This window comes from Flavobacterium luteum, from assembly GCF_008806775.1.
Classification (GTDB): Bacteria; Bacteroidota; Bacteroidia; order Flavobacteriales; family Flavobacteriaceae; genus Flavobacterium; species Flavobacterium luteum.
In genome coordinates, this window is sequence record NZ_WAEM01000002.1 from 346,030 (window position 1) to 576,715 (window position 230,686).

The 230,686-nt window shown below is 32.8% G+C and carries 189 protein-coding genes and 5 tRNA genes (2 of these 194 running past the window's edge); 109 read left to right on the top strand and 85 right to left on the bottom strand.

Features of this window, described 5'->3' with window-relative positions; all coding sequences use genetic code 11:
* From F6464_RS05350 to F6464_RS05385, 8 genes are all read right to left on the bottom strand, one after another.
* Positions 1-325, bottom strand: the 5' end (the start) of a protein-coding gene (locus tag F6464_RS05350; protein ID WP_151106774.1) for a cytochrome c oxidase subunit I. 1,484 nt of this gene lie to the left of the window's left edge; 325 of the gene's 1,809 nt are visible here — the first part of the coding sequence; the start codon lies at positions 323-325; its stop codon lies beyond the left edge, outside the window.
* 29 nt (positions 326-354) lie between these two features.
* Positions 355-1,512 (bottom strand): cytochrome c oxidase subunit II, encoded by a 1,158-nt coding sequence (locus F6464_RS05355; protein WP_151106775.1) that lies wholly within the window; start codon positions 1,510-1,512, stop codon positions 355-357.
* A gap of 19 nt (positions 1,513-1,531) precedes the next feature.
* Entirely contained in the window at positions 1,532-3,016 is a 1,485-nt protein-coding gene (locus tag F6464_RS05360; protein ID WP_151106776.1) for a quinol:cytochrome C oxidoreductase, read from the bottom strand.
* Positions 3,017-3,044: 28 nt separating this feature from the next.
* Complete coding sequence (locus F6464_RS05365; protein ID WP_151106777.1) at positions 3,045-3,590, bottom strand: c-type cytochrome; 546 nt, start codon at positions 3,588-3,590, stop codon at positions 3,045-3,047.
* A gap of 7 nt (positions 3,591-3,597) precedes the next feature.
* Positions 3,598-4,122, bottom strand: coding sequence for a DUF3341 domain-containing protein (locus F6464_RS05370; RefSeq protein ID WP_151106778.1), 525 nt, complete (start codon positions 4,120-4,122; stop codon positions 3,598-3,600).
* Positions 4,115-5,518 carry an NrfD/PsrC family molybdoenzyme membrane anchor subunit gene (gene nrfD / locus F6464_RS05375; RefSeq protein WP_151106779.1) on the bottom strand — a complete coding sequence of 468 codons (1,404 nt, stop codon included), beginning with the start codon at positions 5,516-5,518 and terminating at the stop codon, positions 4,115-4,117. The genes F6464_RS05370 and nrfD overlap by 8 nt, the downstream gene beginning before the upstream one ends.
* Before the next feature lie 28 nt (positions 5,519-5,546).
* Positions 5,547-8,606 carry a TAT-variant-translocated molybdopterin oxidoreductase gene (locus F6464_RS05380; RefSeq protein WP_151106780.1) on the bottom strand — a complete coding sequence of 1,020 codons (3,060 nt, stop codon included), beginning with the start codon at positions 8,604-8,606 and terminating at the stop codon, positions 5,547-5,549.
* Between the two features lie 82 nt (positions 8,607-8,688).
* Positions 8,689-10,008: a c-type cytochrome gene (locus F6464_RS05385; protein WP_151106781.1), complete on the bottom strand. Its 1,320-nt coding sequence runs from the start codon at positions 10,006-10,008 to the stop codon at positions 8,689-8,691.
* Positions 10,009-10,225: 217 nt separating this feature from the next.
* Between F6464_RS05385 and F6464_RS05390 the strand changes: the two genes are divergently transcribed.
* Positions 10,226-10,615, top strand: a complete 390-nt coding sequence (locus tag F6464_RS05390) for an SPOR domain-containing protein (protein ID WP_151106782.1) — start codon at positions 10,226-10,228, stop codon at positions 10,613-10,615.
* 58 nt (positions 10,616-10,673) lie between these two features.
* Here F6464_RS05390 and infB read toward each other — a convergent pair whose 3' ends face one another.
* Genes infB through rimP form a run of 3 tightly spaced genes read right to left on the bottom strand, consistent with a single transcriptional unit; the run spans position 10,674 to position 15,250 of the window.
* Positions 10,674-13,478 carry a translation initiation factor IF-2 gene (infB, locus tag F6464_RS05395; RefSeq protein ID WP_151106783.1) on the bottom strand — a complete coding sequence of 935 codons (2,805 nt, stop codon included), beginning with the start codon at positions 13,476-13,478 and terminating at the stop codon, positions 10,674-10,676.
* Between the two features lie 49 nt (positions 13,479-13,527).
* Positions 13,528-14,772 carry a transcription termination factor NusA gene (gene nusA, locus F6464_RS05400; RefSeq protein ID WP_151106784.1) on the bottom strand — a complete coding sequence of 415 codons (1,245 nt, stop codon included), beginning with the start codon at positions 14,770-14,772 and terminating at the stop codon, positions 13,528-13,530.
* 13 nt (positions 14,773-14,785) lie between these two features.
* A complete protein-coding gene (gene rimP, locus F6464_RS05405; RefSeq protein WP_151106785.1) occupies positions 14,786-15,250 on the bottom strand; it encodes a ribosome assembly cofactor RimP in 465 nt (154 codons plus the stop codon).
* A gap of 185 nt (positions 15,251-15,435) precedes the next feature.
* Between rimP and F6464_RS05410 the strand changes: the two genes are divergently transcribed.
* Both F6464_RS05410 and F6464_RS05415 read left to right on the top strand, forming a co-directional pair.
* Complete coding sequence (locus F6464_RS05410) at positions 15,436-16,263, top strand: universal stress protein (RefSeq protein ID WP_151106786.1); 828 nt, start codon at positions 15,436-15,438, stop codon at positions 16,261-16,263.
* 237 nt (positions 16,264-16,500) lie between these two features.
* On the top strand, positions 16,501-16,881 hold the full coding sequence (locus F6464_RS05415) for a BLUF domain-containing protein (protein WP_151106787.1): 381 nt from the start codon (positions 16,501-16,503) through the stop codon (positions 16,879-16,881).
* 97 nt (positions 16,882-16,978) lie between these two features.
* Here the strand turns inward: F6464_RS05415 and F6464_RS05420 are convergent.
* Positions 16,979-17,049 (bottom strand) — tRNA-Gln (locus F6464_RS05420).
* 236 nt (positions 17,050-17,285) lie between these two features.
* On the opposite strand from F6464_RS05420, the gene F6464_RS05425 reads away from it, so the two are divergent.
* Entirely contained in the window at positions 17,286-20,609 is a 3,324-nt protein-coding gene (locus F6464_RS05425) for a glycosyltransferase family 117 protein (RefSeq protein ID WP_151106788.1), read from the top strand.
* A gap of 87 nt (positions 20,610-20,696) precedes the next feature.
* Positions 20,697-21,326 (top strand): polysaccharide deacetylase family protein, encoded by a 630-nt coding sequence (locus tag F6464_RS05430; RefSeq protein WP_151107130.1) that lies wholly within the window; start codon positions 20,697-20,699, stop codon positions 21,324-21,326.
* Here F6464_RS05430 and F6464_RS05435 read toward each other — a convergent pair.
* The gene (locus tag F6464_RS05435) at positions 21,323-21,619 is read right to left on the bottom strand and encodes a thioredoxin family protein (protein WP_151106789.1); all 297 of its coding nucleotides are present in this window, start codon (positions 21,617-21,619) and stop codon (positions 21,323-21,325) included. The genes F6464_RS05430 and F6464_RS05435 overlap by 4 nt on opposite strands.
* A 72-nt stretch (positions 21,620-21,691) precedes the next feature.
* Positions 21,692-22,927, bottom strand: a complete 1,236-nt coding sequence (locus tag F6464_RS05440; protein WP_151106790.1) for a metallophosphoesterase — start codon at positions 22,925-22,927, stop codon at positions 21,692-21,694.
* Positions 22,928-23,076: 149 nt separating this feature from the next.
* Between F6464_RS05440 and polA the strand changes: the two genes are divergently transcribed.
* Positions 23,077-25,941, top strand: coding sequence for a DNA polymerase I (gene polA / locus F6464_RS05445; protein ID WP_151106791.1), 2,865 nt, complete (start codon positions 23,077-23,079; stop codon positions 25,939-25,941).
* Positions 25,942-25,950: 9 nt separating this feature from the next.
* Here polA and F6464_RS05450 read toward each other — a convergent pair whose 3' ends face one another.
* A complete protein-coding gene (locus tag F6464_RS05450; RefSeq protein WP_151106792.1) occupies positions 25,951-26,976 on the bottom strand; it encodes a LacI family DNA-binding transcriptional regulator in 1,026 nt (341 codons plus the stop codon).
* A gap of 430 nt (positions 26,977-27,406) precedes the next feature.
* Here F6464_RS05450 and rplM point away from each other — a divergent pair, with 430 nt between their 5' ends.
* From rplM to tsf, 4 genes are all read left to right on the top strand, one after another.
* Positions 27,407-27,862, top strand: coding sequence for a 50S ribosomal protein L13 (gene rplM, locus F6464_RS05455; protein ID WP_151106793.1), 456 nt, complete (start codon positions 27,407-27,409; stop codon positions 27,860-27,862).
* Complete coding sequence (rpsI, locus tag F6464_RS05460) at positions 27,862-28,248, top strand: 30S ribosomal protein S9 (protein WP_151106794.1); 387 nt, start codon at positions 27,862-27,864, stop codon at positions 28,246-28,248. Before rplM ends, rpsI begins: the two co-directional genes overlap by 1 nt.
* 231 nt (positions 28,249-28,479) lie before the next feature.
* Positions 28,480-29,310, top strand: coding sequence for a 30S ribosomal protein S2 (rpsB, locus tag F6464_RS05465; RefSeq protein WP_151106795.1), 831 nt, complete (start codon positions 28,480-28,482; stop codon positions 29,308-29,310).
* Between the two features lie 116 nt (positions 29,311-29,426).
* Positions 29,427-30,251, top strand: coding sequence for a translation elongation factor Ts (gene tsf / locus F6464_RS05470; RefSeq protein ID WP_151106796.1), 825 nt, complete (start codon positions 29,427-29,429; stop codon positions 30,249-30,251).
* Between the two features lie 94 nt (positions 30,252-30,345).
* Here tsf and F6464_RS14745 read toward each other — a convergent pair whose 3' ends face one another.
* A complete protein-coding gene (locus F6464_RS14745; RefSeq protein ID WP_317132232.1) occupies positions 30,346-30,531 on the bottom strand; it encodes a DUF456 family protein in 186 nt (61 codons plus the stop codon).
* Between the two features lie 224 nt (positions 30,532-30,755).
* Here F6464_RS14745 and F6464_RS05480 point away from each other — a divergent pair, with 224 nt between their 5' ends.
* Complete coding sequence (locus F6464_RS05480; protein WP_151106797.1) at positions 30,756-31,235, top strand: hypothetical protein; 480 nt, start codon at positions 30,756-30,758, stop codon at positions 31,233-31,235.
* A gap of 120 nt (positions 31,236-31,355) precedes the next feature.
* On the opposite strand, the gene F6464_RS05485 is transcribed toward F6464_RS05480, so the two are convergent.
* Both F6464_RS05485 and F6464_RS05490 read right to left on the bottom strand, forming a co-directional pair.
* Entirely contained in the window at positions 31,356-32,468 is a 1,113-nt protein-coding gene (locus tag F6464_RS05485; RefSeq protein ID WP_317132233.1) for a glycosyltransferase family 2 protein, read from the bottom strand.
* Positions 32,469-32,476: 8 nt separating this feature from the next.
* Complete coding sequence (locus tag F6464_RS05490) at positions 32,477-33,421, bottom strand: lysylphosphatidylglycerol synthase transmembrane domain-containing protein (protein WP_151106799.1); 945 nt, start codon at positions 33,419-33,421, stop codon at positions 32,477-32,479.
* 23 nt (positions 33,422-33,444) lie between these two features.
* Here F6464_RS05490 and ruvC point away from each other — a divergent pair, with 23 nt between their 5' ends.
* From ruvC to F6464_RS05540, 10 genes are all read left to right on the top strand, one after another.
* Entirely contained in the window at positions 33,445-33,999 is a 555-nt protein-coding gene (gene ruvC, locus F6464_RS05495; RefSeq protein WP_151106800.1) for a crossover junction endodeoxyribonuclease RuvC, read from the top strand.
* A complete protein-coding gene (gene hemW, locus F6464_RS05500; RefSeq protein ID WP_151106801.1) occupies positions 33,999-35,159 on the top strand; it encodes a radical SAM family heme chaperone HemW in 1,161 nt (386 codons plus the stop codon). Before ruvC ends, hemW begins: the two co-directional genes overlap by 1 nt.
* A 4-nt stretch (positions 35,160-35,163) precedes the next feature.
* Complete coding sequence (locus F6464_RS05505) at positions 35,164-35,550, top strand: MmcQ/YjbR family DNA-binding protein (RefSeq protein WP_151106802.1); 387 nt, start codon at positions 35,164-35,166, stop codon at positions 35,548-35,550.
* A gap of 175 nt (positions 35,551-35,725) precedes the next feature.
* Positions 35,726-36,163, top strand: a complete 438-nt coding sequence (locus F6464_RS05510) for a response regulator (protein ID WP_151106803.1) — start codon at positions 35,726-35,728, stop codon at positions 36,161-36,163.
* Positions 36,148-36,690, top strand: a complete 543-nt coding sequence (locus F6464_RS05515; protein ID WP_151106804.1) for a heme NO-binding domain-containing protein — start codon at positions 36,148-36,150, stop codon at positions 36,688-36,690. The genes F6464_RS05510 and F6464_RS05515 overlap by 16 nt, the downstream gene beginning before the upstream one ends.
* 2 nt (positions 36,691-36,692) lie before the next feature.
* Entirely contained in the window at positions 36,693-39,014 is a 2,322-nt protein-coding gene (locus F6464_RS05520) for a PAS domain S-box protein (protein ID WP_151106805.1), read from the top strand.
* Positions 39,015-39,044: 30 nt separating this feature from the next.
* Positions 39,045-39,365, top strand: coding sequence for an Hpt domain-containing protein (locus F6464_RS05525; RefSeq protein ID WP_151106806.1), 321 nt, complete (start codon positions 39,045-39,047; stop codon positions 39,363-39,365).
* 15 nt (positions 39,366-39,380) lie between these two features.
* Positions 39,381-40,106 carry a LytR/AlgR family response regulator transcription factor gene (locus tag F6464_RS05530; RefSeq protein WP_317132234.1) on the top strand — a complete coding sequence of 242 codons (726 nt, stop codon included), beginning with the start codon at positions 39,381-39,383 and terminating at the stop codon, positions 40,104-40,106.
* A 260-nt stretch (positions 40,107-40,366) separates the two neighbouring features.
* Positions 40,367-40,825: a hypothetical protein gene (locus F6464_RS05535; RefSeq protein ID WP_151106807.1), complete on the top strand. Its 459-nt coding sequence runs from the start codon at positions 40,367-40,369 to the stop codon at positions 40,823-40,825.
* The gene (locus tag F6464_RS05540; RefSeq protein WP_151106808.1) at positions 40,826-41,182 is read left to right on the top strand and encodes a hypothetical protein; all 357 of its coding nucleotides are present in this window, start codon (positions 40,826-40,828) and stop codon (positions 41,180-41,182) included.
* Positions 41,183-41,528: 346 nt separating this feature from the next.
* On the opposite strand, the gene F6464_RS05545 is transcribed toward F6464_RS05540, so the two are convergent.
* Positions 41,529-42,524: an NAD-dependent epimerase/dehydratase family protein gene (locus tag F6464_RS05545; protein WP_151106809.1), complete on the bottom strand. Its 996-nt coding sequence runs from the start codon at positions 42,522-42,524 to the stop codon at positions 41,529-41,531.
* A gap of 124 nt (positions 42,525-42,648) precedes the next feature.
* Between F6464_RS05545 and tyrS the strand changes: the two genes are divergently transcribed.
* A complete protein-coding gene (tyrS, locus tag F6464_RS05550) occupies positions 42,649-43,947 on the top strand; it encodes a tyrosine--tRNA ligase (RefSeq protein WP_151106810.1) in 1,299 nt (432 codons plus the stop codon).
* Here tyrS and F6464_RS05555 read toward each other — a convergent pair.
* The 5 genes from F6464_RS05555 to F6464_RS05575 all read right to left on the bottom strand — a co-directional run bounded on the left by F6464_RS05555 (position 43,940) and on the right by F6464_RS05575 (position 50,589).
* Positions 43,940-44,920, bottom strand: a complete 981-nt coding sequence (locus tag F6464_RS05555; RefSeq protein WP_151106811.1) for a LuxE/PaaK family acyltransferase — start codon at positions 44,918-44,920, stop codon at positions 43,940-43,942. The genes tyrS and F6464_RS05555 overlap by 8 nt on opposite strands.
* Positions 44,921-45,000: 80 nt before the next feature.
* Positions 45,001-45,855 carry a T9SS type A sorting domain-containing protein gene (locus F6464_RS05560; RefSeq protein WP_151106812.1) on the bottom strand — a complete coding sequence of 285 codons (855 nt, stop codon included), beginning with the start codon at positions 45,853-45,855 and terminating at the stop codon, positions 45,001-45,003.
* A 109-nt stretch (positions 45,856-45,964) separates the two neighbouring features.
* Complete coding sequence (locus tag F6464_RS05565) at positions 45,965-46,300, bottom strand: T9SS type A sorting domain-containing protein (protein WP_151106813.1); 336 nt, start codon at positions 46,298-46,300, stop codon at positions 45,965-45,967.
* A gap of 99 nt (positions 46,301-46,399) precedes the next feature.
* Entirely contained in the window at positions 46,400-47,596 is a 1,197-nt protein-coding gene (locus tag F6464_RS05570) for a hypothetical protein (RefSeq protein WP_151106814.1), read from the bottom strand.
* 194 nt (positions 47,597-47,790) lie between these two features.
* The gene (locus F6464_RS05575; protein WP_151106815.1) at positions 47,791-50,589 is read right to left on the bottom strand and encodes a TonB-dependent receptor; all 2,799 of its coding nucleotides are present in this window, start codon (positions 50,587-50,589) and stop codon (positions 47,791-47,793) included.
* Positions 50,590-50,770: 181 nt separating this feature from the next.
* Here F6464_RS05575 and F6464_RS05580 point away from each other — a divergent pair, with 181 nt between their 5' ends.
* Both F6464_RS05580 and F6464_RS05585 read left to right on the top strand, forming a co-directional pair.
* Positions 50,771-51,457, top strand: coding sequence for a response regulator transcription factor (locus F6464_RS05580; protein ID WP_151106816.1), 687 nt, complete (start codon positions 50,771-50,773; stop codon positions 51,455-51,457).
* On the top strand, positions 51,458-52,501 hold the full coding sequence (locus F6464_RS05585) for a sensor histidine kinase (RefSeq protein WP_151106817.1): 1,044 nt from the start codon (positions 51,458-51,460) through the stop codon (positions 52,499-52,501).
* Here the strand turns inward: F6464_RS05585 and F6464_RS05590 are convergent.
* Positions 52,466-53,545, bottom strand: coding sequence for a glycosyltransferase family protein (locus F6464_RS05590; RefSeq protein ID WP_151106818.1), 1,080 nt, complete (start codon positions 53,543-53,545; stop codon positions 52,466-52,468). The genes F6464_RS05585 and F6464_RS05590 overlap by 36 nt on opposite strands.
* 93 nt (positions 53,546-53,638) lie before the next feature.
* Here F6464_RS05590 and trmB point away from each other — a divergent pair, with 93 nt between their 5' ends.
* From trmB to F6464_RS05605, 3 genes are read left to right on the top strand one after another with little or no spacing between them, the layout of a single operon-like run.
* Positions 53,639-54,313, top strand: coding sequence for a tRNA (guanosine(46)-N7)-methyltransferase TrmB (trmB, locus tag F6464_RS05595; protein WP_151106819.1), 675 nt, complete (start codon positions 53,639-53,641; stop codon positions 54,311-54,313).
* Position 54,314: 1 nt separating this feature from the next.
* On the top strand, positions 54,315-54,947 hold the full coding sequence (locus tag F6464_RS05600) for a LysE family transporter (RefSeq protein ID WP_151106820.1): 633 nt from the start codon (positions 54,315-54,317) through the stop codon (positions 54,945-54,947).
* 5 nt (positions 54,948-54,952) lie between these two features.
* A complete protein-coding gene (locus tag F6464_RS05605) occupies positions 54,953-55,276 on the top strand; it encodes an MGMT family protein (RefSeq protein ID WP_151106821.1) in 324 nt (107 codons plus the stop codon).
* A gap of 5 nt (positions 55,277-55,281) precedes the next feature.
* Here F6464_RS05605 and F6464_RS05610 read toward each other — a convergent pair whose 3' ends face one another.
* The gene (locus F6464_RS05610) at positions 55,282-56,796 is read right to left on the bottom strand and encodes a thioredoxin-like domain-containing protein (RefSeq protein WP_151106822.1); all 1,515 of its coding nucleotides are present in this window, start codon (positions 56,794-56,796) and stop codon (positions 55,282-55,284) included.
* A gap of 182 nt (positions 56,797-56,978) precedes the next feature.
* Here F6464_RS05610 and F6464_RS05615 point away from each other — a divergent pair, with 182 nt between their 5' ends.
* The 3 genes from F6464_RS05615 to F6464_RS05625 all read left to right on the top strand — a co-directional run bounded on the left by F6464_RS05615 (position 56,979) and on the right by F6464_RS05625 (position 58,814).
* Positions 56,979-58,127: an Mrp/NBP35 family ATP-binding protein gene (locus F6464_RS05615; RefSeq protein ID WP_151106823.1), complete on the top strand. Its 1,149-nt coding sequence runs from the start codon at positions 56,979-56,981 to the stop codon at positions 58,125-58,127.
* Between the two features lie 62 nt (positions 58,128-58,189).
* Complete coding sequence (locus F6464_RS05620) at positions 58,190-58,429, top strand: NifU family protein (protein WP_151106824.1); 240 nt, start codon at positions 58,190-58,192, stop codon at positions 58,427-58,429.
* 67 nt (positions 58,430-58,496) lie between these two features.
* On the top strand, positions 58,497-58,814 hold the full coding sequence (locus F6464_RS05625; protein ID WP_151106825.1) for a 2Fe-2S iron-sulfur cluster-binding family protein: 318 nt from the start codon (positions 58,497-58,499) through the stop codon (positions 58,812-58,814).
* 41 nt (positions 58,815-58,855) lie between these two features.
* On the opposite strand, the gene F6464_RS05630 is transcribed toward F6464_RS05625, so the two are convergent.
* Positions 58,856-58,937 (bottom strand) — tRNA-Leu (locus F6464_RS05630).
* A gap of 106 nt (positions 58,938-59,043) precedes the next feature.
* Between F6464_RS05630 and F6464_RS05635 the strand changes: the two genes are divergently transcribed.
* A complete protein-coding gene (locus F6464_RS05635; protein ID WP_151106826.1) occupies positions 59,044-60,432 on the top strand; it encodes a dipeptidase in 1,389 nt (462 codons plus the stop codon).
* Positions 60,433-60,489: 57 nt separating this feature from the next.
* Here the strand turns inward: F6464_RS05635 and F6464_RS05640 are convergent, their stop codons facing one another.
* Positions 60,490-61,731: a glycosyltransferase family 4 protein gene (locus F6464_RS05640; protein WP_151106827.1), complete on the bottom strand. Its 1,242-nt coding sequence runs from the start codon at positions 61,729-61,731 to the stop codon at positions 60,490-60,492.
* A gap of 174 nt (positions 61,732-61,905) precedes the next feature.
* On the opposite strand from F6464_RS05640, the gene F6464_RS05645 reads away from it, so the two are divergent.
* On the top strand, positions 61,906-63,006 hold the full coding sequence (locus tag F6464_RS05645; protein WP_151106828.1) for a DUF4407 domain-containing protein: 1,101 nt from the start codon (positions 61,906-61,908) through the stop codon (positions 63,004-63,006).
* A 37-nt stretch (positions 63,007-63,043) separates the two neighbouring features.
* On the opposite strand, the gene F6464_RS05650 is transcribed toward F6464_RS05645, so the two are convergent.
* From F6464_RS05650 to F6464_RS05660, 3 genes are read right to left on the bottom strand one after another with little or no spacing between them, the layout of a single operon-like run.
* Positions 63,044-63,442, bottom strand: a complete 399-nt coding sequence (locus tag F6464_RS05650) for a DUF4296 domain-containing protein (RefSeq protein ID WP_151106829.1) — start codon at positions 63,440-63,442, stop codon at positions 63,044-63,046.
* A gap of 26 nt (positions 63,443-63,468) precedes the next feature.
* Entirely contained in the window at positions 63,469-64,812 is a 1,344-nt protein-coding gene (locus F6464_RS05655) for a dihydroorotase (RefSeq protein ID WP_151106830.1), read from the bottom strand.
* Between the two features lie 41 nt (positions 64,813-64,853).
* Entirely contained in the window at positions 64,854-65,579 is a 726-nt protein-coding gene (locus F6464_RS05660; RefSeq protein ID WP_151106831.1) for a polyprenol monophosphomannose synthase, read from the bottom strand.
* A 165-nt stretch (positions 65,580-65,744) separates the two neighbouring features.
* On the opposite strand from F6464_RS05660, the gene F6464_RS05665 reads away from it, so the two are divergent.
* Both F6464_RS05665 and F6464_RS05670 read left to right on the top strand, forming a co-directional pair.
* A complete protein-coding gene (locus F6464_RS05665; RefSeq protein ID WP_151106832.1) occupies positions 65,745-66,410 on the top strand; it encodes a DUF4271 domain-containing protein in 666 nt (221 codons plus the stop codon).
* 20 nt (positions 66,411-66,430) lie between these two features.
* The gene (locus tag F6464_RS05670; protein WP_151106833.1) at positions 66,431-67,180 is read left to right on the top strand and encodes a uroporphyrinogen-III synthase; all 750 of its coding nucleotides are present in this window, start codon (positions 66,431-66,433) and stop codon (positions 67,178-67,180) included.
* 56 nt (positions 67,181-67,236) lie between these two features.
* Here F6464_RS05670 and F6464_RS05675 read toward each other — a convergent pair.
* From F6464_RS05675 to F6464_RS05690, 4 genes are all read right to left on the bottom strand, one after another.
* Positions 67,237-67,321: transfer RNA gene (locus F6464_RS05675), tRNA-Ser, on the bottom strand.
* Positions 67,322-67,383: 62 nt separating this feature from the next.
* Positions 67,384-68,412: an asparaginase gene (locus F6464_RS05680; protein ID WP_151106834.1), complete on the bottom strand. Its 1,029-nt coding sequence runs from the start codon at positions 68,410-68,412 to the stop codon at positions 67,384-67,386.
* Positions 68,402-69,538, bottom strand: coding sequence for a 1-acyl-sn-glycerol-3-phosphate acyltransferase (locus tag F6464_RS05685; RefSeq protein ID WP_151106835.1), 1,137 nt, complete (start codon positions 69,536-69,538; stop codon positions 68,402-68,404). Before F6464_RS05685 ends, F6464_RS05680 begins: the two co-directional genes overlap by 11 nt.
* Before the next feature lie 65 nt (positions 69,539-69,603).
* Positions 69,604-70,371 (bottom strand): TatD family hydrolase, encoded by a 768-nt coding sequence (locus F6464_RS05690; RefSeq protein ID WP_151106836.1) that lies wholly within the window; start codon positions 70,369-70,371, stop codon positions 69,604-69,606.
* A 96-nt stretch (positions 70,372-70,467) separates the two neighbouring features.
* On the opposite strand from F6464_RS05690, the gene F6464_RS05695 reads away from it, so the two are divergent.
* Entirely contained in the window at positions 70,468-70,905 is a 438-nt protein-coding gene (locus tag F6464_RS05695) for a retropepsin-like aspartic protease (protein WP_151106837.1), read from the top strand.
* Between the two features lie 52 nt (positions 70,906-70,957).
* On the opposite strand, the gene odhB is transcribed toward F6464_RS05695, so the two are convergent.
* Complete coding sequence (odhB, locus tag F6464_RS05700; RefSeq protein ID WP_151106838.1) at positions 70,958-72,184, bottom strand: 2-oxoglutarate dehydrogenase complex dihydrolipoyllysine-residue succinyltransferase; 1,227 nt, start codon at positions 72,182-72,184, stop codon at positions 70,958-70,960.
* A 73-nt stretch (positions 72,185-72,257) separates the two neighbouring features.
* The gene (locus F6464_RS05705) at positions 72,258-75,029 is read right to left on the bottom strand and encodes a 2-oxoglutarate dehydrogenase E1 component (RefSeq protein WP_151106839.1); all 2,772 of its coding nucleotides are present in this window, start codon (positions 75,027-75,029) and stop codon (positions 72,258-72,260) included.
* A gap of 119 nt (positions 75,030-75,148) precedes the next feature.
* Between F6464_RS05705 and F6464_RS05710 the strand changes: the two genes are divergently transcribed.
* Positions 75,149-75,697 (top strand): hypothetical protein, encoded by a 549-nt coding sequence (locus tag F6464_RS05710; RefSeq protein WP_151106840.1) that lies wholly within the window; start codon positions 75,149-75,151, stop codon positions 75,695-75,697.
* 33 nt (positions 75,698-75,730) lie between these two features.
* On the opposite strand, the gene F6464_RS05715 is transcribed toward F6464_RS05710, so the two are convergent.
* Complete coding sequence (locus tag F6464_RS05715) at positions 75,731-76,084, bottom strand: hypothetical protein (protein WP_191963326.1); 354 nt, start codon at positions 76,082-76,084, stop codon at positions 75,731-75,733.
* Between the two features lie 62 nt (positions 76,085-76,146).
* Entirely contained in the window at positions 76,147-77,121 is a 975-nt protein-coding gene (locus F6464_RS05720; RefSeq protein ID WP_151106842.1) for a polyprenyl synthetase family protein, read from the bottom strand.
* 137 nt (positions 77,122-77,258) lie between these two features.
* On the opposite strand from F6464_RS05720, the gene F6464_RS05725 reads away from it, so the two are divergent.
* From F6464_RS05725 to F6464_RS05740, 4 genes are read left to right on the top strand one after another with little or no spacing between them, the layout of a single operon-like run.
* Positions 77,259-77,864, top strand: coding sequence for a TetR/AcrR family transcriptional regulator (locus tag F6464_RS05725; protein ID WP_151106843.1), 606 nt, complete (start codon positions 77,259-77,261; stop codon positions 77,862-77,864).
* Between the two features lie 8 nt (positions 77,865-77,872).
* Positions 77,873-79,219, top strand: a complete 1,347-nt coding sequence (locus F6464_RS05730) for a TolC family protein (protein ID WP_151106844.1) — start codon at positions 77,873-77,875, stop codon at positions 79,217-79,219.
* Between the two features lie 12 nt (positions 79,220-79,231).
* Positions 79,232-80,371: an efflux RND transporter periplasmic adaptor subunit gene (locus tag F6464_RS05735; RefSeq protein WP_151106845.1), complete on the top strand. Its 1,140-nt coding sequence runs from the start codon at positions 79,232-79,234 to the stop codon at positions 80,369-80,371.
* Between the two features lie 24 nt (positions 80,372-80,395).
* Positions 80,396-83,857, top strand: coding sequence for an efflux RND transporter permease subunit (locus tag F6464_RS05740; protein WP_151106846.1), 3,462 nt, complete (start codon positions 80,396-80,398; stop codon positions 83,855-83,857).
* Between the two features lie 310 nt (positions 83,858-84,167).
* Here the strand turns inward: F6464_RS05740 and F6464_RS05745 are convergent, their stop codons facing one another.
* Positions 84,168-84,512 (bottom strand): toxin-antitoxin system YwqK family antitoxin, encoded by a 345-nt coding sequence (locus tag F6464_RS05745; protein ID WP_151106847.1) that lies wholly within the window; start codon positions 84,510-84,512, stop codon positions 84,168-84,170.
* Positions 84,513-84,728: 216 nt separating this feature from the next.
* Here F6464_RS05745 and aspS point away from each other — a divergent pair, with 216 nt between their 5' ends.
* The 31 genes from aspS to F6464_RS05900 all read left to right on the top strand — a co-directional run bounded on the left by aspS (position 84,729) and on the right by F6464_RS05900 (position 114,719).
* A complete protein-coding gene (gene aspS, locus F6464_RS05750; RefSeq protein ID WP_151106848.1) occupies positions 84,729-86,477 on the top strand; it encodes an aspartate--tRNA ligase in 1,749 nt (582 codons plus the stop codon).
* Between the two features lie 4 nt (positions 86,478-86,481).
* Entirely contained in the window at positions 86,482-87,129 is a 648-nt protein-coding gene (locus tag F6464_RS05755; RefSeq protein ID WP_151106849.1) for an outer membrane beta-barrel protein, read from the top strand.
* 137 nt (positions 87,130-87,266) lie between these two features.
* On the top strand, positions 87,267-87,467 hold the full coding sequence (locus F6464_RS05760; protein ID WP_151106850.1) for a cold-shock protein: 201 nt from the start codon (positions 87,267-87,269) through the stop codon (positions 87,465-87,467).
* 278 nt (positions 87,468-87,745) lie between these two features.
* Complete coding sequence (locus tag F6464_RS05765) at positions 87,746-88,111, top strand: NADH-quinone oxidoreductase subunit A (RefSeq protein WP_151106851.1); 366 nt, start codon at positions 87,746-87,748, stop codon at positions 88,109-88,111.
* A gap of 75 nt (positions 88,112-88,186) precedes the next feature.
* Positions 88,187-88,735: an NADH-quinone oxidoreductase subunit B gene (locus F6464_RS05770; protein WP_151106852.1), complete on the top strand. Its 549-nt coding sequence runs from the start codon at positions 88,187-88,189 to the stop codon at positions 88,733-88,735.
* A 4-nt stretch (positions 88,736-88,739) separates the two neighbouring features.
* Positions 88,740-89,258 (top strand): NADH-quinone oxidoreductase subunit C, encoded by a 519-nt coding sequence (locus F6464_RS05775; RefSeq protein ID WP_151106853.1) that lies wholly within the window; start codon positions 88,740-88,742, stop codon positions 89,256-89,258.
* Positions 89,259-89,275: 17 nt separating this feature from the next.
* Complete coding sequence (locus F6464_RS05780; RefSeq protein ID WP_151106854.1) at positions 89,276-90,514, top strand: NADH-quinone oxidoreductase subunit D; 1,239 nt, start codon at positions 89,276-89,278, stop codon at positions 90,512-90,514.
* Positions 90,515-90,620: 106 nt separating this feature from the next.
* Positions 90,621-91,151 carry a complex I 24 kDa subunit family protein gene (locus F6464_RS05785; RefSeq protein ID WP_151106855.1) on the top strand — a complete coding sequence of 177 codons (531 nt, stop codon included), beginning with the start codon at positions 90,621-90,623 and terminating at the stop codon, positions 91,149-91,151.
* Between the two features lies 1 nt (position 91,152).
* Entirely contained in the window at positions 91,153-92,520 is a 1,368-nt protein-coding gene (gene nuoF, locus F6464_RS05790; protein WP_151106856.1) for an NADH-quinone oxidoreductase subunit NuoF, read from the top strand.
* A gap of 18 nt (positions 92,521-92,538) precedes the next feature.
* Entirely contained in the window at positions 92,539-93,588 is a 1,050-nt protein-coding gene (locus F6464_RS05795; RefSeq protein ID WP_151106857.1) for a 2Fe-2S iron-sulfur cluster-binding protein, read from the top strand.
* Positions 93,581-94,633: an NADH-quinone oxidoreductase subunit NuoH gene (gene nuoH / locus F6464_RS05800; protein ID WP_151106858.1), complete on the top strand. Its 1,053-nt coding sequence runs from the start codon at positions 93,581-93,583 to the stop codon at positions 94,631-94,633. The genes F6464_RS05795 and nuoH overlap by 8 nt, the downstream gene beginning before the upstream one ends.
* 9 nt (positions 94,634-94,642) lie before the next feature.
* Positions 94,643-95,161 (top strand): ORF6N domain-containing protein, encoded by a 519-nt coding sequence (locus F6464_RS05805; RefSeq protein ID WP_151106859.1) that lies wholly within the window; start codon positions 94,643-94,645, stop codon positions 95,159-95,161.
* Positions 95,162-95,276: 115 nt separating this feature from the next.
* Positions 95,277-95,822: a NuoI/complex I 23 kDa subunit family protein gene (locus tag F6464_RS05810; RefSeq protein WP_151106860.1), complete on the top strand. Its 546-nt coding sequence runs from the start codon at positions 95,277-95,279 to the stop codon at positions 95,820-95,822.
* Positions 95,822-96,334: an NADH-quinone oxidoreductase subunit J family protein gene (locus F6464_RS05815; protein ID WP_151106861.1), complete on the top strand. Its 513-nt coding sequence runs from the start codon at positions 95,822-95,824 to the stop codon at positions 96,332-96,334. Before F6464_RS05810 ends, F6464_RS05815 begins: the two co-directional genes overlap by 1 nt.
* A 1-nt stretch (position 96,335) precedes the next feature.
* Positions 96,336-96,656, top strand: coding sequence for an NADH-quinone oxidoreductase subunit NuoK (gene nuoK, locus F6464_RS05820; RefSeq protein ID WP_151106862.1), 321 nt, complete (start codon positions 96,336-96,338; stop codon positions 96,654-96,656).
* 6 nt (positions 96,657-96,662) lie between these two features.
* The gene (nuoL, locus tag F6464_RS05825) at positions 96,663-98,546 is read left to right on the top strand and encodes an NADH-quinone oxidoreductase subunit L (RefSeq protein ID WP_151106863.1); all 1,884 of its coding nucleotides are present in this window, start codon (positions 96,663-96,665) and stop codon (positions 98,544-98,546) included.
* 10 nt (positions 98,547-98,556) lie between these two features.
* Positions 98,557-99,996 (top strand): complex I subunit 4 family protein, encoded by a 1,440-nt coding sequence (locus F6464_RS05830; protein ID WP_151106864.1) that lies wholly within the window; start codon positions 98,557-98,559, stop codon positions 99,994-99,996.
* Positions 99,997-100,030: 34 nt separating this feature from the next.
* Positions 100,031-100,399 carry a four helix bundle protein gene (locus F6464_RS05835; protein WP_151106865.1) on the top strand — a complete coding sequence of 123 codons (369 nt, stop codon included), beginning with the start codon at positions 100,031-100,033 and terminating at the stop codon, positions 100,397-100,399.
* Positions 100,400-100,489: 90 nt separating this feature from the next.
* Positions 100,490-101,860 (top strand): NADH-quinone oxidoreductase subunit N, encoded by a 1,371-nt coding sequence (locus F6464_RS05840; RefSeq protein WP_151106866.1) that lies wholly within the window; start codon positions 100,490-100,492, stop codon positions 101,858-101,860.
* Positions 101,861-101,975: 115 nt separating this feature from the next.
* A complete protein-coding gene (locus F6464_RS05845; RefSeq protein ID WP_151106867.1) occupies positions 101,976-102,965 on the top strand; it encodes a Gfo/Idh/MocA family protein in 990 nt (329 codons plus the stop codon).
* Positions 102,966-103,074: 109 nt separating this feature from the next.
* Positions 103,075-104,349 carry a Y-family DNA polymerase gene (locus tag F6464_RS05850; RefSeq protein WP_151106868.1) on the top strand — a complete coding sequence of 425 codons (1,275 nt, stop codon included), beginning with the start codon at positions 103,075-103,077 and terminating at the stop codon, positions 104,347-104,349.
* Positions 104,340-104,780, top strand: coding sequence for a LexA family protein (locus F6464_RS05855; RefSeq protein ID WP_151106869.1), 441 nt, complete (start codon positions 104,340-104,342; stop codon positions 104,778-104,780). Before F6464_RS05850 ends, F6464_RS05855 begins: the two co-directional genes overlap by 10 nt.
* A 285-nt stretch (positions 104,781-105,065) precedes the next feature.
* The gene (locus F6464_RS05860; RefSeq protein WP_151106870.1) at positions 105,066-106,385 is read left to right on the top strand and encodes a phage integrase SAM-like domain-containing protein; all 1,320 of its coding nucleotides are present in this window, start codon (positions 105,066-105,068) and stop codon (positions 106,383-106,385) included.
* Between the two features lie 84 nt (positions 106,386-106,469).
* Positions 106,470-109,628 carry a type ISP restriction/modification enzyme gene (locus tag F6464_RS05865; protein WP_151106871.1) on the top strand — a complete coding sequence of 1,053 codons (3,159 nt, stop codon included), beginning with the start codon at positions 106,470-106,472 and terminating at the stop codon, positions 109,626-109,628.
* 5 nt (positions 109,629-109,633) lie between these two features.
* The gene (locus F6464_RS05870; protein ID WP_151106872.1) at positions 109,634-109,867 is read left to right on the top strand and encodes a hypothetical protein; all 234 of its coding nucleotides are present in this window, start codon (positions 109,634-109,636) and stop codon (positions 109,865-109,867) included.
* Between the two features lie 33 nt (positions 109,868-109,900).
* Complete coding sequence (locus F6464_RS05875) at positions 109,901-110,857, top strand: hypothetical protein (RefSeq protein ID WP_151106873.1); 957 nt, start codon at positions 109,901-109,903, stop codon at positions 110,855-110,857.
* Positions 110,858-110,953: 96 nt separating this feature from the next.
* Entirely contained in the window at positions 110,954-111,229 is a 276-nt protein-coding gene (locus F6464_RS05880) for a helix-turn-helix domain-containing protein (protein ID WP_151106874.1), read from the top strand.
* Between the two features lie 3 nt (positions 111,230-111,232).
* On the top strand, positions 111,233-111,637 hold the full coding sequence (locus tag F6464_RS05885) for a hypothetical protein (protein WP_151106875.1): 405 nt from the start codon (positions 111,233-111,235) through the stop codon (positions 111,635-111,637).
* Positions 111,638-111,737: 100 nt separating this feature from the next.
* The gene (locus F6464_RS05890; protein ID WP_225318033.1) at positions 111,738-113,051 is read left to right on the top strand and encodes a hypothetical protein; all 1,314 of its coding nucleotides are present in this window, start codon (positions 111,738-111,740) and stop codon (positions 113,049-113,051) included.
* A gap of 12 nt (positions 113,052-113,063) precedes the next feature.
* On the top strand, positions 113,064-113,294 hold the full coding sequence (locus tag F6464_RS05895; protein ID WP_151106877.1) for a hypothetical protein: 231 nt from the start codon (positions 113,064-113,066) through the stop codon (positions 113,292-113,294).
* Between the two features lie 912 nt (positions 113,295-114,206).
* Positions 114,207-114,719, top strand: coding sequence for a hypothetical protein (locus tag F6464_RS05900; RefSeq protein WP_151106878.1), 513 nt, complete (start codon positions 114,207-114,209; stop codon positions 114,717-114,719).
* 163 nt (positions 114,720-114,882) lie between these two features.
* Here the strand turns inward: F6464_RS05900 and F6464_RS05905 are convergent.
* Positions 114,883-114,962, bottom strand: a tRNA-Leu gene (locus tag F6464_RS05905).
* Positions 114,963-115,251: 289 nt separating this feature from the next.
* Between F6464_RS05905 and F6464_RS05910 the strand changes: the two genes are divergently transcribed.
* The 3 genes from F6464_RS05910 to pth all read left to right on the top strand — a co-directional run bounded on the left by F6464_RS05910 (position 115,252) and on the right by pth (position 117,634).
* Positions 115,252-116,193, top strand: a complete 942-nt coding sequence (locus tag F6464_RS05910; protein WP_151106879.1) for a ribose-phosphate pyrophosphokinase — start codon at positions 115,252-115,254, stop codon at positions 116,191-116,193.
* Between the two features lie 66 nt (positions 116,194-116,259).
* Positions 116,260-116,868 (top strand): 50S ribosomal protein L25/general stress protein Ctc, encoded by a 609-nt coding sequence (locus tag F6464_RS05915; protein WP_151106880.1) that lies wholly within the window; start codon positions 116,260-116,262, stop codon positions 116,866-116,868.
* 91 nt (positions 116,869-116,959) lie between these two features.
* Complete coding sequence (gene pth, locus F6464_RS05920; RefSeq protein ID WP_151106881.1) at positions 116,960-117,634, top strand: aminoacyl-tRNA hydrolase; 675 nt, start codon at positions 116,960-116,962, stop codon at positions 117,632-117,634.
* A gap of 2 nt (positions 117,635-117,636) precedes the next feature.
* On the opposite strand, the gene F6464_RS05925 is transcribed toward pth, so the two are convergent.
* Entirely contained in the window at positions 117,637-119,910 is a 2,274-nt protein-coding gene (locus F6464_RS05925; RefSeq protein ID WP_151106882.1) for a zinc-dependent metalloprotease, read from the bottom strand.
* A 215-nt stretch (positions 119,911-120,125) separates the two neighbouring features.
* Between F6464_RS05925 and F6464_RS05930 the strand changes: the two genes are divergently transcribed.
* The 3 genes from F6464_RS05930 (at position 120,126) to bioB (ending at position 122,791) form a co-directional block, all read left to right on the top strand.
* The gene (locus F6464_RS05930) at positions 120,126-121,055 is read left to right on the top strand and encodes a bifunctional riboflavin kinase/FAD synthetase (protein WP_151106883.1); all 930 of its coding nucleotides are present in this window, start codon (positions 120,126-120,128) and stop codon (positions 121,053-121,055) included.
* 109 nt (positions 121,056-121,164) lie between these two features.
* Positions 121,165-121,602: a hypothetical protein gene (locus F6464_RS05935; protein ID WP_151106884.1), complete on the top strand. Its 438-nt coding sequence runs from the start codon at positions 121,165-121,167 to the stop codon at positions 121,600-121,602.
* Positions 121,603-121,705: 103 nt separating this feature from the next.
* A complete protein-coding gene (bioB, locus tag F6464_RS05940) occupies positions 121,706-122,791 on the top strand; it encodes a biotin synthase BioB (protein WP_151106885.1) in 1,086 nt (361 codons plus the stop codon).
* Between the two features lie 60 nt (positions 122,792-122,851).
* Here bioB and F6464_RS05945 read toward each other — a convergent pair whose 3' ends face one another.
* Complete coding sequence (locus tag F6464_RS05945; protein ID WP_151106886.1) at positions 122,852-127,852, bottom strand: GEVED domain-containing protein; 5,001 nt, start codon at positions 127,850-127,852, stop codon at positions 122,852-122,854.
* A 555-nt stretch (positions 127,853-128,407) separates the two neighbouring features.
* On the opposite strand from F6464_RS05945, the gene F6464_RS05950 reads away from it, so the two are divergent.
* A complete protein-coding gene (locus F6464_RS05950) occupies positions 128,408-128,878 on the top strand; it encodes a regulatory protein RecX (RefSeq protein ID WP_151106887.1) in 471 nt (156 codons plus the stop codon).
* Position 128,879: 1 nt separating this feature from the next.
* Here F6464_RS05950 and F6464_RS05955 read toward each other — a convergent pair whose 3' ends face one another.
* The 11 genes from F6464_RS05955 to F6464_RS06005 form a co-directional block, all read right to left on the bottom strand.
* Entirely contained in the window at positions 128,880-130,046 is a 1,167-nt protein-coding gene (locus F6464_RS05955; RefSeq protein WP_151107132.1) for a beta-ketoacyl synthase N-terminal-like domain-containing protein, read from the bottom strand.
* Positions 130,047-130,078: 32 nt separating this feature from the next.
* A complete protein-coding gene (gene bioA, locus F6464_RS05960) occupies positions 130,079-131,350 on the bottom strand; it encodes an adenosylmethionine--8-amino-7-oxononanoate transaminase (RefSeq protein WP_151106888.1) in 1,272 nt (423 codons plus the stop codon).
* Between the two features lie 73 nt (positions 131,351-131,423).
* The gene (bioD, locus tag F6464_RS05965; protein WP_151106889.1) at positions 131,424-132,044 is read right to left on the bottom strand and encodes a dethiobiotin synthase; all 621 of its coding nucleotides are present in this window, start codon (positions 132,042-132,044) and stop codon (positions 131,424-131,426) included.
* A gap of 85 nt (positions 132,045-132,129) precedes the next feature.
* On the bottom strand, positions 132,130-133,278 hold the full coding sequence (locus F6464_RS05970) for an aminotransferase class I/II-fold pyridoxal phosphate-dependent enzyme (RefSeq protein WP_151106890.1): 1,149 nt from the start codon (positions 133,276-133,278) through the stop codon (positions 132,130-132,132).
* 89 nt (positions 133,279-133,367) lie between these two features.
* A complete protein-coding gene (locus F6464_RS05975) occupies positions 133,368-133,649 on the bottom strand; it encodes a F0F1 ATP synthase subunit epsilon (RefSeq protein ID WP_151106891.1) in 282 nt (93 codons plus the stop codon).
* Between the two features lie 91 nt (positions 133,650-133,740).
* The gene (atpD, locus tag F6464_RS05980) at positions 133,741-135,252 is read right to left on the bottom strand and encodes a F0F1 ATP synthase subunit beta (protein ID WP_151106892.1); all 1,512 of its coding nucleotides are present in this window, start codon (positions 135,250-135,252) and stop codon (positions 133,741-133,743) included.
* A gap of 246 nt (positions 135,253-135,498) precedes the next feature.
* Entirely contained in the window at positions 135,499-136,977 is a 1,479-nt protein-coding gene (locus tag F6464_RS05985) for an SGNH/GDSL hydrolase family protein (protein ID WP_151106893.1), read from the bottom strand.
* Between the two features lie 30 nt (positions 136,978-137,007).
* A complete protein-coding gene (locus F6464_RS05990; protein WP_151106894.1) occupies positions 137,008-139,890 on the bottom strand; it encodes a TonB-dependent receptor in 2,883 nt (960 codons plus the stop codon).
* A gap of 271 nt (positions 139,891-140,161) precedes the next feature.
* Positions 140,162-142,006 (bottom strand): glutamine--fructose-6-phosphate transaminase (isomerizing), encoded by a 1,845-nt coding sequence (gene glmS / locus F6464_RS05995; RefSeq protein WP_151106895.1) that lies wholly within the window; start codon positions 142,004-142,006, stop codon positions 140,162-140,164.
* A gap of 8 nt (positions 142,007-142,014) precedes the next feature.
* On the bottom strand, positions 142,015-143,565 hold the full coding sequence (locus tag F6464_RS06000; protein ID WP_151106896.1) for a DUF4270 domain-containing protein: 1,551 nt from the start codon (positions 143,563-143,565) through the stop codon (positions 142,015-142,017).
* 21 nt (positions 143,566-143,586) lie between these two features.
* The gene (locus tag F6464_RS06005; protein WP_151107133.1) at positions 143,587-144,393 is read right to left on the bottom strand and encodes a glycogen/starch synthase; all 807 of its coding nucleotides are present in this window, start codon (positions 144,391-144,393) and stop codon (positions 143,587-143,589) included.
* 107 nt (positions 144,394-144,500) lie between these two features.
* On the opposite strand from F6464_RS06005, the gene panC reads away from it, so the two are divergent.
* The 9 genes from panC to F6464_RS14730 all read left to right on the top strand — a co-directional run bounded on the left by panC (position 144,501) and on the right by F6464_RS14730 (position 155,347).
* On the top strand, positions 144,501-145,349 hold the full coding sequence (gene panC / locus F6464_RS06010; protein WP_151106897.1) for a pantoate--beta-alanine ligase: 849 nt from the start codon (positions 144,501-144,503) through the stop codon (positions 145,347-145,349).
* Positions 145,350-145,414: 65 nt separating this feature from the next.
* Positions 145,415-146,377, top strand: coding sequence for a lysylphosphatidylglycerol synthase transmembrane domain-containing protein (locus F6464_RS06015; protein WP_151106898.1), 963 nt, complete (start codon positions 145,415-145,417; stop codon positions 146,375-146,377).
* Between the two features lie 54 nt (positions 146,378-146,431).
* A complete protein-coding gene (locus tag F6464_RS06020) occupies positions 146,432-147,652 on the top strand; it encodes an alpha/beta hydrolase (protein ID WP_151106899.1) in 1,221 nt (406 codons plus the stop codon).
* Between the two features lie 123 nt (positions 147,653-147,775).
* Positions 147,776-148,918, top strand: coding sequence for an alpha/beta hydrolase (locus F6464_RS06025; RefSeq protein WP_151106900.1), 1,143 nt, complete (start codon positions 147,776-147,778; stop codon positions 148,916-148,918).
* A gap of 8 nt (positions 148,919-148,926) precedes the next feature.
* Positions 148,927-150,288, top strand: a complete 1,362-nt coding sequence (gene radA, locus F6464_RS06030) for a DNA repair protein RadA (RefSeq protein WP_151106901.1) — start codon at positions 148,927-148,929, stop codon at positions 150,286-150,288.
* Positions 150,289-150,317: 29 nt separating this feature from the next.
* Positions 150,318-152,273 carry a transglycosylase domain-containing protein gene (locus F6464_RS06035; protein WP_151106902.1) on the top strand — a complete coding sequence of 652 codons (1,956 nt, stop codon included), beginning with the start codon at positions 150,318-150,320 and terminating at the stop codon, positions 152,271-152,273.
* Positions 152,274-152,291: 18 nt separating this feature from the next.
* A complete protein-coding gene (locus F6464_RS06040; RefSeq protein WP_151106903.1) occupies positions 152,292-153,911 on the top strand; it encodes a DUF4139 domain-containing protein in 1,620 nt (539 codons plus the stop codon).
* Positions 153,912-153,968: 57 nt separating this feature from the next.
* Positions 153,969-154,286: a PQQ-dependent sugar dehydrogenase gene (locus tag F6464_RS14725; RefSeq protein WP_262714075.1), complete on the top strand. Its 318-nt coding sequence runs from the start codon at positions 153,969-153,971 to the stop codon at positions 154,284-154,286.
* Positions 154,283-155,347: a PQQ-dependent sugar dehydrogenase gene (locus F6464_RS14730; RefSeq protein ID WP_262714076.1), complete on the top strand. Its 1,065-nt coding sequence runs from the start codon at positions 154,283-154,285 to the stop codon at positions 155,345-155,347. The genes F6464_RS14725 and F6464_RS14730 overlap by 4 nt, the downstream gene beginning before the upstream one ends.
* A gap of 7 nt (positions 155,348-155,354) precedes the next feature.
* Here the strand turns inward: F6464_RS14730 and F6464_RS06050 are convergent, their stop codons facing one another.
* The 3 genes from F6464_RS06050 to F6464_RS06060 all read right to left on the bottom strand — a co-directional run bounded on the left by F6464_RS06050 (position 155,355) and on the right by F6464_RS06060 (position 159,701).
* Entirely contained in the window at positions 155,355-156,392 is a 1,038-nt protein-coding gene (locus F6464_RS06050; RefSeq protein WP_151106904.1) for an aldo/keto reductase, read from the bottom strand.
* Between the two features lie 265 nt (positions 156,393-156,657).
* Positions 156,658-158,187, bottom strand: a complete 1,530-nt coding sequence (locus F6464_RS06055; protein ID WP_151106905.1) for a T9SS type A sorting domain-containing protein — start codon at positions 158,185-158,187, stop codon at positions 156,658-156,660.
* Positions 158,188-158,189: 2 nt separating this feature from the next.
* A complete protein-coding gene (locus tag F6464_RS06060; protein WP_151106906.1) occupies positions 158,190-159,701 on the bottom strand; it encodes a T9SS type A sorting domain-containing protein in 1,512 nt (503 codons plus the stop codon).
* Positions 159,702-159,821: 120 nt separating this feature from the next.
* Here F6464_RS06060 and F6464_RS06065 point away from each other — a divergent pair, with 120 nt between their 5' ends.
* A complete protein-coding gene (locus F6464_RS06065) occupies positions 159,822-161,042 on the top strand; it encodes a hypothetical protein (protein WP_151106907.1) in 1,221 nt (406 codons plus the stop codon).
* On the opposite strand, the gene F6464_RS06070 is transcribed toward F6464_RS06065, so the two are convergent.
* The 3 genes from F6464_RS06070 to F6464_RS06080 all read right to left on the bottom strand — a co-directional run bounded on the left by F6464_RS06070 (position 161,028) and on the right by F6464_RS06080 (position 163,746).
* A complete protein-coding gene (locus tag F6464_RS06070) occupies positions 161,028-161,915 on the bottom strand; it encodes an EamA family transporter (RefSeq protein ID WP_151106908.1) in 888 nt (295 codons plus the stop codon). The two genes, F6464_RS06065 and F6464_RS06070, sit on opposite strands and share 15 nt — an antisense overlap.
* 93 nt (positions 161,916-162,008) lie before the next feature.
* The gene (locus F6464_RS06075; RefSeq protein ID WP_151106909.1) at positions 162,009-162,968 is read right to left on the bottom strand and encodes an OmpA/MotB family protein; all 960 of its coding nucleotides are present in this window, start codon (positions 162,966-162,968) and stop codon (positions 162,009-162,011) included.
* Positions 162,969-162,984: 16 nt separating this feature from the next.
* Complete coding sequence (locus F6464_RS06080; protein WP_151106910.1) at positions 162,985-163,746, bottom strand: exodeoxyribonuclease III; 762 nt, start codon at positions 163,744-163,746, stop codon at positions 162,985-162,987.
* 137 nt (positions 163,747-163,883) lie between these two features.
* On the opposite strand from F6464_RS06080, the gene F6464_RS06085 reads away from it, so the two are divergent.
* Positions 163,884-165,686 carry a GNAT family N-acyltransferase gene (locus F6464_RS06085; protein WP_151106911.1) on the top strand — a complete coding sequence of 601 codons (1,803 nt, stop codon included), beginning with the start codon at positions 163,884-163,886 and terminating at the stop codon, positions 165,684-165,686.
* 4 nt (positions 165,687-165,690) lie between these two features.
* Here the strand turns inward: F6464_RS06085 and F6464_RS06090 are convergent, their stop codons facing one another.
* Entirely contained in the window at positions 165,691-165,972 is a 282-nt protein-coding gene (locus tag F6464_RS06090; protein ID WP_151106912.1) for a TM2 domain-containing protein, read from the bottom strand.
* A 132-nt stretch (positions 165,973-166,104) separates the two neighbouring features.
* Here F6464_RS06090 and F6464_RS06095 point away from each other — a divergent pair, with 132 nt between their 5' ends.
* Positions 166,105-166,338 carry a hypothetical protein gene (locus F6464_RS06095; RefSeq protein WP_151106913.1) on the top strand — a complete coding sequence of 78 codons (234 nt, stop codon included), beginning with the start codon at positions 166,105-166,107 and terminating at the stop codon, positions 166,336-166,338.
* 937 nt (positions 166,339-167,275) lie between these two features.
* On the opposite strand, the gene F6464_RS06105 is transcribed toward F6464_RS06095, so the two are convergent.
* The 3 genes from F6464_RS06105 to F6464_RS06115 all read right to left on the bottom strand — a co-directional run bounded on the left by F6464_RS06105 (position 167,276) and on the right by F6464_RS06115 (position 170,559).
* Entirely contained in the window at positions 167,276-168,565 is a 1,290-nt protein-coding gene (locus F6464_RS06105; protein WP_151106914.1) for a hypothetical protein, read from the bottom strand.
* A 30-nt stretch (positions 168,566-168,595) separates the two neighbouring features.
* Positions 168,596-170,041, bottom strand: coding sequence for a T9SS type A sorting domain-containing protein (locus F6464_RS06110; protein WP_151106915.1), 1,446 nt, complete (start codon positions 170,039-170,041; stop codon positions 168,596-168,598).
* A gap of 206 nt (positions 170,042-170,247) precedes the next feature.
* Positions 170,248-170,559, bottom strand: a complete 312-nt coding sequence (locus F6464_RS06115) for a hypothetical protein (RefSeq protein WP_151106916.1) — start codon at positions 170,557-170,559, stop codon at positions 170,248-170,250.
* Positions 170,560-170,951: 392 nt separating this feature from the next.
* On the opposite strand from F6464_RS06115, the gene F6464_RS14480 reads away from it, so the two are divergent.
* Positions 170,952-171,122, top strand: coding sequence for a hypothetical protein (locus F6464_RS14480; RefSeq protein WP_191963328.1), 171 nt, complete (start codon positions 170,952-170,954; stop codon positions 171,120-171,122).
* 84 nt (positions 171,123-171,206) lie between these two features.
* Here F6464_RS14480 and F6464_RS06120 read toward each other — a convergent pair whose 3' ends face one another.
* The 7 genes from F6464_RS06120 to serS form a co-directional block, all read right to left on the bottom strand.
* Complete coding sequence (locus F6464_RS06120) at positions 171,207-172,196, bottom strand: 2-hydroxyacid dehydrogenase (RefSeq protein WP_151106917.1); 990 nt, start codon at positions 172,194-172,196, stop codon at positions 171,207-171,209.
* Between the two features lie 145 nt (positions 172,197-172,341).
* The gene (gene proC / locus F6464_RS06125) at positions 172,342-173,118 is read right to left on the bottom strand and encodes a pyrroline-5-carboxylate reductase (RefSeq protein WP_151106918.1); all 777 of its coding nucleotides are present in this window, start codon (positions 173,116-173,118) and stop codon (positions 172,342-172,344) included.
* Positions 173,119-173,128: 10 nt separating this feature from the next.
* Positions 173,129-174,481: a magnesium transporter gene (gene mgtE / locus F6464_RS06130; RefSeq protein WP_151106919.1), complete on the bottom strand. Its 1,353-nt coding sequence runs from the start codon at positions 174,479-174,481 to the stop codon at positions 173,129-173,131.
* Positions 174,471-175,250 carry a 16S rRNA (adenine(1518)-N(6)/adenine(1519)-N(6))-dimethyltransferase RsmA gene (gene rsmA, locus F6464_RS06135; RefSeq protein ID WP_151106920.1) on the bottom strand — a complete coding sequence of 260 codons (780 nt, stop codon included), beginning with the start codon at positions 175,248-175,250 and terminating at the stop codon, positions 174,471-174,473. The genes mgtE and rsmA overlap by 11 nt, the downstream gene beginning before the upstream one ends.
* 74 nt (positions 175,251-175,324) lie before the next feature.
* Positions 175,325-175,657 (bottom strand): DUF4286 family protein, encoded by a 333-nt coding sequence (locus F6464_RS06140; protein WP_151106921.1) that lies wholly within the window; start codon positions 175,655-175,657, stop codon positions 175,325-175,327.
* A gap of 41 nt (positions 175,658-175,698) precedes the next feature.
* A complete protein-coding gene (locus F6464_RS06145; RefSeq protein ID WP_151106922.1) occupies positions 175,699-177,477 on the bottom strand; it encodes a tetratricopeptide repeat protein in 1,779 nt (592 codons plus the stop codon).
* 262 nt (positions 177,478-177,739) lie between these two features.
* Positions 177,740-179,011 (bottom strand): serine--tRNA ligase, encoded by a 1,272-nt coding sequence (gene serS / locus F6464_RS06150; protein ID WP_151106923.1) that lies wholly within the window; start codon positions 179,009-179,011, stop codon positions 177,740-177,742.
* 174 nt (positions 179,012-179,185) lie between these two features.
* Here serS and F6464_RS06155 point away from each other — a divergent pair, with 174 nt between their 5' ends.
* Positions 179,186-181,108 (top strand): M1 family aminopeptidase, encoded by a 1,923-nt coding sequence (locus tag F6464_RS06155; protein WP_151106924.1) that lies wholly within the window; start codon positions 179,186-179,188, stop codon positions 181,106-181,108.
* Positions 181,109-181,306: 198 nt separating this feature from the next.
* Here F6464_RS06155 and F6464_RS06160 read toward each other — a convergent pair whose 3' ends face one another.
* From F6464_RS06160 to F6464_RS06175, 4 genes are all read right to left on the bottom strand, one after another.
* Positions 181,307-183,055 (bottom strand): T9SS type A sorting domain-containing protein, encoded by a 1,749-nt coding sequence (locus F6464_RS06160; protein ID WP_151106925.1) that lies wholly within the window; start codon positions 183,053-183,055, stop codon positions 181,307-181,309.
* A gap of 97 nt (positions 183,056-183,152) precedes the next feature.
* A complete protein-coding gene (locus tag F6464_RS06165; protein WP_151106926.1) occupies positions 183,153-184,310 on the bottom strand; it encodes a hypothetical protein in 1,158 nt (385 codons plus the stop codon).
* Between the two features lie 320 nt (positions 184,311-184,630).
* The gene (locus F6464_RS06170) at positions 184,631-185,812 is read right to left on the bottom strand and encodes an MFS transporter (protein ID WP_151107134.1); all 1,182 of its coding nucleotides are present in this window, start codon (positions 185,810-185,812) and stop codon (positions 184,631-184,633) included.
* 105 nt (positions 185,813-185,917) lie between these two features.
* Positions 185,918-186,958, bottom strand: a complete 1,041-nt coding sequence (locus tag F6464_RS06175; RefSeq protein ID WP_151106927.1) for a Gfo/Idh/MocA family oxidoreductase — start codon at positions 186,956-186,958, stop codon at positions 185,918-185,920.
* A 137-nt stretch (positions 186,959-187,095) separates the two neighbouring features.
* Between F6464_RS06175 and rseP the strand changes: the two genes are divergently transcribed.
* The 11 genes from rseP (at position 187,096) to F6464_RS06230 (ending at position 204,372) form a co-directional block, all read left to right on the top strand.
* Positions 187,096-188,442, top strand: coding sequence for an RIP metalloprotease RseP (gene rseP, locus F6464_RS06180; RefSeq protein WP_151106928.1), 1,347 nt, complete (start codon positions 187,096-187,098; stop codon positions 188,440-188,442).
* An 84-nt stretch (positions 188,443-188,526) separates the two neighbouring features.
* Positions 188,527-188,600 (top strand) — tRNA-Asn (locus tag F6464_RS06185).
* A gap of 275 nt (positions 188,601-188,875) precedes the next feature.
* Positions 188,876-190,546: a T9SS type A sorting domain-containing protein gene (locus tag F6464_RS06190; RefSeq protein ID WP_151106929.1), complete on the top strand. Its 1,671-nt coding sequence runs from the start codon at positions 188,876-188,878 to the stop codon at positions 190,544-190,546.
* A gap of 10 nt (positions 190,547-190,556) precedes the next feature.
* Positions 190,557-192,272 (top strand): metallophosphoesterase family protein, encoded by a 1,716-nt coding sequence (locus F6464_RS06195; protein WP_151106930.1) that lies wholly within the window; start codon positions 190,557-190,559, stop codon positions 192,270-192,272.
* A gap of 27 nt (positions 192,273-192,299) precedes the next feature.
* Positions 192,300-193,952, top strand: a complete 1,653-nt coding sequence (locus F6464_RS06200) for a YHYH protein (protein ID WP_151106931.1) — start codon at positions 192,300-192,302, stop codon at positions 193,950-193,952.
* 12 nt (positions 193,953-193,964) lie between these two features.
* Positions 193,965-195,185 (top strand): T9SS type A sorting domain-containing protein, encoded by a 1,221-nt coding sequence (locus tag F6464_RS06205; protein WP_191963329.1) that lies wholly within the window; start codon positions 193,965-193,967, stop codon positions 195,183-195,185.
* An 18-nt stretch (positions 195,186-195,203) separates the two neighbouring features.
* A complete protein-coding gene (locus F6464_RS06210) occupies positions 195,204-196,412 on the top strand; it encodes an Lcl domain-containing protein (protein WP_151106932.1) in 1,209 nt (402 codons plus the stop codon).
* A gap of 2 nt (positions 196,413-196,414) precedes the next feature.
* Positions 196,415-198,001, top strand: a complete 1,587-nt coding sequence (locus F6464_RS06215; protein ID WP_151106933.1) for a sulfatase-like hydrolase/transferase — start codon at positions 196,415-196,417, stop codon at positions 197,999-198,001.
* The gene (locus tag F6464_RS06220; RefSeq protein ID WP_151106934.1) at positions 198,002-198,574 is read left to right on the top strand and encodes a HupE/UreJ family protein; all 573 of its coding nucleotides are present in this window, start codon (positions 198,002-198,004) and stop codon (positions 198,572-198,574) included.
* Positions 198,575-198,783: 209 nt separating this feature from the next.
* On the top strand, positions 198,784-199,050 hold the full coding sequence (locus F6464_RS06225; protein ID WP_225318041.1) for a GIY-YIG nuclease family protein: 267 nt from the start codon (positions 198,784-198,786) through the stop codon (positions 199,048-199,050).
* Positions 199,051-199,425: 375 nt separating this feature from the next.
* On the top strand, positions 199,426-204,372 hold the full coding sequence (locus F6464_RS06230; protein WP_151106935.1) for a LamG-like jellyroll fold domain-containing protein: 4,947 nt from the start codon (positions 199,426-199,428) through the stop codon (positions 204,370-204,372).
* Positions 204,373-204,752: 380 nt separating this feature from the next.
* Here the strand turns inward: F6464_RS06230 and F6464_RS06235 are convergent, their stop codons facing one another.
* From F6464_RS06235 to F6464_RS06275, 9 genes are all read right to left on the bottom strand, one after another.
* Positions 204,753-205,652 carry a carbohydrate kinase family protein gene (locus F6464_RS06235; RefSeq protein ID WP_151106936.1) on the bottom strand — a complete coding sequence of 300 codons (900 nt, stop codon included), beginning with the start codon at positions 205,650-205,652 and terminating at the stop codon, positions 204,753-204,755.
* Between the two features lie 88 nt (positions 205,653-205,740).
* A complete protein-coding gene (locus F6464_RS06240) occupies positions 205,741-206,895 on the bottom strand; it encodes a DUF4960 domain-containing protein (protein WP_151106937.1) in 1,155 nt (384 codons plus the stop codon).
* A gap of 17 nt (positions 206,896-206,912) precedes the next feature.
* On the bottom strand, positions 206,913-208,628 hold the full coding sequence (locus tag F6464_RS06245; protein ID WP_151106938.1) for a DUF4960 domain-containing protein: 1,716 nt from the start codon (positions 208,626-208,628) through the stop codon (positions 206,913-206,915).
* A gap of 27 nt (positions 208,629-208,655) precedes the next feature.
* Complete coding sequence (locus F6464_RS06250; protein WP_151106939.1) at positions 208,656-210,362, bottom strand: RagB/SusD family nutrient uptake outer membrane protein; 1,707 nt, start codon at positions 210,360-210,362, stop codon at positions 208,656-208,658.
* Positions 210,363-210,373: 11 nt separating this feature from the next.
* Positions 210,374-213,451, bottom strand: a complete 3,078-nt coding sequence (locus F6464_RS06255; RefSeq protein ID WP_151106940.1) for a SusC/RagA family TonB-linked outer membrane protein — start codon at positions 213,449-213,451, stop codon at positions 210,374-210,376.
* Positions 213,452-213,501: 50 nt separating this feature from the next.
* Positions 213,502-215,097: a glycoside hydrolase family 32 protein gene (locus F6464_RS06260; RefSeq protein ID WP_151106941.1), complete on the bottom strand. Its 1,596-nt coding sequence runs from the start codon at positions 215,095-215,097 to the stop codon at positions 213,502-213,504.
* A 5-nt stretch (positions 215,098-215,102) separates the two neighbouring features.
* Positions 215,103-216,422 carry a sugar porter family MFS transporter gene (locus tag F6464_RS06265; RefSeq protein ID WP_151106942.1) on the bottom strand — a complete coding sequence of 440 codons (1,320 nt, stop codon included), beginning with the start codon at positions 216,420-216,422 and terminating at the stop codon, positions 215,103-215,105.
* A 635-nt stretch (positions 216,423-217,057) separates the two neighbouring features.
* Positions 217,058-219,598, bottom strand: coding sequence for a GH32 C-terminal domain-containing protein (locus F6464_RS06270; protein WP_151106943.1), 2,541 nt, complete (start codon positions 219,596-219,598; stop codon positions 217,058-217,060).
* Between the two features lie 197 nt (positions 219,599-219,795).
* Complete coding sequence (locus F6464_RS06275; protein WP_151106944.1) at positions 219,796-222,525, bottom strand: hybrid sensor histidine kinase/response regulator transcription factor; 2,730 nt, start codon at positions 222,523-222,525, stop codon at positions 219,796-219,798.
* 562 nt (positions 222,526-223,087) lie between these two features.
* Between F6464_RS06275 and F6464_RS06280 the strand changes: the two genes are divergently transcribed.
* The 6 genes from F6464_RS06280 to F6464_RS06305 all read left to right on the top strand — a co-directional run bounded on the left by F6464_RS06280 (position 223,088) and on the right by F6464_RS06305 (position 229,586).
* On the top strand, positions 223,088-223,363 hold the full coding sequence (locus F6464_RS06280) for a GIY-YIG nuclease family protein (protein ID WP_225318042.1): 276 nt from the start codon (positions 223,088-223,090) through the stop codon (positions 223,361-223,363).
* Between the two features lie 193 nt (positions 223,364-223,556).
* Positions 223,557-224,990: an MBOAT family O-acyltransferase gene (locus F6464_RS06285; RefSeq protein ID WP_151106945.1), complete on the top strand. Its 1,434-nt coding sequence runs from the start codon at positions 223,557-223,559 to the stop codon at positions 224,988-224,990.
* Complete coding sequence (locus tag F6464_RS06290; RefSeq protein WP_151106946.1) at positions 224,990-225,871, top strand: hypothetical protein; 882 nt, start codon at positions 224,990-224,992, stop codon at positions 225,869-225,871. The genes F6464_RS06285 and F6464_RS06290 overlap by 1 nt, the downstream gene beginning before the upstream one ends.
* Positions 225,872-226,202: 331 nt before the next feature.
* Positions 226,203-227,639: a circularly permuted type 2 ATP-grasp protein gene (locus tag F6464_RS06295; RefSeq protein WP_151106947.1), complete on the top strand. Its 1,437-nt coding sequence runs from the start codon at positions 226,203-226,205 to the stop codon at positions 227,637-227,639.
* 41 nt (positions 227,640-227,680) lie between these two features.
* Positions 227,681-228,634: an alpha-E domain-containing protein gene (locus F6464_RS06300; RefSeq protein WP_151106948.1), complete on the top strand. Its 954-nt coding sequence runs from the start codon at positions 227,681-227,683 to the stop codon at positions 228,632-228,634.
* Positions 228,635-228,638: 4 nt separating this feature from the next.
* Positions 228,639-229,586: a transglutaminase family protein gene (locus tag F6464_RS06305; protein ID WP_151106949.1), complete on the top strand. Its 948-nt coding sequence runs from the start codon at positions 228,639-228,641 to the stop codon at positions 229,584-229,586.
* Between the two features lie 88 nt (positions 229,587-229,674).
* Here F6464_RS06305 and F6464_RS06310 read toward each other — a convergent pair whose 3' ends face one another.
* Positions 229,675-230,686: the 3' portion of a M20 family metallo-hydrolase gene (locus tag F6464_RS06310; protein WP_151106950.1), read on the bottom strand. It continues 224 nt past the right edge of the window; 1,012 of the gene's 1,236 nt are visible here — the last part of the coding sequence; the start codon falls outside the window, past its right edge; its stop codon occupies positions 229,675-229,677.

The following is a 230,686-nucleotide window of genomic DNA, read 5'->3' on the forward strand; positions in this document are numbered from 1 at the left end:
CAAAGAAAACCATAATAGTTCCGTGTATGGTTACTAGGGCTAAATATCGATCATTTGCCATTACGCCGTTTGGAGCATAAGAATCACCAAGTACAATACTAAATATTTTAAAAGATTGTTCTGGCCAAGCCAATTGCAATCTGAAAAGTAATGAAATTGCAACACCAATAATTCCCATTAAGATACCTGTAATAAGATATTGTTTGGCAATCATTTTATGATCTATACTAAAGATGTATTTAGTAATAAATGTGTCTTTGTGATGGTGTTCGTGATCGTGATCATGCGCATGGTCGTTTGAGTGATCTATTGCTGATGCTGACATAAAATATTTATTTTTTAAATTTAAAAGTATTATTTAGTTGTAACTTGTGCAACTATTTTTGAATCTTTAACCATTGTTGAATCATTACCAATTGGTTTAGAGTCATCGGCTGGTTTTACAGTTGCAGTCTTGACTTCTTGAGCAACAGTTGGCTTGTCTGAAAGCCATTTTTTGTAATCTTCTGGAGTATCAACAATTATTTTCATTTGCATATTATAATGAGAAGCTCCGCAAATTTTATTACACAAGAGCAAATAATCAAAAGTATAAGGGTCTAACGCTGTTTCGCCATTAGCAACCAATTCAATGCTTTTCTCTGCTCTAATCTTATTGATATTAGCAACCTTTTCTACCATAAAAGGCATATCTCTATACTCATCTGAAGTATATATAGGTGTATAAGCAAATTCAGTTACCATTCCTGGAACAACATTCATTTGAGCTCTAAAATGAGGCATATAAGCTGAATGCAATACATCCTGAGAACGCATTTTAAAATGAATTTTCTTTCCTTTGGGGATATGTAACTCTGTAACTACAATATCATCTTGTGCATTAGGATCTGACAAATCAACGCCTACCGCATTTACACCTTCAATGTAACGAACATTTGCTTTCCCTAAAACATTATCAGTTCCAGAATATCTAGCTTTCCAATTGAATTGTTGTGCATATAATTCAATTTCAATCGTTTCTTCATCTTTATCAATAAACATAATGTCGTTCCATGCATACAATCCGTAAAGAATTAATACTGCTAATACAACAGCTGGAATAGCACTCCAAATAATTTCTAGTTTATTGCTATCAGAGAAATACAAAGCTTTTTGTTCTTTTTTACCTCTATATTTAAAAGCAAAATAATGTAATAAAATTTGTGTAAGACCTTGAACAAAGAATATTACAAGCCAAGTAACGTTCATTAAACTATCTAGTTCTGGACCGTGAGCTGAAGCAGGTGTATGCAGCACTAAAGGACCCCACTTTAATAAACCATATATGGTAAAAATATAAATGAAAGCCAAAAAACCAAACATTAAATATCCTTGAATATCGTTGTCTTTATCATTTGCAACTTGAGTATCGTCATTTACAACACCCACTTGAGTTAAATCGAATATTTTAGTTAATTGCCATAATGCAATAGCTAATAAACCTAAAACTATAATTACCAACAAACTTGTCATCTGTTTACTTCTTTAAATATTAATAATGAAAATGTTTACTTTCTTCAATGTAAGGATTTCTCTTTGGTAATAACGGCACTTTTGTTAAAGCGGAGAAAACAACATATATAAATAACCCAAGGAAGAAAAGTACTGAACTGATTTCAGACACCCCAATAAACCATTGATCCCCAACCGAAGAAGGCATAATCATGTTAAAGAAATCAATATAATGTCCTAATAAAATTACTGTCCCAGCCATAACTAATACCCAAGTAATTCTTTTGAAATCAGTATTAATTAAAATTAGAATTGGAAATACAAAATTCATAACTACTGCACCAAAAAATGGAAGGTTGTACATCTCAATTCTAGTTACAAAATAAGTTACTTCTTCAGGTATGTTTGCGTACCAAATTAGCATAAACTGTGAGAACCATAAGTAGGTCCAAAAAACACTAATACCGAACATGAATTTTGCAATATCATGGATGTGACTTGTATTTACATTTTCTAAATACCCTTTAGATTTCAAGTATAAAGTAACCATACATATAGTAGTAATACCACTTACAAAGAAACTAGCAAATACATACCATCCGAAAAGTGTACTGAACCAATGTGGGTCTATTGACATAATCCAATCCCAAGACATTATAGATTCCGTAACAATAAAGAAAACAAGAAACATAGCTGAAATGTTGAAATTCTTTTTGTAAAAACTATTATCATTGGATTCGTCTTGAGCCAAACAATTTTTTCTTGAAAAATAACGATAAAGATTCCAACCAATCAAGAAAATTGCAGCTCTAATTATCCAAAAAGGAAAGTTTAAATATCCTGCTTTATTTTGAATAATTTTGTCGTGTGCCACCATTTCAGGATCTAACCATATAAAAAGGTGGTTCAAATGCAATCCACATAAAATTAAGAAAACGAAGAAAATAACAGAACCTACTGGCAAGTAAGCTGTAATTCCTTGCATCACTCTAAACAATACTGGTGACCATCCCGCTTGAGCAACTTGTTGTATAGCATAAAATGCCAAAACTCCTAATGACACTAACATAAAAAAGATGCAAGCTACATAAAAAGCAGCCCAAGGCTTATTCTGTAATTGATGTAAAACGTGTTCTAAATGCTCTTCATGTTCTTTTTGCGCTTCCTCGGCAGAAACAACTTTCAATTCTTTATGAGCAGTTTTCGAAACTGTTTCAACAACTGCTTCTTCATGAACTTTAGTTGAATCTGTTTTTGTAGAATCTAAAGCAACTTTGGTTTCAACAACTGCTTTTGACTCCGCCTCTTCTATTGACTCATGTGAAGTCTCATGAGTATTTTCTCCATGAGCAATCGATTCAGAATTAGATGCTGAATGATGCTCGCCATGAGAATCTGCAGCAAGAATTTTTTCAACTTCTTCAATATTTTTTGGTGCAGTTAAAAAACCATATCCTATACCAAGAATCCCTAATATCATTAGGATGAAGGAGAATGTTTTTAATTTACTTGAAAATGTGTACATATCTATTAAGATCAGTTTGTTCTACAATTTATAATTCGCTTTTAAGTTTCATTACATAAGCTGAAACTAACCAACGTTCGTGAGCATTCATTTGATTGGCATAAGAACCCATAGAATTTAATCCAAATTGTTGCACATGGAAAACACTACCAGTGGTAATAACACGATCTTTATAATTAGGTACTCCTAGATATTTTCCCTGAGTAACTAATTTACCTTTACCGTCTCCAGCATTTCCGTGACATATTGCACAATAAATTTCATAAAGCCCTTTTGCTTTTTCTAAATCGACCGATGTAGAATCTAAAGGAGATTTCAAATTAAGTTTTGCTAGTTCGTATCCTTCAGTTGTATTTGGATAATCATAAACTTCAAAGCCTCTGTTAATAGTTCCTGCAGGTAGAAGTTGGCCTTCTTTACCATTTTTAAATGCATTTGATTCAGAATAGGTTTCGTAACCTACTGATTCATACATATTAGGCATGTATTGATAATTTGGTTTCAAATTGTCTTTACAAGATGAAACTAAAGTAGAGATACAAACTAAAAGTGCTATTTTATATAAACTTTTCATATAACTATTAATGCTTTTCAATTACTTTTACTTCTACTGCGCCAGTTTCTTCAAAAAAAGAAACTAATTCTTTTTCGTTATTGTTTACTGCAACTTCCATTAAAAAATGGTCGTCAGTTGTTCTTACATCAGGGTTTTCTGCAACTTTGAACGGCCATAATTTACTTCTCATATAAAAAGTAATCACCATCAAGTGAGCAGCAAAAAAAACGGTTTCTTCAAACATAATTGGCACGAAAGCTGGCATATTATCAATATAACTAAAACTTGGTTTCCCACCAATATCCTGAGGCCAGTCTTGAATCATTATATAATTCATCATCCAAGTTCCAAAAGACAAACCACACAAACCATATATAAAAGCACAAATGGCTAATCGAGTTGGTGCAATTCCCATAGCTTTATCCAAACCGTGTACTGGGAATGGAGTAAAAACTTCTTCAATATGATGATGAGCTGCACGGGTTTTCTTAACAGCATCCATCAATATATCATCGTCATTATAAATGGCGTAAATAACTTTATTACTCATGATGTGAATGTTTATTTGCTTCTCTTGATTTTATAAAATTATCTCCTGTTGCTTTTAAAATTGTTTTTACTTCCGCTTGGGCAATAACTGGGAATGTTCTAGCATACAATAAAAATAAAACAAAGAAGAATCCAATTGTTCCGATAAAAATTCCAATATCTACAAATGTTGGGGAAAACATAGTCCATGACGATGGAAGATAATCTCTGTGTAATGAGGTAACAATAATTACAAAACGCTCAAACCACATTCCAATGTTTACAACTATAGAAATTATAAAGGAGAACATAATACTGGTTCTTAATTTTTTAAACCACATAAATTGTGGAGAAAATACGTTGCACGTCATCATTGACCAGTATGCCCACCAATAAGGACCTGTAGCTCTATTTAAGAAAGCATATTGTTCGTACTCAACTCCAGAATACCATGCAATAAACAATTCGGTAATATAAGCAACCCCTACAATAGATCCGGTAATCATGATAATAATATTCATCAATTCGATATGTTGGATAGTAATGTATGCTTCTAGATTAGATACTTTTCTCATAATGATAAGCAATGTGTTAACCATTGCAAAACCAGAGAATACAGCACCAGCAACAAAATAGGGTGGAAATATAGTCGTATGCCATCCAGGAATTACTGAAGTAGCAAAATCCATCGATACAATAGTATGCACAGACAATACTAAAGGTGTAGCTAAACCTGCTAGAACTAGTGAAACTTCTTCAAAACGTTGCCAATCTTTAGCCCTTCCGCTCCAACCAAAACTCAATATACTATAGATTCTTTTTTGGAAAGGGTTTACAGCTCTATCACGAATCATAGCAAAATCAGGCAATAAACCAGTCCACCAGAAAACTAATGATACCGAAAGATACGTTGATATTGCAAATACATCCCAAAGCAAAGGAGAATTAAAATTCACCCACAGAGACCCAAATTGATTCGGGATTGGTAATACCCAATAGGCTAACCATGGACGACCCATGTGGATAATCGGAAACAAACCTGCTTGAATTACCGAGAAGATAGTCATTGCCTCCGCTGAACGGTTAATTGCCATTCTCCATCTTTGACGAAATAATAAAAGTACTGCAGAGATAAGTGTTCCAGCGTGACCAATACCAACCCACCAAACGAAATTAGTGATATCCCATGCCCAACCAACAGTTTTGTTTAATCCCCAAGTTCCGATACCTGTAGATATGGTATAAATGATACAACCCATTCCCCAAAGGAAAGCAGCCAAAGCAATAGAAAATACAATCCACCACTGCTTATTTGCTTTACCTTCAACAGGAGCAGCAACGTCTACTGTTACATCGTGATATGTTTTATCACCTATAACTAAAGGTTTTCTAATACTTGAATCGTATATATGAGACATAATCCTTTAAATTGATTTTTAATTTTTATTACGTGTTTCTAACTTTAACATGGTAGAACACATTTGGTTTTGTACCAACATGCTCTAATAAATGATACATTCTATCATCTTCAACTAAATCAGCCACTTTACTTGCTGCATCATTAACATCTCCAAAAATCATGGCTCCAGAAGAACAAGCATTTGAACAGGCAGTTTGGAATTCACTATCTTTTACAGTTCTTCCTTCATTTTTTGCGGTTAATATAGTAGCTTGTGTCATTTGAATACACATAGAGCATTTTTCCATAACTCCACGTGAACGTACATTTACATCAGGATTTAAAACCATACGCCCTAAATCATCATTCATGTGGTAATCGAACTCACTATTTTTGTTGTATAAAAACCAGTTGAAACGACGTACTTTATATGGACAGTTATTGGCACAGTATCTAGTTCCTACACATCTGTTATATGCCATGTGGTTTTGACCTTGACGACTGTGAGATGTAGCTGCTACTGGACAAACTGTTTCACAAGGTGCATGATTACAATGTTGACACATTACTGGCTGAAAGGCGACTTGAGGATTGTCTCCGGGTTGTTCCATTTGACCAAAACCTCCTAATGAACCTTTATCGCCAAACAAACCATTGAAACCTTCTTTCTTTTCGTCATCTTTTGCAAAAGTTTCTTCAGAAGAATAATATCTGTCGATACGCAACCAATGCATGTCACGACTTCTTCTAACCTCTTCTTTACCAACAACGGGAACATTATTTTCTGCATGACAAGCAATAACACAAGCTCCGCATCCTGTACATGCATTTAAATCTATTGAAAGATTGAAATGATGCCCAACTGAACGGTCAAAAGATGTCCATAAATCTACAGATGTAGCATCAACTTCTTTATGATCTAAGGAAACTTTAGGAACTTCATTCCACTCTTTTGCATCTTTAGAATTAAAAATTTCTAAAGTAGTTTCTTTTATAATGTCTCCTCTACCCATTAAGGTTTTTTGAGATTGAACACAAGCAAACTCGTGTTCTCCATCTGCCTTCTTAATAGAAACCGTCTGAACATCATTAAAGTTATTATATAATGAATAGGCATTTACTCCTACTTGCATTTCTTCTTTTAAGGAAGCTTTTTTTCCGTATCCGAAAGCTAATCCTAAAGTACCCACTGCTTGACCCGGCTGAATAATTACAGGAACATTCTCTAAATTAGTTCCGTTTACAGTTAGAGTTGCGTAACTTCCGTTTAAACCTCCATCGGCAACATTATGATTTTCTAGTTTAAATTTCTCTGCATCAGCTCTAGAAACCGTAACGTAATTATCCCAAGAAACTCTTGTGATTGGATCTGGAAACTCTTGAAGCCAAGGGTTGTTTGCCTGCTGACCGTCACCTAAACCTGTTTTAGTATATAATAAAAGTTCAAGACCTGATTCTTTTTTAGTATTTGCTAATACACTTGCTGCAGCACCATAATTAACCGAAGTTGGAGTTGCTGCTGATGATGCTCCTACATAGATTCCATCGTGTAAAACTTTATTCCAAGATGCGCCAGAAATTAATGCAGATGAATTCGCTTTTAAATAATCATAAAAGGTTCCAGCCGCTCCGTTTAACGAAAGTAAAACGTCCTGAAACTGTTTGGTATCAAATAAAGGACGAATTGTTGGTTGAGTTAATCCGTAAGTTCCTTTAGTAATTGTTACATCATTCCAAGATTCTAAATAATGAGGAGTTGCTGCAGCAATTGTTGTAATTGATGCCGTCTCGTCTTCTTTTAAAGAAAAAGAAACTGATAACGATACTTTTTTCAAAGCTGCAGTAAATGCAGCACTATTTGGCAAAGTATATGCTGGATTAACACCACTCATAATTAAGGTGTGTACATTCCCAGCTTTTAGATCAGCTAATAACTGGTTTACTTTTTCGTTTGACCCTTTTCTAATTTGTCGTGTTCCTACAGTAGAAAATGCTTCACTGGATAAGGCTTGATTAATAGCTAAAACTAATAATTGTGCGTTTTTATCTTGAATTCCAGAAACTAAAACTCCTTTACTACCAGCTGCCTTTAGTTGTTTTGCTGCTTTAATAACTTCGTCTTCATTTTCAATTTTTGATGTAGCTATAGCTCCGTTAGTTATTACATTATAAATTTTAACTAAAGCTTGCTTTTGGTTGGCAACACTCATCGGTACTCGCTTATCTGCTGCAGCACCAGTTAATGTCATATTAGATTCTAACTGAAAATGACGTGACATTTTTCCGTTTTGAGGAATTCTTCCTTTTGCATAACCTGAGTCATAACTTCCTCCTTGCCAATCTCCAAGGAAATCAGCTCCAACAGACACAATTAAAGAGGCTTTTGAAAAATCATAATCAACTAAAGCTCTCTCTCCGTAAGCTGTTTCAAATGCATCTAAAGCTTCAGAAGAAGAAACCGCATCATATATAACATGTTTTGCTGTAGGATTCTTTGCAATAAATTCTGCAACTAATTTTTCAGTAGACGGACTTGCTAAAGTATTAGTAAGTAAAACAATTTGTTTTCCTTTAGTCTTAGCTTCTGCAACACTAGCTTTTATTTTAGCATCAACCTCTGCCCATGAAGCCGATTTTCCAGCAATTTTAGGTTGCTTTAAACGCATGCTATCATATAAAGACAAAATAGAGGCATGAATTCTAGCATTAGCAGCAAATTTCGCACCTTCTATTTTATTGTTATCAATTTTAATAGGACGACCTTCACGTGTTTTTACTAAAATATTCGCAAAATCAAATCCATCAAAAACAGATGTTGCATAATAATCAGCAATACCAGGGATTATTTGCTCTGGTTGAACTACATAAGGTATCGATTTGTGAACTGGACCTTCGCAAGCTGCTAAAGAAGCTGCTGCTGTACTGAATCCGACGTACTTTAAGAAATCACGACGAGTAGTTGAAGATGATGATAAAGAAGATTTATCTCCTAAAAATTCATCTGTTGGAATTTCTTCAACAAATTCGTTATTTCTAAGTGCCTCAACAATAGAACTATTTTCGTTTAGTTCTTCAACACTTTTCCAGTATTTTTTGTTTGATGACATATTTCTTTTAATATTTATTCGTTTATTCTTTTCTTTGGTTAATCGGGCATTGTATTTAGGTTAACAACCTTATCCTAAATATTTAGTAATGGCATTTACCACATTCTAATCCTCCCATTTGTGCGGCAGTTAACTTGTCTACTCCATATTTTTTAGAAAGCTCTTCATGAATTTTAGTATAGTATTCATTCCCTTCCATTTTAACTTCTGTTTTTCGATGACAATCAATACACCAACCCATGGTTAACGGAGCAAATTGTTTTTGAATTTCATAGGTTTGAACTGGACCGTGACAAGTTTGGCATTCAATACCAGCAACATTTACGTGTTGAGAGTGATTAAAGTAAACAAAATCAGGAAGATTGTGAATACGCACCCATTTTACAGGCTCTGTTTTTCCAGTGTATTTTTGAGTAGATGGATCCCAACCTACTGCTTTGTATAATTTTTGTATTTCTCCATCATAAAAAGCTTTTGAATGTTCTGAGGTTGCAGTAGTGTCTGAAACTTCAGCAATATTTTTATGGCAATTCATACAAACATTCAATGAAGGGATTCCAGAATGTTTACTTACACGTGCCGAAGAGTGACAATATTTACAATTAATACCATTACTTCCAGCATGAATTCTGTGAGAATAATGAATAGGTTGAATTGGAGCGTAATCCTGATCTACACCAACCTGCATTAAAAATCCGTAAACAAAATATGCACTGGCTAATATTAAAAATATTGATGTAACTAAAACTAAAAATTGATTTTTAGCAAAGGCTTTCCAAATTGGTGTTGTAGGCTCTTTCTCTAAAACTTCTATACCATTTGCTTTAGCAATTTTAGATAAAACGTTGTTTACTAAAAACAACATTACAATTAACATTATCATTACTAAAGCCAAAGCTCCTAAGATAATATCGTTAGATACTCCACCAGCAGCCTCAGTTCCTGGAGGCCCAGCAGTAGTTGTAGCAACAACTGGCTCAGCTTTTGGTTCAGAAGTATAAGCAATAATATTATCTATATCAGAATTAGACAACTGAGGAAAAGCAGTCATTACAGAAGGTTTATTTTCTTCCCATAATTTAACTGCAGCAGGATCTCCTGATTTTATAAGATCTTGACTGTTGTGTATCCATTTGTAAAGCCATTCCTTATCGTGTTTACCGATAATGTTTCTTAACGCAGGACCTGTCATCTTAGCATCTAACTTATGACATGCGGCACACTGCGAATTGAATAGTTCTTTACCTTTTACTGCATCTGCACCAGAACTTGCTGGAGCTGCAGCGTCTGCTGCTACTGGAGCAGCTGTTTGAGCAATTGAAGTTAAGGAGAATGCTAGCATTAAAGCTAGACTAAAAATTAAGATCCTTGAAATCGAATTATGGTTACCCACTTTTTTCATATTCTGTAATGATTATCGACTAAAATTGGCGTGTAATATGTGTGCAAAAAGCAACATTAGAACAAGCTTTGTTTAAAAACTTGGACAAAAATACGACTTAAGAACTATTCTCAAAACCCTAAAACTACCTATCTTATCAATTTATATTAATTCTAAATAATATTTGTTAGTTTGTTTATTTCAATAAATAGTACATTTGCATAAAAATCACTGTCTTATGAAAATTTTAACATTAAAAAGAAGATGTTTCCTACCCGTTTTAGTAGTGGTTAGCAGCTATAATTTTTATGCACAAAGCAATAATGTAGAACTTGTACAAGATCCAAAATTTGAACAACTATTAAATGAAAAAAGAAAAATAAACTCATCAATAACGGTAAACGATCGTTATAAAATTCAGATTTTTAGTGGCGATAGCGAAACGGCTAAGAAGACATTGATGGATTTTAGAAAGGAAAACAAAGACTATGATGCAACAATTGTCTTTAGCACTCCAATGTACAAAGTTTGGATTGGAAATTTTAAATCTAGGATTGAAGCAGAACGTAATCTGGCTGCATTAAAGAAGAGTTATTCAAATGCATTTTTAATCAAACCAAATAAATAATATCAAAAAAGCCCAACAAAATTTATTCTGTTGGGCTTTTTTTTATACTTCAAATCTTTTATTTTAATTTCTTCTTTACTGCTACTTCTTGGAACGCTTCAATTACATCACGCTCTTCGATGTCATTATAATTTTTGATTTGTATACCACAATCGTATCCTTTTGCAACTTCTTTTACATCGTCTTTAAAACGCTTTAAAGCTAATAAATCACCAGTAAAGACTACTACTCCATCTCTAATAATTCTAATTTTAGAGTTTCTAGCAATTTTACCATCCATAACCATACAACCAGCAATAGAACCTACTTTAGAAATTTTGAAAATTTCTCTAATCTCAGCAGTACCAGTAATTTCTTCTTTCATTTCTGGAGAAAGCATTCCTTCCATAGCGTCTTTCAAATCATCAATAGCCGCATAAATAATAGAATAATAACGAATGTCTATTTCTTCTTTATCTGCCAATTGTCTTGCGTTTCCAGCCGGACGAACATTAAATCCAATTATAATTGCATCTGAAGCCGACGCTAACATAACATCAGTTTCGGTAATAGCTCCTACACCTTTATGAATAATATTTACCTGAATTTCTTCAGTAGATAGTTTAGAGAATGAATCTGATAATGCTTCTACAGAACCATCAACGTCACCTTTAAGAATAATGTTTAATTCCTTAAATTGTCCTAAAGCGATACGACGTCCAATTTCATCAAGTGTAATGTGACGTTGGGTACGAACGGATTGCTCTCTCATTAATTGAGAACGTTTTGATGCAATTTGTTTGGCTTCCTTTTCGTCTTCAAATACATTGAATTTATCTCCAGCCGTTGCTGCTCCGTCAAGTCCTAAGACTGAAACTGGAGTTGATGGCCCTGCTTCTGTTACGATGTGACCTCTTTCATCATGCATGGCTTTAATCTTACCATGATGCTTTCCTGCAAGCATATAATCTCCAACTCTTAATGTTCCGTTTTGAACCAAAATTGTTGAAACATATCCTTTTCCTTTATCTAAAAACGCTTCTACTACAGTTCCTGAGGCAGGTCTGTCTGGATTTGCTTTTAAATCTAATATCTCTGCTTCAAGCAATACCTTTTCTAATAATTCTTTTACACCTGTACCTGCCTTTGCAGAAATATCATGTGATTGGATTTTACCGCCCCAATCTTCAACTAGCAAATTCATTCCAGCTAATTTTTCTTTGATTTTTTCTGGATTCGCATTTGGTTTATCAATTTTATTGATAGCAAAAATTATTGGCACATTAGCGGCTTGCGCATGCGAAATAGCTTCTTTAGTTTGTGGCATAATATCATCATCGGCAGCAATCACAATAATTGCAATATCGGTAACTTGCGCTCCACGTGCACGCATGGCAGTAAAGGCTTCGTGTCCTGGTGTATCTAAAAATGCTATTTTTTGTCCATTATCTAATGTAACGCCATAAGCTCCAATATGCTGAGTAATCCCTCCAGACTCTCCAGCGATAACATTTTCCTTACGAATGTAATCTAACAAAGACGTTTTACCGTGATCTACGTGACCCATAACGGTAACAATAGGTGCTCTAAAAACCAAATCTTCTTCTTTGTCTTGAACAACTTGAATAGCCTCTTCAATATCAACAGTAATAAACTCAACTTCATATCCAAATTCATCGGCTACAATAGTTAATGTTTCTGCATCTAAACGTTGATTTTGAGTTACCATTATACCAAGTGACATACAAGTCCCTATAACTTTGGTAACTTGAACATCCATCATGATAGCAATTTCACCTACGGTAACAAACTCAGTTACTTTGATGGTTTTGCTTCCTTCATCTATAGCTCTTTGTTCATCATCTGATTTTTGACGATGGGTATCTCTTTTATCTCTTCTATATTTTGCAGCTTTAGATTTACCTCCTTTGCCTTGAAGTTTTTCTAGTGTTTCACGAATTTGATTTTTTACATCTTCTTCTGTTGGCTCTACTTTAGCTACAATTGCAGGACGATTACCTTTTACAAAACCAGGCCTTGCATTTCTGTTTGCAGCATTAGCAGCACCAGAATTTGGTGTAATTTTATTCGGATTATTCCCTCCAGCAGCACCAACGACACCTGTGTTAGGTCTTACCTCTCCCGGTTTGGGCGGAATACGTTTTCTTTTGTTTTTATTTGCATTAGAATTTGCATTAGCCGCTGCATTAGCTCCTGGTTTATTAGGAGTTATTTTTGGCTCTTCTTTTTTCTTTTTTGGTTTATTGAATTGAGACAAATCAATAGTTTGTCCCGTTAAAGTTGCGCCAGACAATTTTTGATATTGAGTTGTAATCGATTCTTCGACAGGAGTTTCTTCTTTTACAACTTCGGGAGCTTTTTTATTTTTAATTACCTCCTTAATTCCTATTTTTTCCGGTACAACATCATTTTTAGGCGCTTCTTTATTTATTGGCTTTTCTATTTCTTGTTGCGGAGTAACTATTTCATGCGTTTTTGATTCAGTAGCAATAGGTTTCTGCGGATTAAGATCTATTGTACCAACTTGCTTTGGCGCATTAACAAAAGCTTTTGCTTTAATTACTTCAAGCTGATGACGCTCTTCGTCATGTTTGCGCTTGTCTTCAATTTCTTTTTCTCTTTCTACACGTAATGCCTCTTTTTCTTTTCTCTTTTCTTCTCCAACTTCTTTTGAAGCTTCTTTGTTTCCTTTGTCGCCAGCAAATTGATTTTGCAGAATACTAAATTCAGCATCAGAAATTTTTGCATTTGGATTGGATTCAATAGCAATTCCTTTATCTTTAAGATAATCCACAGCTCTTTCTAATGAAATATTTAATTCCCTTAAAACCTTGTTAATTCTAATTACTCTCTCGTCTGACATAAAACCTTTTTAATATTACCTTTTTTTATTGTGTTGAAAACAGAAATAACTATGCGTTAAACTCTTCTTTCAATATGCGCATTACATCTAAAATCGTTTCCTCTTCTAGGTCTGTCCTTCTTACTAAATCATTTACATCTTGTTTTAGAATACTTCTTGCCGTATCTAAACCAATTTTTGCAAATTCTTCGATTACCCATTCATCTATCTCATCAGAGAACTCAGTTAATTCAACATCATCTTCTTCTTCAGCTACATTTCCTTCTCTAATAACATCTAACTCATAACCTGTTAACTGACCTGCCAATTTAATATTATGACCACCTCGCCCAATTGCTTTAGAAACTTCTTCTAATTTCAAGAAAACTTCGGCTCTTTTTGTTTCTTCATTAATTTTTATTGAAGAAACTTTTGCAGGACTCAAAGCTCTTGTAATATATAATTGTATGTTACTTGTGTAATTAATTACATCAATATTTTCATTCCCTAATTCTCGGACTATACCGTGTATACGTGAACCCTTCATCCCTACACATGCTCCAACAGGATCTATTCTGTCATCGTAAGAATCTACGGCTACTTTCGCTTTTTCTCCTGGGATTCTCACTACATTTTTAACCATAATTAAACCGTCAAAAACCTCTGGAATTTCTTGTTCAAATAATTTTTCTAAAAACTTTTCAGAAGTTCTAGACATGATTATTTGAGGTTTATTGCCTTTCAACTCAACACTTTCTATTATTCCACGCACATTATCTCCTTTTCTAAAAAAATCAGATGGGATTTGTTTTTCTTTTGGCAAAATAATTTCATTCCCTTCATCATCAATTAAAATAACGACTCTAGGGCGAACGTGATGCACTTCGGCGGTGTATATTTCGCCTATTAAATCTTTAAATTGTTTGTAAAGATTAGTATTATCATGTTCGTGAATTTTAGAAATTAAGTTCTGACGTAAAGCTAAAATAGCTCTTCGTCCTAAATCAATTAATTTAACTTCTTCTGAAACTTCTTCACCAATCTCGAAATCTGGCTCGATTTTCCTAGCTTCAGTTAAAGTGATTTCTAAATGGTCCAAATCTAAATCATCATCAGCAACAATGACTCTTCTTTGCCAAATTTCCATATCTCCTTTATCCGGATTGATAATAATGTCGAAATTATCATCCGAACCAAATTTTTTCTTCAATGCATTTCTAAATACATCTTCTAAAATCGCCATAAGCGTTACACGATCAATAAGTTTATCGTCTTTAAACTCTGAAAATGAATCGATTAATGCTAAATTTTCCATGCCAATTCTTTAATTAAAATGTTACTGTAACAATTGCTTCTTTTATTTCTGAATAAGGTATTTCCTGTCTTTTTTGAACAGTTTCCTTTCCTTTTCCAATTTTTTTTGGTTCTCTAGCTTCCCAAGCTAAAGTAATAAATTCTTCGTTAGCATCTACTAACTTTGCTTCGATTGTTTCGTTGGCTACTTTTACAATTAATGTTCTGCCAACGTTTTTTTTATATTGTCTTACTATTTTTAATGGTGATCCAACTCCTACCGACGCCACTTCTAAAGAAAAGTCTTGCTCTTCTCTGTCTAAATTATTCTCAATGGCACGACTAATATCTATACAGTCTTGTAAAACTACTCCATTATCTGCATCTAAAGTTACAATTACTTTAAAACTATCTGTTATAGTAAGATCAATTAGAAAAACAGCTGGTTTTTCTGTCAGTCCTTCATTTAACAAATTATATACTTTCTCTTTAAATGTCATATTTTATAAAAAGAGGCACGCTTTGCGTGCCTCATTATCTAACTTTTAATAAATAACGGTGCAAATATAGTGTTTTTTTTATAAATCAAAAATGATTAAAAATTTAAAAATATTATTATCTTTATGGCATCAATATATAAAAACCCTTTTTTATTTGAATACTTACACTTATAACATTTTAATATATGAAAAGAATTTTAGTCCCTACAGACTTTTCCAAACATGCAGAATATGCCTTAAAAGTTGCTGCTCAGATAGCTAGAGTTAATGACAGCGAAATTGTTTTACTTCACATGTTAGAACTTCCTCATGAAGGAAGTGATGCTATGGGAAGTGGGCATGCTATTCCTGAAATCATGTTTTTTAAAAACAAAGTTATTAGCAATCTAGAAGATTTAATGGATTCTGATTATCTTGAAGGCATCACTGTTTCTGAAATTATTCAGTTTGATAAAGCTTTTGAAGGAATCATGGCTGTAAGTAAATTAAATAAAATCGATTTTATTGTAATGGGGTCTCACGGCACTAGTGGATTTCAGGAAATGATTATTGGTTCAAATACAGAAAAAGTTGTTCGGTTTTCAGATGTGCCTGTATTGGTTATAAAAAATGAAATAGAAGATTTTAAGGCAGAAAAATTTGTTTTTGCGTCTGATTTTTCAGAAGAAATTAAAAAACCATTCAAACAACTTGTTGAGTTTGCTAAAACTTACAATTCGCATCTAGATTTGGTTATGATTAATACTCCTAGCAGCTTTAAACCTACTCATATTGCAGAAAAAATAATGAATGATTTTGTAAAAGAATTTGATTACCCTAATTATTCTTTACACATTTATAATGATGTAAATATTGAAAAAGGCGTTTTGAATTTTTCTAATAGTGTTAAAGCAGATTTAATAGGCATGTGTACTCATGCTAGAAGAACTGGATTTGCCCATTTCTTTAATGGTAGTGTTAGTGAGGATTTAGTAAATCATGCAATTAGACCCGTAATTACTTTTAAAATATAAATATCCCTACTTATATAAAATTGAAAGAAGGAAGCCGTCTCAAAATAAAATTGAGGCGGTTTTTTAATTTTATGTTTTTTCGATTATGTTGTACTTGATTATAAAAAATTCATGCCTTTATGATTATTAATAATGCGCTAAGAAAGATGACATAAACAGCTATTTTATTTTCACCAAAAAAAAAACTAACAAACGATTTTAATTTTTTTTGTGAATTTGATTAAAATTTTCTTCATAATGTATGAGTTAATTTACATGAGTTCTGCCGCTAATCACCTAACTAAAGAAGATATAAGTGAAATATTGCTTCAGGCGCGTCGTTTTAATTTTGATAATAGCGTAAATGGGATTTTGCTTTATATTGATGGTGATTTCATTCAAGTTTTAGAAGGTCGAAAAGAGGTTATTGAAAACTTGTTTGAAAAAATAAAAAAGGATTCTAGACACAACAATGTCGTAATACTTCATGAAGGTATTAAATCAAAAAGAGAATTTCCTGATTGGACCATGGGATTTTACTCCGCTTCCTACGAAATTTTACGAAGTATTACAGGATTAAAAGACCTCAACAAAAGAGATTTGTCAAATATTGAAGATAAGAATGCTTTTTCATTTTAGGAACTTTTATTAAAACCCACAATGACAAAGTGTCGTTTTAATCTTAAAATAAATACTATAAAATTAAAAACTCCTCAATTTCTTGAGGAGTTTTTTGTTGGTCTACAAGGACTCGAACCTTGAAAGACTGCACCAAAAACAGTTGTGTTACCATTACACCATAGACCAATTCCGTTACTGTTAAGCGAGTGCAAATTTAAAACAAATTTTATTTTAAGCAAGCAATAATTGCTTTTTTATTAAAAATAAATAAAATATTGAACTTATTAATTCGTAAAACCTTTACCAAGTGAAACAAAGATAATAAAAACTAACTTTACCATTTTAGAATTTTTTGTTAATGCTCCTCACTTTCAACAAAAAAATAGTTTCTTTGTATCTCAAAAAAAAATTATAATTACAGTATGACTTCATTCAATTTCAATAAATGGAATACAATTTTAGGTTGGTTTGCCTTTGCAATTGCATTAGTAACCTATACCCTTACCGTAGAACCAACAATGAGTTTCTGGGATTGTGGTGAGTACATTGCAACTGCAGCTAAACTTGAAGTGGGTCATCCTCCTGGAGCACCATTATTTCAAATGATTGGCGCATTTTTCGCCATGTTTGCAACTGATATTAAGAATATAGCTTTAATGGTAAACATGATGTCAGTGTTTTCAAGTGCATTTACTATATTATTTTTGTTTTGGTCTTCTTCGATGATTTTAAAGAAAATGGTTACTTCGTTTTCTGACCCGAGCCCAAAAGGCGAATTGGCGGAGCAAATAAATACAAATAATTCGATTGTTATTTTAGGAAGTTCATTTGTTGGTGCACTAGCTTTTACTTTTTCAGATAGTTTTTGGTTTAATGCCGTTGAAGCAGAAGTTTATGCAATGGCAACATTATTCATCGCACTACTTTTTTGGTTAGGATTGCGATGGGAACAAGACATGTACACTCCGCGTGGGAACAAATGGTTATTAATTATCAGCTTGGTCATTGGACTATCGTTTGGCGTTCACTTTATGGCTTTGTTAACGATTCCTTCTATTGGGCTTTTATACTTTTTTAAACATTACAAAACTGTTACCGTAAAGAGTTTTATAATCGCAAATATTGTAGTTGTATCTGTTTTACTCTTTATTTTCAAATTATTATTACCATTAACTATGGCATTATTTGGAAAAACAGAAATTTATATGGTAAATAATTTCGGATTACCGTTTGATTCAGGAACTATCTTTGTTGCATTATTATTTATTGCTTTCTTTTATTTTGGTTTAAATTACACCAAACAAAAAGGGCTTATTTTTTATAACACTATTATACTTTGCATTTTATTTATTCTTATCGGGTTTTCTACTTGGATGATGCTACCCATACGCGCAAATGCCAATACTGTAATTAACGAAAACAAACCTTCAGATGCTGCCGAAGTATTAGCCTACTATAATAGAGAGCAATACGGTGTAAACCCTTTATTTTACGGACCTCAATATACAGACACTTTTACAGGATTAGACGAAGAAAATCCTTACTTAGACAAAGCGCCTAATTATGAAAGGGATTATAAAACGGGTAAATACATTATTACCAATAATTTTAAAAATGCTGAACAGAATAGTGATGACAAACAAAAAGCGATTCTACCTAGATTGTGGAGTACCGATCATGTAGAAAACTATATGAATTTTACTGCTGTTCCTGAATTTAAAATCAACCCGGACTATTCTGAAGAAAAAGAATTAGTTGATATTATTGCAGAATTCAGAAAAGCCTATGCAGCAAAAGAAATTGACAACGAAGGGTATATTTCATTCTTAAAAAGTTATGGCGAATACTTAATTATAGAAAAGCCTAGCACCTGGGACAATTTAAGCTTCATGTTCGAGTATCAATTTGGTTATATGTATTGGAGATATTTAATGTGGAATTTTACTGGTAGACAAAACGATATTCAAGGAAAGTATGATAATCTTGACGGAAATTGGTTAAGTGGCATCTCATTTATTGATGAAATTCATTTGGGCTCACAAGAAAATCTTCCCACTGATGTTTTAAACAACAAAGGCAGAAATGTATATTATTTTTTACCTTTTATTCTCGGAATAATTGGATTAATCTATCATGCCAATAGGGATCTTAAAAGTTTTTACGTAGTATTAGCTTTGTTTTTATTTACAGGTTTGGCTTTGAAAATTTACCTAAACGAACGCCCTTTTGAGCCTAGAGAACGAGATTATGCCTTAGTAGGTTCGTTTTATGTATTTGCTATTTGGATAGGATTTGGCGTTTTTGCCATTTACGAAACCATGAAAAACTATCTCAAACCTAAAATAGCTGGTCCTGTAATTATAGGCCTGTGCTTGCTTGCTGCACCAGTTTTAATGGCTTTTCAAAACTGGGACGATCATGACAGATCACATAAATATACTGCTATTGCAATGGCAAAAAATTATTTGAATTCTTGTGAACCAAATGCTATTTTATTTACAATTGGCGACAACGATACTTTTCCGCTTTGGTATGCTCAAGAAATTGAAAAAGTAAGAAAAGATATAAAAATTGTAAACACAAGCCTTTTCATGACCGATTGGTATATCGATCAAATGAAAATGAAAACCTACGAAGCGGATGGAGTGCCAATTAGTTTTACACACGATCAATACGTAGGAGATAAGTTGGATTATGCTATTCATAATCCTAAAACAGAAAACCGTTGGGATATAAAATCCTTACTAGAATTTATTGCAAGCGACGATCCGAAAACTATTGTTGAAATGCAAAACGGACAGAAAATTCATTTTTATCCAACAAATAAAATACGAATTCCAGTAGACAAGAATCTGATTATTAAAAACAAGGTAGTTAATCCTAAATATTATGATTCTATTGTTCCGTATATAGACATTACTATAAAAGGTTCTGCTTTGTACAAAAACCGATTAATGATGCTAGACATTATTGCTAATAACAACTGGAAACGCCCTATTTATTTTACTGGGGGAAGTTTTGGTGATGATGATTATTTATGGATGAAAGATCATTTACAACTAGACGGATTGGTTTATAAATTAATTCCTGTAAAAAACCCTATTTCTAAAGACGGAAGCCCATTAGACATGGGTCAAATTGATAGCGATAAAATGTATGATATAGCCATGAAATGGGATTGGGGCAACGGAGAGTCAAAAACGATTTACCATGACCCAGAAACAAGAAAAAATAGCATTTCCTATAGATCGAACTTAGCCAGACTAATGGATCAATTAATTCTTGAAGGGAAAATTGAAAAAGCCAAAAAAGTGATTGATTTAGCCATGACTAAAATGCCTTTAGATTATTATGCTTATTATTCCTTATTAGATCCTTTTGCTGCGGGTTATTATAAAGTAGGAGAAAAGACAAAGGCAAGAAATTTGTTAGATCAATTAATGACTAAATACAAAGAGAATTTAAAATATTATAGCAATTTAAAACCTACTGAACAAAGCTATATTATGATAGATATTATTACTGATATTGAAAGATATAGAGGCTTACTAGAGGTCATGAAAGATCAAGGTGATATGGAGTTTTACAAAAAAAACAGTTTGATTTTTAACTCCTACAATAAAATGTTTGAACGATTTGGAAGAGACAACGAAGGGCTAAACAAAGATGAAAGCAATTCTTTTATTGATAAAGATTCATTAGAAGAAATTGACACTTTGATTTCATCTGATTCAATTAAAAATTAAAATAAAATTTAATAGACCTTGAAAACAGTAGCGTTAATTTTACTAAAACGCTGCTGTTTTTATTTTAAAATGAAATTTCTATACTTTATGAAGTTCTATTGGATAAAAACAAATGCCTTTTTAAAAAAAATGTTTTCAAACTATGTTTGGGATATTCCTAATAAAGGAAATAGCGTTTATCTTACTTTTGATGATGGCCCGACACCTGAAATTACCCAGTGGACATTATTACAATTAAAAAAATATAATGCAAAAGCAACCTTCTTTTGTATTGGAAACAATGTGGATACAAACCCTGAGTTATTTAATTTAATCGTTCAAGACGGTCACACTATAGGCAACCACACCTACAACCATTTAAACGGATGGAAAACAAAAACCGAAGAGTATATAAAAAACACAAAGCTATGTGAAGTCCAAATCAAAAATCAAAAATCAAAAATCTTTCGCCCTCCTTACGGAAAAATAAAATTCCAGCAAGCAAAAAAGCTAAGACAATTGGGATATAAAATTATTATGTGGGATGTTTTGAGTGCCGATTTTGATACTTTAATTACACCAGAGAACTGTTTAAACAATGTCATTTCTAATGTTCAATCAGGAAGTATAATTGTATTTCACGATAGTGTAAAATGTTTTAAAAATCTAGAATATGTTTTACCTAAAACTTTAGATTTTCTTAAAATAAACGGTTATAAATGCGAAGCACTATTTTAAATCTGATCTTGAACTAAACCTATAATAGTATTTGCGTCTAACTCACCTGATTGTCTCCAGATCATCTGACCTTCTTTATAAATCATTAAAGTAGGTAGCCCTTTAATACGAAGTGCGTCAGCCAATTCTTGATTTTTATCGACATCAATTTTAATCACTTTTGCTTTATCTCCTAAAGCAGCAGCTACATCTCTTATTACAGGATGCATAGATACCGATGATTCGTTCCAATCTGTATAAAAGTCAATTAATACAGGAACTTGTGCATTTATAAGTTCTCCAAATTTAGACATAAAACCAAAATATTTAATTTTTAAAGCCTCGTAAATAAGATATTATTGTACAAAAGTAGCACTTTAAACGAATTATGCTAATTTTTCGCCTTTTTTTAGCTGAATAACCGTTATTTCAGGCATAATACCAACTCTGCCCGGATAAGCATGAAAACCGAAACCTCGATTTACATAGATATATTTACCTGCTTTTTCATACAATCCAGCCCATTGATTGTATACATATTGCGCTGGACTCCACTTAAATAAACCAGGTATTTCTATGCCAAATTGCAATCCATGGGTATGTCCTGATAAAGTTAAATGAAAATCTTTAACATGTTTGTTTATTTCGGCATCCCAATGACTTGGGTCGTGACTCATCAAGATTTTAAATCCTTCTGCAGTTAAACCTTCTGTAGCCTTGTTCAAATCACCTAATTTTTTAAAATGTACTCCCCAATTTTCTACACCTACAATAGCAATTTCATCATTCCCTTTTTTTATTTTTTTATTTTGATTTAAAAGCAAATCAAAACCAATTTTCCCATACAAAGCTTTTATCTCTCTAAAATTTTCATCCTTTGCAGCTTGATTTGGCCAATCAACATATTCTCCGTAATCGTGGTTTCCTAAAACAGAAAATTTTCCAAATTCATGAGACTTTATTCTATTAAATGCCTCAATCCAAGGATTCATTTCTATAGCATGAGTGTTTACAATGTCGCCAGTAAATAAAATTAAATCTGAGTTTTGCTCATTTATCAAATCAATGGCATAATTTATTTTTTCAGGATTATCAAAACTACCACTATGTACATCTGAAATTTGAGTTATTGTAAAACCATCAAAAGCATCTGGTAAATCAGGAAAAAATATGCGCTGTTTAATGACTCTGTAATTGTATTTTCCTACAGTCATTCCGTAAATCAAAGATAAAAACGGAATCGCTGCAATACCTAATCCTATCTGACTTATAAATTTTCTTCTTGAAGGAAGGAAATCTGCTCTAGTATCATATTCAATAAAATAATTAACGGCTCCAGCACCAACTCTGAAAACATCTTCGCTAAATAAAACTAGAGTTACCAATATTTTGGGGATAAAAACCAAAAGCAGTAACCCCATTGTAATCATGGTTTGCTTAGTTTGCCCTATCGAACGATCGAATTGTGTAAAGGAATAAACTATAATTACAAAAAGCAATAAGCTAATTATTTGATAAGAAATTATAAGTCCTCTAACTTTTATAACCGTTTTTACTGCCTGAAAAGCATAAAGCTCAATTAAAAGAAGAATAGCGAACAAAAAAAGGAAACGAAAAATCATTTTTTAAAAATTTGATACAAATTAACAAATTTATCATAAGCCCAAAATCTTTATTAATTAAAATTTAACTCTAAAAGTAAACTTTAGATTTTGATTCCTTATTTTTACATTTTTTAAGGTCGATTGCTTTTAACACATCAACTCAAAACATGTCAACACAAAAACGCCTTTTCCTTCTTGATGCCTACGCACTAATATTTCGTGGTTATTTTGCCTTTATAAAAAACCCTCGTATTAATTCTAAAGGAATGGACACCTCAGCCATTATGGGATTTATGAATGCTTTAATGGATGTAATTAAACGGGAAAAACCTGATCATTTAGCAGTTGCTTTCGACAATGGAGGAAGTACCTATCGTAATGAAATGTACACCGCCTATAAAGCACATCGTGACGAAACACCCGAAGCTATTAAAATAGCAGTTCCATATATTCAACAATTGCTAAAGGCAATGCATATTCCTATTATTGAGGTCAAAGGTTACGAAGCTGATGATTTAATTGGAACATTAGCCAAACAAGCCGAAAAAGAAGATTATAAAGTATTCATGGTAACGCCAGATAAAGATTTTGCGCAATTGGTTTCTGAAAATATTTTTATGTACAAACCCGCGCGAATGGGGAATGATATTGAAATATGGGGAATTCCAGAAGTTTTGGCTAAATTTGAAATTGAACGCCCAGAGCAAGTAATTGATTATCTAGGAATGATGGGTGATTCGGCTGATAATATTCCGGGATTTCCTGGTGTTGGAGAAGTAACCGCTAAAAAATTGTTGAAAGAATTTGGTTCCATGGAAAACCTTTTGGAAAATACAGACAAACTAAAAGGAGCACTAAAAGACAAAATAGAAAACAATAAAGATTTAGGAATTTTATCAAAAAAATTGGCGCGAATTCTATTAGATTGTCCCGTAATTTTTGACGCAACAGATTACGAACTTTCAAAACCCGATGTTGAAAAAACAGATGCACTTTTCAATGAATTGGAGTTCCGTCAAATGAAAGCACAATTCGACAAATATTTTGGAACTGGAAAAGAATATGATGAAATTGACACAAACGGCAATGGTAATGATAATAGCAATGACAAAAATCAAATTCAAAAAAAACCAGCTAAAAAAACCAATGAAGACCAATTTGATTTGTTTGGATTTTCAGATGACGAAAATGACGAGCCAAAAACACAATCTTTTTACGCAACTTTAGAAACAACCGAACATTTTTACCAAATTATTCAAGGTGATTTGCCTGTAAAATTATTGCTTCAGAATTTACTAAACCAAACTTCGGTTTGTTTTGATACAGAAACCACTGGAATTGATGCTTTGAATGCGGAATTAGTTGGAATATCTTTTTCTTTTGAAAAAGGAAAAGGTTTTTATGTTCCTTTTCCCGAAAATCAAGAAGAAGCAAAAATTTTAGTTGATAAATTTAAACCTTTTTTTGAAAGTGAAACCATCGAAAAAATTGGCCAGAATATTAAATATGATTTAAAAATTCTTTCTCGATATGGTGTTTCTATAAAAGGTAAATTATTTGATACTATGATTGCGCATTACCTAATCAATCCTGATATGCGTCACAATATGGATGTTTTAAGTGAAACGTATTTAAAATATTCACCAAAATCTATCGAAACTTTAATTGGAAAAAAAGGTAAAAACCAACAATCCATGCGCAATGTAGCTATAGAAGATATCAAAGAATATGCTACTGAAGATGCTGATATCACGTTTCAATTGAAACAAAATTTTAGTCCAATTTTAGACAAAACCGAAACCAAAAAATTATTTGAAGAGATCGAAATTCCACTGATTCCTGTTCTCGCAGCAATGGAAATGGAAGGCATTAATTTAGATGTTCCTTATTTAAAACAAATGTCTATTGAAATGGCAAAAGAAAGTGCTGCATTAGAACAAAAAATTTATGAAAGCGCTGGTGAAAAATTCAATTTGGCTTCTCCTAAACAACTCGGAGATATTTTGTTTGACAAATTAAAAATCGGCGGAGCCAAACAAAAAAAAACCAAAACAGGTCAATATGCTACTGGTGAAGAAATTTTAAGCTATTTAGAGAAGGACAATCCAATTGTAAAAGATATTTTAGAATGGCGTCAAATGGTCAAATTACAAAGTACATATATTGACGCTTTACCCAATCAAGTTGATCCAAAAACAGGTCGTGTTCATACTGATTATATGCAAACGGTTGCAGCTACTGGTCGATTGAGCTCAAATAATCCGAATTTACAAAATATTCCTATCAGAACTGAAAGAGGCCGATTAATTCGAAAAGCATTTATAGCTCGTGATGAAAATTATACGTTACTTTCTGCCGATTATTCACAAATAGAACTACGAATTATTGCTGCATTGTCAGGTGAAGAAAACATGTTAAAAGCATTTCAAAATAACGAAGATATTCATAAAAGTACTGCGGCAAAAGTATTCAATGTACCATTAGAAGAAGTCACCAAGGAGCAACGCAGCAATGCTAAAACCGTTAATTTCGGAATTATTTATGGCGTTTCTGCATTTGGCCTGAGCAACCAAACTTCATTATCTCGAAAAGAAAGTGCTGAGTTGATTGATGCGTATTATGCAACATATCCAAAGTTAAAATCTTATATGTCCAAACAAATTGACTTTGCCAGACAAAATGGTTATGTGCAAACCATTCTAGGTCGGCGGCGTTATTTAAAAGATATTAATTCGGCTAATATGATGGTAAAAAGTGGTGCCGAACGAAATGCAATAAATGCTCCTATTCAAGGTTCGGCAGCCGATATTATTAAAATTGCCATGATTAACATTCACAAAAAACTGACATCTGAAAATTGGAAATCAAAAATGTTATTGCAAGTGCATGATGAATTGGTTTTTGATGTTCATAATACTGAATTAGAGAAAATCCAACCTATTATAAAACACGAGATGGAGAACGCTTTCAAAATGGAAGTTCCTTTTGATGTTAAAATTGGAATTGGGGAAAATTGGTTGGAAGCGCATTAACTTATTAAACTATACCTTTTTAGTAGATTCACGTTGGCGTAATTCTGTTTTTATAACTGATGTTTTATAAGGACTTTCTACTTCTTCTTTACTCTCTAATCGTTCTATAAGTAATCTAGCTGCTTCCTCACCTATCTCAGGACCATGCTGACTAACGGTCGACAAGCTTGGCGAAAATCTTCTAGACCAAACACCATCTGCAAAACCAATGATAGATAAGTTTTCAGGTATTTTATAGCCGTTTTTTAATCCTAATTTTATAGCCGAAGATGAGGAATGTTCATCTAAAGCAAAAATGGCGTCTATTTTATTTTGAGCAAACAACAATTTCGATTTATTATCAAAATCATCTTCTGATTCAGTAAGAACAATAATATCGTTATTTACTTTGATGTTGTTATTTTCTAGTGCTTTAAAATAGCCTTTAGCTCTTAATTTCCCTACGCTTAAGTTATCAATAGCAGAAAATAAGGCTATTTTTTTACATCCAGAACTAATTAAATGTTGTGTAGCATTCACCGAAGATTCAAAATCATCAACAATTACCTTATCACAATTTACTTCATCAGACACTCTATCAAACATAACAATAGGGGTACCTTCGTTTATGATATCATTAAAATGAGAAAACTCATTTGATTTTTGCGCTTCTTCAGATATCGATAAAATAAACCCATCAATAGTGCCATTACTCAACATTTCTAGAGTATTGATTTCCTTTTCTAAAGATTCATTCGAAATACAAGTTAAAACATTGTATCCTTTCTCCTCAGCGACTTTTTCAATTCCAGTAAATACTTTAGCAAAAAAAGAGTTTAATATATTTGGAATAATTACTCCAATAGTTTTTGTTTTTCTGTTTTTAAGGTTTAAGCCAATAATGTTTGGCTTATAGTTTTTAAGTTTAGCATATTCCTTTACCTTCGTTTTTGTTTGCTCGCTAATTTCAGGACTATCATTCAGTGCTTTAGAAACAGTTGAAACAGAAACATTAAGCTCTTTTGCAATTTGCTTTAACGTGGCTTTAGATTTCATATTTGTAAAATTGTTTGTATAGGTAATATTTTATAACATATAAATAATTAATCTTTGCTACAGTAGAAAGCTTGTTAATCGCAATTTCATAATTAAATTTATTGATTTGTAAAAATAAGAAAAGTAATCAAATAATTTTCTTTAAGTATACCCAGCTTTTATGTTTTTAAAGAAAAACCTTAAAAGATGTTAAAAAATAAAATAATTCTGTTATTTATCCTCTATACTTCACAAAAGTATAGTTATTTGTTTTTAAAATAAGAATTGATAAGAGTAGTTTTCTCTAAAATTATCATCTGTTTAAACCAAATAAAATGGCATTAAAACAAAGAGTTAAAATAATGGCTTAAAGCTATTTGTATTTAAAATAAATATTTGTACTTTTGCAACCCCTAATATGGGATGGAATGTTTAATTAAAATAAATTATTGTGAACGCATTAAGCTACAAAACAGTATCTGCAAGCAAAGCAACCGTATCCAAAGAATGGATTGTGGTAGACGCTGACGGACACAACTTGGGCCGTTTGGCTTCCAAAGTCGCTATGATTTTGAGAGGCAAGTACAAGCCAAGTTACACCCCACACGTTGATTGTGGAGATAACGTAATTGTTATCAATTCAGAAAAAATTAACCTTACAGGTACTAAAATGGATGACAAAACGTATGTGCGTCATACTGGGTATCCTGGAGGACAAAGAACTTTAACTGCTAAAGTATTGCAAAGTAAAAACCCTGCATTATTAGTAGAAAAAGCAGTAAAAGGAATGTTGCCTAAAAACAAATTAGGAGCCGAACTTTTCAGAAATTTAAATGTTGTTGTAGGTTCAGAGCACAAACAAGGCGCTCAAAAACCTAAAACAGTTAACCTTAACGATCTAAAATAATGGGAGTTATTCACAAAATCGGTAGAAGAAAATGTGCTGTTGCACGTGTTTACGTTTCTGAAGGAACAGGAACAATTATTGTAAACAAAAAACCATTCGCAACTTATTTTCCTACAGCTACTTTACAGTACAAAGTATTACAACCAATGTCTATGACAGAAAACGTAACTAACTATGATGTAAAAGTAAACGTTTACGGAGGTGGTTCAACAGGTCAAGCAGAAGCTGTAAGAATGGCTTTGGCCAGAGTAATGTGTGAAGTTGGCGAAGGAAACAGAGCTATACTTAAACCCGAAGGTTTATTAACAAGAGACCCAAGAATGGTTGAACGTAAAAAATTCGGTCAGAAGAAAGCTCGTAAGAGATTCCAATTCTCTAAACGTTAATAGTACCTGTCTTGTGCAATTAGTGCAAGACCAATTGATTATTAAATTTAAAAACAATGTTGTTGTTGTCCCAATGCGTTGGGAAATTAGTTTAGCATCTAAATGGTTTAACGATTGAAAGATTGAAAGATTGAAAGATTGAAAGATTCCAAAAATCTAAAAATCTAAAAATCTAAAAATCTAAAAATCTAAAAAAGCATTGCTAATCAACAGAACGTAAACTAAGAAAAAATGTCAAACAAAGTAGAAGTAAAAGAATTACTAGAAGCAGGTGTTCACTTCGGACACATGACTAGAAAATGGGATCCAAATATGGCTCCTTATATTTATATGGAGCGTAATGGTATTCACATTATCAATCTATATAAAACTGCAGCAAAAATTGAAGAAGCGAATGACGCTTTGAAAAAAATAGCTGCATCAGGTAGAAAAATATTATTTGTTGCTACCAAAAAACAAGCAAAAGACATCGTTGCTGAAAAAGCAAAAGCTGCAAATATGCCATACATCACTGAAAGATGGCCTGGTGGTATGTTAACTAACTTCGTAACTATCCGTAAAGCTGTTAAAAAAATGGCTACTATTGATAAAATGAAGAAAGACGGAACTTTTATGACTTTGTCAAAAAAAGAACGTCTACAAGTTGATCGTCTTCGTGCTAAATTAGAGAAAAACTTAGGTTCAATAGCAGATATGTCAAGATTGCCAGCTGCATTGTTCGTGGTAGATATCAAAGCGGAACACATCGCAATAAAAGAAGCTCAAAAATTAAACATTCCAGTTTTTGCAATGGTTGATACCAATTCTGACCCAAGAGAGGTGGAATATGTTATCCCTGCAAATGATGATGCTTCTAAATCAATTGATAAAATTTTAACTTTAGTAACTACCGCTATTATCGATGGTCTTGCTAATAGAACTTCTGATAAAGATGGTGAGGCTCCATTAGCAGCAGTTGAAGAAATTACACCTTCAGCAGATGTTGAGGCAGTAGCTTCAATTGTTGAAGTTGAGGCAGCTCCAACAGTTGTGCAAGCGGAAGCTCCTGCAAATGAAGAATAAATAAAACAAATTTAAAGATTGACGAATTTAAAGATTAAAAGAGTATTGATTCTATAATTAGTATTCTCTTAAAAGTTTTAAATTTTTCAATCTTTTAATCTTTAAAATAAAAAATTATGGCAACAATTACTGCTGCAGACGTAAATAAATTAAGAACAATCACTGGTGCAGGAATGATGGACTGCAAAAAAGCATTAGTAGAGTCAGATGGAGATTTTGATTTAGCAATAGAAAACCTTCGTAAAAAAGGACAAAAAGTTGCTGCAAACCGTTCTGACAGAGAATCTACAGAAGGTGCTGCAATTGCAGTAGTTAACGCTGATAAAACTGTAGGTGTTGTTATCACACTAAATTGTGAGACTGACTTCGTAGGGATGAATGAAAATTTTGTGAAATTAGCTACCGATTTAGCAAATCAAGCATTAAACTTTGAAACAAAAGAAGCCTTTTTAGCTTCAGATTTCAATGGAATTACTGTTGCCGATAAACTAATTGAGCAAACTGGAGTTATTGGAGAAAAAATTGAAATTAGATCTTTCGAGAAATTAGAAGGTGCTTTTATTGGTTCATACATTCACTCTGGAAACAAAATTGCAACTTTAGTGTCATTATCTGCAAACATTGCAGGTGCTGACGATGTAGCAAGAAACGTATCTATGCAAGCTGCTGCTATGGCTCCTATTGCATTAAATGAAGCAGGTGTAGACTCTGCAACAATTGCTAAAGAAATAGAAATTGCTAAAGATGTATTGCGTCAAGAAGGAAAGCCTGAAGCAATGTTAGATAGTATTGCAAAAGGTAAAATGACTCGTTTCTTTAAAGACAATACTTTAGTAAACCAAGATTATATTAAAGACGGTAAAATGAGTGTTGCCACTTATGTTCAATCTTTAGATAAAAATCTTATTGTAACTGGTTTCAAAAGAGCTGCTTTAGGATAATTTAACTGAATAGCAATGAATTTAGAATACTAAATTCATATATCATAAAACTCCATCCAGATTTTAAAAACTGGATGGAGTTTTTCTTTATAATCTAAAAAAAAGCTGTTTTATAAGTCCAAAAAATCCAAATAAACAATCCCAAATACATCGTGCATAGTACAAACTTCATAAAACTTGAAGCTAAAAATACAATGAAGAAACCTATTGCTGCTTTAAAAGCACGTTGATGATCTTTAGATTCGTAAATTAGTTCTCCAACAAGGGCTCTTAAACCCAATGATTAGATAGCACGGCGTTGATATAATACAAAAGCAGCAAACCAATCCAACTGATGCTCGGGCTTGGAAGAACTGGTAAAAAACTTCCGAAAACTCCAACAATCATAAACAAAAAACCAAAAGTCAAAAGCATCACATCCATAAATTATTTTTTAGTATTTTTGAAAATTAAAATTGTACATTTAAATAAAATTTAACAATCGCATTTGTTTGGTTTACGAATATGAGAAAAATAATTCTATTACTATTTTTATCACCTCTTTTTTTTAACTCTTGTCAATATTTTGACAAGCAAATCCCTACTAAAGAGGAATTGTTACAAAAAGAGTTAAAAACCATTAATTGGGAAGAAGTAGACGAATTTCCCTCCTTTTCTCGGTGCGATTCTGTTCAAAACAAAGAACAAAAGAAAACCTGTTTTTTTGAATATTTAACACAACTCATACAAGAGCGATTAAGTTTCGACACTATATCGGTTATATACCCCCAACTTGATACAATTGATGTAAAAGTAACTGTTCTAGCAAACGCCACCTTACAATTCGAACCTCAACTAAACGACTCTCTATCTTATGATAAACCAATAATAGATAGCATTCTTCGCGCTCGATTAGTTGGTTTTCCTAAAGTAATTCCTGCTATTAAAAGAGGAATTCCAGTAAAAACAGAATTTATACTGCCAGTAATTTTAAAAGTAGAATAATTTTTAGAAGCTTTATCCAGTTGTCATTCCAATCTTTTTTAATATAACTTGCTCTGCAGTTTATATTAAAAAAGGATTTTCCCTTCCATCTGGGCTAGGACTTTAAATAACATTAAAAACTCAATATTTAGCTCGCCTCCCTTTCCATTCGTATTTTCCTAGTAAAGAAAACAAAGCTACACCCACACAAAAAAAAGGATACAGTAAACTACTTAAAATCAAATAGCGCATTCGCTTTTTAGTAAAAAATGAATTTGCTTTTTTAAGTAATATAAAGTCGAAGGCGAATTTTATTACAAACAAAACAGCACAATATTGCCATGACGACAATCCAAAAGCACAAAAAAGATAACCGATAACCAAACTTAAATTACTAACTAATACAATTGCCGCCAAGTCTTTTCCGAAAACACTTTGATACAAACCCGTTTTTGAAGCCCAACGCACTCTTTGGTGAAATAAGGACTTCCAGTCGTTCATTGGTTTTGTACTAACAATATTTAACTTTGATTTTAAATAATGTACTTTCTCGGGATTTTCTCCCATTGCTTTTTGCACTAAAAAAACATCATCACCACTAGAAATTGTATTATTTCCAATAAAACCGTTCAATTCTTTAAACAATGATTTAGTGTAACAAAAATTAGCGCCGTTACACATAAATCCAAGTCCTAATCCGAAACTTCCAATAGTTGTTCCTTGTAAACTCATCAAATCTAAATACTGGAAATGATGTAAGAAAGTCTTTTTACATTCATAAACAACTGAACCAACAATCATTTCAACATCATGATTTTGAATGTAATTATCTAAAATCAACAGCCAATTTACAGGCACAACACAATCAGCATCAGTAGTAACAATCCATTCGTTTTTAATAATTGGTATTGCTCTAGTAATAGCATCTTTTTTAGGAGAATTTGAAATTCGTAAATTTTCAAGAAGTGTTGTATGAAACACTCCATTTTCCATTCTCCAATTGTAAATTTGTTTTACAGAATCGTCTTCTGAAAAATCATCTATAAAAATGATTTCAAATAAAGTTTTAGGATATTTTAAGTTCTTGAAACTTTCTAAAAGTTTAGGCAAGTTGGTGCTTTCGTTCCTAAACGGAACCACAATAGCAAAAAAAGTTTTTGGATTAGAATCAGTGTTTTTATAAAGAGGTATTTTGTCAAAACCATAAATCAAATGACCAATAGTAAGAACATATACAAAAAGAATTAAAGACAAAAAAAGGATCATGTTGCTTTTTGAATTTTAAAGTTCAACACATAATAACTGCCAATAATTACGGGTAAAACCACATTTAAAAACCACATTAAAGTCGAAATAAAAACTACAATCCATTCATTTACTCCTAATAATCCCAAGAAATAAACGGCTACACTTCCTTTTATGGCAAAATCTAAAAATTGAAAAGACGGCAAAGACGACGCTAAAAAATAAATACTCGTTATAGCTGACATTAAAGTAAAATAAGGCAACCTGACATCAAAAGCCAAAAATAAAAAATAATATTGATGCGAAAATACAAGATAGCGACACAATCCTAATCCGATGTTTTTTTGATGAATCGATTTTGGAATTTCATTGATTTTATGTATTAATTTTTCGATGGAATACCCTTTAATCTTTATTTTCTTCAATGAAAAAAAAGTGAGAATAACAATCACAAGCAACCCAAAAAGAATCGATACCGTTTTAGTAGTTATGATGTGAAAATTAGCATTAAAATACAACAATCCAAAAACACCAAAAACAATGGTTACTATCATTTGAATGCCATTGCAAATCAAATTTAGGAATACAATTTTTTTAGTTACAGATTTTTTAAAAAACAATGCTTTTCCAGCATACTCCCCTAACCCATTAGGTGTAAATATCCCAGCTGTTAAAGCCCCAAAAACTTGAGCTGTAGCTTCACTTAAAGAAATATTGTAAAAATAAGAAACTAAATTCTGCCATTTCAAAATCTCAAAAAAACGATTTAAAATACTAAAAAGCAAAATAAATAAAACACCTCCAAAAGACCAGTTTTTTCGAAACAAAGCAATGAACTTTTGCCAGTCTAATTGATCGTTTGTAGCCAATTGTTTGTAAATAAAATAAAAGGCGATAGTTACAATCAAAACTTTGATGGTAAAAACGAGGAATTGTTTAGCTTTGTGAGGAATTGCAATCATTGTTGCAAAATAACAAATTTAAATTGGCAAACGAACGCATCATACTAGGAATTGACCCGGGAACTTCAATTATGGGTTTTGGATTGATAAAAATAGTTGGAAAAAACATGCAATTTATGCAACTCAACGAATTGCAATTGTCTAAATATGATAATCATTATCAAAAACTTAAAATCATATTCGAACGCACAATCGAGTTAATCGATACTCATAATCCTGACGAAATTGCCATTGAAGCGCCTTTTTTTGGAAAAAACGTACAATCCATGTTAAAATTAGGACGCGCACAAGGCGTAGCCATGGCGGCGGGACTTTCGAGAGACATCCCCATTACTGAATATGAACCCAAGAAAATAAAAATGGCAATCACCGGAAACGGAAATGCCAGCAAGGAACAAGTTGCCAAAATGCTTCAACAATTATTGGGATTAAAAGAATTACCTAAAAATTTGGATTCCACTGATGGATTAGCTGCTGCTGTTTGTCATTTTTTTAATTCTGGGAAAACAGTTGGAGAAAAAAATTATACGGGTTGGGATGCATTTGTGAAACAGAATGAGGAAAGGGTAAAGAAATAATGTCAGGTATCTACATTCATATCCCTTTTTGCAAGCAGGCTTGTCATTACTGCGATTTTCATTTTTCGACTTCTATGAAGAAGAAAGAAGAGATGGTTCTGGCTATCGCCAAAGAACTCCAAATGCGGAAAAATGAGTTAGAAAATGAAACGATAGAGACAATATATTTTGGTGGAGGGACACCCTCTATATTGCCCATTTCAGAAATTAGATTTTTAATAGATGAAGTTTATAAAAATTACAAAGTTGTTAAAAATCCCGAAATTACTATAGAAGCCAATCCCGATGATTTGTCTAATGAACGCATTATCGGATTGTCAAAAACCAAAATAAATCGTTTAAGCATTGGTATTCAGTCTTTTTTTGAAGATGATTTGAAAATGATGAATCGGGCTCACAATTCAAAGGAAGCCAAAAAATGCTTAGAAGTCGCTACCCAATATTTCGACAACATCTCCTTGGATTTGATTTACGGAATTCCTGACTCGAGCCAGAATGGCGAACAAGCACAGCAAATGAGCAACGAAAAATGGATACAGAATATACAAACTGCTTTGTCATTTGGCATCCCTCATATTTCGAGTTATGCACTTACTGTTGAACCCAAAACAGCTTTAAACAAATTAATTCAAACTGGTAAAATTGCAAAACCTAAAGACGAAGTTGCTCAAGAACATTTTGCAATTTTAGTCGAAATGTTAGAAACAAATGGATTTATTCAATATGAATTGTCTAATTTTGGGAAAGAAGCTTTTTTTTCAAAAAATAATTCTGCCTATTGGTTAGGAAAAAAATACATCGGAATTGGTCCGTCAGCTCATAGTTATGATAGATTTTCTAGAAGTTGGAACGTTTCTAATAATTCATTGTATCTAAAAGCAATTCAAGAAAATAGATTGCCCAATGAAATTGAAATTTTATCCATAACCGACCGATACAATGAATATGTAATGATCGGTTTACGAACCATATGGGGTGTTTCTTTACATAAAATTGAAAACGAATTTGGAAAAGAATATTTAAATTACCTCAACAAGCAAGTTCAAAAATTTATTAATGACGATTTAGTTTGCATAGAAAATAACATTTTGAAAACCACCAAAAAAGGAAAGTTTTTAACTGATGGAATAGCAAGTGATTTGTTTTTTATTAATCTTTAGCGCTATGAATATTCAACAACTTTATGAATTTTGTTTGTCTAAAAAAGGAGTAACCGAACATTTTCCTTTTGATGAAGATACGCTTGTATTTAAAGTGGGAGGAAAAATGTTTTGTCTTACCTCATTAAAAAAATGGGAATCAGGAAATCATTCCATTAATTTAAAATGCAATCCAGAATATGCACTAGAACTTCGTGCACAATACGAAGCGGTAAATTCCGGTTATCACATGAGCAAAATACACTGGAACACTGTAGATGTAGATAAAGATTTACCGTTAAAAGAAGTTGTGAAACTTATTGAACATTCCTATGAACTGGTTTTTAATAGTTTGACAAAGAAAACTCAAAACGAGATTAATGCTAATCGAAGCTCAACTTTTAAAATTTAGTTGAATTGATTTCCATAATAAAATTAATTAAAATGGGACAATAAAAAAAATGAAAATTTCAACCTACATTATTATAACCTCATCTACAAATTAATGTCGTTTATCGAAAATTAAGCGTTCGTAGGGTTTTTTAAGATATATTTGTTTCTCATCTAATTAGGGAAACCAAAAAACAATGTCTAAAATTTTAAAAATACTATTTATTGAGGATGACGTTATTGAAATGATGAAATTTATTAGAGTTTTGAATCTGCTAAATTATAATCATGAGGTTATCGATTCTAAAAATGGATTTGATGCTATTCAAATTCTTACCATAAAGGAGATTATTCCTGATATCATAATTTTAGATTTGAATATGCCTAAAGTAAATGGAATAGAATTTTTAACACTATTAAAAAATGACGAACTTTTAAAATATATACCAGCTATTATACTTACTACTTCAAATAACCCAACAGATATTTATGAATGCTATAAAATAGGAATAGCAGGCTATATTGTAAAGCCACTAAAGTATGATGATTATGTAAAAAAGATACAGAAAACACTTGAATATTGGTCTGTTAATGAATTAATTATAAATGAGAACAACCAATGTACGGAATTGTAAATAAAGCTATACAAGAACTAGTTACAGAAAATTATGGTGAAGAAAAGTGGCAAAAGATATTGGCTTTAAGCGCTGTTGAAGAAGATTTTTTTATTAGTAACGAACCATATGATGACGATATAACATTTAAACTTGCCCAGGCAGTTTCATTAGAGATGAATATAAGTGTTAAGGATGTATTAATTGCCTTTGGTGAATGGTGGGTAGTAAAGACTACAAAAGATAAGTATGGCACTCTCATGGAATCGGGAGGGGCTACATTAAAGGATTTTCTATTGAACTTGCCTATCTTTCACAATAGAGTAATGTTGATTTATCCTAAATTAACACCTCCTGAATTTAAAGTGTCAAATATAAGCGATACAAGCATACATCTACATTATATTTCTACCCGTGAGGGTTTGCAAGAGTTTGTTAGAGGATTGATTCAAGGTTTAGGAATAATGTTTAATACTCCAGTTACTATAGATCTTATTGAATCAAGAGATAACGGAAGTTCTCACGAAATATTCAAAATAAGCTGGTAATTATGGAACAGTTCAATTTTAGTATAGCTAAATTCAATAAATTATTTCCTTTTTATATACTTATAGATGTAAAGTTAAATATAAAAAGTGTTGGGAATAGCCTTTCAAGAATTCTTCCTAACCTCATAGAAAACACTTCTTTCAATGATTATTTCTTCATTAAAAGACCTTTCGTTAAATTATTAGAAAAAGATACAATTCAGGATGTAATCAATCAATTAGTAGTTATAGAATCCTATTTAGATAGGTCAATCCTATTGAAAGGTCAGTTCGAACTACTAGATGAAAACCTTCTTTTTATAGGATCTCCTTGGTTTTATTCTATCGAAGATCTTAATGAAAAAAATCTTACTATAAATGATTTTGCCTTCCACGATCCTTTACTAGATTTACTGCATGTTCAGAAAAATCAAGACATTGCAAATAGCGAATTAAAATTATTATTAAATACAATTAATAATCAAAAAATTTTACTCAAAAAAGATAAAGAAGAGTTAACTAAATTTTCATTGGCAGCAAGTGCAAACAATAGTGGTGTGGTTTTTACAAAATCAAACGGTGAAATTGTATGGGCTAATGAAGCCTATTTAATTCTGACAGGTTGTAGTATTGAAAATGTTATTGGGAAAACCCTATTAGAAATTGTGGATTTTGAATTTGCAAACCCGGAAGTTTTAGGAGAAGTAATGGTTGCTTTTTATAAAGGAGAATCTTTTGATTTTGAAATTTTGCACCAAAGAAATCGAAATGATTTTTTTTGGGCTAGGATAAAAGGTCAGTTGTTTTCTGAAACCACGGAAGATGCTATTAGCTATTTTGTTACTTTTGAAGACATTTCCAAAGAAAAAGATAGTGTCGACCAATTAAAAGAGTCCGAAAACAGACTGGCTTCTTTGATTGTTAATTTACAAACAGGAATATTGTTAGAGGATGAAAACCGCAAAATTTTATTGGTTAATAAGCAGTTTTGTGAAATTTTCGGAATCGATTTGCCACCAGAAATAATGATAGGTTGGGACTGTTCAAACTCTGCCGAAGACACAAAACACTATTTTAAATCTGAAGATACTTTTGTAAGTCGAATTGAAGAGATTTTACAAAACAGAGAAACCGTTCTATCAGAAATATTAGAATTAACCGATGGTAGAATATTTGAAAGAAGTTACACCCCTATATATAGAGATAAGCAGTATAAAGGCCATTTGTGGTCGTATACAGATGTAACGATAAACATCAATTATAAAGAAAATCTTCAAAATCAAAAAGAACGATACCGAGGAATTATTTCCAATATGAATTTGGGACTAATTGAAATAGATAATGAAGAATCTATTTTGTTGGCTAATGAAACTTTTTGTGAAATGTCAGGTTTTTCAATAAATGAATTAATTGGTAAAAAGAAGAGCGATATTTTTAGAGCCTTAGAGTCGGTCTATAAAACAAATCCCAATTTTGAAAATCCCAATTCGAGTACTTTAGACTCTTATGAATTAAAAATAAAGAATAAAAAAAATAAAGAATCAAGGGATTGGCTTGTCAGTAGAAGTCTCAAACATAATATAAATGGAATGATTATAGGCGGAATATGTGTGTATTTTGATATTACTGAAAAAAATGTTTTACAAGCTCAAAAAGAACAATTATTGAAAAGATTAGAGAATCAGAATATTCATTTAAACGAATATGCCCATGTGGTTTCGCACGATTTAAAATCTCCTTTAAGAAGCATTCATTCCTTAGTACAGTGGATAAAAGAAGATAATGATACTGTTTTTAACGAAAAGACAACAAATTATTTTTCACTGATTCAAGATAAGGTTGAGAAAATGGACCTTCTTATTCAAGGAATATTGAATTACTCTTCCCTTGAAAACAATAAATTTGCTAAAGAGCTGGTAGATTTGAACATAATAATAAAGAATATATTAGATGTAATAGAAATACCATCTCACATTGATATATGTGTAAAAAATAAACTGCCTATAATTACCCATGATAGGTATAAAATGATGCAATTATTTCAAAATTTGATAGAAAATGCCATATTTTATAATGATAAACCAAAAGGTATTATTACAATATCTTATACAGAAGATAATGAAAAATACACCTTTTCTGTTAAAGATAACGGTCCAGGGATAGCAAAAGAAAATCAAGAAAGAATCTTTCAGATTTTTCAATCATTAGAGACAAACAAAAAGAATAATGGGATTGGACTTTCTATAGTAAAAACAATTATCGAAAAAGCGAATGGGAAAGTGTGGGTAGAAAGTATAGAAAATAAAGGTGCTACTTTCTTTTTTACAGTAAACAAAGAGATATGAAAGCACAATATATAAAAAGCCCGAATAAAAATGAAAGAAATTCCTAACCTAGAGTATATCAATCAATTATCAAAAGCCAACCTAGAGTTGAAAAAAAGATTGATTACCGTTTTAAAAACAGAGTTTCCCAATGAAGTTAAAATTTATGAAACCAATATGGCAAGCTATCACTATAAGGAAGCGGCTGAAAATGTACACAAATTAAAACATAAAATTGCACTGTTAGGACTTGAAAAAGGATATGATATTACCCGAAATTTTGAAGAGCAGTTAAAAAAAGACCGAAACGAAAGTCAAGGTGAATTTGAAAAAATATTAATAAATATTAAAATATTTTTAGATAAACTATAATAATTAGACATTACTATGATTAAATGTATTGTAATAGATGACGAGCAAATGGCAAGAGAAATTCTAGCCGCAATGCTTGCAGATGTAAAAGATGTTGAATTAGTTGCAACGTTTCCAGATGCTATTGAAGCGATGAAATTCTTAAATAAGAATCAAGTAGATTTGATTTTCTTAGACATTCACATGCCTAGTTTTACAGGTTTTGATTTTGTACAAACAATAAAAAATCTTCCACAAGTAGTATTTGTTACCATGGATGAAAACTTTGCAAAAGACGCATTTGAATACGATTGTATAGTAGATTATTTAGTAAAGCCCATTCAGTTAGATCGCTTTTCCCGATCAATAGATAGGGTGTTTAGAAAACTAAATAGTAATTTTAAAAACGATATTCAAATAACAGACCGTGTTTTTAAAGAGAAAAAAGGGGTTTCTGAGATTTATGTTAATATAAATAGCAGACTCATTAAAATTGACTTAGACACTATTTGTAGTATTCAATCGCAAGGCGATTATATAAACATTAAAACAACAGAAACAAATTATGTTGTTCATACTCAATTAAAAAAAATAAAAGAAAAATTACCTGTTGCTCAATTTTTACAAATCCACAGGTCACATATTATCAACATAGATAAAATAATTGATATTCAAGACAATACTGTTTTAATTGCTAAAGAAATCATCCCTATCAGCAAACAAAATAAAACCATTTTGATGAAATACCTTAATTTGTTATAAGTCCTTTCTTAAACACCTACAATTTCCTGAATAGATTTCAAAAATATCCAGTTTTTTGAAATCTATTTATCGATTATTTTTTACTATTCGTCGAAACATATCGACTAACCAACGAAAATAAAGAACCCGCAATTATCTAACTATTACATTTGAATTGTTGAATGTAATAATTGTTTTGTATTACTACTAAATCGAACATTCAAACTATAATATTTTTGATAATTATAATACTTAAAAATAGTATTTTAATAAAATAGTTAATGCAACAATTAGAATTATTAAAGGAAGATTTTTATAATGAATTGGGAATTGTATTTACAGATGACCAATTCAATTTTTTAAATACTAATAGAAGTAATACTTTATTATTTGTAAGAAATATTAGAAATACAAAAAACATCAAATTTGTAAAGCGAAAAGATATTCGTTTAAATTATATGATGTTTTCAGTGATATTAGTTTTCTTTACTTTTCCTTTTTTTTTAAATAATATGATTTTGATAGTAAAATTCTTTTGGTTTTTAACTTCAGTTATCTTTTGGTTTTTTGCATTAAAATATAAAAAATATGAGTATAAGATTATAGTCATTACAAAAAGTTCTGAGTTAATTTATGTTGAAGTGGATCCTATTTTTAAAGAAGAGGCAGAGGAAATAGTGTCAATTGTAAAATCTAAAATAAAAAGTTTTGAACCTAAATTGATATATAAAATAAATTAAATGTCTAAAAAAGTTATAATATATGATAATTCGTGTGCCTTTTCTGCATTGTTTAAACATTATTTTTCAAATAAAATTGAAGTCCAAAGCTCAAAAGACAAAAGTTTTATATTAATAAATTCCATTGAATATGATGCGTGCTTCTTTATGATAAACAATATCAATGATTTTGTTTTTTTTGAAGAAATATTAAGTAAAATAAAAGTCATTTTTGTTATGACTCCCGTACAGTTTTTTAAATATAAAATAATGAGTATGGAAATCAAAAACGCAATTTTTCTTGAATTTAATAATGATATTAAGAGAGATATTATGAAAACGATTACATTTAATTTGAAATTAAAAAATTTAATCTAGTCAAAAAACACCATTTATAAGTAGACTAATATTTAATTATTCTGAAAATATATTACTTTTAAAATCCATATGTACTTTCTGTAAAGCTATTAAAAAGTGTCATTTAGGAATCAGTAAATCAATTATTCTCCTAATTAAAATGCAATCTTAAATATGCACTAGAACTTCTTGCACAATATGAAGCGGTAAATCCTAGTTTTCACATGAGCAAAATTCACTGAAATACAGTAGATATAGATAAAGTTTTACAGTTAAAAGAAGTTGTGAAACTTATAAAGCATTCGTGTGAATTGGTTTTTTAAAAGTTTGACAAAGAAAACACAAAATAAAGTTCTTGAATCCATTACTACTTAGAAAACGCAATCATTTCATTACAATATACTTCAACATTCTGAAAAGCAAACTCTAAATCCCTTTTTACTTTTTCGTTCGAAATACAATTTTCTGAATGTAAAGAATGAGCCATATCCTTACTCAAACGTCTCTTTCTATTAAAAAAAGTTGAAGTAATCCAATCTATCCTCCATATTATTTCCGTTATCCAAGGTTTGGCGTAAATTCTTGGCGGTTTAACTTTTAATGCTTTTGAAATTGTATTTAATATAGTTTCAAATGAAATATTGGCTGCAATTGCTACGTATCTTTCGCCACTTATATCACTTTTCATCAATTGAGTCATAATTTTTACCACATCGTTTACAGTAACAAAACCTGTAATGCCTTTGGTATACAACAATAATCCTTTTTTAACTTTAGAAAAAATTTGACCACTACCCGTATTCCAAAATCCTGGACCAAGAATAACTCCTGGGCTAACAATTACTATTGGTAATCCTTCCTGATAACCCCGCCAAACTTCTATTTCAGCACCATATTTTGAGATGGCATAATCACTATGGGATTTCTCTGGATTCCATTCTGTCTCTTCAGTAATTGTGGTTTCATTTTCTTTAAGATCGCCAAGTGCAGCTATCGAACTCACGTAACACAGTTTTTTGATAGCGTATGCCGAACAAAAATTAACAATGTTCGCGGTTCCTTCAATATTTATTTTTCGGAGTTGCTTTTCGTCTTTTGGATCAAATGAAATTAAAGCAGCACAATGATACACATATTCAACATCTATAAAAGCGATTTCTAAAGAAGGAATATCAGTAATATCTGCTTGAATCCATTCCATTTTTTCGAAGAGAAATTCTTTTTTGTAGAGTGCAAAAAGCGATTTGGTTTTCTCAATAGAAGTAGATGTTCTATAAATAGCACGAACTTTTTCGTTATTTTCTAATAAATGGATTGCTAAATGCGATCCGACTAATCCTGTTGCTCCTGTGATTAAAACCATTTTGTAAAGATAATTAGATTGTTGGATTTATAAATTTTTAGATTTTATTTTTTAAATATTGACATTAAAAATGCTATTGTCAATGCTTTTTGAATTACTATCTTTGCCCAAATTAATACACAAAATGAAAAATATTATTGCAGAATTGCAGTGGCGTGGTTTGGTTCATGATATTATGCCTGGAACCGAAGAACAATTGCTGAAAGAAATGACAGCAACCTATATAGGATTTGACCCAACTTCAGATTCGTTGCATATTGGGAGTTTGGTTCCCATAATTCTCTTGGTTCATTTAGAGCATTTTGGTCACAAACCTATTGCGCTTGTTGGTGGTGCAACAGGAATGATTGGCGATCCGTCTGGAAAATCGGATGAAAGAAATCTGCTGGATGAAGTAACTTTAAATCATAATGTAGCGGGTATAAAAAATGTTTTATCTCGTTTTTTAGATTTTAATTCGAAAGAAAAAAATGCTCCAATCTTAGTTAACAATTACGATTGGATGAAAACTTTTACTTTTATCGACTTTGCACGTGAAGTAGGAAAGCGCATCACTGTAAATTATATGATGGCTAAGGATTCTGTAAAGAAAAGACTTACTGGCGAAGGCGAAGGAATGTCTTTTACCGAATTTACGTATCAATTAATTCAAGGCTATGATTTTTACCATTTGCATAAGCACTACAATTGTTTGCTACAAATGGGAGGTTCTGATCAATGGGGGAATATTACAACAGGAACTGAATTAGTGAGAAGAATGAACGTAAATAGTGATGCCAAAGCATTTGCAATGACTTGCCCGCTAATCACTAAAGCAGATGGTTCGAAATTTGGAAAATCTGAAGGGGGAAATGTTTGGTTAACTGCAGACAAAACATCTGTTTACAAGTTTTATCAATTTTGGCTGAATACTACCGACGTTGATGCAGAGAAATACATTAAAATATTCACCTTCTTAGATAAGGAAACAATAGATGAATTAATTGCGAATCATTATGAAGCACCGCACTTAAGAGTTTTACAAAAGAAATTAGCTGAAGAAGTAACCACTTTTGTACATTCTGCAGCAGATTTAGACAAAGCGATTCAAGCCTCAGCTATTTTGTTCGGTAATGCCACTTCTGATGATTTAAAACAATTAGACGAAGCGACTTTTTTAGAAGTTTTTGATGGTGTGCCCCAAGCAGAAATTTCAAGAAACGATATTGAAAACGGAATTGATATTGTGTCGGTTTTAAATGAAAAAACAGGTTTTTTTAAATCAAATGGCGAAGCGAGACGAGCCTTAATAGCTAATTCAATCGCTATAAATAAGGAAAAAATTACAGAAGAATTCGTGCTTTCGACTAAAGATTTAATCAATAATCAGTTTGTTTTGTTGCAAAGCGGAAAGAAAAATTATTTTGTTATTCGAGTTATATAACCATCAAGTTACAACCACGAATGTCGCTATTATCAAAACGTCCCAATACTTCAAAAGAGTTGTAGGGATTTTTTTTACCCAAATCTTGAGTAGCAATAAACGAACACGAATTAATGTTGGCTAAATCAATGACGTTAATTCCTCCCGTTTTTCCGTTTGCTACATAGGACAAAGCATCTTCCGTTTCCCGAATTAGAATTTGCATCCATGGCGGACATTCGAAAACTCCATTTCCAAGTGAATAGGCTTGCGATAACAATTCAGTCATTCCATATTCAGAATGAATAGTAGAGACACCAAAGCCGATGCAAAGTTGCTCGTGCAATTCTTCTCGAATCATTTCTTTGCGTTTGCCTTTCATACCACCCGTTTCCATGATAATAGTGTTTTTTAATTGAAATTTATTTAGTTCAATCAAATCTAATAAAGCATAAGTGACTCCTATTAAAATTACATTTTGTCCCGAATGGTCTAAATCAATTAATTTTTTGATGAGCTCATCATATTGGTTTAAATAAAATCCGCTATTTGAGTTATTTGATAATGCTATTAAATCCCTTACCATATAAATTAAAGATGACCCTTCACGTTCTAAGTAAGAAGGAAGCAATGCCAAAATAGTGTAATCTTTAATATTACCATAAAACTGAGAAAAACCTCTGCGATAGCTTTCTTCATAAATTGAAACATCGGTAACAAGATGTTTACTAGCAATCATTCCTGTTGTACCGCTACTAGTAAAGGTTTCTTGGATAGGATTATAATTAGAAACTACTCTATGACTTTTAAAAAACTGAATAGGTAAAAAGGGAATTTGTTGTAGTGATTTTATATCCTGTTTTTTAGTTTTTAACAGTTGACAAAATTCTCGATATGCCTGATTGTTATCATATTGAAAACGAAACACTTGCAGTGCTATTTTCTCAAATTGCTTTTGGCTGGAAATCGTGAATATGTCTGAAGTTGTAATCAAGTATTGTTTTTAACAAAAGTAATTAAATAAAAAAAACTCCAACTTTTCAATTGGAGTTTTCTGTATGAAATAAAAAAGAATTATTTGATAACTAATTTTCTCGTAGCAGTTTTTCCTTCTTCAGTGATTTTTAAGATATAAACACCGCTAATAAGTTTTGAAACATTTACCACTTGATTAGAAACATTTGTTTTTATAACCTGTTTTCCTAAAACATCAAAAATAGCAACTGATTTAGTTGCAGCAGTATTAGATGAAGTAATAAATAAATTTCCGTTAACTACTGGGTTAGGATATACATTTAATCCTGATATAGCATTTTGTTTTACCCCTAATGAATTTTGAGGTGAAGCTGCAGCTGCAGTAAAGTCAGCCCCATTATCATTCGTGTCAATTCCATTAGTTCTTGATACTGAATTTACAGCTGAAGCTGCTGGAGCAGCCTTAGCTCCTTCAAATGCAGTTGCAGATCCATAACCTACAAAATCCAAAACATTAGCATCTGTTGGTGTTACAATTTGTAAATTATCGCTTACTAGTGCTATTTTCCCATTTGAACCAGCCATTGAAAAACCAGCAGTAGTTCCAATTGTACCAGTAAAAGGAGTAGGAATAGGTGCCACATAATCCGGACTTGGCAAATCTGTCGTTCCGCCTGCTCCGGCTGCTTCCTGTATTAAATATTTTTGACCAGGGGCTAAAGTGATATCTGGAAGAGGATGATATGCATTGAAAGTACCTGTAGCAGAAGCATATTGTAATGTAGCACCAGAAAGAGTTGCCGATGATGTACCGCTATTAATAAGTTCAACAAAATCGTTTTTATATACAGATCCACTGTTGCCACCACCACCGTAAACCTCGTTAATAACTATTTGAGCTTGTGAAGCAACAGTAACTAAAACCGTTGAAAATAAAATGTAAATTTTTTTCATAATTAAATTTTTAAAAATATTAGATAACAAATATATAAAGAATTTTTACTTAAAGATTAAAATCAGTGTGAAAAAAACAATAAAAAAAGGTTAAACTATTCTTTTATGATTATTTTAGTATTAATTTTCGAGTAGCACTAGCATCGCCATCTTTAATTTTTATGATGTACACTCCTGGAGAAATGCTGGAAACATTTAGTTCTCTAGTACTAGTTGTGGTTTGCAATACTTTTTTACCTAGTACATCGAATATGGTAATTTCTTTATTTCCCGTAGTTTTTGAAGTAATGTATATTTTACCATTACTTACAGGATTAGGATAAAAACCAAGTGCGTCAGTAGCTTCTTGCGTTTTAGGCTGTTGCCTGATATTGTCCTGAGCAGTTACTGTCAGAGCAAACAAACAAAGTAGTAAAGTTACAATATAAAAGTATTTTTTTCTCATAAGTACTTGTAATAGTGCAAAGATATAAATATTATTTCAAATACTAGGCCAAAAAAACCGCCTCAGTTTTGAAGCGGTTTATGTGTTATATTTAAAGTATTATTTTATTAAACTAGTACCTTGAACTGTTGCCCAAGCACCTTGATTTAAACTTGCACCAGTTGCAGTATCGCTTTTAATAAATTGACCGCCAGGAAAGTTTACTATAATAGTACTAGCACCAGCAACATCTACGCTAGTATTTGTTATTTTAACATTTGTTATTTTAACTTTCGATCCTGTAACTTGGTTGTCATTAGTACTTGCATCTTGAATTTTAATTGCTGCACCTTGATATACTTTGTCGCCTTCAGTATATGTTCCGTAACCATCAATTACAACATTTGTAAAATCACCATTGCCGTTTTTCTTAAACTGAATAGCATCTATTTGAATATCCCCTGCAACCTCTGGTGTACAACCCGCTGCTCTTTTTAAAGTAACATTTGTAAATTTAGGCCAAAAAGGGTTATTGTTTGCAGACGTTTCAATTTCAATTCCGAAGTTCCCTTTATTTTCTTGGTAAGCATACCAGTTGGTATTGTTTTGTCCTCTCCAACCATCTTGCCAGTCAAAAGCATCATCAAAATTTCCGTAAGAAATAGCATTCGTTAAACTCACTGTTCCTCCATAAAATTCAAATCCGTCATCAGCACCTTTATAGGAAACTAAATGGTCTAGAACTGTTCCTGAACCAACAGAATAAAAGGAGAATCCATTTAACTCTTTTGTACCATCAGCTAATTTTTTCCCAGCATACTCTATTCGAACATAACTTAAACTTCCGCCATTGTGTGTTTCGTTAGTTCCTCCGTAAGGCAAAGACAAACCATCTTCAGATGTAGCTGTAGAAGCACCACCATCATTTCCTAAAGCTTTAATGGGTGCGTCACCATACATAATGATTCCTCCCCATGAACCTGGATTTTTAGAAACTTCAGTAAATATTACCGGAGCTGATTCTGTTCCGTTTATGATTAATTTACCTCCGTTTTCTACAACTAATGCATTATCACCGGTTAATTTATCACAAGTAATTGTTGAACCTGCGGCAATTGTTAATGTAACTCCTGATTTAATTCTAGCAATTCCTTTTAAAGTATAGTTTCCAAAAGCATATTCTTTGTTAGCCACTATATTGCCGCTAATTTCTCCAACTTGTGGTGTAACTACAACATTGTTTTCATTTTCATCATCTTTAGAGCAACCTGTAAAAATTGTTGCTAAAATAGCTAAGCTAAATACTAATTTTTTCATTTTTTGTTTTGTTTAGTTGTATTTGTTTTTAATGATACAAAGGTGTTTTAAAAAAAAGTCTAGAAGGTTAATTTAAAGTCATTAAACTATTAATGAAATTTAAATTTTATGTAAAAAAATAGTAAACAGTTAAAGAGTTTGTTAATTAAAAAAGCAGCCATATGGCTGCTTTTTTAATCTTAAATCATTTTAGACTATAAGGTATAGCTTAAATTAAACGAGAATCCAACTCCTCTTTTATAATCTTGAATTGTATTTGAATTCCCCATAAAACGATCTTTATTATTATCTCCTAATTCTAATTGTATGTTTGGATTTAAAATATTGTCTATTCCTAATTTTAAATCCAGATGCTGTGATAGCTTACTAGTTAAAACAACATCAAGTTTACTTACTGGCATTTCATAAATGTGATCAATCCCTGCAGTTCCAACACTATAAATTCGTTTGCCAAATACTGAGTAAACAGCAGAAATAGTATTTGACCAATTTTTATTTAAATTAAATTGATATTTTAAATCTGAATTGATTAACCATTTTGAAGCTCCTTGTAGTTCACGATCTCTATGCGTTTCTATACTTTCTGATAAACTTCCTGATGGACTTATTACTTTATTAGGAACCTTAACATTAGTCTGCATTATAGAAGTATTGAAACCCCATGACACCTCTTTTAATGACTCTGAAATGCGATTAAAATCTAATAAAAACTCTGCTTCTATTCCATAAAGTGTTGCTTTATCTGAATTTAAAAAGGAAAGAATTGTAGTTCCGGGATTGGCTATAAAGGTTCTTTCAATTGGTTTGTCAATACTTTTCCCAAAGACTCCTACTGCAAAAAGTTCTTTATTGGTAGGGAAAACTTCATATTTAACATCAATGTTTAAATTTTTACTGTTCTCAATAAAAGGATTTCCTTGATAAACTGTCCCGTCAGGATTTACAATAGAAATTGGAAATGATTCCATGATAACAGGCTTGGTGTAGGTTAGCGAACTTGCAAAACGCAAATTCATTGTTTCGTTCAGAGAATATTTTGCATTTAATGACGGTAGAAAATAAACTTCATTTGCTGTTTTTTTCATGTATTTTTGATCAAAACTACCTATATCTTTAAATTTAGTTATTCGATCGTAACTTTCAAAACGAATACCTGCATTAACATCAAATTTATCAGAGAATTTGTAAAATAAATCGGTATAAGCAGCATTGATAGTTTCTTCAAGTTTAGATTTCCAGTTGGCATTACTCGATTCTTCGAACGAAATTTTATAATCTAATAAATCCGCAGTAATTTGACTGTCCAATTCAAAAGGATTAAAAACGAAATTTGGATTATAATCTCTTCTGCTCCTGCTCGTTTGAATGAAACGGTATTTTGAAGTTGTAAAATTGTGATTGCCATTGTAGCCTAAGGATAATTTATGGTCTTTCCCAAATTTTAAATTGTATTCTAAAAATGCAGAGGTAAACATTTTACTATCTATATCTAAAAACTGTCTCAAAAAGTTATTTCCTCCATAACTTGTATTTATTTGATTTTCTGAAACTTGAGAACCTGTATAATAATTTCTATCTGGCTGACCGTAAGCTGTTTTTGCTAATGAAAAACCACCTTTTACGCTTTGCTTTTTGTTTGTAGTCAAGAAATATTCTCCAAACAATTGTCCATTCAAATAATCTGACTCGTCTAATTGATTGGTTCTAATTAAGAAATTTGTTACATCCTGCTGATTGTTTTGGTAACCCAATTGATCTATAATTTGACTATCTGTAGATTTTAAATATAACAAAGTAGAAGATAAATTTAATCTTTCGTTTGAAAAATTTAAACCTAAAATAGAGGAAATATTCGTTTTATAGCTATACGTTGTCTTTTGGAAATTGTTTGAAAACTCAATAGGATTCCCTGCTTGTAAGGTTCTATCTGCCCCTGTTCTAAACTGGTAAGAGTTGTCGAAGTTTAACGAAACTAAATAACTTAATTTGCTGTCCTTTAAATTAAACTTCTCAGCGTGTAAAATCCCAACACTTGAATTTAAAGGGCTTTTAGATTTTTCAATTTCAAAACCATTACTAAATGCATTAACGGCTTCATTTCTACTTAGTGTTACAATTGGAAATGGAGTTGTCCCATATGCAGATGGCAAATCACGGTTATTTCCTGCAAATCCTAAAAATCCTTTTGTAGAATTTACATTTTTTCCAAAATAAAAATTTCTCATATTGTTATTAGTTGTAAAACCCGAACCAATACTAAATTTCGTAATGCTTTTCGAAGGTTTCGTGAGAGTAACTAAGTTAAAAGTTGCACCTGCAAAATCGCCGTATATATTTGGATTAAATGTCTTGTAGGTTTCAATAACACTAACAACATCAGTAGGAATTAAATCTAAAGGGATAATTTTCTTAAACGGATTGTTAGAAGGAACTGCAAGATTATTTATTAATAAATTATTATATCTATCTTCTAAACCTCTTACGAATAGACCTCTCGAACCCACTTTAGTAATTCCTGTTATTTTGGTTAGTCCTTCTTCAACATCACTAATTCCTTTTCTTGCCATTTCTTGAGCACCAATACTTTGCTTTATTTCAACAGCTTTCTTTTGGTCAAGTAGCAACGCTGTTTCTTTTTCCCTATTTCCGCCATTTGATTTAATTACAACATCTTGTAATTTATAGCCTCCCGAACCCAAAGCTTTGTTTATATTAATTTTTTCACCAGCTGCAATGCTAACAAGAACTTCAATATTGTCGTAACCAAGAAAACTAAAAATGATAGTATAATTTCCAGGGTTTACATTTATAGCATATTTTCCAGTTTCATCAGATGTTACCCCTATAGACGAACCCTTAATTACAACATTCGAAAAAGGTAAAGGAGCATTATTTGCTTCTTTGTCAGTTATAGTTCCATAAACAGTTCCTTTAGTTTGTGCAGTTGCAATAGAGCAAATGATTAGGATTATGAATAAAAAGTTAAATTTCATGTAAAGTTTGTTTAAATTTTTTGCAAAGTAACGCCTGTAAAGTAAAGTTGATGTTACCAACTTGTTACTATTAAGTTTCTTTATTATTACGGAAATGTTAAGAGATTATATTAGTGTAAAAAAGTTTGTTAGTATTGTTTTATCTTTACTTTTACAATCGCAATCAATCAATTTTGCTATCATGAAGAAAAAAGACATTAAGATTCTATTAGTTGATGACGAACAAGATATTCTTGAAATTGTAGGCTACAATCTCGTTCAAGAAGGCTATCAAATTGTAACTGCTATAAATGGTAAAGATGCTATAGCTAAGGCTAAAAAAGAACTACCACATCTTATAATAATGGATGTTATGATGCCCGAAATGGATGGTATGGAAGCTTGCGAAGCTATTAGAAAAATTCCTGAATTGAATCATGTTATTATAACATTTCTAACGGCAAGAAGCGAAGACTATTCACAAGTGGCTGGTTTTGATGCTGGAGCCGATGATTATATTACTAAGCCAATAAAACCTAAATTATTAGTTAGTAAAGTTAAAGCGCTATTGAGACGTTTGAAAGAAAATGAAAATATAAATTCTGAAACGCTAAACGTGGGAGGAATAGAAATAAACCGCGAGGAATATAAAATTATAAAAGACAGTACCGAAATTGTTTTACCAAGAAAAGAGTTTGAATTGTTTTATTTATTAGCTTCGAAACCCGGTAAAGTCTTTAAAAGAGAAGAAATTCTAGACAAAGTTTGGGGTAATGAAGTAATTGTTGGAGGAAGAACTATAGATGTGCATATTCGAAAATTAAGAGAGAAAATTGGTGATGATTTTTTTAAAACCATAAAAGGAGTGGGTTATAAGTTTGAAGTATAAATGACAATAAGTTTTAAAAACACATACAAGTTTGCAGTAGTTTCTTCTTTATATATTACTCTTTTTTCGAGTGGTTTAGTTGCGCTTTTAACCTATATTTTTTTTTCGTTTTCATTGTCATTTATTCTTTGTTTTGCATTAGCTATAGCAATATTTTCGTTTTTTGTAATGCAATATCGTGTAGAACATTTTATTTACAGAAGAGTAAAAAAGATTTACGATGACGTTTCGCTACTAGAATCCTCCAACTTTAGAAATCAGCCCATAACTACCGACATGGCAACTCTTACAAGAGAAGTAAAGAAATTCGCTACTGATAAAAAGTTAGAAATTGAAATGCTTAAAGTTCGTGAAGAATACCGTCGAGAATTTTTAGGCAATGTTTCACATGAACTAAAAACGCCTCTTTTTACTGTTCAAGGATATATATCAACACTATTAGAAGGAGGAATGAATGATAAAACCATTCGAAAAAAATATTTAGAACGAGCAGAAAAGGGTGTTGAGCGTTTGATTTATATTGTTCAAGATTTAGATATGATTACTAAGCTAGAAGCGGGTGATTTAAATATTGAAATGGTTCCGTTTAATATCGTAAGTTTAGTTCAAAATGTTTTTGACTTACTTGAAATGGAAGCTTCTAAAAAGGATATTTTACTTCTATTTGACATGAAGTATAACAAGCCTATTATGGTTATAGGTGATCGGGAAAAAATAGAACAAGTTGTAATAAATTTAGTAGTAAACTCTATAAAATACGGAAAAGAAAAAGGTTCAACCGAGGTAAGTATAGAAAATCTTACTGATGATAAAGTGATAGTTCGTGTAAAAGACAACGGTGAGGGCATTGAAGCCAAAAATATTTCGCGCCTTTTTGAACGCTTTTTTAGAGTGGACAAAAGTGGTGCAAGAAGTCAAGGCGGATCTGGTCTTGGACTTTCAATTGTAAAGCATATTATAGAAGCCCATCAGGAACGCATTTACATAGAAAGCGAATTTGGAGTTGGCTCAGAGTTTTCCTTCACTCTTAAAAAGGCAAAATAAATTCTTCCAATGAATGGGTTTTTCTTCTATTTGTAAGCCTTTATATACTAAAATTTCTGCTAAATCTTCTAAATTAAAATTCTCTTGTTTTGCATAAGGAACCAAACCTATCTTTTTTAATTTTCGAGCTAGATACTCTTGTTCGTATTGCCCCGGAGTAGGAATAAAAAAAGCTTTTTTTCTTAGCTTTGCTAAATCCATAATGGTGGTATATCCTGATCGGCAAAGCACTACTTTACTTTCGTTAAAAGCTTGTTCTAATTCATTAGATGTCATGAAGTTATAATACAATATGTTTCCTACTTGTTCTTTAGTTTGAACACTTTCCACTTTTCCTTTAATAAAAATTACTCTTTCTTTATAATCCAACAATTTTTTCGATAGAATTTCCTCAAGTATTCCACGTTGAGGATCAGGCCCTGATAATATTACCATTAAATCATATTGAATTGGCAACTCCTTTCTTTCAAAACGACTCAAAGGCCCAATGTATTTTACCTTTAAAAGTTCTTTTTTCATATGACCTAATTTACCTGTTAAATTTGGTTCGTCTTCAAAATCGGGCACCCAACATTCATCAAATTTATCAATAGCTTGTTGGTGTAGCATACTGGTTAACCAAGTTGTATTACCCGTCAAAACATTCAATTGATGCGTAATAAAAACAGATTGTACTTTTTTATTAAAAACTCCTAGCCTGTTGTCTGAGATGATTCCGGTTAAATTAAATTCTTTTACCCATTTTTTTACTATTTTTTTTTCGTCTAAAATAGCTTCTATCATTTTTGGAGTATTTCTAAGCATTTTCCACTTAAAATTGGCGCCATTTTTAGCATATTCAATTTCGTAAGAAGGCAATTCTAAGGCTTGAAGATGGGGAAACTCTTTTTGTAACATAGCTAGCGCCACTCCATCTGAAGCAATTATTGGCGTAAATCCATTTTCTTCCAATGCTTTTATAATAGGAATACAACGTGTAGCATGACCTAAACCCCAGTTTAGTGGAGCGACTAAAATATTTTTAGAAGGTATTGGTAAATTCATTTGTTTGTTATGCGTCTATTTTTAAAACTGCAAGATAAAAACATTTCTAGTCTTGTATATTTCCTTAATTTTGTGAAAACATTAAATTAAATCGTGGGAAGTAAAAATAAGTTAAAAAGATTCAAGGAAAACGAAACATTCGAAAATGTTTTTCAACCAACAAGAGAAGAAGTGGTTTCGGGTTCTTTTCCGCTAAAAGGAAAATGGAACGCTGAATTTTTCAAAAACAACAATCCTTTAGTTTTAGAATTGGGTTGTGGAAAAGGAGAATACTCCGTTGGTTTAGCCGAAAAATATCCTGATAAAAATTTTATTGGAATTGATATCAAAGGAGCGCGATTCTGGCGTGGAGCAAAAACAGCTGTTGATGACGGTTTGCATAACGTAGCTTTTATAAGAACTCAAATAGAATTAATAGATTTTATTTTTGCCGAAAATGAAATCGATGAAATTTGGATCACTTTCCCCGACCCGCAAATTAAATACAAACGAACCAAACACCGAATGACCAATTCAGAATTTTTGCAATTGTATAAAAAAATTCTCAAACCTGATGGCATCATGAATCTTAAAACCGACAGTGAATTCATGCATGGGTATACTTTAGGATTACTTCATGGAGAAGGTCATGAGGTTTTATACGCCAATCATAATGTTTATGTAAATGAGGGATCTCCTGAAGAAGTAACTGCTATTCAGACGTTTTATGAAAAACAATATTTGCAAATTAACAAAGCAATAACGTATATTCGTTTCAAAATTAAGTAGGATGAATTTTGTTTTGCCGCTTTTTTTCGGATTTATTTCAGCAGCCATTGGCATAGCTCTTCCAGGGTTAATAAACATGACTGCTGCAAAAGTCAGTATTCGAGACGGACGAGAACGAGCAATGCTTTTTATATCTGGAGCGGTAATCATCATTTTTTTTCAAACCTTAACGGCTATTCTTTTTGCTCGTTTTATCGATTCTAGACCCGATGTGGTTATCTTACTAAGAGAAATTGGGTTTGCTATATTCTTGTTTTTAACCATTTATTTTTTTGCACTTGCTAAAAAGCCAAAAATTAAAAAAGAAGAAATTAAAATGAGAAGCAAAACGAATCGTTTTTTTCTTGGTATGTTACTCTCGGCGCTAAACTTTTTCCCTGTTCCTTATTATGTTTTTGTTACTATATCTTTATCGTCTTATCGCCTTTTTATTTTCGAAAAAACTTCCATATCTTTATTCCTTATTGGTGTGCTCTTAGGCTCTTTCTTAGTGTTTTATTATTATATCGCTTTTTTTAAAAAAATTGAAAATAAAACCGATTTTTTCTTCAAAAACATGAATAAAATTATAGGGTCAATTACAGGAGTCATCGCATTGGTCACTTTGTTTAATATTTTCAAATACTATTATTAAAAAATTTGGAAGTTAATTTTTTTGAAAGAGTATATGCCGTTGCCAGACAAATTCCTTACGGAAAAGTAACTTCCTATGGTGCTATTGCAAAAGTTTTAGGAACCGCTCGCTCTGCAAGAATGGTAGGTTGGGCAATGAATGCTTGCCATAATCTCGAGGATGTACCTGCACATCGTGTGGTAAACAGAAACGGATTATTGACAGGAAAACATCATTTTGACGGAACCAATTTGATGCAACAACTTCTAGAAAATGAAGGTGTTACAGTTATAAACAACCAGATTGTAGATTTTAAGAACCATTTTTGGGAGCCTGAAATGATTTCTTAGTTTATTTATTCTTTATCCTCGTTTTCTATAACTTTTATTATGTCTTTTATCTGTTCTACTCCTATTCTTTTTGCTTTAATCATTTTATTTCGGTCTAACAGGTAAATAACAGGTGTCGAATAAATATCGTATTTTGTTTTCAAATCGGTATAATGTGCTCCGTCATAAACATTAATCCAATCTAGCTTTTTATCAGCAACATATTTTTTATATTTCTCAATATCATGTTGGGTATAAACACCAAAAACTTTTACATTTTTATTTTCCTTGAGTAAATCATGATATACTTCTAGCAATTTTGGAATTTCTGTTTGGCAATGCCCACAATCGACATCCCAAAAAACAAGAATTAGAAAGTCTGCTTGTACCGAATGTAATCTTAAAAAAGTTTTCTGTATTTCGGCGCTATTGGCATAAAATATTTTAGTAGCTTCTTCACTTGTTTTTGCCGATTCAAAACCCATTTTAGCAATTTTATCGCCTTCTTCTATTGGAATCATAGGGATGTCGGGGGCAATTTTCCCTAATAAAATAGGTCTTAAAAGATCAGCACGGTTAATTATATTTTTTACAATATTGTCGTCATTATATAGTTCATTGGCTTTGCCCGTTTTAAAATAAGTATCAGAAATATGTACAAATACCTTGTCAAAACCCATTAGTTTTGAAGTTTCATAAGTAGATGTAAAATGAGCTAATAGTAACTTGTACATGATACTATTTGGAGCTGTTTTACTCATAATTCGGTCAACGGCAACACTAGCAGAGTCGGGATGTATGGTAACTAGATTTTCAAAATAGCGTTTCAATTTAGGTGCAAAAAATGGAGAACGTATTAACCCGTCATTTTTAAAATCGACGTTATCCCAATAATGGTTTTTATAGTAATTAAAAACGGCAACACTATCAGGTCTGCCATTTGAAGCTTTGGGGATTTCTTTAAGGACTTTTTCAATTTTTAAATTAAGTACTTCACCTATAAAACTTCCTTTATTTTGTTCGTAGAAGTTCTCTTCATAAGCAACAATATTGTCGTTTAATTTTTTTTGTTTTGTAGTCATAAAAGCAGTAGAGTCTGCCTTTGTCATGCCTTTGGTTTTAATTTTCAAATCGTTAAATTCTTTTTTTTGAGTATTGATGTATTTTACATATTCAAAAAAATCGTTTTCACGTTTAGAGGTTGGGCTACTTAAATCAGAAGAGGCATTGTTAGAAAGATCACTATTTAAAGTCATTGTTTGATTTTCATCATCTATATAAAAATCAAAATAGATGGATTTGGCTTGACTTACTAGGGAATAAACTCCTTTTTCTAATTTCTTTTTCCCTTTAAAAATAATTTTCCCATTCTTTATATTCTTGCAAGTATCGGCAATCATGTTTTTATCAAATTGATAAAACGTAAGGTAAACTAAGGTGTCATTGCAATTCTTTAAATTAATTTTAATTTCATGCACTTCTTGCGCATGAATTGATGATGAAAATAAAACAACAATAAAGGATAAAAATAATTTTTTCATAATTGTAACTGCTTTTAATGTACAAAATAATTTTCAAAAATAGCGTAAAATTTAAAATTGAACAACATCGTTTTATTTCATTTAACATTCAAAATATTTTGAATCCTTTAACTGTTATTTCAAAAGAATTCGTATTATATTTGCAATCTAAAATAAGTCTAAATTAAGACAAGAATCAGGTTATGAAAATAGAAAAGAAAGACATTCTTAAAGCTTTAGAAACAATTACTGTAGCTGGTGAAGGAAAAAATATGGTAGAAAGTGGTGCGGTAACAAATGTGGTGACTTTTGCCGATGAAGTTGTTGTTGATTTGGTTTTAACAACACCAGCCATGCACATCAAAAAAAGAGCTGAAGACGATATTAGAAAAACGATTCAGGACTTAGTATATGCTGATGCAAAAGTAAAAGTAAATATTAAAATCGAAGCGGCTCCAAAAACTACTACTGATGCTAATACTATTAAGGGGAAAAATATTCCTAGTATAAAAAACATTATCGCAGTAGCCTCAGGAAAAGGTGGGGTAGGAAAGTCTACAGTTACTGCAAATTTAGCAGTAACATTAGCAAAAATGGGATTTTCTGTAGGGATTTTAGACGCTGATATTTACGGACCGTCTATGCCTATTATGTTTGATGTAGAGTCTGCAAAACCAGTTTCGGTTGCTGTTGACGGAAAATCAAAAATGAAACCAGTAGAAAGTTACGGCATAAAAATACTTTCCATAGGATTTTTTACAGCTCCTAGTCAGGCTGTAATTTGGCGAGGACCAATGGCTTCAAAAGCATTAAATCAAATGATTTTTGATGCTGATTGGGGCGAACTGGATTTTATGTTATTAGACTTACCCCCAGGCACTGGTGATATTCATCTATCGATAGTACAATCGTTACCTATAACTGGTGTTGTAGTTGTTAGTACACCTCAAGCAGTAGCTTTAGCCGATGCTAAAAAAGGGGTTTCTATGTTTATGTCTGATGCCATAAATGTTCCCGTTCTTGGAATTATAGAAAACATGGCCTATTTTACCCCAGAGGAATTGCCAAGCAATAAATATTATATTTTTGGCAAAGAAGGCGCTAAAAATTTAGCCGAAGATTTACAAGTACCTTTCTTAGGAGAAGTTCCTATTGTTCAATCCATTCGTGAAGCGGGAGATTACGGACGCCCTGCAGCTATGCAAACTGGTTCAGTAATTGAAACCGTTTTTGAAGAAATTACTCGAAATGTGGTTCAGGAAGTAGTGAGCAGAAACGAGAATTTACCTCCTACAGAAGCAGTTAAAATAACTACAATGGCTGGTTGTTCAGCTGTTAAAGGTAAAAAATAGATTGTAAAGGAATTTACTTTTAAAGATAATCCAACAATCAAAAAATACTAAAATCGAATACCATGACAACAGAAGAATTAACAAGTAACGTACTGAAAGCACTAGACGAAATTAGACCTTTTTTAAATTCTGATGGAGGAGACATTTCACTCATTTCTATAGAAGACAACAAACATGTAAAAGTGCGTCTAGAAGGGGCTTGTACCAGTTGTAGTGTAAACCAAATGACACTCAGAGCCGGTGTTGAAACTACTATAAAAAAGTTTGCTCCACAAATAGAAACTGTCGTGAATATTCTTTAAAAATAATCCTAACTTAATTCAAAACATTCAAGTTGATAACTTTCGTTAGCAGCTTAAAGTAAACATTATGGACATATTAATAAAAATAAAAGATAGAGAAGGAGTAATTCATGAATTGCAAGCACCAACAGATATGGCAATGAATATCATGGAATTGTGTAAAGCCTATGAGCTTCCCGTTGAGGGCACTTGTGGAGGTATGGCTATGTGTGCTTCGTGTCAGTGCTATGTATTAAATGATGTGTCATTGCCTGAAATGGGAGAAGATGAAGAAGCCATGCTTTCAGAAGCTTTTTATGTAAAACCCAATAGCCGACTTGGATGTCAAATTCCAATAACAGAAAGTTTAGAAGGATTAGAGTTAGAATTGGCTCCTGAGTATTAAAAATAAAAAAACCGTTTTAAAATTTTAAAACGGTTTTTTTGTGCGGATAATAGGACTCGAACCTACACGCCTTGCGGCACCAGATCCTAAGTCTGGCATGTCTACCAATTTCACCATATCCGCGAAATATGACTGCAAATATAATCATATCTTCTAACTTTCAAAGGAATTTTTTCGAAAAATAATTATTCTCTTTTTTGTACTTTTGATAGTATAAATAAAGTAACTTATGAGTCCTATAAAAACATACGTACAAGAGCATAAAGACCGATTCATTAATGAATTAATAGAATTATTAAAAATCCCTTCTGTTAGTGCCGATACTGCCTATTCGCATGACGTTATACTTACTGCCGATGCGGTAAAAGTAAGTTTAGAAAACGCAGGTTGTAATTTTGTAGAAATTTGCGATACGCCAGGTTACCCAATAGTTTTTGGAGAACATATTATTGACAAAAACCTACCAACAGTTTTGGTATACGGGCATTACGATGTACAACCTCCAGACCCATTAGAACTTTGGACTTCGCCCCCTTTTGAACCTGTAATTAAAACTACTGAAATTCACCCTGAAGGCGCTATCTTTGCCCGCGGTTCTTGTGATGATAAAGGACAAATGTACATGCATATAAAGGCTTTTGAGTACATGATACATTCTAATTCTTTGCCTTGCAATGTCAAATTTATGATTGAGGGGGAAGAAGAAATAGGCTCTAAAAGTTTAAGTTGGTTTGTAGAACGCAATCAAAGTAAACTAAGCTGCGATGTAATTTTAATTTCTGATACAGGAATGATATCAAATCAACAACCATCAATTACAACCGGTTTACGGGGATTGAGTTATGTGGAAGTAGAAGTTACAGGGCCAAATAGAGATTTACATTCTGGATTATATGGTGGAGCTGTGGCAAACCCAATAAATGTATTGGCAAAAATGATAGCTTCACTTCATGATGAAAACAATCATATTACTATTCCTGGTTTTTATGATAACGTTGAAGAATTATCTTCAGAAGAAAGAGCTGAAATGGCAAAAGCTCCTTTCAGTTTAGATAATTACAAAAAAGCATTAGATATTGAAACTGTTTATGGCGAAAGCGGCTATGTTACCAACGAAAGAAATTCAATTCGTCCAACATTAGATGTAAATGGAATTTGGGGCGGATACACTGGCGAAGGAGCAAAAACAGTTATTGCCAGCAAAGCTTATGCTAAAATATCGATGCGTTTGGTGCCTGATCAGGATTGGGAAGCTATTACTGAATTGTTTACCAAACATTTCATTAGTATTGCTCCTGCTGGAGTTACCGTAAAAGTAAAACCGCATCATGGCGGTCAAGGATATGTTACTCCTATAGATAGCATTGGTTACAAAGCCGCAAATAAAGCCTATACAGAAACCTTTGGAGTGCCAGCAATTCCAGTCCGTTCTGGCGGGAGTATTCCAATAGTGGCTTTGTTCGAAAAAGAATTGAAATCAAAAACTATCTTGATGGGATTTGGTTTGGATTCTGATGCGATTCATTCACCTAATGAGCATTTTGGAATTTTTAATTACTTAAAAGGAATTGAAACTATTCCTTTATTTTATAAATATTTTGTAGAGTTAAGTAAATGACGTTACCTCAAAGTACACAAAGTTTTTTACAAGTCGCGTAAAACAAATCAAGTTGTACTAAGTGAGTTTTTTATTCTTCTCCTCAATCCATCGAGACATATATTTGGTACTCGATAAAGTATGATGTAAAAGAATTGCTCCCATAAAGTTATCCATTCGATGTTGTTCTATGATTCCTTGAATCGATAAAATGTGATTTATAAAATCAAAGCCAAAAAGAGACTTACTGTACCTTTGATTTATAATTTCAATACCATTTTGTTGGGCTTCATGCCAAAGTGCTTCTTCTTGATACAATTGTATTGCTGCTTTTGCAATATCTTGTGCGTCATCGGCAATAATGCCGTTCCATGGTAAGTTACCATGCATAGATTCTGCTCCTATAGTAGTTGCAATACTTGGTGTTCCGCATTGCATGGCTTCAATGAGCTTGCCTTTTGCACCAGCACCAAAACGCACAGGCGCCAAAACTATCCGTGCTTTTTTTACAACCTCAGCTGCATTGTCGGCTCTGCCAAAAACCAAAAAACGTTCATCGGGTTTGTGCAATTGAAAAACTTTTTGCGAAGGATAGGCTCCGTAAATCAATAACGAAACTTCAGGCAATTGTTCGTGAATGAATGGCCAAATAGATTCTTTTAAAAACTGAACAGCATTCCAATTGGGTTCATGTAGAAAATTACCAATAAATATAAAATCCTTTCGTTCATGAAACTTTGGGAAATTTTCAATAGTTTTCTCATCTATAGTATCTACTAAAAAAGGAAGATAATAGAGTATTTTAGGGTCTATTTTAAAGTTTTTTTGAAGTATTTCAATTTCAATTTCAGAAATCAATAAAGAAATATCACACCGCAAAATACTTGCTATTTCTCTTTTTGCGGTATCAGAAAACAAATCGGATGTTTGAAATTTTTTTCTCTCTTTACTCGCTTTCTGACGAGCCAATCGCAAAGTATGCAGGTCTATAGTGTCTAATATTCGAAGTGCATTTGGGCAGTTTTCGGCAACACGCCAACCAAATTGTTCTTCGACTATAAATCGATCAAACAATACTATAGTTGGGTTTAAATCTTTTAGAAAAGCATCAAAACTGGAGTCGTTAAGGGCAATAGCAACTTTTTTCACACCAATGCTAGTAACATCAAACATAAATTCACTGTCGGCTACAGCACTTGCAAAAGTAATTTCCCATTGTTGTTCTAAAAAAAGCTCTATAAGCTGTATCATTCGAGTTCCAGCTCCAGAAGAATTAGGTTCAGGCCAAACAAAACCAATTATTAGAATTTTTTGTTGCATCGAAAATGATTTGAAAAGTTATGCAAAATAAGACTATTTTAAGGTTAAAAACAGACTAGAAATAGTAAAAAATTATTCGAGTTAGCTTAAAACAAATCACCATTTTATGCCATTTGGTAACTTTTGGCGTTAAAATTGTACTAATCTATACAAATCAATCAAAAATCAATCATCATGTTACAAACTTTTTTTATCATGTGTTCTGGAGCCGACAAAAACCTCCTTGAAGGTTGCTCCCAAGGCGAAAAAACTAAATATGTTGGTATTGGAGCTACTGTTTTTTTTACTGCAGTTATGGCTTTTATTGCCAGTAGTTACGCACTATTTACTGTTTTTGACAATCCTTATATTGCTATGGGCTTTGGAATAGTTTGGGGATTATTAATTTTTAATTTGGATCGGTTTATAGTTTCCACGATTAGAAAAAGAGATCGTTTTAGTAGTGGGTTTTTACAAGCATCTCCAAGGATTATTTTGGCAATTATAATTGCTATAGTGATTTCAAAACCATTAGAAATTAAAATTTTCGAAAAAGAAATCAATACTGTTTTATTGAAAGAAAAAAATGCAATGGCTTTAAATAACAAAAAAGAAGTCACTAATTATTTTAAATCGGATTTAGACAAAAACAAAACTGAAACAAGTAAATTAAAAGCTGAAATTGCAAATAAAGAAAAAGAAGTCAATTCGCTTTATGAGACATATATATCAGAAGCAGAGGGAACAAAAGGCACTATGAAATTAGGTAAAGGCCCAGTTTTTAAAGAAAAAATTGCCAAACATAATTTAGCCTATTCTGAACTAGATTCTATCCGAAAAATCAATTTTGAAAAAATTGCTTTAAATGACAAAAAAGCGATAAGTCTTCAATTAGATTTAGATAAAAAAGTGACAGATACACAGCCTGTAATTGACGCTTTTGATGGGTTGATGGCCAGAATAAATGCGCTAAATAAATTACCATTACTTCCTTCTTTATTCATTATGTTGTTGTTTTTAGCCATTGAAACTTCGCCAATAATTGCTAAATTACTTTCTCCAAAAGGTGAATACGATTATAAATTAGAAGATTTAGAAACTGCTTTAAAATCAACTTTAACTCAAAATAATTACCAACGAAATTTACTAATTCAAACCAGTGCTGTTATGCACGACAAGGTATATGAAGATATTGCTAAGGATAAAAAACTGTATGACTTGCAACGTTCTAAAGCTTCTGAATTGTTAGAATTGCAAGCCAATGGTTTTTTAGAAAAGCAAAAGAGAACTTTATAAAGTTAACTTAAATAAAATTGAATTAGATTTTATTGTTCTATCTAACAAATTGTTCCTCTTTTTTTTCAATTTTAGGCAAGACTCCTTTTTTAGGATTTTTACTAATTATAGAATCTATATGTTTTTTTTGGCTTTCAATTTTTTGGCTTACTTCATTCAGTATTTTTTTATAATTTGTAATGTCTGATGAATAATATTTTGTGCTTTTTGCAAATTGAAGACTATCTATTTTATATTTTTTATATATAAAATCATTTGATCTAAAACTTTGAAAGTCAGATGGGTTTTGCGACTTCATTCCCTCAATGATTGCTAAGTCATAAAAAATAGCAACCATTTTATCTTCTTCTATAAGTCCATCAGGCTTGCTAAAAGCATGGTCTTTGCAACTTATAAACAGAGTAATCGATGAAAGTATAGCCAAAAAATTTTTCATATTAAATATTGAATTTGCGTCACTAACTATTCTCTTTCAAACAATAATCGTTGTCCTTGAGGGGTCTCTTTTACTTTAAAATTGTTGTACACTAATTGCCCATTGACAAAAGTATGTGTAATTCTCGATTTAAAAGTAAACCCTTCAAAAGGAGACCATCCACATTTTGCTAAAATATTTTCTTTTTTTACACTCCATGGTAGGCCTATATTTACAATCACTAAATCAGCATAAAAACCTACTTTTATAAATCCTCGTTTTTCAATTTTAAAAATTTTAGCAGGATTATGAGCCATTTTTTCAACAATTTTTTCAATAGAAATTTTACCTTGATGATAGGCTTCGAACATCGCTACTACTGCGTGTTGAACTAAAGGTCCTCCTGAAGGCGCTTTTGTGTAAGGGTTTTTCTTTTCCTCTAATGTATGCGGAGCATGATCGGTTGCTACTACGTCAATTCGACCATCTATTAAGGCCTCCCAAAGTGCTTTTCGATCGTTTTTAGTTTTTACAGCCGGATTCCATTTTATTAAATTGCCTTTGGTTTCATAATCTTCATCTGAAAACCATAAATGATGAATACAAACTTCGGCTGTAATTTGCTTTTTCTCTAATGGAATTTTATTAGTAAATAAGTCTAATTCTTTAGCTGTAGAAATGTGAAATACATGCAAACGAGCACCTGTCCTTTTAGCTAATCCAATTATTTTAACAGTCGACTTATAGCATGCCTCTACACTTCTGATTTCAGGATGAAATTTAACTGGAATATCATCTCCATATTCTAACTTGTATTTTTCAAGATTGGCTTTTACAGTCAATTCATCTTCACTGTGAACTGCAATCAACAATTTTGTACTTGAAAATATCTTTTCTAATGACTCAGAACTATCCACCAACATATCACCTGTTGAAGACCCTAAGAAAAGTTTAAGACCTGCAACATTTCTAGGATTTGTTTTTAAAATTTCTTCTAAGTTATCATTTGTTCCGCCCATCATAAAAGAATAATTGGCAAATGATTTCCCTGCTGCTAATTGGTATTTCTCTTCAAGTAATTCTTGAGTTACTGCATTAGGGACGGTGTTGGGTTGTTCTATATAGGATGTGATTCCACCAGCAACAGCTGCTCTAGATTCAGATGCAATATCACCTTTGTGAGTAAGCCCTGGTTCTCTAAAATGCACTTGATCATCAATAGCACCAGGTATTAAATAGTTTCCCTCAGCATCAATAATTTTTGTTGTTGCTGATTTTGCGCTGATTGTTTCAGCAATTTCAACAATATATTCGTCTTCAATTAAAACGTCTCCTTGAAAGATGAGGCCTTCATTAACTATTTTGGCATTCTTTATTAAAATCCGATTCATTTATTTTTTACTTTCTTAAATGTAAAAAGTAGTCGTTACTTTTATATTTGATTGAAAAATTTTCTAATTCGTAATGCTATTACCCCAAAAACGGCTTCCGTAATAATTGAATTACTCATTTTTGACTGACCTTTTGTTCTATCGGTAAAAATAATTGGAACTTCTGTAATTTGAAATTTTTTCAGATACGTTCTATATTTCATTTCTATTTGAAAAGCATATCCAATAAATCTAATTTTATCAATATTGACCGTTTCCAGAACAATCCTTTTGTAGCAGATAAATCCAGCCGTGGCATCATGAATTTTCATTCCAGTAATCAATTTTACATAAACTGATGCGAAATAAGACATTAAAACTCGGTTTAAAGGCCAGTTTACAACATTAACTCCAGTTACATATCTTGAGCCAATAGCCATGTCTGCAGTATTGAAATGACACGCTTCATATAGTTTTTCTAAATCGGCTGGGTTGTGCGAAAAATCAGCATCCATTTCAAAAATATAGTCGTATTTTCTGCTAAGTGCCCATTTAAAGCCATGAACATATGCGGTTCCTAACCCTGCTTTTTTTTCTCTTTTTTCTAAAAATAGTTTTCCTTGAAACTCTTTTTGTAATTCTATTACCCTGTCTGCAGTATGATCTGGTGAATTATCGTCAATAATTAAAACATGAAACTGTTTGTGTAAAGAAAGAACAGTCCTGACAATACTTTCTATATTTTCAATTTCGTTATAAGTTGGAATTATGACAACAGAATCAAACATGATCTAAAAAAATTTAACGCAAAAATAAACTTTTTATAGCAGTTGACTATTAATAAAACTTTAAATTTTAACAAAATAAACTTTCAATTACTATACAAACCCATTTTTATAAACCTTAAAACAAGAGAATAAATAACAGAATAATTTAGTAATTTTGCCATCACTATGAACGAAATTGTATTTCATCCTCGAGTATTAGATAATAAAGATTGGGCTACTATACTATTTGTAGTTGCCTTTGCATTAATTGCATTTACAAAATCCGTTTTTGAAATTCGTTTTATCGAATTCTTAAAATTAATTGTTTCAGATAAGTATCTAAAAATCTACAGGGACAGTTCTCTTTTGTTGAGTGGTTTTACTATAATTTTGTTTTTTGTACAAGTAGTTTCGTTATCGTTTTTTATACAATTAACTCTTCATCATTTTGGATTTGTTTCAAAAACAGATTGGATTGTATTTATACAAATAACTACTTTAATACTTTTTTTTATTTTATCGAAATTCTTGTTAGAAAAGATAATATCCACTTCTTTTGATATAGAAGAATTCATTGAGCTATACAATTTACAAAAAGTAAGTTATAGAACTTATATTGGATTATTAATCCTTCCAATTGACGTTATTCTTTTTTATAACAATAATTCATCAAAATTCTTAATTTTGTTTTTTATTGCTACTGTTTTAATAATTAACGTCGTTACTTATATACTTTCTTTAAAAAACTATCAAAATTTAATATTTGGTAAGTTGTTTTATTTTATTTTATATCTTTGCGCTCTTGAAATAGCACCGTACTATTTTATCTATTATTGGTTTACAAAAAGTTAGCAGATTAGAAAATGTCAAATATGAAAGTGAAAACAATTTTGGTGTCACAGCCAGAGCCTAAAGTAGAGAATTCGCCATACTTTGAGCTACAACAAAAACATAAAGTAAAAGTTGATTTCAGACCTTTCATTCATGTAGAAGGAGTTAATGCAAAAGACGTTAGGCTACAGAAGATTGACCTTAATAACTATACTGCAATTATATTAACTAGCAAAAATTCAGTAGATCACTTTTTTAGAGTGGCTGACGAGATGCGTTATAAAGTTCCTGAAGGGTTGAAATATTTTTGCCAATCAGAAGCGGTGGCTTTTTACCTTCAAAAGTATGTCGTTTACAGAAAACGCAAAATCTACGTTGGCCAGAAAGACTTTGCAGACATGGCTCCTCTAATTAAAAAATATAAGGACGAGAAGTTTTTATTACCTGCTTCAGATCAATTAAATGCAGACGCCCCTCAAACATTAAATAATCTGAAAGTTGATTGGACTCAAGCTATCTTTTACAAGACAGTAATTAGTGATTTATCTGATTTAGCAGATGTTTATTATGATGTTTTAGCTTTTTTTAGTCCGACAGGGATTAAATCATTATTCATGAATTTCCCTACTTTTGAACAAAACAACACTAGAATTGCTGTTTTTGGAAGCACTACTCAAAAAGAAGCTTTAGAACATGGCTTACGAATAGATATACTGGCTCCAACTCCTGAAACACCATCTATGACAATGGCTCTAGAAAAATATATAGCAGAAGCTAATAAAGGAAAATAAAAAATTTCATTAATTTGCACAAAAAAAATCACGCCAAAAGCGTGATTTTTTTTGTGCAGAGAGGAAGGGATTCGAACCCTCGATATGTTGCCATATACACGCTTTCCAAGCGTGCGCCTTCAGCCACTCGGCCACCTCTCTATTTTATTTAAGGATGCAAATAACTATAAAAAATTCGAGTAAATCAAATTATAAATCAAATTTTATGATAATTCGCCCCGTATAGAAGTTTCAAATATTGTTTTAAAAAGATTCGAAGCTACTTTTTGCCCTAAAAGATACATTAGTTTAGTAATTGCTGCTTCAGTTGTAATGTCTTTACCAGAAATAACGCCTATTTTTTTAAGCATAGTACCCGTTTCATATTGACCCATATTCACGCTTCCTCCTGAGCATTGGGTTACATTTATAATATATAATCCTCTTTTTATTGCCTTTTTTAAAGCACTAAGAAACCACTCCTGTGTTGAAGCATTTCCTGAACCATAGGTTTCTAAAATTACTCCTTTAAGATTTGGAATATTTAAAATTGCTGACAGTATCGACTCATTTATTCCAGGAAACATTTTTACAATAACTACATTATTATCTAATTGTTTATGGACTAATAATTTTTGAATCTTGCTTTTTGATAAAAATAGTTCTTGATTCATTTTTAAATGAACACCTGAAATAGCCAAAGGCGGATAATTTGGTGATGAAAATGCATTAAAATGTTCTGCATTTATTTTTTTTGTTCGGTTTCCTCGATACAATTTGTATTCAAAATACAAACATACTTCTTGAATTATGGGTACATTTTTATATTGTAACGAAGCTATTTGAATAGCTGTAATTAGATTTTCTTTGGCATCAGTTCGTAAATCACCAATTGGTAATTGTGAACCAGTAAAAACTACAGGTTTAGTAAGATTTTCTAGCATAAAACTCAATGCAGATGCTGAATAGGACATAGTATCTGAACCATGAAGCACCACAAAGCCATCAAAATTAGAATAATTAGTTTCTACAATTGTAGCAATTTTAATCCACTCGACAGTATTCATATTTGATGAGTCAATAGGAGTTTCAAATGAAATCGTTTCTATAGTACAATCTAAGAGCTTTAACTCAGGGATTTTTTCAGATAATTGACTAAAATTAAAGGCTTTTAAAGCACCAGTTTCAAAATCTTTCATCATACCAATGGTGCCACCAGTATAAATTAAAAGAATATTGGGTTTAGATGACATTTTGATATTTTAATTTATTGACCACTGGATTGGCATACATATTTAAAAAACCTTCTAAAGCGACCGAATTATTTCCGTCTATTTTGATTTCTAAACGTCTTTCAAAAAGAGACTTCTCATTTTCAGTGTAAAAGGCACTAAATTTATCTGTTTTATATAGAATGTCGTAAGCAATAAAATTGGTTGGCCAAAGTTTGTAGCTTTTTAAAATTGAATCATCTATTACCTGAGCTAAAGCCTGAATTTGTTTGTTTGAATTATCTAATTCTGCATTAATGATATCTAATTCAGTATTCAAGATTTCTCCTATATGTATATGAATGTGCTTCTTTTGACCTATAATTCCACTCAACAAGGTCATAAAGTCTTCATTCTTTTCTTTGATATAAATTTCATTATTAGCCTCTGCCATTAATTGCGGCATTTTTAAGGCATCAGTAGGGTCATATTCGTAAGAAATAGAGACAGGAACTATCTTAAGCTTTTTGAAATAAACCATCAAATTTTCTTCGGTTGAACCCATAGATAGCATTTTTAAAACACCTGGATGAGTAGCGTCGTTTCCGTCTTTAGTTCTGCCTTCACGTTGTGCAATCCATACAGAACGATTCTCTCTTAACAATAATTGACCTATATAATCAGACATTAACTTAGAGCTTTGAAGCATTTCTCTGGGAGACAATCCTCGCTGAACAAGAAAATTCCTGTTTAATTTTGCCAAAGTATGCATAAAAGCCTTTTTAACTAAATTGTCGCCAATAGCTGATGCTGTCATTACTAAACCATGATCAAATAACGATGCATTTAATAAGGAGGTATCTAAAATAATATCTCTATGATTAGAAATAAATAAATAGGCTGTGTTTTTTTCTAATTTTTCAAAGCCAGAAGTTGACAATCCATCTGAACTTTTTTCTAAGACTTTCTGAACAGATTGATAAATAAAATTGCATTGGAAATCTCTTATAGAATGAGTCTTTTTTAGTTGCTCTTTCCAAACATTGTCCTCGGTATCAGGAAAAGTAAAATTCATCAATGCTTTCATCATCGGATGATTTATAGAAGAGCATATCGCTTCATTTATTTCAGCATCATAGAAAGGACGAATTTTATCAAACTTTTGCATTTTTAACGTTTTTTAAAATATACACAAATGAACGAAAATAAATTTAAAATTACCATTTGATTGCATTAAATCCCAAAAATTGCTTTAGAATTTTCTGTTGTAATGCGAGCAATTTCTTCAATGGGTACTTTATAAATTATAGACAACTTTTCGGCAACAAGTTTAGTATAACTGCTTTCATTTCGTTTGCCACGAAAAGGAACAGGCGCCAAATATGGCGAATCGGTTTCTAAAACAATATTTTTGATATCAATGTCTTTTAGAAATTGGTCTATTTTTCCGTTTTTAAAAGTAGCTACGCCTCCAATTCCAAGTTTCATGTTTAAATCAATGGCTCTTTGCGCTTGAGAAAAATCACCTGTAAAGCAATGGAAAATTCCAAATAAATCAGTAGCACACTCGCTTTCTAAAACTTCAAATACCTCATCAAATGCATCCCGACAATGAATATTAATGGCGAGTTTATACTTTTTTGCCAATTGAATTTGATGCTGGAATGCATGCTGTTGCTGCTTCAAAAAGGATTTGTCCCAAAACAAATCAATCCCAATTTCGCCAATTGCATAGAACTTCTTTTTGGCTAGCTCGGCTTCGACATGTGCTAATTCTTCGATATAATTTTCTTTAACATATGTTGGATGTAAACCTATCATTAAAAAAATATTCTCAGGAAATAGAGCTTCCAAATCGTACATTTTTTGTGTGTAATTGGAATCAATAGAGGGAATAAAAAACCGAGAAACACCAACTTCTATAGCACGTTGAATCATTACTGTTCGGTCTTGATCAAATTCTTCAGAATAAAGATGGGTATGTGTATCGGTGAGAATCATTTTTATCTTGTTTTTAGTGACAAAAATACTTTAAAAAAGGTTAAAAAACGATATACTTTTGTTACCTTGGATATTATAATCTTTGTTCAATATAAAATGAAAACCCTTCCTGACCTTCTTAAAAAAGAAAAGTACAAAAAAATAAAATTTAAAGTTTCAAAAACCCAACATTTACTAATAGAAGCAAGCTTAAATGGTATAAAAGGAAATTTTATATTAGACACAGGAGCTAGTAATAGTTGTGTAGGTTTTGAATGTATTGAATTGTTTCAATTAACCGCTGGAAAATCAAAAACTAAAGCCGCTGGAGCTGGCGCAACTGGCATGCTTACTCAAATTGCCAAAAACAACAAATTACAACTTGGTACATGGAAAAAAAATAACTTTCATCTTGTGATTTTTGATTTATCGCATGTAAATGATGCATTGATACAACACAAAGCTAAACCTGTTCAAGGAATTATTGGCGCAGATGTTTTATTAAATGGAAAAGCCATTATAGATTATTTCAATCACAATTTATATTTGAAATAAAAATCCCAAACTCTTCAGAATTTGGGACTATATATTTTGATTTTGGTTTAAATTACAATTCAAAGGCTTTTTTTGGATTATTATCACACAATAATTCTACTGGGTTTTCTAAAGCTTCTTTAACGGCAACCAAGAAACCAACAGACTCACGACCATCAATAATTCTGTGATCATAAGATAATGCCACGTACATCATTGGATGAATTTCTACTTTGCCATTTACTGCTATAGGTCGCTCAATAATATTATGCATTCCTAAGATTCCTGATTGTGGTGGGTTAATAATTGGTGTAGATAACATACTTCCAAAAACACCTCCATTAGTAATGGTAAATGTTCCGCCGGTCATATCGTCTACAGTTATTTGTCCGTCGCGCGCTTTTATAGCTAATCTTTTAATATCAGCTTCAATGCCTCTGAAAGTTAAATTTTCTGCATTTCGAACTACTGGCACCATTAAACCTTTTGGACCTGAAACGGCTATAGAGATATCGCAAAAATCGAATGCTATTTTATAATCACCATCCATCATTGAGTTTACATCTGGATACAGTTGTAAAGCTCTAGTAACTGCTTTTGTAAAAAATGACATGTAACCTAATCCAACCCCACCATGTTTGGCTTTGAATGCATCTTTGTACTCATTACGCAAGGCATTTATAGGCGTCATGTTTACTTCATTAAAAGTAGTCAACATGGCCGTTTCGTTTTTAGCGGCAACTAATCTTTCAGCTACTTTACGACGCAACATAGATAACTTTGTTCTTTCTGAACCACGTGATCCTCCAGTTGGAGTTCCCATCGATGGAACGGCATTTACGGCATCATCTTTCGTAATTCTTCCGTCTTTTCCTGTACCAATTATATCTGTAGGTTGAATGTTTTTCTCGTCTAATATTTTTCTTGCAGCTGGAGAAGGGGTTTGTGCAGCATAAGTAACAGGAGTAGTAATTGGTTTTACGACTTCTACTTTTACTTCAGATTTTGGAGTTTCAACTGGTTTTACTACTTCAGCAACTGTTGCAGCTCCAGATGGTTTTGTAGCTCCAGTATCTATTAGGCAAACTACAGCTCCTACAGCAACAGCGTCACCTTCTTCTGCTTTTAAGGTAATTATTCCACTAGCCTCAGCTGGTAATTCTAGTGTTGCTTTATCAGAATCAACCTCAGCAATGGCTTGGTCTTTTTCTACATAATCCCCATCTTTTACTAACCAAGTAGCAATTTCAACTTCTTTTATTGATTCCCCTGGCGATGGGACTTTCATTTCTAAAATCATAATTTCTTTGTTTACTATTTTGATTATTTAATGATAAAAGATCTAAACAGAAATTTTAAACATTAAATTATTTTTATCTATATAAATCTTTATCAAAAACCATTTTTATGGCATCTGCATGACGACGTTTAGCTCTGGTATAACTCCCTGCTGCTGGTGCTGCATATGCTTTAAGAGATGCTAATCTCCATTTTACTAGGTTAAAATTCATTAATAAATAGCTGTAAGCACCCATGTTTTTTGGCTCTTCCTGCGCCCAAACATAATCATCGGCATTTGGATATTTTGCAATTATTTCTTTTAATTGATCTACTGGTAATGGGAATAATTGTTCTATTCTAACAACAGCTACATCATTTCTTCCATTTATTTCTCGTTCAGCAGTAATGTCATAATAAAATTTTCCTGTGCAAAAAACCAAAGATTTAACCTTGCTTTTATCAACCAAAACATCATCTATTGTTTCCTGAAAACTTCCATTTGCCAAATCGTCCTGCGAAGAAACACATCTTGAATCACGCAACAAACTTTTTGGAGTAAATACAACTAATGGTTTGCGGTATTTGGTTAGCATCTGTCTTCTCAACAAGTGAAAAAAGTTAGCTGGAGTCGTACAATCGGCTACAAACATATTATGTCTGGCACACAATTGTAAATAACGTTCCATTCTAGCTGAAGAGTGCTCAGCTCCTTGTCCTTCATATCCATGAGGCAACAATAAAACAATACCGTTTTGATTGTTCCACTTGTCTTCTCCGCAAGAAATGTATTGGTCAATCATAATTTGGGCTCCGTTACTGAAATCACCAAATTGTGCTTCCCAAATAGTTAGTGTTTTTGGATTGGCCAAAGCATAACCATAATCAAACCCTAAAACGCCATATTCTGACAATAGGGAATTAAAAATATTAAATTTTCCTTTTTTGTTTTGTATGGTATTGAGTAAAACTACTTCTTCTTCAGAATCTTCTACTTTTACTACGGCATGACGATGAGAAAAAGTACCTCGTTCGACATCCTGACCTGAAATACGAATATCATATCCTTCCGTCAATAATGTACCATAAGCTAAAGTTTCTGCTGTTCCCCAATCAATAGTATTGTTGTCGTACATGGTTTTACGATCGGTAACAATTTTAGTAATTTTGTTGATGAATTTCTTATCGGATGGTAAAGTAGAAACAGTTTCGATTATAGCATCTAAAATATTTTTATCAACTTTAGTAACTACTTTTTGAAGCATTTGAGTATCGGTAACTTGCTCGAAACCTTTCCATTCATTTTGCATAAATGGTGTAATTATGGTCAAATCCTTTTTTCGGGAAGCTTGCAAATTATCATCTAAATCTTGCTTGTATGCGGTTTCTAAATCTTTTACAAATCCTTCTTGAATTACACCTTCAGCTAATAATTTATCGGCGTAAATGTCTCTTGGGTTTTGATGTTTTGCAATAATTTTATATAAAACAGGTTGTGTAAATCGAGGTTCATCGCCTTCGTTGTGTCCGTATTTTCTATAACCTAATAAATCTATAAATACATCACTACCAAATTGCATTCTATACTCTAAAGCAAATGACATAGCGTGAACAACAGCTTCTGCATCGTCAGCATTAACATGTAAAACGGGTGACAAAGTTACCTTTGCAACATCTGTACAATATTTAGATGACCGAGCATCAAGATAATTAGTGGTAAAACCTACTTGATTATTAATAACAATATGTATGGTTCCACCTGTTTTATACCCATCTAGCTGTGCCATTTGTATAATTTCATACAGTATGCCTTGTCCTGCTATTGCGGCATCACCGTGAACGGCAATGGGCAATACTTTTGAGAAATCATCAGAAAAATACTTGTCTTGTTTGGCTCTTGTAATTCCTTCTATAACTGCCCCTACAGTTTCTAAATGAGAAGGATTTGGTGCTAAATTAATATTTATTTTTTTTCCTGTACTTGTTACTTTATCAGCTGTAAGTCCTAAATGGTATTTTACATCCCCATCAAAATATTCTTGATCGTAGTCTTTTCCGTCAAACTCCCCAAAAATATCCTGAGTCGATTTTCCGAAAATATTTGCTAAAACATTTAAACGCCCGCGATGAGCCATTCCCATTACAAATTGCTCAACCCCTTTTTCGGCTGCTTTTTCAATTAAAGCATCTAAAGCAGGAATTATAGATTCTCCTCCTTCTAGTGAAAATCGTTTTTGACCTACATATTTAGTATGAAGGAAATTTTCGAATGAGACTGCCTGATTTAGTTTGTTAAGAATAGCTTTCTTTTCTTCTGATGAAAAATTAGGTTGGTTGTCATTTTTTCCGAGTTTACTTTGAATCCATTCAATCACTTCTGGATTTCTGATATACATGTATTCTACGCCAATGTGTTGGCAATAAATAGCATCTAAATGTCTTATAATTTCTTTAAGAGAACATGGCTGAATTTTAATAACTCTAGCGGCATCAAAAACGGTATTCATATCAGCTTCAGAAAGTCCAAAATTTACAATATCTAGTGATGGTAAAGAAGATCTTCTTTCGCGAACTGGATTTGTTTTTGTAAATAAATGACCTCTAGACCGGTAGCCGTCAATTAATTTTAATACGTTAAACTCTTTTTGAAGTTTTTCTGAAACGTGAATGCTCTCTACATCGCTTGCAGCTGCATTAGCTAAAAAAGTTACAGGATTGTCTTCATTATATATTGTTGTTCCAAAATCGAAACCTTGAAAAAAGCTTCTCCAACTTGGTTCAACACTGTCTGGATTTTCAGTATATTGATCATATAATTGGGCAAAAAATTCAGTGTGAGCAGCGTTTAAAAATGAAAACCTATCCATAATATTTAGTAAATTATGCTTCTTTTGTTAAAATGTTTGACAAAAATACAATAATACTGTATATCTAAATATTTTTTTTAAGTACTTTTACTTATAAATTTGTTAAAAACTAAACAAATATGAAGAAAAAATATTTTTCATCAATTTCAAAGCCTTTTTTAATTCTAATACTTTTTATCTTTTCTAATGATTTATTAGCACAACAACAGGGGAAAAATACAAATTTAAAATCTGATTTTTGGAAAAAAGTACAATTTGGTGGCGGAGTTGGATTAAGTATTGGCAATAGGTTTACTGATATTGCTTTAGCTCCTAACGCCATTTACAATTTTAATAAATATGTAGCGCTTGGTTTTGGTTTACAAGGCGGTTATGTTTCAAATAAAAATGTTTTTACTTCTATACATTATGGAGCAAGCTTAATAACACTTATGAATCCTATTGAAGAAATACAAATTTCTGTTGAGTTGGAACAAATAAGAGTAAATAATAAATATGAATCTATTACGGGTGATTTTAAAAATAATTTCTGGAATACTGGTTTGTTTCTTGGAGGTGGTTATAAATCGGGTAATGTAACCGTTGGTATGAGATATAATATACTACACAACTCAAATAACAATGTTTATAATGAGGCTTTTATGCCGTTTGTTAGAGTATTTTTTTAAAGACAAAATCTGTATTTAGTGAGAGATCTTAAATTATCTGTATTTATTTCTGAACCATACCTTCATCCACTCTCTTTTTAATATTAAAAAAGCAACCTGTTCTGATAAAATAACAATATCTGAACCGTCTAATTTCTTAATTTGATCTTCCGGCACATCTATTATATAGAGCAAGTTTAAATACTCTGCAAATTTGTATTGTATTAATCGGTATATTTTTTCGTGTAATTGTATTTTTAATTCATTTGGAGAAATACTCATTGGAAAATCTATTCCCTCATTGGCGAGATTAAAATCCTTATTCATTTGCTCAATTAATTTAAGATACAATTTTTCGCCTTCTGCTTCAGAAAGTAATAAATCAGTATTTAGTGGAGCAATGAACAAAATGATTTTTGATTTAAGATTAAAGAAATATTGAAAATGTTTTTTATGTATTATACTGAAATTTAAACTTTTCTCCCCATTAAGTTTTCACCAAACGATTTCAATTTGTCTTTTTTAGTGTCATCAATATTTATTTTTTGGAGGGTTTCAAAAGCCTTTAAGGTATAATATTGAATAGCTTTTTTTGTAGCATTTGATGCTCCTGTGGTATTAAAAATGTTTTTTACCGTATTTATTTTCTCGAAATTGTCTTCCAAATGTATTGAAAATAATTGTGTTAATTGTTGTTTATCTGAAGGTGTAGCAAATTCAAAAGCTTTCAAATATAAGTAGGTTTTCTTATTTTCTATAATATCGCCCCCTACTTGTTTTCCGAAGGTTTCAGGATTACCAAAAGCATCTAAATAATCGTCTTGCAATTGAAAAGCCAAACCGAGATTTAATCCAAAATCATAAATTAAATTTTTATTTTCTTCAGAAGTTTCAGCTACAATAGCACCCATTTTCATGGCCGCACCAACCAAAACTGCAGTTTTATATTCAATCATTTTTAAATATTCATCAATAGTGACATCATCTCGGGTTTCAAAATCAACATCATATTGTTGCCCTTCACAAACTTCTAAAGCCGTTTTGCTAAATAATTTTGCCAACTCACGAAAGACTTTTGGTTCGTATTCCTCAAAATATTGATAGGCCAAAATGAGCATCGCATCTCCAGAAAGAATTCCGGTATTGATATTCCATTTTTCATGCACCGTTTCATTTCCTCTTCGCAAAGGCGCATCATCCATAATGTCATCGTGTATCAAGGAAAAATTATGAAAAACCTCAACAGCTGTAGCCGCTGACAAAGCTTTTTTACAGTCAGTATTGAAAACTTCTGTCGCCATTAAAGTCAAAACCGGTCGCAATCTTTTTCCACCAAGTGACAGAATATAATGAATAGGTTCGTATAAATTTTTGGGCTCTTTTTCAAAGGATAAAGTCTTGAAATGGGATGAAACTATCTCTTGATAATGGGTTATAGCGTGCATGAATTTTTTTGGCTAAAGTAATTCAAATAATACTTTTTTCAAATACTACCTAAATGTTAAATTATTGTAAAAACTTTGGAAACTATTTTTGTGTTAAAAGTTTCCAAAGTATATTTGCCTCAGATTTTAAAATGGTAATGGAAAATAAAATTATAGAAAAAGCAACTGAAATGTATTTAACACTAGGATTCAAAAGTGTTACTATGGATGATATTGCTTCAGAAATGGGAATTTCAAAAAAGACTATTTATCATCATTTTGAAAATAAAAATGATTTGGTCGAAGCTGTAACCCTATCTTTATTTGAAACCATTTCATGCGGAATTGACGAAATAATGACTTTGGATAAAAATCCAATTGAGGAACTTTTCATTATTAAAGATTTTGTGATGAAAAATTTAAAAAACGAAAGCACATCACCTATCTATCAATTACAAAAATATTATCCTCAAATTCATAAAACATTAATGTCTCGCCAATTTGAAAAAATGGGAGATTGTGTGATAGATAATCTCAGAAAAGGAATTGAACAAGGATTATTCAGAAATGATATCAACCTAGAATTAATAGGTCGTTTCTATTTTGCTGGCATGACTAGTATTAAAGATGCAGAACTTTTTAATCCGATACAATTCAGCACTAAAGAAGTACAAGAAACTTACTTAGAATATCATTTACGAGGAATTACAACTATCAAAGGCGTGGTCGTATTAGAACACTTACTAAAAAACAAAAATCAATAATCATCTATATGAAAAACAAATTAATACTAACTTTTTTCTTGATTGCAAGTATTCTGCAAGCTCAAGACAAACCACAAAACTATTCATTTAGTTTACAAGAAGCCATTAATCATGCTTTGGAACACAATTATTCTGTTATAAATGCCAATAGAGATATTGAATCTGCCAAAGAAAAAAAGTGGGAAACCACAGCAGCTGGATTACCCCAAATAAGTGGCAGTGTAGGATACTTAAAAAATTTCGACTTTACTTTACAAGGTGTTTCTGGAAACGCTTTTAATCCTGCAGGCAATCCTAATGACATTGCACTTTTTGCTTTTGGAACCAAACAATCTGTGAACTCTGGATTAACGTTAACTCAATTAATTTTTGATGGTTCTTATATAGTTGCACTTCAAGCCTCAAAAACCTATTTAAAATTTTATGAAAATGCCAAGCAAAAAACCAATCTGGAAATTAGAGAAATGATTGTTAACGCCTATGGCAATGTCCTTTTAGCTGAAGAAAGCATTATAATTCTTGAGAAAAACAAAGCAACTTTGTCTAAAACACTTGCGGATACTCAAGAAACCTATAAGAACGGATTAATTGAAGAAGAAAATGTTGAACAACTTCAAATTACATTGTCATCGATTAATAGTAATTTAAGTAACACTAAAAGACTACTTGATATTGCCACTAAAATGCTAAAGTTTTCATTAGGAATAGATATTAATGCAGATTTAAAACTGAAAGACAAATTAGATAGTTTGACAGTTTCAAATTTAGATTTGGCATTTTCTCAAAGTGGTTTTGAAGTATCTAAAAACATTAATTATCAAATGGCGACTAATTTTCAAGAACAACGTTCCTTAGAATTAAAATTGCAAAGAAGTAAAGCTTTACCGTCTTTAGGTGCTGCATTTAATTTTGGGTACAATTCGTTTGGTAATGATTTCGTTTTTTTTGATAGCACTCAAAAATGGAACAAATTTTCTAATCTTGGAATAAGTTTAAACGTTCCTATTTTTAGTAGTTTTGGAAGAAAGGCTAAAACCGAACAAGCTAAAATTGCTTTCGAGCAAGCCAAAACACAACTTACCCAAACCGAACAACAATTAAAATTAGAATTTGAAAGAGCAAAAAGCGAATACGACTTCAGTATTGAGGAATATGCTAATTCAAAAAGCAATTTGAGTTTAGCCGAACGCATTGAGAAAAAACAACAAATCAAATTTACCGAAGGATTATCATCAAGTTTTGATTTCAGCGAAGCACAAAGACAATTGTATACAGCACAACAAAACTATCTCCAATCGATGGTGAATATCATTAACAAAAAAGCAGCCTTAGAAAAAATAATAAATAAAAACTAATCAAAAATTGACATGAAAAAAATATTCCCCTTTATAGCAACTTTATTGTTTTTAATGTCTTGTACCAACTCGAACAAAACAGAAAACATAGACGATTTAATCAAAGCCAAAAATATAAAAGCATTAAACGAAAAGAAAGCTTTGTTACAAGCTGATATTGCCAAAATTGAAGAGGCGTTAGCCACACTTGATGTTAAAAAAGAAGAAGCTTTAGTTTCCATTGCAACTGTAAAAGACACTATTTTCAATCATTATCTAGAAGTTCAGGGAAGTGTTGACACTAAAGAAAATATTATTGTACAACCTGAATTTAGCGGGACATTAACCTCCCTTACTGTAAAAGCGGGACAGACGGTTTCTAAAGGACAAATCCTTGGAAGAGTTGATGATGCCGGGATGAGCCAACAATTAGCAAGTTTGGAAAATCAATATGCGTTAGCTAAAACTACTTATGAAAGACAAAAAAATCTTTGGGATAAAAAAATTGGTTCTGAGATTCAATTTCTTCAGGCACAAACCCAAATGATAGGGGCGCAAAAAGGTGTGGCTCAAATGAAATCACAATTAGCCAAAACTGTTATCCGTGCGCCATTCAGCGGGACTATAGATGAAGTTTTTGTTGAAAAAGGTCAAGTTGTTGCGCCAAGCATTCAAGGTTTGATGCGAATTGTGAATTTAGGAAGCATGTATGTTTCTACTTCAGTTCCTGAAACTTATATTGGCAAACTAAAAGTAGGCGATCAAGTGGATGTTTTCTTGTCTTCTTTAAACAAAACATATAAAGGAAAAGTGCGCCAAGTGGGGAATTTTATCAATCCGAACAACAGAAGTTTTGGTATTGAAGTTGGGCTTCCAAATCCGGATAATTTATTGCGTCCAAATCAAGTAGCTAAGCTAAAAATCGTTGATTACACTAACACAAAAGCCATCGTAGTTCCTACTAATGTAGTGCAAGAAGATGGAGAAGGCAACAAATTTATTTACATTGTTGAAGAAAGCAACGGTAAAACTGGAAAAGCCAAAAAAGTTATCGTAACCGTTGGAAAATCATCGGATAATGTAACTGAAATATTGAGTGGTTTATCTGCCGATGATGTTATTGTAACTGAAGGTGTAAACAACATTTCGGAAGGAATGAAGTTGAATTTCTAATATCGGAAATCTAAAAAATAAAAAATGAGTCATAAAAATAAAGAATTCAGCATATCAAGTTGGGCAATAGAAAATCGTGTCACGGTATATATTTTCACCTTGCTTATCGTAGTTACAGGTTTGATTGCCTATGTAACGATGCCACGTGAAGATTTCCCGGAAATCATTGAAAACAAAGTATATATTTCTTCTGTTTTCCCTGGAAATTCAGCAGAAGACGTAGAAAAATTAATTATCAAACCACTCGAAAAACAAATCAAAAACATCAGTGGTGTTGAAAAAGTAACAGCAAGTTCATTTCAGGATTACGGAATGATTATCGCCGAGTTCTCGGACAAAGTTTCTATAGAAGATGCCAAAACCAAAATCAAAGACAAAGTTGATATTGTAAAAGCAGATACCGATTGGCCAAATCTGGATAACGGAAGTAAAGTTGAACCAAGTGTTTTTGAACTGAATATTTCGGAAGAAGTGCCTATTTTGAACATCAATCTGAAAGGAAATTATACTACGCAACAATTGAAAGATTATGGAAAGAAACTTCAGGACGATATTGAGGAAATTCCGGAAGTCAAAAAAGTGGACATTCTTGGTGTTGATGATAAAGAAGTAGAAATTGCGGTTGATATTTTCAAAATGACTGCAGCCCAAGTTTCTTTTGATGACATTCAAAATGCGGTTAAGTATGAAAACATGACGCTTTCGGGCGGAAATTTAATATCTCAAGGTTCCAGAAATAACATCCGAATTGTGGGTGAAATCAAAGACCCGAAAGAACTAGAAAATATTGTCATAAAACACAACGGCGGAACAGTATATTTAAAAGATGTTGCCGTAGTGTCTTTTAAAGAAAAAGAAAAAACTACCTATGCCCGTGAAAAAGGCAAGGAAGTAGTTATGCTTAATGTGAAAAAGCGTTCTGGTCAAAACATGATTTCTGCCATTGAGCAGGTAAAAGAAAAACTGACATTGGCGCATGAAAATTATTTGCCTAAAGATTTAAAAGTAGAGTTAACTAACGACCAATCTTCTCGTGTAGAACATCAGGTAGACGAATTGTCAAACCATATTATCTTCGGAATTGTTTTGGTAATGATTGTATTGATGTTCACCATGGGATTGCGAAACTCATTGTTTGTTGGAGCGGCAATTCCGCTTTCCATGATGATTGCCTTTACCATTTTAGCTGCCTTTGGACTGACTTTAAATACGATGGTGCTTTTCGGATTGGTAATGGGATTAGGTTTATTGGTTGACGACGGAATTGTGGTGGTCGACAACGTTTTTGCCAATATGAAAAAAGGCATGCCAAGAGTACAAGCTTCAAAAGTAGGTATTGGCGAAATTGCCTGGCCTGTAATTTCATCAACGGCAACAACACTGATGGCGTTCTTACCTTTTGCACTTTGGCCAGGAACTATGGGTAAATTCATGATTTATTTTCCAATAACACTTTCGGTAACCTTAACGGCATCTTTATTTGTTGCCATGGTAGTAAATGCTGCTATGACTGGTGGTTCGATGGATATTGAAGATAGAAACGTTACAACAAAAACAGCCAAAAAATACACTTTAATTTTAGGAATAATTGGAATTCTGTTTGTCATCATCGGAAATGTAAATGACACAAAATTCGCCAGAGGAATTGGTCATTTTGCTTTAATTTCATTAGGATTAATGTGGTTATACAAATGGAAAATGTACCAATGGACACAAGATTTTCAACACAGTTTCTTTCCAAGATTAGAAGAAAAATACAAACGCTTTTTAGCTAAAATTTTAACTGGCAGAAATGCTTGGTTTGCATTGGGAGGAATTATTGGAATGTTGTTTTTATCCATCTTTCTTTTGGGTCTTTTCCCAAGAAAAGTATTGTTTTTCCCTGAAAACATTCCAAGACAAGTTATTACGTATATCGAATATCCACAAGGAACTGATATAGAAAAAACGAACAAAGCCACGTTATTCGTAGAGAAACAAGTGATTGATATCATGAAAAAATATATCGATCCTAAAACGAATGAGAATTATTTGGCTGAAAGTATTGTTTCCCAAGTTGGTGTTGGTGCAGGAAATCCTAATGTAGATGCCGGTTCAGCCAATGAAACGCCATTTAAAGGAAAGGTAACCGTGAATTTCTCCGAATTCAAATTCAGAAGAGGTGTTAATACTTCTGACGTTTTGGATGAAATCAGGGCCAGAGTTAAAGGAATTGCCGGTGCTAAAGTAACTGTTGAAAAAGATGCCAATGGTCCGCCTGCCGGTTATCCAATCAGTGTTCAATTAACAGGTGCTGCCGGAACTGATTATGATGTAATGCTAAAAGAAGCAGACAAAATGATTGCTTTTATAGATGCGAAAAAGATTGCGGGAATTGAACGATTGAATGTTGATGTAAATAAAGAAAGTCCAGAACTTGAAGTAAAAGTAGATAGAGTAAATGCTGGAAGTCTTGGCGTTTCTACAGGACAATTAGGTTTCAACTTGCGACGTTCAGTTTATGGACAAGAAATTTCGACTTTCAAAGAAGGGGATGATGACTATAATATTGTGGTTCGTATGCAAGACGACCAACGCAAGAATGAAAATATCCTTTTTAATCAGTCGTTGACTTTCAGAAATCAGACTAACGGTCAAATGATGCAAGTGCCTATTTCGGCAGTCTCTAGTACGGAGAAAACGAATACCTATAACCAAATCAAAAGGAAAAACTATAAGCGAATAATGACAATTTATTCGAATGTGTTGACAGGTTATAATGGTGACGAAATTACAAAGCAAATTGGCACGGAATTGAAATCCTATGAGTTACCAAAAGGAATATCATATTCCTTCTCAGGAGTGCAGGAAGAACAAGGCAAAAACCAAAGTTTCCTGATGTATGCGCTGTTTTTAGCCATGGCTGGAATTACGATTATTATTGTATTACAATTTAATTCGGTTTCCAAAACATTAGTGATTTTGTTTACCGTATTACTGAGTTTCAGTGGTGTCTTCTATGGTTATGTAATTGCCAATATGGATTTTGTCATCCTGATGACCATGATGGGAATTATTTCCCTGGCGGGAATTGTGGTGAAGAACGGAATTGTATTGATGGATTTCTTTGTGCTGCTTTTGGATAAAAAAGTTGCCGAAAAAGATGTTGAAAGTCATAATGACTTATCACTTGTAGAAATAAAAGAAGTCATCATTGAAAGTGGTAAAAACCGTTTACGCCCAGTGTTATTAACCGCATTGACTGCAGTTTTAGGATTAATTCCATTAGCCATAGGACTAAACTTTGACTTCTTCGGTTTAATTACCGATTTGAATCCACACTTATATATGGGTGGTGATAATGTAATTTTCTGGTCGCCGCTAGCTTGGACAATTATTTTCGGATTAACTTATGCTACGGTCCTGACTTTAGTAATGGTTCCGGTAATGTTTTACTTAGTTAAAAGAACTAAATATTGGTTGAGAGATAGAAATAAAGTTGCTTAAATTAAAATAGAATAAAAAAATGAAACCGTCTCAAAATGTAATCTTGAGACGGTTTTTTTTAAATACTAAGAAAGCCAAGCTGTTTACAGAGCTGACCACTTATATATTTACCGCACAAAAGGATTCGTTTGGAAAAGGATAATAATACCAATATTGGTAGTGGTTTCCGTGATGCTCTTCTTGATAAAACAACTTTAATACTGGGGTTAAAAGTTAGAAATAAAGTTGTGGTTTAAAATCATTTTATAAGTAGCCACAAAAAAACCCGAAATAAATAAACTATTTCGGGCTTTTAATATTATGTAGAGAATTAATTTACCGCTAATGACTCTTGTTTCCAATTCTTAACAAATGTAATTTGATTGTTAGAATAATCTACTTCACTTAAAATTACATCGTTCCAGAAAAACCAGCTTCCTGTCTTTTTTCCGTTTTTATATTCGCCAATTGATTTTTTATTTCCCTTTATGTCAAAAGCAACCCATTTGCCTTCTAATTTTCCATCTTTTAGAAATCCTTGTTGCTGAACTTGACCGTTATCATAGAAGTAAGTAGCTTTTACTTGTTTTCCAACTATCTCTAATTTTGGTTGTTTTGCTTGTGCGAAAATCATACTTGAAATCAACACTGCTCCGATAATCATATACTTTTTCATAGTGTAGGTTTTTAATTGTTCATAATAACATAACAAAAATAGTAATTATTTTACAATATAAAAACTTTTACTTAACAATTTAATAACATTGGATAAAAACTTAACATTGGAATGCATGTAAAATAAATCAATCAGGTCTAATAATTTAAAAACTCAAACCAAAAATTGATATTTAATACTAAATTTGCCAGCAAATCAAAATAAAAATTTATAATAATGTTTAGAAGTCATAATAACGGCGAACTTAACGCCTCGCACATCAACACCACCGTTACACTTGCGGGTTGGGTGCAAAAATCGCGTGATAAAGGATTTATGAATTGGGTTGATTTAAGAGATCGTTATGGTATCACGCAATTGGTTTTTGATGAAGGTCGTACCCAAAAAGCGGTTTTCGAATTGGCTAAAACCCTTGGTCGTGAATTTGTGATTCAAGTAAAAGGTACTGTTATTGAGCGTGAAGCCAAAAACAAGAACATGATTACTGGCGATATAGAAATTTTAGTTTCTGAATTAACGATACTAAATGCTTCAATTACCCCTCCGTTCACTATAGAAGACGAAACCGATGGCGGAGAAGATATTAGAATGAAATACAGATACTTAGACATTAGAAGAAATCCTGTAAAAAACAGTTTGCTTTTTCGTCATAAAGTAGCACAAGCAGTTAGAAATTACCTTTCAAATCTAGATTTCTGCGAAGTTGAAACTCCCTATTTAATAAAGTCTACACCTGAAGGCGCAAGAGATTTTGTAGTGCCAAGCAGAATGAATGAAGGTCAGTTTTATGCTTTACCGCAATCTCCTCAAACCTTCAAACAATTGTTAATGGTAGGTGGCATGGACAAATATTTTCAAATCGTAAAATGCTTCCGTGATGAAGATTTGCGTGCCGACAGACAACCTGAGTTTACACAAATCGATTGTGAAATGGCTTTTGTTGAGCAAGAAGATATTTTGAATGTATTTGAAGGCTTAACCAGACATTTATTGAAAGAAATAAAAGGCATAGAAGTAGAAAAATTCCCAAGAATGACCTACGACCACGCCATGAAAACCTACGGAAATGACAAACCAGATATCCGTTTCGGGATGGAATTTGGAGAATTAAACGCAGTGGCACAACATAAAGATTTTCCTATCTTCAATGCCGCAGAATTGGTTGTCGGAATTGCTGCCCCTAATTGCTCAACATACACACGTAAAGAAATAGATGCTTTAATTGACTGGGTAAAACGTCCTCAAGTTGGAGCATCAGGTATGGTTTATGTAAAATGTGAAGCAGATGGAACATTCAAATCATCTGTAGATAAGTTTTACGATCAATCTGATTTGCAACAATGGGCTTCAATTACAGGCGCTAAAGCTGGCGATATGATTTTTGTGCTTTCTGGTCCGGCCGATAAAACCAGAACCCAACTTTCTGCACTTAGAATGGAATTAGCAACTCGTTTAGGATTGCGAAATCCAGCAGAATTTGCTCCGTTATGGGTTGTAGATTTTCCTTTATTAGAATTGGATGAAGAATCAGAAAGATGGCACGCCATGCACCATCCGTTTACGTCACCAAAACCAGAAGACATGCACTTATTAGCAACCAATCCGGGAAAAGTTCGTGCTAATGCTTATGATATGGTTTTAAACGGGAATGAAATTGGCGGTGGTTCAATCAGAATTCACGATAAAGCTACGCAACAATTAATGTTCAAATATCTCGGTTTTACCGAAGAAGAAGCAAAAAATCAATTTGGTTTCTTAATGGATGCTTTTCAGTATGGAGCTCCACCGCACGGGGGTTTGGCTTTCGGACTAGACCGATTAGTAGCTATTTTGGGCGGACAAGAAACCATTCGTGATTTTATAGCATTTCCAAAAAACAATTCAGGAAGAGACGTTATGATTGATGCGCCATCAGTTATAGATGAAAGTCAATTGAAGGAGTTGCATATTATGTTAAAAAATTAGACTAATGAGAAAAGTAATTTTTATATTCTGTCTTTCTTACTCGCTCTTTTCAATTGCTCAAGATAAAATAAAGTTTGGAATTAATACTGGTGTAACGTATTCTAATATTCGAGGTAACGAAATAGCAGATAAAAACAAATATGATTTTGATTTTTTGCTAGGAACATCATTTGAACTACCCATAAACAATAAAATGTCATTTTTTACAGGATTAAATTACGAGCGCAAAAGCTTCAAGAGAAAAATTTTATTTGAAGAAAATCTTATAGAATTTGATCCTTTCGACCCAGCGTTTAGTCAGGATGCTGGTTTTACGGCTAAAGCAACTTTAAGCTATTTAAGTATCCCTTTGAACATTAAATATTACTTAGGAAGAAAGAACTCTTTCTTTTTAAATGGCGGACTAAATACTGCCATCTTTTTAAATCTTAATTCAAATATCGGGAATGAAAAAAACGGTATAAAGACTTTTGATTTTGGCTTTAATTTAGGTTTTGGTAAGAAGATTAAATTAAACGAAAAGACTAATTTAAACATAGAAATTAAAGACAGCTATGGACTAGTAAATATAAGTTCGATACCTGTATACAATAATGGAACGGTTAAAACCAATTCTGTGAATTTAATTTTAAATTGGGAATTCAAGATTTAAAAATAGGTTTCTTAAATATTTAGTCATGCCGAAAATGCTGACTATCAATAATTTTTACAAAAAATTAACACATTTTAGCTTTCGTATTATTTTAAAGATTACATTTGTGGCATTATAAATTATTTATTACTATTACAATGCGTACAGGTACAGTTAAATTTTTCAATGAATCTAAAGGTTACGGATTCATTACAGACGAAGAAACAGGAAAAGACATTTTTGTTCATGCTTCAGGAATCAACGCGGAAGAACTTCGTGAAGGTGACAGAGTGAGCTATGAAGAAGAAGAAGGTAGAAAAGGGAAAGTTGCTGCGAAAGTAGCAGTTCTTGAAGACTAAAATATATAGATTATTTTTGTTACCCAAAATTTTTAAACGTTTCGATTTACTTCGAAACGTTTTTTTTTTGATAAATAAATGAAACTATTTTTTTTCAATGACTATGATACTGAACAAAGGTTAAAAAGTTCTTAAACCAAACTTAATTTGTTATTTATAATTAATAAAAATTGTAAATTTACAGCTCAACTGATAAAAGGATTTTTTAATTTTCATTGTTAATTAATTATTGACTGTTATCTTTGTGGCAAAAATAAAATTGAATTAAATATTTCATTATGCAATCGACTCAATTAGATTATTTTCCGATATTAATACAGTTTCTTTTAGCAGTAGGTTTTGTTGTCGGTATGATTATCATCTCAGGAAAATTAGGTCCAAAAAGAAATTCAACAACTAAAGATAAAAATTTTGAGTGCGGCATAGAATCCATAGGAAACGCACGTATTCCTTTTTCAGTAAAATATTTTCTAGTTGCAATTTTGTTTGTTCTATTCGATGTAGAGGTTATTTTTCTTTATCCTTGGGCAATCAATTTTAAAGAATTAGGAATGGAAGGAATGGTTAAAATGGTTTTATTTATGGCTTTGCTTTTAGTTGGTTTTTTCTATATCATCAAAAAGAAAGCATTAGAGTGGGAGTAAAAAAATATGATTTAATAGAAATGGTTTGGTTTTAGGATTAAATCCTAAATCTAAATCCTAAATCTAAAATTAAATATGAGTGATTCAAATATAAATATGGTAGCGCCACCTGAAGGAGTTGTTGGAGAAGGTTTTTTTGCAACAAAACTAAACGATGTAGTAGGATTAGCTAGAGCCAATTCACTTTGGCCATTGCCTTTTGCTACTTCCTGTTGTGGAATTGAATTTATGGCAACAATGGCGTCACATTATGATTTAGCTCGTTTTGGTTCTGAAAGAGTAAGTTTTTCGCCTCGTCAAGCAGATATGCTAATGGTAATGGGAACTATTTCTAAAAAAATGGGGCCTATTTTACGTCAAGTATACGAGCAAATGGCTGAACCTCGTTGGGTAATTGCCGTTGGAGCTTGTGCTTCTTCAGGAGGAATTTTTGACACTTATTCTGTATTACAAGGTATTGATAAAGTAATTCCTGTAGATGTATATGTGCCAGGTTGCCCGCCAAGACCAGAACAAATTGTAGACGGTGTAATGAAATTGCAGGAATTAGTTAGGACAGAATCTGTTCGAAGAAGAAGTTCTCCTGAGTATCAAGAATTATTGGCCTCATATAACATCAAATAACGAAATGGCTTTAGAAAATTCAGACATTCAAAATAAATTAACCGAAACATTTGGCGAAAATGTTTTCAATTTTCAACAAGAAAAAGATATTTTTTCTTTTGAAATAAAATCGGATAAAAACACAGCAGTAATTTTATTCCTCAAAAACGATCCAACTTTACAATTTCATTTTTTAACTGATTTGTGCGGCTTACATTATCCCGATAATGATGAAAATCATCAATTTGCGGTAGTATACCATTTACACAATTGGTACGAAAACAAACGCATCAAGATTAAAGCTTATCTTAACGAAACTCCTTCAATAAAAACAATTTCAAATATTTTCCTAAGCTCCAATTGGATGGAACGGGAAACTTGGGATTTTTATGGAATCGATTTTATAGGACATCCACAGTTGAAACGTATTTTAAATATGGATGAAATGATTTCTTTTCCAATGCGAAAAGAATTTCCAATGGAAGATTCAGGAAGGACAGATAAAGATGATCGTTTCTTTGGAAGAACAACAACAAATTTATAATTTTTCACATTCTATAAATGTCAGAACTATTATTACCACCAGAGCATCGATATGCTAAAATTATAAAAGAAAAACTAAACGATGACGGTAGCGAGCTTTCCATTCTGAATTTAGGGCCTACTCATCCGGCAACGCATGGTATTTTTCAAAATATTTTGTTGATGGATGGCGAACGAATTCTTGAAGCCGAACCAACTATTGGTTACATTCATCGTGCGTTTGAAAAAATTGCTGAGAATCGTCCGTTTTACCAAATTACACCACTCACAGACAGAATGAACTATTGCTCCTCTCCTATTAATAATATGGGTTGGTGGATGACTTTAGAAAAATTACTAGACATTGAGGTTCCTAAAAGAGCACAATATCTTAGAGTTATTGTAATGGAGTTAGCAAGAATAACCGATCATTTAATTTGTAATTCTATACTTGGTGTAGATACTGGTGCTTACACAGGTTTTCTTTATGTTTTTCAATTTAGAGAAAAAGTGTACGAAATCTACGAAGAAATTTGTGGCGCTCGTTTAACTACAAATATGGGAAGAATTGGTGGTTTCGAAAGAGACTGGTCGCCGAAAGCATTTGAATTATTGAATACGTTTCTAGAAGAATTTCCAATGGCTTGGAAAGAATTTGAAAATCTTTTTGAAAGAAACAGAATTTTTATTGATAGAACTGTAAATGTTGGACCAATTACTGCCGAAAAAGCAATGGCCTACGGATTCACTGGTCCAAATTTACGTGCAGCAGGAGTTGATTATGACGTAAGGGTAGCACAACCTTATTCTTCTTATGAAGATTTTGATTTTATTGTTCCTGTAGGAAAATCAGGCGATACTTATGACCGTTTTTGTGTTCGAAATGCCGAAGTTTGGGAATCAATTAGTATCATCAAACAAGCATTAGCAAAAATGCCAGAAGGAAATGAATATCATGCTAATGTTCCTGATTACTACCTTCCTCCTAAAGAAGATGTGTATCATAATATGGAATCATTGATTTATCATTTCAAAATTGTAATGGGAGAGGTTCCTATTCCTGTAGCAGAGATTTATCATCCTGTTGAAGGAGGAAATGGCGAAGTAGGATTTTATTTGGTTACGGACGGAAGTCGAACTCCTTACAGATTGCATTTCCGAAGACCTTGCTTTATTTATTATCAAGCTTATCCAGAAATGATAAAAGGCGCATTATTATCTGATGCGATAGTAATTTTGTCAAGTTTAAATGTTATTGCTGGAGAATTAGACGCATAAAATAATTAAAAATTGAGAATTAAAAATTAAAAAATTTGATTCCTAAAAATAAATCTTTGTGAACTTTGTGACTTCGTTGTGTACTTAGTGGTTAAAAGAAATTAAAATGGAAAAAACGCATTACAAACAAGAAATAAATATAACCGAAACATTGATGAGTCGTATCAATGAATTGATTAGTCATTATCCTGATGATAAAATAAAATCGGCATTATTGCCTGTTTTACATGAAGTTCAAGATGCCCATGACAATTGGCTGAGTATCGAATTGCAAGATAAAGTTGCCGAAATACTTAAATTAAAGCCTATCGAAGTGTATGAAGTGGTAACTTTCTACACCATGTATAATCAACGTCCTATAGGAAAATACATGTTCGAATTTTGTCAAACTTCTCCTTGTTGTTTAAACGGTGTGGAAGATTTGATGGATTATACTTGTAATAAATTAGGCGTACAAGTAGGAGAACCAACATCTGACGGCCTATTTGAAGTTCGTGGAGTAGAGTGTTTAGGGGCTTGTGGGTATGCTCCGATGATGCAATTAGGAGATTTCTACAAAGAACATTTGAATAAAGAAAAAGTAGATCAACTAATAGCTGATTGTAAAGACAATAAAATAGTTTTACACGATAAATAATATGTCACAAAAAATATTATTAGACAAAATAAACGTTCCCGGAATTAAAACCTACGAAGTGTATCGCAAAGAAGGTGGTTATGCTTCTGTAGAAAAAGCCATAAAAAAAATGACTCCCGATGAAGTAGTCGAAGAAGTAAAAACTTCTGGATTACGAGGTCGTGGTGGGGCTGGTTTTCCAGCGGGAATGAAATGGAGTTTCATTGATAAAAAATCTGGTAAACCAAGACATTTGGTTTGCAATGCTGATGAATCAGAACCAGGAACTTTTAAAGATCGTTATTTGATGGAATTTATTCCTCACTTATTGATTGAAGGAATGATAACATCTAGTTATGCTTTAGGTGCAAATCTATCCTATATCTACATTCGTGGAGAGTACATGTGGATTTACAAAATTTTAGAACGTGCCATTGCCGAAGCTAAAGCGGCAGGTTTCTTAGGAAAAAATATTTTAGGTTCAGGTTACGATTTAGATTTGTACGTTCAAATTGGTGGCGGTGCCTACATCTGTGGTGAAGAAACCGCATTGATTGAATCTTTGGAAGGAAAACGTGGAAATCCTCGTATAAAACCCCCATTTCCAGCAGTTTCAGGACTTTGGTCAAATCCAACAGTCGTAAATAATGTAGAAACTATTGCCGCTGTGCCATGGATTGTGAATAATTCTGGCGCCGATTATGCAAAAATAGGAATTGGGCGTTCTACTGGAACTAAATTAATTTCGGCTTCAGGACATATCAAAAACCAAGGCGTTTACGAAATTGAATTGGGATTAAGTGTTTATGAGTTTATGAATTCTGATGAGTATTGTGGCGGGATGAGTTCTGACAGACCTTTAAAAGCTTTTGTGCCAGGAGGAAGTTCTGTTCCAGTTTTACCAGCACATTTAATATACAAAACTGCAGCAGGAGAAGAACGATTAATGTCTTACGAAAGTTTATCTGATGGAGGATTCGCAACAGGTTCTATGTTAGGATCTGGAGGATTTATAGTTTATAACGATACTTCCTGCATCGTTCGTAACACTTGGAATTTCTCTCGTTTTTATCATCATGAAAGTTGTGGTCAATGTTCACCTTGTCGTGAAGGAACAGGTTGGATGGAAAAAGTATTGCACCGAATAGAAAACGGTCACGGTCGTGAAGAAGATATTGATTTGCTTTTAAGTATTCAAAGCAAAATAGAAGGAAACACTATTTGTCCGTTGGGTGATGCTGCAGCATGGCCAGTGGCAGCAGCGATTCGTCATTTTAGAGAGGAATTTGAGTACCACATCCGTTTCCCAGAAAAAATAAAAAATAGAGACCATTTTGTTGCCGAACCTTTTGAAAAAGTGAAGCATTTAGTTTCTAAAGTAACAGTTTAAAGACAAGAATTTACTATAATGAAAGTAACAATAGACGGTCACAGTATAGAAGTAGAACCAGGAACAACAATCCTACAAGCTGCACGCATGATTGGCGGAGAAGTAGTTCCGCCAGCGATGTGTTATTATTCAAAACTAAAAGGAAGCGGCGGAAAATGCCGTTGTTGTTTGGTTGAAGTAGCAAAAGGAAGTGAAGCAGACCCAAGACCAATGCCAAAATTAATGGCATCTTGCGTAACGGGTTGTATGGACGGAATGGAAGTGAACAGTAAATCATCGCCTAGAGTACAAGAAGCAAGAAAATCAGTAACCGAATTTTTGCTAATTAACCACCCTTTAGATTGTCCGGTTTGTGACCAGGCTGGAGAATGTGATTTGCAAAATTTAAGTTTCGAACACGGAAAATCGGAAACTCGTTTTATAGAAGAAAAAAGAACGTTCGAACCAGAAGATATTGGTCCAAATATTCAACTACACATGAATCGTTGTATTTTGTGTTACCGTTGTGTAATGGTTGCCGATCAATTGACGGACAATCGGGTTCACGGTGTTATGGACAGAGGAGATCATTCTAATATTTCAACCTGCATTTCTAAAGCGATAGATAATGAGTTCTCTGGAAACATGATTGATGTTTGTCCTGTGGGTGCATTGACTGACAAAACTTTCCGATTCAAATCGAGAGTTTGGTTTAACAAACCCTATAATGCACACCGAGATTGCGACAAATGTTGCGGAAAAACTACGGTATGGATGTTTGGTGACGAAATACAAAGAGTTACTGGAAGAAAAGACGAATACCACGAAGTGGAAGAATTTATTTGTAACGGATGCCGTTTTGACCACAAAGAAATTAATGATTGGGTAATTGAAGGACCAAGAAAATTCGAAAAAGATTCTGTTATTAACCAAAATAATTATACTCGAAAATTAGATAAGGTAGAAATAGCTACCGAAAAAAATATTTTAATGGGTAGAGATATTGATCGTAAAAAAATTAGTATGCCCGCTATTGCTTTGACCGAAGAGGACATTATTAACCAACAAAGTCTAAGCGATAATGAATAGTACACTTATTATAGACAAAAGCGTTATTGTTTTAATAGTTTTTGGTGTTACCATGCTAATGGCTATGTATTCTACATGGGCAGAACGCAAAGTTGCTGCTTGGCTCCAAGACCGAATAGGGCCTAATAGAGCAGGTCCTTTAGGTTTATTACAACCTCTTGCAGATGGAATGAAATTATTTGCTAAAGAGGAATTTGAACCTAACACTCCAAATAGATTTTTATTTTTTGTTGGTCCTGCAATTGCTATGAGTACCGCATTAATGACAAGTGCTGTTATTCCATGGGGCGATAAGTTTCACTTATTTGGTAGAGATATTATTTTACAAGCAGCTGATATTGATGTCGCTTTATTGTATATTTTCGGAGTACTTTCGGTTGGGGTTTACGGAATAATGATTGGTGGTTGGGCATCAAACAATAAGTTTTCCTTAATAGGTGCGGTTCGTGCCGCTTCTCAAATGGTTTCTTATGAAGTTGCCATGGGGCTTTCTATTATAGCTTTATTAATGATGACTGGTTCTTTGAGCTTGAGAGAAATTTCTGCACAACAAGCCGGAATGAATTGGAATGTATTTTATCAACCGCTTTCTTTTTTAATATTTTTGATTTGTGCTTTTGCAGAAACGAATAGAACTCCTTTTGACTTAGCAGAATGTGAAACTGAACTTATTGGAGGCTACCATACCGAATATTCGTCGATGAAAATGGGTTTCTATTTGTTTGCCGAGTATGCAAATATGTTTATATCATCAGCTATTTTAGCTATTTTATTCTTTGGCGGATACAATTATCCTGGAATGAGTTGGGTTATTGAAAATTGGGGCGTAAACCTAGCCAATGTTTTAGGAATTGCGACTTTGTTTATTAAAATTTGTGGGTTTATATTTTTCTATATGTGGGTGCGTTGGACGATTCCAAGATTTAGATACGACCAATTGATGCATTTAGGATGGAGAATATTGATTCCGCTTTCAATCATTAATATTGTAATTACTGGAATCGTAATTTTGAGAGCAGATATTGCTGCTTATTTTGGGTTTTAGTTTTTTATCATGAGTCAAATAATCATTCCTGATGAAATAATAACAAATAAAATTTATTTTATTAGAGGTCAAAAAGTAATGTTAGATTCTGATTTAGCCGAACTTTATGATGTTGAAACGAAACAATTAAAGAGACAAGTTCGTAGAAATATGGAAAGATTTCCAGAGGATTTTATGTTTGAACTTACAAGTGTAGAGTATGAAATCTTAAGGAGCCAAATTGGCACCTCAAGTTGGGGCGGAACAAGATACCTTCCAATGGCCTTTACAGAGCAAGGTGTTGCAATGCTTTCAAGTGTAATTAATAGCATGACGGCCATTAAGGTAAATATTCAAATTATTAGGGTTTTTACTAAAATTAGAGAAATGCTAGCCGATAATTTGAGTATAAAATTAGAAATTGAAGAGATAAAAAAGAAAATTTCTAGTCAGAGTAAAAACATCGAATTGGTATTTAGTTATCTCGACGAGTTAATTGACAAGAAAGAGAATACAATTGAAAGAACAAAGATTGGTTATAAAAAATAAAAGATATTAAATACGAATTACCCTAGCCCTGATAGCAGTGAAAATCCTTTTGTGCCGGTGTTCGGCATAAAAGATTAAAACGAATAGCAGGAGTAGCTTCAAAAAAATAAAGAAAATGTCAATAGAAACTATATCATTATCGGGTAGAAAAAAAGTGGTCTCAAATAAAGAGATGACTTTTTTAGAACGCTTGTATCTTGTTGCAATCATTAAGGGTTTATGGATTACCATAAAACATTTATTTACTAGAAAAGTAACCATACAGTATCCTGAGCAAGTTAGAACCATGAGTCCTGTTTATCGCGGTCAACACATGTTGAAACGTGATGAACAAGGTCGTGAAAACTGTACAGCTTGTGGTTTATGCGCTTTGTCTTGTCCCGCAGAAGCCATAACCATGACTGCTGCTGAACGTAAAGCAGATGAAAAACATTTGTACAGAGAAGAAAAATATGCTTCTATATATGAAATTAATATGCTACGATGTATTTTTTGTGGATTATGCGAAGAAGCTTGCCCAAAAGACGCCGTTTATTTAACGACTTCGAAAGTATTGGTGCCTTCAAGTTATGAAAGAGAAGATTTTATTTTCGGCAAAGATAAATTAGTCATGCCATTAGAAATGGCACTAAAAAACACTCAACTTAAAAACGCTAATTAATGTCTATTGTACTTATATTATTTTGTGTATTATCCGCGGTAACTTTAGCTACGGCCTTTCTTACAATTTTTAGTAAAAACCCGATTCATAGCGCTATTTATTTGGTGATTTGCTTTTTCTCTATTGCAGGACATTATTTGTTGATGAACTCGCAGTTTCTAGCAATTGTTCATGTTATTGTATATTCTGGAGCTATTATGATTTTGTTTTTATTTACCATAATGTTGATGAATTTGAATAAAGAAAATGAAGTTCATAAACCTAGAATTACTCGTTTAGGGGCTATTGTTTCATTTTGCTTAATATGTTTTGTGCTTATACTCATTTTTATAAATTCAAATCCAATAGTTGGAGAATATATAACTACCGGCGAAGATTTTCAATCTATTAAAGTTCTCGGAAAAGTATTATTGAATGAATATATGGTTCCTTTTGAATATGCATCGATATTGCTTTTAGTTGCCATGATTGGAACTGTTTTATTGTCTAAAAAAGAAAAACTAGAAAAATAGTATGAACAATATTTTAAACCAAATTGGTATAGAAAATTATATTTTCCTTTGCGTAATACTTTTTTGTATTGGCGTTTTTGGAGTATTATACAGACGAAATGCCATTATTGTCTTTATGTCAATTGAAATCATGTTAAATGCCGTAAACTTATTGTTTGTAGCATTTTCAACCTACCATCAAGATGCACAAGGTCAAATTTTTGTGTTCTTTTCGATGGCAGTTGCTGCAGCAGAAGTAGCCGTTGGTTTGGCAATTTTAGTCTCAATATTTAGAAATTCAGGCACAATTGATGTGGCTAATTTAAAAAACTTAAAAGGATAATTTTCAATGGATACCAATTTAGCTTTAGTATTACTTTTAACTCCTTTACTTGGATTTCTAATCAATGTTTTCTTTGGTAAACAATTAGGAAAATCAGTTTCAGGGACTATCGGAACGTTTACCGTTGCCATTTCGTTTGTGGTTTCGATTTATTTTTTCTTGCAAATAAACCAAACAAAACAACCAGTTACTATACATATATTCGATTGGATTACTATTAGTAATTTTAATGTCGGGTTTGGATTGCTACTAGACCAATTGTCGATTTTATGGTTGCTTTTTGTAACTGGAATTGGATCATTGATTCATTTGTATTCCATAAGTTATATGCATGATGATGAAAACATGCATAAATTTTTTGCTTATTTGAACTTGTTCGTGTTCTTCATGATTACTCTAGTTATTGGAAGTAACTTATTAGTAATGTTTATTGGTTGGGAAGGCGTTGGGCTTTGTTCGTATCTATTAATAGGATTTTGGCATAAAAACCAAGAGTATAATGATGCCGCTAAGAAAGCCTTCATTATGAATAGAATTGGAGATTTAGGTTTATTAATTGGAATATTTATTTTAGGAGTATTATTTTCAACCGTAGATTTTACAACTTTAAAGACTTCTATTGAAACTACTACAACTATAAATTCGTATTGGATTGGAACCGCTGCATTTGCATTGTTTATTGGAGCTTGCGGAAAATCAGCACAAATACCATTATATACTTGGTTGCCAGACGCTATGGCTGGTCCAACACCTGTTTCTGCTTTAATTCACGCTGCAACAATGGTTACTGCGGGAATCTTCATGGTTTCGAGATTAAATTTCCTATTCGATTTAGTACCAAATATACAAAACATTATTGCTGTAGTTGGAGCTATTACTGCATTAGTAGCGGCAACAATTGGTTTGGTTCAGAATGATATTAAAAAAGTTTTAGCCTACTCTACCGTTTCACAATTAGGACTCATGTTTTTGGCACTAGGAGTTGGCGCCTATGAAGTAGCCATATTTCATGTCATTACACATGCATTCTTTAAAGCTTGCTTGTTCTTAGGTTCGGGTTCAGTTATACATGCTTTACACGGAGAGCAAGACATGCGAAAAATGGGCGGATTAAAAAAGGTCATGCCAATTACTTATCTGACAATGTTAGTTTCATCATTAGCAATATCAGGAGTTCCTTTATTCTCAGGTTTTTTCTCAAAAGATGAAATATTATTAGTTGCTTTTGAACACAGTATCCCACTTTGGATTATCGCTTCGATAGCATCAATTATGACAGCGTTTTATATGTTTAGGTTAATGTTTCTAACATTCTTTAACACCTTCAGAGGAACCGAAGAACAAAAACATCATCTGCACGAAAGTCCTAGTTTAATCACATTTCCATTAATTGTTTTGGCTATTTTAGCCACTTTTGGAGGTTTGATTAGCTTGCCAGGACACAGTTGGTTAAACGATTACCTTACTCCTGTTTTACCCAAATTAGCTGCAGCAGAGCATCATTTAGATACAACAGCGTATATTTTAATGACCATTGCAGTAATTGGAGGAATCGTAGGTATTGTCTTAGCCTATGTTAAATACAACAAACGAAATACTGTTCCAGTATCAGACGAAGCTATTATAGGTTTCTCTAAAGTTTTATACAACAAATATTATGTAGATGAGGCTTATACTGTGCTTTTTGTAAATCCTATAAATGCATTGTCACGTTTTTTTAGAGATTATATAGAAACCTTTATTTCGTCTCTTATTTTTGGATTAGGAAAAGTAACCATTGCATTAAGTGCTCAAGGCAGAAAAGTACACAACGGTAGTATTGGACTGTATCTTTTTGTTTTTGTTATTGGAATATGCGCCATTATTTCCTATTTATTTTTAGCTCAATAATTCTTTTATTATGAATGTAACTCTTATATTAATTTTACTTTTAGTTGGCTCATTTGCAACTTACTTAGCTGGAGACAAACTCGCTTCTAAGGTCGCTTTGTTCTTTAGTGTATTGGCTCTGGGCTCCTCTATAGTGTTATTAAATCATTTTAATGCCGGAGAGAATATTAGTTTTATAAGCCAATGGATTACTCAACCAAATATTTCTTTTGCACTAAAAGCAGATGGTCTTTCGCTAGCGATGCTTTTATTGACAACTGTTTTAACGCCATTGATAATTTTTTCTTCATTTGGTAATGAATATAAAAACTCCAAATCGTTTTATGCTTTAATCTTATTTATGGCATTTGCAATGGTTGGAACATTTCTTGCTGCTGACGGTTTATTGTACTATATTTTTTGGGAATTGGCATTAATACCTATATACTTTATTGCACTTTTGTGGGGTAATGGCGATGCCGAAGATCGTAAAAAAGCGGTTGTAAAATTCTTTATCTACACTTTAGCAGGATCATTATTTATGCTAGTGGGCTTTGTTTATTTATACCAAAAAGCAGGAAGTTTACTACTCGATGATTTGTATAAATTACAATTATCCGATGCAGAACAATTATGGATATTTTTAGGGTTCTTTTTAGCCTATGCAATTAAAATTCCGATTATACCTTTTCATACTTGGCAAGCAAAAGTGTATCAAAAAGCACCAACCGTTGGAACTATGTTGTTATCTGGAATAATGCTTAAAATGGGATTGTATAGCATTATTCGTTGGCAGTTGCCAATTGCACCATTAGCTGCAAAACAGTATCTTTTTATTTTTGTTGGACTAGGAATTGCAGGAGTTGTTTACGGATCGATTGTTGCTTTACGCCAAAAAGATTTAAAAAAATTATTGGCTTATTCTTCGTTAGCTCACGTAGGATTAATTGCTGCAGCAACCTATACCCTTACTCTTGATGGATTGCGAGGAGCTGTTTTGCAAATGATAGCGCATGGTTTCGTAGTAGTTGGATTATTCTTTGCAGCAGAAATCATTTTTAGAAGATATGAAACTAGAATCATTGCAGAAATGGGTGGTATTCGCACCCAATCTCCAAAATTTACTTCAATGTTTATGATATTAGTATTGGCATCAGTAGCGTTACCATCTACTTTTAACTTTATTGGAGAATTTACTGTACTGTATAGCTTATTTCAAATAAATATTTGGTTTGCTATTTTAGGAGGAACAACAATCATTTTGGGAGCCTATTATATGTTGAAAATGTTTCAACATGTTATGTTGGGAGAAACTAATAAAAAAGTTTTTGCTGATGTTACAATCAGTGAAGCATTATCAATGATTATAATTATTGTTGTTTTATTCTTTTTTGGAATGTATCCAAAACCAATTACAGATTTGATAACACCAAGTCTAGAAAATATCCTAACTATAATTAATAGAAATTAGGATTTAGGATTTTTGAATTAGGATTTAAATAAATATGACAAAAGAAGAACTAAAAAATAGAACAAAAGAATTTGCGCTAAATGTTTTTAAGTTTTTAATGTCATTAAATAAAAGCAAAGCAGTAGATGTCGTTTCATATCAACTCTTTAAATCATCATCATCAGTTGCTGCAAATTATCGAGCTGTATGTAGAGGAAAATCTAGTTCAGACTTTTTAAATAAACTTAAAGTAGTAGATGAAGAAGCTGACGAAAGTTTATTTTGGTTAGAATTTATAAAAGGATTAGAAATAGAATGTGATTTAGATGAGCTTGAAAAATTAATAAAAGAAGCTGACGAATTAGTAGCTATTTTTTCAGCGGGGATAAAAACAATAAAAGAAAAAAATAATATAAAAAATTAGGGAATTAGGTATTAAGAATTAGGGTTTTTGTAAATTATAATCCAGTTTCACAAATCCTAAATCGAAAATCCTAAATCAAAAAATCAAAAAATGAATACATTAATAGCTATAACAGGATTAGGTGTTTTATGCCTTTTATTTGAAATTTTTAATATAAGAAAAGGAATTATTCCAATTACAATTATTGGATTATTAGCCATACTTGGATTAACGGTATCAGAGTTTAATACTCCAGGAAGCTTCCATCATAATATGATTGTAGTAAACAAATTTACTGTGGCTTTTTCGAGTCTTTTTATAGTGCTGACTATCTTTTTAGTAACCTTAAGCCATAATTTTTATGAAAATCATCAAACAAAACTATCCGATTATATTGCCATAAAAATATTTTTATTATCTGGTGCTGTTGCGATGGTTTCTTTTGGAAATTTAGCGATGTTCTTTTTAGGTATCGAAGTTTTATCAATATCCTTATACATTTTAGCGGCAAGCAATCGTTTGAGTCTTAAAAGTAATGAAGCCGGAATGAAATACTTTCTAATGGGATCTTTTGCTTCAGGAATTATATTGTTCGGTATCTGCTTGATTTATGGTGCAATGGGAACTTTTGATGTTGTGGAAATTAGCGAATTATCACAATCGGCCGAACTGCCTATTTGGTTTCCAATAGGTATTGCAATGGTAACCATCGGAATGCTTTTCAAAATAGCTGCAGTTCCGTTTCATTTTTGGGCACCCGATGTTTATGAAGGCTCCCCAGCACTTACAACTGCAACAATGAGTACACTTGCTAAAGTGGTGGCTATGGCTACACTTTACAAATTATTAGTTGCGATGAATGCAGATGTCTCTTATTCTTTTCAAATCATCATTGTGGTAATCTCAATTGCTTCTATGACTGTAGGAAATATTATGGCATTGCGACAAGCCAATGTAAAACGTATGCTAGCCTTTTCAGGGATTTCTCACGCTGGGTTTATGTTAATGACCTTGTTGAATTTATCCTCTTCGGCAAGTAGTTTATTGTACTATGCTACGGCATATACTCTATCAGGTATTGCTGCATTTAGTGTTCTCTTATACGTTTGTAAAAATAGAGACAATGAAGATATTGTCAACTTCCATGGATTAGGAAAAACCAATCCGTTACTAGCAGCGATACTAACAGGTGCATTACTTTCTATGGCAGGAATTCCTATTTTCTCAGGATTTTTTGCTAAGCTAATCTTGTTTAATCAAACTATTCAAGCAGGCTATTTAGTGGTGGTAATTGCTGCAGTTATTAACTCCATTATAAGTGTGGGTTATTATTTTAAACTTATTTTGGCCATGTATACAAAAGAGCCTAACGAAACTCGAATAGGAACGCCAACATTAATATACTTGGTTGCAATAGTAGCTATTGTTTTAAATCTCATTCTAGGACTTTTCCCTTCCTTATTATTAAATGTATTGTCATAAAAATTTAATAAATAAAATAATAAACCATCTCACAAAAAGAGATGGTTTTTCGTTTTTGCATACATTTATAACTCATAAAAACAGTGTTAGATAAAAATCAAATACCATTTGAAAAATGAATATAAATACTAATTCAAAAATAATTCGTTGGGGTATCTTAGGTTGTGGGAATGTTACAGAAATAAAAAGTGGTCCTGCGTACCAAAAAACAGAAGGATTTCAGGTCGTTGCTGTAATGAGAAGAGATGCTGAAAAAGCTTCCGATTATGCTAAGAGACATAACATCAATAGATTTTACACAGATGCCGATGCCTTAATAAATGACCCTGATATTGATGCCATATATATTGCTACTCCTCCTGACAGTCATAAATTTTATGGACTAAAAGTAGCTCAAGCGGGTAAGATCTGTTGTATAGAAAAGCCCCTTTCACCTAGTTATAAAGATAGTTTAGCCATTTGCGAAGCTTTTCAAGAAAAAAATATTCCGCTTTTTGTTGCTTATTACCGCCGTTCCTTACCCCGTTTCGAGCAAATAAAAAATTGGCTTTCAAATAATGATATCGGAACAGTACGACATATCCGATGGCATTTGAGTAAACCTGCGTCGCCATTAGATTTGAGTAAAGAGTACAATTGGCGCACAGATGCAACTATAGCAACTGGGGGTTATTTTGATGACTTGGCCAGCCACGGACTTGATTTATTCACTTTTCTTTTAGGAAACATAAAAGACGTTTCGGGTATTAGTCTCAACCAACAAAATTTATATTCTGCTAAGGATGCCATAACCGCTTGTTGGGTACACGAATCGGGAGTTACAGGTTCAGGCAGTTGGAATTTTAGCTGTAGTACTCGAGAAGATATCGTAGAAATTTTTGGAAGTAGTGGTAAAATAACATTCTCCGTTTTCAATGATGAATCTTTACTATTGCTAAACGAAAAAGGAAAAACCGAACTCTTTGTCGAAAATCCTGAAAACATACAATTGTATCATGTAGAAAATATGCGCAATCATCTTCTCGGTAAAACGATTCATCCTTCTAGCGGGCAAACTGCTACTAATACAAATTGGGTTATGGATAAAATTATTGGGAATATTTAGATAAAATCATTGCTTCTATTAATTTCATTTTAATTTTTACTTATCAACAATCCAAAAAATTAACTTTTGTCATTCGGTTACATTATTAGCTATTCTGTAAATTTACAGGATGTATGCTTTAATCGATTGTAACAATTTTTATGCTTCGTGCGAACGGGTTTTTCAGCCTCAATGTATTGGGAAACCAGTCGTTATCTTGTCTAATAATGACGGTTGCGTCATCTCAAGAAGTAACGAAGCCAAGGCTGCTGGTGTTGCTATGGGTGCACCCGAATTTAAAATCAGAGACTTAATCAAAGAGAAAGATATAAAAGTTTTTTCGTCCAATTATCCTTTATATGGCGATTTGAGTAATCGTGTCATGAAAACTCTTGAAAATTTTACTCCAAATCTTGAAATTTACAGCATTGATGAAGCTTTTCTGAATTTTGACGGAATGCCTATTTTAGACTATCACAATTATGGTTTACAAATAAAGAATCGAGTACAAAAATGGGTTGGAATTCCAGTTTGTGTAGGCTTTGCTCCTACTAAAGCACTTTCGAAAGTAGCTAATAAAATCGCTAAAAAATTTCAACAACGAACACAAGGAGTCTACGTAATAGATACTGATGAAAAACGTATCAAAGCATTGAAGTGGACCCAAATTGAAGACGTTTGGGGAATTGGTTTTCGATTACAAAAAAAAATGATTGCTCACAATATTATTAGTGCTTACGATTTTACAAAACCACAACATGAAGCTTGGATAAGAAAAGAAATGGGAGTTCTTGGCATGCGATTGAAATATGAATTAGAAGGCAAATCGGTTTTAGATTTAGAACCCATTCGAGAACAGAAAAAAAGTATTGCAACCACAAGAAGTTTTCCAAAACAAATTTCAGAATTTGATGATTTAAGAGAACGTGTTGCCACTTTTGCAGCAGTTTGTGCCGAAAAATTACGAAAACAAAAATCGTGTTGTCATACTATCATTGTGATGTTAGTCATTGATAAACACAAATATGAATCTCAAAAATATTATTTCAATAAAGCCGTTACTTTGCCTTATGCAACCAATTCGACTCTAACCATTTCAAATGTAGCCATATCCATATTAAAGGATTTGTATAAAGGAAATGAGGGCGTAAAATTCAAAAAAGCAGGAGTGATAGTTACCGAGTTAATTGATGAAGACAAAAAGCAATTGCAATTGTTTGAAGAAGAAAACCCAAAACATTTAGCACTAATGAAAGCTATGGATTATCTGAACACAAAAATTGGTGACCGAAAAGTAAAATTGGGAACCCAGAATTTAAGTCTAACTTGGAATATGAAGCAAAATCATTTGTCTCCAAGATATACTACTAAATTCAATGAAATACTCGAAATAAAATGTCTATAAAAAAAAAACCTCTCTTAACTTTTTTTCGTCCTGATTTCGAAAGCGAAATCAGAATTCCTTATATAAAAGAAGGAGTTTCTGCTGGATTTCCATCGCCTGCTACAGATTTTACAGAAAACAATATCGATTTAAATAAAGAATTGTGTAAGAATCCGTTATCGACATTTTACATCAAAGTCAAAGGAAATTCTATGATAAATGCAGGTATAAACGATAAAGACATTTTAATAGTTGATAAAAGTCTGGAGCCAAAAAACAACAAAATTGCGGTTTGTTTCATTGATGGAGAGTTTACCGTAAAACGAATTAATATAGAAAAAGAGGGCGTGTACCTGATGCCCGAAAATGAAAATTACCAACCCATAAAAGTAACCGATGAAAACGAGTTAGTTATATGGGGAATAGTTACTTATGTGATTAAGACTTTGTAAACAAAAAAACCTCTGATTTCTCAGAGGTTTAAGTACCCGAAGCCGGAATAGAAACCTCTCGATTTGGCAATTTTCAACACCTTTCAGAAATAGTAAAAAAACAATACAAAATCTTAACAAATTCAATACTTAAGACCGATTATAACAACAACAAAACAATAGAATGAAATAGAATAAAATCTAATGAAATAGTAAAACGGTTTGGCAACGGTTTGGCAAGTTTGTGAAATGTATTACAAATATTGTTATCTTTGAATAGTTCAAAAAAGTTCAAAAGGCAATATTATGGCAACCGTAAATTTTAGATTAAGAAGCAAGGCAAACAAAAACGTTTCTATAAAGGTTTATTTGTCCACAGGTCGTGGAAACGTTGTTGAGTTAAATACTGGGTTCTCCATTAACCCGAAAGATTGGAGCAAAGACACCGACCGCCCCAAACAAAACTCCGCCGAAAACAAAATAATATTCAACAACCTTAAAAAGTTGGAATCGTATATTTTTGAAAACCTCAACACAGATTTAGGCAAAGGAATTGTAATAGACTCGTTTTGGCTCGAATCAAAAATCAATGATTGTTTTGAACGTGTACAAAAAACTGACGAGGGAATTATTACAAACTACATTCAAAACATAATTGATACAGCCGATACCCGAAAAGTAAAAGTAAAAGGTGGTTATAAGCACGGACTTTCGTTAAGTAGAAAAAACAGTTACATAGCAACGAAAAACATCATATTAGAATACCAAACCAAGACGAGAAAACAAATACACTTTACAGACATCAATCAAGCATTAATAGATAAGTTTGAATATTGGCTACTTAAAACTAAAAATTACGCCGTAAACACTTCGTCAAAGCATATAGCAAATATTAAAACGGTTTGCATTGAAGCCGAGAACAAGGGCATTCAGGTAAATTCGTTTGCAAAGCAAATAACTATAGCAACGGAAAGCGATGACGACCGATACATACAAACTTTATCTTTTGCCGAATTGGACGACATTAGAAAAGCGGACATAACAAGTGAGGCACTCCAAAATGCTCGTAAATGGTTGCTAATAGGTTGTGAAATTGGACAACGTGGCGGGGATTTACTCGACATTACACCCGAAAATATAAGATACAAAGGCGGAAATATGTATTTAGACTTAATACAGCAAAAAACAAAGAAACCCGTTACTATTGGAATAATCGCCCCACACGTTATAGACATTCTCGAAAATAGTTTTCCATATAAAATCACAACCCAAAAACTAAACGACCATATTAAAAAGGTTTGCGAAACTGCCAAAATAAATGCAATGACAGAAGGCAAAATATTTGACAAAGATATAGGGCGTAAAGTGTTTAAATCATACGAAAAACACAAACTAATAACGACACATTCTTTTCGCCGTTCCTTTTGTACTAACTATTATAAAAAAATACCAACACCAGTATTAATGGGTATTTCGGGACACAGCAAAGAATCAATTTTTAGAGTTTACATAAATGCGCCTGAAGACACAGACGAAAATGCCGATTTGTTTATGAAATTTTACAACGAAATACACAAAGACAAAGAACCTCAACTAAAAGTTATAAAAAACGGTACAGAAGATTAATTTTAAAACAATTTATTTCAATTTGTTCCGAAAATTATAAAATAAAACTACTTTAGTATTTTAAATCCTATCCTATAACATTCGATGACCTTACAACAGTATATTGCCAAAATAAATACCCTTTACATAACAGGAAACGCAAGAGAACATTCCTATCGTGGCGATTTGCAGAACTTGATTATGGCAATTTTACCCGACGTTTTGGTTACGAATGAACCTGCAAGAGTAAGTTGTGGCGCACCCGATTATGTGTTAACCCGCAAAGATGTACCGATTGGCTATATTGAGGCAAAAGATATTGGTGTCGATTTAAAAGACAAAAAACTCAAAGAACAATTTGATCGCTACAAATCAGGTTTAACCAATTTGATTTTTACCGATTATATGGATTTCCATTTTTATAAAGATGGCGAGTTTATAACCAAAATAGCCATTGCAGAAATCGAAAACGGAACGATAAAACCACTATCCGAAAACTTCGAGCAGTTTACACATTTAATACAAAATTTTGCCTTAACGGTTTCACAAACCATTAAATCACCTACCAAGTTGGCGCAAATGATGGCGGGGAAAGCAAAATTAATGGCGGATGTCATTGAAAAGTCATTAGATTACGACGACGAACAGGGCAACCGCTCCAGTATAAAATCGCAAATGTTGTCGTTTCAACAAATGTTGATTCACGATATTAATAACAAATCATTTGCCGACATCTACGCCCAAACGATTGCCTACGGTATGTTTGCAGCACGGTATCACGACCCGACTTTGCCCACGTTTTCTCGACAAGAAGCGGCAACCCTCATCCCGAAAAGTAACCCCTTTTTACGCAAATTATTTCAAGACATTGCGGGTTACGATTTAGATACTCGTTTGGATTGGATTGTAGAAGAATTAGTAACCATATTCCTTGCTAGTGATGTGGCGCTCATTATGAAGAACTTTGGCAAAAGCACCAAACAAGAAGATCCAGTCGTACACTTTTACGAAACATTTTTGGGCGAATACAACCCCGCATTACGAAAGGCTCGTGGGGTTTGGTACACACCGCAACCCGTTGTTAATTTTATTGTTCGTGCAGTAGATGACATATTAAAAACCGAGTTCAATTTGCCACAAGGTTTAGCCGACACCAGTAAAATAAAAATCAAGAAAAAAGCCGTTACCCAAACTAAAGGCAAAGATGCTAAGATAAAAGAGGTAGAAACAGAAGTTGAGGTTCACAAAGTACAAATATTGGATCCCGCAACAGGAACAGGAACATTTCTTGCCGAAGTAGTAAGACACATTCACAAGAAATTTGAAGGACAACAAGGTATTTGGAGCAAGTATGTAACCAATGATTTAATCCCTCGATTGAATGGTTTTGAGTTGTTGATGGCGAGTTATGCGATGGCACATTTAAAAATGGATATGCTATTAACTGAAACAGGATATAAACCCACCGACGACCAACGGTTTAGAATTTTCCTAACAAACTCCTTAGAAGAGGCGCACCCCGACACAGGAACGCTATTTAGTTCGTGGTTGTCTGATGAAGCCGACCAAGCCAATGCCGTAAAACGTGATGCACCAGTGATGGTAGTTATGGGAAATCCGCCTTATAGTGGAGAGAGTGCCAACAAAGGCGAATGGATTATGAATCTAATGGAAGATTATAAAAAAGAACCAGGCGGAAAAGAAAAATTAAAAGAGCAGAATTCTAAATTTATTAATGATGATTATGTTAAATTTTTGCGTTTTGGGCAACATTTTATTGATAAAAACGGAAGTGGAATTTTAGCGTTTATAAACCCACACGGCTTTTTAGATAACCCTACTTTTAGGGGAATGCGTTGGAATTTACTGAATACTTATGATAAAATCTATACAATTGATTTACACGGAAACAGTAAGAAAAAAGAAACTGCTCCTGATGGCTCTATTGACCAAAATGTTTTTGATATAATGCAAGGTGTTTCTATAAATTTATTTATAAAATCAGGTAAAAAGAAAAAGAATGAATTAGGAAAAATTTTTCATTATGATTTATTTGGAAAACGAGAATTAAAATATGTTTTTTTAACTGACAACAATGTTCATAGCATTCCATTTAAAGAATTAAATTCAACATCACCCTATTATTTTTTTATTGAGAAAGATTCTGAGGTTCAAAAAAGTTATGATTTTGGATTTTCAATTAATGAATTATTTTCAAATAGTACCTTGGGAATTCAAACTCATAGGGATTCGTTCGCTATTTCGATAGACAAAAAGACTTTAGAAAATAGAATTACAGATTTTTATAGCAATGAAATATCCAATATTGATTTAATTTCAAAATATAACCTAAAGGAAACATCTGAATGGAAATTAGATAAAAACAGAAAAGGTGAATTTGATTCAAAACTAGTAGTAAAAATTGATTATCGTTTTTTTGATACTAGATTCATATACAACTCTAAAAACATTATTGATAGAGATAGAAAAAACATTATGCAACATATGGTCAAATTTAATGTTGCATTAACGGTTTCCAAACAACAGAGTAGTTCTGCGTTTAGACATATTTTTTTATCTGAAAACATACAAGAATCCTGTTTAATTTCTTTACAAACAAAAGAGGGTGGCTATACATTTCCACTATACCTCTATCCCGAAAATACCAGTCAACAAAACTTATTAGAAACCCATATAAGAACGCCCAACCTCAATCTAGAAATTGTAAAACAAATTGCGGAAGGTTTGGGTTTGACATTTACCAACGAAAAAGAAACTACAAAAGGAACTTTTGCCCCGATTGACCTTTTAGACTATGTCTATGGTGCATTACATTCTCTAACCTATCGGGAGAAATACAAAGAGTTTTTGAAAATAGATTTTCCTCGTGTTCCCTATCCAACCGAAGCGAAAACCTTTTGGCAATTGGTGGCATTGGGTGGCGAGTTACGACAAATACATTTACTCGAAAGTCCAACCGTTGACAAATACGTTACACAATACCCCGAAGACGGTAACAACATCGTTACAAAACCAGTTTACAAAGACGGCAACGTTTACATTAACGAAAATCAATACTTTGCCAATGTCCCACAAGTTGCGTGGGAGTTTTATATTGGTGGCTACCAACCCGCTCAAAAATGGCTCAAAGACCGTAAGGAAAGAGAATTGAGTTACGAGGATATTTTGCACTATCAAAAAATTATTGTGGCGTTGAGCGAAACGGAACGAATTATGAAAGAAGTTGATAAGATTAAAATTTAGAAATTATGACAACGTACGAAAAATATAAAATAGGTTTATTAGGGGTTTTTGTTATTGGATTTCTTTTATGTTTTTATGAATATTCTGAAAATGGGCGTTATGTGTTTTCAAATGAAACAGGTACATCACATCCAATAATAATAGATTCAAAAACAGGAGAATTATATAATATACATGGTTGGGAAAAAGTAAATATCAATGAATTTAAAGATTTAAAATCGAAAAAAATAAATAAATAGTTGAAAATTACTAGCACTAAAACAATTTTCAAAATGGATTTTATAGAGTTCAATAAAACAAACCCGCCATATTCAAACAATGAGATCTTTAAATCAATTAAATATCTTTTAAAAACCAAAGACGATTCTTTTAGGATATTAACTTTAATATCACACTTTGTGGAATATATTTCAGATGAAAATTTATTAAAATCTACATTAAAACTTTTTGAAGGAATTGATTTCTTAACAAACAAATTAGAAACTACTAATATTACCTTTGTAGGAAATATTGAATATAGTGATGCAGAAAAGATTAAAATTACTGCCGTAACGAACTCACTAATTTTATCGAATGAACTACACATAAAATTTTTTAGTCCATACATTAATATTTCAGAAATTCCCGAATTAAAATTGATACTTAACAATGGAATTATTGAGCATAACTCACATGAAATCGAAAAATGGATTAAACGAAATACCTTTAAATCAGTTGTTAATACATTTATGGAATTACCCTTTTTAAGAGATAAAGAAAATGAAATAAAAAAATTAATTCAATCCATAGCGGAAATTGATTATTTAAACGAAACAGATACATTTTCAAATGAAATAAAATATCTAAATACCATTAAACATAATCTATTTGAACAAATCCCCCTATCAACCCCCAACCCTGAAAACGAGGAAAATAAAATGTATTTCAAAGTAGGATTACTTTTTGCTCAAAAAAAAATATTTTCAAAAATAGTTGTTAAAGATAAGTACAAAACTACAAAGTACTGTTACATAGATGAGGTTTTTGATAATCCGAGTCAGTTATCAAAACACCTAAATTTAACCCGCCAATACATCAATGACAGTTTCAATAATGCAAATACTAAACATAATATTTTTAAGAACTTCAAACAATTAAAAAACATAATTGATTATTGTAATAAAAACACAATAACCATTGACCCTGAATTTTCAAATAAATACTCGATATTAATCGAAAATAAACAATAAAAAATACCTGCACCAATTCCCGCACAAGTGCAATAATAAGGTGCTAATCAATTTGATAGAATTTCGCAAAGTGAAACAATAAAAACACTTTGTAAAATGGAAGCAATTCAGATCATTACTACACCAAATGAATTTAAAAAAGAAATCGCAAACGAGGTTAAAACTCATTTAGACGAATTTCTAAAACACTTTGCCCCAATCCAACCAAAAGAATATTTGACCCGTTCAGACGTGGCGAAAATGTTTTCGGTGGATATCTCGACAATTTCCAATTGGCAAAAGTCAAAACGATTAAATCCTCTCGCTATTTCGGGAAGAGTCTATTTTTTACGTTCAGAAGTTGAGGCAAGTTTGAAACCCCTAAATGTTTAAATTATGGGATCAACAGGCTTTACCCCAAAACCAACAATCCACGTTTACAAAGAAATAAAAGTAGAAAAGTACAAAACTACAAATCATTATCAAATTGATGCGGTAACAAACGGAAAACAAATTTTGTCCGATTTACTCAATATTAATTTAGATAGACAGTTTGCGAAATCCGCCCCTAAATATTGGTTATCTACAAGAGATGGCAATAAGTGGCAAAGATTGACAGGATTGTTTAAAACGCCTTATTCGTACTTCTACAAGGGCGACAAAGGACAAAACAATCTCAAACACGATTTAATTATTTGTCAATTATCAGAAGACAAAAGCACTTTGATAGTCTATTACTATAAAGACTACTACACAAACGATTTTGAAAGAGTAATTAAGTCTATAAAACAAACTTTATAAAACAAAAAAAACGAGAGTTGTTCAGGCTCTCGTTTATACTTTGTTCAAAAGTTCAGTTTTCAACAGGCAATGTAAAAAACCTTTGTAAAGATAGTGAAAAATGATAGATTTTATTAAATTTTCAACATTCGATATAAGTATAATTAATTATTTTAAAACGAATCCGTTATTAGAGTGGATGAGTAATGAGGATAAATTTAACCGATACGATCCCGAAGTTATAAACACTAAAGACAAGTATCAATATAAAGGAATAATTTTTTGCTTTTATCCTAATCAATTAAAAATTAGTTTTCTATCTCACTACTATTTTAACGGTAATTTGCATAATGCAAACGATTTTAATATATCAGATTGTATAAAAATCCTTTTAGAGTTTAAAAACACGTTTGAAATTGACTGGGAAAAATTAAGAATAATAAATTTGGAATTTGGAATAAATATCGTTTCCCCAATCTATATAAAAGATTTAATCACATTTTTAAGTTTTCACGAACAACACGAATTTATAAATAATCCTGAATATAAATATAGCAAACAAAGTCACTCTTTTAATAAGAAAACAGGGATAGCAAATAATAATAAAATAATAAAGGCATACGCAAAAGGTTTACAGTTTCCAGAATTTTGCGATATAAATACATTTAGATTTGAGGTAAAAAGTAGAGAAAGTGCATATATCAATAAATTTGGAATTTTTGATTTAAATGACTTATTAAATGTGAATGTTTACTATTTGTTAGTTGATAAATTAATAGAGGAATTTAAAAACGTATTAATTATATATGACAAAATTGATTTTACAAATTTGAACTTAAAAGAAGTTTCAAAATTAAACACATTATTAAGTCAATCTCATTGGTACAGAATAAAACAAGACAACAAAAGAAACGTCTTTAATGATGAGAAAATAAAGTATTATAAACTCATAGACAAAACTGGAAATCATTTAAAAAAACAACTAGAAAAAATCATATTTGAAAAACTAGAGTTATTAAAAAAGGGTGCAATTTCGACACCCAAAGAAAATAATAAAAAAGGTGCAATTTCGATACTATATAATAGTCGAATACGCACCCAAAACAAAACTCAAAAGGCTAAGGTTAAAAATTCAATTTGTCCCGTGACTGGATTAAATTTATGTTATGAAAAGGAGGGTGCAAAATACGCCTTAACAACTACATTAAAGAAACTAAAAGAAAGTGATCCTAAAACTTTTGAACTAGTTAAAATCAATTTACTAAAAAAGTCACATGGGAAACCTAAATTTGAGCAGTCCGAAATAGCGCACCTTGCAAAACAAATAAGAAACGAATATTACAATCCGTTCAAGATAAAACAGAATGGATATAAACAGCCGTTAAATTATTTTCAACATTCGCAATTAAACTTTTTATACACATTAGGAATTTAACACCAAACCAAAATGAAACTTATAAATTCAGATACTCGATTTGATTATTTCATAGATTATTTTCAAGGCATTGAAATAAGAATAAGGAAAGACAAACTAACCCAGCAAATATATTTTAGTTCCGAAAGTGTGGCGCAATGTTTAGGGTTTAACAATACCGATGAAATGGTACAAAGTAATGACGAGAGTACAAATATATTTTTAGACGGGATGAACAAAGGTGAGGTAATTTCGGGTTTTTAAATATTTAATGCACTACACAAGTAATGTAAAACTATTATCACTTTAATTATTGCCACTTTATTTAAATACATTCATATACATATTAAAACCCTATCAAAAAAAAACCTAAAATTTTGATTTGATTCCCAATAAACCAACCCCACACCTCTCAAAAAATTGATTTTCGTTTTTGTCTTTCGCCCCTCCATACCCTATACCCTATCAACTGCATTGGCATATCAAAATTTTTAATTTTTTTTTAATGTTGAGGTATAAAAAATTTTACATTGTAATTCCGTCAAGGAATCCTATCTTTAAATAAATTTATCTTTTGTATATAAAAAAGTGTTTTGTATTTACACACGATAGATTTTAAGTAATTTTACTTTTCCATATGTTAAGACGTACTTAACGTAAAACTAACAAATATGAACAAAGACAATGAGGATTCACAGGAACAAAAACCGCTAACAAGGGTTCAAATGTCAATATTAAGAGTAATGTTGAAACGGAAGGAAACGGAATCACAACCAACGTACCTAACGGAAGCGCACCAGAAGAACTCGGAAGCAGCAATGAAATATATAGCAGAGAGCAAGACGCGTACAATAGACTGGGAGAAAGAATACGATCGAGTGAAACAGAACTCACAAGACCACGCTCGCGACACGGAAAATAAGAATACACCATAGCAGAAACCGCTAACAAGGGAGCAAAGGATATTATTAAGGGTGATGAAGTCGAGGGAAGAGGCAAAGGAGAAAGAAAAAAACCAACAGAACAAAAAATAAAAATTATTTTTAGTTCATTCATTGAATTTGGAAGAGAGCTCCTGATATTTTTAGAACAGAAGATAAAGGAATTGGGGAAAAAGAAGCAATAAACAAACGTTTAAAAATTGACAATTATGAAAGAAATGACGAAAGCGCAGGAGTGGAAGTTGAAAATGTTGACAATCGCAATGGAGGAAACTCAAAAGGAAATGGAGGAAACTCAAAAGGAAAAGGAAAGCAAATTCCAGAAAATTTACGAAGCGATGCCAAAGGAAATGCAGTCGAAAATGGACAGCAAGATGGAAATGTTGAAGGAGAAAGCAAAAACAAACCCAGCGATAAAAAAGATGTTGGAGGAAACGACGGAAAGCCAAGCGGAAATGCAGAGGGAGAAAAAAACAGGGGAGGAATAAATATTAACACTCAATTAGATACTAAAAATATTTTATTGTCTTTATTTGATAATATAGGAAATATAAATTATGGAAAACTTGGACAACTCACCAAAGAAATTATTTCAGGAAAGAAAAGACTACGAAGCATTTTTACAGAAGACTGGACAAGAACGACTGAAAGCCAGAGAAGAACTATCGAAGCAACCCTTATCCTCGAAGGAGCTAGACGACTTGGTAAATCAAACTTGGGCCTCTCACGGGAAACCCAATCCCAATAAGAAAAACTCTTAAAAAATTATTCCGTAAAGCCAAAAGAAAAACTAATCAAAAAATAAATAAATTTTTTAAGTAGTTTTCAAAAAGGTTTGGCAAGGGTTTGGCAACTGAAATAAAAAAAGCCTGTAAAGCATTGATATACAATACGATTACAGACTTTTAATGTACCCGAAGCCGGAGTCGAACCGGCACGGTTTCCCACAGGTGTTTGAGACCAGCGCGTCTACCAATTCCGCCATTCGGGCTTAGCAGACATGAAATAATTTTTATTATCTCAACGTAATAAAAGAGGAGATTGTTATAAAATCAACCATCAATTCCTTTAACACGGTGCAAATGTAAAAAATATAATAACACTTTCTAAAAAAATACTCTAAATTTTCCTTTCAGAGTTCGATTTTATTCCTAAATTTGCACTTCGTTAAAACAATACACACTAACTAACTACACCCGAGGCGTTTAATACAGATGTGCTTTAGATAACAATAAAGCTGAATTGTATAAAGCGTAGCGGAATAAAAACAACACAGTACAATGTCACATCAAGAACCAGAAGCAAAAATATTTGCGTGTTCCCAAAGTGTATATTTAGCTGAACAAATAGCTAAAACCTATGGAGTTCCGCTAGGTAAAGTTACGTTCTCTAAATATAGTGATGGCGAATTTCAGCCTTCTTATGAGGAATCTATAAGAGGATTAAGGGTTTTTATCGTTTGTTCGACTTTTCCAACTGCCGATAATTTGATGGAATTGTTACTGATGATTGATGCTGCAAAAAGAGCATCGGCAAGACACGTAACCGCTGTAATTCCATATTTTGGCTGGGCACGACAAGACAGAAAAGACAAGCCAAGAGTTCCAATTGGAGCAAAATTAGTTGCAAATTTATTACAAGCAGCTGGCGCAACAAGAGTAATGACCATGGATTTGCATGCCGATCAGATTCAAGGCTTTTTTGAAAAACCAGTAGATCACCTTTTTGCGTCAACCATCTTTTTACCTTATGTAAAAAGTTTGAATTTAGAAAATCTGACTATTGCATCCCCTGATATGGGAGGTTCTAAAAGAGCTTACGCCTATTCTAAATTTTTAAATTCGGATGTGGTAATTTGTTACAAACAGCGTAAAATAGCCAACCAAGTAAGTTCTATGGAATTAATTGGGGAAGTAGCAGGTAGAAATGTGGTGCTAGTAGACGATATGATTGATACTGGTGGTACGCTTGCAAAAGCAGCAGATTTAATGATTGAAAAAGGAGCTTTGAGTGTAAGAGCCATTTGTACTCACCCAATTTTATCAGGTGATGCCTACGAGAAAATAGAGAATTCGAAATTAAGCGAATTAATAGTTACCGATTCTATTCCGTTAAAGAAGGAATCAAAAAAAATAAGAGTCGTGAGTTGTGCACCTCTTTTCGCTGAAGTTATGTACATGGTACAGCACAACAATTCCATAAGTGGAAAATTTTTGATGTAGATTGAAAAGTCAAAAATGTTGCAAGAAGAATAAATTTTATTAATTATTAACTATATATTTTTTACAATGAAATCGATTACAATTAAAGGATCAGAAAGAGAAAGCGTGGGCAAAGTTGCGACTAAAGCCTTACGTAATGCTGGAGCGGTTCCTTGCGTGTTATACGGAGGAGACAACCCAGTGCATTTTTCAGCAGACGAAAAAGCATTCAAAAACTTGGTTTACACTCCAAACGCACACACTGTTGTGATTGATCTTGGAGAAAAAACTTTTAACGCAGTTTTGCAAGACATTCAGGTGCATCCAGTATCTGACAGAATCTTACACATTGACTTCTTTCAATTGAACGAAAGCAAAGAAATAACTATGGAGGTTCCTGTGAAAATTGTTGGAACATCACCAGGAGTATTACTTGGAGGTGATTTACGTTTGAATCAACGAAGATTAAAAGTGAAAGCTTTACCAAAAAATCTTCCTGATTACGTAGAAGCTAACATTTCTGAACTTCAAATGGGGAACAAGTTGTATGTAACTAAAGTTGTAACAAATAACTTTAAGTTGATGCACCCTGACAATACTGTAATTTGTCAAGTGAAGATTTCTCGTGCCGCTATGAAAGCAGCTCAAGAAGCAGCAAAAGCAGCAAAAGCTCCTGCAAAAGGAAAGAAAAAATAATTTTTTTTGACATTATTTTAAAAGCATCAGTTGTAAAACTGGTGCTTTTTTTATTTACAATCGGTACTAATTTTTGTTTTATTTTTGTGATATGAAAAATTGGATTTCCAAATTATTTTCAAATCCAAAAACACAAGACAATACAAATAGTATGAAACCGGAGGTTCGCGAACACCAAAAAAACAATATAAAAAGCGTGAGTAATAAATTTCTGATTGTAGGCTTAGGAAATATCGGAGCTGAATATGTAAATACAAGACACAATATTGGATTTAAAATACTAGATTTTTTTGCCAAAAAAGAATCTGTTGCTTTTGAAACAGTAAAATTAGGTGCTTTAGCAGAATTTAAATTTAAAGGACGAACTTTTTTGCTTCTGAAACCCAATACTTATATGAATTTAAGCGGAAAAGCTGTTCAATACTGGATGGACAAGGAAAATATTCCTCTTGAAAATGTATTGGTAATTACAGATGATTTAAACATTCCTTTCGGAACCATTCGGATAAAACCAAAAGGAAGCGATGGCGGGCATAACGGATTAAAAAACATTAACCTCATCCTAAATACGCAAAATTATAGTCGTTTCCGGTTTGGTATAAGTGATGAATTTAAAAAAGGAAAACAAATAGACTATGTACTAGGTGAATGGGACGATGCCGAAAAAGCAAAACTGCCAGAAAGATTAGAGCTAGCATCCGAAATCATAAAATCATTTGGAACCGCAGGATTAGAAAACACTATGACTGCTTTTAATGGTAAATAAAATTATTCAACAACTATTTTCTTAACCATTTTCCCATATCCATCTTTAATAGTTACTATATAAATTCCTTTTTGAATAGGTGAAAGTGAAATGTTTTGAGAGAACAAACCCAAATTATTAAAGCGTTTTTCTAAAATTAACCTTCCTCTTACATCATGAATAGTAATAGCGATTTCATTTGTTGTTCGCGACTCAAACTGAATGGTAAAACTTCCATTATTTGGATTTGGAAACAACCTAAAATTGGTTAATTCAAAATCTTCACTTCCCAATCCTGCAATAGAAAACCCTCTAGAATTTATTGCATAGTAAACATTACCTGTAGGCTCTATTAACACTCTACAATTAGATGCCGAAGGTGTAGATGGAACATTAATTACTTGATTCCCATCATTTGGAACATTCGAAGCTAAAACATAAGGAAAAGTAGCTCCCCCATCAATGGATAACTTAATATTTACATTTGCAGAACCTGGCAAAGAAGTAGTATTATTAACATCCCAAGTTATTGTTTGCGATGCTCCAAGATTCCAAATAATTCCTGAAGAATTTTGAGAAGTAAGCTTAAATGGACCAACTCCAGTAGGAGCTGTAAATACATTATAAGGGATTCTAGAAGTTACAGTTACTTCATCAAAACCTGTCTGAGCACCATTTGGATTATTGTCTCTTACTGTTAATGAAAATTTTAATGATCTCGAAACAGAAGAAACTGATTCCCAAGTCGTATTTAATTTACCTAATAAAACATTAGAATAGGATGGCATATACCGAATTGGAGTGTCTATAGGGTTAAAAGACCTGAAATTTGGCCCTGATGCTTTTGCTGATGTTGTTACTGAATCTGATCCAGTTTCTGGTCGTGAAGCACTATTGTTTTGTTCCCAACAATAGGTTAAGGAATCATTATCAATATCCGTTGCTAACCCTTTTAGTAAATAGGCAGTTCCCGAAGGAACAGTAAAATCTATACCTGCGTTAACTATTGGTGCTGAATTTGTAACAGGAGTTCTTACTACACAAGTTTTATTTTCTAAATTTTTTTGAATTTGTAATATACTCCTATAAGTAAAATAAGGGTCTGAATTATCTTGAATATTAAGATTATCAGGTTCAGCAATTCCTGCATAACCCATAATAGTAGAACCGCTTCCGGGCTCTACTAAAACTCCTGAATTTTCAAATCCATAAGAAAAAGTATGAAAGGCCCCCAGTTGATGTCCTAATTCGTGAGCTACATAGTCTACATCAAAACTATCCCCTTCCGGAATATTATCTTTTGGCGAGGTGTAACCACTTCCTTTTGTTTCTGAATTAAAACCAAAATCGTCAATACATACACAGCCTATACAACCTGCATTTCCTCCACCACCTGAAGCACCAAACAAATGCCCAATATCGTACGCCTGATTCCCTAATACATTGGTTAAATTATTTTGTAACTCTTGATTCCATGTGCCATCTGTTCCAATTTCAGCGTCAGAATAAGGATCTGTGTTTGGATTCGTGTATATAATTTGCTCATTTTCGTCTATTATATTTAAATGCAACGCTAAATCTTTTTCAAAAATCCCGTTTACTCTAGTCATTGTTGCATTCATTGCTGCTAAAGCTTCGGGAACTCCGCCAAAATAGGCACCATACTCTCCCGTGCATGATATTGCTAATCGAAGGGTTTTATAGGTTTTATCATTTGAAATATTTGTTGATTGGATTCTATTTAGAACTTCTTGATTATTAGCTACATCAATAGTTTTACAATCAAAGGGAAGCTTTCCTGATGGTCTGGTTTTAGAATCAAAAAGCACATATACTGAGTTGTCATTAGTAAAAGACTCTATAAATTCTGAACCTTTACTTGGTCTTAAAACCATCGTTTGTATTCCTTTTTTGGACACACTAAAGTTAATAGTTGTTGATTTATCGGAAAGACTTTTCCCAACATAAGATTTAATATCTGGATATTTTGCTTGCAATTTTGGAGAAAAATTAGAGTTTTCCCATACTTGAAACTTTTCTAAGTTTCCTTCTAAATTGGGAAAATCGACAATAACACCTGATAAACCAGAAAATTTATCATTAACATTTAGTAATGATTTTCTGAATTTAGCTGAATCAAATTTATAAAGCAGTTGAGCTTGAGAATAAGATAATTTATTTAATTGATTTGAACGAATAGTACTGTTTAAACTAACTTTTTCCCAAATAGTGTTACTTTGAGCATGAAAATACAAATGTGAAAATAGGCAACTAAGTAAGAGAATAGCATTTCTCATATAAATAAATTGAATTTAACATGCAAAAATAATGCTATTTTGCAGTGTTAATGAGAAAAACATTAAATATTTAACGCTTTTTTAAATAAATTACTGAAATACAACTTTCGAATTTATATCCACTAAAGTAATTGAATATTGTTTAATTAAACTCCACTTCAAATTATTAAATATCGAATTGATAAACTAAATTTGTGCTTTTATAAACTACTATTTTGAAGATTTTTCATTCTATAGAAACATTTCGAACACGACAAAAAACCATCGTTACTATTGGTACATTTGACGGAGTACATATTGGTCATCAAAAAATTATTGAAAAACTGCTTGATAATGCAAAAACCAATAATTATCAGAGTGTAATTCTAACTTTTTTTCCACATCCTAGAATGGTTTTACAGGAGGATTCTGAAATAAAATTGTTAAACACCATTCATGAGCGAGCAGATTTATTAGAACAAACAGGCCTTGACAATCTAATCATTCACCCATTTGACAAGACATTCTCTAGACTAACTGCCGAAGAATTTGTAAAGAACATTCTTGTTGACCAACTTAAAATTAAGAAAATCGTCATTGGCTACGATCATAGGTTTGGAAGAAACCGTTCAGCGAATATTGAAGATTTAATTATTTTTGGAGAAAAATATGATTTTGAAGTAGAGCAAATTTCTGCTCAAGAAATAGAAGAAGTTTCTATTAGCTCTACAAAAATAAGAAACGCACTTCAAGAAGGTGATATTGTCCTTGCTAATTCCTATTTGGGCTATCCGTATTTTCTATCAGGAATTGTGAAAGAAGGCAAGCAATTGGGTCGGACTATTGGCTTTCCTACAGCTAATTTAATGATTGAAGAAAATTATAAACTTATACCAAAAAATGGTGTATATATTGTTAAAAGCATGCTACATAACAAAACAGTATATGGCATAATGAATATAGGCATCAATCCTACAGTAAATGGTAATAAACAATCAATCGAAGTGTATTATTTGGATTTGGATTTAAATCTTTACAATCAAAATATTAAAATCTCGATTCTGAAATATATTCGTGCCGAAGAAAAATTTGACTCTTTAGCATTACTTCAACAACAATTAGAGAAAGATAAAGCTATCGCATTAGCTTTTATAAATAAACTTTAGCTCCCAATAATTTTTTAGCAATTTGTAGATTGTTTTTGATTTTTTTTGTAAATTTGAGATACTACATCATTGATTGTCAATTAAATTAATTTAATAAAAAACAATTATTATGAAACTTCCTAAAGAATTATTAAACGGTTTGATTATTTTTATTGGCATTAGTATTTATTTTTTAGTAATGAATGCTTTAGGCTATTCTAATTCAGCGTATTTAAGAGTCTTTAATGTTCTTTTTGTTTTTTATGGGGTAAATAGGACTATAAAAATGAATTTAGCTGAAGGTAAAAACAATTTTGTTGCAGATGCTACTTCAGCGATGATTACATCTGTCATTGGAGTCGCTTTAAGTGTATTAGGATTACTCATTTACAGTTCATTAAAAGGTGGAGAAGATTATCTTAAAACTTTATCGGAGAGTTTTTTATTTGGTGGAAACCCATCAATAAATGTCTACTGTTTTAGTTTGCTTTTTGAAGGAATTGCTTCTTCTGTAATAGTGGTTCTTTTATTGATGTTATATTGGAATAGTAAACATGTTAGTGATTAAAACTATTTGCTAAATATGTATAATTTGTATTGTATTTAGATATTTTGAATATTGTTATATTAGAACTATTTAACTACTTTTGAAGCATTATAAAAATGCTACTATGAGTATTACAAAACACAATTGGACTAAAGACGAAATAATATCTATTTATAACAAACCTTTAATGGATTTGCTTTACGAAGCGGCTTCCATTCATAGAGAACATCATGATCCAAATGTTGTTCAGGTTTCTACACTATTATCCATAAAAACAGGTGGTTGTCCAGAAGATTGTGGTTATTGCCCTCAAGCAGCAAGATACCATACAGAAATAGAAGGCAACGATTTAATGACCGTTAATCAAGTTAAAGCACAAGCTTTACGAGCAAAATCAAATGGGTCGTCACGTGTTTGTATGGGAGCGGCTTGGAGAAATGTAAAAGATGGTCCCGAATTTGATCAAGTTTTAGAAATGGTCCGTACCATCAATAAACTAGAAATGGAAGTATGTTGCACACTTGGAATGATTACTGAAAATCAAGCGCAACGTCTTGCCGAAGCAGGTTTATATGCATACAACCACAATCTAGATACATCAGAAGAATATTATAAAGAAGTAATTTCCACAAGAGGTTTTGAAGATCGTTTACAAACTATCGAGAACGTTCGTAAAACTAATGTTACTGTTTGTAGTGGAGGAATTATTGGCATGGGAGAATCAATAGAAGATAGAGCAGGAATGTTAGTAGCGCTTTCTACACTAAACCCACAACCAGAATCAGTGCCCATAAATGCATTAGTTGCTGTTGAAGGCACCCCACTTGAAGATGAAAAGCCAGTAGAAATTTGGGAAATGATTCGAATGGTAGCAACCACTAGAATCATCATGCCAGAAACTCAAGTTCGCCTTTCGGCAGGAAGAATGAATATGAGTCGTGAAGGTCAAGCCATATGTTTCTTTGCGGGAGCAAATTCTATTTTTGCAGGAGATAAATTGCTAACAACACCAAACCCTGATGTAAATGAAGACATGAAAATGTTCGAAACCCTAGGCCTTATTCCTCAAAAACCTTTTATAAAAGTCATGCAACCTAATACAGTAGAAGCCTCTGATTCCAAGTTTGCACCTCTAGGAGAAAAACCGAAATGGTCTAGACCTGAACATACTATTGAAAGAAACTTAGAAGCTTCACTAAAAGTTAAATAAAAAATAAAAATCCCGACTGGAAAAAATAGTCGGGATTTTTTTTGAATTGTCAAATTACTATTAAAAAATTATTTTTTTGGTAACAATTTGTCCGTTTTCTAAAAGTACTTTTACAATTAACGTTTGTTGATTAGCCTTTACTTCTTTAATGTTAAATTCTTTAGTACTAATATTATTTTTCTTGTAAGTTTCTGCTCCTAATACATCATAAACTAATATACTTTTAATGTTTTCGTTACGTGACTTGATTTTAATTTGATTTTCTCCCGTAGCAATAATTATATCATTATCTAAAATAGTATAATTATTAATTCCGAATGCGGCAGTTTTATAACGCAATACAAATCGATCATCAAATTTTCCAGAATTACTAGTAAAAACATAAGGCTCCTTTCTTAAATCATGAATATTGTTTAACAGTTTATCTTCTAAAAAAATATCTTGATTTTCTTTGTTAAAAATCCCATCAACAAAAGCTATTCCAATTTTATAAGTACTTGCTGATGAAGCACTATTCAATGATTTAGTCGGAATTACAATACCTAAAGAAACTCTATCATTGGCATCGAATGGCATTGGTCTGCCTTGAATAATTTGTGGCTCAGTATCAATTAATGAATAGATATTTAAATTAGAGTCTACATTAATTTTAGCATCATACATTCTATCTTTTTCTAAAGTTGCCTCTTTATCATAACCCACTAAAGTCCTTATAGAATTTCCTGTATCGTTTGTTATATCAAGCCATATCCTGCTTGGCTTGGAAGCATTTGAAGTTCTGAAAAAATTAGAATTATTATAAGCCTTACTTCTCATTGAATTATTAAAAGTAATGTTTTCAGTAGTTGACGCAGAACTATGATTCATTGTTACAAAAAAGCCTTGCCCAGCTGCAATTTTACCGTTAAAAGATTGAGGGCCTGTTGAAGGTCCTAATTTATTCCAAAAAACATAATCACTTGCAGTATAGGTCAATACAAATCCATTATAAAATGATTGTCCGTTTGTAGCTGAAATTGCCGTGCCGTGAGACCATAACCTAACGTGACCTTCTATATTAGTATTTACTGTTAAAAAAGTATCAGCGTCTATTGCTGATGCGTACGGATTCCCTAATAAATTATAATTGTCATTATCTTTATTAACCGTTAATGTAGTGCTTCCGCTTAAATAGGTATAATCAGGTCCGTTGTAGGTGCTTCTTTCAATTCCAACATTAATTATTCCATTATTAACCACTCCGCTTCCATGAGTTGCATCATTTGTAAAAGTAGCTGTTACTGTATCTAAACCTCGTATAATATATCCTTTTCCTGGTAACATTGTGTCTCCATAACAAGCTAACCAGCCGCCAAAATTACTGGCATATGGTCTAAGAATAGTAGGTGTCCATTTGTATATTAACCATGAGGCAGGACTTACCTGAGCTACCGGAAAATTAGAAACTGGTGATGACCAATAGATATAATCTGTACTTCTAAGAATTGTTGGAGTGCGTTGCATAGAAATGATTCCAGTATTGACACCATTATCATCTATTTGAACTAAGCTACCATTGTTCTGTACAATTAAATTTCCACCTACATTTACTGTTAGGTCATATTGAATGTTGATATAATCATTTGAGCTTATAATTGCAGTATATGGAGAATTAACTACTAAACTACACGCATCAAAACTTCCATTTGGATTGGTATTAAATGGTCCGTTAATTATTGCAAGTTTTCCTATTGCTGGCGTTGAAATTGCATTACTTGAATCTCTCCAGTCTACTCCATTCCATGTGACTGCTCCTGCATCTGTAATTTTAACAGCACTAGTTGCTGCAAAACAAGTACTCGTATTTTCTCTTATCTGACAATAATACTGGTAATTGATAACTCCTGAAATATTAGAGATAGATAAGTTAATAGTTGAAGTTCCTCCGTATATTCCACCATCTGAAAGAGCTGTCCAATCTGTAACTGCTGGAGCCGGAGCTGAAACATACCATTGATACGCTAATTCCTTTGTATCTCCTACTCCATTAAACCCTTCTGTTCCTGCAATGACTAAGCTTGTCGATTTACAACTCGGAGAATAGGTTGGATTTAAAGTAACAACTGGAGCTACTTTTGGATTTGCCGGAAACGCACCTAAATTGGCACAAGATTCTGTTCCTGAAATACTCCAATCAGCAGCATTATAGGTTGTTGTTGGTCCAACAGCAGTTAAGTTCCTCAACATGGAATATCCAGTTTCATTTGTTGTAACTAATTTATCTATAATTACATTATTCTTTGTTAGATAAACACCATCATTAGCATTTGTTCCGTTACCGAAAAAATTTGTTGTCGCTACACTTATACATGGAGACTCCCCTGGAGTATTGGTTCCAAAATTATAAACTATCACTCCTCCAGCAGGTATAACTCCTGTAATATTTATTGTTCTATTAACACCGTTTAAAACGCCACCTTTATCATTATCAATCTCAATTCTATAGGTTGGGTTTGCAGCATTTACAGTTATTGCAGCATTAGTTGGATTATATAATTCTAAATAAAATCCATTACCAGCATCTGTATCAAATATTTCTGAAATAATTAAATCATTAAATGTTCCTCCTATACCTTCGCAACTAGTTTTATCTTCCTTTATTATGGAATAAGGAAGTGGTAAACCTGCACAAAGAGTTGCATTAGTAACAATTAGATTTCCTGTTATAGCATTTGGAGGAACTTTAACTACTAATTGTGTAGCAGAACTAGAAACTGGTATCGCTGCAAAACCAGCAAATGTAGCAGTTGCACCCGTTAATCCTGAAGTGGCATTTATTGTTACTTCAGTTCCAATAGGAGCCATATTAGGCGTTACCGATGTTATTGTTGCCGAAACGCAACCTGCAAGAATATTTATTGTATAGTCTTCTACTTCACCATCAAATGCAGTAGAGCAAGAATTAATTCCCGAAGTATAAGAAGCTGAAATTCTCATTCGAGTAGTTCCTAAAACGGCGTTTGCAGGTACAGTAATGTTTAATGGACAGGAAAATAAAATTCCATTAGCTACATTAGTAGCACTCCCTAAATTAAATGATTCGCCTGCATCTGTAAAAAGACCATTTTTATTAAAATCAATCCAAGCATAACCATCTACTTCATAGTTGCCTGCTGTGTTTACATTTACCGAAAGTGTATAAGTAAGACCAGCTGTTAAATTTGTAGTAGTTGCCGTATAATCACTATATCCTGATGGTTTTGCACTTGTATTATTTATAGTATTTAAAGTAACATTAGTTACTGAAGTACTATACGTTGTGTTTCCGCTTGAGACACAATATATTAAACTTGGTGTTGCACATATTGAAACTCCGTTGCTCCATTCTGTACCACGTCTAACAAAAAGTTTGTAGCAATAGTTAAGTCCGTTTGTTAAACCAGTGACTGTCATATTTGTTCCAGCACCTTTATAAATCACTTGATTGGCACCTCCATATACACTATTTGCTGTATAAGCAGTTCCGTCTCCTGATGGTGTAAAAACAACTGCCCCTTGATTAGCGACTATTAAATATTGATAACTGCAAGTTAAAAGATTATTGACATTTGTCCATGAAACAAATGATTGATTGTTTGCTATAGTTGCAGACAAACTTGTAACCTCAGGCATATCTGTAGTAATATTTGTTATATCCCATGATCCGCCGAGATTTACTCCTGTACTCCATACTGTTGCTGTATTACCTCTGTAAGCCAATACGGTATATGAATAATTAGCAGCATTTGTAAGCCCTGTGACTAATACCGAAGTACCGATTCCTTTATATACACATTTTCCTAAAGATGCTGTTACTACAGCCGCCGCAGAAAAATTTGAGTTTGCTGTATAAGCCGATGCATTACCTGCGGTTCCTGATGCAGGTGCGGTAGCACCTGATAATACAAAGACCATATACCCATCTGGTGTTGCTCCACCTGAAGAAGCCGTCCAGGACAAATCTATACTTGTATTATTAAAACAAGATGATAAATTGGTTGGATTATTAGGTGCGGTATAGGTAACTGTTAAAATTGCGGAAGTAGAAGTAACAGTAGTACAAGGTATTGTTCCTGTTACTACACATCTATATAAATATCCATTCATTCCAATAGTTGCAGCTGTAACTGTCATAGTTGCAGTCAAAACATTAGAATATGGAGCGCCATTAACTAAATTAGAAAACCCACTTCCTGTATCAACTTGCCACTGATAACCCACAACTGTTCCTGAACCTACTACCGCAAAAGTGGTATTATTCCCATCTGTAATTGAACTATTTACAGGATTTGTTGTGCCTAATAAGGGATTAATTGTAATAAATCCAGAATTTATCGCGATACTCCAGCAATTTCCAGCCTTTTCGCGTACATAATATGTTCCGTCGGTTGTAACAGAATAACTTGATGTAGTTGGATTTGCAATACTGGTTCCTGTTGGACTCGTTTGCCAAAATAAATTAGCGCTTGGAGCAGAATAGCTTAAAGTTGTATTTCCGCAAGCTGGTGCAGATTGTGTGATTGTACCAGTTGGAACTGCTGGAAGAGAAATACAATCTCCTGTTAATATTAAATCTTCTAATCTTAATGTTGCTGATGTTCCAGATGCTGTAATCCTTATTCTAATTGAACTTTTATTGTCGTAGGCAGCGCCTAGTAATGTAGGGGGTAAACTTGCAAATGAGCCGTTAGGACATGGCAAAGATGTAATTGCAGAAAACGTTGTTCCTCCATTGGAATCCCCAGTTGCGTCCCAAGTCGAACCTGTCTGGGATGATCTACCAGCAAAAGAGATATTAATATTATTGTAACCTACCGTGGATATGGTTAAATCGAAATATTTGCCCGTAGATGAGGCAAAAGAAACCGCAAGACCTGTTATTCCTGAAAAGTACGAAACCGATGTACTAGCTGTTAAAGTAGGAGAACCTATCGATCCGGCTTCAACGGTGAGGTTATTTTCGAAAAAATAATTTGCAAGAGTAGTCTGAGCCTTTCCTAAAAAAGGAAACAGTAAAGCAAATAAAAGTAATTTTATTTTCATTTTATAATATGGTATTCTGATCCAAAAAAATCATCTAAATAATTGTTTTATTACCTAACATCAAAACATAGGAAAACCCTAATTTTTGAAAACACAAAATAAGGTGCAGAATATTTAGTAAACTTGGGTTAACAAATTTAGTTTTAATTTACTTAATATCAGTGATTTTACATTGTTTATTTGTTAACAAATATGTTAAAATTACAAATTATTATGGAATTTAAAACAAGAACATGTGGTAAAATTGCTCGTTTTTACAATTTTTACAGTGAAAACAAAACGAATAATTAAAATATTTAATCTTGCAAAGACTATAAAAATCAATAGTTTCTAACATGATCCAATAAAAATGTTGTTTTTTAAACAAATTTATTTTTTATAAAATCTTAAAAATAGAACCAAAATATAGAAAATAAACAAAAGGAAGAAAAAAAACAATTTAAAATTAAGAAATATCTTACTTTTTTTTCTACACGAAGTCTAGTCTTAATTTAAATTTCAAAATCATATCATTTTCAGTTATTTTTGTAAAGAAATAAAATTATTTCCATTTCAATGAATACAACTCATTCGTTTTCAGATGCTAAAAAAAAATTAGAACATTACTGTGCTTATCAGGAAAGGTGTCATGATGAAGTGATTCAAAAATCACGCGAGTTATTACTTTCCTCATCAGAAATTGATGAAGTTGTTGTATATCTTATACAAAACAATTTCTTAAACGAAGAACGCTTTGCATGTAGTTTTGCAAGAGGGAAACATCGTATTAAACATTGGGGTAAAATCAGAATAGTTAACGAATTAAAATTTAGAAATATCTCTGCTTACAATATTAATATAGCTTTAAAAGAAATAACGCCTGAAGAATATTTAAAGAATTTTCATTCCCTGGCAGATAGGCATTGGGAAAATTTAATAGAACTGAATGCAATAAAAAAGAGAAAAAAATATTGCGATTACTTGCTTCGTAAAGGTTTTGAAAGTAATTTAATATATGAAAAAGTAAAAGATTTAGAATCGACTTAAATTAAATTGATAAAAGAACACTTACCGCATTACCTCCAAAACCTACAGCATTTATCAAAACTTTCTTGATAGCTTTTCTTATTTTCTGATCTTGAGCAAAAGGAACTCCAATAAATTGCTGGTGTTGCATCATCATAATTGCCATTTCAACGTTTAACATCCCAGAAGCTCCAAAAGTGTGGCCAATTTTCCATTTGTTTGTAGTAAGCAAGGGTAAATCGGTTCCGAAAATTTTTTGAATTGCTTTGAATTCTGTTTTATCTCCTGCTATAGTTCCCGGCGCGTGCATTACAATTACATCTACATCAGAAACATCAGTATTTTTTAATGCCATTTTCATGGATTTTTGAAAACAAATTGCTTCAGTAGATATGGAAATATTATGTTCTAAAATTTCGGTTGCATATCCAACACCTTCAATATAAGCAAGCGCATTGGGCGATTTACCTATTTCTAAACAACAAACAGCAGCTCCCTCTCCAAGAATTAAGGAACTTTGCTTTTTTTCTAAATCGAAAGCGCGACATGGCCATTGCTCTTGATTGCTTACATTTAAAGTAGCATATATTTTTAATGCTTGCATTTGAGCAATTGTAAAACTCGTTAATGGCGCTTCACTTCCTCCTACTAAAAATTTATTAGCCATTCCAGCACGAAGCCATGCGACTCCATTTAATAAGGCATGCAATGCAGTTGAGCAAGTTATAGAATGAGATATATCTGGTCCTTGACATTGCAGATCATGTGCTACCCAAGAGGAAATATTACCTAAAGTGGTGGTTGGCGAAGCTAAAGTTTGTGCTTTTCCTGTTTCAAGAAATTCTTTATGGTGTTTCTCAAACAATTCTGTTGCGCCTCTCGATGATCCTATATTCACTCCAAAAACATCGTTAATGGTCCAGCCTGCATGAGTCACCGCCTTTCGAGAAGCTGCCATTGCATATAAAACAGATGAATCTAATGATTTGTATTTGGCATCATCTCTCTTAATGTTTTCCACTTCTTCTTTGCCATCAAAATCTAAAACTGCGGCATACGCTCTCTGATTATTGAATGCTTTCTGTACAAAACAATGTTGATTGATCAAATAATTGTTCCAAATAGTTTCGGGATTATTTCCTAACGGAGAAATTGTTGCGATTGACGTAATAGAAATGGTTTTGGACAAAGTAGGATTCTCTAAATTATAAAAGAACAAATTTAAACTATTTCTAATGCTTTTTCAACAACATTATATACTTTTTCGAGTTGTTGATTGGTAATAATATAAGGTGGCAAGATATAAACTGTATTACCAACTGGTCTTAAAACAATGCCGTTCTCTATAAAAAACTGGTACAGTTTATTTCTTAAAGTGCCATAATAACTTTCCTGATTTTCAGTTTTAATTTCTAAAGCAAAAATGACTCCTAGAATTCGTGTGGTTTTGACTCTTGAATGGATTTTTATTTTTTGCTCAAAATCTAAATGTAAATCATGAATTCGTTCAATGTTTTTTTGCATTTCATCGGTTTCTAACAAAGTTATACTAGCTAAAGCGGCAGCGCATCCTGTTGGGTTTGCCGTAAAAGTATGACCATGAAAAAAAGCTTTGTTCACATCTTCGTCTAAAAATCCATTGAAAATTTCCTGAGTAAAAGTGGTAATTGCCATAGGAATAGTTCCTCCTGTTAGGGCTTTTGACAAGCACATCATATCGGGATTTGTTTCTAAATAATCAATCGCAAATGTTTTGCCTGTTTTGCCAAAGCCAGTCATGACCTCATCGGCAATGGTAAATACACTATTGGCTTTACACAGTGTAATCATTTTATCTAAAACTTCGGGCGAATACATAACCATACCTGCAGCTCCTTGACATAATGGCTCAAAAATAAAGGCAGCAAACTCATTGGTTTGAACCATTTTTTCTAGTGCTTGCAAAGAGGTGGTTTCGTTTCCTGACGTTGGTACTGGAATTCGAACGACTTCTAATAATGATCCTTGAAAAGCCTCTGTAAAAAAGGTAATTCCACTTGATGCCATAGCTCCAAAAGTATCGCCATGAAAAGCATCTTCAAGCGCTATGATTTTGGTTCGCTTTTGATTTTTATTATAAAAATATTGCAATGAAGCTTTAATAGCGACTTCAACTGCAGTTGAACCATTATCAGAGTAAAATATTTTTTTTTGGTTGGATGGCAAAATCTCCATTAACTTTTCTGCCAAAAGTATGGCGGGTTTGTTGGTAAATCCTCCAAAAAGCACATGCTCTAAAGTAGTCAATTGTTTAAAGATAGCATCTGCAATTACTTGATTTGAATGGCCAAAAGGGTTTACCCACCATGAAGCAATAGCGTCTATATATTCTTTACCATTCTCGTCCCAAAGCAAAGCCCCGTCGCCTTTTACAATAGCGGGCAACAAACCAGTAGTTTGGTGTTGCGTGTAGGGATGCCAATGGTATAGTTGATCTTTTTCGGATAATGTCATTGTATTTCAGATTGAATAATAATGATTTTTGATCTTAGATTAAAGTTGATTTTTTAAATTTTCATTGAAAGTACTATTGAAGTCCTAGAAGGTTTTGTCTGAATTTGTCAGCATAATATTTGGTAACATTGGCATCAAAATAAGGTTCATTGTCTATTCTTCCTATAAAATTTGCTCCTGTTTTTTTTAAAATAATTTCTTCGGTAGCTTTGTTCTCATCTCCTGAAAAAACAATTCCAGAAATAGAAATATTTCTACTTTTTAAGGCTTCATACGTGAGCAATGTATGATTGATACTTCCTAAGTAATGACGTGAAACCAAAATTACTTTATAATCTTCTTGAATTAAATCGATGATATAATTTTCATCATTAAAGGGGACCAAAACGCCACCAGCTCCTTCTATTACAAGATTATTATTCGTTTTGGGTTCAATGATTTGATTAATATCAACAGTAATTCCGTCTATTGCCGCGGCATAATGCGGACTTGCAGGAGTGTTTAATGCATAGGCATTAGGATGAAAAAAAGATTTTTTATTCGACACTCTTTCTTTTACTTTATGAGTATCTGAATTTTCTAAATCACCGGCTTGTATGGGTTTCCAATAGTCCGCTTCTAAAGCTTCAGTTACTATTGCCGCTGTTACGGTCTTTCCTACATCAGTTCCGATTCCTGTTATAAATAGTTTCATAGTTAAGTTTCTCTGAGATTAACAGAGAAAAAGGGGTTTCATTTAGCTCTAAAAATCTCTAATTATATTTTATACTAATTTATCTTTAGCATAAAAAAACAAAAGTACTCAACAATCGCAACACTTCCGATATTTCTTGTTTAGAATTATAACTATGCAAACAAAATCGCAGACGTTCCTGTCCTTCTGGAACTGTTGGTGACAAAATGGCTTTTACATCATATCCGCATTCTATAATTTTTTTTGCTGCCGTTTTTACATTATCATTCCCAGGTATTATTGCGCTTTGAATTGCTGATTTACTTCTAACAAATAAAGGTTTTAGCCCAAATACATTTTTTTCTTGATTGAAATGAATGATGTTGTCTCTTAATTTTTGAATATTCTTTGTTTGCTCTAAATGTTTATACCCAATTAAAATTGTAGCAACAGCATGAGGAGAAAGTCCTGTTGTGTAAATAAAACTTCTTGAGAAATTAATTAAATATTCTTTAAGTTCTATACTTCCTACTATTGCTGCTCCGTGACAACCCAGCCCTTTCCCGAAAGTTATTATTCTTGCAAAAACATTATCCTGCAGTTCTTCTAATTGAAGAATTCCTTCGCCTTTTGAACCAAAAACTCCAAGAGCATGAGCTTCGTCAACAACCAATTGACAGTTGAATTTATTAGAAAGCTGAACGAATCCTTCTAAATTTGGAGTATCTCCATCCATAGAGAATACACTTTCTGTAACGATGTAAATTTCGGATTCCTCCTTTTGAAATCGTTGAATTAAGTGTTCTAAATCTTCTAAATCATTGTGCTTGAATTTATATGATTTTGCGTTAGACAATTGCAATCCATCCCGAATAGAAGCATGGCTTAATTCGTCATATAAAATAAAATCGCCTTTTTGAGGAACAGAACTAAAAAAACCAATATTAGCATCGTAACCTGAATTAAAAATTAAGGCAGCCTCAGACTGATGAAATTGGGCAATACGTTTTTCTGCTTTTTGATATAATTGATGATTTCCAGACAATAATCGGGACCCTGTTGCTCCGTTTGTTTTGATGTTTTTATATATAAGATATTGATGAGATTCTTGAAAAATAATTTCAGAATGAGCAAAGCCTATATAATCGTTAGAAGCAAAATCAACTAAAGTATTATTGATAGGAAGTACTCTTAAAGCGTTATTTTGCTTTCGCATTTCGAGTTTTGCAGAAAGATTTTTAGGGAAGTATTTCATTATGCCATAAAACAATTAGTGTTTAGTTGCTCAAAAATAAAAAAAGCCAAACAATACTGCTTGGCTTTTTTATTTAATTTTAAATTATTTTAGTCTACTAAAACAATTACTTTATTGTCTTTCATTTCAATAGTTCCAGAAGTAATACTGAGCGTATAATTTTGCTCATTTACTTTAATAAATTTATCTCGAATGTCTTTATTAAAAATAAAGCTTGGTGCTACCATTTTTACAACTCCTTCTTTTAAAGTAGATACTATTGGTGCGTGATGATTCAATATTTGGAAACTACCGTCAACTCCTGGCAGAGAAACCGAAGTCACTTCGCCTGAAAATAATTTTGCTTCTGGTGATACTATTTCTAATAACATAGTTATGAGTTATAAGTTATGGGCTAGGAGTTATTGGTTAGAAAATGAAGCATTTTTACTTCTAACTTCTTACATTTAACTTCCAACTTTATTATGCTTCTGCCAACATTTTTTCTCCTGCTTCGATAGCGTCTTCAATGGTTCCTTTAAGGTTGAACGCTGCTTCTGGCAAGTGGTCTAGTTCTCCATCAATAATCATGTTAAATCCTTTGATGGTGTCTTTTATGTCAACTAAGACTCCTTTTAATCCTGTAAATTGTTCCGCAACATGGAATGGTTGAGACAAGAAACGTTGTACACGACGCGCTCTTGAGACTGCTAATTTATCTTCTTCGGAAAGTTCTTCCATACCCAAAATCGCGATAATATCTTGCAATTGTTTGTATTTCTGAAGAATTTCTTTTACTCTTTGTGCGCAGTTATAATGCTCATCCCCAATAATTTGAGGAGTCAAGATTCTAGAAGTGGAATCCAATGGATCCACCGCAGGATAAATACCCAACTCGGCAATTTTACGAGACAATACTGTTGTTGCATCTAAGTGAGCAAATGTTGTTGCTGGCGCTGGATCCGTTAAATCATCCGCAGGTACGTAAACCGCTTGTACAGATGTAATTGAACCTTTGTTTGTAGATGTGATACGTTCTTGCATTGCCCCCATTTCGGTAGCTAATGTTGGTTGGTATCCCACAGCAGATGGCATACGACCCAAAAGTGCCGAAACCTCAGAACCTGCTTGTGTGAAACGGAAAATATTATCAACGAAGAAAAGAACATCTTTTCCTTGGTCTGAACCTGCACCATCACGGAAATATTCTGCTATTGACAATCCTGAAAGCGCTACACGAGCACGAGCTCCAGGAGGTTCATTCATTTGTCCAAAAACGAAAGTAGCCTTAGACTCTCTCATTCCTGGTAAATCTACTTTAGATAAATCCCATCCCCCTTCTTCCATAGAGTGCATAAAAGCATCTCCGTATTTTATAATTCCTGACTCTAACATCTCACGAAGTAAGTCATTCCCTTCACGTGTTCTTTCACCTACTCCTGCGAATACTGAAAGTCCACCGTGACCTTTTGCTATATTGTTAATCAGCTCTTGAATCAATACTGTTTTACCAACACCGGCACCACCAAACAATCCAATTTTTCCTCCTTTAGAGTAAGGCTCAATCAAATCGATTACTTTAATACCTGTAAATAAAACTTCAGAAGAAGTTGATAAATCTTCGAATCTTGGTGCTTGACGGTGAATAGACATACCGTTTACACCTGTTTTTGGTAATTCTGGTAAACCATCAATAGCATCTCCAATTACGTTAAACAAACGACCATAAACATCTGCTCCAATTGGCATTTGAATAGGATTACCAGTCCCTACTACTTCATAGCCTCTGCTTAAACCATCTGTTGAGTCCATCGAAATGGTACGAACTGTATTTTCACCAATGTGAGATTGTACTTCAAGTACTAATAATGTACCATCTTTTTTTGTGATTTCTAATGAATCATAAATTTTTGGAAGTTCAACATCTTTACCGTTGAAAACTACATCGACAACTGGTCCGATGATTTGGGCAACTTTTCCTATTACTTTTGACATTGCTTATGTATTTATTAAATAGCGTTTTAGGTTTGTGAAAAACACCGAATTGAATCTGATCAAATGGATGCTTTTTTCAGAGTGCAAAGATAATTTTTTAAAATAAAAAATCAACACTTTTTTTAGTAAAATAAATTCTATTTTTTTTGAAGGGAATAATTCTCTAATAACAGATTTTATAGATAGCACAAAAAATAAAAAACCACCACAAAAAATGTGATGGTTTTAGATAGAAGAGATTTTATTTTAAAAATCAGCGGCATCTTTAGGGAATAAAATTCTATAATTTCCTAAATTTACACCTTTTAAATTGGACCCATATTTACCATTTATTGCTTCAATAAATTTATTTGCAAATAAGGCATATCCTCTTGGTGTTGGATGAAATCCGTCAAGCGAAAAAGCACCTCCTGTAACAAATGAAGCATTTAAAGTGTAGTTGTTGGCTGTAATGCCTTTTGTTGCCAAGTCATTCATTAATGTTTTAAGGTTTACAAAAGCTAAATCATTTGCTGTTGCTGCTGCTTGAATAATTGCATTATATGCATCTACTGCTACTCTAGTTTCTAGAACTTCCTCTTTAGAAAGCACCCACTTATCACCTAGTGGCACTGAAACACCATTAACAAATTGTGGATTACCACCAACAGTAGTTCCTATAAATGAACTTGCTGGCAAAACAATTAAATCTTCGGCAGTTGCCTGTCTCATACTTACCAATGCTGGATTAATTCCTGTTAAATCTGTAAGATATTCATCCATAATTACTACAGCATTTCCGGGACCTGGTCGAAAAGTAATAGTTCTCTTTGCTATTTCTGCATCAGCATTAGCCTGACTCATTAAGTTATTAGCTACTAGGAAGGCAAATGCTTTAGTTATACCAGCATTATAAGCACCATACGCTGCAAGACTATTAAGCTGAGCCACAGTCGCTGCGTCTAATGGCACCGGATTATAAGGTACCGCTCTAAAATGAGGCAAAGCATCAACATAAGGTATATTGCCTATGACCCCTTTACGACCTCCTGCTGAAAGCTGAGAAAGTATGGAATTATATGCTCCATTAAAAGTAGCCGTTGGAGTTATTGGGTCTGTACCATCACCACCAGAAAGTGCGTACCCGAGCACATCATTACCCCCAATCCATAAAGAAAAGAAGGTTGGCGATTGACTTAAAGCATCAGCGACAACCGTTGTTGCTGGTGTGGAAGCAAATCTAGCAAAATAGGGGTTTCCTGCTGCACTACCGTAACCTGGAAAAAGTAAATGAAAGCTTTTTGCTCCTGGTATACCCATGTTGTTAAAAGGACCTGTGAGTATAGTGGTTGGATTAGTAGTACTCGTTCCTAGTGCTGGCTGTATTTTTGGCGTACCGTTTGGGTTAAATCCAAAAATGGCTAATCTTGGACCAAATGCAGGATTTCCGCCTATAAAGCCTCCGGTATTATCTGCCATAAATGGATTAGTAAAGTCTCCACCTCCAACAAGTGCAAACTGCTGTGCTAAAATATTTGGATAGGATCCTTTCTGACCCTCAATAAACAAAGCTCCATCGGAAAAACCCGCAGCATAGGAATCTCCTATTGCAACATATTTAGAAAAATCGGCAGTTCCAGCAGTTAATGGTAAGCCATCTGAGCTATCATAAGTAATTATCTCGTTGTCATTGCAAGCTATAAAGGTTACCGAAACCAAAAATAGCCATTTTATATTTTTTATCATGATATTTAAATTTAAGTATTATTGGTTTATTTATGGGGTAATTGTCCATGAAACAAAATATTGTTGACCTATAAGTCCAGCTCCTAGAACCTGACCGTACTCTTTACCTCCTAGATTTGTTGCGCCTATTTTGATAATTGATTTTAAATTAGTCAAACTATAATTGGCTTGCATATCAATAACGGTTGCTTCTTTAATAATACCATCTGCAAAAGTCGATTCCCAAATGTATTCTGAATTCCATCTTCCACTAACTGAAATTCCAAAATTTTTAAATAATTTATCATTGCCTAGCGTTGCTTTTACTCTGTGCTTAGGCGTATTGAAACTAGCTTCAAAGTCAGGGTCTTTTGCTTGATCGAAATCAAATTGAGCATAATTGTAGTTTCCACTAAGTTCAAAGTCTTTATACACTTTTTTAGATAATCCTAAACCAAATCCAAGAGATTTTACCGTTAGACTCGTATTGGTGTATACTTGATAGGTTCTAACATCTCTATTTACAAGTGCTTTGGTTGCGGAATTATCTGAAAAATCGGTTGGGTTTGTTTCGGCATTTCCATAATAAGGAGTAACAACATTAAATCCTCCAATAAAATCATTATAAATATTATAATATCCATTGATATCCAATGCAAAACCTTTAATTGTGCCTCTATACCCTAGATCAAAAGCTTTAACTTGTTCTGGTTTAACAATAGGCACATTCGCTTTGACCAAATTCTCGGCGGCATCTGCTAAACCTGAAGGCGGTCCAGCTCTATAAGCATCGTCAAATGCAAAATAAGATCTCTCCGTAAAAGAATTTTCATAAGCATCACGACCAGATAAAGTTATTGTACCTGTTGGCCCAATTCCTAATACTGTTTGCCCCGCAGCAGATATTTCATTATTGTTGTCAGGATCTCCACCTCTAACTTCAGTATAACGGTCTAAATTGTCAGGAGCAGATCCAACTAAAGCTCTTGGACCAATATCAAATCCTATATATTGGTCTTGAGTTGTTGGATTACGGAAACCCGTTTGAAAAGACCCTCTAATGTTGTGATTCTTTTGTTCATCTAATGCATATACAAAAGACAATCTTGGAGAATAGTTTCCGTCAAAGTTTTTAGCTTTGTCATATCGAATAGACCCAGTTAGTTTTAACTTATCATTCATTAATTTTTTCTGTGCTTGAGTATAAACCCCATATTCATTGTATCTAATTGACCCTACATCATCTGTATAAATTCTGCCAAAAGAGTTTAAATCATATACTCTATAGGAACCGCCTACTTGAATTTCAACTGGTTTTATAATATCCCTAAAATTATAATTAGCATCTGAATGATATATATGAGAATTATCTACTAATTTCGATCCTTTTAAAACATCTGGATTGGCAATAACTCTGTTGAAAGCCTCTTTAAACTCTGGTGTACCTGGTAATAATCTACCTGTATCGGCTTTACTTCTTGCATAAGCATGTGCTTCTGCAGGTGTAGTACCAGTTCCTGGTACCAACCCTAAAGTAGCATTACCATATGCCGAGCCATAATCCTTAAACCATTGTGTATCAGATTTCCAAGCTCTATTGATGTTTAATGCTGTAAAAGTCATGTCATAAGATCTTCCTCCATCTTCAGTAGTAGTATATCCTCTTACAAAGAAATTTTTCCCTTTAAATTCAATTTTATGCTGTTGCATAAAAAACCCATTTAAATTGTATCGACTGGCGCCTTGATATACTGAGTTCCCTATACCAAATTTAGATTGCCATATCATTTCTACATCTTTAAGCTTTTCTGAATTTGCCCATGGTTTAAAGTGTAAAGAGAAATCCATTTTTGCGTTTTTCACCAAACTTTCAGTAAGGTCAGTTTCGTTATATCCTGTTCGCGAGATGTCAATATTTGGCAATAAATTGTAAGCAGATGAGCCAAAAGCATTTCTGTTTTTAAGGTTTAGAAAGGCTTCGTCTCCGTAAACGTTGACACCGTTGTAGCTAGGGTCAGTTCTATTTACTCCTATGACTTCATCGCCGCTTTTAGTTAGACCATTGTAATTGGTAGCGTACCAATCGGTACCTTTCATAAAAGTAAAGTTAGCTTTTGCCGCAAAATGAGGCGTGAGAGCTTTTGCTACTCTTACTCCATAATCATAAAAATCATTGGTTCCTGCTGCCTTTTGACTTGTATTTCCGTATTTAGCATAAGCTGTAATACCTTGACTGGTAAAAGGGCTTTGACTAGTCATGAACAAAATTCCATTAAAGGCGTTTGCACCATATAAAGCAGACGATGCTCCCGGTAGTAGTTCTACGCTTTGCACATCAATTTCAGAAACACCTATTAAATTTCCTAAAACAAAGTTTAATAAAGGAGAGGAATTGTCCATTCCGTCTACTAATTGTAAAAATCTAGTATTAGCAACTGTTGCAAAACCACGAGTATTTATTGATTTAAAAGACAAACTACTGGTATTCATTTGAACTTCTTTTAGATTCTCTAATCCGTCATAAAATGAAGGTGCAGCAGCTCTTTTTACATCTTTAATTGTAAATCTTTCAATAGTTACTGGGGATTCCCTAACTCTCTCAGGGGTTCTAGAAGCGGAAACTACGATTTCATTTAATAACGTTTCTTCATCATCAAGGTTTACGCTAACTTTTTGATTTTTTGATTTAATTTCTATTTTCTTAGTTCCATAACCAACACTAGAAACCTCTATAGTATAAGGAGGATTTTTAGAGGTGTTTAACACAAAATTACCTTCTTGGTCGGTAACTGTTCCTGCTGAATCTCCGATAATTTTAATATTGGCTCCAGGAATTGGCTTTTTATTGCCATCTTTAACAACGCCTGTAATTGTACTTTGCGAGTAAGTTATACCGCAAAAAAACAACGACAAAATATACAAATACACTTTCATTTAGTTTAAATTTTGTTGGTTTATGAAGCCAAAATACAAATATTTTTGAAATTAATAAAAATTAGAACGGTTAATTTATAATTTTATATTAATTAATGAATTATATTAAACATTTCTCATTTTAAGAAAAACTAAACTTTTATTGACATTTTAAGAATAAGCCTAAAAAAAATACTATGCATGCCTATTATTTGATGCTGAATTTACATTTATAGCAAAAAAAACGTCCCGATATATCGAGACGTTATCATTAAAATATTTAAAACTTTAACTATTCAACCGTGACTGATTTAGCTAAATTTCTTGGCTGATCGACATTACAACCTCTTAATACCGCAATATGATAGGATAGTAATTGTAAGGGAATTGTAGTTAATAAGGGAGATAAAGCATCAGATGTATCTGGAATTTCTATAACATAATCTGCTAATTCACGAACTTGAGTGTCGCCTTTTGTGACAACAGCAATAATTTTGCCGCTTCTTGATTTAATTTCTTGGATATTACTTACCACCTTATCATAATGCCCTTGTTTAGGAGCAATCACGACTACTGGCATATGTTCATCTATTAAAGCAATTGGGCCGTGTTTCATTTCTGCAGCAGGATAACCTTCTGCATGAATATAAGAAATCTCTTTAAGCTTCAAAGCTCCTTCTAAAGCTACTGGGAAATTATACCCTCTACCTAAATACAAACAATTAGGAGCATCTTTAAATTTTGTAGCAATTTCTTTTGCTTTATCATTTGTAGTTAATGCCTCAGCAACTTTCTCTGGTATAAGTTCTAACTCTTGTAAATACCTGTGGAAATCTGAATTTGAAAGTGTTCCTTTGGCTTTAGCTAAGCGCAAAGCTATCATGGTTAAAACTGTTATTTGAGTAGTGAATGCTTTTGTAGAAGCAACTCCAATTTCTGGCCCTGCATGTGTATAAGCACCTGCATGAGTTTCTCTAGATATTGAAGAACCTACAACATTACAAACACCAAATACAAAAGCTCCTTTTTCTTTCGCTAATTTAATTGCGGCAAGAGTATCAGCGGTTTCTCCTGATTGAGATATTGCAATCACTACATCATTCTTATTAATAATTGGATTTCTATATCTAAATTCAGAAGCGTACTCCACCTCAACAGAAATTCTTGCAAATTCCTCTATAATATATTCAGCTACTAAACCAGCATGCCAAGATGTTCCGCAAGCTACTATTATAATTCTATCAGCATTTAAGAACTTTTCTAAATTATCTTCTATACCTGCCATTTGAATTAGGCCTTGATTGGCATGAAGCCTTCCTCTATAAGTGTCTTTTATTACATTAGGCTGTTCGTAAATTTCCTTAAGCATGAAATGATCATAACCCCCTTTTTCGATCTGCTCTAAATTCATTTGTAATTCCTGAATATAAGGATCCACTAGAGTATCATCTTTAATTTTTCTAATTTTTAAAGGCTTGTCTAAACTAACAATTGCCATCTCCTCATCTTCTAAATAAATCGCATTTGATGTATATTCAATAAAAGGTGACGCATCAGAAGCTATAAAAAATTCGTTTTCTCCTACACCTATTGCTAACGGACTTCCTAAACGTGCAACTATTATTTCATCTGGGTTTTGTTTGTCAAACACGCAAATTGCATAAGCACCAACCACTTGATTTAAGGCAACTTGAACGGCTTTTCCAAGCTTTAATTTTTCTTTTTTCTGAACTTCTTCAATTAAGTTAACTAAAACTTCAGTATCAGTATCTGAATGAAAAACATATCCTCTTTTGATTAATTCTTTTTTTAACGGCTCATAATTTTCTATAATTCCGTTGTGAATTATTGCTAAATTACCAGAGTTTGACATATGTGGGTGCGAGTTTACATCATTAGGCACTCCGTGAGTAGCCCAACGAGTGTGTCCCATTCCTATAGTTCCATTTGTAGAAATTTCTTTTGAAATTTCTTCCAAATCAGAAACTTTACCTTTAGTTTTAGAAAGTTTTAAATCTATCCCATCATACAAGATTAATCCTGCACTATCATATCCTCTGTATTCTAATCGTTTTAGCCCTTTTATAATAATTGGGTATGCTTCTCTATGTCCTATGTATCCTACTATTCCGCACATAATTTTAGTTAATTAGGTTTTGTATAATAAATTTCAAATTTCAATCTTTTGTCTTGATCTTCAGATTTTGGATTCGTTCCAAATAAAACTGTTCCCAAAGGATTTATTACTGAAGATGTTGGTATTTGTTTTATGTTTCCAGCAAAAACTGGCGTTGCTAATTTTTTATTACTAACATCTGCAATGTTTTCTGTAACTACCAATCCCAATTTTACATTAGTAACTGTATCATTACTTATTAAATTCCTGATATGGTTTGTTAATCTGATTTTGTATCGTATTCCTCGTTTGCTAACTGTTTCTTTTTCAATTATTCCTCCATGAGTATTTTTATTAAACTTAGAAGACGAACCTAAAGATGAATCAAAAGTATAATCTAGTAATTGTTTTTTGTTGTTTAAATCATACAAATAGATTCTATTTGGCTCACTTGCGTTTGCCATAGTAGTTGCATCAATAGTAAACGTTAGAATAGCATCATTAATAAGCCATTTGTTTGTTCTTAACAAATCTAATTCATTATCTTTAAAAATATTAATTACCCCCATTGAACCTTCGCCTCCCTTTAAATATAACTTCTCATCACCGTCTGTTGTATTTGGAGATGTTATTCCATCAATATAACTCTGAGAGTAATTGTTCTGAAACAAATTTACTGAATTTCCAGTTAAATTTAACACAATAGATTTCGAAACTCTATCTTTTTCATCTGTTTCGGTAAGTGATTTGTTCTCTTTATACTTTACGGTTATGGTACCTTTTCTAAAATCGATTAAAGCTAATTGCGAGGAAGTTCCTGACTTTTCTACTTTAAAATACAAACCTCTAAAATAATTTTTAAAAACATCATTAGTAGTTAACTTTCCTGGTGAAGCATTAATTATTTTTTCGGTAAAAAAATCCTTGTTTAGTGTTAGTTCAATACCAGGAGATTTTCTTGCAGTTACTTCTTTGGTTTCTGAATTTATTTCCGTTAGTTCAGCATCACTAAAAACAAACTCCTCGTTAGTATATAAAAGCTGTCCTTTTACATTATCAAAAAGACTGTTTTGATTAGTGTTATAAACTTGACTGTCTTGAGTTGCTGGATCAAAATCTCTCATATAATATCCAGATTCATATATGCCTAGTTTAATTTTTGACGCTGCAGGTCCGTAAATTGAATCTAATTCATAAATTCCGCCTACTCCATCTTCTTTAAGTTTTGTTTTTATGCTAAAATAAGGAATGTATAAAACAACACTCTCAATCTCTGGTTTTAAAGCAACATCTATAGTAGGATTTACTGTTTGTAAAACTACTTGAGTCGCAAAATTTGCAGTAGTTTCTCCAAAGGCTGGGTTATTATAAATCCCTAAAGCGTTTATAGGGAGATTATTAGATTGTACTGGACCTAAATTTTGATTGAAAGCAACAACACTTTTTTCGAATTGTTTAATTTCAAAATTATCATCGCCAATGATATCAGTTCCTATTCCGTTAAAATCTTTATCACAAGAAGCAAAAAAAATAGTTGTTAGAGCAAAAAGAATGTAACTTTTAAATGAATTATTGTTCATGCTTGACTTTAAATAATTATTTTATAATAGCGTAGTTTTGTAAAAATTAGTATACGCCTCAACGAATTTATCTTTTGGAGTGAAAGGTAAAAAAGGTTTACCCGAAGATTCTATAAATTCTGTTAAACTTGAAGATAAATTGTCTGATGCTACAATTAGTGCATCTGAATGAAGTATGGAGGCTTTAATTACATTCTCATAGTTTGGCAATTCTAAATGAGCAATCGCATCTAAAGGAACATTGTCAAACTTAACTTTGTTAATCATTTCAATATCTAAAGCACCTTCAAAAGACTGGCTATAAACCGATGTTATTATTTTAGTATGAGCAAATAACGCTTCATCTTTGTAATAATGTTTCATATAAATGGGTAACATTGCAGCCATCCATCCGTGAACATGAATAATATCAGGAACCCAGTTGAGTTTCTTAACCGTTTCTACCACTCCTTTTGCAAAAAAAATGGCTCTTTCATCATTATCTGGATATAAAACACCCTCTTCATCTGTAAAAGTTGCTTTCCTTTTGAAATATTCGTCGTTATCTATGAAGTAAACCTGAATGCGTTCTTTAGGTATCGATGCTACTTTAATGATTAGAGGCATGTCTAAATCATTTACCACCAAATTCATTCCAGACAATCGAATTACCTCATGCAATTGATGTCTCCTTTCATTAATATTTCCATACCTTGGCATGAAAATTCTTATTTGTCCTCCTTGATCGTTGATCATTTTAGGAACATCATAAGACATTAATGACACTTCATTTTCCGCTAGATAGGGCACCACTTCAGATGATACGTATAATATCCTCTTATCCTCCATATTGTAATTTACTTTACTTATTGTCAACAAAAACAGTGCAAATTTACAAAATTTTATGCAGTTAATAACTAAAAACTTATGTTTGCACTTATTTCAAAAATAAACACATGTTAATTTTCTACAAAAAACTTCAGTTAACAACATATTTGTCAACAATAGCAGGCGATAAAGTGACTATTGGTTTTGTTCCAACAATGGGAGCCTTGCATTTGGGGCATTTGTCATTAATAAAGGAATCATTGCTTAATAATGAATTAACAGTTGTTAGTGTGTTTGTTAATCCCACGCAATTTAACAATCCGAATGATTTGTCGAACTACCCGAGAACGTTGGAAAAGGATGTCGAGAAAATTAAATCCATATCAAGTAAAGTAATCATTTATGCTCCAACTGTTGATGATATTTATGAGAAAGGAGCAGTGCCTGAACATTTTAATTTTGACGGCTTAGAAAACACAATGGAAGGACAGTTTAGACCAGGGCATTTTAACGGTGTAGGCACAGTTGTAAAACGATTATTTAACATTGTAAAACCAACAAACGCCTATTTTGGGGAGAAAGATTTTCAACAAGTATTAATAATAAAAAAGCTGGTTAAAACGCTCAATATTCCTGTTAATGTTATTATCTGTCCTGTTTTTAGAGAACCTAACGGACTGGCTATGAGTTCTAGAAATGAACGCCTAAGTGAGGAAGAAAAAAATGAAGCAGCCTTAATTTACAAAACCATTCAGCAGGTGAAAATAAAATTTAAAACGGAAAGTGTTTTATCTATCTCTAATTGGGTTAAAGAACAATTTAAGAATGTCCCTAACTTAAAATTAGAATATTTTCAGATAGCTGATGAAACATTTCTATTACCCTGCAAAATAATAAATACAACTACAAATTACAGAGCTTTCATAGCCGTTTATGTGAACAACATAAGATTAATTGATACCATTTCATTAAATTAATTACTTTTGCCCTAATAAATTTAAGAAGCAAAACAAATCCTGATTTACAATTATATTAGAATCTTTTGAAGAAGAACATCAGTAAATGGCTCTCTATTTTGCTTCCTATTTTACTAGGCCTTTTTTTAATTGTTTATACCTACGAAAAGTTTACCCCTGAACAAATTCTTGAAATAAAAGGGTACTTTAAGAATGCTGATTATTCCTATATATACGCAGGCTTGGTTGTAGCTTTTCTTGGAAATGCTTCAAGAGCCTATAGATGGAAGTTTGCTTTAGAGCAAATGGGGTATTCAACTTCATTTTACAATAATTTTATGGCTGTTAACATTGGGTATTTACTTAATTTAACTGTGCCAAAATCAGGTGAAATTTCGAGAGCTGTTATATTAAAAAAATATGAAAATGTTCCTTTTGACAAAGGCTTTGGATCTATAGTTGCAGAACGGATTATAGATATGATTGTTTTACTATTTTTTATGATGCTAGCCGTTTTTTTGCAATTTGACATAGTTAAAACATTTATTCTAGATAAAATTCCGCTAAAAAAATTATTGTTTTTAGTAGTCTTGATTGTTTTATTATTCTTTATTTTATTAAGAACGTATTTATACTCGAGAAGAAAATGGGTTCTCACCCTAAAAGAAAAAGTTTCAGGACTAAAAGAAGGTTTTTTAAGTATTCTTCACATTAAAAAGAAAGCGGCTTATTTTTTTCATACTGCTTTTATTTGGTTCTCTTATTTATTTACATTCTACATCACTCTTTTTGTAATTCCACAAACAAGTAATTTATCTGTTGGAGCTATAATGACCGCTTTTGTAGTTGGTAGTGTAGCAATATCTTTTACAAACAGTGGTTTAGGATCATATCCCTTTTTAATATCCAAAATTTTACTTTTTTATTCCATTTCTGAAACGGCTGGAAATGCTTTTGGCTGGATTGTGTGGAGTTCCCAGATGCTACTGGTTTTAATTCTTGGTGTTTTGTCATTTTTATTTTTACCAATATTTAATAACAATAAATAATTGTTTATATTAGTAAACTATTTTATTGCTGTTAAAAGAAATACCACAAACCAGATGAAAAAAATATTTTTATTTCTTATTTGCATTAGTGTTTCTAAGGTTTTGTGCCAAAAAACCACAGAAATGATTGCTTCTTCAAAGCTTAATGAAGAGAGAGAAATTACTATTGGATTACCTATGTTTTATGATAAAAATCCCGAAAAAAAATATCCTTTATTAATCTTACTCGATGGTGATTATTTGTTTGATCCGTTTCAAGGAGCGCTAAATTATGGCGCATATTGGGATGATCTCCCAGAAGTTATCATTATTGGTATTAATCAAAATAAAAATAATGAGCGAGAAGCAGATTGCGCTACTGATAACGCTAATGGATTGCCGATTGATAAAGGAGAAAAATTTTATGAATTTATTGGTTTAGAATTAATTCCTTATATCCAAAAAAAATATAGAACTACCCCTTTCAGAATTATTGCAGGTCATGATGTAACAGCTGGTTTTCTAAATTCGTATCTTTATAAAGATCAACCGCTTTTTAATGCTTACATCTCACTAAGCCCTGAATTAAAATCAGGCATGATAGAGCAAATTTCAGAACGGTTAGCATTCATAGAACAACCCATTTTTTATTATCAATCTACAGCAGATGGAGATATAAAAAAAGAACAAAAAAACATTAAAGATTTAGACCATTTAGCAAATCAAATCAAAAAACCAAGCTTAAATTACAGATTTGATGATTTTAAAGAATCCAATCATTATTCTTTAGTTTTAAAGTCTATTCCAAATGCATTATATCAAATTTTCGATGCTTATAAACCTATTTCAAGTTCAGAATTTTTAGATAAAATAGTTGTGCTACAGTCAGGCTATGTAGACTATTTAAATAATAAATATGATGTTTTAGAAAAAACATTAAACATAAAAATGCCCATTCGTATCAATGATTTTAAAGCAATCGAAGCAGCAATTCTTAAAAACAAAGCCTATGCCGAGTTTCAAACGTTAGCAGAATTAGCAAAGAAAAATTATCCAAAAACAATGCTAAGTGACTATCATTTAGCAATGATGTACGAAAAAACAAATGATTTAAAAAAAGCGGCTAAAGCTTATCTAAGTGCTTTTCAAAAAGATGAAATTGGAAGTTTGACAAAAAACATGATGTTTGATAAATCAGAAGAATTAAAAAGCTTAATCCCTAGTAAAGATGCTAAAGTTGGAGAACAAACTGAACCAATTATAGAACAACCTATAGAAGAAAAAAAGACTGAGTAGTAGTACCAACTATAATATAAATCAAAACAAGATTCGTTTTTTTTACCCTCATAAAATAAAAAGAAATTTTTTATTACCTTGCTAATTATTTTAAAGCCATAAAAATAGAACATTCAATAAAGTATGAGAAAATTATTTTTACTCCTTCTTACTATATATTCTGCATGTAACTTCGGGCAAGTAACTAAAATAATGTACCCTTCTTTGAAACTTAACGGAGAAAGGGAAATTACTATTGGACTGCCTAAATCCTACGAGCAAAATCCAAATAAAAAATATCCATTAATCATCATACTAGATGGCGATTATTTGTTTGACCCGTTTTTAGGAGCTTTAAGATACGGTGCATATTGGGATGATTTGCCAGAGACCATTACTGTCGGAATTAGTCAAAACAAAAATAACGAAAGAGAATCAGATAGTACTTACGGAGAAAATACTGGCCTCCCTATTGATCAGGGAAGCGCTTTTTTTGAGTTTATTGGGCTGGAATTAATACCTTATATTCAAGAAAAATACCGAATTGCGCCCTTCAAAATTATTGCAGGTCATGACACTACTGCCGGGTTTTTAAATTTTTATTTATATAAGGATGTCCCCTTATTTGATGGGTACATTTCTATGAGTCCCATACTTGCAAAAGGAATGATACAAGAGATTCCTAAAAGACTCTCGGTTATTGAAAAACCTATTTTCTATTACTTATCCACAGCTGATGGTGATATAAAAAAAATGCAAACTAGTATTAAAGAACTAGATAGTGTTGTGGGTTCTGTTTCTAATTCAAAATTAGATTATAAGTTTAATAATTTTAAAGGAGAAAATCATTATTCGATGGTTTCAATCTCTATACCAAAAGCTTTAAGCTCTTTCTTTGCAAAATATAGTCCAATTTCTATAAAAGAATTTTTAGAAGTTATTGTAAAACTCCCTAATGGTCATGTTGATTACTTAGTTAATAAATATGAAATTATTAAAAAAACTTTGAGTATTAATATGCCTATACGAATTAACGATTATAGGGCAATTGAAGCTGCTATTTTAAAAAACAAAACCTATGATGAATTTAAAGATTTATCTGATTTAGCCAAAAGAGATTATCCCAAATCCATGTTGAGTGATTTTTATTTAGCACTGATGTATGAAAAGAAAGGGGATTTTAAAAAAGCGTCTAAAACATACCAAGGAGCTTATCTAAAAGAAGAAATAAGAGATTTAACGACACAAATTATGTTAGATAAAGCAGATGAACTCAAGAATCAGTAAAATCTAATATGTCTAAAATAAAAACTTCTTTTTTTTGTCAAAATTGTGGAGCTCAATACGCCAAATGGCAAGGTCAATGCAATTCCTGTAAAGAATGGAATACCATTGCCGAAGAAATTATTCAAAAAGAAGAAAAATCGGTTTGGAAATCAGCTAGTTCAGAAACCAAAAAAGCTTCAAAACCTTTAAAAATAAATGAAATCGATTCTGCCCAAGAAATCCGAATGGATACTTGTGATGGCGAATTGAATAGAGTACTCGGAGGCGGAATAGTTCCTGGTTCTCTAATTCTTTTAGGAGGCGAACCCGGAATAGGAAAAAGCACTTTATTGCTTCAAATTTCTCTTAAATTACCTTATAAAACCTTGTATGTTTCCGGTGAAGAAAGTCAGAAGCAAATAAAAATGCGAGCAGAACGAATTACATCAAATACTGACAATTGTTACATTCTAACTGAAACCAAAACACAAAATATTTTTAGACAAATTCAAGATATTGAGCCTGAAATTGTCATCATCGATTCCATTCAAACTTTACATACAGAATATATTGAAGCTTCGCCTGGAAGCATTTCTCAAATTAGAGAAACTACTGCCGAATTGATAAAATTTGCTAAAGAAACCAATATTCCAGTTATTTTAATTGGACATATAACTAAAGACGGAAACATTGCTGGTCCTAAAATTTTAGAACACATGGTAGATACCGTTTTACAATTTGAAGGCGATAGGAATCATGTATATCGCATTTTACGTTCCTTAAAAAATCGTTTTGGTTCTACTGCTGAATTAGGAATTTATGAAATGCTAGGAAGTGGTTTAAGAGAAGTTTCGAATCCTTCCGAAATATTAATTTCGCATAAAGACGTTACGCTTTCAGGTACTGCAATTGCCTCTACTCTAGAAGGCATGCGACCCTTAATGATTGAAATTCAAGCATTAGTAAGTACGGCAGTATACGGAACTCCACAACGAAGCACTACAGGTTATAATGCCAAAAGGCTGAATATGATTTTAGCCGTTTTAGAGAAACGTGCAGGATTTCGTCTGGGAACAAAAGATGTTTTTTTGAATATTACTGGAGGTATCTCCATAGATGACCCAGCAATTGACTTGGCTGTTGTTGCCGCTATTTTATCCTCAAATGAAGATATTCCAATAGGAGAAGGGTATTGTTTTGCCGGCGAAGTTGGACTTTCTGGTGAAATCCGTCCTATAAATCGTGTCGACCAGCGCATTCAAGAAGCAGAAAAATTAGGGTTTTCGACCATTTTTGTATCTAAGTACAATAAGATTTCTTTAAAAAATACGTTTATAAAAATTAGATTGGTTTCTAAAATTGAAGATGTAGCAAGTGAATTGTTTGGGTAAATTTTAATTATTGGATTACAAAACTATAAATGAGAACTAAAAAACAAAAAATATTCCTAATCGCTAAAATCATTAGTGTCCTTTTTGTTTTCATTATTATTGCGCTTTTTGTATTTCGTGATGCACTGTTGCAAAAAACAATAGTCCAAATATCTCATAAGATGGAAAGTGATTACGATAGTAATTTTTCAATCAGGAAAGCACATTTTGAAGGCATTACAGGAGTTGAAATGGAAGATGTTTTATTGGTTCCAAAAAAAGCAGATACACTTTTCCGAATAGAAACTCTTAAAACAAAAATCAATTTTTGGCATTTACTCACAGGAACGATTCAAATTGAAAAATTAGAAGCAAAAAACGGATTTGTTCAATTAGTAAAAAACAAAAAAGGTCGCAATTTTGATGCTTTTTTACCCAAAAAGAAAGACACTGTTGATACAGGCGAAAAAACTAATTATGCTAGATTGGTCTATAAAATTCTAAACAGAACTTTAAATTTAGTACCAACCGACATGCATTTAGAGAATCTTACTTTGCGCATGGATGACATGGGCAAAAAAGCCACATTGAGTTTAAAAAAACTTCAACTGGTAGATAAGCAACTCGAAAGTACAATTAGAGTTCAAACCAATACTTTTATTCAAAACTGGAGCATAAAAGGGTTCGCCGATCCTAGGAACAAACAAACCGATATTCGTTTCTTTAATGTAGATACCGGGAAAATAAAAGTCCCGTATTTTGATGAACGATTCAACATCAAATCCAGCTTCGATTCTATTCGATTGAATGTCAGCAAGATTGATATGGATAGTGGAGAATTGCATGTAGATGGTTTTACAACTATTACTAATTTTACGATTAATCATCCTAAAATTGCTAGTAAAGATGTTGTGATTAAAAACGCTCGATTTGATTACCAATTCCTATTTGGTGAAAATTTTATTGCCATAGATAGTAATTCCACAGCACAATTAAACGCATTAAAATTCAAACCCTATGTTTCTTATAACAACGAAACCGATAAAATTTATACCTTAAAAATTGCCATTCCTAAAATGAAAGCTCAAGATTTTATCTCTTCATTGCCCGAAGGATTATTTACTCATTTTTATGGCATGGAAGCAGCTGGAACCTTCGATTATAAGTTGGATTTTATGTTTAATAAAAACAAACCAAATGCTATAGTTTTTGACAGTAAATTGAATAAAGAAAATTTAAAAATCACAAAATATGGCGAAGCTAATTTGAACAAACTTAACGGAGAATTCATTTATCGCGCCATCATTAAAAACGTTTTACAAAGACCTATATTAGTAGGTCAAGCCAATCCAAACTATACACCATTAAATGCAATTTCTCCCTATTTAAGAAAATCAGTACTCACCACCGAAGATCCATCTTTCTTTTCGCATAAAGGATTTATTACGGAAGCATTCAGACAATCGATTGCGAAAAACATTCGAACCAAGAAATTTTCTAGAGGAGGCAGTACCATTAGTATGCAGCTGATAAAAAATGCCTTTTTAACTCGTGAAAAAACATTATCTCGAAAACTGGAAGAAATTTTACTCGTTTATATTCTTGAAAACAATAGAATTGTAAGTAAAGAGCGCATGCTAGAAGTGTATTTTAATATTATTGAATGGGGACCAAATGTATATGGAATTGGTGAAGCTTCTCAGTTTTATTTCGAAAAAAGCCCAGACCAATTAACCCTAAATGAGTGTTTGTTTTTAGCCAATATTATTCCGAGTCCTCGAAATTTTATGTATCAATTTAATTCAGAAGGAAACTTAAAATCGTTTGCTGTTAACAAGGAAAAATATCTAAAAAATATCATGATGCGACGCGGAATAATTATTCCTGATGACACAATCAATCAAATGCCTATATATGTTTCGGGACGTGCTAATTCGTTTATAAAAACCGAAATAAAAGATACCATACAAATTGATTCTACTTCTATTGAGGAATTTTCTTTCTAATTTTTAAAAAACTGACTCATGAAAACAACCGCTTTTTCATTACTTGTAATGCTTTTTATTTCGAATATTGTTTTTTCACAAAAATCAATTTTTACGACGGCTAAAGTAAAAGCAGCAACGGTTTATTTTAATTCTGTTGAACTTTCACAATCTACATCAGTATTGTTACCAAAAGGAACTAGCGAAATTGTAGTGAAAAATGTAGCCGATTATTTGAATGAAAACACCATTCAAATTGGTGCTCCATCAAACATAACAGTACTTTCGGTTCAATTTACCAATAATTACATTTCAGAATATGAATTAAACGAAAACAATCCAGCCATAAAAAAAGTACGTGACAGTATTAATTTGGTAAAAAAGGAAATACAAAGAGTAGAAAACGCAAGAGACTCTGAAGCTAAAGCCATTGAATTATTAGATAAAAATCAGCAAATTTCTGGTCTGAATTCTGGGTTGAATGTAACTGAATTAATGAAAATGGTTGATTACTATAAACCCAAACGAACCGAGGTAAGTAATACTTATGACACTTTAGACGAGAAGGCAATTAAACTTAATGAGCTGTTGGCTAAATTAAATGCTAGACTTGAGATTAATACTAAAAACGAAGAAAAAACATCAAAAGGAAAATTAATTCTTCAGGTTATGAATGAATTGGCAGGACCAGTAGATTTAGATATAAATTACATCTCTGACTATGCCTCATGGAGTCCGTTTTATGATTTGCGTGCCAACAGCATTTTAGAACCCATGAACATGATGTATAAAGCACAAGTAGTTCAGAATACTGGAATTGATTGGAAAAAAGTAAAATTAACATTGTCTAGTGGCAATCCGAATCAAAACAATCAAGTGCCAATTTTAAATGCGTGGTGGTTACAATACAGTTTTCAAAATCAATATGAATACAAGCAAAAAAGTGTTATGAATCAGATTCAAGGTAATGCTCCTCGAACTGCTTTAGCTGTTGATGCTGTAAATGCTGATGTTTCTTCTGTTTCCAACTACACAACAATTTCAGAGAACCAACTTAATATTTCTTTCGATATTGATATTCCTTATGATATTTTATCAAACGGAAAAGCGCATAGTGTAGCCTTAAAAGAAATAAAATTGCCTGCAACCTACAAATATTATGCTGCGCCAAGAGTCGAAAAAGAAGCCTTTTTATTAGCCGAAATAAAAGACTATTCTAAATACAATTTACTTCAAGGTGAAGCCAATATTATATTTGAAGGTCTGTATGTAGGAAAAACGTTTATCAATCCTAATCAAACTTCTGACACTCTGAATTTAAGCATGGGAAGAGACAAGAAAATTTCCATTAAACGCGAGAAAGTAGTCGATAAATCAGGAACCAAATTTCTATCTTCAAAAAAAGAACAAACTTTTACCTATGATATTACAGTTAGAAACAACAAAAAAGAAGCGGTTCAAATGTTCTTAAAAGACCAATATCCTTTAAGCCCTGATAAAGAAATTGAAATAGAATTGCAAGAAAGTAGTTCGGCTAAAATAAATTCTGAAACAGGGATTTTAACTTGGGATTTAGATTTAAAACCCAATGAAACTAAAAAAATACGACTGAGTTACAAAGTTAAATATCCAAAAGACAAAAGCATAGGAAACTTATAAAGTATTATAATTTAGTTATTTACATTTATTTAAAATTTATTTTATACCTTTATGTGTATGAATCATAGAGTTATGAAAACTATTTTTATATTTTTAATTTCTATCTTCTCTTTTTTTACGTATTCACAAAATATAGGTCTAACTTCTTTTGCAACGGGTTTTATTAGCCCAGTTGAAATTGCCCATCCTAATAATGACTCTCGATTATTTATTGTAGAACAAGGAGGTAAAATAAAGATTGTAAACCCAAACGGAATTACTAATGCTACTCCTTTTCTAACACTAACTAATGCAACTATATCTACAGGCGGAGAAAGAGGATTGTTAGGATTAACTTTTCATCCTAACTATGATACTAACGGCTTTTTTTCGTGAATTATACCAATACATCGGGTCATACCGTAATTGCTAGATATAGTGTTTCTGCTGATTCAAATGTTGCAGATGTTTCTAGCTCAAGTATCATATTAACAGTAAATCAGCCCTTTAACAACCACAATGGTGGCAGCATAAAGTTTGGTCCAGATGGTTTTTTGTATATAGGAATGGGAGATGGTGGAAGTTCAGGTGATCCTGGAAATAGATCGCAAAATCCGAATGAATTATTAGGAAAAATGCTCCGAATAGATGTCGACTCCACTTTGCCGTATGGAATTCCATCTACCAATCCTTATGCTGGAGATCTGACTTTTCGGAAGGAGATTTGGGCTGTCGGTTTACGAAATCCTTGGAAATTTTCATTCGACAAAACAAATGGAGATTTGTGGATTGCAGATGTGGGTCAAAAACAAATTGAGGAAATAAATAAAGTGAACTCAACTATTGCAGGTTTAAATTATGGTTGGAATTGTTTTGAAGGAAATTCAGTATATTCCGGTTGTTCAGCTCTACCGATAAACTACACTTTTCCTATTGCTCAATATGACCATACTTTAGGTTGTTCTATAACTGGCGGTTACGTTTATAACGGTTCTAAATTTTCTAATTTTAAAGGAAAATATTTCTTTGCCGATTATTGCAGCAACAAGATAGGACTATTGAATTCTGATGCCGTGATTAAATGGACTCAAGCATTTGCGGGTGCAAATTTCAGTACTTTTGGCGAAGACAGTGATGGAGAACTATATGTAGCAAGTTTAAGTGCTGGCACAATCTATAAAATAGAAGATACCTCTCTTGCAATTAATTTATTTGATAAAAATGATATAGAACTATATCCAAACCCTGCAAATAAAGAGTTTTATATAAAAACAAATTCAATTCAATTTCCTTCAATGTTAAAAATAACTAATGTTTTAGGAAAAGTGGTTTTGAATATTACATTACAAAATAATTCAAAAACAATAAACACCGATTCTCTTCAAAAAGGAATGTATATTGTAACTATAAAAGAAAACTCAGGAATAAAACACAATGCTAAATTGCTAATTAACTAAGTTTTTTTTATGGTGCTGGATCAGGAATTGTATTATGAATAGCATTTATATCACTTATTATTTCATTAGAAAGCGTAACATCAATCGAATTAATGTTTTCTTCTAATTGTTCTAAATTAGTGGCTCCAATAATATTACTTGTTACAAAAAGCTGTTGGTTTACAAATGCTAAAGCCATTTGAGTTAATGATAAACCATTTTTATGAGCAACTTCTTGGTAAAGCTTAGTTGCCTGTGCACATTGAACACTATTGTATCTTGAAAATTGTGGAAACAAAGTAATCCTAGCTTTTGGATGGCTTTCACCCGTTAAGAATTTACCTGATAATACTCCAAAAGCTAACGGAGAATAAGCCAGTAAACCAACATTTTCTCGCATACAAACTTCAGAAGAGCCATTTTCAAACAATCGGCTCAACAATGAATACGGATTTTGAATGGTTTTTATTCTCGGCAAATTGTGGTATTTACTTTCTTCTAAATACCGCATGATTCCCCAAGGTGTCTCGTTTGAAATACCGATATGATTTATTTTTCCTTGTTTTATAAAACCTTCTAATGTTTCTAAAACATTGTGAATATTATCTTCCCACCCATCATCTTGTACTTTAAAAACACGTTGTCCGAAAAAATTAGTTTTTCGTTCCGGCCAATGCAATTGATACAAATCGATATACTCTGTTTGCAAACGCGTTAAGCTTTTTTCTATAGATAAGGCAATACTTGCCGGAGAAAAATCCATGTTTTCTCTAATGTATGCTAGACCTGGATTAGGACCAGCGATTTTAGAAGCCAAGATTACTTTATCTCTATTTCCAGATTTTTTAAACCACGTACCTATTATTTTCTCTGTACTACCATAGGTTTCTTTTCTTCCAGGTACCGAATACATTTCGGCAGTATCAAAAAAATTAATGCCTTTTTCTAAAGCAAAATCCATTTGAGCATGTCCTTCGGCTTCGGTATTTTGTTCGCCAAAAGTCATGGTTCCTAAGCAAATTTTACTTACTTCTATATTCGTATTGGGTAGGGTTGTGTATATCATTTTGTTTTGCAATTAAATTTAGAACAGCAAATATAAAATTAAGTTAGAGGTTGTGTTTTTAGTTAACACTTTTTTTAGAGAAAAGAATTAAACTGATCCTTTTTTAAAAGAGTTTCATTCTATAGATTTTCTATTAATATAAAAAGGTTTGACTGTTATGATCAAACCCTTTTTTTAATCTATTATCATGTAGTAATGGTTTTAAAGCTAAATACATTTCTTTCAAAAGAATATTCTGTCACTCCTAATACCTTACATAGAATTTTTACTCTTTTATAATTTTCTTAGTAAATCGTTTTCCGTCTGATACAATATCTAACAAATAAATACCAGCACTTAATGAACTAACATCAATGTCTTTGCTAGTAACATTCATTAACGTTTTACCTGTTAAATCCATTATTTTTCCTGAAAATTCTTTTTCGATATCAATATGTAAAATATTTTGCATAGGGTTTGGATAATATTTAATGTCCTTATTTGCAAAATTTTCTGTAGAAAGATTTTCTGCTGTTAGTTTAATGAGAAACCCATCTGAAGTAGTTGCATCATGATTCCCAGAAATGTCACCATTATTAGAGTAGGTTCCACCACCTACCACCATATAGGTTCCGTCAGTTAATTGAAAAATAACACCGCCATCGTTACCAGTGCCCCCAAAACATTTTTGCCACTGAATGACACCTGTTGCGCTAAATTTAATTGTCCAAGCGTCATAACCTCCATGATTACCAGATACATTACCATCATTTGAATTAGTTCCAACAGACATAACCATCCCACCATCTAGGGTTTTAAGAATATAACCTCCTCCTTCACCGCCAGAGCCTCCATAGCAATTTTGTCCTAAAATTGTACCCGAAGCATCTAATTTTACAAGCCAACAATCCGAATTTCCGTGGTTACCAGACACATCACCATCATTAGACTCCGTTTGACTTGAAAAAATATAGCCTCCATCATTTGTTGCTACTAAGGCGTGCAAACCATCTTCAGCCCCAGAACCTCCATAACATTTTTGCCATTGAATGGTGCCTGTTTGATTCATTTTAGCAACCACAATATCAACAAAACCACCATGAAATCCTGGAAAACTAGCCAACTGTGTAAATCCAGCTACAACATAACCTCCATCTGAATTTTGCAAAATTCTAGAAAATCTACTATTTTCGCTGTCTGTATCATAAACCTTTTGCCATTGAATTACTCCTAAATCATTGATTTTAATAACCCAAGCGCCAGCAGATGTATTTCCGAGCACATCAGCATTGTTGATTGATGTTGTATATCCAACTCCAATGTAGCCCCCGTCTGAAGTTTGAATAATATTCTCTAAATAATCAGAACCATCACCACCGTAACATTTTTGCCATTGTATAGTTCCGATTGCATTTATTTTAATAACCCATAAATCAATCACCCCATGATTTCTAGATACATCTCCATTATTAGAAAATGTGTCACCAACAATTAAATACCCCCCATCAGCAGTTTGAATTAGGCTAGTAATATGTTCAATATCACTTCCTCCATAGCATTTTTGCCACTGCACAATTCCTGTCGCGTTTATTTTCATTAATGATATATCCAAATTCCCATGATTTCCAGAAATATCACCATCATTTGAACTTGTCTGTAGTCCTATCATATATCCTCCATCAGGAGTACTTAATGAAAACGCATCTATATAATCATCGCTAGTACCGCCATAACATTTTTGCCATATAGCAGTTGGCGCTTGTGCATTTGTAGATTGGATTACAAAAAGGGTAAGTAGTAGTAAAAGGTTTTTCATGATTATTGTTTTATAATTTTTTGAGTATACTGTTTTGCATCTGAAACAATATCTAACAAATAAATTCCAGCACTTAATGAACTAACATCAATGTCTTTAGTATTAATTGTCATTAACGTTTTACCTGTTAAATCCGTTATTTTTCCAGAAAATTCTTTTTCGATATCAATATGCAAAACATCTTTCATTGGATTGGGATACGTTGTAATGGTATTGAATGAGAAATTTTCATTATCAAGATTAGCTGCTGTTAGTTTGATAAGAAACATATCAGATGTTGCATTAGTGAGATTTGCAAAAGCATCTCCATAATTAGAATTTGTTCGTCCAGCAGCAAAATAAGTTCCATCTGCCAATTGCAATAGTCCACCAAACTCATCACCCGTGCCTCCATAACATTTTTGCCACTCTATTATATTTGTAGCACTAAATTTTATTGCAAACACATCGCCTCCTCCATTATTCCCTGTAATATTACCATCATTTGAAGTTGACCATCCAAAAATTAAATACCCACCATCAATAGTTTGTTGAGTAGCACCATATTCGTCTCCACTACCCCCATAACAATTTTGACCTAATATAACGCCAGTAGCACTAATTTTAAAAACCCATATATCAAAGTTTCCGTGATTTCCATATACATCTCCATCATTAGAATCTGAAATAGCATTAATCATATATCCACCATCATTTGTCAAGATGACATTTAAACCACGGTCATTGTTAGAACCACCATAAGAATTTTGCCACTGAATATTACCTCCTTGATTAACTTTAATTATTATAACATCATCATTATAATTAGCTAAAGACGAATTTTCTAAATCTCCACATAAAACATAACCTCCGTCTGCTGTTTGCAAAATACTTTGAATAACTTTGCAATCGTTATTATAAACCTTTTGCCATTGAATGACCCCTAAGTTATTTATTTTAATAACCCATCCGCCAGAATTTGTATTTCCTATTACATCTCCATTATTAATTGAATCAGCATGACCGCAAGCTATATAACCACCATCTGAAGTTGGAATTATAGTAGATAGGGTTTCATAATAATCGCCCCCTAGACATTTTTGCCATAATATTGTACCGACAGCATCTATTTTAACAACCCAAGCATCATTTAACAAACTATGATTACCTGATACATCACCATCATTAGAATCTGTGTAACCAGCAAGTAAATAACCCCCATCAGCGGTTGGTATAATTGAACTAATTTCATCATTTCCTGAACCACCATAACACCTTTGCCATTGAACGGTTCCTACATTATTTGTTTTTATGATCCACGCGTCGTTTTCGCCACCATGGTTTCCTATTACGATTCCGTTGTTTGAGTTTGTTCTAGAAAGAAGTATAAATCCTCCATCTGAAGTCGCAATTGGGAGACCTGAAAGGGTTTCATCATTAGACCCTCCGTAACATTTTTGCCATATAGCAGTTGGAGCTTGAGCATTTGTGAATTGAATTGCTGTAAGAGCAAGTAGTATTAAAAGTTTTTTCATGTTTTTTTATTTCTAAATATTTTCCCAAAAATATCTCAAAAACAAACCCACTACTTAAAGCAAATAAAGGCAAATAAAACAGTTGGTTGTTATTTCGGTAAATGTAACTATTTTCGTGTTATGGCAAGACTCCTTCAAGAACCCAAAGAAGAATATTTAGCATATTTAAGAGAGCTCATTGTAAATGCGTTTTCTAAACCTATTGTCAGCACCAATGATTGCAAACTGTTAGAAGAGGCCATTCAAGCAACAATCAATCAACGCCTGTCAATAGATACCATCGCTAGATTCTTTAATATTAAAAAGAGCAATACTTATCCTTCTATTTTTACGTTGGATACTTTTTCGTGCTACATAGGTTATTCGAGTTGGGAAGGACTAACAAAAAGTTATTCGGAGCAAAATGAATTATACCAAAAAGCCATTTTGTTTGACGTTATCCAAAACACTATTTCATTAGAGGATTTGTTTCGTAAACTCAATGCGTGTTCTAAAACAGCTCTTTTGCATGAAACCGTCAACCAAATTATACTGTGCAAAGTCCAACAAAAAGACGAGGCGTTCTTTAAAAGACTATTTGAATTGAAAATCGTTTTTGAATACCAAGAATCTTATAAATATGCTATTTATCACACCATCCATTTGTTAGGCAGTTTGTGTGAACAGCACCATTGGCTTTCCGAAATTGCCATTAACCAATATTATAATTTACCATATGCCGAAAATTATTTTGTAGAATGGCTTGTTGTTCCTGAGCATCGCTATTACATGCCTCTTTTAGAGAATTGCTATAAAGAGAACTCATTACATGCTGATTTTTATCATCTGATTCATTGCACTCATTTTGCAGAGACCAATCAATGGGATTTGTTTTTGATACATTATACTAAAATAGATGTTGCGCCAAAAAACAATATGCTTGAAATGCGTTGGTTAGGTGTTCAGCTTTACCATGACAAACAATTTGAAAACAGTTGCCATAGAGAAAAATTAGTTACAAAGATTATAAAACACCCCTATACGAACACTAAAGACTCCGGTAATAGAGTAAGTAGTATTTTTATAATTTGTAATTATTTGTTTATCATTGGAGCTTATGATACTATTATCAGGCTTATGGAACATAACGCCTTAAAGTATGCTACAATATTAGGGTATTGGGCAGAACTGAATTTCAATCAACTGAAAGTGTATTATGCTTTTTCATTGGTTAACAGCCATCGAAAAGAAGAAGCCCTTATTGTTTTTAAAAACATCAAACCCGACCGCTTTGACTTGAATTATAAAACCAGGATGATTGCGGTATATTCATCGTTGCGCCCCATTTTAGAAAAGGAGTAGAAATCCACCAATGGTCGCAAGTACAATCAACAGCCAATCTTTAGTATTTAATTTTTCTCTGAAAAAGTAAAGTCCGATTGCTAAAACTAGTATCTCAAATAATAATCCTATTAAGATATTCAAACTTACAGGAAATTGAGTTAAAGTAAAATTACTTAACAAACTACCACTAGCTACTAGAAAACCCATAAGCAAACAAAGCAACATACTTTGTTTGTCAATTTTTAAAGGTAGAAGTCTTTTTTCCTTGAAAAAAAGCAAGCCCACACAAGAAAGTAAAACACAGATTTCGAGAATAATGCTAAAATTAAGCACACCAAATTTCTGTATTGGAATAAGATAAAACACAAAAGAAATACCCCAAAAGATACTGCATAATAAAACCAAAACAACTTCTTTAGACAATTGAAATTGCATTAATTTCTCTCGTTGGTGCAGCAACAATCCTAAAATAATTAGTGCTAAAGCGTAATATTTTGAATTGCTTAATGTTTCATCGTACACTATTAGTGACGTAATAAATGAAAATACGGATAAGAGTACTTGTAAAGACGATACAAAACTATATCTTCCTGTTTGCATCGCATTGGTATAAAAATAAAGTCCCCAGAAACTAAAAAGACAAATGGATATACAAGTGATCCAATCTAGAACCGTAGGAGTAGAAAAAATTATCGCGCGGTTTTCGTGATCATAAATTTGGACATAAATGGAAGCAAGAACTAAAAAAAATATGGTTGCTAAAACCCTATAAAAAATATAATGGTAATTTTTGACTCCATTCATCAATACTTTTTTCCATACAATTCCCGAAATCAGGAAGAAAATTCCGGAAATAATTTTTAAAAAAATAGAGGTTTCGTATTTGAGCATATTAAAATTGAGCAAATTTTATTTTGGAACAAAAAAGGTTCAAAGTAATAACTCTGAACCTTATTAACCTATAATCTAAGTGACTTTTTCTTGTTACAATTCATTCAACATCTTAGAAATTTCATCCAATCTTGGAGTAAGAATAATTTCAATTCTTCTGTTTTTTGCTTTTCCATCAGCAGTAGAATTACTAGCTAAAGGCGCATACTCACTTCTGCCTGCAGCGGTAAGATTTTGCTTGTTGATGCTTTTATTTTCACCTAAAATAGTTACAATTGCCGTTGCTCTTTTGGTAGATAAATCCCAGTTATCTGCAATTGGACCCGAACCTCCATAAGCGTCATCATCTGTATGCCCTTCTATAAGTACCGAAATATCAGGATTAGCACCAAGCACTTTTCCAACTTCTACAACGGCTCTGCGACCTTCTGCTCCCACGGCCCAACTTCCTGAACTGAACAACAATTTGTTTTCCATTGAAACATACACTTTTCCATTTTTTTGTTGCACTGTCAAACCTTTTCCTTCAAAACTATTCAACGCTTTTGACAACGTTTCTTTAAGTTTTTGCATGCTTGCTTCTTTTGCCGCCATCAAAGCTTCTAGTTCTGCAAGTCGTTCGGATTTAGCTTGTAAATCGCCTTTTAATTTATTGAAACGGTCTTGTTCTGATGAAAGTGCTTTTTGTTTTGCTTCTAATTGCGATAATAATTCTCGATTTTTGTTCATATTCGTTTCTAAAGCTTCGTCGCTGTTTTTTTCTAATGCTTTGTAGGAAGCTTGCAATGTTTTTAAATTTTTATCCGCCGAATTAAAGTCAGACAACAATTTATCACGCTCAGATTTGGTTTTATCCAATTCCGATTTTAGTGTTGTATTAGCTAAATCGAGTTCGCTTTTGGCTTTCACGCAATCTTCACCATCATCTAAAAGTCGTCTGTTTTCCTTTTTTAAATCGGAATATTTATTTTCTAATTCATTATACACTTTTTTAGAAACACAGGAAACCGTTACCGCAATTAAAACCGCTCCTAAAACTATCTTTTTCATCATTTTTTTGTTTTTTTAATTAATCAATTTCTACAACCGTTGGGCAATGATCGGAATGCTTGGCTTCAGGCAATATAAAAGCTCTACTTATCCTATCTTTTAAAGGCTCACTTACTAAACAATAATCTATTCGCCATCCTTTATTATTTCCTCTTGCTCCTGCACGATAACTCCACCAGGTATAGTGATCTGGATTTTTATTTAAAGCTCTAAAACTATCTATGAATCCTGATTTTAAAAACCCATCTAACCAAGAACGTTCTTCTGGTAAAAATCCTGAAACTGTTTTGTTCCTAACGGGGTCGTGAATGTCTATAGCCTCATGACAAATATTGTAATCACCACAAATAATGAGATTCGGGATTTCTTTTTTTAATTCATTTATATAATTCTGGAAATCATCCATAAACATAAATTTATGATCCAATCGTTCAATATTTGTTCCCGAAGGCAAATACAAACTCATTACCGAAAAATCATCAAAATCGATGCGAAGATTTCTGCCTTCAAAATCCATGTGTTCAATACCAGTCCCAAAAACAATAGTATTCGGTTTTACTTTAGACAAAATAGCAACACCGCTATACCCTTTTTTTGTGGCTGGAAACCAATAATGATAGGGATACCCAGCAAGTTCAAAGTCTAAAGTTGGGATTTGTTCGGGAGTTGCTTTTATTTCTTGCAGACAAATTACATCAGGATTGGCATGTTGCAACCAATCTATAAACCCTTTTGAAATTGCTGCCCGAATTCCGTTAACGTTGTATGAAATAATTCTCATTGTAGTTTTTGAATCTCAAAAGTAATAAAAAAATGAAAAGCATTGGTTATAAAAAACACAAAAATTCAAATTGTGCAATAGTTGGTTAACAGAGTTTTTTTCTATCTTTGTTTATCGTACTTTAAACAAAAAACTAGATGGGTTTAGTTACCGCTAAAGAAGTTGCAAAAGCAATAAACACTGATAAATACGGAGTTTTAGGAACTTTTTCGGGTTGGTTATTGATGAAGGTTTTAAAAATTTCTACCTTAAACAAAGTATACGACCGCAACAAGCATTTAGAAGATGTCAACTTTTTGAATGGCATTTTAGAAGATTTACAAATAAAATTTGAGATTCCTGAAGAAGATTTAAAACGATTGCCTAAAGAAGGGGCTTATATTACTATATCCAACCATCCTTTAGGGGGAATTGATGGGGTTTTGTTGCTTAAATTAATGTTAGAAAGAGAGCCTAATTTTAAAATAATTGCTAATTTTCTTCTGCACCGAATTGAGCCTCTAAAAAAATATATCATGCCAGTTAATCCTTTCGAAAATCACAAAGATGCTAAATCTAGTGTCGTTGGAATCAAGGAGACCCTTAGGCACTTAAGCGATGGAAAACCCTTAGGCATGTTTCCCGCAGGAGAAGTTTCGACATATAAAGACGGGAAATTAATGGTTGACAAACCTTGGGAAGAAGGAGCAATAAAAGTGATTAGAAAAGCGCAAGTTCCTGTAGTTCCTATTTATTTTCATGCTAAAAACAGTCGGTTGTTTTACTTGCTTTCTAAAATTGGAGGAACACTTAGAACGGCAAAATTACCATCGGAAGTCTTTAGTCAAAAACATAGGGTTATAAAAGTTCGAGTTGGAAAACCGATTTCTGTAAACGAACAAAACGAATACAAATCTATCGAAGACTATTCGGAATTTTTAAGAAAGAAAACCTATATGCTTGCCAATCCTTTTGAAAAGGAAAGCAAACTACTAACAACCCCAAATTTAAGTTTCCCTAAAAGTCCAAAAAAAATTGTTACTGCCGCTAGTATTGACAATATGATTCATGAAATAGAACTTTTGCGAAGTTCCGATTCTAGATTATTACAGAGCAAGAACTACGAAGTTTTTTTTACCGATGCTTCTAAAATTCCTAATATTCTTCACGAAATTGGACGATTACGAGAAATAACTTTTAGAGAGGTAGGAGAAGGCACGAATGAGTCTATTGATTTAGATGATTTTGATCAATACTACCACCATATGTTTCTGTGGGACGATGACACTAAAAAAATTGCAGGGGCTTATAGAATGGGATTGGGTGCTAAAATATTTCCAAAATATGGAATTGAAGGTTTTTATTTGAATGATCTTTTTAGATTTGAACCTGAGTTGCATGACATGATGCACAAATCTATAGAAATGGGTCGTGCCTTTATTACTAAAGAATACCAACAAAAACCAATGCCCCTTTTCCTACTTTGGAAAGGAATTATTCACACCACTTTACGCTATCCTGAACATAAATTCTTGCTTGGCGGGGTTAGTATTAGCAATCAATTTTCTGATTTTTCGAAATCGTTAATGATTGAATTTATGAAATCAAATTATTACGATCCGTATATTGCACAATATATCCATCCTAAAAAAGAATACAAAGTAAAACTGAAAGATGCCGATAAGGATTTTATTTTTGATGAAGCGGAATCCGATTTAAATAAATTCGACAAAATTATAGACGAACTCGAACCAGGTAGTTTGCGTTTGCCCGTTTTGATAAAAAAATACATCAAACAAAATGCGAGAGTCGTTGCTTTTAATGTAGACCCTCTATTCAATAACGCCATCGACGGCTTAATGTACATTCGTATTGCCGACATACCCGAAAGCACGATGAAACCTGTAATGGAAGAATTTCAAGCGGAATTGGAACGCAAATTAGCCGAAAAAGAACAGTAGCATTTTAAAACCAACCTCTTTTATTGAGTTGGTACGTGTTATAAAACTCCTCATCCGTTTTTGTTAAATAAATGATTCCTTCTATAAAAGGAACTATTCCTGCTATTCCGCAAGTAATGATGCTTAACACAATTTGGATAATTCCTTCAGTAGTATAGCCCAAAATAAATTTATGAATTCCTAAATACCCCACAAGGATAGCTAAAATACCTGCAACCACTTTTTTGTTTTCAGGCTGTGCATTAGGTTGTGGCGTATTCCAATATTCTGTTTTTGAATTTTCCATAGTTTTATTTTTTGATGTTATAAAAATAAGAAAATATTGGAAGAATTGATTACTAGAAGTTTAAAAATATATTTCTCAAAGTCAGGTTGTGTATTTTTTTGTATTTTTGTTATAAAATTAATTTTTACCATCATGAATACTACAGCTATTGACTTACTAACTGAAAAACTGAAAAACGCCCCTCAAAGTGTTTTAGAGCGTGTTATTGGATATATTGATGCGCTTGTAGAACCTCAAAATTCTAAACCTTACAGCTTATCTAAAGAGCAGCAACAAATTTTAGACAGCCAGCTCGATTCCAGCAAAGATGCTTATACAGATGCGGAAACACTGTATGACGATTTGAAAAAGAAGTATGAATTATAAGATTATTATTTCTCCCATTGCTTCACAAAACATTGAAGATACTCTTTAGTATTACATTTACAAAGTCAGTAAAAAAGTAGCTTTAGATTTTTTGAAAAATTACAGAAAGACTTATAAAGCCATACAAACAAACCCTTTTTACCAATTTCACGATAACAATTACCGTTTTTTACCTTCTGATAAATTTCCTTACATCGCCTTTTTTATTGTTGATGAATCCAGTAAAACTGTTTTTTTAAACGCTGTATTTCATACTTCACAAGACCCTAGCAAATATCCTGTTAAATAACAACAAAAAGCTTCGCTCAAAATTTATGGAACGAGATTATTTTTGTTATACGCCATCGGTTTGTTTTGTGATAGAACTTTTAAAATTTTATTTTTTATCACAACTTTGTGATAATTTTTTTAATTCTATTTTTTTTATCACAAACTTGTGAGCGTTTTTTTAAAAATTTATTTTTGCTCACAACTTTGTGAGCAATTTTCTAAAAATTTATTTTTGCTCACAAGATTGCAATTTTAAAAAAATGTGCAAAGTCAGTAGCCGTTTGCGGAGCCAGCTATACTCGGAAACAAAAAAAGCTATATCATTTTATTGACATAGCTTTTATTGAATTATTGTCGTTACTCTAGTTTGTGGGCACGGAAAACATTTCCGCGCTAGAGTTCACGAATTTATTTTGTCATATCCGAGCCATCGGGGTATCGTTAACGAATGTCTATTAGTTATACATATAACCAAGTATCCCAAATATTAAAAAAAGTATAATATTTATAAAAGCAATAATTTCATACTTTCTTTTTGTCTTTAAATTATTTAGTCTTTTGTGTTTTTTAACTTGTGTCCACAAGTAAACAAATGAATTACAAAGAAAGAAAAGGACATAGGGATATATCATTGTTATATATTTTGGATTAAAATATTTTTTTTTAATTAACGATTAGGACTAGGACGAGTATCGCGAATATACACAGTAAATTTGCGAGGGGTGTTAAAAATATTTTTTGTAATAATTATCGGGCGCGGAATAAGAAGTGAAATAGGCAATAATATGAAAGAACTCGATGGATTTAGACAAATAGATAAATAATCTTGACATACAACTATTTCTTCATTATATATATTTAGAGCTGCTGCAGAACAAAGGAAAGCAACAGCAGGACCGGCACAACCTGCACAAAAAAATGTTGCTCCGCCAAATGCTGCGCCAGCTGTACCACATGCAATTAAACCCGCAAAATAATATGCAAATTTACGACTTTTACATGAACTATATCTTTCAACACAAGAGCGTACTCTTGAAAAGTAATTATTATTATTTAAATATTTTAGTGCCGAAGAAATAACCATATATTTTTCTGTATCTTTTAAATTTTTAATACCAAATTCATTATTAATTGCTACCAGATCATTGTTCATGTTTAATTCAAAGTAATAGGCTTGCTCAATACTTTGAAACCCTAAACTATTAGCTAACTCAAGTTTTTCAATTTCATTAAGATTCTCTTTTGATATTAAATAATCTATTTTTACTGTATCCTTTGAACTATTTAAAAATCCAACTATTATGTTTTTTATACTAATAAAATTTTGACTTTTAGATAAATTGAAAGCCATTTTTTTTAAATAAACATAATGAGAAAAGCGATTATCGATGTCTCCCATAATTACTGCAACTCCTAAAGTATTAGCATGATTTGTTAAAGTTGCTGTTACTGCTTTTGAAAGAAGATTTATGCTTTCTGAATTGCTATCTACCATCCCAAAAGGGTTACATCCAACAGTATTACAAACTTCAACGGCACATTGCCAAATGTCTTGATAAGATAGCCCACCTGTTGTATCACTCTCAATCAAATCCCCATTTTCATCAATTAACGTACTCGGAGTAAAGCTACTTAAAAAAATCTTTTCTGCATCAGTAGTGGCAATTAAATTTTTTGTTGTGGCAAACTGGGTTCCATAGGTCTTTAAAGGTTCGGCATAAGTAAGTATGCTGGCTTGCGCTGTGCTAGAGAGTGTGAGTTCGCCGTTTACAATCTTCTTTTTAAATTGGTCTATGGTTATGCCTTGTGGTAATTCGGCAGTAAGCACTGTGTTTAGGTTTGTTGCATATTCGTTCATCATGATACGGTGGTCTTCATCGCTCATTAACCCCGTTTGCGCCATAGCAATAGTAGAGCATAGTAAGAATACAAAAAAGCTATATATTATTTTTTTCATGGGTATCGTTATTTAAAATTAGTGGTGTTATTATTTTTTTATCAATTGAAATGTTTTGCTCTCGTTACTGCTTGAGACTCTTGCCATATAGTACCCACTTGGAGCATTTGATAAATCGATAGGGTTTGATGCTTTTGGTACTAGACTATCTTGATACATGGTTTGTCCTAAAAGGTTGTGTATTATAATTGTGTTGTACTCGCCGTTTGTACCCGTTAAATCAATAGTAAAAATTGCGGTACTTGGGTTAGGATAAACCGTAATTTTTTCTGTTAGCTGGCTTTGGGTTGATTCACCTTTTGCTTTTGATTTTGCTTTTCTTGCCGCACTTGTAGTAGTTACATTAATTGTAGCTGTTGCAGAATCGTTGTTTAACGGACAAGCTATAGATGTAATTTTGTAATCAACACTATATGTTCCCGCTGGAGTATTTCTAGGTATAGTAATAGTTCCGTCAGGATTTATTGTTAGTGTAGCAGTTGGCGTTACAGCAAGTAGAGCAACGGTTGCATTTGTGCTTGTAACAACATCAGTAAAATTAATTTCATCATTAGTAAACACTGATGGGGTTTGTCCTCCTGTGTTTCCGTTTATAGCAGTATCAGTAAAATCTTCATCAAATGCGAGTATTGTTTTTGGTTTTAAAACCATAAAAGAAATCGTGATTGGGTTAGCACATTGCCCTGAGTTTGGCGTAAACGTATAATCTTGTTCTCCTTCTGCAAGAGTATTAGGATTCCAAGTACCAGCTATTCCGTTTGATGAAGTTAATGGTAATTGATAGGTTACTGATCCGTTACCGATAATCCCAACGTTTTCGAATATAGGCTCTTTACAAGATTCAAATAATTGCAAATCAATAATTTGAGAATTTATATGATTCATAGAAAAATCAACTTTTAAACTCGTGTTAGTATAAAAAGTTGAAGAAACATAAATAAGATTTTCATCACAAAAGTATTTTACTCTTCCGCCTTGATACATTATCTTCAATACACTTGTTGTTGTATAGGCTTTTATTATTCCGGATTTGTCCGTTCCATTTTCATACACATAAATGTTATTATCACTACGGGTGTATAATGCATTTTCTATTGTGGTATAATTATAATCAGTATCAGCAACAGATAACCCAACAAATACTCCATTATTATTTTTAACTTTATAAGTTAAATATCCTCCATCTGAAAGGGTAAGACCACTGTTCAAGCTACCTGCATTACCCCAAGTAGATGATGCTGTTTTTGTAATAGTTGTTCCTGATACACTTACACCAATAGTATTTGCAAGAGTGTACGGTTTACTATTGATAGTTGAAGCTGTGTCACAACTATCAGGAATTCCGTTTTGATTAGCATCTTGGCTATTATTTCCTACACATTGATCCTCTGAATCGCAAACGCCATCTCCATCGGCATCAGCAGTACAACATTTAAAAATTTGCAAATCTATAATTTGAGAATCTTTATCATTCATAGAAAAATCAACTACTAATTGAGATGAAGTTAAACTAGAAACCCTTTGATAGAGGAAGTTTCCATTACAATAATACTTTACTTTATTGTCTTCAATTAAAATTTTAAAGACGCTACTGGAGTTGTAAGTGATGTTAGTAGCTAGTTTGTTAACTCCATTTTCATAGATGTAAATCTTATTATCAAATCTGGTATATAAACCATTTTCTATTGTTGAGAGATTAAATCTCTGTCTGAAACTGATAAGCCTACAACAACTCCTTTACCAGGTAAAACCTTATATGTTATATAATGTCCTTCTGAAAGTATTAAATTAGTAGAACCACCTGCATTCTTCCAACCTAATTCTGAAGTTTTTGTTAGTGTTGTTCCTGATTGGCTCGCTCCAACAAGGTTTACTAGTGCATATTGCTTGCTAGTTGGAGTACAAGATTGAGCGTAAATTGAATTGATAGTTAATAATGATAGTACTGTGCACAAAAAATGTACTACTATTTGTTTAGTTGGTTTAATTTTCATGTTTAATTGCGTTGAGTGTAGAACTGGTTAATCATTAATCAAACTTATGTTAAGTGCTAAAAACAAGACGAGTACAAAATCGTTTTTTTAGGGGTACGAATTCGTTTTTTATCATAATACAAATTCTAAAAATTTGAAGAGGAATAGCACTTATTGCACATTTAGTACATTTTCCTTTCAGGTTTTAAAAACTTTAACCAGAGATTTGCAAATTTTTTCAAAGTTTATATTAAATCTGTGACACGAGCTTTCGACTGGCGAAGCAATATCAAATAGTACATGAACATCTCTCCATCAACTTATTCCAGAATGAAAAAAAAGGAAACAGCCACTTGGACTTCAATGATTGATAAAATATGGACTATATATAAAAAATTGAACCTGAATAATTATTGCTTTCAGAAGAGAAATATGTTCTCATTAGTAGTAAACAAAAAGGAGGTTCAACAAGTAGTATTGTAATTAATAACCTTTTTGAAGAAGCTATCGAACTGTATGAAAGAATGATTGTTGAGAAAGATAAAAAAATTGCAGATTTGGAGAAAAAAGTGAAAGTGGTTTAAGATGAACTCGCTGTAACAAATTCAACGCTCTGAAAAATCACGTGCCTTTGTGTATTTATAGAATTACCCTTGAATAATTTAGTATTAGCAATACATTCCTTTAATTTTATCCACAATAACCTGCGCTAATTTCTCATGGCTTTCGAATGTCCAGCCTGCGATGTGTGGAGTGAGAATAACATTATTTGCATTAATTAAATATTGAAAAGCTTCAGGGAGATCCCTCTGCTGCGCTCGGGATGACAAAAAGAGGCTTTCAAACGAAAGTTCTTCATATTCTAAAACATCTAAACCTGCTCCTAAAATTTTTTTGCATTGTAATGCAGCAACTAAATCAGCAGTCACTACATTTTTCCCACGTGATGTATTTATAAGCCAAAACGGTTTTGCAAAAGCATTGATGAAAGCAGTATTTACCATTTTATCGGTTTCGGGTGTCCAAGGAATATGAAGACTTAGCACATCTGCTTTTTCTTGTAATTCTTTCAGAGAAACTTGTTTGGCATTAGCATCGCCAACATGTTCTAGAATGTCATAACACAAAACTTCAACATCAAAACCTCGGAGTTTTTTTGCAAATGCTTTTCCCATGTTGCCATAACCAATGATTCCAACTGTTTTTCCATCGAGTTCATGTCCGCGGTTACTTTCGCGGTTCCAATGCCCTGACTTGATTTCGCTATGGGCTTGATTCAAATGATTAAAAAGGGACAATAGCATTGCTAATGTATGCTCGCCAACGGCATTGCTATTGCCCTCTGGTGCGGCAATGAGTTGAATGTTTTTACTTGTGGCATAATCGCAATCGATACTTTCTAAACCCGCACCTACTCTAGCTATAAATTGCAAATTAGTAGCTTTATCTAAAAATGTTTTATCAATTTTAAATCGACTCCGAATAACAATTCCTTGATAATCTTGAATTTTGGCTTCGATTACTTCTTTAGAGGAAGTGAAATCATCATGATTCACAAATCCAGCCTCTTGCAATTGCTGCCAAAGTAAAGGATGATTGCTGTCGATGTGGAGGATTTTTATTTCGGGTGTTGGGTGTTGGGTACTGGGTGTTGGCATGAATTCATTGGGATTTAATGTTTTGCAAATACATAAATTTGACACGGAATTGCATTAGGGATGGCAGTGGAGCTCTTTTTTGAGGCGATTTTTTTCGCCTCAAAAAAAGCGGGAACGTACAGCCCGACCGAAGGGAATGCCCAAATTATCCTTTGATTTTCTTTAAGGCGGCTTTAATTCCGCGAACTAAAGAAGAGCTGAATCCGTGAGTTTCCATTTCGCTCAAACCTGCAATAGTACAACCCTGCGGCGTGGTAACTCGGTCTATTAATTGTTCTGGATGTATGTTTTCTTCCATAATCATTTCAGCAGCACCTTTTACGGTTTGAGCAGAAATGGCTAAGGCGGTTTGCCAGTCAAATCCTATTTCGATTCCGGCTTGCATAGAAGCACGTATGTAACGTAAGGCAAAAGCCGTTCCGCTTGCTGCCAAAACCGTGGCTGCATCCATTAATTTTTCGTCAATGATAGGTGCTGTACCTAAATCTTGAAAAAGAGCGACTACATTTTGGGCTTTTTCTTTATGCTGCTCGTTAAACGCTATACAAGTGGCTGAGGCGCCGAATTGTGAAGCAATATTAGGCATGATTCGAATAGCACTATTTGAATTGCCTATCTTTTTCTGTAAATTTTCGATGGAAACGCCACTTACAGCGGAAGCTATAACTTTATTGGAAATTACAGGTAAAATTTCGTTTAAAACGGTATCTATTTGATATGGTTTTATGGTAAGAATAATAATATCCGCTTCTTGAATTCCGTGTTTATTGTCTGTAGAGACGGTAACACCCAATTGTTCTAAATGTAAAATACTTGTAGTGTTTCTTCTGGTTATAGTTACTTGATTGCCTTTAGAATATTTTGCAATTCCAATGGCTATGGCAACTCCAAGATTTCCTCCTCCTATAATATGTACGTTCATGTTTAAAAATTTAAAATCCTAAAATTAATTTGGCAATCGAAAAATAAATTAAAATTCCACAAATATCATTGCTGGTTGTAATAAATGGTCCCGTAGCTAACGCCGGATCGATTCCGAATTTATCGAGCAATAATGGAATAAATGTTCCTATGAGTGAAGCAATAATAATTACTGAAACCAATGCTATGGTTACTATAATTCCAATAATAATTTCAACATTTAATAGAAAATGACTTCCTAAAAACAATATAATGGCCAGAATTAATCCGTTCAAAAGACTTAGCGAAACTTCCTTTATTAATCGATTAAACAAGGAACCACTCAAAGTATCGTTTGCCAAACCTTGAACAATAATTGCTGACGATTGTACGCCAACATTACCTGCCATCGCGGCTATAAGTGGTGTAAAAAAGAATAATTTTCCGTGTTCTAGCATGGCGCCTTCGAACAATCCTAAAACCTTAACAGTAATAAAACCGCCTAGTAAAGCTAAAACCAACCAGGGTAATCGGGCTCTAGTTAATTCAAAAATACTATCATCGGCTTCTACGTCTTGAGAAATACCCGCCGCCAATTGATAATCTTTATCGGCTTCGTCTTTTATTACATCTACGATATCATCAATAGTAATTCTACCAACTAGTCTTCCTAATTCATCAATAACCGGAATGGCTTCTAAATCGTATTTTTGCATGATACGTGCCACTTCTACATCTTCGGTATCTACTTTAACCGAATTTAATTTTCGGATATAAACTTCGCTAATTGGAGTTTTGGTAGAAGTTGTCAATAAATCTTTTAATGACAAACGTCCTTTAAGCCTATCTTCGTCATCAACCACATAAATAGAATGTACTCTAGAAATGTTTTCAGCCTGAATACGCATTTCTTTTACACAGGTTAATACATTCCAGTTTTCGTTGACTTTTACCAGTTCTTTATGCATGATTCCTCCTGCAGTATCTTCATCATATCGAAGTAATTCAACGATGTCCTTGGCATGTTCTACATCTTGAAGTTCAGAAATTACTTCTTCCTTTCTGTCTTTTGAAAGTTCGGCAATAATATCGGCAGCATCATTGGTTTCTAGCTCATCGAGCTCTTCTGCAATTTCTTTTGGCGATAGTCGGCTTAATATATTTTCCCGTAAATCGTCTTCTAATTCCAGAAGGATTTCGGCTGTTTTTTCGCTATCTAATACTTTAAAAATATAGGTTGCTTCGTCAAAATCAAGTTCGTCAAGGATTTCGGCAATATCAGCATGATGCAAATCATTCAATAAGATTTCCAATTGTTGGTCGTCTTTATTTTGAATGAGTTGCTCTAATTGTTGAATTAGTTCTTTGCTGATTTTAAACTCCATCGGCTTCTATTTTTTGTGTCAATCCTATAAATTGTTCAACAGACAATTGTTCTGGTCTAAGGTCAAAGATACTATCTTCTCTTAAATTATCAGATAAATTTAATGTTTTTAAACTGTTACGCAATGTTTTTCTTCTTTGTTGAAAAGCGGTTTTAACGACAGTAAAAAATAATTTTTCGCCACAAGGCAAACTGTAATTTTCTTTTCTGCGCAAACGCAATACACCCGATTTTACTTTTGGTGGCGGAATAAATACATTTTCATCTACCGTGAATAAATACTCTGCATCGTAAAATGCTTGCGCCAAAACTGATAGAATTCCGTAGGCTTTGCTTCCTTTTTTCTCGCAAATTCTTTGGGCTACTTCTTTTTGAAACATGCCTGCAAATTCTGGAATTTGGTTGCGATATTCTAATGCTCGAAAAACAATTTGAGTAGAAATATTATACGGGAAATTTCCAATAATGGCGAATTGCTTGCCTTCAAAAATTTCGTTGATATTGTATTTCAAAAAATCTTTAGAGATGATTTTGTCTTTCAATTTGGGATAATTCTCCTCTAAATAGGTAACCGACTCGGTATCAATTTCGATAACATAAGTATTGATTGGCTTGTCTATTAAATACTTGGTAAGCACACCCATTCCTGGTCCAATTTCTAAAACAGCATCATAGCCTTCAAGATTTAAAGTATCAGCAATATCTTTAGCTATACTTTCATCTTTAAGAAAATGTTGTCCGAGATGTTTTTTGGCTTTTACTTTTTCCATTGTCATTGGGAGGTACGAGTTAATCTCGCTTTATTTTGTAAATTATCTTGCCTCAACGGCATATTTGGAAATTCTTATTGAGCGCTCACCAAAGAATAATGTTCACTTACATATTCTAGTTCTGTTCTGAAAGAAAGTGCTTTATCAGCAAATAATTTCATCGCTTCTTCGCGCAATCTTGGCGCATCCTCCTTATAATATTTTTGTAACAACTCTTTGCTTTTTGTAGAATACTGAACGGCATAAGTCATCCCTCCCATTTCCTCTTCGATTAGAACGCGAACCATTCGAGCTGAAGTAAACTTACCAGTTGCTAAAACCTCTGGAATATGCTTTTCCTGCATCCAAGTTAACCATTGGTCGTGAACGCTTTCGTGTATATTAGTGGTTACATTATATATTATCATGTTGATTCGGTTTCGAATTATAAAATTTGTGTTCTATATTTTTAAAGATTTGTATCGCCTCGCAATTGTCGGTATTTTTTCCTAGAATCTGTAAAGTAAATACTGTCTTCGTGATGAAAAATAATTTGTTCGTATAACGACTTTGCTTTCTCAACGTCTTTGATTTGTTTATTATAAATTTCCGCCGAAAAATAATAGGCCTCGTCGATATAAATTTCGTCTTTATGATGATTGATAATTTCTTGGTATTGGCTTAAAGCCGAAAGATAATCGCCTTGCTTTTCATATACTTTTCCTAATCGAAACAAGGTTACACTTTCTATGTCTTTACCTTTGAAACTTTGCAGAATTGCCTGAAATTCTGCTAATGCTTCCGTGTTTTTATTCTGATAGAGTAAATAATCGGCATGCGCAAAACGCTTCAAAGCCGTTTGAGTCGAATCGGCAACGGTGTTATCATTAATTAAAAGGAAATATTCAAGTGCATCATTGGCTATTAATTGACTAGAAGCTGATTTGAGTGCCGCAAATTGTTTTTGAGCCCATTCAAAATCAGTTTTAAAATAACTGGTTTTAGCCGCTTTCAAACTAGCTTCGTGGCCTACAACATCATTTTTTAAATCTTCTTCAATTTGAGAATAATAAATTAAAGCTTGATTGAATTTTTCTTCAAAAAGCAAAATATCAGCCAATTCCATTTTTATATCTGCTTTTTGATATTCATTTAATGGTAATTCTAAAGCGTTTTTTAAAATTGCCTTTCCTTGCTCTGAACGGTTTAAATTAAAGGTAAGGAAATGCGCTTGAAGCGTTTGTAAAGATAAAGAATACGGGCTAATTCCAAATTCTTTCAGCAACAAATCGAGATCGGTTTCTATCGATTTATAGTCTGCTTCCTTTGCTGCATCCATTCGCATTTGAATTAAAAAAGTGTGTGCTTGAATTAATAATTCTAAATCCTTAGTATTCTCTAAAACAAAAGTCAGAATTTCTTTTGCTGTTTCTAGTTCGTTTTCTTCTTTAGCCAATTGCGCCAAGTTTACAATATTAGAAAACGTTTCAGGATTGCGTTTGTAAATGGCTTTTTCCTGAATAAATGCCTTACCGTATTCTTTTTGTTGCACATAAAACCAACTCAAATATTCATTCCAAAAAACATCTTGATTTTTCTGAGCTCTTATTAGTAAAGCTTTTCGAAGTGTTTCATTAAAAGTAACACTAGCGTCTTCGGTCATAAAATGAGACAATTGATTTTGAATCATAATAGAGCTTTGCTGATTTGTGTATGCTTCTGTCAAGAATTTTTCAATCATCATATCGGTATTGCCTAATTGACCATAGAGCATCGCCATTTGATAATTGAAATTGAAATGAGGTTCTATTACAATTGCCAATTCGTAGGATTGCAATGCATAATTTATCAATGCTTTTCGCTCGAAAGTCGAGGCAACTCCGTATACTTCATTTGGGTTTTTCTTGATTTTATCTAATGCCTGATCGTAATATTTCTTGGCGTTGATTTCGTTTTTTTGCAACTGAAAATTATACCCCAATTCTACCAAAAGGCTGGCTTGATTGTATTTGCTTAATCTATCTTGAATGGTTTTTTCGGCAAGTGCATATTGTTGCAATTGCTGGTAACAATCGATGACTTTTTGAAAATAATTCCCGTTTCCTGATTGCGATTTTAGTAATTCTTCGTAACTTATTTTTGCTTTTTCAAAATCGCCTTTGTCAAAATAATTCTGGGCCAATTGCTCGTTTTGAGAAAAAACAATTAGAGAGAAAAATAAGGCAGTATGTAGAAAAAGTTTTTTCATTTATTTAGATAACAACGACAATGTACTAAAGTAACACTTTTGTGATAAATTAGTACATCGTTTTAAAAAGATTGACTTTTTAATTGATATGACTATTCTTGCTTAGAACCGAAAATTTATTTTAACCGCATAGAGGCATCGATTTTAAGTTTTGCGTTTAAAATGCTCCGCTTCTTTATCGACATCATAAGCTATCTTAAAAAAATATTTTCTGTCTTCTACTCTTTTCTATGTTTCTATGTGGTTTTCTTTTCTCGCCCTTTTAGTCAATAATATCAAACCCACAATAACTTCTCAATACCTCAGGAATTACAATGCCTTCTGGGGTTTGATAATTTTCTAAAATTCCAGCTAACACTCTCGGTAAAGCCAATGAACTTCCGTTAAGCGTATGCGCCAACTGATTTTTTCCGTCTTTGTCCTTGAAACGCAATTTCAAACGATTGGCTTGAAAGGTCTCGAAATTAGATACCGAACTAATTTCTAACCAACGGTCTTGAGCGGTCGAAAACACTTCGAAATCATAAGTCAATGCTGAAGTAAAACCCATATCTCCGCCACACAAACGCAAAATTCGGTAGGGCAATTTCAGTTCTTGAAGTATTTGTTTTACATGTTCTACCATACCTTCTAGCGCTTCATAGGATTTTTCAGGATGCTCCACACGAACGATTTCTACTTTATCAAATTGATGCAAACGATTCAATCCGCGCACGTGAGCACCGTATGAACCCGCTTCTCTTCTGAAACATGGTGTGTAAGCAGTATATAAAACTGGTAATTCACTTTCGTTTAAAATAACATCTCGAAATAAGTTAGTCACTGGAACTTCCGCAGTCGGAATCAGATACAAATCATCAATGGTAGAATGGTACATTTGTCCTTCTTTATCAGGCAATTGCCCTGTCCCGTATCCTGAAGCTTCATTGACCAAATGGGGCACTTGTACTTCATTGTACCCTGCTGCTGTATTTTTGTCTAAAAAATAATTAATTAAAGCACGTTGAAGTTTAGCACCTTTTCCTTTATAGACTGGGAATCCCGCACCAGTAATTTTTACGCCCAATTCAAAATCGATAATGTCATATTTTTTTACCAATTCCCAATGCGGTTGCGCGCCTTCGTGTAAAACTGGAATAGTACCTTCTTGAAAAACAGTTAGGTTTTCTTCTGGTGTTTTCCCCTCTGGAACAATGTCGGCAGGAAGATTAGGTAAAGTGTATAATTTTTGATTCAATTCATGAGCTAAAGCATCTGCTTTTTCAGCTAATCCTTTGCTTTTTTCTTTTAATTGAACTGTTTTTTGTTTTAAAATTGTCGCTTTTTCTTTTTCACCACTTTTCATCAAATCGCCAATGGATGCTGATAATTTATTAGATTCAGATAAAATAGTGTCCAACTCTACTTGTGTAGCGCGACGTTTTTCATCCAGTTGTACCACCTCAGCCACTATCGAAGCAGCATCGATATTTCTTTTAGCCAAAGCTTTGATTACTTTTTCTTGATTCTCTCTAATAAATGCGATTTGTAACATATATCTATTTTTAATGTTCGCAAATTTAAGGAATTCCTTTTTATTAAAACCAGCAAAAGAAAAAAGTTGAGTATCCTATAAATGCATGACTTTGAACTCAATATTTGCCCTTTACGTCTTAATTAACATTTAGATATTCAAATATTAGTTAAATTCGCAGAAACCTTCAACTTGATGAAAAAATTAATGCTTTTTTATTTACTGCTTTCTTTTACATTAATCTATGCTCAAGATTCTGAGAATGATTTTGATGCTATTGTAAAAAATGAGAGAAAATCGGCGCTAAAAAGAATGTCTTTTGTTACCAATCCCAATACTGAAAATTACGATATTGTATACCATCGCTTGCGCTTAAAAGTGGATCCTTCTGTCCAATATATTGATGGCGAAGTCACTACAAAATATATTGCCAAACAAAATCTAAATTCAGTAACATTTGATTTGGCCAATGAATTAGTTGTAAGCAGCGTTAAACAAAGAAATGCTACTTTAACTTTTACAAGAAGTGGCAATAATGAATTAATCATTAATTTGCCCCTACAACAAAATGAAAATGTTCTTGACTCTGTGAGCATTACCTATTCTGGAATGCCTCCTACCTCTGGATTTGGTTCGTTTATTACCAGCCAACACAACTCAACTCCTGTTTTATGGACATTATCCGAACCATTTGGCGCTTTAGAATGGTGGCCTTGCAAACAAGATTTAAATGATAAAGTAGATAGTATTGATGTTTTTATTACCGCTCCATCGAGCTATGTTTCCGTTTCGAATGGTGTAGAGCAATCCCAAAAAAACAACACTGACGGAACCAAAACGACTCGTTTTCATCATGGCTATCCAATTCCTGCTTATCTTATTGCTATTGCTGTAACTAATTATAGCATCTATACCCAACAAGCGGGAAAAGTTCCGAATCAGTTTCCAATAGTTAATTATTTGTATCCAGAAGCCTTAAATGCTAATTTAACGAATTTAGATCAAACGCCTCTACTTATAGACTTTTTCGAATCGATTGTTACTCCGTATCCTTTTAGAAAGGAGAAATACGGTCACGCGCAATTTGGTTGGGGAGGCGGAATGGAACATACTACCGTATCATTCATGGTTAGCTTTGGAAGAAGTTTAATTGCTCACGAGTTAGCGCATCAATGGTTTGGCGATAAAGTAACTTGTGGCTCTTGGAATGACATTTGGTTGAACGAAGGATTCGCTACTTATTTGGCTTCATTGTCCATAGAACATTTTGATGGTGAAGCAGCATTTATTTCTGACAAAAGCAACATGATAAATAGCATTACTGCTGTTAATTACGGTTCGGTTTATTTAACTAATGATGAAGCTACTGACGTGAATCGAATATTTAGCAGTCGATTAAGCTATCAGAAAGGGGCTATGGTTTTGAACATGCTCCGATTAAAATTAGGCACGACCAATTTCTATCAAGCATTAAAAAATTATTTAAACGATCCTGATTTGGCTTATGGATATGCCAAAACTCCTGATTTAAAAAGGCATCTTGAAGCAGTTTCAGGAATAAATTTAACGGAGTTTTTTAACGATTGGGTATACAATCAAGGGTATCCTTCCTATTCTATTAGTTCGAAAAATCTTGCGCCAGGAAAGGCTGAAATTACAATCAATCAAACACAATCGCATCCTTCGGTTTCTTTTTTTGAAATGAATGTTCCAATTCGAATAATTGGTGCAAATGGAGAACAAAAAGATGTAATTTTAGATCACAAAACCAATGGGCAGGTATTTGTTGTTGATGTTCCTTTTACGGTTACTGAAGTACAATTTGACCCTAAAAAGGAGCTTATTTCGAGAAACAATACTGCTAATTTAAAAACTGGTTCTTTTGATTTAAAAAACGATATCACTTTATATCCAAATCCTGCAATGAATCAACTCACATTAAGCTTGCCTCAAGGAATTACTATTAATAAAACCACTATTTATAATAATTTAGGACAAAAAGTAATGGAATCGACCTCTGAAACAAATTGGGATATTTCTTCTTTAGCAACAGGCGTTTATTATTTTAATACTATTACTAATTTAGGAATGCAACAACTGAGTTTCATCAAAAATTAGATGAAAATCATGCAATTGCTTCGTCTGTTCGTCCCGATAATTATCAAAGTTATCAGGTCAAATGTGCAAGACCCATAAAATCTCTGAAATCTTATTTACTAACACAAAAATCTGAAAATTAATTCATTCAACGCTTACTAATTGTTATAGGGATGACGTAGCACTTTTTGAAACAAATTACCCTTTGTTCTACACCCATCACTCCCTCACAAACTTCCCGTTCCAATCGCCTTTATCCGTTTTTAAAACTAAAATATAAATGCCTTTTTTTAACGCACTTACATCTATGTTTTGGTGTTTTTTGATGTTGTCTATAACCGTTTGACCCAGTATATTGATAATGGTAATTTTCTGAATAGTATACTTTTCGTTTTCAGGTAAATGTATAGCTATACTGTTTTTGGTTGGGTTTGGATACAATGCAATAGCGTTTTTATCGGCTACAATTGGATCAATCCCCAAACAATCTACATTTAGGTTCAGAGCCATGGTGGTGGTAATGCCGCACTCGTTAGTCATGGTGCACGTATAAACACCAGTATCTGATGCTAACGCATTGTTTATCGTTAAAACCCCTGTAGTTTGCAATGGTACAACAACCTCATTTTTTTTCCAGACATAAGTAGCCGCATTGGTGTTTTGCACATCAAAGGTAAAGGCGTCCCCTACACAAGGATTAAAGGTGTTAGTAGTAAACTCATGGTAGGACGGCTTACGGCATATTTCGATGAGGTTTTCAGGACTCAAAAGTTTGCGGATACCAGAGCGGTCATTATCAGAATAATCATAATAAAGCGATTTTGCTGTATTGGTAGTGGCATCATACTTAAATATGCCCGAATCTCGGGTTACAGTACCCATAAAATCACCGTTACTGGTTCTCATTAACGAGGTTGGGTATTGTAAAGGACCACTGCTATTTTCGGGACAACTAGTAAAATTTTGTTTTACTTCTAGCACATTAGTGGCAGGGGTATATTCAAACAGGGTACCATAATTAGTCGCTGCTGGGTTGCTGCACCCTTGTGGTGGTACTCCACTTTCATGACACACACCATATAGTTTGCCGTTATCGCCTTTTACTAAATTCGTAGGATGACCACCTGTGGTAAGTCCCTCAAAATCTATTTTTTTTGTAAAAACATTGGTAGTAATATCAAACTCGAATAATGTTCCTGCTGGAGGGGAACCAGCACTTCCATAAATCCCACCGTTGTTAGTTACACCCATCAATTTGCCTGGCGTTACCTCAATTAATTGACCCACGGGAGCAGCCCCAAAAACATCTGCATTGCACCCAAATTGAAACACAATACTCCATTTGTTTGTAGTGGTATTGATCTTGAAGATTACTCCTAGGGTGGTTTTATCAAGAGGGGTCTGGCAATATCTATAAGACGCAGTACCATATAGGTTTCCATCGGAGGCTTTCATTAACTCGCTGTTAAAACTAAAACCGGCATCCAATTTACCACCCAATATTGTAGTGGTTTCTGTGGCTATATCATATTTATAAATATATTGATTAGTTGCCCCATAGAGTTGTCCTGGCACAGGCTCTATAACTCCAATGCGGGGAAATACTGCATTAACTGCAATGCCAAATTCAAAATACTTAACCACCCTGTATTTGTCTAAAACCAAGTCGTATTCAAACAAAACTCCACCTGTTGTATCGGAGCCTTGAGGTCCCAAGTTACCCCCAAGTTGAGTAGTACCATACAGCTTCCCGTTACTAGCAAGAAACAATTTTCCCTCTGGTTCATAACCGTGTATGGAGTCGAACTCGTGCATCAGCATAGGGTTTAAACCATTTATATCATATTTAGCGATGGTGCCGTAAGTGCCATAGTATTTTTTGCTACTCGCATTTACACTCCACAATTCTTTTTGGGCATAACTCGTTACTAGGGTGAATAAAGTGAGTAGTATAAGGATTTTTTTCATAATTTTTGTTGTGTAAATAGATAATAGACGGATAGATGATAAACTAAATGTTGATACCAAGTAAAATACGCTGTTTTTATTTCTACTTATATTCTCGTTACTTTACTAAATTTCGGTTAATTTGATAATTAAAAAGAGTATCCTCACAACTGCCACTAATGGTTAAGGTTAATAATCCAAGGTTATTGTTACCATTTGCCACTTTCGTTGTGGTAACCGTTAACTTAGTACTCTCTGAAGCCGAACTGGTGCTAAAAGTCCAACCGGTGTTGGGTGCTGTCCAAGTATAGGTAAATCCTGAAGGAGGATTAGGATACGTTATTGTAAAGGTATTTTGCCCTGTAGGCAAGCATGCTGCCGGTGCTAAAGGAGCATTTAAAGTAGCAAGTGTTGTTAGCGTAGTTGATATAAATTCTGGTGCTAAAGGAGCTCCTACAAGACTTTTTGTAACACAGGTAGAGTGAGAGCCCGGAGGAAAAGCGACCGTAGATACCCCTCCATCTGCGGTATTAGGATTTAACCTGCCATAGCAACATTGTAGGGTAATAGGAGTAACTAAATCTCCTGTTGTAAAAGTAATCGAGCTAGTGTCTGCTGAAACGTAGAAGCTTGATGATGAAATAATACTATTAGGTATACCACTCCAATAATAGCTGTCAAACCCTATGGCATCATTAGCATTGTCACTCACAATTTGATCTACAGAGTAAGTGTATTGCGTGTTTGGTTTTAAGCAGGTAGGGCCTACAATTATAGGTAATGCTGTAGTGAAGGTTTTAAAAACATCAAAAGTTATAGAGCTGCCAGAACCGCTTTGGTTATAAATTATTTCAACCTGGCCTTTGCTACGAGCATAACTAGAGTTGGTTTGTTCAGTAGAGGTTGGTCGGTATTTTTTATTATAGGTAATAATGTTTGCTGTTAAGCCATCAGCAGGCTGTGTAGGGCTGTTATAATTGTCAGGAGTTGTTGTACTGTTAGAAAGATCACCTTTCAGAGTCCAACTAGGAGTAGTAGCCCCCGCTGGCGGATTAAAAGTAAACGTACCGCCACCACCAGGGTCTGGCATGGCCACCATACCGCCATCACCTACTTTACCAGTTGGGCCTGTACCGAGTACACCGCCTATTCCTGCTACTACAACGGTACATCCCTCAGGTACGGATACGGTTTGAGCATGACTGGCGGTCATGACTAATACTAAAACTGCCAAGGCGAGTTGTGTGTTCTTGAAAAATTGTTTTATGTTTATCATGTTTGTTTTTTATAAATTGTTAAAGAAACTAAAATAAGCGTTTAAGAAGAGCTATTTAGATTTACGGGAGTTTGTTGCTTCGTTTCCCACTGTGAGTTTCTTTAACCTTCTAAAAAAAAAGGGGGGGGGGTAAATCTCATATAGCAATTTGTATTTGAGCATGTTATAAACATTTGAAATCAAAGTTATAAAAAAAATCGTGTTAAAATTATTTTTTTTATTAACAAATTGTAATTTTTAGGAAAGTTTTAAAATAGCTGTGAATCAGTAGTAAAAGATGAAGTGTGTAGATAACCGTTGGCGAAAATTTTCGAAAAAAATCACGCAATTGCTTTAATTCTTGAAACCATAAAAGCAATTAGAATTCCAAAAATGCCTATAAAGGCAAATGAATATCGCAAACCAAACCATTCGGCTATATAGCCAATAACGGGTGGCCCCATTAAAAAACCTAAAAAACTCACGCTTGATACTATAGTAAGTGCTTCGCCTGGAGGTACCGAAGGATTTTTACCCGCTAGGCTATAAACAGTAGGCACAATAGCTGAAACGCCTAGTCCAACAACCATAAAGGACAATGTACATGGAACAATATATGGAAAAATCACAGCAATAAATAAACCTGTTGAAATCATTACACCACTGATTTGAATCACTAATTTTCTTCCAAATTTATGAATGAATACATCTCCTAAAAATCGTCCGCTAGCCATCATAATCATATAGGAAGCATACCCTAAAACCACCAATGATCCTTGAACTTTAACTACATCTTTAAAATATATACCACTCCAATCAAACATTACTCCTTCGCTGGCCATGCAACAAAATCCTATTACACCCAGCCAAATAAGATTTTTATCTGGTTTTGAGAAAAACTTTTTACTTTCAGGCTTGATTTTATCTTTAGTACGAATCAGAAAACGATAGTTAAAAGCAATTAAAAGTAAGGCAATTGCCGCAACTATTAAAAAATGGATATAAGGCGATAAACCTAATGCTATCATTCCTAATCCAAGAATTGCTCCTGAAAACCCTGAAATACTCCATGCTCCGTGAAAAGAACCCATAATAGTTCTTTTAAAAAGCAATTCAGTATATACTCCCTGCGTATTTACTGCTATGTTAGAAAGATTAGCAAACATTCCAAACAAGAATAACCCTAAAGCGAGATGCCAAGGCTGGGTTGCTAAACCAATATTTGTTAGACTAAAAACATATAGCAATAGTGAAAAAATTAAAACCTTATAGCTACTAAATCGAGTGACTAATTTACCTGAAAAAGGCATCACAATTAACTGTCCCAATGGCAAAGCAAAGAGAATGGTTCCTAAATCACCGTCTGTTAAATGAAGTGCCGTTTTTAAATCTGGAATTCTACTGGCCCATGAAGCAAAAGTCAAGCCCATTGCGCAATAAAATAGAGATACCGCCCATCGAATCCGATTCAAATAAGAAGCCTTTGCGTTTTTAAAGCTCTTCTCGTATCTGGTTTTGGTCATGAAACGAGTACTACTATTTAATTCTATCAAATCAGATTAGTTTAAAATTTTGGTTGTTCAAAAAACACATAAAGTAAATCATCTCTCTTTTTCAAGTGTTTTATCTTACAAAGAAACAACTTTTTTTTCTGCATTACTTAGGATAGCCGCATCAATAATACGCATTACTTTTATTCCTTCTTCAGCGGTTACCGGTTCTGGTTTATTGTAAACTATTGAATGATACATTGCATCAAAAAAATCATAATAATTTCCTGATTGTGTTGGTACTTTTTCCCGAATAACTACTCCCTCTTTTTCGGTATGCAAAATGCCTTCATTTTCCTTGGCTTCATTTCCCCAATGGCTCGTGTTAGGCTTTAATCCGGCTTTTAGATGGTCTTCTTGAACATCGCCTCTTGGTTTTAAAAACGAACCTTTTTTGCCATGAAGCACATAGGACGGAATAGCTTCTCGAACAAAGAATCCCGCTTTTAATCGAGCACTGAAATTAGAATAATACAATGTAATATCTATCCAATCATCGACCACAGAATGCTCGCGTGTTATCCTAATATCAGCAAAAACCGCTTGGGGAAATCCAAACAAATGCAATGCTTGGTCTATAATATGTGGGCCTAAATCTTTTAAAACACCTGCTCCAGCATTGGGGGTTTCTTTATGCGTTTTTGGACTTAAAATCGGATTGTATCGGTCAAAATGAAACTCAGCTTCTACAATATCACCTAAAATTCCTTGATTGTAAACGGCTTTTACCGTTTTAAAATCGCTGTCCCACCTCCTGTTCTGAAAAACAGCTAATTTTAATCCTCTTGCTTTTGCTAAAACATTCAATTCCTGCGCTTCTACAGCATTGGTTGTAAATGCTTTTTCAACCAAAACATGTTTGCCTGCTAGCAATGCTTTCTTAGTATATTCAAAATGAGTATTGACTGGCGTGTTAACAATTATCAAATCAATATCATCTTCTAATAACCTATCTAGAGAAGAATAACTTTTGGCATAAGGATAATCCTGTTGTATTTTTAGTCGATTCCTTTCCCAAGCTCCAATCAATTCAAATCCAGAATGAAGGTTCAAAAAAGGTGAATGAAAAACTTTTCCAGACATTCCGTAAGAAAGCAATGCCGTTTTTATTTGCTGCATTTTATTAGAATATTTTTTAAATAAAAGTCAAATTTACATATTTAACAAACATTTAAAACCATACCGAAATATTATACTGCAATAAATAAATAGAAAACCTTACTTTTGTGCGTTATTTAAAATCTGAAAATTAAAAAATGGAAATAGTTATCAAGTTATCTCAATTTTTATTGAGTTTATCATTACTTATTATATTGCATGAATTAGGTCATTTTATTCCTGCTAAACTATTTAAAACTAGAGTTGAAAAATTTTACTTGTTCTTTGATATTAAATTTTCTTTACTAAAAAAGAAAATCGGAGAAACGGAATACGGAATTGGTTGGCTACCCCTAGGTGGATATGTAAAAATATCTGGAATGATAGACGAAAGTATGGACAAAGAGCAAATGGCATTACCGCCTCAACCGTGGGAATTTCGTTCTAAACCAGCTTGGCAGCGATTAATTATAATGTTAGGAGGGGTTACGGTAAATTTTATTTTAGCTTTCATTATTTATATAGGAATGACCTTTACTTACGGCGATTTTTACATTAATAATTCAGAGGTTAAAGACGGTGTTTGGGTTTCTAATCCAGTTGTGGAACAAATTGGTATAAAAACAGGCGACAAAATTATTGCTGTTGATGGAGTTAAAATTGATAAATTTGATCAAATTAATGAAAAAATACTTTTAGGAAAAGAAGTAACAGTTGAACGAAATGGGGCTATTCAAAAAATTGCATTACCTATTGATTTTATAGATAAATTGATGCAAGGCGGAAAAATATCAATTGTTGATTTAAGAGTTCCATTTGTAATTACGGGTGCTGAAGATAATTCTCCAAATAAAAAAACGGTACAGCCAAAAGACATCGTTACCAGTTTTAACGGAACCCCTGTAAAATATGCGGATGAATTATTTGCATTGATAAAAAATGTAAAAGGCAAAACGGTTCCAGCTTTAATCAAAAGAGATGACAAAGAAATTGCGGTTTCCTTAATTGTTAGTGATAGCAGCAAAATGGGAATAGGATATGCCGGTAGATTGCCTTATGATAATTTAGAAAAATTAGGTTTATATCATGTTAGCAAGCAAGAATATGGTTTCTTCGAATCTTTTCCAATTGGTTTAGAAAAAGGAAAAAATCAACTTATAGGATATGGAAAACAATTGAAAATGATTTTTAATCCAAGTACAGGAGCCTATAAAGGTGTTGGTGGATTTGCTGCTATTTTTAATATTTTTCCAAATACTTGGAGTTGGGAAGTTTTTTGGAGCATCACGGCTTTGCTATCAATTATGCTTGGTGTAATGAATTTATTGCCTATTCCAGCTCTAGATGGTGGTCATGTTATGTTTTTATTATACGAAATGATTACTGGCAAAAAGCCAAGCGATAAGTTTATGGAAAATGCGCAGATGGTTGGTTTTGTATTGCTTATAAGCCTTCTTCTGTTTGCAAACGGAAATGATATTTATAAAGCAATCGTAGGTAAATAATTTTTTTTAAATTTTAATTGATTTTTGTTTGCTAAAAATAAAAATCTCATTATATTTGCACCGCTTTAAAAGTGAAATACACTTTCCTTCTTAGCTCAGTTGGTTAGAGCATCTGACTGTTAATCAGAGGGTCCTTGGTTCGAGCCCAAGAGAGGGAGCTACTAAAGAAAAGCCTTTACAGAAATGTAAGGGCTTTTTTGTTTTTTTGGTCGAATAATTATTTTTCTTATTTTAGTAGAATGGAAGTAATACTCCATCTAGAATGTAGAATTTAGCATTATTATTGACTGCATATATTAATCAAAACCACAATCAACACCTGTTTTTATTCGATTTTTTAATACTAACAAAAATAATTTCGAAAAAATTTAACGCTTGATTAAACCTTTTTAAAAGATAAAAGTCATAAGGAGATATTTTAAAAATAATTTCTATGCACAATTTGTTTTTTAAAGGTTCAATTACATCCTTTTACAAATCAGGACTTATACTATTTTTTATTACTAATTGTATAAGCATAACCGCTCAAGAAAAGTTCATTATTTTAGGAAGACCTACCGATACTTCTATAACAGCAAGTATATTATTTGAAGTTGCAACGGAATATTATATCGAGTATGGAACTGTTTCTGGGGTTTATTCATTGGTTACAAACAGCTTTACAAATACCCCAAAAACTCCCGACGAAATTGACCTTATCAATTTAGCACCAAACACAAAATATTTTTACAGATTAGTTTATAAAAACGGTGGTTCTGCAAATTATAATACGACTCCAGAATATAATTTTCAAACTCAGCGTGCTCCTGGAAGTTCTTTTACATTTACCATTGAATCAGACGAACATCTTTATGATAAGAAAGGAATTGTATCGATGTACCAAGTTACTTTGGCCAATCAAGAAGCAGACAAACCTGATTTTATGTTGTCTTTAGGGGATATTTTTGGAGATGACCACACTCCAACCACCACCACAAGTGCCGATATGGATGCATTACACAAAGATTACAGGCAATATTTAGGTCAAATTTGTCATTCCATTCCGTTTTATGTTTGCCTTGGTAATCACGAAGGAGAAAACGATTATTATCTTAATCAAAATCCTCCATTTAACATAGGGGTTTGGGGAACGCAATGGCGAAAATTTTATTATCCAAATCCGTTCCCAAATGCCTTTTATACCGGAAATACAACGGTAGAATCTTACGGAATTAATACTCCTGAAAATTATTTTTCTTGGACTTGGGGCGATGCTCTTTTTGTGGTTTTAGATGTTTATAGAACCGAAATTGCTCCGGGAGCAACACCAGCAGATCCCGCAAAACCAACAAACTGGGATTGGACATTGGGACAAACACAATACAATTGGATGCGTAACGTATTAGAAAACAGTAGTGCCAAACATAAATTTGTCTTTGCACACCATACTCGGGGTCAAGGTAGAGGAGGAATTGCTACTGCTACTCAATTTGAATGGGGAGGAATAGACGGAAATCAATACAAATTTGATCAATACCGACCAGGTTGGGGAAAACCAATTCATCAGGTTTTTGTAGATACTGGTGTAGATGTTTTCTTTCAAGGACACGATCATTTGTTTGCTAAAGAAGAACTTAATGGCGTCGTTTATCAAGAAGTACCCATGCCAAGCGATATAAGTTACAATATTGGTTATACTGCAAATGCAGGAGCTTATCCAAACGGAAATGCAATGAATGGAACGGGTCATATTAGAGTCAATGTAACTCCAAGTTGTGTAAAAGTAGATTATGTAAAAGCTTATATGCCTGCAGATGCCACTATTGCGCATCCAAATGGTGAAGTAGCTTTTAGTTATACTATTGGAACTTGTAATTTAGGAGTTAATAGTTCAAAGCAAGATGAAATCATTAAAACATATCCAAACCCAGCAAATGAAAATTTACATATTGAATTTGCGGATACCACAACAAATAGAAGAGGTGTTTTGATTAATACTCTAGGCAAAACTGTTTTAGAATTTGACTCAAATAACATCAACACTGTTAATATACCTGATGGGATTTACTTTTTGAAATTAGATTCTATTAAAAACGCTACTCAAAAAATCATTATTAAGCACTAATTCCAGTAAGATGAAAAAAAATCTATTCTTAATTTTTATATTGATTTCAGGTTTATTTGAAATTAATGCACAAAATTGTACACAAGCAGAAATTTTAGGTCGTCCAACCAATAATAGCATCACCGTTCAAGCATTTTTTGATGCTCCGGTAGAAGTTTGCATACAATATGGCGTAATTTCTGGAAATTATCCAAACCAAACCGCTTGGCAAGTCTTTGCAGCCAATGAACCTGCAGAAGTCATCGTTACAAATCTGCAAGCAGATACCAAATATTATTATAGAATGTGTTACCGCCAGCCTAGCGCCGCAAGTTTTATAACAAGAGCAGAGCATACTTTTCATACGCAACGAGCTGTAGGAAGCAGTTTTTCATTTGTGGTGCAAGCTGATCCGCATATGGACGAACAGAGTTCAATAGCGGTTTATGAACGATGTTTACAAAATCAGCTAGAAGACAATCCTGATTTTATGATTGATTTGGGCGATTTTTTAATGACGGATAAATTAAAAAACCTAACAACCAATAAAATTCCAAAAGATACTATTCCATATCGTTGCAAATTGTTGCGGTCTAAATATGAGATTTCCTCTCATTCCGTTCCGTTGTTTATTGCCTTAGGAAATCACGAAGGAGAATCCGGTTGGAATTTGAATGGAACTGCCGAAAACATTGCCGTTTGGGATTCAAATGAACGAAAAAAATATTTTATGAATCCAGCTCCAGATAGTTTTTATACCGGTGATTTGACTAACCATAATTTTATCGGTCAACGCGAAAATTACTATGCTTGGCAATGGGGTGATGCCTTATTTATTGTCATTGACCCTTATTGGTACACTTCTCTCAAACCTAACGCTACCACAGGATGGCGATGGACTTTGGGTTTAACCCAGTACAATTGGCTTAAAACAACATTGGAAAACAGCACAGCCAAATTTAAATTTGTTTTTTCCCATCAAATAATTGGAGGTGATCCTGACGGTCGCGGTGGCGTAGAATTTGCCGATTTATACGAATGGGGCGGTAAAAACCTAGACGGAACAGATGGTTTTTCAGCCAATAGACCCGGATGGTACACTCCCATCAATGACCTTTTGACAGAAAATAAAGTGACAATCTTCTTCCACGGTCACGATCATTTTTTTGGAAAACAGGAAAAAGACTGTTTGATTTACCAAGAAACACCTCAGCCAAGTCATCCCAACTTTACAAGCGCAAATTATGCAGCAACTTATGGGTATTTGGAAGGAACAATATTACCCAATTCTGGACATATTCGGGTAACAGTTGGGCCTTCTGGAGTTCAAACAGACTATGTTCGAACGTATCTGCCCGCAACCGAAACTGCGACACGACATAATAAAGATGTTTCCTCCAGTTATTTTATTGGAACTAACAATTGTTATAATTTAGGCACCAATTTTCCTGTAATTTGGAATAGTAATTATGCTGATGAAATTGTGTATCCAAATCCTTTTTCAAAAGAAACTACAATTGAATTTTTAATGGAAAAACCTGAAAAATTGAATCTATCAATATACAATCAGCTGGGGCAAAATGTAAGGCAGCTCATTAATGGAAATGTTGTCAATGAAGGCAAACAACAAATTATTTGGGACGGAAAAGATGACTCAGGAAACGATCTTGCCGATGGTGTTTATATTTATAAAATTAAAACAGAATCGAAAGAATTAAAATCTGGAAAAATGATTCTTAAAAGATAATTTCTATAACCATAAACCTTTGACAAAATGAAAAAATTACTGCTTATTTTACTTTGTGTTTTTAGCAATTATACCTTTTCGCACACGATCAATTATGACAAAGTAGTGTTGCGCCATTGGACATTAGTAAAAGAACATCAGTTTGTGGATGGAAGTTTTTATATGCTCAAAAACGGAAATGTTTACATCGAAGAGGCTAATGACAAAATTGTTCACTTTCCGATTTCCTCTTTTTCTAAAGAAGACCAAACATTCGCTACAAAAAAAGACCAATGGGTTAAAAATTTAAATAATGATTTTGTAGCAAAAAACACAACATCTCAAGCAGAAATTCAATCAACTTGGAACAAAAAGTTGTGGATCATTGCCCTTTTTATAGTTTTACTTGGTGTTTCCGTTTTCGCTCATACCGACAAAGAGAAAATAAAATATTTGATTCCAATAATTTCGGTTGGTGGCCTTATGGTTTTGTACGGTTTTGCAAAAAAAACAACAACCACCGACCCCGCTTTTGTAAACTCGGCATTTGCACCTTTCAAATCGACCGTTAGCACATCTTACGATGCAACTTATTTCTATGTAAATTCTAAAGGCGTGCCCAATCACACCATGATGGTAGGAATAGCAAGTGGTGGTTGGCAACAACAAGTGCCTATCCCGCAATGCTATCTAAGTTCTTTTATCAATAAATCCGGCAATCAAAACGCTTGGAGTATTCCACTAAACCCCGTAATAGCAGCAACTCCTGTACCAGTAAATAAAGACCATTTTGGTATTGGCGCTATTGCTATTGCTGCAAATGGAGTGGCAATTTTTAACCTTTATACTACATCTGGACAAGATTCTTATGCTACAGGACAATTGGATAATTTTGGAGGCCATTGTGGCAAAGGTGATGATTATCATTATCATACTGCTCCTTTGCATCTGATTTCATCTGGACAAACAACTGCAAACTTACCTATTGCTTTTGGTTTAGACGGATTTGCTGTTTATGGAAGTTTGGAACCCGACGGCTCAGCAATGGCAAACCTTGATGCTAATCACGGTCATAACGGGACCAATGGTGTTTATCACTATCACGGAACTCAAAACTCAAATGGGAGCAATCCTCTTATGATTGTCAATATGGTAGGTGAAGTTACAGAAGATGCTAATAAACAACTTATACCTCAACCGCAAGCAAGTCCATTGAGAGGTGGAAATTTAACGCCCTTGGCAGGAGCTTTAATCACCTCTTGTGTGCCGAACACAAACAATAATGGTTATAATTTAGCTTATAGCTTAAACGGTGTGCCGGGTTATGCCACTAATTTTAGCTGGAACGGAACCACCTATACATTTGACTATGTTACGCCAACTGGAACAACAACCACAAATTACAAAGGCTTTTCGCAATGTACAGTTCCAAATTTGACTGTATCTGATTTTACAATTAGCGATAAAAACATTTCCATTTATCCAAATCCAGCTGATGATATATTAAATGTTAAGTTGAACTTCGGTATTTCAGAAGGCGATGTTCAATCCATTTCGATTTACGGAATAAAAGGCGAATTGATATCGAAAATAGTGCATTACAAACCAACAATTGATATAAAAAAGCTTCCTTCAGGCGTGTATTTTGTTAAAATTCAGTTTCCAAATTATCTGATAACTAAAAAAGTTTTGGTTAATTAATAGAACATTTTTATGATAAAACTTCTCTTCTTTTTGCTGGTTTTACCATTAGTATCGATAGCACAATATTCCGGTTCAGCTTCGGTTACGCGCGGTTTGGCAACTACAACAACTTCTAATCTATACAGTTGTACTGGAGGAAGAATCGCTGCCGTTGGAACCATCACCGCCACTGATAATTCAGTTTGGACTGTTCCATCAGTTGTCAATTATACTAATGCCTCATTTCCATTTGCTTCTAATTTATATAACGATTGTGATGGAGCAACTTATGCCAATTCTGTTGCAGCGATAGCGGCTTTGAATGGTTCTGATATTGTAACTATTGATGCTGGTGGCGAAGTGATTACAGCTTATGTTTTTGCAGACAATTATTTTGAAATGTATATTAATGGAATACCCGTTGGCAAAGACAACGTTCCTTTTACAACATTCAATTCCAGTATTGTCCGTTTTAGAGTTAATCGTCCTTTTACTATCGCAATGCTTCTTGTAGATTGGGAAGAACGTTTAGGTGTTGGTGGGGAAACCAACGGTGGTTTTAACTATCATTGTGGAGATGGTGGAATGGTGGCGGTTTTCAAAGACACCAGCAACAATATCATCGCTAAAACCGGAAGTGACTGGAAAGCACAAACTTTTTACACATCACCAATCAAAGATTTAACTTGTCCTTCTGAAAATGGAACTGCCCGACTTTCTTCTGCTTGTAGCACCACAGATTCTAATGCTGGAACTACTTATTATGGATTGCATTGGGCGAGGCCATCGAATTGGACTAGTGCATCTTTTGATGATGCTTCTTGGCCAACGGCTTCAACTTATACAAACGCCACAATTGGGGTGGATAATAAACCCGCTTATACTAATTTTACGAATATTTTTGACGATGTTGCCAATGATGCCCAATTTATTTGGAGTAAAAATGTAATATTGGACAATGAAGTAATTGTGAGGAAAACAGTTGGAAGTTTGTCCGTTTCGGACAATGATATTTTTAATAATAAGGTGTCTATTTATCCAAATCCTGCCAAGACTGAATTTCATTTATCAATTGACAAATCGATTAATGGCATAAACAAAATTCAAATTTTTAATGTTTTGGGAGAAAAAGTATTTGAAACCAAAACGATATCGGAGACCATCAATTTTGGGCCTATTCCTTCAGGAACTTATTTTGTTAAAATATGTTCCAATCAAATTCAGATTACTAAAAAATTAATAGTAGAATAATTTTAGAATCTTATTTTAATGAAAAAAACACTTCTTTTCGGATTACTACTTTTCAATGTTGTTTTCGTTTTTGGACAAAGCATTTCAAAAACGATACAATTATTGCCCGATACAGGACAAACAATAAGTTATACCCCCACCTTTGGCGAGGACAATGACTATTTGATTAATACACCTTCCTACACGAATAATGGCGATGGAACAATTACAGATAATGTTTCGGGATTGATGTGGCAACAAGTGGATGGAGGAGAAATGACCATTGAAAATGCTAAAACCTATTGTGATAATTTGGTTTTGGGAGGGCATTCAGATTGGAGGTTGCCAGTTTCTATTGAGGCATTTAGCATTCTGAACCATCAAAATAACAATCCTGCAATGAACACCACCTATTTTCCTTCGAGCGGTGCGGAATATTGGTGGACCAGCGTTTTTGAATTGAATTCGACTACCAAAGTTTGGTGTACCAATGCGGGAGGCGGCATTGGAAATCATCCAAAAACAGAAACGATAAGTGCTGGAGGAACTAAAAAATTTCACGCTCGTGCTGTAAGAAATACAAATACACCACCAACACTTACCATCCATTTTACCGATAATGGCGATGGAACTATCACGGATAATTTAACCCAATTGATTTGGCAAAAAGTTCCCAATACTTCGGCTTTAACTTGGGAAAACGCTTTGAAATACGCCGAAGGACTTTCGTTAGGGAATTCAACCGATTGGCGTTTGCCAAACATCAAGGAATTACAATCTTTAAATAATGAATTGGCAACAAATCCGTCTGTTTTTTCTCCCTACTTTGGAAATTTGGGAGTTTATTTTTATTGGTCTTCTACTTCACTCCCCAATCAAACCACAAAGGCTTGGTATTGGAGTACACAATTTGGAATTACAACCTATGACACAAAAACAAATGCTAATTATGTAATTTGTGTTAGAGGAAATCCTACCTTGACAGTACAAAATGAAGCGGTGCATAATTCTATCAAGGTCTATCCAAATCCGGCTTCAAATTATATTGTAATCTCCTTTGTAGAAAATCCTGAAAGTCCTGTATTCGAATTTTCAAATTCCTTAGGTCAAATTGTTTTAAGGAAAGAAATGAAAGTAACGTCTAATGAATATCGATTAAATACGGAAAAACTTTCGAATGGATTTTATGTATTAACAGTGATTAATGGAAAAAAAAGAGATTCATTTAAAATAGTAATTACTAAATAATTATGGTGAAAAAAGCAGCAATCATAGTGTTATTATTGGCAACTTTTGCTAATTATGCGCAACGAAATGTAGTTTTAATAATTGCAGATGATTTAGGAAAAGATTATTGCGAAATGTATCCCGATCATTCGCCTAAAGTAGTTAAATTGACCAATATAGAACGGCTTAAAGATAGAGGTGTTGTTTTTAGTAATGCTTGGTCAAGTCCTTTGTGTTCGCCTACTCGCGCTGGAATACTTACCGGTAGATATAGTTTTAGAACTGGAGTAGGGGATGTTGTCGACGGAACGAATACAAAATTAAGTCTTGCCGCGACTATTATCCCGAAAGTTTTAAATCTTTATGCTCCAAATGGGATATCTAAAGCCCTGATAGGGAAATGGCATCTGACTAGTTTTGGTCAAAGTGCATATAATGACCCAACTATAATGGGATTTGATCATTTTGAAGGAAGCCTTACAGGTGGTTTAGGTCAAACTATTAGTGACTTCTTCACTTGGACAAAAATAACGAATGGCGTTAAGAGTATATGCACAAATTATGCAACAACCGAAAATGTAAATAATGCCATTTCATACATAAATAGTCAGCCTTCGACAAAACCATTTTATTTGCATTTGGCTTTTAATGCTCCCCACACGCCTTATCATTTACCTCCTTCTAATTTGATTGCTGCCACAACTTTATTAGGAACCCAAACTGATGTTGATGCTAATCCAGTACCATATTTTCAAGCGATGGTAGAGGCAATGGATACAGAAATAGGACGTTTTTTTGACTATTTAATTAGTTCTGGAAAATGGAATAATACCGATATTATTTTTATGGGTGATAACGGAGATGATTCTAAAGTAGCTCAGGTCACTCCATCAAAGGGAAGTATCTATCAAGGAGGCGTAAATATTCCTTTTATTATTTCGGGTCCAGATGTAGTAAATCCAAACAGAACCAGTGATGCCTTGGTGAATACTGTAGATTTATTTGCTACAATATTAGAATTATTTGGAGACACAAATTGGCAAAGCCAAATTCCTACTACGGTTGTAGATAGTAAAAGTTTATTACCGATACTTAAAAACACCGCCTCATCAATTCGATCAGTTGCATTTTCAGAGGTCTTTAAGGATCCGACAATTTCAGGCGATGGAAAAACAATAAGAAACAGTGATTACAAATTGTTAAAATTCGATAACGGTACCGAAAAATTTTTCAATCTAATAACGGATCCAACTGAAAAATCCAATTTGCTTTTAGGAACTTTAAATACGATTCAAACCTCCAATTATAATTCATTATGCAATCAAATGACAACATTGATTGGGGGTTCAAATTATTGCAATCCAATATTTTTGAATAATGAAAGTTTTGAGGCCAATCAAAACCAGGTTTATCCCAATCCATTTCAATCGACGGTTCATTTCAAATCCTATTCAGGTAACGAAAAGTACCAATTATTTTCAAGTTCAGGACAATTGATTTTTGATGGTGCAAGGATCGAAAAACAAGATTTCTCGGCTTTGGCAAAAGGCGTTTATTTCCTGCAAATAACCGATAAATCAACAACTACAGTTAAGCTTCTAAAAGAATAAATGTCATATTTTGAAACTATAACTCTATATGTCCAGCTTGGGTTTACTCACGTAATTCCTTATGGTTATGACCATATTTTATTTATTTTAAGCTTATTTTTTTTAAGCTCTCAATTAAAAACGGTGCTTATTCAATGTTCTGTTTTTACTTTGGCTCATAGTATATCTTTGGGTATAGCAACTTTAGGTTTTATTCTACCCGACGCTGCTGTTATTGAACCATTAATTGCTGCTTCTATACTATTTACGGCAATTGAAAATATTGTACATAGCAAATTATATACTTGGAGAATTATCTTAATTTTTGGATTTGGATTAATTCACGGTCTAGGATTTGCCAATGCCTTGAATAAAATTGGCTTGCCTAAAAATCAATTTTTCACTTCGTTGTTGTCTTTTAATTTGGGTGTCGAGTTAGGGCAAATAGCAGTTATTCTTGCTGCTTATTTCTTGGTCAGCAAATGGTTTAGTACTAAAGTTTGGTATAAAGAGCGGTTGGTTTACCCAATTTCAAGCATTATTGGATGTATTGCCCTCTATTGGACAATTGAAAGAATATTGTTTGTAAATTAAACTTTTCCTGATTAGTATAAATTGAATTACACCAAATAGGACTTCTTAAATTAAGTATTCAATCCTATCTATTTGATTTTAATATAATTGAATAGTCAATTATTGAGACAAAAATGCAACTTTCTTCAATAGAGGGAGCTTTTAAAAAGCCAGTCATTTGATTGGCTTTTTTGTTTTCGAAAAACTTCTAAAATAGGCCTTGTATCTTTATTCTTCATTCTACTAAACTAGGCCGGTTTTATATTGGCTTTACTTCAGATTTTGATAAAAGATTTGATTTTCATTTAAACTCAGACGAAAAAAGAAAATTTACACATAATGCAAACGACTGGATTACTTTTCTAATAATCAAATGCCAATCAAAATCTCAAGCGTTAGCGATTGAAAAGCATATCAAAAAAATGAAAAGCAAAATTTATATTCAAAACCTTATCTTGTATCCTGAAATGATAGACAAGTTATTACAAAACACTTGAACTCATAATCAAAGCCCCACTATCGGGTTAGATTGAGCCCATTTCTTGAGCCAATAACTATCAGTAATAAGGATTCAAGCAAAGAAAGCCATTACAGAAATATTGAGACTTCTTTTAGTTGCATACAAATTTTATAATCTGTAGTGAATTACCCCGATGAAAAAAACGAAAAACTATTTTGACTAAAACTAAATCGTTTTATTTGTGTATATATGCTTACAAAAATTTAATTTATGTGTCTTTAATCGATTTTTTAAGTGTTTAATCAGTTTATTTTTAAATAATTAAATAATTTTAAAAGTGAAACAAAATGAGTTTGTGCCCCAAATTTATTTTTCCAAAAACTAATTAAAAACGATTATTGATGATAACGTTATGGAAAAAACTATCCTACTAGCTAAAAAAAACTGTCTTTTTACAACTAAAAACAACATAATATATTTAGTGTTTTTAATACTATTATTTTTCGTAACTATTCACGTTAAGGCGCAAACACAGGTAACACCACAAGTTAACTTTTCTCAAAGAACTTCCTCGGCCTCACCAACTCAAAAAATATATAATATTAAAGGTGACTTTACATTAATTGGAAATACTAATCTATCCCTTGCAAATTACTCCAACACCACAAACAATCAAAGAAATACAATGGAATACATTGATATTGATGGTGATCCCGCTACTCTTAATTCTTCAATGGCAACTCTAGAACTTTCTAATTCCGGAGAAAATGGAGCCAATCAAAACTGTTCAAATATTCTTTATGCAGGACTTTATTGGACTGGGAAATCAGATGACCTTGATTCCTTTACCGCTTCAAAAAAGGTTCAAAATGGAACAAAAACAACTACTGATAATTTGACCGTAATTGACAATCAAAATATAGTTAACACAAATTATAATTTAAATATAACTAGAAATAATCCGAGTAACACTAATCGTAGCCCTATTTATACCTTTTCAGGAAATGGTAATAGCTATGTTTTTAAGTACACCAATAATACAGACCCTAATACAGTAACACTTTCCGTAAATGGTGCCGCTGCTACAAATATTCCTGTAACCATAATTGTATCAGGAACCACAGCAACTGCAACTCTTACGACACCCTATATTATTACAGATGGAACGGCAACATTAACCATCAATCAACTAATCAGAGACACCGCAACAAATTTAAGTTCTATGAATACTCGAAATAGTTCTTCAGCAACGGTAATTGTATCAGGTACTGTTCCTATATATACAACTTTAACTAAAAAGTATGACAAAAAAGTAGTTTCACTAAAAGGACCAGGTGATGAATCTTACATCACAATCACTGCAAAACCTAATGGTGGAAATTCTGATATCTGGTTTCCTGGAGCTGCCCAAAGTGGAATTTTTGTTGGCTACCAAGAAATAACAGATTATGTGAAAGCACATGGAACTGGAGCTTACACTGTTGCCGATATAGCTTTAAAAGAAGGAATCGACACATCCCCTGGTTATTCGGGAGGTTGGGGAATGGTAGTAATTTATTCAAATCCTATGATGAAAAGTCGTGCCGTTACACTTTTTGATGGATATGCTAATATAAATGGACAAGCTAGCAGAGGTCAATATGGCCTCATCCCTATTTCAGGATTTACAACAGTTGGTTCAGGCCCTGTAAATATGAAACTGGGGGTAATGGCAAGCGAAGGAGATGTTGCATTAACTGGTGATTATTTAGCTGTGCAAAAACTAAATGCCAATTCAACGGTTTATCCTGCGAACTATTTGGTATTAAGTCATTCAGGCAATTCAACAACAAACTTCTTTAATTCTTCAATATTCCCATTCCCTGCGGCTGGAATTAGTAATCCTAATTTAGTAAACAATACAGGAGTTGATTTTAGTATGTTCACAATCCCAAATGCAGGAAATTCAATCATAGCTAACAATCAAACTTCTACTACTTTTAGGTTTGGCTCCAATTCTGATATCTATACCATATTTGGATTTGCCATGTCAGTGGATTCATATTTGCCTGAACCGAAGGGACTAATAAGCGTGAATTCTATTAATAATGTTACAAACCCTCCCATACTAAATGCATTGCCAGGTCAAACAATTAATTATTCCCTCGACATCACTAATGAAGGTACCGATGCTACAAACAATACCATAATTTCAATTCCCATTCCGGCAACCTCAATTTTTCATACAGGAACTATTGTATATCACACCTACCATGGTTTTGCACCCAACACTGCTCCATATTTCGATCCATTGTTGAATAAAATCATTTGGAAATTGGGTACATTGCCCATAACTCCTGGTCATCCTGAATATATATATGCAGATGTAAGCTTCGACCTTGATGTTACAACTGATTGTGATATTATACTAAATGCAGGTTGTAATCCTTTGGTTTCTTTAGATGCTGGAAACATAACAGGTCAAGGTGCTATTTCAGGAATTTCTTTCACAAAGAATTTTTTTCAAGGATATGATACATCTGATTGCCATTTACCTATTGAGGGTGCAATTCAAGTAACCATTGATAAAAGTTTATGCTTGGAAGGTATGGCGGGTCCAGATCAGATATCAGCTTGTGGTGGCGATAATGTTACCTTAGCAGCAAAATCAGGAACAACAGGGTCTTGGTCTATCATTAGTGGTCCGTCAGGTGGTGGAGAAATATTTTCGGATAGCACAAGTTCAACTTCAGAATTTTACAGCCCAAATATTGGAATTTATACCTTAAGATGGACAACAAGTTGCGACAATACTGACGAAGCTCTTATAACACTTTCGCTTTGTAATGTTATCAATTTTGATGGAATTGACGACAATGTTAACTTTAAAAATAACTTTAATTTAAATAGTGGAAATTTTAGTATTGAAGCATGGATAAAACCGAATACTACCAATGAAAATACACAAACAATTCTCTCAAAACATCTCACCCCAACTTCGACTGATGGATATGATTTAAAATTGGTTAACAATTTTGTTTCATTCAATTGGAATAACAATTCCTTAATCGCCACACATGCCATTGACACTAATAGATGGTATCATATTGCGGTTACTTTCGACGGTACAAACTATCAATTATACATCGATGGAATATTAGATAATACCGCTACTGGCGAAAACCCAACAGGGAATAATGTGGATTTTATTTTGGGTGCAATGAGTCAAAACAAGTCCATTCCTCATAATTTTTATAACGGCTATGCAGACGAACTGCGCATATGGAATACTTGTTTGACAGTAGATCAAATTCGTCAAACGATGAATCAGGAAATCACAGATGATGGGAATGGCAATGTAAAAGGAGTAATTATTCCCAAAAATACAAATGACTTAAGTTGGACTAATTTGTTAGGTTATTATCAAATGAATCGTGCAAGCGACATCAATAATGGCTATTTAGTAGATAAATCTGGCAACTCTAAAAATGGTAAATTGAAAGGCATTTATATTCAAGAACCAGATACGGCACCAATTCCTTATACTTCAGTAGCTGATGGAAATTGGGAAACGGACAATACTTGGACCAATTATCCAGTTTGGGATGTTCCTAATAGTATTGGTATTGATGCCTCAACAAGAATTGATTGGAATATAGTTCAAACCTCACATAATATCTCATCTAATGGTAATAAAACCGTATTGGGATTATTAGTAGACAGCAACACATTAACGGCAGCAAATGATTCAAAAATAGAAGTTTCTAGTTACCTAAAATTAGATGGTAAAATAGATTTACAAGGAAAATCACAATTGATTCAAACCATAAATAGTGATTTGGAAGTTACAAGTGCTGGATATATTGAAAGAGACCAACAAGGACAATCAAATAAATTCAACTATAATTATTGGTCATCTCCTGTGGGGTCAATAAACACTACTAGCAACAATAATTCCTTTACGGTTGCTGGTATTATGAAAGACGGAACATATCCCGAAAATATTCAGGATATCGTTTGGACATCTGGATATGACGGTAGTCCCACAAACCCAATTACATTAAGTACATATTGGATAAATAAATTCCAAAATCTAACTCCTATTTATGCCAATTGGACAAGAGTATCCCAAACAGGAACTTTACTTCCGGCTCAAGGATTTACCTTAAAAGGAAGTGGTGCGGCTACAGAAACTCAAAACTATACTTTTGTAGGAAAACCAAATAACGGGAATATTACTAGTACAATTGCAGCCAACAACATCAATTTGTGCGGAAATCCATACGCATCTGCTTTAGATTCCTATGCTTTTATCAATGCAAATATTGATTCTATAACTGGAACATTATATTTCTGGGAACATTATAATACAAATAGCTCTCACGTATTGGCTCAATACCAAGGAGGATATGCAACTAGAAACCTTGTTGGAGGAACGGCTGCAGTTGCTCCAGCTGGGATTAGTGGTTTAGGTTCAAGCAACAGAGTTCCTGGAAGATACATTCCCGTAGGACAAGGTTTTATTTTATATGGAAGTAGTACAGGCGGAATCATAAATTTTGACAACAGCCAGAGAGCTTTTATAAAAGAATATGATGAAACAAATCCCAATCCCTTGTTCAGAAAATCTGCTTCTACTGTTGTTGAAAATGTATTCAATAACAAAAATGATGTAATTCCGTCAAAAACTGAATTCCCTAAAATTAGATTAGGATTCATAGCTGCAAATAATCTCCACAGGCAATTACTTCTTGGATTCATGGACAAAAACGCAACTAGTGGGATTGATACTGGCTATGATGCAAATATGATTGATGTTCAGCCAAACGATATGTATTTCTTAAATACCAATACAAAACTAGTAATTCAAGGTGATGGCTATTTTAATACTTCAAATGTGTATCCTATAGGAGTTGTTACCGCGGTGGAAGGAAATGTGAAATTTAATCTTGATAATCTTGAAGAATTTGATTCGAATCAAAACATATATATTTTTGATAATGTTACTAATTTATATCATGACATTCGCAAAGAAGCTTTCGAAATTTATCTTCCTGTAGGAACTGTAAATAATCGTTTTTCTTTACGATTTAAAAATACAGCTGCTATAGAGGAAAATATCTTAGTCTCAAACGAAAACATTATGGTAGCATTTACAAAAAATGACAAAATGATAAATGTAAATAACAACGTTATAGATACAAAAGTAAAATCAGTTATTCTATTCAATATTCTTGGTCAATTTTTAAGTGCTTGGGAGGTTAAAAATGAAGATCAAACAAAAATTAAAATCCCAGTTAATAACATAAGTTCTGGAACATATATTATAAAAGTACAAACATCAAAAGGTCATATTAATAAAAAGATTATCATTAATTAAAAAATCCCTTGCTCCTATTTCCTACCAATTAATTATTTCCTGCAGATGAAATAAAATGAAAAATAAAATTTATAAAAACCTTATGGTATATCCAGAAATGATAGACAAGTTATTACAAAACACTTGAACTCATAATCAAAGCCCCAATAGATATAGGGATTGGTTCGAGCCCAAGATAGGTAGCTAAAGCAGAAAGCCATTCATTTGACTGGGTTTTTTGTTTTCCATAACGATGGATTTTTTATATCGCTATTTAAGGATAAGACATTCTAATAATAAAAAAACTCAAAATTTCTTTAGAGTTTTTTTTGATTTCTAACAATTACTATATGTATATTGTAAAAAGCTATATATATCTGAATCGCTTTTTTATATACTATTTATTTTAACATCATAAACTTTACAATCTCCTTTTCTAAAATCTTAGGATTAGCTCCCTCATGACCTGCTACTAATGCTCCTAAAGCACAAGCGTAATTTAAAGATTTTTGAGGTGACTTCCCTCTTAGTAATCTAATTATTAATGAAGCTAGAAATGAATCTCCTGCGCCAACAGTATCAACCACTTTTATAAAATAACCACTATTATAATAAAACCTTTCATTATAGTACAAAACAGCTCCAAATGCACCTTTAGTAACGCATACTTGTTTTGTATTTGTTTTATCAGCAATGAATTTAATATTCTGCTCAAAAGAATTATATGGGGAATTCAATTTTCTGCTTATTTCAAATAATTCTTCATCATTAAGCTTTATGAAATCTGCTTTCAGCATCAAATCTATTAATACCTCTTGTGTATAATAGGGTGCTCTTAAATTGGCATCAAAAACTTTATATTTTGCTATTTCCAATAAAGCATTTAAAGTAGATCTTGATTCTTCATCTCTACAAATTAAACTTCCAAAAATAAAAACATCTGCATCCGCAACTATATCTTTAATATCTTCATTTAGAACTATTTTATCCCAAGCAGATGGGTACAAAATATCATATGATGCATTTCCTTTTTCATTAATCATTACATTAACTACTCCGGATTTATACTCTTCGCTTATTTGAATTATATCAGTATCAATCCCGTTCTCAGATAGAAAAGAAAGAATTTCTTTACCATCAACATCGGAACCAACTTTACTAATAATTGTTGATTCAGCTCCAAACGATTTCATTCTAAGCGCTACATTCAATGGTGCACCTCCAATTTTCTTGTGAGTTGGAAAAACATCCCATAATACTTCGCCATAGGTAACGGCCTTAACCTTAAATAATTTAATCATTTTTTCTAATTTTAATAAATTTAAATAATTAAAGGGCAAGTAAAACTTGCCCGATAAAATTACTAACCAAAAAATTATTATTGAATTACTATTTTGTATTTAAATAATCTATCGAATTACGGTAGATTCCTTGAATGTTGGATGCATAAGCATTTGTTCTACCATCATTCATAGCCCATTCCATACCCCCAACGCCTATTGCAATAATAGTTCCAGCATAAACGGAATTCGATTTAAACTCAATAATACCAGGACAACATTCATCTGATACACCAGACCAAACAGCGAGAACTTTTCCTCCGTATAAATTTTCGAATTCTGCGAACTGCCCTTTTTGATGTCCTGGCCCCAATAATGGTGCTATATCCCATAAATTATTATGATCTTCTTTGTATCCTCCACTAATTATAGGAAAATAACCATTAGAATCTGTAGTAATTACTTGAGTAAAGTTGTAAATAGGATTACTTCTTTGATCATTTTGGAAATTCACACCACCATCAATGCCCCAAGTTTCAGAATTAACAAATCCAATGCCGTTTCCTTTTATTGTTAAAAGACCACTTTTATCACGACCTACTACTTCAGCATAACTAGTCGCCATACCTCCTAAAAGCATCTTACCACCTTCAACAAGATATTGAGTTAATATGTTTTTCTTGTCTAAACTTACTTGTGGTAGAGCCGATGTTCCCTCAGTATCATAAAAGAAGAAAACAACATTCACTGTTTTTAAAGAATTTAGCGTTAAATCAGAGAAAGGAATAAAAACAAATCTACTTCCATAAGTATCTTTTGCCCATTGAGCAGCTGCTTTTACATCTTCATCAACAATTGTTGCAATCGAGCTGGCATCACTAACAAAAGCTATTTGATTTGGTAACACACGAGCATTTATTATATATCGTCTCGTTTTATCCCCTGATGTAGCAGTTAGTTCAAGTGGGGTTGTTAAATTTACCGTTGACCCAGTTGCTGGAGAAACAGTTACACCTTCTGGACTTTGTATATCTAATACTACTGCCGCTAAATTGGTATCTGAAGGCAAAACAAAATTAACAACTCCAGACAAATTATCTATCGTAGCACTGGTTTGACCTATTTTAATGGATTCGATTACATTCAATGTACTTGTCAATTCATCGTCATAATTGAGACGTTCTTCACAAGAGTATGTTATTGTTGCTATTACTAGCAACAATACATAATTCAATTGAAATGAGTTTATAAATTTATTTTTCATAGTAATAATTATTTAATTTATTGAAGTAAATAGTCAATTGCGTTTTGAGTCAATTTAGTCACATTCTTTTGGAATTGGTTTGTTCTACCATCGTTCATTTCCCATTCATAAGAAGCTGCGCCAACTGAAATAATTTTTCCCTGCCAAACACCTGTAGGATGCCATTCTGCTGCAGCTACAACACACATGTCTGGAATAAATTGCCAATCACCAAGAATAGTACAATGTGTAAGTGCTTCAAATTCTGCTCCTCTCGAGACACTACAATGTTGAAGTGTTAAGTCAGCAATTGGTCCTAAATCCCAAACTGCATTATGATCCTCTTTGTACCCATTATCGATTAATGGAATAAATGTCCAAGAAAATGTTTCTCCTATAGAATTTTTAACACTCGTACTAGTGATGCCTGCAAAAATTGGATGAGTCGTTACATTAGTAGGCTTGCCAGCAGAATTATTTAATCCCCAATAATCACTATTTGGACCACCTGCTCCAGCACCTAAAACATTTGGATTATATGGTATTCTTCCCATATCATCAATATATGTATTTGCTAGACCCGCCATAAACATATTTCTACCGCTTTTAACAAAATCAGCTAAAACGCTGACCTTTGCGCTTGGAATTGCACCTCCGTCAGGAAGTTCAGACGAATCAGTATTATCATAATAGAAGAATACAACTTTTACATCTGCTAGTTCAGCAGGAGTTAAATTTGCAATAGAGATATATTTGAACAAAGATCCGTAATGAGTTTCTGTCCATAGTGCAGCAGCTTTTGTATCTGGTTCACTAATGGCTCCAATAGTTGTAGCGTTTCCAATAAAAGCTACTTTTGTTGGAGTGATAGATTGAATGGTAACCGAATATGTTTTAGTTAATTTTTCAGAATTTGTTACTGTATAATTTACCGAACCAATTGAAAAATTTTGTGCTATACCAGAAGTTGGATTTACCGATTGTCCCGATGGAATAGTAATTGTTGGTGAAATAGACGTTAAGTTTGCACTAGGAGGCAATACGACTAAAATAGTATTTGTTGAATTATCGATGATACCATTTACACCATTTACACTAAAACCTGTAATAGCTGGCGCACTAATTTGAGTTACCGTTACTGTATATTGTTTTGCAGTATATCCATTATTTGATAAAACTGTATATACTACTGGAGAAGTAAAATTTCTCGCCACTCCAGAAGCAACATCTACAGTTGTTCCTCCAGCAATAACAAAAGAGGGCGCTAAATTATTTAAATTACCATCTTGACTACCAATTTCAACTGCAATAGTATTATTAGTTTCATTAATAACGCCTGTTTTACCAGCAATAGAAAATGATAATATTTTAGGATCACCATATGCAGCTAGGCTTACTGTATAGGTTCTGTGAGCTCCATTTGTAGAAACCACTTCAAATGTTACTGGACCTGCACTAAAATCTATAGTTGAACCTGAAGCAGGTGTTACAGTTGCAGATTCTGGAAGTCTAATTTCAGGGGTAACATTTTTCAAATCAGTTCCTGAAGGTAATGTCATTGTGATAGTTCCGATGGTATGATTTATATCTGCAAACTTAGTTCCTACTTTAAAAGATTGAATTATGGATTGTGTATAATCTGGAACATTATCCGAAAAATTATCGTCTTTTGAACAAGAGATTACAGCAAAGATAAGCGTCATAAGGGCTAACGCCATTTTATAAATAGACAGTTGATTATTTATTGTTTTCATATTTTTTAATATTTAGTTTATTTTTAATTAGTATCCAGCTCTTTGTTTATATACTCCTGAACTCGCATCAATTTCAATTTGTGGTATGGGTAAATATTGTTCGTGAGCTTGTAATGAAGCACTTTGTAAATAGGTACGACGTGTTTTTTCAACCTGAATGTAGTTGTTGACATATTGTTCGGCAATACCCCATCTTACCAGGTCATAAAAACCATGTCCTTCATTTGCCAACTCTAATCGACGCTCCATTCTAAGAGCTTTTCTTGCAGCATCTTGAGACAAACTCAAAGGATAAGGATTTATTAAATAATTTGCAGCATTTTGAGATGGATTGTTGAAATCTTTAACATAAGGAGCATTTTTGGCTCTGTTTCTAATATCATTAATCAAAGTAATACCTTCAGACATATTTGCTCCAGATTCAATTAAAGCTTCTGCTTTCCATAACAACAAATCGCTGTATTTAATGATCGGGAAGTCTAAATTACCAAGTGCCCAAGGGAACCCTGTAGGATTTGAAGCCAAACCGTTTGAATTTGGAGAAATTACATTTTTCTTACCTTCAAAATAACCATAAGTGGCAGGATCTCTACTCCAATCATTTTGCTGTGGTCTTGCAGCCCAATCTTTCCAAGTTATGCCTAGTCTTCCAACTTCATGATCTAGTCTTGGATCTACTAAGTCTGTTGAAGTTACATTTGCATTATTATAACTGTCAAAAAGAGGAAGTCCATCTGCTCCAACTTTAAAAGCGTTTACCAAGTTTTGCGAAGGTTTATCAAAATCATCCCCATTCAAATAAGGGTTTTTAGTGTCGTCTCCTGGGCTATCAGGTGCATTTAATAAATTACCAAAGTTTAAATTACCAAATTCTGACCCGTCATTTATTGAATATTGAACTGCAAAAATGTTTTCACGATTTCCATAACCTGGGATTGAATATAATTTTTCGATATCATCTACTAATCCATATTTTCCTGAATTAATAACATAGTTTGCACTTACAATTGTCTCAGGCCATTTTTTTTGAAATACTTGCGCTTTACATAAGTACGCATAAGCTACCACTTTATTTGCTCTACCTAAATCTGTTTGTGTATCAGGTAAAAGAGCAATCGCATCGTTCAAATCGCCTTCCACTTTAGACCACATAAAGCTAGTATCAAAAGTATTTGTGATTTTATTAATATCTGCAATTGGAGTGTTTTCATCGTACCAAACTATAGATCCAAAATTTTTAATGGCTTCAAAATAAAAATGAGCTCTTAAAACTTTTAATTCTCCAATTCTTCTTTTCTTATTAGGAAATTTAGCTTCATCTATTGTGCTAATTGCTCTTAAAGCCGAATCCACCCTTTTAATTCCAAAATAAATCGCTCTCCAAACATTGTACGCATTTTCACTTGAAGGGAATAAATCGTGTGTTTCCAGTTGATGCATGCCTCCTCCAGGATTATCACCAGTTCCACCACCTCCTTTATAGGAATCGCCACAACGTATGTCGCTTGTAGCCCAATTGGATGGAGCATGGTCAAAAGGCCATAAGTCTCTAAATTCACCCGTATTATAGCGATAATCAAGTGCGCTATAAGCCGCAATGACTAATTGCTCTGGGTCAATATTATCTGCCGATAAAACATAATTTTCTTTTACATCTAAATCGCTGTCATTTACACAGGAAAGCAATTGCATGCTTATCATAAGAGTAAATACTATTTTAAATTTTGTTTTCATATTTTAAGATTTTAAAAATTTGCGTTAATTCCAAAAGTCATCGATTTTGTATGAGGAATTCCATAACCTGCCACACCAATTCCTCCAGCACTTAAACCAGAAACTTCATAGTCAAAGCCCGTAAAAGAAGTTAGAGAAAACAAATTTTGTCCCACTAGGTAAAATCTCAATTTATTGATTCCCAACTTTTTTGTGAAGCCATTATCAAAATTGTATCCTAATGATATTGTTTTCAGTCTGATATACGAACCGTCTTCAACAAAATAACTTGAAGGTTGCAATTCATTATTACTATTCAAAGTAGATAAAGCTGGAATATTGGAATTTGCGTTACTTGGTGTCCAAGCGTCTAAAGTATTTGTATTATGATTGAAACTAAAATAATTGAAATCACCAATAGCACGTTGTGCATTATACAAATCATTTCCTTGTTTTCCGTCAAAAAATAAAGTTAAATCAAATCCTTTAAATGAAGAATATAAGTTTATTCCATATATAAAATCGGGATGTGGGTTGCCAATAATTGTTCTGTCAAATTGGTCAATTTTTCCGTCAAAATTAATATCTCTGTATCTAATTTTACCCAATGCTTTTCCGGGTTGATCGGCGTGAACAGCAACTTCTTCAGGAGTTCTAAATAATCCGTCAGCAATTAATCCGTAAAATGATGCTATTGGCGATCCTTTTTTTGTTATTGACACTCCGTTGAGTAAAAAATTAGACTCTGTATCTAAACTTTCTACGTTATTTTTATAGGTTGAGAAATTCAAATCAACACCATATTTGAAATCATTTTTAGGATTGCTTTTGTAGCTCAACACCGCTTCAAAACCTTTGTTACTTACTGAACCTGCATTAATTAATGGCGGTTGACTTTCTCCGTTAATAGATAAAGCAATAGGTCTTAAAATTAGATCATTGGTAGTTTTTACATAGAAATCGGTTTGTAACGAGATTCTTTCGTTTAAAAATCCTAAATCAAACCCTACATTGTATTGTTCTGTTGACTCCCATTTAAGATCAGGATTCGCCTGACGAGATTGCAATATACCACTTGCAGTACCTAAACCTGTTCCACTAATGTTGTAATCAGAAAACTCAACTACTCTACCAACAGTATTGTCTACATAACTCGAAAGATAGGAGTAGTCGGCGATTTGATCATTACCATTTACACCCCAAGATGCTCTTAGTTTGAAATTGGAAATATACTTATTGTTCGTTAAAAATTTCTCGTTTTTTGCATTCCAAGCAACAGAAGCTGATGGAAAAATACCGTATTTATTGTTTTCTCCAAAACGTGAAGATCCATCTCGTCTTAGGGTCCCTGAAACAATATATTTTTCATCAAAAACATATTTAAGTGACCCAAATTGTGAAATCTTAAATGTTTCCACTTTTCCAACTAAAGTTTTATATTGCGCATTATCATTAATTACATAACCAGCAGGGTCAGTAATATTAACCCCATTAATTTGGTTATTATGAAAGTTTTCTTCTCTAGCCGAATTTTCTATACCTCCTAATAATGATATCCTATGTTTTCCAAAACTTTTATCATATTTTAAAGTATTGGTAAAAATGGTTGCCAGGTAATCATTATCTACATCATCTGTAGTGATTTTTTGGAATACGGATGGGATTACGCCATTTGCAGAAAAGGCTTGGGTTGCCGTGTTAAATTTATAGGTGCCTTTATCAAAATTTAAAGTCGTATTGAATACTAATCCTTCAATAATTTTAAAATCTAAATAAGCATTTCCTAAAAATCGTTGATTCTTTTGTTCATTTTTTCTATTACTCCATAAATTAGCTACTGAGTTAGGTTTATCTTGCATACCCCCAGTTATTATAGTGGCGTAATCTCCAAGATTAGAATATACCGGGAGCAATGGGTTTTGAAGAATTGCATTTTCAAATTCATTTGCTTTTACCTCATTAAATTTAGAATACAAGAAATTTTCTCCGATAGTCACTCTATCCTTAAATAGTTTATATGAAGTATTTATTCTCGCATTGAAACGGTCATAACCAGTATATCTTTGAATACCATTATCTTCTGAATAGCTCAATTGAGTGTATAAACTAAGATTTTCAGTTCCTTTTCTGTACCCAAAATCGGTGTTGTTTGAATAGGTATCGTTTGTAATTTCATTTACCCAATTCGTATTTGCCGATGTTTGCAAGCCATTTGGATCTAAATATTGGGGTATGGTAAAACCAGAACCATTATTAATTAAAACTGGATGAGTTGGAGATGCTATTCCAGCACCTTGTTGCGCTTGATATTCTACATCCGCCCATTGTTGCGAATTAAGCAAACTGATTTTATCTCTTAACTTATTCATTGTTATTTCGGATTTGAAACTAAATTCAGAAACTCCTTTTTTACCTTTCTTAGTTGTAACAACAATTACTCCGTTTGCGGCAGAAGTTCCATAAATAGCTGCTGATGCTCCATCTTTTAATACTTGAATAGTTTCAATTTCTTCAGGATTTAACGAGGATGAACTTGTTGTTTGAACACCGTCGATAACCCACAAAGGTGCAGATCCACTAGTCACAGTTGTTAATCCTCTAATAATAATTTGAGAATCATTCCCGCCAGGTGTTCCGCCAGAGTTGATTTGTAAACCAGCGACTCTGCCCTGTAAGGCAGTTAAAACATTAGGACTAGATTCTTGAGCTATATCAGCAATTTTAACAACAGAAATAGCTCCTGCAATATCTGATTTTTTCTCTTTTGTATATCCTACAACTATAACTTCTGAAAGATTGTTTGAACTAGATTGCAATTTAATATTGTACGTTATTTTTGAAGTTACTTTAATTTTAGCTTCTAAGTAACCAATATAACTAACTATCAAAGTAGCCCCCTCATCGGCATAAATTTTAAACTTCCCATCTATATCTGTAGTAGTTCCATTTTTCGAACCCTCTACAAGAATATTAGCCCCTGGTAAAGGCTGACCATCGTCTGCCAAGACAGACCCATTAATTTGTCTTTGTTGCCCTGAAGCAATAAACACCAAGAAAAACAAGCATATTGACAATATGTTTTTCTTGTTTTTAAAATACTTAATTTTCATACATTTATAGTTTTTGGTTATTAGTCAATTTGTTTTTGTACATCTTTTATTTAAAATTTTAGTTGGTTTATAAATACATTTTTAAGTTCGAAATCAGAATTTGCTTTAGCTATTGAAAAAGATTCCATTGGTTTATCTGAAAAATAAATTTCAGTCATAACCGTTTTTCCATTATCATAAAACACTTCGATAGAGGTTTTATCGATAACCACTATCACTTCGATGGAATTAAAATCGGATGTAATAGGTGCTTTTGATATTTTCTTGGCAAATTCATCAGAGAAAGAGGTTTGACTTATATTCTTTCTATCCATATAGAAATACTTGTCCTTTTTATTAATTCCAAAATGAATAGCATTGTTTTCTTTGTTGGAAAGGATAAAATCATAGTTGTCGTCCTTTAAACCATTCAATGTAAAACGAATTTCCAATCTTGACATATTTACGGTAGATTTGTCAACAACCAAGGTTGTTTTATCAATAATGAGAAGCTCCTTTTTTATAGTTTTTGAAATATATTTATCCAATTCCTTAACTGGTAGAGAAACTATTCGATAATGACCATCCGTATTTATTAGCTTCAATTCCCTAGGAATAGTCATAGCACTTCTCCAATTTTTTGTCGGAACCTTATTTGCATATTCCCAATTTGACATCCAACCTATAAACAACTTACGACCATCAGAATCTGGAACATTAGACCAAGTAACTCCTGCGTAATTATCCTTCCCATAGTCAAGCCACAAAGCTCCATATTTGTTTAAATCTTGGGTGAATGAATTATTAAGTGTAAAAGTTTTTCCATCGAAATCGCCGACAAAATATTGTGTTGCCGATCCTCCATTTGGGCCGCCAGGATTGATACTTTGTAAAAGCACCCATTTCATTTCGGTTGAACCTTCCACTTTGATAGGGAAAAAATCCGGGCACTCCCAAGGAGCACCGTGCACGCCAAGATTTTTGCCAAATGCAGAGGCCAATTCCCAATCAATTAAATTGGAAGAACGATATATTTTAGTCTCAACATCGGCAGCCAAAACCATTATCCATTGTTTATGAATAGCATCCCATGTGATTTTTGGGTCTCTAAAGTCTTTGAGATTAGGATTTTTGATTACTGGATTATTCTTGTATTTTGTCCAAGTCATTCCTTCGTCTAAAGAATAAGCAATAGCTTGAGATTGAAAATCAATTGCTCCTGTTTTTGCTTTAACCTCATCGTGATACGTAAACATTGCTATAATTGGAGGATTTTTTAAACTTCCAAATCCAGAAGTATTATTCACATCTACAACTGCACTTCCTGAAAAAATATAACCTTTTTCATCTGGATAAAGCGCAATTTTCTCTTCCTTCCAAGTGATCATATCTTTACTTGTTGCGTGTCCCCAATGCATCGGACCCCAAACAGTAGCATCTGGATAATGCTGAAAATATAAATGATACAAACCTTTGTAGAAAAACATACCATTTGGATCATTCATCCATCCACTTTTAGGGGTGAAATGAAAATTGGGTCTGTATAATTCTTCATTGGTCACTACTTTTTCAATATTTGTCTTGGTAGAACTACAACCATTCATTACAACCAGTATCATCATAAAAAGCATTCTAATTAAAATTCCAAATTTTGATCTATTCATCATAATTCTTATTTATTGATTAAGCCTTTACTTACCTCTTCCAGAGAAATTCCTTTGGTTTCTGGCATCATAAAAATCACAAACAACAATTGGAAAACCATCATAAAAGCAAAAAAGGCAAATACATTTCCAACTCCAAAACTGGTAAAAAGAATTGGCACCATTGAAGGAATAATGGCAGCTAAAACCCAATGAACAGAACTGCCAAAGGACTGTCCAGAAGCTCTTAAATGATTGGGAAATATTTCAGAAATAAATACCCAAATAACAGCCCCTTGTCCAATGGCGTGGGCTGCAATAAAGAGGAATAAAAATCCAGGTACTGCCAACCCAGTCCAGTTTAAGTAAAAAGAAGTTGCCACCATTGAAAGAGAGAAAATATAACCAATAGATCCGAAAATCATTAATTTACGTCTTCCCAATCTATCAATAAGATACACTCCAATCAGTGTGAAAATTAAATTGATAAAACCGATACCAATACTACTCAACAAGGCTGTTTTTGCACCTAGTCCTGCTTCTTCAAATATTCTTGGAGCATAATATAGAAACGCATTAATTCCTGATAGTTGATTAAAAGCTGCAATCAAGAAAACCAATATTAGTTGAAAACGGTATTTTTTCATAAAAATATTTTCGTTCAAAGGAGTGCTATTACTATTATTATCTAGATCTTCCAAAATACTTTGAACGTCTTCTTTTGAACCAATTTTATCAAAAATAAGTTTTGCTTCTTCAATTCTAAGCATTGAATACAACCATCTTGGACTTTCAGGAATACTAAATGCCATTAGCGTATAGATTATTGAAGGAAAAACTTGAATACCAAGCATCCATCTCCAAGCATTTGGTCCAATATCACTTAGAAGATAATTTGATAAAAAGGCACAAAGAATACCAAATACAATATTAAATTGATACAATCCCACTAAACGCCCTCTATCCTTGGCAGGTGCAATTTCAGATATATAAGCTGGTGCCGCAATTGTTGAAGCTCCAATTCCTAAACCTCCAAGAAACCTAAAAAAAGCAAAAACAAACGGATCGTTTGAAAGTGCTGAACCAGCAGCCGAAATAGTAAACAAAATACCTATAATTAATAAGGTCTTTTTTCTCCCAATCTTATTTGTTGGAAATCCTCCAAAAATTGCTCCAATTACTGTTCCCCAGAGTGCCATAGCCATAACTACTGAACCGTGGAAAACATCACTTGAATTCCACAATATTTGTAAAGTTTTATCTGCCCCTGAAATCACTACTGTGTCAAAGCCAAATAGGAATCCCGCAAAAGAAGCAATGAGTGACCATCTTAAAATTTTAGTATTCATAAATCGTGTTTTTAATTATTTCCAAACTTATTATTAATCATCAAGATAACGTTTTCGTAATGTATCCATTAACTTCAAATTTGTAACATTAATTATAAAGTATTGATTTATAAATACTTAATTGTTTAAAACTAGTATGCAAGTATAATATTGTAACATAAAATTACAGTTTCGAAACATAAAATAAATTGTAAAACAAACTTTGAATAATTTAATAGGTTTAAAATTAGAGATACTGTTTTTTTATTTCTAATTATTTGCACTTATATCAATAGCATTACAATAAAAGAAACATTAATATTTATAAAATATGGACTACTTCGCTTCTAAACTTTGTTAAAAAAAGTTTTAAAATTTATAATTACAAAACCTTGAGAAAAACAAAATGTATAGACTTAACCGTTTAAGCAATTACTTTTTCATAACAAGTTTTTATAAGGAATAACCACACAATTAGATTGATTAAACAACTTTCTAAAGTTGTTTAATCTAATTTTTATGTAAAAGTACAAGCATAACAAAAACAGACTATGTAAAATATTTTACATAGTCTGTTTTTTTAGGATATGGTATTATAAATCAATCAAAAAATAATATTTCAATTGGAATCTTTCCCAACTTTTAATTTCTCATTACTATTCCACTATTATTTTGGCATCAAATAATTCATTTTTCAATAAACCTTTTATTATATAAACACCCCTGATTGCTTTATTTCCATCATCCATAATACCATCCCAATGGATTATTAGATTGTTGGGGTCTAGAATTGTTTCGATTTTTTTTACAGGAAATCCAGTTATGTCAAAGATATATCCATAAACAGGAGTAACCGCAGTGATATCACTAAATTTAACGTTGAAATTTACACTTGAAGGATTCGGAAAAACAACTGGATGAATTATTATTTCACTTTTTTTTTCAGCACGCTTGGATGCAGATGCAGTTCCGCCTCCTTGGATATTGTATATTTTCAAATCTATTGCTGTTGCCGAACCTCCTTGGGCATACAAATCAATTAAATTATTTGCTGTTGAAGGAAAAGATCGTGTTGCAAAAGCTAATTCTTCATTAACGAATACTTCAATTACAGAGGCGTCCACAAAAATTCTCCAATTGATGTTTCCTGCCGGCAATATATAGTTAGTGGATTGGTTAGACAGCGGAACACCTTTTAAAATAGAGGACTTACTTCTGTCTACAACAAAACTACTGGTTGTAAAATCATAATAAATTAAGGTTTGTTCACCGGTGGCAGTATTTTTATTTAGAGAAAAACCAACTTTTGTGGCAGTTCCTGGATTAATGGTAGCCACGATTTCATATTGAGATCCTGTTGAGTTATTTAATGAATTGGAACTGTTTTGGTCAAAAACTACATTGGTAAAATTTTTGGAAGAACCTCTAAGGCTCAACAAATTTGGGTGTGGAACTTGTTTTATTTTACCATTGGCAAGTGTCCAAACCCTTGGTAAACTAAATACGTTTGCCCAGCCTTGCTCTTTGTGTTTTGCAGAAGTAACACCGTCCGGAATAATTCCTATTGCCGTTAAATTTCCATTAGCGTCAGGATGAATGGAAGGGGACAATAATTGATTAATCACATCTAAACGTTCAGGAACGGGATTATCCCTAACGAATTGCGATCCATTAAAATTTCCAGTCCAATACAATGCATTTGCATTAGGAAGTTTATTAATCAGCACAATTGATTTTGCGCCAAAATTATAATAAACCGGCATTTCCCAAAAATCTCCAGTTCCATCTACAGAAGGATTTCCCTCCAACATTGTACCTTGAGGGGACCATTGTTTAAAATCGGAAGAAGTAGATTTATACAAATACAATGCTCCTCGTGAAGTTCCGTCCCTTAAACCTGAACCAATCATCATATACCATTCTGAATCGTGTTGGAATACAAAAGGATCTCTAAAGTCAGCATTAGCTGAAGTAGTTGGCGCATTTGGAATAATAGCAGAAGCATTTTTTGTCCAAGTATCATAGGGAGCTGTTGAAGTTGCAAGTCCTATTGCGGCTCTGGCTTTATTTACACCAGTATAAAAGATAAAGGGTTGACCATTGCTGATTATGGCGTGTCCTGACCAAATTCCAACTTCGTCAAATCCAGGTTGAGGCCATAAAATTTGTGTTTTTTCCTCCCAACTTACTAAATCACTACTAACGAAATGTCCCCAATTTAAATGCCCCCAATAAGGGCCATTGAAATTTCTTTGACTAAAAATATGGTATTTATTATCAATATACAGCAATCCGTGCGATTCATTAGTCCAACCTGCAGATGGCATTAAATGGTATTTTGGTCGATGAATATCATTGGCAAATCGAACAGCAGTCGGGATTTTAAGATCCGGATCTGAAGGTGTAAATTTATTGTACTGGGTTACTATCTCAGCCGCTGTCAGGTCTTTGCTCCAAAGCGCTACCTGATCTATTGCCCCTGTTAAACCATTCGTGTCAAATCCAGCGATTGTTTTCGATTTTGATTCTTTTCCAATATAAATAGTGGCATTATTATCCCATAGAAGTGTTCCAACATCAAACGTGGTACTTTTAATTTGGACCCCATTCAAATACAATGAAGCCGTACCGCTTGAAGCATTAATGTTTAATGCAATATGACTCCACTTTTTAAGCGCTACTTCTTGATCAGATAAAATTTGAATCACATTGGTTCCCACTTTAAATTGACCAATAACTCTTCCGTGATGATTGATCCCCAAGGCAATTCCAGCACTGGTGGATGTGTTTACATTTGAAAAAATAGCGGCATTTGTGTTTTCGGTAATTGGATCTGCATCTTTTCGTTGTACTGGGAAAGCAGATGGTGCAATCCAGCCAGAGACACATACTTTTGAGGTAGGATACGTTGTGCTTGCATTTCCTGTTGCCCATCCATAAAAGCCATTAACACGGAGTGCATTGCCCTCAACTCCGCTAATGCGTTCAGCAGAACCAGAAGGTCCATTGATGTTAAAACTGGCATTCGTTTTGGTTTCTGACAATGTTTGGCCGGAGGATTCATTAAAGTTAAATGAGAAAAGTTCTGTAGCCACCGTTGGATTAGGAATCGGGGTTGGAGTGGGACTTGGGTCATTTTGAGACTTACATCCAATAAGCAGAAGTCCTGACAGGATAATTGTGGTACACTTTTTCATTTTATAATAATTTTAATAAAATTACTATAATAATACCGTGAACAAGTTAAGTATTGTTACACCTATATTAATTATATACAAACAAGCACTAACCCTTATAAATACAAGGTATTAAGAATGAGAAAATCAAAGAAATCAATAAAAAAAAACACTCCAAATTACAATAGGTATAAAAATGTTACATTGTTTTAGCACAATTAATTATTTCTAAAGTCTTTTGGTGTCATTTCGTATTTAGTTTTAAAAGCTGTAGAAAAATAATTAGGAGATGCAAAACCACAAGAATAGGCAATCTCTGAAATGTTCATCGAAGTGGTCATTAATAACTTTTTTGCTTTTTCTAATCTAAAGTTATTAATATAGTCACTAACGCCTATACCTAAAACTGCTTTTACTTTTCTATAGAGTTGAACTCTTGAAATATTTAATTTACCGGCAAGTTCTTCAACAGAAAAAGAGGAATCATCAATGTGTTTTTCCAAAATCAAATTAATCTTATTCAAAAATTCTCTTTCAATTAAACTGAGTCTATCCGTTTCAATTTTGTCTATATTATTGGTATAATAATATCGTAATTTTTCTCTGTTAAACAGTAATCCTTTTATGGATTGTTTTAAAACTTTTAGGTTAAAAGGTTTTGTCAAAAACAAATCTGCGCCCACTTCCAATGACTTAATATAAGTGTTATTATCATCCATTGCCGTTAAGATGATTACCGGAATATGTGAGGTGATCATATTGGTTTTTAAAGCTTCGCAAATTTCAAAACCATTCTTTTCTGGTAAATTTAAATCACAAACTACAATATCCGGGATCAATTCCAAGGCTATTTCTAAAGCATTCGTTCCGTTGCATCTACTCACCGTATAATCTTCATTTAATTTTGCAGCAATAAAATCAAGTAAATCAGGATTATCCTCGATGATTAGAATAGAATGTTTGTTTTCCGTAATCAGGGATTCCGCATTAGGTGTTAATTCAGTTTCCAAGTACTCATATCCATTTTCACTGTCTGAAAAATAATCACTTTCATTTATAATTTTTGATTTATCGACATGGTCATCTCCCAATTTTAAGTAAACGGAAAATTCGGTACCGTTAATCGATTTTACTTCTATTATTCCTTCGTGTAAATCAACAAAATTCTTGGATAAATTCAATCCAATACCCGAACCGTTTATATAATTGTTGGAACCTTGGAAAAAGGGACTGAAAATTTGATTGATTTCTTTTTCTGGTATTCCAATGCCGGAATCTTTGAAATTAATTTTAACTAATCCTTTATTCTTTTCTTGACTAATTTTGATTTCAATTCTACCTCCATCCGGAGTGAATTTGAAACAATTAGACAGTAGGTTATAATAAACCTTATCCATCAAATTAACATCAAAATAAACCTCTAATTCTTCATTATCTGTTTCAATAGTATAGATTATTTTTCTTTTTTTAGCCTCTCTTTTAAATTCTTTAAACATATTAACAGAGAACTTCCATAGATTATTTTTGGATAATTTCAGCGTGAATTTTTTATCTTCAACCTTTCTAAAATCCAACAATTGATTAATCAATCGGAGTAATCTCATCGAATTATTGTACATTATATCTAAATCTTTTTTAACCGAATGACTTTTGTTTTTAAATTCATCGTGTAAAGATTCAACTGAACTTAATATTAGGGTTAAAGGGGTTTTGAATTCGTGAGATATGCCCGTAAAAAAATTAATTTTGGATTCATTACTTTCTTCAAGTTTCTCCACAAATTTTTCAATCTCATTTCTTTGTTGAATAATTTTTGTATTAGTTTCCTCCAATAACCTTTTTTTCTTTTTTATTGAAAATACGGAGTAAATACTAAAAAGACCTAAACAGAAAATTACCCCCAGAAGAAAGGTCAGCAATTTGATTAAATTATATAATGTCAGGTATTTCTTTTCTTGTTCCTTGATTACATTCTGTTGTGTCTCAATATTAGATTGTTGTTGCGTCACTTTATCAAATTGATTACTCATTATATCCGCATTCAAAGAGTCAATCAAAATGGTATTAAGAGTATTATTCTTAGGCACCATTTCTTTATTGGCTAACTTAATGGCCAGCTTAATTGCTTCACTACCACCGGTAGGATATAATATTGTTGCAGTTAACTTACCATCTTTAACAGCCTGAATTCCTCCATTTGGATCATTCAATCCATCTATTCCTATAAACTTTATATTTTTTTCTCTCCCTTTTCGTTTTGCTACTTCCCACGCTTGAAGCGCAATATTGTCATTAAAAGCAAAAACATAATTAATTATTGGCATCCTATCCAACACCTTACTAAAATCGTTATTTATTGACTCCAAATTCAGCGCGGATATACTTGTGTTTTTAATGTTTGGATATCGGTCGATAATTTGTTTAAATCCTAAACTTCGCTCCACACTGGGTGAAATAGCAGTCGTTGCCTTAATTTCAACAATATTGGCGTGAGCTTTAGATGCAGAAACAATATATTTTGCCGCAATATGTCCGACCTCAACATTATCAGCTCCTAAAAAGGCAGTGTAATTCGATGTATTCACTTTCCTATCGACAATGATTACGGGTATTCCCTTTTTATATGCTTTTTCAATTACCGGGACTATTGAATCTGAACCTAATGGAGCTACTACCAAAACATCCACGAGATTTTCAATCATTTTTTCAATATCAATAATCTGCTTTTTTGTACTTCCATTGGCATTGGAGATAGTTAAGTTGATTTCGGGATGAAGTGAAGCTTCGACCTTCATTGTATTATCCATAGATTTTCTCCAGCTGTCATCCTCAGAGATACTTTGTGAAAATCCAATTGAAATAGTATGCAGATCCTTAGTACCAGGATTACACGAGTATAATAGAAGTAAATAACTTATTAGAATTATATAAATAAGTTTTCTTAGCATTGTGTATTTTATTAAAATAGTTGATTTTAAAAATCACATCAAAAATAGTTGAAATTATATATTTTTGAAATTGAGGTATTATTTTAAAAGACTATTGATTTTTATTTAAGACTATTATCTATAAATCGTTATAAAATGTAAATGTATAGAAAAGCAATTTAGTTAGGAATATTCAATGCGAAATCTTTAACAAAAAGTAGGGATTTAAACGTAAACTAATAGAGTTTTTCTTTATGTCAAGAATTCATCATGAAGAATATAATTTGAACGTTGGCAAGGATGGGGCAATATATTCATAGAAGTAGACATGATATTTATATGAAGTGTTGGGTTAACCTAATAATATATCTCAAAAGGTTAGTTAATTTCGCTTTTTACATACCTTCATTTTTTAGTATAGAATTTTTAAATTAAAATCTATCTATTTGATTTTAATATAATTGAATAGTCAATTATTGAAACAAAAATGCAACTTTCTTCAATAGAGGGAGCTTTTAAAAAGCCAGTCATTTGATTGGCTTTTTTGTTTTCGAAAAACTTCTAAAATAGGCCTTGTATCTATATTCCTCATTCTACTAAACTAGGTCGGTTTTATATTGGCTTTACTTCAGATTTTGATAAAAGATTTGATTTTCATTTAAACTCAGACGAAAAAAGAAAATTTACACATAATGCAAACGACTGGATTACTTTTCTAATAATCAAATGCCAATCAAAATCTCAAGAGTTAGCAATTGAAAAGCATATCAAAAAAATGAAAAGCAAAATTTATATTCAAAACCTTATCTTGTGTCCTGAAATGATAGACAAGTTATTAAAAGAACACCTAAAATCATAATCGCTGCTCATTGCTTTTTCACTCAACTAAGAACAAGATGAGTAAAAACTATTCCAATAAAATGAATAGCTTTTCTATTTTAAAACTTTCAGATTTTTTTAAAGTTTGAATAGTTTTTCATTAAAGAAATTTAATGCTATTTTAGCAATTGAATAAGTATTCAAAGTTCTATTCCATCCATTCTTGATTGTCTATGTTTTTTAATTCTCTCCATTTTGCTCTTTTTCTGCCAATCGTTTTTCTATTGTTTTGGTTTGGTTTTTCTAAAACGAAAACAGTTCAAAACGCATTTTTATTACTAGTAAGTTATATTTTTTACTCGTTTTGGGATTGGCACTTTCTTTTTTTATTGCTCTTTTCAACATTTTTAGTGTATTATACAGGAATTAAAATTCAAGATAATGTATCAGCAAAAAGTAAATCGCTTTGGTTTTGGCTTAGCATTATCTTAAATGTTGGTTTCTTAGGGATTTTTAAATATTATGATTTTTTTTCTGTTTCTTTTTCAAATGTATTACTGAATTTTGGTTTTAAGGTTAGCCCTATAACCCTAAAATGGATTCTTCCTGTAGGTATCTCCTTTTATACTTTTCACGGATTATCGTATAGCATTGATGTGTATAAATCCCGAATCAAAGCCGAACGCAATTTTATAGATTATGCTTTATTTGTTAGCTATTTTCCATTACTAGTTGCAGGACCTATTGAGCGAGCAACTCATTTATTACCCCAAGTAAAAACAAAAAGAGTTTTTAACTTTCAACAAGCTAAGGAAGGAATTTTTATGATTGTTTGGGGATTGGTTAAAAAAGTAGTCATTGCTGATACTTGTGCCACTTATGCCAATGCCATTTTTGATCACTATCAATCCATGAACTCTCTTTCATTGGCTTTAGGAGCTGTCTTTTTTGCTTTTCAAATTTATGGTGATTTTTCTGGCTATTCTGATATGGCTATTGGAATCTCTAAGTTGTTTGGAATCGAATTGTTACGAAATTTTAACTATCCTTATTTCTCACGCGATATTGCTGAATTCTGGAGACGTTGGCACATTTCATTATCGTCTTGGTTTAGAGATTATGTGTATATTCCACTTGGCGGGAGCAAAGGGTCTAAACTTAAACAGGTGCGAAATGTTTTTGTGATTTTCCTTCTCAGTGGCTTTTGGCACGGTGCCAATTGGACGTACATTGCATGGGGATTTCTAAATGCATTGTACTTTTTACCATTGTTGCTCCAAAATAAAAACCGATCGAATATTGAAACCATTACCTTAAAATTAAATTTTGATTCTTTTAAAACAGTCTTTCATATTCTGGTTACATTTACCATAACCTGTTTTGCCTGGATATTTTTTAGGGCCAATTCGATAGCCGCTGCATTCGACTATATTAAGCTACTGTTAACCAATGGCGTTTTTGAATGGCAATATCTAGCAAATCGCCGTTACAATTACGAAATTATAATGCTAATTATTTTATTTATTGTTGTCGAATGGAATACGAGGACTAAACAAGAACCTATATCGGGAAAGCAATCCATGCTAAAACTAATTATTTGCATCGCTTCTCTTTTAGCCATAGGAACCTACTCCGATTATAAAGAATTTATATATTTTCAATTCTAATGAAACAGTTTTTATTTCTTGTTGCAAAAACGTTTTTCTTTCTGGTTTTAACAGCTGGATGTTTAGATATGATTTATACTCAAATCTACCTAAGTTCTTCCAATAGAGGTAAAGTAGAGGCTGTTTTTAATGGAAAACCTACTCAATATGATGTGGTGATATTGGGAACCTCGAGAGCCAACAATCATTTTGTGCCTGAACTTTTTGAAAAAAAAGGATTAAAAACCTTTAATTACGGGATGAGCGGCTCTCATTTATTTGAAACGGCAATGTTGTTAGAGCTTATGTTGGAACGTAACTATAAAATTAAGACCATACTATTAGAGGCCGATTTGAGTTTAAGCAACGAAAAAAGAGACGAAGGCACTACAGCTCGTTATCTTCCTTATATACATCATTCTTCGGTTATTGCAAACCATTTTAAAACCGAAAAGGAATTTTCGTTGTGGTATTATATTCCTTTTTACCGTTACCTCAAATACGATTCACAAATTGGGTTTAGAGAAATGTTTGAATCCTTTATTGGCAAACCGACTAATCATTTAAATCATAAAGGCTACTATCCCTTACCTTCAAAAAAAGGGGCAAATATGAAAAATGATTACAGACGCTTAAATCCGCTGAAAAACAAATATTATGAACAAATTAAACAAATTTGCAAAGCAAATAATATTCAACTCATTACTGTAACGACTCCTGTATGCGAAAATGTTAAAGGAATGGATTACTTTGACAAAGTCACAAAATTACATCCTGAAATACATAATTTAGAAAATCTAGTACAAGGAGACAATTATTTTTCCTCTTGCGGACATTTGAACGATAAGGGAGCACATCTCTTTACTCAAAAAGTGCTTCTCCTTTTTTTTAAAGACAAATAAAAAATTGTTTTTTAAGTAACTTAAAAACAACAATAAACTACTATATGCCCTAAAAAATTTAGGGCTATTCGTATTATTTTTGTAAATTATGCAAACCTACCCCTTTAAAATGATGATCTTTTATACATAATATGGTATTAAATTCGAAATAAAAGATTTTTTAAAAAAGAAATTGTCAAAAAACAATTATCAAAAAAAAGAATACGGTATAAATTATCAATTTTATATCAAAAAACAGGTTTTTAAAAAAATAAAAAGCTATTTTAGCATTAAACAGTGATTTATTTTAAATAAATGAGCTAAAAATTAATTTTATAATAAAATTTACACTATGCTAGAATTGTTATCTAAATTAAACCCTAATGGTTGGGATGAAATGTTTTCTAGTAAAGGCGTTAGAAGTTCTTATCGACAAGTGCTTCAAACTTTACAAGGTTTAAATCAGGAAAGCCTAGAAAGCAAACAAAAGCAAGCTTCCGATTTTTTTATGAATCAAGGAATTACTTTTACAGTTTATGGTGATGACAACCAAGGAATTGAAAGGATATTTCCTTTCGATATTATCCCAAGAATTATTACTCAAAAAGACTGGATTGAGGTTGAAGAAGGAATAAAGCAACGATTAAAAGCGTTAAATTTATTTTTAGAAGATATTTATAACGAACAGCATATTGTAAAAGAAGGCATAATTCCAGCATCATTAATTGCATCTTGTCCGCATTACATTCAGGAAGTTCACGGCATAAAAATCCCTCATGACATACATGTCCATATTGCCGGAATTGATTTAATTCGAGGTGCTAAAGGAGAGTTTTATGTTTTAGAAGACAATTTAAGATGCCCTAGTGGGGTAAGCTATATGCTTGAAAACAGAGAAATAACCAAGCGTATATTTCCAAAAATGCTTACTTCTAACAACGTTAGCATGGTGGGGAATTACCCAATGATTTTACATAATATTTTAGTGTCTTTGTCTCCTAGAGGAGTTTCAAATCCTAATGTGGTTTTATTGACGCCTGGCATCTACAATTCGGCCTACTATGAGCATACTTTTCTAGCAAGACAAATGGGAATTCCATTAGTTGAAGGAAGAGATTTAGTGGTTAATAACTCCAAAGTCTACATGAAAACCACTTCTGGATTGCAGCAGGTAGATGTGATTTACAGACGTTTAGATGATGAATATTTAGATCCATTAGTGTTTAAACCAGACAGTGCACTTGGAGTTCCAGGATTAATAAGCTCCTACAAACAAGGAAATGTAGCTATAGTAAATGCAGTAGGGAACGGTGTTGCCGATGACAAGGCTGTTTATGTTTATGTTCCAGATATGATAAAATACTATCTCAACGAAGAGCCAATACTTAAAAATGTTCCCACTTATCAAATGGAGAATATTGAAGAACGCGAATTGGTTTTTGCCAACATGGAAAACATGGTTATCAAAGAAACCAATCAAAGTGGCGGTTACGGAATGATTATGGGAAACAAAGCAACCGAACAAGAATTTAAAAAAGCAAAAATCGCCATTCTTGAAAATCCAAGAAATTTTATTGCTCAACCTATTATTCAATTGAGTACTGTTCCCTGTTTAATTGACGGTGAACTGAAACTTAGGCATGTCGATTTAAGACCTTACGCCTTATATGGCCCGAATGGAGTAGAAATAGTTCCAGGAGGATTAACTCGAGTAGCCTTAAAAGAAGGCTCATTAGTGGTAAACTCCTCTCAAGGTGGGGGAAGTAAAGACACTTGGATTGTAAAATAGTGATAAAAAAAGACTAATTCTGAACTTTTAAAAAAATTGAAATGAAAGTAAATATGCTCAGCAGGGTGGCGGACGGAATGTTTTGGTTGAGTCGCTACATGGAAAGAACCGATGGAATGTTGCTTACCTTAAACACTTTCTATATCTTATCTTTTGATAAGGAAATGAATGACTCTCAAGGATACAAGCCTTTATTAGAATATTATACTGACTTGACTAAAGAACAAATAAACAGATCACAATATGACACAAGTTATGTTTTAAAGTATATTATTTGCGACAATCAAAATTACAATTCAGTTAAAAATTTAGTAATCAAAGCACGCGAAAATGCTAGAGGTTCTCAAGATAAAATTACCAAAGAATTATGGGAGCACATAAATTCTTTGTATCATTTTATGAATTCTCCGGAGTTACCAAAAAAATTAGAGACTAACGATGCCCTAAATATTATTACAAAACTCAATAAAGATCTTTTACTCTATAACGGAATTCTTCATGTTACGATGCCTCGAGGATTGGGCTGGTGGTTCTCAAGCATAGGCAAGCACATTGAAAGATGTTTGCAAACCATTTCTTTAACTCAAGCGTATTATAAAACCATCAATTACAATTTAGATGGCGACGAAGATTTATTGTATTGGAGAAGACTACTGTTGTCGTTATCCGGTTATGAATTGTATTTAAAAAGCTATAGCAACATACCACACAATCGCAAAATTGTTCAGCAAGTTATTTTTAATAGAGATTTTGCTCACTCTGTTACGTATACTTTAGAATATATTGATAAATATCTTGAAAGCCTATTTAAAGACAACAATTTGAGCGAAGCAAGAAAATTGCAAAATCAATTTGGGAGACTTAAAAGCTATGTAGAATTTACAGATTACCATCACTTAACCAATCAGCAACTAGAAGAATTACTCACCAATACGAAAGCACAGTTAATTCAATTTTCGACCGATTTTTCTAAATTATTTTTCTCTTATACCTAAACAAATGGCGGTTTTTAAAATAGTTCACAGCACGAAATACCAATACAATTGGCCTATAAAAGAGAGCATTAATGAAATTCGCTTGTTTCCCTATAATTTTGAGAATCAGGACGTACTTAAATTTGAACTCAACATCACTAACAATCCCAATGTAGACATCTCTCAAGACCGTTATGGCAATAGGGTTGGTAATTTCAACAATCTAGAAGTACATTCGGAAATGGCTATAGAATCTCGCATGATTGTTCGGGTAAATCATTCGTTAAAAATTCCTGAAATAGATACTACAACTATTCAAGACTTGGAAGTTGAAAAAGAAAAAAGTATTGAGCTTTTAAGATTGAGTTACCCTGAGGCTATAGAAAAGCAAAATAAAATTATTGCCATTCTCAATAAAATAAAACACCAAGACAAACCGGTAATTGAAATTGCAAGATTATGCAACCAATATGTATATTCTAATTTCTCATACACAAAAGGCATAACCAATATAGAGACAACTCTTGATGAAGTTTTGCAACACAAAAAAGGAGTTTGTCAAGATTTTGCTCTCGTATTATTACAATTATTACGCACTGCAGGAATTCCGTCTCGGTATGTAAGCGGGTATGTTTGCCCCAACAAAAGTGGTCTTAGAGGTGAAGGCGCTACGCATGCTTGGGTGGAAATTTATACCCCTACACAAGGCTGGTTAGGGATAGATCCTACCAATAATATTTGGACTATGGACAACCATATCAAACTTTCAGTAGGAAGAAATTTTACCGATTGTACTCCCGTTAAAGGCACTTTTAAAGGCTTAGCCAAGCAAAAATTATCTGTATCCGTTTCTGTTGAATATGAGGATGGAAGACAATTTGAGGAAGTAAACGAAGTACAATTACAAGAAATCTCTTTAGAAAAACAAAAAGAGTTGGATTATATAGAACACGTGCATCAGCAACAGCAATAAAAAACGAATACTTATAAAATCAAAAAGACTGCCAGTTCTGACAGTCTTTTTTGTTGCTATAATATCCAATTAATGGATATTTTCTTTTTTACTTTTTCAATATCTGAATTACCGTTCCCAACATCACATTAGCACCCAAAGCCAAATCCTCATTCGAAGAATACTCCAACGGATTATGACTAATGCCATCTTTACATCGCACAAATATCATTCCGTAATCGCAGGCATAGGATAATGCCAAAGCATCATGAAAAGGCCCACTCATTAACTCTGGTGCATCCAATTCTAGAGCTTTACATTCATTATGAATGATTTCCTTAATCCAATCAGCACAATAGCGAGGGTCGCTTTTAGTATCTTCTGAGATGGAATAGGTTAATTGATGTTTTTGAGTAATAGCCTCGATGCGGTCACGCAATTGTTTTTCATAACGGTTTCTTCTATCCAAATCAATATCTCTCAAATCGATAGTAAACACCACTTCTTCGGGTATAATATTTCGCGAAGCTGGAAAAACATTTATAGTCCCGACAGAACCAACAGTTGGCGCACCTGGAATTTGATTGGCTATTTCGTTTACGGCAACAATAATTTCGGCAGCGCCTACTAAAGCATCTTTACGAATAGGCATAGGCACAGAACCCGTATGACCCGCCATTCCTTTCAGTTTAACGGTCCACCAAATGGGTCCGGAAATTCCTGAAACCACTCCAATTGGTTTATGGGCTAAATCCAAAACCGGCCCTTGCTCAATATGCAATTCCAAAAAGCAAAAAATACTTCCTTCTTTGTATTCTGATGCTTTAAATTGAGTTACATCACAACCAAAATCCTTTAGGGCTTGTTCGCGAGTAATGCCATCTTTGTCGGCACGTTGCAATTCGCCTTCTTCTAGTTTGCCTAAAATACCTCTTGAACCAAACAATCCTTTATTGAAACGCCAGCCTTCTTCATCAGCAAAGGAAATCACTTCAATAGGACGTTCGGGAACAATATTATTTTCGGTTAAAGTTGCAACGACTTCTATAGCGCATAATACTCCAGCTACTCCGTCAAATCGTCCTCCATAGGGTTGAGAATCGAGATGCGACCCCATCATT

Coding starts and splice junctions, on each gene's coding strand:
- F6464_RS05645 (WP_151106828.1), top strand. CDS start 61,906: ATGTTACAAACTTTTTTTATCATGTGTTCTGGAGCCGACAAAAACCTC.
- F6464_RS06020 (WP_151106899.1), top strand. CDS start 146,432: ATGAAAAAAATATTTTTATTTCTTATTTGCATTAGTGTTTCTAAGGTT.
- F6464_RS05985 (WP_151106893.1), bottom strand. CDS start 136,977: ATGATAAAAAATATAAAATGGCTATTTTTGGTTTCGGTAACCTTTATA.
- F6464_RS06035 (WP_151106902.1), top strand. CDS start 150,318: ATGAGAACTAAAAAACAAAAAATATTCCTAATCGCTAAAATCATTAGT.
- F6464_RS05545 (WP_151106809.1), bottom strand. CDS start 42,524: ATGGTTTTAATCACAGGAGCAACAGGATTAGTCGGATCGCATTTAGCA.
- F6464_RS05580 (WP_151106816.1), top strand. CDS start 50,771: ATGAAGAAAAAAGACATTAAGATTCTATTAGTTGATGACGAACAAGAT.
- F6464_RS05610 (WP_151106822.1), bottom strand. CDS start 56,796: ATGAAAAAATTATTTTTATCCTTTATTGTTGTTTTATTTTCATCATCA.
- F6464_RS05620 (WP_151106824.1), top strand. CDS start 58,190: ATGACAACAGAAGAATTAACAAGTAACGTACTGAAAGCACTAGACGAA.
- F6464_RS05520 (WP_151106805.1), top strand. CDS start 36,693: ATGGAACAGTTCAATTTTAGTATAGCTAAATTCAATAAATTATTTCCT.
- F6464_RS05430 (WP_151107130.1), top strand. CDS start 20,697: ATGAAGTTCTATTGGATAAAAACAAATGCCTTTTTAAAAAAAATGTTT.
- F6464_RS05625 (WP_151106825.1), top strand. CDS start 58,497: ATGGACATATTAATAAAAATAAAAGATAGAGAAGGAGTAATTCATGAA.
- F6464_RS06300 (WP_151106948.1), top strand. CDS start 227,681: ATGAAAGTAAATATGCTCAGCAGGGTGGCGGACGGAATGTTTTGGTTG.
- F6464_RS05925 (WP_151106882.1), bottom strand. CDS start 119,910: ATGAGAAATGCTATTCTCTTACTTAGTTGCCTATTTTCACATTTGTAT.
- F6464_RS06175 (WP_151106927.1), bottom strand. CDS start 186,958: ATGCAGCAAATAAAAACGGCATTGCTTTCTTACGGAATGTCTGGAAAA.
- F6464_RS06105 (WP_151106914.1), bottom strand. CDS start 168,565: ATGAAAAAAATAATATATAGCTTTTTTGTATTCTTACTATGCTCTACT.
- aspS (WP_151106848.1), top strand. CDS start 84,729: ATGTTTAGAAGTCATAATAACGGCGAACTTAACGCCTCGCACATCAAC.
- nuoK (WP_151106862.1), top strand. CDS start 96,336: ATGAACAATATTTTAAACCAAATTGGTATAGAAAATTATATTTTCCTT.
- F6464_RS05490 (WP_151106799.1), bottom strand. CDS start 33,421: ATGATTGCAATTCCTCACAAAGCTAAACAATTCCTCGTTTTTACCATC.
- odhB (WP_151106838.1), bottom strand. CDS start 72,184: ATGATTTTAGAAATGAAAGTCCCATCGCCAGGGGAATCAATAAAAGAA.
- F6464_RS05845 (WP_151106867.1), top strand. CDS start 101,976: ATGAATATAAATACTAATTCAAAAATAATTCGTTGGGGTATCTTAGGT.
- F6464_RS05705 (WP_151106839.1), bottom strand. CDS start 75,029: ATGGATAGGTTTTCATTTTTAAACGCTGCTCACACTGAATTTTTTGCC.
- F6464_RS06265 (WP_151106942.1), bottom strand. CDS start 216,422: ATGAATACTAAAATTTTAAGATGGTCACTCATTGCTTCTTTTGCGGGA.
- F6464_RS05865 (WP_151106871.1), top strand. CDS start 106,470: ATGACCTTACAACAGTATATTGCCAAAATAAATACCCTTTACATAACA.
- F6464_RS06215 (WP_151106933.1), top strand. CDS start 196,415: ATGGTGAAAAAAGCAGCAATCATAGTGTTATTATTGGCAACTTTTGCT.
- F6464_RS05770 (WP_151106852.1), top strand. CDS start 88,187: ATGAGTGATTCAAATATAAATATGGTAGCGCCACCTGAAGGAGTTGTT.
- F6464_RS05370 (WP_151106778.1), bottom strand. CDS start 4,122: ATGAGTAATAAAGTTATTTACGCCATTTATAATGACGATGATATATTG.
- rimP (WP_151106785.1), bottom strand. CDS start 15,250: ATGACATTTAAAGAGAAAGTATATAATTTGTTAAATGAAGGACTGACA.
- F6464_RS06065 (WP_151106907.1), top strand. CDS start 159,822: ATGGCAAGACTCCTTCAAGAACCCAAAGAAGAATATTTAGCATATTTA.
- F6464_RS05730 (WP_151106844.1), top strand. CDS start 77,873: ATGAAAAACAAATTAATACTAACTTTTTTCTTGATTGCAAGTATTCTG.
- panC (WP_151106897.1), top strand. CDS start 144,501: ATGTTAATTTTCTACAAAAAACTTCAGTTAACAACATATTTGTCAACA.
- F6464_RS06250 (WP_151106939.1), bottom strand. CDS start 210,362: ATGAAAACAAAATTTAAAATAGTATTTACTCTTATGATAAGCATGCAA.
- rsmA (WP_151106920.1), bottom strand. CDS start 175,250: ATGGAAAAAGTAAAAGCCAAAAAACATCTCGGACAACATTTTCTTAAA.
- F6464_RS05615 (WP_151106823.1), top strand. CDS start 56,979: ATGAAAATAGAAAAGAAAGACATTCTTAAAGCTTTAGAAACAATTACT.
- F6464_RS06170 (WP_151107134.1), bottom strand. CDS start 185,812: ATGACCAAAACCAGATACGAGAAGAGCTTTAAAAACGCAAAGGCTTCT.
- proC (WP_151106918.1), bottom strand. CDS start 173,118: ATGAACGTACATATTATAGGAGGAGGAAATCTTGGAGTTGCCATAGCC.
- rseP (WP_151106928.1), top strand. CDS start 187,096: ATGGAAATAGTTATCAAGTTATCTCAATTTTTATTGAGTTTATCATTA.
- rpsB (WP_151106795.1), top strand. CDS start 28,480: ATGTCAAACAAAGTAGAAGTAAAAGAATTACTAGAAGCAGGTGTTCAC.
- F6464_RS05525 (WP_151106806.1), top strand. CDS start 39,045: ATGAAAGAAATTCCTAACCTAGAGTATATCAATCAATTATCAAAAGCC.
- F6464_RS05515 (WP_151106804.1), top strand. CDS start 36,148: ATGTACGGAATTGTAAATAAAGCTATACAAGAACTAGTTACAGAAAAT.
- F6464_RS05990 (WP_151106894.1), bottom strand. CDS start 139,890: ATGAAAGTGTATTTGTATATTTTGTCGTTGTTTTTTTGCGGTATAACT.
- F6464_RS05390 (WP_151106782.1), top strand. CDS start 10,226: ATGAAAATTTTAACATTAAAAAGAAGATGTTTCCTACCCGTTTTAGTA.
- F6464_RS06115 (WP_151106916.1), bottom strand. CDS start 170,559: ATGAAAATTAAACCAACTAAACAAATAGTAGTACATTTTTTGTGCACA.
- F6464_RS06160 (WP_151106925.1), bottom strand. CDS start 183,055: ATGAAAAAAATCCTTATACTACTCACTTTATTCACCCTAGTAACGAGT.
- F6464_RS06295 (WP_151106947.1), top strand. CDS start 226,203: ATGCTAGAATTGTTATCTAAATTAAACCCTAATGGTTGGGATGAAATG.
- F6464_RS06095 (WP_151106913.1), top strand. CDS start 166,105: ATGAATACTACAGCTATTGACTTACTAACTGAAAAACTGAAAAACGCC.
- F6464_RS06195 (WP_151106930.1), top strand. CDS start 190,557: ATGAAAAAAAATCTATTCTTAATTTTTATATTGATTTCAGGTTTATTT.
- F6464_RS05480 (WP_151106797.1), top strand. CDS start 30,756: ATGAGAAAAATAATTCTATTACTATTTTTATCACCTCTTTTTTTTAAC.
- F6464_RS06090 (WP_151106912.1), bottom strand. CDS start 165,972: ATGGAAAATTCAAAAACAGAATATTGGAATACGCCACAACCTAATGCA.
- nuoF (WP_151106856.1), top strand. CDS start 91,153: ATGTCACAAAAAATATTATTAGACAAAATAAACGTTCCCGGAATTAAA.
- nuoH (WP_151106858.1), top strand. CDS start 93,581: ATGAATAGTACACTTATTATAGACAAAAGCGTTATTGTTTTAATAGTT.
- F6464_RS05360 (WP_151106776.1), bottom strand. CDS start 3,016: ATGTACACATTTTCAAGTAAATTAAAAACATTCTCCTTCATCCTAATG.
- F6464_RS05945 (WP_151106886.1), bottom strand. CDS start 127,852: ATGAAAATAAAATTACTTTTATTTGCTTTACTGTTTCCTTTTTTAGGA.
- F6464_RS05530 (WP_317132234.1), top strand. CDS start 39,381: ATGATTAAATGTATTGTAATAGATGACGAGCAAATGGCAAGAGAAATT.
- F6464_RS05740 (WP_151106846.1), top strand. CDS start 80,396: ATGAGTCATAAAAATAAAGAATTCAGCATATCAAGTTGGGCAATAGAA.
- F6464_RS06050 (WP_151106904.1), bottom strand. CDS start 156,392: ATGATATACACAACCCTACCCAATACGAATATAGAAGTAAGTAAAATT.
- F6464_RS05660 (WP_151106831.1), bottom strand. CDS start 65,579: ATGTTTGATTCTGTTGTCATAATTCCAACTTATAACGAAATTGAAAAT.
- F6464_RS06070 (WP_151106908.1), bottom strand. CDS start 161,915: ATGCTCAAATACGAAACCTCTATTTTTTTAAAAATTATTTCCGGAATT.
- F6464_RS06285 (WP_151106945.1), top strand. CDS start 223,557: ATGTTTTTTAATTCTCTCCATTTTGCTCTTTTTCTGCCAATCGTTTTT.
- F6464_RS05505 (WP_151106802.1), top strand. CDS start 35,164: ATGAATATTCAACAACTTTATGAATTTTGTTTGTCTAAAAAAGGAGTA.
- nusA (WP_151106784.1), bottom strand. CDS start 14,772: ATGGAAAATTTAGCATTAATCGATTCATTTTCAGAGTTTAAAGACGAT.
- F6464_RS06305 (WP_151106949.1), top strand. CDS start 228,639: ATGGCGGTTTTTAAAATAGTTCACAGCACGAAATACCAATACAATTGG.
- F6464_RS05875 (WP_151106873.1), top strand. CDS start 109,901: ATGGATTTTATAGAGTTCAATAAAACAAACCCGCCATATTCAAACAAT.
- F6464_RS06190 (WP_151106929.1), top strand. CDS start 188,876: ATGCACAATTTGTTTTTTAAAGGTTCAATTACATCCTTTTACAAATCA.
- F6464_RS05710 (WP_151106840.1), top strand. CDS start 75,149: ATGAAGAAAAAATATTTTTCATCAATTTCAAAGCCTTTTTTAATTCTA.
- F6464_RS05510 (WP_151106803.1), top strand. CDS start 35,726: ATGTCTAAAATTTTAAAAATACTATTTATTGAGGATGACGTTATTGAA.
- F6464_RS05355 (WP_151106775.1), bottom strand. CDS start 1,512: ATGACAAGTTTGTTGGTAATTATAGTTTTAGGTTTATTAGCTATTGCA.
- F6464_RS06025 (WP_151106900.1), top strand. CDS start 147,776: ATGAGAAAATTATTTTTACTCCTTCTTACTATATATTCTGCATGTAAC.
- tyrS (WP_151106810.1), top strand. CDS start 42,649: ATGAAAAATATTATTGCAGAATTGCAGTGGCGTGGTTTGGTTCATGAT.
- tsf (WP_151106796.1), top strand. CDS start 29,427: ATGGCAACAATTACTGCTGCAGACGTAAATAAATTAAGAACAATCACT.
- F6464_RS05650 (WP_151106829.1), bottom strand. CDS start 63,442: ATGAAAAATTTTTTGGCTATACTTTCATCGATTACTCTGTTTATAAGT.
- radA (WP_151106901.1), top strand. CDS start 148,927: ATGTCTAAAATAAAAACTTCTTTTTTTTGTCAAAATTGTGGAGCTCAA.
- F6464_RS06000 (WP_151106896.1), bottom strand. CDS start 143,565: ATGAACAATAATTCATTTAAAAGTTACATTCTTTTTGCTCTAACAACT.
- F6464_RS05720 (WP_151106842.1), bottom strand. CDS start 77,121: ATGCACGCTATAACCCATTATCAAGAGATAGTTTCATCCCATTTCAAG.
- F6464_RS06055 (WP_151106905.1), bottom strand. CDS start 158,187: ATGAAAAACCTTTTACTACTACTTACCCTTTTTGTAATCCAATCTACA.
- F6464_RS06080 (WP_151106910.1), bottom strand. CDS start 163,746: ATGAGAATTATTTCATACAACGTTAACGGAATTCGGGCAGCAATTTCA.
- F6464_RS05810 (WP_151106860.1), top strand. CDS start 95,277: ATGTCAATAGAAACTATATCATTATCGGGTAGAAAAAAAGTGGTCTCA.
- F6464_RS05915 (WP_151106880.1), top strand. CDS start 116,260: ATGAAATCGATTACAATTAAAGGATCAGAAAGAGAAAGCGTGGGCAAA.
- F6464_RS05795 (WP_151106857.1), top strand. CDS start 92,539: ATGAAAGTAACAATAGACGGTCACAGTATAGAAGTAGAACCAGGAACA.
- F6464_RS05690 (WP_151106836.1), bottom strand. CDS start 70,371: ATGATTCTCACCGATACACATACCCATCTTTATTCTGAAGAATTTGAT.
- F6464_RS06260 (WP_151106941.1), bottom strand. CDS start 215,097: ATGATGAATAGATCAAAATTTGGAATTTTAATTAGAATGCTTTTTATG.
- F6464_RS05785 (WP_151106855.1), top strand. CDS start 90,621: ATGGAAAAAACGCATTACAAACAAGAAATAAATATAACCGAAACATTG.
- F6464_RS05590 (WP_151106818.1), bottom strand. CDS start 53,545: ATGAATTTACCAATACCTTCTAAAAATATTTTAGTCGCTCCACTAAAC.
- F6464_RS06205 (WP_191963329.1), top strand. CDS start 193,965: ATGATAAAACTTCTCTTCTTTTTGCTGGTTTTACCATTAGTATCGATA.
- F6464_RS05755 (WP_151106849.1), top strand. CDS start 86,482: ATGAGAAAAGTAATTTTTATATTCTGTCTTTCTTACTCGCTCTTTTCA.
- F6464_RS05835 (WP_151106865.1), top strand. CDS start 100,031: ATGACAAAAGAAGAACTAAAAAATAGAACAAAAGAATTTGCGCTAAAT.
- F6464_RS05775 (WP_151106853.1), top strand. CDS start 88,740: ATGGCTTTAGAAAATTCAGACATTCAAAATAAATTAACCGAAACATTT.
- F6464_RS06270 (WP_151106943.1), bottom strand. CDS start 219,598: ATGAAAAAGTGTACCACAATTATCCTGTCAGGACTTCTGCTTATTGGA.
- F6464_RS05585 (WP_151106817.1), top strand. CDS start 51,458: ATGACAATAAGTTTTAAAAACACATACAAGTTTGCAGTAGTTTCTTCT.
- F6464_RS06145 (WP_151106922.1), bottom strand. CDS start 177,477: ATGAAAAAACTTTTTCTACATACTGCCTTATTTTTCTCTCTAATTGTT.
- F6464_RS05840 (WP_151106866.1), top strand. CDS start 100,490: ATGAATACATTAATAGCTATAACAGGATTAGGTGTTTTATGCCTTTTA.
- hemW (WP_151106801.1), top strand. CDS start 33,999: ATGTCAGGTATCTACATTCATATCCCTTTTTGCAAGCAGGCTTGTCAT.
- F6464_RS05935 (WP_151106884.1), top strand. CDS start 121,165: ATGAAACTTCCTAAAGAATTATTAAACGGTTTGATTATTTTTATTGGC.
- F6464_RS06120 (WP_151106917.1), bottom strand. CDS start 172,196: ATGCCAACACCCAGTACCCAACACCCAACACCCGAAATAAAAATCCTC.
- F6464_RS06085 (WP_151106911.1), top strand. CDS start 163,884: ATGGGTTTAGTTACCGCTAAAGAAGTTGCAAAAGCAATAAACACTGAT.
- F6464_RS14725 (WP_262714075.1), top strand. CDS start 153,969: ATGAATCATAGAGTTATGAAAACTATTTTTATATTTTTAATTTCTATC.
- F6464_RS06075 (WP_151106909.1), bottom strand. CDS start 162,968: ATGATGAAAAAGATAGTTTTAGGAGCGGTTTTAATTGCGGTAACGGTT.
- nuoL (WP_151106863.1), top strand. CDS start 96,663: ATGGATACCAATTTAGCTTTAGTATTACTTTTAACTCCTTTACTTGGA.
- F6464_RS05850 (WP_151106868.1), top strand. CDS start 103,075: ATGTATGCTTTAATCGATTGTAACAATTTTTATGCTTCGTGCGAACGG.
- F6464_RS05830 (WP_151106864.1), top strand. CDS start 98,557: ATGAATGTAACTCTTATATTAATTTTACTTTTAGTTGGCTCATTTGCA.
- F6464_RS05910 (WP_151106879.1), top strand. CDS start 115,252: ATGTCACATCAAGAACCAGAAGCAAAAATATTTGCGTGTTCCCAAAGT.
- F6464_RS06155 (WP_151106924.1), top strand. CDS start 179,186: ATGAAAAAATTAATGCTTTTTTATTTACTGCTTTCTTTTACATTAATC.
- F6464_RS05380 (WP_151106780.1), bottom strand. CDS start 8,606: ATGTCATCAAACAAAAAATACTGGAAAAGTGTTGAAGAACTAAACGAA.
- bioB (WP_151106885.1), top strand. CDS start 121,706: ATGAGTATTACAAAACACAATTGGACTAAAGACGAAATAATATCTATT.
- F6464_RS05815 (WP_151106861.1), top strand. CDS start 95,822: ATGTCTATTGTACTTATATTATTTTGTGTATTATCCGCGGTAACTTTA.
- F6464_RS05765 (WP_151106851.1), top strand. CDS start 87,746: ATGCAATCGACTCAATTAGATTATTTTCCGATATTAATACAGTTTCTT.
- F6464_RS05600 (WP_151106820.1), top strand. CDS start 54,315: ATGAATTTTGTTTTGCCGCTTTTTTTCGGATTTATTTCAGCAGCCATT.
- F6464_RS05450 (WP_151106792.1), bottom strand. CDS start 26,976: ATGAAATCTAAAGCCACGTTAAAGCAAATTGCAAAAGAGCTTAATGTT.
- F6464_RS05760 (WP_151106850.1), top strand. CDS start 87,267: ATGCGTACAGGTACAGTTAAATTTTTCAATGAATCTAAAGGTTACGGA.
- F6464_RS05895 (WP_151106877.1), top strand. CDS start 113,064: ATGAAACTTATAAATTCAGATACTCGATTTGATTATTTCATAGATTAT.
- F6464_RS05440 (WP_151106790.1), bottom strand. CDS start 22,927: ATGATTTTTCGTTTCCTTTTTTTGTTCGCTATTCTTCTTTTAATTGAG.
- F6464_RS06240 (WP_151106937.1), bottom strand. CDS start 206,895: ATGAAAAATAAATTTATAAACTCATTTCAATTGAATTATGTATTGTTG.
- F6464_RS05860 (WP_151106870.1), top strand. CDS start 105,066: ATGGCAACCGTAAATTTTAGATTAAGAAGCAAGGCAAACAAAAACGTT.
- F6464_RS05410 (WP_151106786.1), top strand. CDS start 15,436: ATGAAAAGAATTTTAGTCCCTACAGACTTTTCCAAACATGCAGAATAT.
- F6464_RS05365 (WP_151106777.1), bottom strand. CDS start 3,590: ATGAAAAGTTTATATAAAATAGCACTTTTAGTTTGTATCTCTACTTTA.
- F6464_RS06245 (WP_151106938.1), bottom strand. CDS start 208,628: ATGAAAACAATAAATAATCAACTGTCTATTTATAAAATGGCGTTAGCC.
- F6464_RS06200 (WP_151106931.1), top strand. CDS start 192,300: ATGAAAAAATTACTGCTTATTTTACTTTGTGTTTTTAGCAATTATACC.
- F6464_RS05975 (WP_151106891.1), bottom strand. CDS start 133,649: ATGTTATTAGAAATAGTATCACCAGAAGCAAAATTATTTTCAGGCGAA.
- F6464_RS05655 (WP_151106830.1), bottom strand. CDS start 64,812: ATGAATCGGATTTTAATAAAGAATGCCAAAATAGTTAATGAAGGCCTC.
- F6464_RS06220 (WP_151106934.1), top strand. CDS start 198,002: ATGTCATATTTTGAAACTATAACTCTATATGTCCAGCTTGGGTTTACT.
- bioA (WP_151106888.1), bottom strand. CDS start 131,350: ATGACATTATCCGAAAAAGATCAACTATACCATTGGCATCCCTACACG.
- F6464_RS06255 (WP_151106940.1), bottom strand. CDS start 213,451: ATGAAAATTAAGTATTTTAAAAACAAGAAAAACATATTGTCAATATGC.
- F6464_RS05855 (WP_151106869.1), top strand. CDS start 104,340: ATGTCTATAAAAAAAAAACCTCTCTTAACTTTTTTTCGTCCTGATTTC.
- F6464_RS05665 (WP_151106832.1), top strand. CDS start 65,745: ATGAACGAAATTGTATTTCATCCTCGAGTATTAGATAATAAAGATTGG.
- F6464_RS05535 (WP_151106807.1), top strand. CDS start 40,367: ATGCAACAATTAGAATTATTAAAGGAAGATTTTTATAATGAATTGGGA.
- F6464_RS05635 (WP_151106826.1), top strand. CDS start 59,044: ATGAGTCCTATAAAAACATACGTACAAGAGCATAAAGACCGATTCATT.
- F6464_RS05670 (WP_151106833.1), top strand. CDS start 66,431: ATGAAAGTGAAAACAATTTTGGTGTCACAGCCAGAGCCTAAAGTAGAG.
- serS (WP_151106923.1), bottom strand. CDS start 179,011: ATGTTACAAATCGCATTTATTAGAGAGAATCAAGAAAAAGTAATCAAA.
- F6464_RS05640 (WP_151106827.1), bottom strand. CDS start 61,731: ATGCAACAAAAAATTCTAATAATTGGTTTTGTTTGGCCTGAACCTAAT.
- F6464_RS05415 (WP_151106787.1), top strand. CDS start 16,501: ATGTATGAGTTAATTTACATGAGTTCTGCCGCTAATCACCTAACTAAA.
- pth (WP_151106881.1), top strand. CDS start 116,960: ATGAAAAATTGGATTTCCAAATTATTTTCAAATCCAAAAACACAAGAC.
- F6464_RS05565 (WP_151106813.1), bottom strand. CDS start 46,300: ATGAGAAAAAAATACTTTTATATTGTAACTTTACTACTTTGTTTGTTT.
- F6464_RS05680 (WP_151106834.1), bottom strand. CDS start 68,412: ATGTCATCTAAACCCAATATTCTTTTAATTTATACTGGTGGCACCATT.
- F6464_RS06165 (WP_151106926.1), bottom strand. CDS start 184,310: ATGATAAACATAAAACAATTTTTCAAGAACACACAACTCGCCTTGGCA.
- F6464_RS05890 (WP_225318033.1), top strand. CDS start 111,738: ATGATAGATTTTATTAAATTTTCAACATTCGATATAAGTATAATTAAT.
- F6464_RS06290 (WP_151106946.1), top strand. CDS start 224,990: ATGAAACAGTTTTTATTTCTTGTTGCAAAAACGTTTTTCTTTCTGGTT.
- F6464_RS06060 (WP_151106906.1), bottom strand. CDS start 159,701: ATGAAAAAACTTTTAATACTACTTGCTCTTACAGCAATTCAATTCACA.
- F6464_RS05780 (WP_151106854.1), top strand. CDS start 89,276: ATGTCAGAACTATTATTACCACCAGAGCATCGATATGCTAAAATTATA.
- F6464_RS06275 (WP_151106944.1), bottom strand. CDS start 222,525: ATGCTAAGAAAACTTATTTATATAATTCTAATAAGTTATTTACTTCTA.
- F6464_RS06210 (WP_151106932.1), top strand. CDS start 195,204: ATGAAAAAAACACTTCTTTTCGGATTACTACTTTTCAATGTTGTTTTC.
- bioD (WP_151106889.1), bottom strand. CDS start 132,044: ATGAAACTATTTATAACAGGAATCGGAACTGATGTAGGAAAGACCGTA.
- F6464_RS06005 (WP_151107133.1), bottom strand. CDS start 144,393: ATGGAGGATAAGAGGATATTATACGTATCATCTGAAGTGGTGCCCTAT.
- rpsI (WP_151106794.1), top strand. CDS start 27,862: ATGGGAGTTATTCACAAAATCGGTAGAAGAAAATGTGCTGTTGCACGT.
- mgtE (WP_151106919.1), bottom strand. CDS start 174,481: ATGGAGTTTAAAATCAGCAAAGAACTAATTCAACAATTAGAGCAACTC.
- F6464_RS05725 (WP_151106843.1), top strand. CDS start 77,259: ATGGAAAATAAAATTATAGAAAAAGCAACTGAAATGTATTTAACACTA.
- glmS (WP_151106895.1), bottom strand. CDS start 142,006: ATGTGCGGAATAGTAGGATACATAGGACATAGAGAAGCATACCCAATT.
- F6464_RS06230 (WP_151106935.1), top strand. CDS start 199,426: ATGGAAAAAACTATCCTACTAGCTAAAAAAAACTGTCTTTTTACAACT.
- F6464_RS05425 (WP_151106788.1), top strand. CDS start 17,286: ATGACTTCATTCAATTTCAATAAATGGAATACAATTTTAGGTTGGTTT.
- F6464_RS06235 (WP_151106936.1), bottom strand. CDS start 205,652: ATGATTAAATTATTTAAGGTTAAGGCCGTTACCTATGGCGAAGTATTA.
- F6464_RS05695 (WP_151106837.1), top strand. CDS start 70,468: ATGAAAACCCTTCCTGACCTTCTTAAAAAAGAAAAGTACAAAAAAATA.
- F6464_RS06110 (WP_151106915.1), bottom strand. CDS start 170,041: ATGAATGATAAAGATTCTCAAATTATAGATTTGCAAATTTTTAAATGT.
- F6464_RS05435 (WP_151106789.1), bottom strand. CDS start 21,619: ATGTCTAAATTTGGAGAACTTATAAATGCACAAGTTCCTGTATTAATT.
- nrfD (WP_151106779.1), bottom strand. CDS start 5,518: ATGTCTCATATATACGATTCAAGTATTAGAAAACCTTTAGTTATAGGT.
- F6464_RS05970 (WP_151106890.1), bottom strand. CDS start 133,278: ATGAAATACTTCCCTAAAAATCTTTCTGCAAAACTCGAAATGCGAAAG.
- F6464_RS05745 (WP_151106847.1), bottom strand. CDS start 84,512: ATGAAAAAGTATATGATTATCGGAGCAGTGTTGATTTCAAGTATGATT.
- F6464_RS05385 (WP_151106781.1), bottom strand. CDS start 10,008: ATGAAAAAAGTGGGTAACCATAATTCGATTTCAAGGATCTTAATTTTT.
- F6464_RS05950 (WP_151106887.1), top strand. CDS start 128,408: ATGAATACAACTCATTCGTTTTCAGATGCTAAAAAAAAATTAGAACAT.
- infB (WP_151106783.1), bottom strand. CDS start 13,478: ATGTCAGACGAGAGAGTAATTAGAATTAACAAGGTTTTAAGGGAATTA.
- F6464_RS05870 (WP_151106872.1), top strand. CDS start 109,634: ATGACAACGTACGAAAAATATAAAATAGGTTTATTAGGGGTTTTTGTT.
- F6464_RS06040 (WP_151106903.1), top strand. CDS start 152,292: ATGAAAACAACCGCTTTTTCATTACTTGTAATGCTTTTTATTTCGAAT.
- F6464_RS05885 (WP_151106875.1), top strand. CDS start 111,233: ATGGGATCAACAGGCTTTACCCCAAAACCAACAATCCACGTTTACAAA.
- F6464_RS05880 (WP_151106874.1), top strand. CDS start 110,954: ATGGAAGCAATTCAGATCATTACTACACCAAATGAATTTAAAAAAGAA.
- F6464_RS05560 (WP_151106812.1), bottom strand. CDS start 45,855: ATGAAAAAAATTTACATTTTATTTTCAACGGTTTTAGTTACTGTTGCT.
- atpD (WP_151106892.1), bottom strand. CDS start 135,252: ATGTCAAAAGTAATAGGAAAAGTTGCCCAAATCATCGGACCAGTTGTC.
- F6464_RS05540 (WP_151106808.1), top strand. CDS start 40,826: ATGTCTAAAAAAGTTATAATATATGATAATTCGTGTGCCTTTTCTGCA.
- F6464_RS05735 (WP_151106845.1), top strand. CDS start 79,232: ATGAAAAAAATATTCCCCTTTATAGCAACTTTATTGTTTTTAATGTCT.
- F6464_RS05685 (WP_151106835.1), bottom strand. CDS start 69,538: ATGCAAAAGTTTGATAAAATTCGTCCTTTCTATGATGCTGAAATAAAT.
- F6464_RS05805 (WP_151106859.1), top strand. CDS start 94,643: ATGAGTCAAATAATCATTCCTGATGAAATAATAACAAATAAAATTTAT.
- polA (WP_151106791.1), top strand. CDS start 23,077: ATGTCAACACAAAAACGCCTTTTCCTTCTTGATGCCTACGCACTAATA.
- F6464_RS05570 (WP_151106814.1), bottom strand. CDS start 47,596: ATGAAAAAATTAGTATTTAGCTTAGCTATTTTAGCAACAATTTTTACA.
- F6464_RS06140 (WP_151106921.1), bottom strand. CDS start 175,657: ATGATAATATATAATGTAACCACTAATATACACGAAAGCGTTCACGAC.
- F6464_RS05575 (WP_151106815.1), bottom strand. CDS start 50,589: ATGAAATTTAACTTTTTATTCATAATCCTAATCATTTGCTCTATTGCA.